Here is a 227857-nt window from a genome sequence, read left to right on the forward strand (position 1 = left end):
CAACGCCCGCGCGGCGCTGGAAAAGCTGCCGTGCGTCACCACGCTGGCAAACAGGACGAGGTCGTTCAGGTCTTCCATGGCCGTTCTCCGAGATCCACGTGCATTGTCTCACTCATAGAACGATGTGTGTCGATTCGACCCACTACTGGAACTTGGTGCGCCGCACTATCTTTGCAGCAACCCACCTTTTTCCTGGAGAGACACCATGCAAGTCCTTCACATCGATTCCAGCATCCTCGGCGACGCCTCGGCCTCGCGCATCCTTACCGCCGCCATCGTCGACGAACTGCGCCGTGAAAACCCCGACGCCATCGTCGCCCGCCGTGACCTGGCCGTAGAAGCCATCCCCCACCTGGACGGCGCCATTGCCGCAGGCTTCCGTGCCACCGGCAGCGACGATTTTGACGACGCCACCCGCGCTGAACACGCCCGCTCAGAAGCGCTGGTCAACGAACTGCTCGCCAGCGACGTGATCGTGGTGGGCGCCCCGATGTACAACTTCTCGGTACCGAGCCAACTCAAGGCCTGGGTTGACCGCGTGGCGCAAGCCGGCCGTACGTTCAAGTACACGGAAAAGGGCCCGGCTGGCCTGGCCGGCGGCAAGAAGGTGATCGTTGCGTCGACGCGCGGCGGTGTGTATTCGACGGGCCCGGCCGCTGGCTTGGACTTCCAGGAAGCCTATCTGAAGGCAGTGTTCGGCTTCTTCGGCATTACCGACGTGCAATTCGTGCGTGCTGAAGGCCTGGCCATGGGCCCGGATGCCCGTACGCAAGCCATGGAAGCCGCACACACCGCGATGCGCGATGTGGTGAACCAGGCCGTGGCGGCCTAAGCACAACCCAGCGCGACGCCACAGAGCGCGTCGCCCAGGATTCGTGCAACGCCAAACGGGCGCCTGCAGCAATGCGGCGCCCGTTTTGCATGGGCAAGCAGAATGCGGAAAGACCGGCGGCTTACTCGTCGCGGTGTTCGCGCGCCTGATGGATGGCTTCCAGGGCACGGCGCGTACGCAGCTTGCGCAAGATCACCGGCACGACAATCGCGGTGGCGATCAGGCACGGCACGGCCCAAGCAATGGTGGATTCCAGAAAAGTCGTCATGATGCGTTCCCCCGACACATATTGCCGACGCGCACGGTCAGGTTGGCGCGCATCGCGTAGTCCCCGCAGGGCGTCATGGCGCCCTGACATGTCTCTATGAACAGCTATCGGCGCCAGGCTTTCAGACTTGAATGCCCAACGTTTGCCGTTTGGTGTATTTCCTGCCTATCGCGCCAATCTGTCAATAGATCAACGATAAGTTTGTAGAACATTGTGGCGAAGCCCTGACAGCCCTCGCGCCGGCGTGGCGCGGCGTCTTGCCAGCGCAGGTCGCTCCACGGTCTGCTCGCAAAGGTAACGGCAAGTTACGACCGCCGATGCACGCGTGCAGCAAGGACAGCCCAAGCCGTCGATTGCCCGCCTGGGCATCACAGTTTTTCTTACAAACGGTAAAGCGCGGTTGCGAGGCATTTCCATAGAGTGAGGCAAGCCCAACAACACATCCGGAGCCTCATCATGAAACGCACGATTGCCCTGCTGATCCTTGCCGCTGCTGCCGCATCCTCGCTGAGTGCCTGCGTGGTCGTGCCGGCCGGCGGGTACTACGGCCCGCACTACTATCACCCGTACTACCGCGGCTATTGATCCGGCGCTGACGACGCCGGAGGCGGATCAGTCGCCGGCGTCGGCGCTGCCGGCTTGCTCGTTCTCAGCGGGGGATTGCTGTGCCCGCCCCTCGGCAAACGCCCTGCGGATCAGCGCGCCGCATGCCGCGCTGCGCACGTAAGCCCGTGGGGCGAGCGTCTCGCGCACGATCATGCCGTAGTAGCGCTTGTCGGCGGTGATCCACGGATAGAAGCCGAACGCGCCGGGCGAGCTGAATGCACGATCGCCGCCGGGCTGGTCTTCAATCCAGTAGTTGAGCGCGTAGTGCCACGGCAGCGCAGCGGGCGTGCTCACTGCGGTCGGGCAACTGCCAGGCTCGGTGCACACGGCGTGCTGGCCGAGCATCTTGCCGAGCAGGTAATCGCCCCGGATCAGCCGGCGCAGAAACTGCCCGTACGCCGCAGGCGTGGCGATCATGCCGCCGGACGGTTCCGGTGCCAGGTACTTGATGCCGAGCGGCTTGTCGGCATCCCGCATGCCAGGCGTGTGACCAAGTTCGCGATCCAGCTCGTCACTGAGCGTGGCGGCATCTGCGCTGCCCAAGCCGAGGTCCACCAGCAGCTTCTGGTCATGGCCACCGTTGTAGCTGAACCGGCCAACGTGACCCGGCGTAAACGCATCATTGCGCCCGCGGCGGAAGCAGCTCTGCACCGTGTCGTTACGATTGCAGAGCAGCGGGTTCAGCGCGTCGTAGCCCGAGCGCATGGTGAGTGCGTCGATCTCGGCCGGCGTGAGCTTGCCGCGCGTGCGCTCAACCACGTAGGCGCCAAACACCCATTTGGAGGCGGAGGCGAGCCGCACCGTCTTGTTGGCGCCAATGCGCTGGCCCTGCTGGCCGTGCATGAGCACGCCGCTGGCATCGCCGATTTCCCAGTAGTAGTCGCCCAGGCGCTGGCAATAACCAGCGTGCGCCAGTGTCGATTCAACGGCGGCACGGCGCATTGCGAGGCGCGGCTCCCCTGCATGTACCGCCCCGATCATTCCACTGCACCCGACCGCCCCCACGGCTGCCAGCACGGTGGCCCAACGGCGGCCAAGCCCTGCCAGCGCCCGAGGCTTCCGGGCGCGTTTTGCTTCCGTCATGTGTGGTTTCCTGCTTTTTATGGTGTTTTGTAGCCGCCAGCACTCTACCGCGTGTTGGTGGCGTTTCCCACCTCGTGACGTTGACATCGCACTGCAACATCCGAGCGTCGGGAAAAGGGCACGACTCTAGTGGCTCCACCTTGCAGGATGATTGTCTGGTTTGCCTGAATCAGGTTTGAAGCGTAAGCGTTTGCGTGCTGATTTAATCGTATTTTGGACTATGGAAAACCCTTTCATATTCGCTCCCCCAATATGTCCTAGATCGCACAGACGTGAGCCAAATGGAGTAGAGAAATCATGCCAAGGCGCACTAGCGCTCCGCGTAGAGTGTCCTAGAATGCATCCCAAGAACAGCAGAATTAAATAAAACTAAACACGAAGGAAATACAAGGCTGTCGGGAGCAAGCCATGGGAACGATGAGACGGGGAAGCGCGGGACTATCAACCCGCTTGGGGTGGGAACGTCATGCTGCCGATTCGCAAGTGATCGTGCAGGTCATTCCAACGCGCCGACGCTTGTTTCAAACGTCGCGCCTTCCGCCGACACGCATTCCCGTTGTTTTGCTCTGGCTGCTTGTGATTTCCATCGCAATCGGTATCGGCCGTGTGCTGCTGCAGCGATTGTGGTGACCATAACAATATTGAACAGAATGTGTGTACGGGGAAGGTCGCAGCGCGAGAGCGAATTTGTAGTTAAGCACCGAATTGACAGACCGCATAACGGCACCGAGGGATAGTCTGCCCCGCTTCATGGGGTTCATTGCATCCAGATGGTATTGATATCTGGAGCAGCGTCTTTCCTCCTTTCGGACATCACGCTCCCGCATGTGATCAATGCGCCGCGAAAGCGGCATGTGGGGCACGCCGCCCAAACAGCGTGCCTGATCATTGGGGGGGAGCATCATGAACATCTCGTTCACCGGCAAGACTTTCAGGTCTGTGGGAGACCTGTTCTTCCAAGCCATCGTCGACGGCAAGGTCGTGAGTTGTTTTGTCACGTCCGAGGCGCTGTCGTTGTGCGACTGCGCGCATCAAAAAGCCACCGCCGAAGACGTCTATCGCAGCTACCGCGACTGGATCGAGCAGGCCGCATCGGACTTGATCCGTGCGGGCGCGCTTGCCCCGGTGATCGTGCGCGGCCGTGATCTGGCGGCCTCGCGTGCATCCCTGCCGCACGGTGGCGTACCGGCATACGACCTGGATCGCGCACGTCAACTGCGTTTGGTCCCGCGTTCGTCGCGCTAAGCACCCATCTCACGCAGCCTCACGCATGCGGCCTTGGGGGGCCGCATGTTTGTCTGCACTGCGTGTGCGTGCGTCGGTATCAATCCGCTGGAAAATCGTCTTCCCAGTATTCCTGGGGGTTGCGGCCTGTTTCAGGGCGAGCGGCTTCGCGCAGGCGTAATTCGACGCGCCGGATTTTGCCTGAGATGGTCTTGGGCAACTCGGCAAACTCGATGCGCCGCACACGCTTGTAAGAAGCCAGCCGGCTTTGGCAGAAGCGCAGGATGTCACGCGCCAGTTCGCGCCCAGGCTCGTGCCCGGCACGCAGCACCAGGAAGGCTTTCGGCACGGCCAGGCGCACGGGGTCGGGGCTGGGCACAACCGCGGCCTCGGCGATGGCGGGGTGCTCGATCAGCACGCTTTCCAGCTCGAACGGGCTCACGCGGTAGTCCGATGCCTTAAATACGTCGTCGGCGCGGCCAACGTAGGTGAGGTAGCCGCTTGCGTCGCGCGCGGCAATGTCTGAGGTGTGATACACGCCGCCGCGCATGGCTTCGGCCGTTTTTTCGGCGTTGCCGGCGTAGCCTTCCATCAATGCCAGCGGGCGTGATTTCAATTCGATGCAGATCTCTCCTTCGCTGGCTTCGTTGCCATCGGGGTCGCGCAAGGTGATCTGATAGCCCGGCAGCGGCCGGCCCATCGAGCCCGGCTTGACCGGCTGCCCTGGGCTGTTGCCGACCTGGCACGTGGTTTCGGTCTGGCCGTAGCCATCACGAATGGTGATGCCCCAGGCCGCGCGTACGCGTTCGATCACCTCGGGGTTGAGCGGCTCGCCTGCGCCAACGAGTTCACGCAATGCCGGCTTCCAGGCCGCGAGGTCTTCCTGGATCAGCATGCGCCACACGGTGGGCGGCGCGCACAGCGTGGTCACCTTGGCGCGGCACAGCACATCGAGTGCAGCCTTGGAATCAAAGCGCGCGTAGTTGTAGACGAACACGGTGGCGCCAGCATTCCACGGCGCGAAGAAGCAGCTCCACGCATGCTTGGCCCAACCCGGTGAACTGATATTCCAGTGCACATCGCCCGGACGCAGGCCGATCCAATACAGCGTGGAAAGATGCCCCACCGGATAGCTGGCGTGCGTGTGCATCACCAGCTTGGGTTTGGACGTGGTGCCGGAGGTGAAATACAGCAGCAGCGGATCGCTCGCCTGCGTTGGCGCGTCGGGCGTGAACTCGGGCGAGGCGCCGTACGCATCTTCAAAGTGGTGCCAGCCCGCTGGCGCCTTGTCTGTGCCAGCAGCGATGCGCGTAAAGGTACCCGACACGACATCAAGCTTGGCGCAATCCGCCCCGCCCACGATCACGTGCCGCACATCGCCCATGGCAATGCGCTCGCGCAGGTCTTCGGCTGTCAGCAGCGTGGTGGCGGGAATGATGACGGCGCCAAGCTTGATGCTGGCGAGCATCACATCCCACAGCGCGGGCACGTTGCCGAGCATGAGCAGGATGCGATCCCCGCGCTGCACGCCCAGCGCGCGCAAGTGGTTGGCCACGCGTGCGGAACGCTCGGCCATCTGCGCAAACGACAGGCGTGTTTCGTTGCCCTGATCGTCGAGCACCCAGAGGGCAATGGCGTCGTTGCCGCGCGCCATGGTGTCGAAATAGTCGAGCGCCCAGTTGAAACGATCCAGCGCGGGCCATGTGAAATCGCGCACGGCGGTGTCGTAGTCCTCACGGTGCGCGAGCAGAAAGTCGCGGCACCGCAGGAATGCATCCAGCGAGGTCATGCCAGTCTCCTGTAGTTGGATTGCGCGCCTCGTGCGGGCACTTCTGTCCGGGCGCTCTGAAAACGCACCAGCAACTGCCACCCCAACTTATAGGAGGAAATGCCCCGCCAGACCAGCCCGGAATCACCCAGGGCGATGCGCACTCATTGCGAGCGCGGCGGAAAACGAAGAAAACGGCCACCACCCAGGCTCAGCCATGCCCAGGCAGTGGCCGCAGCCACCGCACCCAGCACGGCGGCCCATTGTGCGCAGACCAGCATGAGCTCAATCGCGCCCGACATGCCCGGCAAGATCTGCGGCCATGCCGGCTCAAGCCAGCCATCGGCATCGAACCATGCCCCGCGCCCGGCGCCTGTTGCCAGCTCCACAGCCAGCAGCGCTGCGTTGATGGCGGCGAACGCCATGCCGCCGTGTGTCAGCACGCGGCTGAACACCGGCAGTTCATACAGGGGCTTGAGATGCTGGATATGCCGGGTCAACGTCCATGCGCAGACGATCAGCAGTGCGACACTCAGCGCCGCCATTGGCGCCGGGCTGCGCAGGCACACGCCCAGCGCAATCCACGCCAGCGCGTTGATTTCGTGGCGCCGATAAATGCGCAGTGCACGCGCGGCGTGCAGCAGGCCAATCGGGGGAACACCGGCAGAAGCCATGATGTGCTCCATGAGCGGAAGGTTGGTGCGGTGCCGCACGTCTGCCATGCGTCTTGCAACTGTTTTTGCAGTGTACCGACGTGATTTCACCGGCGCGAGTTCAAACAGCGCGCCTCCCCCAAATGACGGACGGGCACCACGCTCAGGCCTCGCGCAAATGCTCGATCAGTTGCCGCGCAAAGACCGGCAGATCGTCAAAACTGCGCACGCAGATACGCAGCAAGCGTGTCGCCCACGCATCGGTCAGGCGCACGCGGCGAATCCCCATCGATCGCTGCAGCCGGATGGCCGCATGCTCGGGAATCACGCCCACGCCCACGTTGCGCTCCACCATCCGGCACACCGCATCAAAGCTGCGCAGCCGCACGCGGTACTTGAGCCGATAGCCAGCGCGCGCAGCATGGCCGGCCAGGTAGGCCTGCAGCGCGTTGTCCCCTGTCAGGCCGACAAAGGCTTCCTGCAATGTGTCGACGAAGGCCAGCTCGCGGCGCTCGGCCAATGGATGATCGCGCGCGGTCACCAGCACCAAACGGTCATGGCGAAACGGAAACGTCTCAAGCCCCGATAGATCCACCGCATCGTTGACGATGCCGATGTCGGCACGCCCCTGTGCAATCGCCTCGACAATTTCGTGGCTGACCAGCTCTTCCAGGTCGATGTCGACTTCAGGATGGGCCGCGAGGAAAGCGCTCAGCGTTTCGGGCAGGAACTCGGTCATGGCGGCCGTGTTGGACAACAGCCGCACGTAGCCCTTCAGCCCGCGCGCGTACTCGCCCAACTCGCCGCGCATGCGGTCCATCTGCTGCAGGACGACGCGCGCGTGATGCGCCAGCGTTCGGCCAGCGGCGGTGGTTTCCACGCCGCGCCGGTTACGCATGAGCAGCGGCGCGCCCAAGGTCTCCTCCATGCCACGAATGCGCGCACTGGCGGAGGCCAGCGTCAGGTGCGAACGCTCAGCGCCGGCGGTAATGCTGCCGGCCTCGGCGGTATGCAGGAAAAGTCGCAAATCAGTCAGATCGAAACGCATGGCAGGGCGAGATTGGCTTGAGCCTCAGTTTCACCCTGAGGCTGGATCAATGTATCGCAGATTGTGGCGGGGTCGCCAGTGGCAGAAACTGAGGCATCCTCCAACGCAACACCCCAACACATTCCTCGCCCCCAATGGAATCTGCCACGCTGCTGCTTTTTGGCGCGGGCCTGCTCGCCGGCATGATGAATGCACTGGCGGGCGGCGGCTCGTTTGTCACCCTGCCTGCGCTCATGTTTGCCGGCGTGCCGTCGGTTGCGGCCAACGCGTCGAGCACGGTCGCGCTGCTGCCCGGTGCAGCCACCTCGGCGTGGGCCTATCGCAGCGACTACCGCGGGTTCGAGCAGGTCTCGATGCGTGCGATGGTGGCGGTCAGCCTGGTCGGCGGCCTGGCGGGTGCGCTGCTGCTGATGAGCACGTCCTCGCGCGCGTTCGATTTCATCGTGCCGTGGCTGCTTCTGGTGGGCACGTTGGCGTTCACCTTCGGCAAACAGGCCGGGGCATGGTTGCGCCAGCGCATGCAGATCAACCGCACGATGCTGCTGATCGCCCAGGGCGGGCTGGCCATCTACGGCGGCTACTTTGGCGGCGCGGTCGGGATCATGATGATGGCGGTCTGGGCCCTGTTCGGCCACGACGACATCAAAGCGCTGAACGCCTCGCGCACGCTGCTGGTGGGGGCCACCAACCTGGTTGCGGTGCTGTGCTTTGCACTGGCCAAGATGGTCTGGTGGCCGCAGACGCTGGTCATGCTGGTGGCCGCCGCGCTGGGCGGCTATCTGGGCGCGCACGTCGGCAAGCGCCTGCCCGTGCCGGTTGTGCGGGCGTTGATCTCGACCTTCGGCTTTTCGATGACGGCGCTGCTGTTCTGGCGCGCCTGGTCCCACGCTTGAGTATGAGGAGAACCGCCATGTCAGACATGCAGCCTCATCCGACGCACCGCACACGCGCACCGCGCGCCCATCGCGATGCTGTGCCGATGCACGCATCGCGCCACACCGCGTACGACACCTCGCATGCCCGCCCCACCGAAGCAAAGCCCCCTGAAGCGGAAATGCTCAGCGCACAAACGGTGTTCTACATTGCGCGCGGCGTTGCCATCCTGCTGGCGGCACTCGGCATCGGCCTGGGTGCGGCCTCCAACGAAACGGAGCGCCCGGCCGCCGCATACCCCACTTCGTCACACGCGACAACGCGTTAAGAGCGCGTTATCATCCGCCCCCGCCCGCAGTACAGATCCGACATGGATCGGGCAAAGAAAAAGCCCGCGGGCCGGGGGGCGAGCGGGCTTAACATCTTCAGCCTTTGACGACGAAAGATGGTCGGGTGTGCTTTGTGAACGAGCAATGCGCCGGAATTCACAAAGCGAGGCCATTATAAAAAGGTCACGCCCCCCGCCATACCCCAACAACGAGGGGGGTCCGCGCCGTTTTCTTTAAGGACTGTTCATACGTCCGATAAGAGACGCGCCTTAGCCGACCACTTGGTCGCCGGATGGCCTCAAGCGCGGACGTTGGCTTCCGACATCACGCGAATGCTGCGCTCGATGCGGATCTGCACAATCAGCAGCACCAGCATGATGAACGCCGAGAACAGCGCGGCAATCATGTACACCGAGATATAGACGCCCGAGCGCTTGCCGCTGGCATCCAGCTTGGCCTCATCCTTCGCGTTGGAGATGCGCTCTTTCTCGGCGGCGTAGGCCATGTGGTAATCGACAAACACCTTGTTGACGATCGCGTAGAACGCCTCGCTGGTCTTGGCCTGCTTGGCCACATCGGCACGGCCCAGCACCTGGTCCAGATACGCCGTCTGCGAGGCCAGGAACGGCTCGCCCTGATCAGGATCTTCCAGCGCCCCGATCACCAGTTCATGCACTTCCGCCTTGTCAAACTGGAACGATGCACCCAGCAGCGTCTTGCCGTGCTTGTTGATGACGTCCGCCAGTGCCGCTTCCAGCTTGGCCGCACCGGGGTGCTGCTTGGCGGCATCCTCGCCCGCCCCCTCTGCCGCATCGTCGTCGAGCTTGAACGCCGAGGCCTTGATGTCGATGGCCTCCGAGACGGTTGCCGGCTTGGCGTTGTAGTCGCTCACCGCGCTCACGCCCAGCACCACCACGCCCACCAGCACGATCGTGGCCAGCGCCAGCACGAGAATCCGCATCAGCTGCAGATAACCACTTTCGACTTTATTGAGAACGCTCATTTCCCTGCCTTTGTTGTGAATTGGGGCCGGGATTATTTCAGAGCGCTTCCTCCAGTAGGTTAAGAGAGCTTAGTGTGCGAGCGCCGCGTCCAGAGCTTCCGGCGTGAGCAAACCGCTCGATGCATGACGCTTGCCGTCGGCGCGCAGGATGATCGTGCGTGGCATCTCGCCCTGCCAGCCGGGGTCCAGCGCGGCGCGCATGCGCTCGGGCATGGCTTCGGCATTGGCGTATTGCGGCATGCGCGCGAGGCCGACCTTGCTGTCGCGCGCCAGCGGCGCCAGCTCTCGGTTCATCATGTTGGCCTGTTCCGGGCCGTCCATCGCCACCATCACCACGTCCACGTTTTGTTTGGCAGTGCGCCGCCATTGCGCGATACGGCCGATATTCTCGCGACAGTAACTGCAATCGAGCGACCAGATTTCGACGATGAGCGGGCGGGTGCGCGGCGCCTGCAGCAGCGCCGGCACGTCGCGCGCGAGCAGCGGCTGGAAGTGCAGTGCTTCAGCGGCCTGCACGACAAACGCTGCGGCAAACAGCGCCGCTCCCATCACCCAGGTCTTCACGCGGATGTTCATAGCGCAGCCTCCAGGGTTGCGTTGGCGGAAACCGCCTGGGTCACGTCGATCAGCCGATAGCCCTCAGCCTGCGTGCGCCACGACAGGTAGATGCGGCCATCGCGCGCGAGCAGTTGCGGATGGTCGCTGCCGCTATCGGTGCGCGCCAGGCTGACCGGCGCCGTCCAATGCGCGCCGCCATCAGTCGACTTGCGCAGCAGGATCTGCATGTGGTCGTCGGCAAATTGCTTCCAGGCGAGCCACAGCGTGCCATCGGCAGCCAGCAATGCCGGGTGCGATGCCTGCGCACCCGCTTGCGCGGAACCGGCAAACGCCCAGGCACCGCCAATCGGTCGGCCATCTGCCGAGAGTCGGCTGTAGAACAGCCCCGGCTTGTCCTGCTGCACCGAGAACCACGCCATGTGCCGCACACCATCGGCCGTCACGGCCAGGGCCGGGCCGTGGTGCGGGCAGGCATCGACACGCCACTCGGAAAACGTCGCGCGCGTGATGGCAAACGGCGTGTTGTCGACGGGCAAGGTCGCCAGCGCGTGATCGCGAATCTGCCCGGCAAACACGTTGCGCCACAACGCGAGCATGTGGCCGTTGGCATCCGGCGCCAGCGCAATGCGGCAGCACTCGCAGGTCTGGTCGATCACCTTGCGCTCCGGCGCGAACGTGGCGCCCCGGTCGGTGGAGACGGTGTAGTACACCGCCGCACCGTCATACGGCTGCTTGGCTGCCTGCGCGCGCAGCAGGTCACGCTTGTCGATCCACGTGATGAAGATGCGGCCGTCGCCGTCCACCGCAATCGAATCGAAGCGGTGTGTGATCGGCTGGCGATCATGGTGAACGACGATGGGCGCGCTCCACGTCTTGCCGCCGTCCAGCGAGCGCGAGAAGCGCACGTAGCCCGTGTACGGCGCATCGAGCGGACGCGACCAGCTCACGTACAGCGCACCGTCGGGGCTGGCGATCACCTTCGGGCGGTTCTCGCCGTCGGTGTAGATCGGCTCTGGCTGCGGGTTGATGCGCTGCGGCTTGGACAGCGTCTTGCCCAGGTCATCGGACGACGCAACCACCACATGCTGCCCTTCGGCCCACGTCACCCACAACCGGCCCGCCTTGTCGAACGCGGCCGTGGTGGCGAGCTGCGCGCGTTGTGGCTGGGCGGCAACCTTGCCCGCCATGGCACCGTGGTCGTGCCCTTCATGCGCGAATGCCAACGTACTTGCCAGCGCCAGCAGCAGCCCGGCGGCCCATCGGGACAGTGGAGGAATCGAATGCATTACAGACGCCATTTCAGTTGCCCATAGAAGGTGCGCGACGGATACGGGTGGTACACGAAATACTTCCGATCGGTCAGGTTGTCGACGCCGAGCGCCAGCGTGAAGTGCTTGTCGATGCGATAGCTGGCTTTCAGGTCCACCGTGAAGAAGCTGCTGGTGCCGCCGTAGACATTGGGCAGCACATCGGTGTTGTCGAGCGTGCCGTACTGCCGGCCCGAATAGCGTACACCCGCGCCCACCGTCCAATCCGGCGTGGCATGCCAGCTCGCGAACAGGTTGGCGCGTACGCGCGGCATGCGTGGCCAGGTCTTGTCGACATAGGTGGGGTTGGCGGCGTCCGCCAGCGTCTTGGCCTGCGTGAAGGCGACATTGGCCTCCACATCGACCCCGCGCACGCCCACGTCGCGCATCACGTCTTGCCCGGAGTAAGCAAGTTCGATACCGCGCGTGCGCACACGGTCAACGTTCTGCACGTTGGTCACGTTGGGCGTGACCAGAATGTTGGTCTGCGTGTAGATGCTGTCACGCACGTCACTCTGGAACAGGCTCGTGCGCAGCGTGCCGTAGGGCACCGCCTGCTCGACGGTGAAGTCGAAATCGTTGGCGCGTTCGGGCTTGAGGTTGGGGTCGTTGTTGACGATGGTGTTGCCGCTGATCGCACCCTGGAACAACTCCGACACCGTCGGGAAACGCACCGCGCGGCCATACGACAGGCGCAGCAGCGTGTCTTGCGTGGCCTGCCATTGCAGCGCGGCCTTGGGGCTGAACGCATCTTCGGTGCGGCTTGCGTAGCCTAGCGTGGCATTGCCGTTGCCAAGCTGGCCGTTGTAGGCGCGCCAGGTTTCATAGCGCAGGCCCAGCGTCGCCAGCCAGCGCGGCGCAAAGGCCCAGGCGTCTTGCAGGAAAACGGCCTGCGTCTGCGTATCGCCCTGGTAGCTGGACTTGAGCGTTGAGATCGCCCCGGCCGACCAGTTGGTCGCGTTGAAGGTCTGGTTGCGCAGGTGGTACTGGTCGTAGTGGTAGCCGGTGGTGAAGGTATGGCCGGACACCATGGGCGAGATGGCCTTCACGTCAAAGTTGGACCAGCCCGTGCCATCGCCATAGAACACCGTGCCGGGGCCGTTGCCGGCGGCTGTGTTGGAAGCACGCAGGATGTCGCGCGTGACGTTGTAGGCCGAAGTATTGGCGTCGATCTTCCAGCCGCCGAGCTTGCCCTTGACGCCCAGGCCGTAGAGCCAGTTTTCCTGGTCGCCGTTCTGCGGGGCAAAGGCGTTCTGGGCGATGGTGTACGGCGTGCCGTTGACGAGCACGTTGCCCCCCGTCACGACGTTGCCGGCCGCATCACGCAGGAAGCTCAGCGCCTGATCGTTGTAGTGGTTCTCCCAGTGGCCGAGCGTGAGCGATGCCTCCAGGCTGTCGCTAAACACATAGCCCATGCGCAGCGTCTCTTGCAGTTGCTGCGTGCGCTCAAGCATCTGCGGCCCGAGAATCACGCGTGGCAGGCCGTTGGGGCCGAGGTCTTGCTTGGCGCCTGTTACCGGCACCGGCGTGCCGCCCGGCGTGAACCTGGAGTTGGGCGTGGCGTACTGCATCGGCTGGCTGTCGTTTTCCAGCCGATCGACCGACAGCGCATACCAGAACTTGCCGATGCGATCGCCCAGCGATGCGCTCTCGTGGTTGCCGGTGACGTTGCGCGAAAATCCGTACGCATCGCTGAAGCGCTGGCTCATGACCTGCGTCTGGGCTGCGGCCTCGAAGGTCTCGGGCTTGCGCAACGTCATCGAAATGGTCGTGCCCATCGAGTTGCCCGGCAGCAGCGCCGAAAACGGCCCGTACAGAATATCGACGCGCGCCAGGTCATCCGGCCCGACCATCGACCAACGCGGCGGGTAGCTGTAGCTGGAACCGAGCAGGTTCGAGAGCAGGATGCCGTCGGCATACAGCAGGCCGCGCGCGCTCTGGATCTCGTTGAAATCGCGGCCGGCAAAGATGGAGTTGCGATCGCCAATGAAGCGGCGGCGCACCATCACGTTGGGCTGGTATTTGACGGCGTCTTCGGTGGTGACGACGTTGCGGTCGGCCAGTTGGTCCGCGGTGACGGTCTGCACCACGGCCGGCGTGTTGCGGGCGAACGGCGCGGGCGCGGCGTTGGCGCGCACCACGGTGGGCGCGAGCTCCTGGGCAACAAGCTCAGGGGCTTGCGCGGTATCGTCGGCAAAGGCGGGCAACGAGATGGACAGCGGTGCTGCTGCGCTCAGGGCGAGCGCGGCACGGCACACCAGCGTGCGCTTGGGGCGGGCAGCCACAGCGCGCTTGTGGAATGACATCGAGGTGGTCTCCGGATTGCGATGGCGCCGGCCATGCACGCGAACCTGCGTGCGGCCAGACGCAAAAGCGCCGCGAGGCTTAACCCCGCGGGCGCATCAGATCGACAACGACGGAGACGCAGGCGGCGCGCGCGACTCGGCCACGCGCAGCGCACTGCGCGCATACACGGGTGCCGGGCTAGCCGGCTGCCGCACGCGATAGATGAAATGGGCGGTGGGAACTTCCAGCGCCGGCGGCGATGCCAGCGCAAACCCGGCGGCAAACCCCGGGCAATACAGGCAGTGCGCCACACTGTGGTGGGCAGCCGAATCCTCGTTGGAGCCATCGCCTTGCAGGTCGATGGTCACCTGCACCGTGCTGCCATGCGGGGCCGTTGCGCTGCACAGGTCGACGGCGAGCGTGCCCGTGGCTGCCGCGCGTGCGGAAGCGAGCACCGGCGACAGTACATTCAGTACGATCGCAAGCCAGACGAGAGCGAGCCAGCGGCGATGGAGCATGGGGCGGGACGATGGAGTCCGGGGAGTATAGCGCTGCACATGGTTCCCCGTTTTGCCTGCGACGTACTGTCGCGCAACGTGCAAATCGGGCGGATCAAGTTGCAGTCCGCTGAGATTTATCCTTAATTATGGAGTTGGCTATAATTTATACCGTAATCCATAATCGAGTCTAAAGCGATGGCACCCACCGATTCAGACACTGACACCGGCCGCTTCAATTTCCACCGCCAGGATCTCGCCCACACGCTGTGCGACAGCCTGGAGGGCAAGGGGCTGGCCGATGCGCGTTCCGGCCTGTTCCTGGCGGCGCCACGGCGCACCGGCAAAAGCACCTTCCTGCGCGAAGACCTCGTGCCCGAAGTCGAGCGCCGCAAATGGGTCGCCATCTACGTCGACCTCTGGGCCGACCGCGCCCGCGACCCCGGCCAGCTGATCGCCGATGCCATCAAGTCCAAACTGGCCGAATTCGACGGACCGATCGCCAAGCTGGCCAAGCAAGCCGGCATGGAGAAGGTGGAGGTACTGCGCGCCTTCACCTTCAATCTGGGCAAGATCGGGCTGCCGCCCGGCATCACCCTGGCCGATGCGCTGGAAGTGCTCTACAAGGCAGTGCAGCGGCCGATCGTGCTGATCATCGACGAGGCACAGCACGCGCTATCCACCGAGGCCGGCACCAACGCCATGTTCGCACTCAAGGCCGCGCGCGACCAGATGAACCAGGGGGTGGCGGCACAACGGGGGCCGCACCTGTTCCTGGTGTTCACGGGCTCGAACCGCGACAAGCTTGCCAACCTGCTGCTCAACCGCACGCAGCCGTTCTTTGGCTCGCGCGTGACCAACTTCCCGCTGCTGGGCCGCGCTTATGTGTCGGCCTATACCGCGTGGGTCAACCAGCACTTGGCGCCCAACAACCAGTTCAAGGAAGACGACATCTTTGCCGCCTTCCAACTGGTCGGACACCGGCCGGAGATGCTCAAGGGCATCGTCAGCGAGATCGCACTGGAGCTGGGCGAGGCCGCCAGCCTGGGCGAGCTGCTCAAGCGCGGCGCGCAGGGCTTTCGTGACCGCATCTGGGGCGAAATCGAGAGCGAATACAGCGCCCTGACTGAAATCCAGCGCACCGTGCTGGCGGTGCTGATCGAGCGCGGGCAAGGCTACTCGCCGTTCTCGGAAGACGCGATGAAGGCCTACGCCGCCCGTCTGGGCCACAGTGATTTCTCCACCGCCACGGTGCAAGCCGCGCTCGACGCACTGCGCGACAAAAACCTGATCTGGAAGGAATCGCGCGGCGCCTACGCACTCGAAGACGAAAGCCTGGCGCTGTGGTTTCGTGAAACGCGCGGCGCGCACGCCGTGCCGCCGCGCTTGAGCGAATAACCGTCAGGTCTGCTGACGAAACACCGCAACACGCGCGGCGATCGGTTCCGGCGCGTCCTCCAGGCTGTCATGCCCCACCCCGTGCAGCTGGTGGACGGGCCGCCTGCGAAAACAGCGCGCCGAACAGCCGCAGGAAGTGCTCGGCGCGAGGCACTGCTCGCCACCGTCGATTGCGCGACGGCGGCATGGGACGCGATGGGACGCGATGGCCGGCGCCCGCTAAACTGCAGGCATCACGCTCACAAAATCACAAGATTTCTCGGGGAAGAGTCATGGCACGCAATCGCACCCTGTGGCGCACGCTTGCAGCGGCGCTCTGTCTGTTGTCGGGCATCGGCACCGCCACGGCGCAAGACGCATTACCGCAAACCGCAAGTGCGTGCCCGCCGCCTGCGTCCGACTCCATCCCCAAAGACGGCTGGGCCGCCGCCGCCCAGCGCGCCACCGACCATGGCCTGCTCTGGCGCATCGAAAAGGACGGCCGCACATCGTGGCTGTACGGCACGATCCACGTTGCGCGTGCCGACTGGATGCTGCCTGGCCCCACCGTTCGCGATGCGCTCAAGCACAGCGATGCTGTTGCACTGGAACTCGATCTGCTCGACAAGGAAGGCAGCCGCAAGGCATTCGCTGCGCGCACGACCAAGGATGATGTTCGCCTGACAAGCGGCCGCCGCGGCGAGCGCCTCGACAAGCTCATCGCTGCCGCCTGCCTGCCCGATGCCGCGCTCACGCAGATCCGCAAGTTCCAGCCGATCATGCAACTCGCCTCATTGTCAGCACTGGGGCTGCGTGCCGATGGGCTCTACCCCGATTTCGGCATCGACCTGTTCCTGACCACCTACGCCAACAGCGTGCACCTGACCATCGTGCCGCTGGAAACCCTGGCCGACCAACTGCGTGTGCTGGACGAAATCGTACCGAAGAACGAGATGGTGCAGCAGTTCGACACCGAGCTCGATGCCATTGAATCAGGCGAGGCGCGCACGCAAACCCTCACGCTCGCCAATGCCTGGGCCGATAGCGACCTCAGCACGCTGGAGCGCTATCCGCAGTGGTGCGATTGCCTGAAAACGCCATCGGACAAGCGCGCCTTCAAGCGCCTGGTGACCAACCGCAACCGCGCCATGGCCGACAACATTGCCCGCGTGCATGCGCGTGGCCAACGTGTGTTTGGCGCCGTGGGCGCGCTGCATATGATCGGGTCGCAGGGGTTGCCGGCCCTCATGGCTGCGCGCGGATTTACGGTCACGCAAGTGCTGCCGCCGGCAGCTTCGCACTAACCTGCTCTGGGCGTTAGCGCTTCTCTGGTGGGGTCGCCCCGATGGCGGCCGCCAATTGCGCATGCGCAGCCAAATCGGCCGGCCGATGCTTGAACGTGGCACTGGCTGGATGGTTGCCAAGGAAATTGCCGTTCTTCCAGTTCTGGGATGGACGGATTGGCCGCGCGGTAAAACCACCGCCGCAGTTCGGGCACACGTTGCCGAGCACCTCATCCGCACAGGTCACGCAGAACGTGCATTCGAACGAGCAGATGCGTGCGTTGGTGGCGTCGGGTGGCAGCGCGGTGTTGCAGTGCTCGCAGGTGGGCCGGAGTTCTAGCATGGGGTCCCCAATCGTGTTGTTGTTGGATGAGACCGCAACAATACCGAGAAACCGCTGCGCCCACGCAAGCCAATGCCATGACGCAGCCATCCCACTGCAACGTGCCACAATCGGCACCCTCATCCTGATTGCCCCGGCACCGACTCGTACTCGTGGACTTCCTCCGCATCGCCCTCCTGTTTGCCGTGACCGCCCTGGCGGAAATCGTTGGCTGCTACCTGCCGTGGCTCGTGCTGCGTCAGGGCAAACCCATCTGGCTGCTGCTGCCGGCAGTGGCATCGCTCGCGCTGTTTGCCTGGCTGCTGACACTGCACCCAACGGCGGCCGGGCGCACGTATGCGGCGTACGGCGGTATGTACATCGCCGTAGCGCTGGTGTGGTTGCGCTGGGTGGATGGCATTCCCCTCACGCGGTGGGACATCGGCGGCGCGGCCATCGCGCTGATCGGCATGGCGATCATTGCGCTGCAACCGCAGGCAACTTGATCGATTGCGCGCGATATTTACGCTTTCCTGACCAAAACGGAACGCTAAGCCACGGCTATGATCGGAAGGAGGATCATTGCTGTCTGCAACCGCGCAGTCAGTCACTGCAGCCGACTGCCGTCAATTCAGTCCTTTTTGCCGATGGAGGGCCTCCATGCCTGCCGCAATCCTTAAACACCTTGTCGTGGCGACGGCGTTGATGTCCGCAGCCATGACCGCTTCGGCGCTCACAACGTCGTCCACCACGTTCTCCGATCAGGAGCTTCAGGCGATGCTTGCGCAAAGCCGGCCGGTGCAGTCCGACCAGACGGCCGAGCCGACATCAAAGCCGAGGCTGCGCATCGGCCTGTCCGATTCGAGCACAGAACTCGTGCTGCCATGGTTTCTTGCCGAGCTCGTCAACGCCGTGAACCAGCGCACCTCACCCCACGATCTGGCAAAAAACCTGCGCGACGGAATCTGACCGCCCCGCCTCAATGACCGGGAAAGAAAACCTCTCGCACAAAAGCCTGCACGTCTTTACGGGACTTCTGGTACGCGGCCTCGTTGCGTCCCACATGCGCGCCCAGCGACATGCACCCAGCGAAGAAATCCCGGAGCTTGGCGGGTTCAATGACTTCGCCAGTGCGCTCAGCGGTTGCCGTCCACGTATCGATATCCCACCGCACGACGCCGCATGACGTTGCCTTCGTAGCCCGGCCCAGGTAAGCCAGCGCAACCGTGCTGTCCCACCCGTGCCGAGCGCTGTCATAGCGGATCGTCCGCACGGGCACACCGGCATCTGCGTAGCGCTTGGCCAGCTGTTCGCACGGCTCAGGCATCACATAGTCGTCATCTGCCCCCACCAGATTGAGCATGGGCGCGCGACTCAGGTCGGGCGACCAGAACACCTGACTGCACGCCGCATACACCGGAATGTGCAGCGCAAACTTGAGGTCGCTCTTGATCACGGCGCGCCGCAGCGGCTCTTCTTCCGTTTGAAAGGCCACCGTACCGCCACGCGAGAACCCCATGATGCCGATACGCGCCGGGTCGATACGCGGGTGGGTCGCCAGCAGTTGCAGCGCCTGGTAGGCATCGACCATGTCGGCCGAGTGGGGCACGCGCGTCTGGTCTTCCACCGTGCGTTTCACACCGCGCGGCTCGAAGATGTAAATGACAAAGGTGGCAACGCCGACCTCGTTGAGTGCCTGCACCCATTGCGCCATGGCGGGTTCCACACCACTGCTGCCGTGCACGAGCACGATGGCGGGCACCTTGGCGGCATCCGTCTTGGGCAACGACAAGTCTCCCCAGACTTTCTGCTCAGGCCAATTCTGCCGACGCTCGCGCGCCAGATCGAACATGGTCTTGGGGGTGAAGCTGTTGAACTCGATCCGACCTTGGGTGTCCGGTTGCAGAGCCTGTGCCACCGCCATGGGCGACAGCACGACAGCAGCCAGCCAACTCAGACAAGAAACCCACCGGTTGAAGTGCGATGCATGGCCCGCTTCGTATCGCATGACACATCCCCTTGCGCAGATGATGGTTGATGTCCCGTAGAACCATCTTAGGGAGAACCTCTGGCACCGCAACACCATCTGCCAACGGTTACACGTGCCGGCAGCCGTCTTGCAGGCTGTACGTCCATACAGCGACTTCATTCAGCGCTACCTGACGGTGAACAGTCGCAGCAGCTCGCCGATCAATCTGTACGACAAGTCGTACGGCACACCGCGCACCAACATGCTGGCGCTGGAATCGGCGGGCGAGCACCTCACCGGCATCGTGCTGCAATCGGACCCGTTGCCAGGGTGTGATATCACCGTTCTCGCTTTTGATCGGCGGGTGGCACGGTGCTGTATATTTATACAGTTATTTTCTGTGACGCCCTCGCCGTGCTTTCCGCTTCTCCCAACCCTGATACTGCCAATGACCCGGGTATCCCGAGTTACCTGGCCCAACTGAACGACCGGCAGCGCCAAGCGGTCGAGTTCGGCATTTCCGGGGCGGATGCGGCGGAGACCGGGCCGCTGCTCGTGCTAGCCGGTGCCGGGTCGGGTAAGACGCACACGCTGGGCTGGCGCGTCGCACATCTGGTCGCCAACGGGGCGGATCCGCAACGCATCCTGCTGCTGACGTTCTCGCGCCGGGCCGCGAGTGAACTGTCCAACCGCGCCGGCCACCTGCTGGCGCGCGCCATGCAAGGCGAACGATCCAACAGCGCGCTGAACGCAGCCGGCACGTCGTACAAAACCACCCTGCCCTGGGCCGGCACGTTCCACGGCATCGGCGCGCGCCTGCTGCGCGAATACGCCGAGCGCGTCGGCCTCGCCCACGATTTCACCATCCACGACCGTAGCGATTCCGCCGACCTGCTCAACGTCGTACGCCACGCGCTGAACCTGTCGACCAAGGAGCGCCGCTTCCCGCTCAAGCAGACCTGCCTGGCGATCTACTCGCGTGCCATCAACGCGGAGAGCCCGCTCAACGCCGTGCTCAAGCACCACTTCCCGTGGTGCGCGATGTGGGAAGCGCAACTACGCACACTGTTCGACGCCTATGTCGAAGCCAAGCAAGCGCAGCACGTGCTCGACTACGATGACCTGCTGCTCTACTGGCACGCGATGGTGTCCGATGCCGAACTGGCAGGAGAGATCGGTGCGCGCTTCGACCACATCCTCGTCGACGAATACCAGGACACGAACCGGCTGCAATCATCCATCCTGCGGGCGCTGCGCCCCGACGGCCGCGGCGTCACGGTGGTGGGCGACGATGCGCAGTCGATCTACGCGTTTCGTGCGGCGACGGTGCGCAATATCCTCGACTTCCCGCGCCACTTCACGCGGCCGGCGCACACGGTGCTGCTGGAGCGCAACTACCGCTCGACGCAACCGATTCTGGATGCGTCGAATGGTGTGATGCGCTTCGCCACGGAGCGCTTTGCCAAGACGCTTTGGACGGACCGCGCATCGACGCATCGACCGCGTTTGATCTCGGTACGCGATGAAGCCGAGCAGGCGCGCTGCGTGGCCGAGCAGGTGCTGCATCAGCGTGAAGGCGGCTTGGCGTTGAAATCGCAAGCGGTGCTGTTCCGCACGGCCAGCCACAGCGCGCCGCTGGAGATCGAACTCACGCGCCGCAACATCCCGTTCGTGAAATACGGCGGGCTGAAGTTTCTCGAAGCATCACACGTAAAGGATGTGCTCTCGGTGCTGCGCTGGGCCGAGAACCCGCGCAACCGTATCGCCGGGTTTCGCGTGATCCAGCTGCTGCCGGGCGCCGGCCCTGCTACCGCCGCGCGCGTGCTCGACGCCATGGCTGAAGCGGTGGACCCAATTGCCGCGCTGCTCGCCTACGCCCCCCCTGCTCGCCTGGCCGGCGACTGGGCCACGCTGACGGCGTTGATGGAAACCCTGCGCCGTCCGAAAGACAGCCTGGAATGGGCCAGTGAACTCGAAGCCGTGGGCACCTGGTACACGCCGCACATGGAGCGCCTGCACGACGATGCTGCCGTGCGTCAGGGCGATCTGGACCAGCTCGCCCGCATGGCCGCCACCTACGCCACGCGCGAGCGCTTCCTGACCGAGATGACGCTCGACCCGCCGGAGCTCACCAGCGATGAATCCGGCGCCCCGTACCGCGATGAGGACTACCTGATCCTCTCCACCATTCACTCATCAAAGGGCCAGGAGTGGAAGGCGGTGTACGTGCTCAACGCCGTGGACGGCTGCATGCCTGCCGACCTGGGCGCCGGTTCGCATGACGAATTGGAAGAGGAGCGCCGCCTGCTCTACGTGGCCATGACGCGTGCGCGCGAGCATCTGGACATCCTGGTGCCGCAGCGCTTCTATGTTACGCAGCAGACGCCCAATGGCGACCGCCACATCTACGCCTCGCGCACGCGCTTCATCCCGCCAGCATTGCTGCCGCTGTTTGAGGCGTGCGCCTGGCCGCCGCCCGAGCCCGGTGCGGACCTTGCAGCCGAGGCCCGCGCCGCCGCCAAGGTGGATCTCAGCAAGAAGATGCGCGGCTACTGGAAGTAGACCTCGTTATTCGACATCGACTTCGGCGCGCTTGAGTACCTGCGCGGGCTCTGCGTGCGAAAGCTGCGCGAAGATCCACGCCGCCGCCGCGGTCATGAAGCCGACGCACACGAAGGTCTTGTGGAAGGCCGCCAGCGTATCGCGCCCTTCCGGCCCACCGGTAAAGTCGGTAAAGCCCGTGAGCAGCGCGCCAGCCGCGGCCACCCCCAGGCTCATCGACAACATCATCACCATGGAGAGCATGCTGTTGCCCGAGCTGGCATGCGGCCCACTCAGGTCTTTGAGCGTGAGCGTGTTCATGGCAGTGAATTGCATCGAGTTGAACGTGCCAAACAGCGCCAACTGCACGATGCGCAGCCACACCGGTACGTCGGGCGTCATCACCGCAAAACTGGCCATCGTCAGGCCCACCATGAGCGTGTTGGTGAACAGCATCCGCCGATAGCCAAAACGCTTGATGGCCCAGGTGCCCAACGGTTTGGCCGCCATGCCGGCCGCGGCCACCGGCACCATCATCAAGCCAGCCTGCAACGGTGAGTACCCCAAGCTCACCTGCAACAGCAGCGGGATCAGGAACGGCATTCCACCCGTACCGATCCGCGCGAACAGGTTGCCGAGAATGCCGATCGAGAAGCTCGGAATGGCAAACAGCGAGCGCGGAAACAGCGGCCCCGCCTTGCCCTCAACCGTGCGCCCCGCATGCAGCCAGTATGCGGTGAGCGCCGCCAGCCCGAAGATCAGCAGCACCAGCACGGTCGCGTGCTGAAAGCCCAATCCCGATAGCCCGTCGAGCGAGAACGACACCGCTGCCATGCCAAACGCGAGCATGGCGTAGCCGGTCCAATCGAATCGGCTGTCGTCGTCTGCGCGCACATCGGGCATGACCTTGAGCGTGACGAGCGCACCAGCCAGGCCCACCGGAATGTTGATCAGGAAGATCCAGTGCCACGACACCGCCTCCACCAGCCAGCCACCCAGCGTGGGGCCGATCAGCGGGCCGATCAACCCCGGAATGGTGACGAAGCTCATGGCTGGCAGAAACTGCTCGCGCGGCACCACGCGCAACACTGTCAGCCGCCCGACCGGCATCAGCAATGCACCGCCCACGCCCTGCACCACGCGCGAGGCAATCAGCATGTTCAGGCTGCGCGACTCCGCGCACAGCAGCGAGCCGATGGTGAACAGGAAGATGGCCGCAAAGAACATGCGCCGCGTGCCGAAGCGGTCAGCCAGCCAACCCGAGGCGGGCATCAGCATGGCGGTCGTCAGCGTGTAGGCAATGATGACCGACTGCATCTTCAGCGGGCTTTCCGACAGGCTGCGCGCCATGGCCGGCAATGCCGTATTGACGATGGTGGAATCCAGCGTCTGCATGAAGAGGCCAACCGCCACCAGCCAGAGCAACGGTTGGAGGGATTTATCGACGGAAACGGAGGTGGACATGGCAGGCAGGGGCATCAGACTTCGTACGGCGCCGAATTGCACGACGAGGCGACATTGTGGCGTGTGCGGCGCTGGCCCGCAAACCACGCAATGTGCCGGTCACCCTACAGCAAACGCGGGCACTAGGAGCAAACCCCGCCGCCTATACTGGTGGGCGTTCGTCCCAGTCACCCTCATGCAGACCTGCCATGACCACCCGTACCGAACGCGACACCTTTGGCCCCATTGAAGTCCCCGCCAATCATCTGTGGGGCGCGCAGACGCAGCGCTCTCTGCAGAACTTCGACATTGCGGGCGACCGCATGCCGCGCGAGCTGATCGACGCGCTGGCCCGCATCAAGCGCGCAAGCGCCGCCGTCAACCACCGCCTGGGGCTGCTGCCGGCCGATAAAGCCAACGCCATCATCGCCGCTGCAGATGAAGTCATCGCGGGCAAGCACCCGAACGAATTCCCGCTGGTGGTCTGGCAGACCGGCTCCGGTACGCAGAGCAACATGAACATGAACGAGGTGCTTGCCAACCGCGCCAGCGAACTGCTGGGCGGCGAGCGCGGCGAGGGCCGCCTCGTGCACCCGAACGACGACGTCAACCGCAGCCAGTCGTCCAACGACGTGTTCCCGACGGCGATGCACGTGGCGGCTGTTACCGCCATCACGCGGCACCTGATTCCGTCGCTGCGCACACTGCGCGAAACGCTTGCCAAAAAGGCGGCAGACTTCGACAGCATCATCAAGATCGGCCGCACGCACCTGCAGGACGCCACGCCGCTCACGCTCGGCCAGGAGTTCTCCGGCTATGTCGCCCAACTGCAGCACAACGAAACGCACCTGAACGCGGCGCTGCCGCACCTGTGCGAGCTGGCACTGGGCGGCACGGCAGTGGGCACCGGCCTGAACGCGCCGGCCGGCTACGCCGAACAGGTGGCCGCCGAGCTGGCTAACCTGACCGGCCTGCCCTTCGTCACCTCGCCCAACAAGTTCGAGACCATGGCCTCCGCCGATGGTCTGGTGCACGCACATGGCACGTTGAAAACGCTGGCCGCCAGCCTCACCAAGATCGCCAACGACATCCGCTGGCTGGCGAGCGGCCCGCGCAGCGGCCTGGGGGAAATCTCCATCCCCGAGAACGAACCGGGCTCGTCCATCATGCCCGGCAAGGTCAACCCCACGCAGAGCGAAGCCGTGACGATGCTGTGCGCGCAGGTGTTCGGCAACGATGTCGCGGTCAACATTGGCGGTGCATCCGGCAACTTCGAGCTGAACGTGTTCCGCCCGATGATTGCCTACAACTTCCTGCACAGCACACGCCTGCTGGCCGACGGCATGCGCAGCTTCAACGACCACTGCGCCGTAGGCATCGAGCCCAACCGTGCCCGCATCGACGAACTTGTGCAGCGCTCACTGATGCTGGTGACGGCACTCAACCCGCACATCGGCTACGACAAATCCGCGCAGATCGCCAAGAAGGCACACAAGGAAGGCACGAGCCTGCGCGAGGCCGCGCTGGCACTCGGCTATGTCACGCCCGAGCAGTTTGATGCGTGGGTGCGGCCGGAGAACATGGTCGGCCGGTAATAAGCCGCGGGCTGCCCCGGGCCTGCGTTGACAACCTCAGCGCGGGTTCGGGAAGCGGATGCGGAATTCGGTGTACTCGTGCTCGACCGACTTGCACGAGATGCTGGCGCCCCAGCCACGCAACACCTTGCGGCAGAACATCAGGCCGATCCCCGTGCCGCGATGCGCTGGGTAGGAGAAGAACGGCTCGAACATCCGCTTGAGCACGGTCGACGAGATGCCCGAACCGGTATCGCGTACGACGATCTCCACCCCGCGCGACGACCTCTCATAGCTGAAGTGAAGATCCCCCTTGCCCACGCGTTGGATGGCCTCCAGCGCGTTCTTGGTCAGGTTGGTGATGATGTGCTCGAACAAGCTCGCGTTGCCCAGCACCCGCACTCCGATGCTCGGTGCAATCGACACCAGCTCCCGCGTCCCAGGCTCAAAAGGAAAGGCCGCAATGGCTGAGCAGATCGCCTCGTGCGGATCAAACCAGTTGATGCTGACGGTCTGCGGATCTTTTGAATTGGCGACCAGCAACTCGATGCTGTTGTTGGCACGCACCACATCGGTACGCATGCGCTCGACCGCATGCTGCACCGCCGGCAGGTCTGGGTGGTCGGGCGGCACCAGCTTGGGCAAGCGATCCTGAATGCCGCGCGCTGTCAGGGCTAGGCTGGCCAGCGGCGTGCGCAACTCATGGGCCACGGTGCCCAGCGCCAGCGCCACACCGCGCTGTTTCTGCTCGGCCAGGATCTGGCGGTCCAACTTGATGACGACGAGCACGGCCACGACAAACGCCACCACCGGTATCTGCTCCAGCAGCGCATGCCACGGAAACGCTGCCACCGCGTTGCCGGCCAGCAAGAACAGCGCCGTCGCAGCAAACGCCCCACTGATGAGCGAGATCAGCGCGAACGCCGTACTGAAATGGAACAGGATGACGACGGCAATGACCACCGACTCCGCCCACACCATCGTCCCGGCGTTCTCGAGATAGAAGAAGATGAAGGCAAACGGCAGCCCAGCCGTAATGGCAAACAATGCATAGGCCGGCAGCCACTTGTATTGCGACAGCCGGTTGGCAAACAGCAACGGAATGAACAGCAGCGTGCACACGGCGCGCAGCCAGACGTTCTCATACGGCTGCGGAAAAACGACCGACCAGATCACGAAGTACAACGGGTGGCCGAGCACCCCCAGCGCACCCACGAAGCGGATGCGGCGCAGCCGCGCCGCGCTCTCTTCGTCAAGCAGTGCCGCGCTCGTCAACGAGGTCGCGAGGTACTGCCAGACGCGGGCCGGCCAGCGACCCGGATTGTCTGCGGGGACTCCACCCACTGTGTTCGTCATGCGTTCGCCAAACATGCATTGAGTTGAACGGCGGCTGCAGGTCTTCGCATCCGGCGCGTGGACGCCCAATCGTCCAGCCCCACCCGATCACGAATCTCTGCCAGGACACCAAGCAGCCGCCCGATCTCTGCGGGCGTGAGCTTGGCATGCAGCGTCAGGCGCACCAACGCCCGGTTTCTGGGCGTAGCCGGCGCACAGAATACCGCACCGAAGATGCCGCGGGCCTGCAATGCGTCGCGCAGCACCTTGACCTGCGGCTCGGGCCCCGCCTCCAGCCCGATGATCTGCTCGGTGCCGTCACTGATGTTGTAGCCCAGCGCGGCGATACCTGCGCGCACAGAGCGGGTGATGGCATGCAGACTCTCGCGTCGAGCCTCCGCCGCACCAATGAAATCCGCCGCGGCCTCGAACCAGGCCAGTTCGTGCCGCAGCAACCCCGAACTGAAAATGGCTGGGCGAGCCTCTACGGCAAAGAAATCCTTGAACAGGCCACTGCAGGCAACAAACCCGGCACGGCCGGCAAACGTCTTGGCCAATGACGCCGTACGAAAGTGCACACGGCGCTCCAGCCCCAGTTGCACCACCAGACCCGCCCCGCCCGGCCCGTGCGTGCCCAGGGAGTGGGATTCATCCACCACGATGACCGAGCCGCTGGCCTCGGCCGCCACCACCAGCGCCGTCAACGGCGCCACGCTGCCGGTGGTGCTGTAGACGGAATCCACCACGATGATGCCGGGGCCGGTCCGCTCCAGTTGCCGGTTCAGATGGTCTACGTCGTTATGGCGAAACGGCACCGGTACCGCGCCCGCCGCGGTGATGCCCTCCCACAGCGAGGCGTGCGCGGCCATATCGATATAGACGGGCACGCCTGGTCCTGCAATGCACTGGATCAGCCCGACATTCGCGGCCCAGCCGGATTGGGCGATCAAGCCGGCCTCGGCGCGCATCATGGCAGCCAGCCGGGCTTCCACCCGGCTCTGCGGCGTATCACCGTGCTGGAACACGGCTGACATGAGCAGTTCGTGCTCGTGCCCGAGCAGTGCGCGCGCCTGCGCACGTACCAATTCCCGCTCGCCGAGCAAGCATAGGTAGTCGTTGCTGTTCAGGAACAGGGCATCGGGCCCTGGCGTGCGGCCGTGGAGCAGGTGGTCTCCGCCCCAGAGCTTGCCCATGCGATCGTCATAGTGGCGCCGCATGCGAACAGCAATCCAGTCCGGCAACGCCGGCGCGGCAGGAGAAGGTGTGGGGAGCAGTGCAGAAGAGACGTGCGTTGGCAGCGTGGTCATGGAGGCCTCGTCGGGTTGGTAATGGAAAGACCAAACACCGGTGGCCTTGCATCGACCACCGGGATGCAATCCGAACAACCATCATGGCACGTCAGTGCGTGCGCATTTCATCTACAACGAAGCGCCCGCCAGCGCTGATTCAGGACGATGGCGGCCAAGCCCACTGCCTGCTTGAAGCGCGGGCCGGAAACGATATTGGATTAAACCAAATGTATTAAGCGGGTGCGCAACCGCGCTGCGCGACACGTACGTCAACACGCTCCGGTGCCAGCGCACGTTCAAACACGGCGCGCGCACCATGCGTTGTGCCGGTGCCGCACATGAAGGCATCAATGGCGGCAAACCCGTGCTCCGGCCACGTGTGGATCGACAAGTGTGACTCCGCCAGCAAGAGGACACCCGTCACACCACCCTGCTCACCGGCGGACGCGCCCACACGCAGCGAATCGAAACGATGGAGATGCGCATGAAGAATGGTGGCACCCAGCGCGGCAGCTGCCTCGCGCAGCGCAGCCTCCAGGGCCTGGGCATCACGCAGCAGCACGGGCGCCACGCCATACAGATCGAGCAGCAGATGCTCGCCCACTGCAGCAGAGGTTGCGGCAGCGTGCGGCGTCGCGTCCGTGCGCGTCACTTGTGGCCCCCGCTGAAGCCGCCACCGTAACCGCTACCGCCGGACGAGCCGCCCCAGTACGAAGACCCGCTGGTGCTGCTGCCATACGACGGCGTGCGCGGCGCCGCAAAACCGGCTCTCCAGTCCATGACCGTTGCGCCAATCACCACGCACACGGCGTACAGCACGAACCAGCCTTTCATTCCCCACCCCCGACCTTGGCGACCAGCCATGCCGGCACGATCAGCATCAGCGCTGCAAAGAACGTGATCACAAACACCGAACCCGGCGCCATGAAGAACGGCACCAGATTCAGCAAACCGAGCAGCACACAGGACACCACTGCCACGGTCATGTAGCCCGAGCCCGATGCCTCCTTGACCGGTTCGGCCACCACCTTGCCGAACCACGCCTTGATCTGCGCAGTGCTGACCGGCGTGCTCTTAGACCAGCTCAGTTCATGCGCATCGCTCTCTGCGGCAAGGCTTTCCTGGCCAGCCGTGTATTCGACCACGCGGGTCTGGTCGCCGGCCTGCACGCGCCAGTTGAAGGCGCCGGCAGCGTAGGTCACGCGTGCGGTGTAGTCCTCGTCGCGGGTGTACTGCGTGTTGCCCAGCGTGGCCTTGCGGCCGTCGATCTGCGTGGGCCAGCGGTCGAGCACGTTGGCGCGGAACCAGCCGTCATCGGTTTCCACCATCCACGTGAAACCGCGCTTGGGGGTGTACAGCAGGTATTCGAACCACTCGCCGCCGCCGTCGACCACCGTGCGACGCATCACGCCGATCACCTGCCACTGCTGGCCGTCGATCAACGCCTTGTCGCCCAGTTCCAGCGTGGTGACAACCTGCGGCACGGACCGGGCGCGGGCGATAATCTCGCCGCGCGGTGTGGCGGCATCGATGGCCGCGCCACAGCCGGGGCACAACACATGCCCGGTCACGCCAGGGCTGAACGGGATCGACGTGCCGCACTGCGGGCAGTCGAGGTTGGTGAGCTTGCGGGGGACGCGGCCGGCGGTTTCCTTGATCTCGGCGTCGGTGCGCAGGAGTTGGCACTTGAGCGCTTCGAGCGTGGTGGCCTCGCCCAGGTAGAGCGTGGGCGCCGTACCGTCGGAATAGTCGAGCGTGATGAAGGCGTCTTCGCGGCGGCCATCGGCCACGCGCGCATGCCAGCCCTCGCCCACACGGAACGGCAATTCACCCTGGCCGCCGGTGCAATCGGCCTCGCGCACGTCTGACAGCGTGAACTGCTTGCCGTCAGCATCGTAAAGCTGCCCGGGCCGCAACGTTTCGAACGCCACGGCGTTGCGCGGCACGCCACGCGAGAAGGTCATGGTGACCTGGCCCGAAGCCTCAGCCAGCCAGCCATCGGTGCTGTCGTCAAACAGCACGTACCACTCGTTCCAGAAGCCCGCGTCGTAGCGCAACTGGATGCGCCCCACGACGGTGAAGGCCTTGTTCTTGTAGCGCCCGGTGGTGCCGATCTGCACGCGCGCGTAGTCCTCCAGCACGGCAGACATCTTGCCGATGTCGGACAGCGTTTCGCCGTCGCGCAGCAGTGTGCTCTTGCAAAAGCTGCACACCGTCATCACGGCAGCGGCGGACTTCAGTTCCACCGGCGCGCCACACGCCGGGCAGTTGGCATGAAACATGGTCGGGTCGTTCGATTGCACAGCAAAACGGGCGGCTAAAGGGGCACAGCCCCTTCGCCGCCCGGTCATTCGAGCAGCAAAGCTGAGCTCAGCCCCCGGTCAGTGCCTTGAGCACGGCGGCCTTGCCGGCATCAAAGTCGGCCTGGGTGATGAGGCCCTTGTCGAGCAGATCCTTGAGCTTGGTCAGGCGTGCGGTCGGGTCGTCGGCAGCCGGAGCAACCGGTGCGGCGGCAGCCGGTTGTGCAGCAGCGGGGGTAGCCGATCCGGCACCGCCCTGCACAGCGGTGCGCAGGCTCTCGGCCATCGTCTGGCCCATTGCCAAGCCTGCCGCCAGACCCGCGCCCGTGCCAGCGATGCCACCTTCGTTCTGCGCAGCCAGCGGCAGCGATTCGGCCGCCTGATACTGCGTGAAGCGCCCCATGTCGCCGGTCATGTCCATGCTGATGCGGCGGTCCATCGCGGCCTGCAGTTCGTCCGGCAGCGTGACGCTGGAGACCTGGAAGCTGTCGAGCGCCAGGCCGTACTGCGTGAACTGCGGCGCCAGGGTCTCGCGCACCTTGTTCGACATCAGCGTCTGGTTGGCGGCCAAGTCCAGGAACGGCACACCGGATTCGCCAAACGCCGTGGCCATGGCACCCATGATGACGGGGCCAAGCTGGGCTTCAACTTCGTCGACGGTATAGATGTCGCGCGTGCCGCTCACCTGCTGGTAAAACTGTTTCGGATCGGCCACGTGGTACGCATACACGCCAAAGGCGCGCAGGCGGATCATGCCGAAATCCTTGTCGCGCACCGTCACCGGCTGCGGCGTGCCCCAGCGGCGGCCGAGCTGCTGGCGCGTGCTGAAGTAGTAGACGTCGGACTTGAAGGGGGACTCGAACAGCTTGTCCCAGTTCTTCAGGTAGGTCAGGACGGGCAGCGTCTGCGTGGTCAGCTTGAAGGTGCCGGCACCGAACACATCGGCAATCTGGCCTTCGTTGACGAACATCGCCATCTGCGAGTCGCGCACGACCAGGGTGCCGCCGTTCTGGATTTCCATGTCCTGCATGGGATAGCGCCAGGCGAGTACGCCGTCTTCGCTCTCCGTCCACTGCAGGATGTCAATAAACTGCTTTTTGATAAAGCTGGACAGGCTCACAGGAAACTCCTTCGCGATGATTCGCGGTGCAGGAACAATCAGGACAGGCAGGCAGCGTTGATCACACCAACGGCCAGTGCGCTCACGCCAAACAGCATACCGGCGGCGATGTTGTTGTGCTCGATCTGCAGGCGGTAGTCGGGCATCAGGCGCGTGAGCACCACGAAGACAATCAACTGCACGACCGACGCCATCACCGACCAGAACAGGAACGGTATCAGGCCATCGGCGTGCGTGATGCTGGATGCAATGGTCAGCACGAAGCCGAGCAGCGCACCGGCCAGCGACAGCGCTGCAGAGACGTTGCCTTCACGGATCAGCTTGAACTCGTCGTACGGCGTCAGACGCAGGTAGACAAAGAAGAAACCAGCAAACACCACAGCACCCGCCAGCAGGTGCGAGGCATAGGCGATCACGGAAGCGGTCATATCGGGCATGGGCAGAAGGCAATCAGCCTGGGCAGTGCGCAAGTGGCGCCACTATAGCGGCTGATGCGCCGCTTGCGTACCCCCCGATGTTGCCCTGCACAGCTGGCTCGCCGCGGCAGAAAAAAGGCGGCACAATCGCGCTCGCATTTGCGCCAGCCGTTTGTTAACGCACGATCATCTTCCCCCTGCCTTCGCATGTCCACGCCGCAGCCTGACGCCACCTACGAACCTACGCAGCCGGCCGGCCGCGGCAACGCCTTGCTGGTCCTCGCCGTGTTTGTGGTCGCCTCATGCGGGCTGGCTTACGAACTGATTGCCGGGGCACTGGCTTCGTACCTGCTGGGCGATTCGATCCTGCAGTTCTCCTCCATCATCGGCGCCTATCTGTTTGCGATGGGCATCGGCTCGTGGCTCTCGCGCTACGTGGCAGACGATGCATTGCTCGCCCGCTTTGTCGATCTGGAACTGCTGGTGGGGTTGTTTGGCGGCGTCTCGGCGGCGGCGCTGTTTGTCTTGTTTGCGGTGGAATCAGCGCCGTTCCGGTTGGTGCTGTACGCGCTGGTGACGGTGATCGGCGTGCTGGTCGGCATGGAGATTCCGCTGGTGATGCGCATGCTGCATCGCCGGCAAGCCAAGTTTTCCGACCTGGTCAGCCGCGTGCTGACGTTCGATTACCTGGGCGCGCTGGCCGTATCGCTGCTGTTTCCGCTGGTGCTGGCGCCGCGCCTGGGGCTGGTGCGTACGGGCTTCCTGTTCGGGCTGCTCAATACGGCGATTGCGGTCTGGACACTCTGGCACTTTCGCGCAGAACTGGCGCTCACCGCCCGCATGCGCAGTGCGATGGCGTGGCGTGCGGGCGCTGTCGCTGCCGCGCTGCTGGCGGGCTTTGCCGCATCAGACAAGCTCACGCACTGGTCAGAACGCGCGCTCTTTGGCGACGAGATCATCCATGCGATTTCATCACCGTATCAACGGCTGGTGGTGACGCGCTGGAAGGATGACCTGCGCCTCTACATCAACGGCAACCTGCAGTTCTCCTCGCGCGACGAATACCGCTATCACGAGGCGCTGGTGCTGCCCGCGCTGGAATCCGTGCGCGGCGCGCGGCGCGTGCTGGTGCTGGGCGGCGGCGACGGCCTCGCACTGCGGCAGATCCTGAAGTACCCGCAAGTCGAGCACGTCACCCTGGTCGATCTGGACCCGCGCATGACGAACCTGTTCTCGCATGCGGAGGCGCTGGTTGCGCTCAACCAGCATGCGTTCAGCGATCCGCGCGTGACGGTGGTCAATGCCGATGCGGGGCAATGGCTGCAGACCGCCACCGACATGTTCGACGTGGCCATCGTCGATTTTCCGGACCCGTCCAACTTCAGCATCGGCAAGCTGTATTCGGTGCCGTTCTACCGGCTGCTGTCGCGGCACGTGGCGGATACGGGCTTAGTCGTCATTCAGGCCACCTCGCCCTACTTCGCGCCACGCTCGTACTGGTGCGTGGATGCAACCCTGAAGGAAGCCGGCTACCGCACGTGGCCGTATCACGCGCTGGTGCCGTCGTTTGGCGAATGGGGCTTCATCCTCGCCGCGCCGGGCCGGGCGGATTTCCAGCCGCCCACGTCGTACCGCGTGCCGACGCGCTTTCTGGATGCCGACACCACGCACCAAATGTTCAGCTTCGCGCCCGACATGCCGCGCCCGCAAGTGGAGCCCAACCGGCTGAACAACCAGTCGCTGGTGCGGTACTTTGAAGAAGACTGGCACGGCGTGCTGCGCTGATGGCAACGCGACGCAGTTTCCTGATCGGCGCCGCTGCGGCAGGTGTGGCTGCGGCCGGGGCCGCCTCCTGGGCCGGCTTTCGCGCGCTGACCGAGATCACGCCCAACGTGCGTATGCCTGGCCAGGCCGCTGGCCATCAGTTGCGCGACCTCAAGGCACTACCTGCCCCGTCGGAGACACGCCGCGTTGGCGTCGTCATCTGCGGTAGCGGCATCGGCGGATTGAGTTGCGCGTGGCGGCTGGCAAAGCGCGGGCGACGCGACGTGGTGGTGGTGGAAGGGCCGGAGCGCTACGGCAACGCGGCCGGCGGTGCATTCGGCACGCAACGCTTCCCGACCGGCGCGCATTACCTGCCGCTGCCGTCAATGGAATCGACGCACGTGCGCGAGATGCTCTCGGACTTCGGCGTGATCGAACGCAATCCGTTTGCGCTGCGTCCGACCTACGACGAACGCGTGCTCGTGCACGCCCCCGACGAACGCCTATGGCTGGGCAACCGCTGGCAGGACGGCTTTGTGCCGCACGAAGGCATTACCGAAGCCGAGCGCGCCGAGCACACCCGCTTCTTCGCGCAAATCGACCGCCTGCGCCAGACCACTGGCAACGACGGCAGACGCATCTTCGCCGTGCCGACCGCGCTCTCCTCCGCCGACCCAGCCTGGCGTGCGCTCGATACCCTCACCTTTCGCGACTGGCTGCACCGCGAGGGCTACCAGGCCGCCACGCTGCACTGGTATGCCGACTACTGCTGCCGCGATGACTACGGCGCCACGGCAGACCACGTGTCCGCATGGGCCGGCATTGCGTACTTCGCCAGCCGTGGCGGCATGGCCAGCAACGCGGAACAGGGCACCGTGCTCACCTGGCCGGAAGGGCTGGACTGGATGGCCGAGCGCTTGTTTGAGGCTGCCGGCCTGAACGATGCCGGCCGCCTGCTCCCGGGCAGCGCCGCACGCATCGGCAAGACCAACGAAGAGGGTGCACGCGTCTATGCCGACGTGCTGCAAGCCGACGGCCGCGTGGTGCGCCTGCTGGCCGACCACGTGGTGAGCGCGATGCCGCTGCATGTTGCCAAGCACGTCGTCGAAGGCTTTGATGTGCCGGCCACCGAGCTGCCCGAAGCCGCACCGTGGCTGCTTGCCAATCTGCTGATCGACGGCTTTCCGCCCGAGTACGACGACACGCCGCTCGCTTGGGACAACGTGGTCTATCGGGGCACGGGACTGGGCTATGTGGTGGCCAACCACCAGGACATTCGCGTGGGGCCGCCTGCGCAGAGCGTGTTCACGGCCTACGTGGCGCTGTCAGACATGACGCCCAAGGCGGCGCGCGAGTGGATGCTGAACGCATCGCCGCAGGCATTGCTCGATCGCGCGCTGGCCGATCTGGACAGGGTCTACGGCATCCGCCTGCGCACGCAGATCCGCCGGGCCGACCTGACCCTGCGCGGGCATGCCATGGCGATTCCCACGCCGGGCTTTCTCTCGCGGCCGGGCATTGCGCGCCTGCGCGAGAACACCGGGCCGATCCACTATGCGCATGCGGACCTGTCCGGCTATTCCGTGTTTGAAGAAGCGGCGTGGTGGGGCGACCAGGCGGCGCGGGCCATCCTGGCCGCCTGATCCAAGGGACAGTGCTTTAGCCCTTGTTCGGCCAGAGCGTACGACCGAAGAACGTCAATGCACGATCCCATGCATGCTGCGCCCACACCGGGTCGTACTGCGTGATGGCGATGCGGTTTTCGCCCACAGCCGTTTCATTGGCAAAGGCGTGGTGCGCGAGATAGCGATGGAAGTCGACATCGACGCCGGCATCGGCCAGCTTCTTCTCGAGCGCATCCACCGTTTCGATCTTGAAGGCAGTGTCCTGCGTGCCCCAGTGGCCCTGCACTGGCACCTTGATCTTCGAGGCATCGATGTATTCCAGCGGCGGGAAGCCGTACCACACCACGCCTGCGGCGGCCTCCGGCACATTACATAGCGCCAGCAACGTGAGCGCGCCGCCCATGCAGTAGCCCGTCACGCCCACGCGATCGCAGGTCTGCTTGAGGTATTGCACGGCGCCGCGCACGTCCTGCGTGGCCGCATCGCCAAAGTTCAGGTTGCTCATCAGGTGGTGGGCCTCTTCCTCCTCCACCGTCATGGTGCCGCGATACAGATCGGGCACCAGCGCCACGTAGCCGGCGCGCGCCAGACGGTCAGCCACGCCACGAATCTGGTCGTTCAGGCCCCACCACTCCTGGATGACGACCACCCCGGGGGCGCCCTCCGTTTTGGCCGGCTTGGCCAGATAGCCCTGGAGTTCCTGCCCATCCGGGCGCTTGAACGAGATCATGGATCCTTGCGGTGCAGTCATGCGTGGCTCCTTTGCCTGAAACGAAAGCGCACAGCATAGCCGCGGGCGGTGAAATTTGCAGCCGCCCCCGCAACAGGCCAAGTGCTCGAAAGCACACGCACCACATATTTAACCCGGGTGTTATTGACCGATCATTATTACCCGGGTAATAATTGACGAACGACGCTTGCCGATCAACGCAGACTGCACCACACATGCATCGCACAAGGACCCACCATGACCGACCGACGAGAACTGAAACGCCAGTACCTGGAGACCCGAAGCCGCGCGGGCGCAGGCTGGGGTGTTTATGCCATCCGCAACCTCATCACCGGCCGGGCGCTGGTCAAGGGCAGCACGAACGCGCAGGGCACGCTCAACCGCCACCAGTTCGAGCTGAAGCACGGCACCCATGCCAACGCGTTGCTGCGCAAGGACTGGGCGGACCACGGTGAATCGAGCTTCGTGTTTGAAGTGCTCGACCTGGTCAAGCACCGTGATGCGCCGGATTTTGATGCGGCGCACGAACTGGAAACGCTGGTCACGCTCTGGCGCCAGGAAGTCCCCTGCCAGGGCGTATCTGGCTACGAAAACGAGGAGCGCGCAGCATGAGCACCGCCGGATTCACGTTCTGCATGGCAGTGCAGCGCGCGCAGGCCAGCCTGCGGCGCAAGCTCGACGACAAGCTCGGCACGCATTACGGCATCGACTTCGCTGATTTCGTGCTGCTGGATTGGCTGGCCTCACATGCGGGCAGCCATGTCAGCCTTGCAGAATGCGCGCAGCCGCTCGGGCTGCCACGCCCTGCCGTGCTCAAGCGTGTGCTGGCGTTGGAGAAGATCGGCCTGGTCGCGCGCCAAAGCACGCACGCGGGCCGCCAGATTGCCATTCGCCCCGCAGGCAAGACGCTCGCGCACAACGCACGCGAGACCATCGACTGGCTCGGCGGCCAGGCGCTGACGGCAATCGAGCCAGCATCCATCGCATCGGCAGCAGCGTCGCTGCACACCTTTGCCCAAGCCCGCGCGTTGACGGGGCTCTGATACCCCTCCTTCTGGGAGCAGGCAGGCGGCACAAAATCTCTATCATGGCGGCACGCTCATTCCTGACATGACAACCGCCATGATCAAAACCCTTGCCCTGATCGTCTATCTGCTGGTGCTGCTGATCCACGTCTACATCGTCGTGCTGGAGATGGTGCTGTGGAAGACACGCGGCCCCAAGGTGTTCCGCATCACGCCGGAGAAGGCGGCAGAAACCGCGGCGATGGCCTCCAACCAGGGCTTGTACAACGGCTTTCTGGTGGCCGCGCTGGTGATCGGGCTGGTGGCGCCGGACCCGGTGGTCAACGCATCGTTCGCGCTGTTCGGGTTGATCTGCGTGGCGGTGGCCGGCATCTGGGGCGCGATCACCGTCAGCAAGCGGATTCTCTATGTGCAGACGGTGCCGGCAGTGGCAGCCCTGGTGCTAGGGTGGTTTGCCTGAGCGGCGCAAACCCGACGGTGCTTGTCGGTACCGCCATTGCGCACTAGCTTGAAAGAATCCACGGGATTCCAATCATGTCGCGCGCAACCTGCCAATGGTGCTTCCTGACGTTGCTACTGGCGGGCGGATGCGGCCTTCCCGTCTCTGCTCAAGTGAACGCGAGGAAAGCCATGACGCTCACCCTGACCTCACCCGCCTTTGCCACCGGTGGCGAAATCCCCTGCCACCTCACATGCGAAGGCTCGGATACCTCGCCACCACTGGCCTGGACCGGCGCGCCGGCGGGCACACGCAGCCTGGTGCTGATCGTCGACGATCCGGACGCGCCAGACCCCGCCGCCCCGAAGATGACCTGGGTGCACTGGCTGCTTTACAACATCCCGCCCAGCGCAACGACCATTGCCGAAGACGCAGCACGCAAGGGGCTGCCACCCGGCACGCGCGCCGGCACCAACGACTGGCAACGCACCGCTTATGGCGGCCCCTGCCCACCTGTCGGGCGCCATCGCTACTATCACAAGCTCTATGCGCTGAACGTGGAGCTGCCGGAGATGGGCGCACCCGACAAGGCGGCACTGGAACGCGCCATGCGCGGTCACGTCATCGCCGAGGCGGAGCTCGTCGGTACCTATCAGAAGCACAAGCCCTGAAGGTCAAGGCTTGGCAACCGCGCCCTTGTGGAACAGCGCATACGGCACGCCACGCTCCGGGTGTGCCGTCGTCTCGTTGATGAAGCGCTCCACATCGGGCACGTCGCGCAGCGCGGTCATGAACGGCTCGAACGCATAGCCCGGCGCCACGCAGCCCTGCACGAGCATCCAGCGCTGCCACACCGTCACCCACAGCGTGGTGTTCTGCTTCCAGCCGGGCACATGGATGGCCATCCATTGCAAGCGCCGCTGTGCTGTCTCGGCAATCTCGTCGTCGTAGGCAAAGGCGTTGGGTAGGCGGCAGCGACCCTCGACCCAACAGTGGTTGCCGTGCTCGATGCGGTGGTGGGAATCACGCTTCCATTCGGCTTCGCTGATGCGCGGGCCGGCAGGCTCGGGGCAGTTGGCAACACCCGACGAAATCTGGAAGAACGGATCGTGGCCGCGATTCTGCAGGTCGTCTTCTGCGTGCGCGGCAAAGGCGAATAACACCAGTCCTAATGCAATGCAGCGGATGTCGATCGTCATGGCGCCCCCCTCTGGCACACCCGGCGCAATCGGTTGCTGCCAAGCATAGGTGCTGCAGGCCGACGCGGCCAAGGCTTAACTGAACGGGATCTCAAAGATCCACTTCAACGTCCAGCGATCCGTTGCGCGCGTCAGGCCACGCCCAATGCCAAAGTTGAAGACGACGGGCTTGAGGTCGACGTCAAACGCCAGGAACACCGTGTGCTGCTGCTCATGCAGCGGTGCGATGTGGTTGATGGGCCCAAGACCCGCGTAGTACTCCATGCCGGCACGCACGCCGGTCGTAACCGTGCGGGCAATCTTGAAGCTCGGCGCGGCCTCCGGCACGCCACTGCGGCCCGGGCCGGACAGGTTCCAGTCCAGCACCGGGTTGACCGCCCACAGCCAGCGTTCGTCCTGGTACCCGTAGATGGGCCGCAGCTCCAGTGCGTTCTGCGATTGCTCGAAGCGCCCGGCAACGTGGGCCACCTCCACGTTGACACCGGCAAACTGGCCCACGTCGTCCTCGGGGCGGATCGGCATCCATTTCAGGCGCACCTTGGGGCCCGTTACGTAATACGTGTTCTCGCGTGTGAGCGTGGTCGGCACGTACAGCCCAAGCTCCAGCGACGGCGTCAGCCCGTAGGAGAACTCCGCCGTGGCACGCCACCCGTGCGGTGTCGTGACCTCGCCCGGATAGCTGGGCTCGCCGATGCCGCTGGGCGTGGTATTCAGGTGCAGTTCCAGGCCGACTTGTCCGGGGGCATTGATGTCGCCGGTGTAGACCTGAATCTCGTCGGGCAAGACCGCGCGCGCGGGCAGCGCAGCGCCGCCGAGCACAGCCGCCATCCAAACAGCGCGTGTGACACGTCCAACCAGCATGATGACCCCAGGAAATTTCCGAGATCATAGTGGCGCAACGCGCGCTGCGCGGAATAACCGGAAGGCGCAGACAGAAATCCGCATAAGAGGCATTCGCATTTGCAGACTGCTGGGCTGCGCAGCTATCTCGATTTCACATGCGCGGCCAGCATCGCAGTGAATGCATCCGTCAGCTCGGTCTTGCCAAAGCGCTGCTCGGACACGCCCTTCTCGACATCGATCTGCCCCGCGTTGACGGCGTCGTACAACTCGGTGAGCAGCTGCATATGGTTCTCGCTCAAACCAGCCCGTTGCAGCATCGGTGCCCAGGCTTCGCGCGGCACGGCGTCGGCAACGATCTCGCGGCCAACGACAGTGCTGAAGGCGCGTGCAACCTCGATCAGGCTCACGCGGCGCGGGCCCTCTATGCTCACGATACGCGGCGCTTTGGTGGAGGGCACCTCAAGCAGCAACTCGGCGGCCAGCGCGCCCACGTCCTGCGTTGAGACGGTCGCAAACGCTCGGTCCAACGGACTGTGCAGACTCGGCAGCCGCCCCGTCGCCAGCATCACGGGCAGCATCGCCGCCCAGTTCTGCACATGCTCCGCCGAGCGCAACAGCGTCAGGTGTGTAGGCAGCGGCTTGAGCCGTTCTTCCAGCAAGTGGAACAAGCGCGTCAGGCCGGTGCCCCGGTCAAGTTCTGCACCGTAGTCCGACAACGCCAGCACGGCCGGTGGTGGGTTGGCGCGCAGCGCATCGGCGGCAACGTCGATCATGCGGTGCATGGTCGATGCTGGGTCGGGATTCCCCACCGGCACCGGGCACAGGATCTGCACCGCCGTGGCGCCCTTGATGGCGGAGGCCACCGTGGTGGGATCGGTCAGATCAGCACAGACGATTTCGCAGCCGATCTTGGCCAGCGCTTCGCCCTGCTTGGCCTGGCGCACCACGGCGCGCACAGGGCGACCGGCGTTGCGCAACGCAATGGCCGTGGCACGCCCGACCTTGCCCGCTGCCCCAAAAATGACATACATGCTCGTGCTCCTGTCAGATGAGAGACGCGAGCTTAGGTCGGCTCCGCAATGCGAACTTGCAGGAACGGAGGAATCTGGCAGGTTTGGAGGATCGGGTTGTACCGGCTATGCGGCGAGCGTATCGGCAGACGCCGCGGCGCGCCCTGCCCGAATGACTTCACGCGGCGTCACGCCCAGCAGCCGCTGCATCCACTGCGTCAGGTGGCTCTGGTGCGCAAAGCCGACCTCCAGCGCGATCTGCGACGCGCTGCGCCGGCCCTCCAGCAGCAGCACCTTCGCGCGCTCCACCCGGCGCTGCACGACGTACCGATGTACCGGCACACCCAGCGTTGCGCGAAACAGCACCTTGAAATGCGGTGTGCTCAGGCCCGTCAGTGCCGCCAGTTCAGCCAGCGTCAGCCGCTGATGCAGATGGGCTTCGATGTAGTCGATCACGCGTGCGGCGATACGGGGGGCCAGGGTGCGCGCACTGTTGGCCGCAGCGGCGGCAACCTCACGGCTGCTGTTCAGCAAGCGCACCACCAGCGCCGTGCACAGGCTTTCTGCATACAGCGCGTCGGAAGTGTCTTCCGCTTCCAGCTCTGCGCCGAGCGCCGCTGCCAGGTGATGCACGCGCGCATCGCGCCATTGCAGATGCGGCGCGATCTGTGCCGCCGGCGCCCCAACCTGCTCGCCGATGCTCCGTACGAACGCGTCACTGATGGCGATCCGGAGGATGCGGCAGTCGGCATCGTCGGTCCACATGCCGGGCAACCCGGCGGGGATCACGTCCGCATCACCGTGCGCCTGGATGCGGGAATAGCGGCGGCCGTCGCACACGCAGTTCGCACGAACAGGCGCGCCGATATGCACATTGATGCGGTGAGCTTCCATGGCCGGCACGCGGTACGTTCCCGGGCGGATGCCGAGCAGCGTGGCGGCAAAGCCCTGCCAGCCGAAGCCGTCACTGGATCGCAGGCTGATTGGGGCGGGTTCTCGCAAGGAGGCAGGCATGGCGGTGTTCATGGCGTGGGTAGGCAGTCCCGTGATCACCCCGACATTCTGCCGCCAACCCCGTGCGTACGTCAGGCGCGCGCCGGATACTGCGCCACCACCTGCTCGCGAATCGACGGCTTGATGTTCGCCTGCGACATGTCCCCCTGGTAATGCGCAATCACGCGCGGGTTCATCACGCGAAACCACAGCGGCGGCACATAGGCCAGCAGCACCATCGCGGCATAGCCGGCGGGCAATTGCGGTGAATGCTCGAAGTGCCGCAGCGCCTGGAACGAACGCGTCGGGTTGGCGTGATGGTCGGCATGGCGCTGCAGTTGATACAGGAACAGGTTCGTCACCACGTGATTGCTGTTCCACGAATGCTGCGGCGTGCAACGTTCGTAGCGGCCGCTCGGCAGTTGCTTACGGCACAGGCCGTAGTGCTCCAGGTAGTTCACCACCTCCAGCAATGAAGCCCCGTACACCGCCTGGATCAGCAGGAAAGGCACAGCCTTGATACCGACAAAGGCGATGCACACGGCCCACAGCACCACCGTCATCGCCCAGGCATTGAGCACGTCATTGCGCCACGACCACACCGAATGCCCGTTGCGCTCAAGACGCTGCTTCTCCAGCGCCCAGGCCGATTTGACGCTGCCCACCACGGTGCGCGGCAGAAACTCCCAGAACGATTCGCCAAAGCGTGCGCTTGCCGGGTCAGCCGGTGTGGCCACCCGCACGTGATGGCCGCGGTTGTGCTCGACGAAGAAGTGCCCGTACGCCACCGGTGCCAGCGTGATCTTGGCAAGCCAGCGCTCAAAACCGTTGGTCTTGTGGCCGAGTTCGTGCGCGGTGTTGATCGAGATGCCCGTCACCACGCCCAGTGAAAACGCGAACGCAATGTAGTCGTACCAGGTGAGCTCGTAGGTGTGCAGCACCCACATCGCCACAGCAAAGCTCACGTAGAGCACCGTGGTCGCCAGATAGACGATGCGCCGGTAGTAGCGCTGCTTTTCCAGCTCGGGGACGACGTCTTCGGGCGGGTTGTCGCGGTCGTCGCCAATCAGGTAATCGAGCAGCGGAATGATCGTGAACACGATGACCGGCCCCGCCCACCACAACGGATGCCACCCGGTCGACAGCGCCAGGGCGGCGGCAATCATCGGTAGCGTGATCGTCAGCGCGCCGAGCATCCAGAGATACCGCTTGCTGTCGGTCCATTCCATGGACGCGACGGTGCCGGGTGTTGCCATTGTCTTCCTCCTGGTTGCCCCGCTTGATTCGGTTGGCTTGGAGGCGCTATCAAAACGAAGCGAAGCGGTTCTGGCTAGGCGTGCGGCCGCAGACAGTACAAGTCGTACGGCAAGGCCGCACAACGACGCCAGAATCGTTTTGATAGCGCCTCTCGTGCGCACGTGGGTGCGCCGTCGGGTCATGCCTAACGCCTGTTTTATAGGAGCGACTGAAGGAGCTTGCCAATGTCTCAGTTTAGGCTGGCACTTCCAAACAAGAACGCCCGTGGCATGGCGCGCACGGGCGGGAAAAACGCTGGTGATTGAAACCGGCGTTTTACAAACGATCGTTCGATTTTGGTGCAACGCACACGCACGGACTGCCTGACAAGCGCCGCAGATAGCACATCAGGCAGCACGCTCGTCTTACGCTGCGCCGGCTGGCGTATCGATGATGATGGCGCGGAAATCGTTGACGTTGGTCAGCGTCGGGCCGGTGATGACGGAGTCGCCCAGCGCCTGGAAGAAGCCGTGGCCGTCGTTGTTGTCGAGGCTCTTGCGCGGCTGGATGCCAGCCGCCCATGCACGGGCGAGCGTGTCGGGCGCGATGATGGCGCCGGCAATCTCTTCGGCACCGTCCACGCCGTCGGTGTCACCGGCAATGGCGTGTACGCCGGGCAGCCCGTCCAGCGCCACCGCCAGCGAGAGCAGGAACTCCACGTTGCGCCCACCGCGGCCGCTGCCCGTGACAGTGACGGTCGTCTCGCCGCCCGACAGCAGCACGCACGGCGTCTTGAACGGCTGGCCGCGCTGTACCACCTGACGTGCGATGCCTGCCATCGCCAGGCCCAGGTCGCGCGCCTCGCCTTCCAGGCTATCGCCGAGGATGTACGGCGTATAGCCCGCCGCCTCCGCCACCTTTGCCGCAGCCTCCAGCGCGATCTGCGGCGCCGTGATGATGCGCGTGGTGATGTTCTGCAGGCGCGCGTCGCCCGGCTTGATGCTCTCCGCTTCGTCCTTCGCAAGGAATGCACGCACGTTGTCGGGCACGGCGATCCGGTAGCGCTCGATGATCGCCAGGGCGTCTGCACGCGTGGTCGGGTCCGCCACCGTGGGGCCGGACGCGATGTCGACCGGGTTGTCGCCCGGCACGTCAGAAATCAGCAGCGTCACCACGTGCGCCGGGTGGCAGGCCGCCGCCAGCCGCCCGCCCTTGACCTGCGACAGGTGGCGCCGCACGCAATTCATCTCGGCAATGTTGGCGCCGCTCTTGAGCAGCGCCGCATTCACGGCCTGCTTGTCGGCTAGGCTGATGCCCTCGCCCGGCGCCACGAGCAGCGCCGAACCACCTCCGGAAATCAGTGCGATGACGAGGTCGTCTTCGGTCAGCCCCGACACCAGTTGACGCACGCGAGCCGTGGCTTCCAGGCCAGCCGCGTCGGGCACCGGGTGTGCCGCCTCGACAATCTCGATGCGCTCGCACGGCACGGCATAGCCGTAGCGCGTGACGACCAACCCCTCGAGCGGCCCCGGCCAATGCGCTTCAAGTGCCTGGGCCATGGCGGCCGATGCCTTGCCCGCACCGATGACAATGGTCCGTCCCTTGGGCGCCGGCGGCAGATGCTGCGCCAGGCAGAGCGACGGCTGGGCGCTGGCCACAGCGGCATCGAACATGGCGCGCAGCAGCGCGGGTTGGTTGGCGGGGGACGTGGGTTGCATGAGAAGCCTCGAGCGGAATGAACAGGTTGGAGGCAGTCTACGGAGCGGCGCGCAAGTCGCCTATTGGAGAATCTTCAAGACCACCTGAACGCGCAGGCAACCCCTGATGGGGCAACGCTTTGCGGCTGACAAGCGGGGCGCTTGCCCGGGCAAACCCTAGGATGGGATACCCGGTTCAGGCGACGTCCGCCTCGGGCTGCCAGATCATCGGCAAGGTCGCCAGCAGGGCCTGGACCATAGGATTGTCCGCACTGGCACGACGATGCAGCAGACACAGCGGGCATGGCAGCCGGGCGCCCTCCCAGATGACGGCCTGGCCGCTCTGCACCATGCCGGCGGCCAGGCGCTCGCGCATGATCCCCAGGGCCACACCGGACTGCACCAGCTCGATCATCGACGCTTCTTGATCGGCCTCGACCACGGTGTTGTGCGACAGACCGCGTTCGGCAAACATCTGCGCGACCATGCCGTGCTGCGAGCTGCCAGCGGGCGTCGCCAGCCACGGCATGGCAGCAAGCTCCTGCAGGCTGGCCCCACGCAGCTTCGCCTCCCACGCGGCGGGCGCCACCACCACGTAGTGCTCCACGGCTAGCGGGTGCACGGTGATCTCCGGGTCGTGCAAGGTGCCCAGGTAGAAGCCTGTGTCGACCTGGCCATCACGCAGCATCTGCAGCACGCTGCCGGAAATGCCGTGTGCCAGCGTCACGTCGATGTGCGGATAGAACTGCAGCAGCGCCGCCAGCAGCGGCCCCAGGCGGATCGACTCCGGATCGATGATCGTGCCCAGGCGCAGCACACCGGAGACATTGCCGCGCAGCGACGACGCCAGTGCCGTCATCTCCTGCGTGGCATCGACCACGCGCCCGGCAATCGGCAGCAAGCGCCGGCCCGCGGCGGTGACCGTCATGCCGGTGGGCGTGCGGTCGAACAGCAGCACGCCCAGCTCGTCCTCCAGCCCCTTGATCTGCTTGGAGATGGCGGACTGTGTCAGATGCAGTTGCTCCGCCGCGCGTGCGAGCTGACCGGTGCGTGCAACCGCGAGTACGGCCTTGAGTTGGTAGAGTTCCATGGGGCAGCGCCAAATGGCCGATCGCGGATCAGCGGGACGCCGCCACGAACGGCTTCACGGTATCCAGCACCGTGGCTTCCTGCTCCCGATGCGGCACGTGACCGCAGTGCTGCAGCAACGCCAGCCGAGCCGGTGCGCCGGCCAAGGTCACAATGCGCTCGGGCTGCGCGGTCGAGCCATACTCGTCTTCCGTGCCGTGCATGGCGAGCACCGGGCAGCGGACACCCAGCAGGTCTTCATCCAGGCACCAGTCGGCAAACGCGGGCGACAACCACGTGCTGACCCAGGCATCCAAGACCCAAGGCGCCTTGTCACCGTGATACCGCTCCAGGCGTGACATCTGACCGGGCTCGGCAAACTGGGCCTGGGCCGTACGGATGCCGGCGCGCGTCTGCTCTTCAACAAAGGCTTGCGCAGACTCGGTGATCAGCCCAGCGCAACGGTCCGGATACGCGGCTGCAATCGACACCGCCATGCCGCCGCCCACGCTGTGGCCAAAGACAATGAAACGCCCCACGCCAAACTGGTCAATCAGGGCGGAAAAACCGGTATGGGCCTCCTGGCGGATGAAATCCGCCCCGATCGGGCCCCGGTGCGGATCCGACTGGCCGAAACCGAGCCGGTCATAGGCAATCACCGCGCGCCCGGTTGCCTGCGCCAGGCGCTGCGGAAACTCGCGCCACAGCGCAACGCAGCCGAGCGAATCATGCAGCAGCACGATGGGCGGCAGCGCGGCGTCATCCGCCGTGCCGCCCCAACGCTTGGCATAGAGACGGCCGTTGACGGTGGTGACCCACGTCTCGGCTGCGTCCAGGGAAAGCGACTCCGTCATATCCGAGCGCCGGGTTCAGAACACGCGGTCGAGCCAGCTGTGCGGGTCCGGTGCGCGGCCGTTCTGCAGTTCGACCAGTGCAGCCTTCAGTTTGGTGGTCAGCACGCCGGCACCGCCGTCGCCGATGGTGAAGTTGTGCTTGTGGCCCTTCACTTTGCCGATGGGCGTGACCACGGCGGCGGTACCGCACGCAAAGGCTTCACGCAAGCGACCGCTCTGGGCGTCGGCCTGCCATTGGTCGATGGAATACGGCTCTTCACGCACGGTCAGGCCCATGTCGCGCGCCAGGGTGATCAGCGAATCGCGGGTGATGCCCGGCAGAATCGTGCCGGTCAACGGGGGCGTCTGCAGCGAGCCATCTTCAAAGACGAAGAACACGTTCATGCCGCCGAGTTCTTCAATCCAGCGGCGCTCCACCGCATCGAGGAAGACCACCTGGTCGCAGCCTTCGCGCGTGGCTTCGGCCTGTGCGAGCAGGCTGGCCGCATAGTTCCCGCCGCACTTGGCATCGCCCGTACCGCCGGGTGCGGCGCGCGTGTAGGTGTCCGACACCCAGATCGTGACGGCAGCCGACGCGCCGCCCTTGAAGTACGCGCCCACCGGGCAGGCGATCACGCAATACAGATATTCAGCCGCGGGCTTGACGCCCAGTGCAACCTCGGTGGCAATCATGAACGGCCGCAGATACAGCGCGGAACCCTCGCCCGACGGAATCCATTCGCGGTCCAGCTTCACGAGTTCGCGCACGGATTGCAGGAACAGATCTTCCGGCAGCGCGGGCATTGCCAGGCGCTTGGCGGAGTTCTGGAAGCGGCGTGCATTGGCGTCGGGTCGGAACAATGCACCGCCGCCATCCGGCAGCCGATACGCCTTCATGCCCTCAAAAATTTCCTGCGCGTAGTGCAATACCTGCGTCGCCGGATCCGTCGGGATCACACCGCGCGCGCCCACCTTCGCGTCGTGCCAGCCTTTGCCTTCGGTGTAGCGGATGGTGGCCATGTGGTCGGTGAACACGCGGCCGAAAGCCGGGCTCTCCAGCAGGCGAGCACGCTCGGCGGCGGGCACGGGGTTCGGGTTCTGTTCGATCGAAAGGGTCGACTCGACAACGTTGTTCATACCGTCTCCATGGGGTGCGAGGGGGCGCTGGATGCGCCAAGAGCGATATTGTGCGCCAAGTGCGCTGGGCTGTGGCGATGCTTTCCACCGCACATAGGCAACAGCCCGCCCACCGTGGTTTCGCCGGTGGGCGGGCTGCAGGAGGGGCAAACGGTCAACCTAGCCCCATGCACGGGGCCAGCACGCCGCTAGGCCTTAGAACTTATGGCGCAAGGCCAGACGCACAACCGCCTGGTTGGCAGTGGAAGACGGCGCCCGTGCTGTGAGCACGTACCCGCCGTCAAGCAGCGAGTCGGTCTTGCCGCCCGCAACATGCTGATACGACGTTTGCAGATAGACATCCGTACGCTTGGAGAAGTTGTAGTCCGCCATCAGACCCACGGTGTGGATTCTCTGCACTGCGCGGCCCGTCGATGCGTCGTACTTCATGAGCGACAGCACATACTGCCCGCCCAGGAAGAATGCCGGCGTGATCTGGTACTTTCCGCTGACTTCAAAGTTGTGGTACTTGACCGCATCGACCGTCACGCCCGCTGCGGCGATGGCACCCGGTGCCGAGCCCAGGTATCCGCTGCCCGTGGGGGTGTTGTAGTTCGAGTTGGAGTAGGCAAAGCCAACCGTCGTCGGGCCGGTCGTGTAGTTGATGCCCGCGCCAAACACGCGCATCTTCTTCGCGGCGAAGGCTCCGACGTCGTTCGCTGCGAGGGCGCCGCCATCGGTTTGCCCGATGTTGTTGCCGACCATGTAGCCCGTACCAATCACCAGGCCGCCGTTGGCGTACTTGCCACCGAAGCTATAGACGCGATTGTTGGAGAACGAAGCGTCTTCACTGAATGCATACGCGCCGCCAAACTGGAAGCCACCAAACACCGGGCTTGCATATTTGATGGTGTTATCCAGGCGGAACGAGTTGTCGGTGTTGTCGTTATCCAGCGGGTGAGCAAACTGCCAGCCCGCCCAGTTGCCGTTGGCCGTCGTGCCGGCAAAGTAGTCCACCACCGAGTCGTATTGGCGGCCCAGTGTGACCGTACCCAGCTGGTTGTTACTCAGGCCCACATACGCCTGACGCCCGAACATGCGCCCGCCCTGACCCAGGCGGCCGGTGTCTGCAGAGAAGCCGTTCTCCAGTTGGAAAATCGCCTTCGTGCCGCCGCCAAGATCTTCGCTGCCACGCAGGCCAAAACGGCTGCCCTGCACGTGGCCACTCGCCATCTCAACAAGGCTATTGCCGCCGGAGTTATTGGTGTAGTTGATGCCCTGGTCGATCACGCCGTACAGCGTCACGCTGCTCTGCGCAGCGGCTGCACCCGCACACGTTCCCAACACGGCAAATGCAATTGCGTGTCTCTTCATTCTGTAAGGCTCCCTGATGTGAGTATTGTTGTAATTGGTTTGAATCAGTGGCGAAGCACCACCATGCAAATGACCCGCCCAGCGATGCGGGCGACGATGCCCGCATCGCTGGGCGGGCCACAACTTGACACGGGCTTCTGCCTCTCGCCATCAGAGTGTTCTGATTTGCGCGAGACTTTCACCGTGAGTGTTTGTGGGTTACGCCAGCACAGGCTCCGTCGCCTGATCCGCGGCAGCGCACTGGCCTCCAGCGTGGCTCGATGCCGCCGCGAGAATCAGGTCCGCGCCCTTCTCCGCCACCATCATGGTTGGCGCGTTGATGTTGCCGGACGTGATGTTCGGAAACACCGACGCGTCGACCACCCGCAGACCAACCAGACCATGCACGCGCAACGACGCGTCGACGACCGACGTGGCCGCATCCGGGCCCATCGCGCAGGAACCGCACAGGTGATAGATCGAGCCGGATTGCTCGCGGAAGTACTGCAGCAGATCCTCATCGGACTGCATCTGCGGCCCCGGTGAAATCTCTTCCACCGTCATCGCTTTCAGGGCCGGTGCGCACATCAGCGATCGAATCACCTTGCTGCCCTGCACAGCCTCGTCGAGGTCCTTCTGTGTCGTGAGCGCGTTGATGTGGATCTTTGCCGCATCCTCTGCGCGGTTTGAGGCGATCTCGATCGCGCCACGGCTCGTCGGCCGGCACGGATTGAACGCAATCAGAAACCCCGAGTACGGCTCCGGTTCGATGCTTGCGTGCTCGCTCTTCGGAATCCGGTACGACAGCGGGTTGAAGTAGAGCTGGATGTTCGGCGCTTGCACATCCGGCGCACCACGGAAGAAGCCGCCCGCCTGGTTCACGCTCATCGCCAGCGGGCCGCGCTTGGTCGACAGGTAGCGCAGGCCGATCTTCATCTTGCCAAGCAGCGTGCCCATCTCGTCGTTCAACGTGGGGCGATTCGCCTTGAAGTAGAAGCTCACGCACAGGTGGTCCTGCAGGTTGCGTCCAACGGCCGGCAACGCCTGCACGACCGGCACCTGATGACGCCTGAGCAAGGTCGGATCCCCTACGCCGGACAACTGCAGCAGCTTGGGAGTATCGACCGCGCCCGCAGCAAGAATCACCTCGCGCGACGCACCGATGAGCTCATCGCCGTTGGGGCCTGCCACGACCACGCCAACGGCGCGCTTGCCGTCAAACTGCACACGTCGCACCAGGGTGCCGGAGCGCACGGTCAGGTTCGATCGGCTTTCCGCAGGGCGCAGATACGCGAAGCTGCTGGAGCAACGCTCACCATTCTTCGTGTTCAGGTCGTAGATGCCAGCGCCCTCGAACTGCGCACCGTTGAAGTCGTGCGTACGCGGCAGATTCAGCTGCTCGCAGCCCTTCAGGAATTCGTGGACGATCGGGTGCACATCCGCCTTCATCGACGTGATGTGAATCGGCCCGGCTGCGCCGTGATGCTCTGGATCGGTTGCGGCAGCCGCGTGCGATTCAAGCTTGCGGAAGTAAGGCAGCACATCGTCGAATGACCAGCCCGGGTTACCGGCTGCCGCCCAGTCGTCAAAGTCGCTGCGCTGACCACGCACGTACACCATCGCGTTGATCGAACCGGAGCCGCCCACCACCTTGCCGCGCGGGCAGTAGAGCTTGCGCCCGCTCAGTTCCGCCTCCGGTTCGCTGTAGTACATCCAGTTGTACTGGCGGTTGTAGTAGGTCTTGGTAAAGCCGACCGGCACCTTGAACCAGAACGAGGCATCGCGCTCACCGGCCTCGATCAGCAGTACCGAATACTTGCCGGACTCACTCAGCCGGTTCGCCAGAATGCAGCCGGCCGAACCCGCGCCGACGATGATGTAGTCGTAAGTCATGCCGCCCTCGTCGCGCAATCAGCCCTTGGCGGGTGCCAGGTCCTTCACGTCAACGGGCTTCTCGCCCATCTGCAGATGCAGGCGCTGTCCTGTGTACGGCGAATGCGCGCGCACCACGTCCATGTTCAGCTCGATGCCCAAACCGGGTTCGTTGGACGGGATGATGTAGCCGTCTTCCCAGCGGATCGGCGTCTTGACGACTTCTGCGTGAAAGCCACCCCACGTCATGATGCTTTCCTGGATCAGGAAGTTCGGCGTGCAGGCGGCAAGCTGGATGCTCGCAGCGGCGCCCACTGGGCCGTTGTACAGGTGCGGCGCAATCTGTGCGTAGTGCACTTCCGCCAGCGTGGCGATCTTCTTGGCTTCGAGCAGACCGCCGACGCGCGCAACGTTCAGTTGAAGAATTGACGCGCCGCCCGCTTGCAGCAGCTTGTGGAATTCGTACTTCGTGGTCAGGCGTTCGCCCGTGGCGATGGGGATCGACGTGTGCTGCGCGATCGTCGCCATGGCCTCTTCCTGACCCGGCGGCACCGGTTCTTCAAACCACAGCGGGTCATATTTCTCCAACCGCTTGGCCAGGCGGATGGCCGACGACGGCACCATCTGCCCGTGCGTGCCGAACAGCAGGTCGGCCTTGCTGCCAACCGCTTCACGCACGCGGCGGCAGAACAGCTCGCAGCGGTCGAGCACTTCCATCGACAGCTGATGACCGGAGTAAGCGGTGTACGGACCGGCCGGGTCGAACTTCACGGCGGTGAAGCCAAGCCTGACGTTCTCCAGCGCGCATTCCGCAGCGAGATCCGGATCGTCGTAGTCGTACTCGCCCTGCGCGTTCTTCGGGTACAGATAGGTGTACGAACGCAGACGCTCGTTCACCTTGCCGCCCAGCAGTTCATGCACCGGCTTGCCCGCAGCCTTGCCGATGATGTCCCAGCAAGCCATCTCCAGGCCGCTGACCACGCCCATCATCGTGAGGTCGGGGCGCTGCGTGAAACCGCTCGAATAGCACTGGCGGAACAGGCGCTCGGTGTGATGCGGGTCCTGGTTCAGCAGATAGCGCTCGAACACATCTTCGATGATCGGCACCATGGCTTTGGGGTGGAACGTTGCGGAGTAGATTTCGCCCACGCCCTCGATGCCGTCGTCAGTCTTGATCTTGACGAACAGCCAGTACATGCCACCCACATGCGGTGGCGGAACAGCAACGACGTGTGTTTCAAGCGAGACGACTTTCATGGCGTTTCCTTCTTGCGGTTCAAGCGTTGTTTGAGGATGGCTGCTGCGCCCGCACCCAGCAGGGCAACGGCGGCGATGTAGCCGAAGAACAGTTGATAGCCACGCGCGCCGGCAAAGGTCTGCGTGATGTAGCCATTGATGAGCGGAAGGAACACGTCGGGCGCATAGCCCAGTACCGAGATCAGGCCAATGGCAAGGCCGGCACAATGCGGCGGCACCTTGCAGTCATCCAGCAGCGACCAGTACAGCCCGCGCACCGCGTAGGTCAGGATGCCGATGAACAGCACCAGCACCACCAGCATGGCTGCGGGGCTATGGGTCGGCGCGAAGATCAGCCCGACCAGCGATACCGCCGCAAGCACCAGCGCCCAGAACAACACCGACGCCTTGGATGTGCGATCGCCCAGCCAACCACCGCCAATGCCGCCAATCGGGCGCATCCACAGCTTGAGCGTCGCGATGGCGCCCGCTGCGGTAGCGCTCAGCCCAAAGCCGCCTTCGTGCAGATAGGCCGAGAAACTGTAGGTTGCCCAGAACACCTGATAGCCGCAGAACACGATGGCGACGACCAGCCACAACTCAGGAATGGCGGCGAGCGTTTTCAGATCAGCCAGCACGCTCCCACGCTTGGCCCTGGCAACCTCGGCACCGCGCTGCGCGGCAGGCTGACCGTCCTTCACCAGCGCAAGCAGCGCACCCAGCGCAATACAGCAGAACGCATACAGGTGGACGACGCGCTTGAAGCCCTCGATATCCGAGTCGCCACGTGTTTGCGTGACATAGGCGAACAACGCAATCGCAATGGTGGCGAGCAGCGCCTCGATCAGTCCACGCCCACCATCGAGCAAACCAAAGAAGCGCCCCTGCTCATCCGGGCCGGCAATCATGTTCACGCGCTTGATGACCGCGGCCCAGAACGTCAGCCCCGTGCTCAGGCCCCAGGCACCAAAGATCACCACCAGCACCGCGAACGACGGCCCGGTTGCGTACAGCAGGCCGAGCGCGCCCGTCGCCAGCAGCGAAAAGCAGATCAACCAGCGCGGCGGCAGGCGGTCTGCCAGCCAGCCGCTGGGCAGGTAGCTCAACAGGAAAATCGTGCCGAGCGACGAATACAGATAGCCCAGTTGCACATCGTCGATGTGGAAGAACGCCAGCATCGTCGACTGGTAGACCTGCCGCAGATACAGCATCGGGTAGATCGCACCGGCAGCGATCACCAGCAACATCAGCTGCACATAACGCTGCGTGCGTGCGTTACGCGAAGCGCGCGCGTCGGTCGACAACGCGACGGAACCTGCCTGAGTCGATTGCGTCTGCATGGCTTGGAACGCCTCTACGTCCTTATGCCCGCTTCGCCTGACGGCCAAAGCGACGCTTCAACACCAGCGCACCAAACGCGCCACACAGCGCCACCGCCACGATGTAGAAGAAGAAATAGCGGTAACCCAGGCCATGCGGATACTTGGTCGTGAGATGCCCGCTGAGCAGCGGCAGAAAGATGTCGGGCGAATAGCCGATCATCGAAACCAGGCCAATGGCCAGGCCCGTGCAATGCTCGGGCACCTTGCACTTGTCGAGCAGCGCCCAGTACAAGCCGCGCACACCGTACGCCATCAGCCCCACAAACAGTACGAGACCCACCAGCGCGACCAGCGGAGCCCCCGCAGGCATCAGCGCCAGGGTGGCCAGGGCTGCGCTACCGCACACCAGCACACCGGCCAGCACGCCCTCGCGCGACAACTTGTCCGCCAGGTAGCCACCGCCAATGCCGGCAACCGGACGCGTCCACATCTTTGCCATGGTGATGAAGCCGGTCACCGTGGCGGCCAGGCCGAAATCGCCCACCCGCAGATAGGCGGCAAAGTTGTAGGTGGACCAAAACAGTTGATAGCCGCAGAACACCACCGCCGCGAGAATCCACAGGTCCGGAATCTTGGCCAGGGTCTTCAGGTCGTCCAGCGTGCTGCCCTTGCGCGCTTTGGCTTTGGGTGCCGCGGGCACAGCGCCCGACCGCTTGTCCTTGATGAAGGCCAGAACGGTCGCAATCACCATGCACAAGGTGGAATACATCAGCAGCACCACGCGGAAGCCTTCGAACTCCGAGTGATTGCGTGTGAAATAAGCAAACACCGAGACGGCGATGAAGGCCAGTGATGCCTCGACCAAGCCGCGACCGCCATCGAGCATGCCGAAGAAACGTCCGCGCTCACTGTCGGTGGCGATCGAATTCACGCGCTTGATGACGGCCGACCAGAACGTGAGGCCAGTGGACACACCCCAGCAGCCGAAGATCACCATCAGCACCGGAAACGCCGGCGCCGTCGAATACAGGAACCCGAGCGCGCCCGTGAGATACAGCGAGAAGCTGATCAGGATGCGCGGCGCGACGCGGTCTGCCAGCCAGCCGCTGGGGATGTAGCACGCAACGAATACCAAGCCCAGCGTGGAGTACAACTGGCCGAGCTGTATGTCGTTGATGCCAAAGAACGCCTGCATCGTCGGCCCGTAGTACTGCCGCAGATACAGCATCGGGTAGATCGTGCCGGCTGCCAGCACGACAAGCGCCAGCTGGATGTAGCGTTGCGTGCGTGCGGACTGCTGCGCGTCACCGGCAGAGCGCGACGCAGCTTGCGCCGCCGAGGTGGAGGTCGTCATTTGGGTGGTCTCCGAGGAAAGCGTGTCCGCTGTTCCAATTGTTCTTTTTGGGGAAAACGGCGTGCCGCGCAACAGACTGCGAAAACACGGCGCGGTACGGCCAGCCGGTCAGTACTTCATGACCACCAGCCGTGTTTGCGTGAACTCGAGCATCCCGTGCTTGCCGTCGTCGCCGCCAAGGCCGGAGCGCTTCCAGCCGGCGTGGTAACCCTGGTACGGATCGGCCGGTGTGCGGTTGACGTACAGCTCGCCCGCTTCGATGGCATTGGCCACCTTCAGGGCGGTGCGGTAGTTCTCGGTGTAGAGCACCGATGCCAGGCCGAACTGGTGGTCGTTGGCCAAGGCAATGGCTTCGTCGATGTTGGAGTAGCGCAGCACGGCCAGAATCGGACCGAAGGTCTCTTCCTGAACGATCTCCATGTCCTGACGGCAGTTGGTCAGCAGCGTGGCCGGGTAAAAGAAGCCGGGGCCATCGGGCAGCTTTCCGCCGGTCTCCAGCGTTGCACCGTCGGCAATGGCACCTTCGACCATCGCGTGAATGCCGGCGCGCGCCGATGCGCTCACCTGGGGCCCCATGCACGACGGATCGACCGCGCGGTCACCGATGCGCACGGCGGCCATCTGCTCCTTGAGCAGGGCGACAAAGCGGTCGTGGACGCTCTCATGCACGTACACGCGCTCGATGGCCGTGCAACGTTGACCGCAATGTGCGACCTTGGCCGCGACAAGCGCAGCGGCCACCGCTTCCAGATCTGTATCCGGCTCAACGATGGCAGGCGTCTTGCCGCCAAGCTCCAGCGACGGCTTGGCAATGTTCACCTTGCAGTAGTCGAGCACCTTGCGGCCCGCATTCACGCTGCCCGTGAGCGTGATCATGCCGACCGCCGCGTGGGTGCATAGCACCTCGGCCGTGGCGTGATCCATCGCCAGAATGTTGACGACACCCGGCGGAAAGCCGGCATCCTCAACCGCCTTTGCAATTTCGAAAGCCGAAACGGGCGTGTTGTTGCTGGGCCGAACCACCACGGTGTTGCCCGTAATCAGCGCGGGGGCAATCTTTCGCAGCAGCGTATAGACGGGATAGTTGAACGGGATCAGGCACGCCACGACACCGATGGGATCGCGTTGCAGGAAGAGGTTTTCGTCCGGCGTATCGCTGGGGATCACCTCGCCCTCGATCCGGCGTGCCCACTCGGCGTGATAGCGCGTGATCTGACCGGCGTAGATGGCTTCGTTTGAAGCGTCTTCCAGGCTCTTGCCCGACTCCTGCGCGAGCGCTGCGCCAATCTCGGGAGCACGCGCCGTCAGCGCGTCGGCGAGCTTGTGCAGGTAAGCAGCGCGCTCGGTGCTCGGCAGCTTGCGCCAGGGCTTCTGCGCGGCGGCCGCTGCCTCGACAGCGGCAACTGCCTCATCGGCCGTCGCCGCCGACACGCGTGCAAACGGTGCTTCGGTGGCGGGATTATGGACAACGATGACTGCATCGCTTTGCGCATCGGCAAACCGGCCATTCACATAGTTGCGCTCGGTACGCATGAAGAGGCTCCTTCGGACGGAAGCGCGAATCGCCGCATGAGCGATCACGCATCACAGGACAGGAGCGCATTCTGTTCAGCCGTTCAGAGCCCGACAAACGACTTATTGTTACAGCGGGTATGCGAAAAACTCATGCTGTATCCACCGATCTGCCGCAAGCGCGCGCCACACAAGGCGATGCGCGAAACCACAGCAAGAATCGCCAATCATGCGACACCGAAAAATTCGGACGTATCCGAATGTCGACAAGCGACGAAGCGCATAACGTCTCGCCGCGTCGACGTCGAAAACGTGCCTGGGCGTTGTGACATAGTTTGACTTCCCGCAAACCAGCGGAGCCGGCATCGACGAACCAGAGGACACCGACACCATGCGACGCCTACCATCGCTGATCGCGCTGCGATTCTTCGAGGAGACCGCGCGTCACCTCAGCTTCAGCCGCGCGGCGGCTTCACTGTTCGTTACGCAAAGCGCGGTCAGCCGGCAGATCCGCCTGCTGGAAGACGCGCTCGGCGCGCAGCTTTTTGAGCGTGACCACAAAGGCGTCAACTTGACCGAAGCTGGTCAGCGCCTTCTGCCGTTTGTCGAGCAGGCGTTCAACGCCATCGAGCGCGGCGTTGGAGAGGTGGCCGCAGCGCCTCCGAAAACGAAGCGCCGCCTTACGGTATCGCTGCCGCCCACGCTTGCGACACAGTGGTTCTCGCCACGGCTGGGCACGCTCTCTGAGGCGCAGCCGGATGTTGAACTGTCGATCCGCACCGATGCGTCGGACGACTGCGATTGCCGCATCCGTTTCGGACGCGCCGCGCTGCCAGACATGCATTCAGAACTACTGATGATGGAGCGGCATGCCTTGGTGGGTGCGCCGAGGTTTTCGGGCGAACCACTCGACACGCTGTTTGGCAAGCTGTCGCCATTGCATGTATTGCATGAGGGCAAACGCCTGACGATGTGGGTCGACTGGTGCGCCCAAGCCGGCATCCCCTACACACGGGTTAGCGATGGCATCGAATTTTCGACACTCGAGCAGGCGATCCACGCCGCGCGCAAGGGTGCGGGGCTCGCCATCGTCGATCTCAACATGATCGAAGAGGAGATCGGTGACGGCACGCTGGTGCGGCTGTCGCCCGCGCAGGTGGTCGGCCCGTTCGGCTACTGGCTGGATGTTGCGCCAGCCAACGTAGCGGCCGAACACGTACGTGCATTTGCTGCGTGGTTGCGGGAGCAAGTGGCGGAGCGCACCTGACTGGCAGGCGCCCCGCCCAGCTTGTTGTTTGCCGGAGTGTCTCAGTGACCCGCCGCCTGGTTGAGCGTCAGATGCTTTGTCTCCGGCGCCCACGCAATCGACACGATCATCCCGACCAACAGCACCCCGGCAAGCGCGAACATCGTTGCCTGGAACCCCAGCGTCGTAATACTGACCGGCAGCAGGAACGTGCCCACCGCAGACCCCAGCCGACTGCACGCAACAGAGAGACCCACGCCGCTTGCCCGCACTTCCGTCGGGAAGCACTCGGGAGGAAACACGCCAACCAAGTTGCTGAACGCCGACATCGTGAGCGTGAAGATTGCGAACGCGATAATCATGCCGACCGATGCCGTGGACGGCAGCAGCGCCAGCACCAGAAGCGACACGCAGGTCACCGCAAATGAGCCGATCAGAAAGCCACGTCGCGACAACACGATCGTGAGCCAGATGCCGACCAGTGCGCCGAGTACGAGGAAAGCATTGAGCAGCAGATCCGTGCCAAACCCTTGCGACAGTCCGATCGTCCAGAGGATCGTCGGCAAGAACGTGTAGATCGCGAAGTACGGGATCACCAGGCACATGAAGAACACGCAGTTGAAGAGCGTGCGGCGAATCAGATCCGGCTGAAACAGTCGCCCGAAACCCACGTTAGCGTGCGGTTCGGCCGCGCCGTCCAGCACGACGTTCGGGCCGAAGAACTTGGCAACAATCGCGCGCGCTTCCTTCATGCGTCCCTTACCGGCCAACCAGCGCGGGGACTCAGGCGTGCCCATGCGCAGGAACAGGATGATTGCGGCAGGCAATGCAGCCGAGGCCAGCAGCCAGCGCCAGGAATCCGGCGTGGCGTGCGCGTAGACCATGCCGAGCACGTTGGCGATGACGTAGCCCACGGTCCAGATCACGCTGAACGAACCCAGCAAGACCCCACGATGCTTGCGTGGCGAGAACTCCGCCAAAATCGCATGGCCAACCGAAAAGTCACCGCCCATCCCGATACCAATCAGGATACGCAGCAGGAACAGCTCCATCGGTGACGTCACGAAGAACTGCGCTGCCGAAGCGACGGTGATGATCAGGAAGCTCGTCAGGAAGATCTTCTGACGGCCCATGATGTCGGACAGACGGCCAAACAGGAGGCTGCCCAAGAAGATGCCGATCAACGCGGAGCTGCCAAGCATCCCCATCCAGAACGGATCGAGCGGCATCTGGTTGCCCATGGCGCTGAGCGCATAACCAACGGTCCCCAGCACGTAGCCTTCGGTCAGGTGCGCACCGAACGTGAGGCCGGCGATCTTGATATGAAAGCGGTTCAGCGGAACATCGTCGAGGTTGACCCGACCTTGCAGGCGTTCAACCGTGGACGGCTGCGGCATGGTGCCGTCAGCCACATACTGAGCATTCGAATGGCTCATGGCTCCTCCTGAATTTTTATGAGTGATGCGCGGGCGTGAGACGCCTCGGCGAGGGGAAAGGCGCGCCGCGCAGCCTGACGAGGTGCGCGGCGCAATCGCTGGGGGAGCGACTTAGCGGCCGAGACCGGCCATCAGCGTGTACTTGAGCTCGACGTACTCGTCGATGCCGTACTTCGAGCCTTCGCGGCCTAGGCCGGATTGCTTCACGCCGCCGAAGGGGGCGACTTCGGTCGAAATGATGCCGTCGTTGACACCCACCATCCCGCTTTCCAACGCGCCCGAGACACGCCATGCGCGACCGAGGTCACGCGTGTAAAAGTACGCGGACAGGCCAAAAGGGGTGTCATTGGCGACGGCAATCGCCTCTTCCTCGGTCTCAAAGCGGAAGCACGCGGCGACGGGGCCGAAGGTTTCCTCTTCCGCGATCAGCATGTCACGCGTCATGCCGGCCAGCACAGTCGGCTCGTAGAACGTACCGCCAAGCGCGTGGCGCTTGCCGCCAGTGACCACCGCAGCGCCCTTGGCTGTTGCGTCGGCAACGTGCGCTTCCACCTTGGCGAGTGCCGCCGCGTTGATCAACGGCCCCTGCTCGACGTCGCCCGTGAGCGCATTGCCCACGCGCAGCTTCTTGACCGCCGCTGCCAGCTTTTGCGTGAACGCGTCGTACACACCGTCTTGCACTAGGAAGCGATTCACGCACACGCAGGTCTGCCCGGTGTTGCGGAACTTGGAAGCCATGGCGCCTTCCACCGCTGCATCCAGGTCGGCATCATCAAACACGATAAACGGCGCGTTGCCACCCAGCTCCAGCGACAGCTTCTTCAGCGTATCGGCCGACTGCTTGGCAAGCAGCTTGCCCACGCGTGTCGAGCCCGTGAACGAAAGTTTGCGCACGACCTCCGACCCGGTAAGCACCGCACCGATGGCCACCGCGTCACCCGACACAACGTTGAACACGCCAGCCGGCACGCCTGCGCGCTCGGCCAGCACGGCCAGCGCAAATGCCGACAGCGGCGTCTCTTCCGACGGCTTGAGCACCATCGTGCAACCGGCCGCCAGCGCGGGACCCGCCTTGCGCGTGATCATCGCCAGCGGGAAGTTCCACGGCGTGATGGCCGCCACCACACCAATCGGCTCACGCGTGACGACGATCTGCGCGTTCGGCTTCGGGCTGGGGATCACGTCGCCGTACATGCGCTTGGCTTCTTCGGCAAACCACTCCAGAAAGCTCGCGGCATACGCGACTTCGCCCTTGGCTTCTGACAGCGGCTTGCCTTGCTCGCGCGACATCAGCTCAGCCAGTGCATCGCGGTGTTCAAGCATCAGTCCGCCCCAGCGCTTGACCCGTGCGCCGCGCTCCTTGGCGGTGAGTGCGCGCCAGGCCGGTAGTGCGCGCTCAGCGGCATCAATGGCCTGTTGGGTTTCGGCAGCGCCACCCTTGGCAACCTGCGCAATGGCTTCGCCCGTTGCGGGGTTCAGCACCGCGTAGGTGGCTGCACCGCCCTGCGGCTCGTACCATTCGCCACCAATGTAGTGGCCAGTCTTGAGAAATTCGCTCATGCCGTTTCAACTCCTTCCAACAGCGGCTGTGCTGCAAAAACGCCTTGCGCCGGACGCGACTCGCGCGCGATGCGGCGACCGGCGGTGTAGTCATTGATGAGATCGCAAGGCGTGTAGTTGCGCTCCAGCTCGAACAGTTCTTCCTCAGTGAGCTGGGTGCCCAGTGCACCGAGTGCGCTGTTGAACTGCTCAACCGAATCTGCCCCCACCAGCATGCTGTCGATACCCTGATGGTTCAGCACCCACGCTTGCGCGATCTGTGCAGGCGCCACGCCCCGGCGCTTCGCGACCCTCGCCACCGATTCCGCAATCGCCAGCGACGCCGGATCGCCATACATCTGCGCGGTAAAGAAGTCAGTCTGGTTGCGGGTCGATTTCGGCTCGCACGTCAGCAGGCCGCGCGCCAGCGGGCTGAACACCGACACACCAACCCCCTGGTCGATGCAGTACGGCACCATCTCGCGCTCTTCTTCGCGGTAGGCGAGGTTGAGCTGGAGCTGCATATTGATCGGCTTGTGCCAGCCGTTGCGCTCGCACACCTGCATGATCTTGGCGAACTGCCACGTGTACATGGTCGACACACCGAGGTAGCGGGCCTTGCCGGCCTCGACAACGTCGTGCATCGCGCGCATGGTTTCCTCAACAGGCGTGTTCACGTCGAAGAAATGCAGCATGTAGACATCGACATAGTCCATGTCGAGCCGCCTGAGCGACGCATCAATGCCATCGAGGATGTGCTTGCGCGAATGGCCACCCGCGTTGGGGTAGTTGCCCATGTCGTAGCCAACCTTGGTGGTCACGACCAGCTCTTCACGGCGCGCGAGGCGCTTCAGGATGCGGCCGACAACCTCTTCGCCGACACCCGTCGAGTAGAAGTCAGCCAGGTCGATGAAGTTGACGCCGGCTTCCAGCGCGTGACGCACGATGGGCTCGCTTTGCGCCTCATCAAAGATCCACGGCTTCCACTGCGGCGTGCCCATGTTCATCGTGCCCAGACACAGGCGCGACACCTTCAGGCCAGATTGGCCCAGGCGGACGTATTCCATCTTGGGTCTCCTCAGCCCTTCTTCGGGGTGTAGAACGGGTTGGAGACGTCACGCGCGGCGGCAAACACGGCTTCCTTGCGCGGCAGACCTTCCATGGCGGCAACGATCGCGTTGCGGCAGGCCTTGTAGTTGTTCTCGAACACGGCGTCGAGATCGTCGGTCTTGGGGTTCACCCAGTTGGCCGACACGACCACCCAGTCGTTCTCCGCTTCCGGCGGCAGCGTGCCGTTTTCCAGCGCTTCAGCCACCGCCTTGGCGATACCGGCCTGCGAGGCACCCCAGGTGGCATTGCCGTGGAAGTCGCTCTCGATCGGGGCCTTGTTCACGTACAGCGTGAGCGGCTTGGTCGGCACGCCCGGCTGCGCAATGATGACGAACGGCGCATGGCCAGCCGACGGGGTTGCCAGTGCGGTGGAAAACGCCTGGCCCGCAGGGCCATTGCGCGGACCAACCAGCACGTTGATATGCGCGAGATTGACGCCGGGGCCTTCAAAGCCTTCGCCGATATAGAGCTGCTTTTGGGTGGAGGAAGTCATTGCGATGTCACGTCCAAGATCAAGAGGGATATGCGCGGCCATTGTGTCGGCGCGCGAATCCACCCGGGAAGCGACAAATTTCGATGACGGGGTATGCGAGGGCCGCATATCGGGACTCGCCCCAGGGCTGCGGTATGGCTGATCTGTGGAGGGAGGTAACGCTTACGATCGAGGCGGATCAGCCGGCCTGGAAAGCACGGGGGGGCAACGCTGCGGAACGCCCCCTATAGCAGGAGAAGCAAAGGGAGGGGCGTGCCTGCAGCCGCCCCTCTTCGTCTGGTTACTGGATGGCAACGCGGCGCGCATACCCCGCAGCCCGATCTGTCAGTTGCTGGGCGCGCTGGGCAGCGCTCACATAGCGCGTACCGACCGGCAGCACATTTGCAAGGTTGCTCAGCTTCACCACCTGGGTCTGGACGGACGGCCCGCCTGCCAGCGGTTTGGTGGCCGGCAGGTTCTGCCAGCGGACCATGATGGTGCCTTCATGCAGCCCCACCGGATCAATCCAGTTGGCCACACCCGGGTCCTGGGTCGACACCACAAAGGTGTAGCTGCCATCCGTGTTGGGCGCTGCCTGCACGTTGTTCAGGCTGGACTGATGGCGGATCGGGTCGACCGTGACAAGCCATGGGTCCGTCACCGGAAAGACTACGTACCCTGCCCCACCCGTCTGCACGGTTGCCACCAGCGCCTCGTCGTCTGCCAGCTTGAAGTAGCCGAACGAACTGGCCTGCGTGGTGAGCGTGCCCAGCGTGGACGAGATCGACGGGCTGGACAGCGTGTTCACCGGGTTGGTATGCGTCTTGAGGCCCAGCGCACCCACGCCGTAGTCAAGAATCGACTCCTGCAGATTGATCCACGCATCGGCCGCAATGGCAAAAGCACCCTTGGCCGGATAGCTGCGGCCGTCCGCCACGCGCTGCACGCTCAGCGTGTCGGGCGTTTCGGTATTCCAGTTGCCAAGGTTGTTGCGAATGAACAGTTGCCGCGCCTGCCCGTTGGACTGGATATGGTTCACGCGGCCATTGGCCGGTGTGTTGTCCACCGTGATGGTGTACGTGCCGTCGGCATTCACCACCAGGTCCTGGCCCGTGAGAATGGCCACGGTCTGCTGCGAGTTCGGATTGCTGATGAGCGAGAACGTGACATCGGTCGGGCCCGGGTAGGTGCGCTTGCCCTTGATGACGTAACGCGACGAGCCATCGATCGGGATGGTGCGATAGATGTTGTCCGGGTTGTCATAGGAGTAGCGCCCGCCCGGCACGCTCACGCCGGGCCAGTTGCGCGGCGGCGCATCCACCCAGTACACCTTGGGGTTGAATGGATCGCCGTTGACCGATTTCTGGATGGCGCTGAATGCCAACTCGTCGATGGCGTTGTCCAGACGGCTTGCCGCTTCAGCGCTGACGTTGCCGCCGTAAGCCAAGGCGTAGGCGGCCTTCGCCTCCGCCTTGAGCACCGGGTAGCCGTTGGTCCGGTTGATCTGCACGGCCAGTGCGTCGAGCGCAACCTGATCGGCAGTCGCTAGGGGCGAGGCTGCTTGAGCCGGCACCACCAATGCGGCAAACAGCGCGACAAGACCCGCCACGCGAAGGGAACGTGCCAGCGCGGCAGGCAATCGAGGAGAGAACTGCGAGGTCATCTTGCTTCCTTGTGGTTGTTGTGGGTGAACAGCAGCAAGAAAGTCTGTGACAGCGCCACGCCGGGCTGAACGAAGATAAAACGATGAAGTCATGCGCCGGTGGCATAACACCACCTCCCGTTGATCCAAGGTGAACGGCTACGTCGCGTGCCCGCTTTCAACGTCGATGACGTTATGGCGCCGCTAATGGCGCCGTATCAACGTTATGCGCAACAAGAGGCAGTGCACAGTCCCTGCAACACAACTCATGCGCGCTGCATGCGGCCCTGCTCCTGGCTGGACGCAATCAACTTCTTGTACACACTGTACTGACCTGAAGGCAGCACCGGCCGCAGCGTCTCCAGGCATTTCTCTGCGCCGTACAGGCACCGCGCGGTTGCGGAGTGGCACACTTCGGTGTTCACTCCCCTTGTAGGAGGTGCACTCATGGAATCCCATTCCACAACAACGGACGCGCTTGTGCTGCGCGAAGCGCACGAGGGCGTCGTCACCCTCACGCTGAACCGCCCACTGCAATTCAACGCGCTGTCCGAAGCCATGCTGGACGCATTGCAGCTTGCCCTGGACAACGTTGCGGCAGACGACAGCGTGCGCTGCGTGGTGCTGGCCGCTGCAGGCAAGGCGTTTTGCGCCGGGCATGATTTGCGCGAAATGCGCGGCACACCGCAGCTTGCCTACTACCAGGCGCTGTTTGCCCGCTGCAGCGTGGTGATGCAGGCCATCCAGGCCCTGCCGGTGCCGGTCATCGCGCGGGTGCATGGCATTGCCACCGCAGCGGGCTGCCAGCTCGTTGCCAGTTGCGACCTGGCGATTGCATCCGACGCGGCACGGTTTGCTGTCTCAGGCATCAACGTCGGCCTGTTCTGCTCAACGCCCGCCGTGGCGTTGTCGCGCAACGTCTCGGCCAAGCGCGCGTTCGACATGCTGGTGACGGGCCGCTTCATCGACGCGGCCACGGCTGCCGACTGGGGCCTCATCAACGAGGCCGTGCCCGATGCGGCGCTTGACGAGGCCGTGGCACGTAAGGTGGCCGACATCCTGTCAAAGAGCCCCGCCGCCATCCGCTATGGCAAAGCGATGTTCTATCGGCAGCGGCAGATGGCACTGGACGATGCGTATGCCTACGCTGGCGATGTCATAGCCCGCAACATGATGGAAGAGGATGCCGGCGAAGGGATTGACGCGTTTCTGGAGAAGCGGCCGGCCAAGTGGCGGCGGTGAGCGGATTCAGATTGCGCCGTACAGCCACGGCCCGACCTGCGGCCTACGTCCGCTGCGCTGGCGTCAGGCGTGCAGGCATCGACATCGCTGCAACCCCCACGACGACGCACCCCAGCCCCAGCCAGGCCGACGGCGCCAGCGACTCCCCCAGGAAAGCCACGCTGATCCCAACGCCAATCGGCACCCGCAGATAGGCTTGCGCCGTGGTGCCAATCGCCCCCAGCACCTGAATCAGCCGAAAGTAGATGACAAACGCCAGCGCCGTCGAAAATGCCGCCAGTGCAACCAATGCCATCAACGAGCGCGCGGACGGGTGAATCTCCCAAGGCCGATCGACTATCAGGCTGACGGGGGTCAGCAGCAGCGCACCCACGATCAACGACCCTGCCGCAGGTGCGGCGGGATTCAGCCCCTTGAAAGATCGGCCGTAGATGGCGGCGCCGGCATAGCAAGCCGTCGCCGCCACGATCGCCAACTGCGGGATGAGCTGGCCACCCAGCCCATCGATGGCGCTCGGGCCAATCACCATGCATGTCCCGACAAACCCGGCGATGACGCCCACGAGCTTGCGCCAGGACACCGGCTCGTGCCGGGTGATCAGCGCCGTCCCCAGGAACACCATCACGGGCGACGTTGAGTTCAGGATTGTGGCCAAGCCCGCCCCCACGGAGCGCTCCGCCCACGCGATGAGCGTGAACGGAATCACGCTGTTGAGCAGCGCCTGCACACCAAAGCGCACCCAGACAGCCCGATCGCGCGGCATCTGAATGCGACGCCACCGCATCCACAGCAGTAGCAGCGCACCTGCAATCAGCGTCCGTGCCGCGATGAACGTCAGCGGCGGAATGCTCTCCACGCCGATCCGGATGAACGTGTACGACGCGCCCCACAAGCTTGATAGAACAAGCAGCAAGGCCAGCCCGTTCAGATTGCCGGTCGCAGATATGTCGGTCTTTTGCACCTGAATTGCCTCGCCGCTGGTGTCTCAACGCAGGGGATCGTAGATCGGGCCGGGGCGTTTCCCTAGCGGGAACGGTTTGGTCTCGGCCAAAGTGTGGGCGATGGCGCTACGTGCGCTGCGGATGGAAAACCCCTTGGTGGAAGGCCTCGCGAGCAAGTCGGCTGCGCTCATCACCCGTGATTTCTACATTCGATCCGCGCCAGTTTTGCTATCCTTTCTTGCAGCGTATCGCGCGGTGCGATACGCTAAAACCTTGCTGGCCCATTCACCTACTTCTGAATACTCCTATGGCAACCAAAGCTAAAACAGCAGCAAAGAAAGCAGCACCGAAGAAGGCCGCGCCGGCAAAGAAGCCTGCCGCCACCACGGCATCGGTCAAGCCGTTGAAGGACACGTTCACCAAATCGAGCCTGGTGAGCCATCTGGCCGAACAGGCACAGGTTGACGCCAAGGCGGTGAAAGCGGTTCTGCTGCATCTGGAAAACACCATCACAGGCGCACTGCACAAGAAGGGCGCCGGCGAGTTCACGCTGCCGGGCCTGTTCAAGGTGACGTCCGTGAAGGTTCCGGCAACCAAGCGCCGCTTCGGCAAGAACCCCTTCACCGGTCTGGAGCAGTGGTTCGAAGCCAAGCCGGCGTCGGTGCGCGTGAAAGTCCGTGCCCTGAAAAAGGTCAAGGATGCTGCCCTGAACGGGTAATACACCGCGACAGGAAGAAAGGGGGCTTAGGCCCCCTTTTTTTATGCTGAGCCGGAGCGCGCAAGCCCTGTCATACACTCACCGCGCTCAATCGCACGCTATTACCTGATCGAAGAGCGTTTGAGTAACGCCATTTTCTACCGTATTCACGCAGGCAAGGATCGCCACCGTAAATCTCAGCCAGGATGACTGGCTAGCTTTCCGCGATCTTGCCCGCCCGGAAAATCGGGCAGAACTGAATAACATGCGCCTGGATTTCTTTATCGGTCTGGCGCCAACTCCCCCGCGGGCTTCACTGCACTTGCCTACGCACGCTGCTATGGGCACCCGGAGGTTGCGCAACTGTTGCAGCAGAAAAGCCCCACGGCGCAAGCGGATAGCTGCCCGCGTTGAGTATCGGCACAGCCAGTTCGGAGGCCTGCGTGACTGCGGGGTTGGTTAATCAACTGCACTAGCGTGCTTGCGCGGCCTCGGGCTCGGCGCGCTCAGGATGGAACGGTTTGGCGTCCAGCCGACGGAAGATGAACGCGGACAACACCGTCACCAGCCCCATGGTGAGGAAGGCGAGTTGGTAGGCCGGTGCGGCCACGCCGAGCTTGACCGAAAAAAGGCTGACGAGCCCGCCGCCAATCGTCACGCCCAGGCCGATCGCCAGCATCTGCACCATGGAGAACAAGCTGTTGCCGCTGCCAGCGTCCTGATGGGACAAGCCTTTGAGCGTGATGCTGTTCATGGCGGCAAACTGCATCGAATTCGCCCACCCGAAAATCGACAGTTGCAGGATCGACAGCGCCAGCGGCCAACCCGGCGACATGGCCGCAAACGAGGCAATGGATACGCCGACGATCCACGTGTTGATCAGCAGGAATCCGTCGTAGCCGAATCGGTTCACGAGGGGCACGACCCAGCGCTTGGCGACCATGCCCGCAATGGCGATCGGCAACAGCAGCAACCCCGAATGCAGCGGCGAATAGCCAAGCTGCAACTGAAACAGCAGCGGCAGCAGGAATGGCACGGCGCCCGAACCAATCCGGCAGAAGAGGTTGCCGACCAGGCCAACACTGAAGTTGGGCTCGCGAAACAGCGATAGCCGGAACAACGGAGACGCACGCCGCCTTGCATGCGGGAGATAGAGCAACGCGCTGACGAGGCTGACGGCAACGAGCAGCGCACTCCACGGGCTATCCGCGCCGTTCTCCAACGCCAGTGAAAACGTCACCATGCACATCGACAGCAGGCCGCAGCCGATCCAGTCGAACGGCGGCACCACGCTCGATGCGTCCTGCGGCAGATAGCGTCGCACCGCAAACAGGCCCACCAGGCCGACCGGCACATTGATCAGGAAGATCCAGTGCCAAGAGGCATCCTGCACGAGCCATCCGCCCAGGGCCGGCCCCAGGAGTGGCCCCACCTGCCCCGCCACCGACACGAAAGCCAGCGCCGCGATGTACTGCTCGCCCGGGATATTGCGCAACACCGCGAGCCGGCCGACCGGCAGCAGCATGGAACCCCCAATGCCCTGCAAAACACGGGCGATGACGAGTTGCGGCAGCGTGTGCGCCGTGGCGCAGAACACCGAGCCGAGAACGAAGATCAGGATGGCGCTGAAATACACGCGCCGCGTGCCGAACTTGTCGGCCAGCCAACCCGATGCCGGCGTCAGCAGCGCCATGGTCAGCGTGTAGGCCACCACCACCGATTTGAGGTCGAGCGGTTTCTCGCCCAGGCTGCGCGCCATCGAGGGCAGCGCGGTATTGACGATCGTCGTGTCCAGCGCCTGCATGAAGAAGCCGGCAAAGACGATCCACAGCATGGCCTTGTGAGACACATCCTGTTTGGCGGCGGAGGAAGAAGCGGTGTGCATGCGCAATCCTGGGTGACCCTGCCCAGAACGTTCCGGACAACACCCGCAATGCTACGCACGGTTGGCCAATCGGGAACCCCTCTGGAGTCGTTGACTGTCATCGGAAAATCCGATGACAATGCGCCATGCTCAATCCCGTATGGATTCAGACCTTCGCCACAGTGGCCGCGGCACGCAGCTTCACCGATGCCGGGCGGCAGCTTGGCCTGTCGCAATCGTCGGTCAGCGATCACATCCGCCGCCTGGAACAGAGCGTCAACCGGCGGCTGTTTGTGCGCGACACCCACTCCCTGTCGCTGACGCCCGATGGCGAGGCATTGCTCGTCCACGCAAGGCTGATCCTCGAATCGCTGGCGCGCGCCGAGCTGCAGTTCAGCGCGCCGCGGCTGCAGGGGCGCGTTCGGCTGGGAACATCGGAAGACCTGGCCTCCGGGCCCTTGCCCAATCTGCTGGCGGCGTTCCGTGCCACGCACCCGGACGTCGAGCTCGAGATCACGATGGGGATGACCAGCAAGCTTTATGAGGGCATCGAAGATGGCTCGCTCGACCTGATCATTGGCAAGCGCCGCGAAGGCGGGCGGCGTGGTGTGCCGCTGTTCCGGGGTCAGCTCGAATGGCTGGCGCGGCCCGGCACCGTGGTCGATGTGGGACAGCCGCTGCCGCTCATCCTCGTCAATGAGCCGAGCGTGACCCGCTCGGTGGTGATGGACACATTGGCTGCGGCAGGCTGGCTCTGGCGCGTGGTGTGCACCAGCAGCAGCCACTCGGGCTGCATTGCTGCTGCACGCGGCGGCCTGGGCATTACGGTGCGTGCGCAAGACCTGAGCGGCGGAGGATTGGTGCCGCCCGTCAATGTCGATACCCTGCCGCCCCTGCCGGCAATCGAGTTCATCACGCTGTCGGCACGGCGGCTCACCAAGCCTGCGGAAACGCTGCTGCAGCTCATCCGCAAGAGTGACCTGCGCGCGGGGCGAGCGGACTGAATCCAGGCAGGAGAAACGCGGCGGCGCATCAGGCTGCCTCCCCGCAAACGCGCGATAGAAAGCCGCTTGACCCCGTGATAGACTCGCGCCCGTTGTCATTGGGGAGTAGCCATTCCGGGCGCAATGCTCGGAAGTCCACGTCAACAAACTTGAGGCGCTAAAGCCTCATGGTGTGGACAGCGTCCGCTGCAAGCGGAATCGCCAGGCGAGACCTTTGGCCGCAACGTGCTCCCCAGGGCTGGGCGACGCGCGTTGCTGTGCCATTGGTTTATCGCGTCGCCTGGCCCCTCACATTTCATGCTTCTCACAATTGGCCTTTTCCTGATGTCAGCAGGCGCCATCTATCTGGCCTGCGAGTACTTCGTCAACGGCATTGAATGGTGCGGCAAGCGGTTGAACCTGGGCGCCACTGCGGTGGGCTCGGTGTTGGCCGCATTTGGCACCGCACTGCCGGAAAGCGCCGTCACGTTTGTGGCGGTGGCGTTTGGCTCCACGCCCGAGAAGAAGGATCTCGGTGTCGGCGCGGCAATGGGCGGCCCGCTGGTTCTGGCGACCCTCGCCTACGCCGTGGTGGGACTGGCGTTGATCGCAAACCGGAAACGCCTTGGGCGACCCACGACAGAAGTCAAAGTCGATCACATGCGGATGAGCCGCGACCAGGCCGCCTTCCTCGGCGTCTTTGTCGTCAAGGTTGCCCTGGGGCTGGTCGCCTTTGCCTACAAGCCGTGGCTGGGTGTTCTCTTCCTTGCGGCGTACGCCGTCTACGTTTGGCGAGAAATCAGGGATGGCGATACCGCGCCAGAAGAAGAGGAACTGGAGCCCCTGTCGATCCGGCCCAAGCAGGCAGAGCCCGCGCTCGGCTGGGCGGTACTGCAAGCCGTGCTTGCGCTCGTGGTGATTGGCGGCGCCTCCCATGTGTTTGTGTCGCAGCTGGAGTCGATCGGCGCGGCGCTGCAATGGCCGCCCTACCTGGTTGCGCTGCTGCTGAGCCCTGTTGCCACCGAGTTGCCGGAGACGATGAACGCGTTGATCTGGGTTCGCCAAGGCAAGGAGCGCCTGGCCCTGGCCAACATCTCGGGCGCCATGATGATCCAGGCCACCATCCCGAGCGCACTGGGGATCTTCTTCACCCCCTGGCGCTTCGATGGGCCACTGCTCGCATCCGGCGTCATCACTGCCGCAGCCATCCTGTATCTCTGGGCCATGTTCCGGCGGGGCATGGTGCACGGGCGCACGCTTGTCCTGGCCGGCAGCCTGTATGCGGTCTTTGCACTTGTGCTGGTTGTCCGGTTTTCCAACGGCTAGAAGCGAGAAGCGACGCAGGTCCAGATGCAACGCCGGCCGGCTACCCAGGGTGGTCGATCTCCATCAGAATGCGCGTTTCAAATCGCGTGGATTGACCCCGCGCTCCCGGAGACATCATGAAGGCTCCCGCTGGAACCGCCGGCTACGGCAGCCGTGCAACCGAGCTGGCTGCGCAGTATGAAAGCATCACGTTTGAGGCGGTTCATCGAGATGTCATCCACCTCTTTCCGCAGCATGACGCCGATGTGCTCGACATCGGTGCCGGCTCCGGCCGCGATGCTGCTGCACTGGCTGCACGCGGGCATCGCGTTGTCGCAATCGAGCCGACGCTGGAACTACGCCAAGAAGGAAAGCGGCTTCACCCGCTACCCAATCTCGAATGGGTGGACGATCACCTGCCGCTGCTGCAAGTAATGCGCAGCAGCGCGCGGCGCTTTGATCTCATTCTGCTCACCGCAGTCTGGATGCATCTTGACGAAGCGGAGCGGAAGGCTGCAATGTCTGCCGTGGCCGAATTGGTGCGCGCTGGTGGCGTCATCGTCATGTCGCTTCGGCACGGCCCGGTTCCGGAGGGGCGGCAAATGTTCGACGTATCTGCAGACGAGACGATCGCTCTCGGCCAGCAAGCCGGCTTGCAAGAACATCACCGCAGCACGCGCGAAGACATGCTGGGCCGGGGTGATGTGACGTGGAGTTTCCTCGCCCTGAAGCGAGAACCCTAAGCTGCCGCAGCCGGATAACGCTGCTCCAATCAAGGATGGCGTCTTCAAGCACGGCACGGCTGCGAATACCCTGTTGGACGTCTACACGGAGGCAAACCGATGGCACGCGTTCGAGTTGCAGGCTTCACCCTCTCGCTCGACGGATATGGAGCGGGTCCGAATCAAGGCATCAACAATCCGCTCGGCGATGGCGGGATCGAACTGCACCAATGGTTGATCCCGACACGCACGTTCCAGCAGAACTTGTTCGGCAAGGACGGCGGTACGACCGGGGTGGACGATGAGTTCGCTGCCCGTGGCTTTCAGAATGTGGGGGCCTGGATTCTCGGGCGCAACATGTTCGGCCCCATTCGCGGGGAATGGCCGGACATGAACTGGAAAGGCTGGTGGGGTGATAGCCCGCCGTATCACGTTCCGGTGTTCGTCCTGACCCATCATGCGCGACCCGCCATCGAGATGGAGGGCGGCACGACGTTCCACTTCGTCACAGGAGGCATTCACGAGGCGCTCGACCGTGCACGCGAGGCCGCCGCCGGAAAGGACGTGCGGATCGGTGGTGGACCGAACACCATCCGGCAGTATCTTCGTGAAGGCCTCATTGACGAACTGCACATCGCGATCTCGCCCGTCCTGCTCGGCCGGGGGGAACCGCTGTTCGAGGGGCTGGACTTGCGGGCGCTGGGATACGCGTGCGTCAAATCCGTCGCGTCGGAGAAGGCCACGCATGTCGTCCTGCAACGCCAGGGGCATGCGGACGCCGGCGCTTAAGGCCTCTCTGATCCGACCGCGCTTGGCCTATGCATGGATGGCCGAGCGCGCCGTTGGCAACAGCCGGTGCGTCTCGGTCGCCCGGATCGGCCACTGCGCCAACTGCGGGGCAATCTCACGCGCCCACAGATTCCAACGGCTAAATGCCTCAAACCGTGCGAGGTCGGGAAACCGCCGCCAATCCCCCAGCGGTCATCGCTCGCGCTATCCAAGCCCGCCCAACTCCGACGACTGAAAGCTCGTTTCACATTACGAAATTCGTCTGGAATTTCCCCGGCGCTTCGTTTTCGTCCCGCGAAAACACTTTCCGCATTGCGGAAAACATCACGTAACTCATTGAAAAATAACAACAAACAAAGTCTTATGTCTTATATAAGACCTTGTTGCGACGCATCAAGGCGGCACTACAATTTGGTCATGCGGTTCGCTTCGAGTTTCGACAAACGTGGCGACACACCCAGCCAGTTACTCAAACACGTTTTGCCCTTAGGAGAGACACATGGCCCAGTACCAAGACGACATCAAGGCAGTTGCCGGTTTGAAAGAAACCCACGGCAACGCATGGAATGCGATCAACCCGGAATACGCTGCCCGCATGCGCGCGCAGAACAAGTTCAAGACGGGTCTGGACATCGCCAAGTACACCGCCAAGATCATGCGCGCCGACATGGCTGCCTACGACGCTGATCCGGCCAAGTACACCCAGTCGCTGGGTTGCTGGCACGGCTTCATCGGTCAGCAGAAGATGATCTCCATCAAGAAGCACTTCAACAGCACCGAGCGCCGCTATCTGTACCTGTCGGGCTGGATGGTTGCTGCGCTGCGCTCGGAGTTCGGCCCGCTGCCGGACCAGTCGATGCACGAAAAGACTTCGGTCAGCGCGCTGATCCGCGAGCTGTACACCTTCCTGCGCCAGGCGGATGCCCGTGAACTGGGCGGCCTGTTCCGCGAGCTGGACGCTGCCAAGGATGCTGCTGCCAAGGCCGCCATCCAGCAGAAGATCGACAACCACGTCACCCACGTGGTGCCCATCATTGCCGACATCGACGCCGGTTTCGGCAACGCTGAAGCCACCTACCTGCTGGCCAAGCAGTTCATCGAAGCTGGTGCATGCTGCATCCAGATCGAGAACCAAGTGTCGGACGAGAAGCAGTGCGGCCACCAAGACGGCAAGGTCACCGTGCCGCACGAGGACTTCCTGGCCAAGATCCGCGCGATCCGCTACGCGTTCCTGGAACTGGGTGTGGACGACGGCATCATCGTGGCCCGCACTGACTCGCTGGGCGCAGGCCTGACCAAGCAGATCGCCGTGACGAACCAGCCGGGCGACCTGGGCGACCAGTACAACTCGTTCCTCGACTGCGAAGAGCTGTCGGCCGACCAACTGGGCAACGGTGACGTGGTCATCAAGCGCGACGGCAAGCTGCTGCGTCCGAAGCGTCTGCCGAGCAACCTGTTCCAGTTCCGCGCCGGCACGGGCGAAGCACGCTGCGTGCTGGATTGCATCACCTCGCTGCAGAACGGTGCTGACCTGCTGTGGATCGAAACCGAGAAGCCGCACATCGCGCAGATCGGCGGCATGGTGAAGGAAATCCGCAAGGTCATCCCGAATGCCAAGCTGGTGTACAACAACAGCCCGTCGTTCAACTGGACGCTGAACTTCCGTCAGCAGGTGTATGACGCCATGAAGGAAGCCGGCAAGGATGTGTCGGCCTACGAGCGCGGCGCACTGATGAGCACGGAATACGACGACACGGAACTGGCAAAGCTGGCTGACGAGAAGATCCGTACGTTCCAGGCTGACGCATCGCGTGAAGCCGGCATCTTCCACCACCTGATCACGCTGCCGACGTACCACACCGCCGCGCTGTCGACCGACAACCTGGCCAAGGAATACTTCGGTGACCAAGGCATGCTGGGCTACGTGGCTGGCGTGCAGCGCAAGGAAATCCGTCAAGGCATCGCCTGCGTCAAGCACCAGAACATGTCGGGCTCGGACATCGGCGACGACCACAAGGAATACTTCAGCGGCGAAGCAGCACTGAAGGCAGCAGGTAAGGACAACACCATGAATCAGTTCCACTGATACGGGTCCTGCCTCCAGCAAAACGCCAACCTTAGGGTTGGCGTTTTTTTTGGAGTGGCTCAGTGAAAAGACGCGCCGGCTGGGGCACCATGCTGGGTTGACTGCGGCATCAGGCACCCCGCGTCGAACACGAAGATACGCTCTCACTCCACCACCCCACCCTCCATGCTTGGTTCTCTGGTTGATAGCCTGCTGACACGGTTTTCGAAGTTACATCCCAAGCGCCAAGGCGGTGACGTTCTGCCGACCTTCCAAGTCAACACGCCAGTCGGGCCGATTCGCGCATACGACTCTGGAACCACGAAACCGTGCATCGTGTTTGTGCCGGACGGCCCCAATGTGATCGAACACTATGCGGTGTTGATTGGCTTGCTCGCGCAGCGCTTCCGGGTGGTGTGCTTCGACATGCCGGGCTTTGGATTTTCTTTTCCGCAGCCAACCTACACGCACTCTCTGGTGCAGGGCGCGAAAGCCGTGCTGGGCGTTCTGGACGCGCTGGGAATCAAGACGGCTGCGCTGGCATTCAGTTGTGCCAATGGCTTCTACGCCCTGCAAACCGCCCGCATGGCGCCGGAGCGCATTACGCATCTGGTGTTGTCTCAAACACCATCACTGCCAGCGATGCACGCCTGGGCGCATCGGAACGTCCCTCGGCCGCTGCACGTTCCCGTCATCGGGCAGGTGGCGGCGTGGCTGTTCCGACAAAAGGCGGCGCATCGCTGGTATAGCCGTGCGCTACCTCGAACAACCGATACGCAACCTTTTCAGCAGACCGCACATCACGCGCTTTCCGGCGGCGGGTGTTTCTGCCTGGCGGGTGTAGTTCAAGGGTTGATGCGCGAGAACGCAGCAACGCAGCAAGCCGTCACGACGCCCTGCACCATCATCTGGGGGACGCAGGACCATTCGCACCGCGACACCGATCCCGACTCGCTGCGTGCGTGCATACCCCATGCGGAGATGCTTCGCTTTGAAGACTGCGGGCACTTTCCGGATATTGAGCAGCCCGAGCGCTATGCCGCGATTTTGATTGAACGCATCGCTGGCAACGGCGCCATGTAAGCCCCAGCGCAACACGCCGCACCTCGCACACGTGTGACATGGCGAAAGCCGGCTCGGCATGCGCATAGGTTCAGTAGCAAATGCCCGTTGCCGTGGAATTGGCGTTGATGGTGGCCTTCCTACTGTGCCCCTCTCCATAAACCCCAACTTGCCCGGCTCGCTGGCCGCCCGGTAAACTGCCCGGGCTCGCGCAAACAAGCGCAGCCGGGACTGCAATCCCGAATTCAAGTTCGCCCGTGAGTGCCGTTATGGCCCTTGCGCGCCGTCGTTCGCCTATACGGGCGGGCCCGGCAGGGAGGGCCTCACGGCCCTGCCGGTTGTTGGTGAACTTGATCGGTATTGCAGACCTTGCCGTGTGCCCGCCCACCCTCAACGGTGGGCGGCTCCCCTACTCAACAAGTTAGAGAGCAAGACGATGGCATTACTGATTCAGGCTGTTCCCTTCTCTTGCGGACGCTGCTCCGCGCATTTCCCCTCCCCGCCTTGTACTGATCGCATGCTCTTTGCGGAGGTGCACGATGGCGCTTAAACGTAACCGCGACTATCTGCAAGGCGCGCTGGCAGCTCGCGAATTCTTGCGGCGAACGCAGGCGGGGTTGAAGCTGCATCGGCAGTTTGAGCCGAGGGTGTTTCGGTGGGAGTTTCAGAGTTACGCCTGTGAGAAATCGGCGGAGTACCACGCGGGTTTTTTGGATGGGATTGGGGTGTATCTGCTCACCACGCTGGAGGGGGTGCTGGTGGAGTTGTATCGGTGGGAGTTGTTGGAGGCGTTGGAGCGGGGGCGGGGTAAATAAGAAGGTGTAGTTGCTTTCCCCGGGACGGGCGGGGAAAACTGGCGAGGAGAATGCCCCAGACGGTTACAGAAATAGGGAGTTACCACATGCTCACACCAATGATGGTTCAGTACCTTGTAGGGCTCTGCTGCCTCGGACGCGATCCAGAAGCGGTGGATGTCACTATCGGGGACATGGTCTTCGATGAAGCAGCAGAGAAGGAGCGAGATGTGGATGTGACGGTCACCATTGTCGACGAACATGGTGAAGTTACCGCATTTAAGGCTGCGGAGGTCAAGCACGAGGGAAAACCGGTAGACGTTGCGACAGTGGAACAACTCATCGCGAAACTAACGGATATGCCGAAAATCACGCACAAAGCGATCTTTTCCACAGCCGGCTATACAGATGGGGCTCGCACCAAAGCCAGGAAACGAGGCGTAAATCTGTATACGCTTCAGCCATGGGAAAATCCAATTGGTATCGATTTTCCCGATTTTTTAGGCGTCGGAACGCCTAGCGAGTTCTTGTTTTGCTTCCGAAGTCATCTTCTCTATTGGCACCAATATAAATGTACCTATAGCTTACCTGCAACTTCGATACCGAACATATTAGATCTAGCAACCCGTACGGTAGAAAGTAGCGGAAAGCCTCATCCCAGGTGGCCCACCTTAGGGGACTATCAGAAGGATTTACTGCTTCGCTCCACAGGGATTCTATGCATGCAAGATGTAGCTCAGGCAGCATTGCAAGCATTCCCTCATGAATCAACTGACGAAGAAGCAGAATTCACAATGGGGCCAGAATGGCCCCATACTCATACGCTCGATATTGAGCGAGACGACGTTCATCTGGTGCTAAAAGATGGCAGCACCGTGTTGATCAATGAGGCAACAATTACTGGCCTTCTCCAATGGAGAAGAAGAACCATAAAGCCGAATTTCATGATTCTTAAAGATGCTTTCGATAATTCAGCATTCTCTGGAGCCGCTATAACTCACATCGGGACTGACGATGGCCGTATGTTCGCCTTGATATTCCCTGAAAAAGGACGTCAATTGTCAATACATCGATTCCAGATCCCTGATAAGCAACGAAATATGATCCGTAAACTCAGCATAAAAGACACATCTTATTTGGGTGGATATCGTGTATCGAGACGGCAAAGCTAATAGCGCCTGCAACATCGTGGCGGCCCAGTTGCCGATGTGCTGTTGTAAAGACAGTTGAGCTTTTCCCCCACACCACAAACTCCGTCCGACTCACCACATCTTTACGCCCCATAAACGACTACACCCGCCGTACCCCTGGTAGCTACGGCAGCTGCTCCGCACGCAGCCGACGGCGTTCTGCGCGGCTTTTCCGAAGACAGCGAAAGGCTCCGGCGTAACGCAATAGAGCGCCACGCCGATCGGCGCGGGTAGCTACATCGCGCACAGCTACCCCGCCTCACCAACCCGCCCAGGCAACGCAGCCCCCTCCCCCGGACAAGCCCGCGTCGCCTTCTCATCCAACACGCTGGGCTCCCCCAACAACGCAATCAACCCACACGCCAACGTCCCCCGCCACTGCAGGTAATCGTGCCCACTGGCGAACTCGGCATGCCGTACCGGATACCCCTTGGCCCGCAGCACTTCGCGCATGTGCCGCGTGGTGGTGAAGATGTTGACCGCACCACGCCCATCCTCAAACTGCCCGGCCTCCAGATAGAAGCGCAGCGGCAGGCGCGGGCTGGCGGCGTAGGCGCGCATCATCCAGCCGGGCGTTTGCGGCGGGCGGTCTGGTGCGGAGTCCGGCGCCCACCAGAATGAGCCGGACTGGCTCAGCACCAGGCCAAAGCGCTCGGGGTGCTGCAGCCCGGCATACGCAGCTGCCAGCCCGCCGTAGCTCGACCCAGCCACCACGGTGCGCGCCGCGGGTGCCGAGAGCCCCTGTGCCGCGGCCCACGGCATCAGCTCGTCGGCCAGGAAGTCGGCAAAGGCGGGATTGGGCGGCAGTTGCGTGGCGCGCGCCGCTGCGCTCGGGTTGGACAGGATCAGCGCGGCGGTGGGCGGAATACGCCCTTCTGCGATGAGGTTGTCGAGCACCGTTGGGGTGGGCACCGTCGACAGGTAGGCATGCGCATCGAACAGCACCAGCAGCGCCTGCGGTGCGGCACCGGCCGGGCGGTAGACGTAGACATCGCGCGCTTCACCAAGCCGCTGGCTGTTGAGGCGGTGCGCCGTTACGGTGCCGGCCGGTACGTCAGCGCGTCGTGTAAGCCACGGCTGGGGCGGTGCGCCGGGCAACTCCAGCACGGACTTCTGCTGATATGCATCGCCCTCGGTATCGGGAAAGCGCCGGGGGTTGAGCGGATCGCGCTGCAGCGTGGCCAGCAGCAGGCGCCGGCGCTGTGCGGCGGGAGCATCCGAGTCGGGCACGTTGGGCGCGAGTTGATAGCTCAGGCGCGTGCTGGCCGGTACGGCGTAGGTCTGGTACCAGACGTCGGTGTCGCCCAGGCGCTGCAGGGCGTCATGGTTGCCGCTTGGGCTGCCGAGCAGCGTGACGTTGCGCACCGGCCCCCGCCACAGGAAGGTCAGCAGCACCATGGGTGTGCCGTCTTGCGCGGCGGGCGCGGGCTCGACCAGTGGCGTGCCGATTTGGGCAACGTCGTGCCAGAAAGCATCGGTGCCAGTGCCGTGGCGCACGGCCTCTGCCAGTGCGCGAATGCGCGGGCTTTGCGGCAGTTCCGGCGCAGGTTGCTGCTGGGCCTGGGCGACGATGCGTTCAATGCGCAGCGCGTAGCGTGCGCCGGGCATCGGCACACCACCTGCCGCACCCGCCACAGCGGCGTCGTTCGGGTCGATGCGCAGCGTGTACACGCCATCAGCAGGCGCGACGAACAGGAAGCTGCGTGACAGCGACAGCGGGCTCAGCAGGCGGCGCACGTGTACGTCGCGAGCATCGAGCAGGTCGAGCGCCGCAGCGGGGCCATCGAGCGTGCCCTGCACAAGATCACCCGCATGCAGCGTCACGCGGTAAGGCAACAACGTGCCGGGTTGCCAGGTTGCGTTGACTGACTGGCCAACAGCCACGTCAGCAACTGGCGCTACGGGTGAAGCGGCGACAGCCGTGCTAGCCGCCAGCGCCCAGGAGAGCAGAAAGAGAGCGTGGCGCATCAGAAGTCGATCGTGGTGGTGAGCTTGAAGGTGCGGGGCGCGTTCTGCGTGACGTAGCCGTCGTTGAACGAGCCTGCCCAGTAGCTCTTGTTGAGCAGGTTTTCTACGTTGGCGAAGAAGCCGACGCGCTTGCCCATGATGCGGGTGAGGTAGCGCACACCGGCGTCGTAGCGCGTCCAGCTGTCGATGCGCTGCGTGTTGGACGAATTGACGTATTGCGCGCCGGTGTAGGTGGCGCGGCCGGCAAGCGTCAGGCCCGGCACCCAGGGCACGTCCCACTCGGCGCCCAGGTTGCCCGACCAGGTGGGCGAGCCGAAGGCGGTGTTGCCGTCGTAGAGGCCGTTGGCGGTATGCGTGAGTACCGAGCGCGTATAGGCAACGCCGCCCAGCAGGCGCACACCCGGTGTGACTTCGCCGGCAATGGTCCATTCGATGCCGCGGTTGCGGCGTTCACCGTCGGGGCTGTAGAGGTTGGTGGCGTTGTCTTTAACCAGGCTCGGACGGCGGATCTGGAACACGCTGAGCGTTTGCGTCAGGCGGCCGTTCTCCCATTTGATGCCGGCCTCCATCTGCTTGGTCTTGTACGGCGCAAACACCTGCTGGTAGTTGCGCGCGGTGACGTCGGTCACGGTGTCGCCCTGGCTCAGGCCCTCGATGTAGTTGCCGTATAGCGAGAGGCCCTGCCCCCACGGCTTGACCACCAGGCCCACCGAGGGCGTGATGGCACTTTGGTCGTAGTCGGCAGTCTGCGCGCCGGTGGCTGCGCTGAAGCTCTTGGCCTGCACGCGCTGGTGGCGCGCGCCTAGCGTCAGCAAGACAGCCTCCTGCGCAAACGCCATCGTATCGGCCACTGCCAGGCTGGTGAGCGTGGTGTCAGAGGTCTTGGGCGGCTCGCCGGGCTCGGGCGCGATGATGGCCTGCACCGGCGCGTAGATGTTGGAGATGAACGAGCGGCTGGCGTTGTTGACCGTGCCCGTGCGCAGGTCCAACTGGGTGTAGCCGACCACCAGCCGATGTTCGACGGGGCCGGTGCGCACGGTGCCGCGCACGCCAGCCTCGGCCGAGAGCGTGTCGGCAAACCCGCGCTGGTGATACGTCACACCCGTGTAGTTGCCGTTGGGCTGGATGCCGTTGGCACGCGTGCCGTTGATGAAGCCGGAGTAGCGATGGCTGAGCGTGCCGAGCCCGGCATAGGCCGTCCAGTCGGGCGCGAAGTCGACTTCGCCACGGGCCACGATGGCCTGGTTCTCGATACGACCGTGCACGCCGCGCAGAATGTTGGTGCCCGGCGCAGGCGGGCTTACCACGTTGCGCGTGAACGAGGCCATCCAGGCGCTGCCGTTGCGGATCTCTTCGTCGCTAGCGTAGGCATCGACCGAGGCGCGCACATGCTCACCGGCGTAGTCCAGGGCGATGGCGCCCAGCTCGCGCCGCCTGCCCTGCCCGTCCAGGCCGGTGCGCCCATCGCCATAGGCCCCGTTGAAGCGTATGCCCACGGCCTTGTCGTCGCCAAAGCGCCGGCCCATGTCTACCGCGCCGGCCACGTAGCCGTCGGACTGGTAGTGGGTGGAAAACTGCATGACGGGCTTGGCCGTTGCACGCTTGGGGATCAGGTTGATGGCACCGCCCACAGCGCCGCTGGGCGACATGCCAGTCAGCAGCGCGGTGGGGCCACGCAGCAGCTCCACACGGTCGATGAACTCGGTAGGCGCATGGCCGAAGGGGGCCAGGCCGTACATGCCGTTGAACGCAAGGTCACTCGACGTAATGTCGAACCCGCGCACGGTGTAGTTCTCGTAGATGTGCCCGGTGGACGTGGTGTAGCGCACGGTCGGGTCATTGGCCAGCACGTCGGCAATGGTCTGCGCCTGTTGGTCCTGAATGGTGCGTGCGGTGTACGTGGTGCTGCTGTAGGGCGAATCGATGGCGTTGGTGTTGCCCAGCAAGCCGAGCTGCGCATCGCGCGCGATCTGGCCACCCGGGTAAGTCGCCCCGCGTGCGGCAGAGACGGTAGCGGTCGGCAGCGTTACCGTGGCAGACGACGTGCCCGTTGTCTCGACCGGCGTGGGTGCGGGTGCAGGCTGAATCGCGAATCCGCCCGGCACCGGTTGCGCACGTAGGCCAGTGCCTTGCAGGAGCGCATCCAGACCATCAGCAGCACCGTACTGGCCGTGCAGATCAGCGGTGCGGCGGCCCGCCAGGTCTGCCGCGTCATATGAGACCAGCACGCCAGCCTGCACACCAAAGCGCGTGAGCGCCGGTTGCAGCGCGCCTGCCGGAATGGCATACGACTGCCGCGCCGTTGCAGCAGCAGAGCCGGCCGGCGCCGCCTGTACACCCACATGCGGCGAGGCCGCCGCCAACAACGCGACAGCCTGACCAATAGCCAGCAGATGCCGGCGAAGACGCAAGGTGCTGGGTTGGCCGGCAACTTGCGTTGAAGCAGACAGCGGATAGCAGCCCATCTGTGATTTCCCCCTGATGATGTTGTGGTTGGGATTGATTGCTATTCCCGTAGGCCACTTGAGGCGCGCAAAGCCCTCACATCGGAGGCAAAAACTTTTCTATGGGGTGTCGGGTGGAGATAGCAGCGGGCACGGCTCAGTCACGCGCCGAGACCATGACCCAGTAGCGGCTGAGCGTGCGGACCTGCACGGGCAGCACGTGCGGCAGGGCTTCCAGCACGCGCCCGGTGTCATCGATCGGGAACACCCCCGAGACACGCAGCGCGGCCACGTCAGGCGCGCAGCGCACCCACCCAGGGCGATACCGCCCAAGCTCGGCGAGGAAGGTCGCCAACGGCATCTCGTGCACGGCCAGCATGCCGCGCACCCAAGCTGCGTCGTCCATGTTGGTGTCGTCTTGCGCGTCGGATGCATCAATCGCTAGCCGGGTGAAACGCATGCGTTCTCCCGCGCGAACGACGCGCGCCACATCCGGCGCCGCTGCGGGGCGAATCTCGACTGCGCCTTCCTGCACGCCAACGCGCGTGCCGCCATTGGGCAAGCGGCGCACCGTAAACCGGGTGCCGATCGGGCGCAGCGTGCCGTCTTCGGTATCAACGTACAGCGGCCGGCCCAGTGTGTCGCGGCCCGTGGTCACCTGAATGGCACCGGCACGCAGGATGATGCGGCGCGCTGCCGCGTCCAGGCGCACGTCGATTGCGCTGGCGGTATCAAGTTCGACGTGTGTGCCATCGGCCAGTTGGATGTGGCGGCGTTCGCCTGTGCCGGTTGCATAGGCATCGCCATCCGCGCCGGGTTTTGCGCAGCGCCAGGCAACGGCGCCACCCAACACCAGCGTGGCCGCCGCAACGCCAAGCACGTGGCGCCGCCCCGGATTGATCGCGCGCCGGGGTTGCCGAAGCACGGCGCGCCCAAGATCAGCGGGCAGCGCCGCCAGCGATTGCCAGACGGTCTGCACGTGTTGCCACGCCCGCTCGTGCTCGGGATGCTGTGCGCGCCATTGCGTGCAGGCATCGTGGTCGCGCGCAGCGGCGTCGGGTGACATCAGCGTGATCATCCACTGCGATGCCTGCAGCGCAACGGCAGGATCGATCGGCGGATCAGGCTGTGTGGGCAAGGTGGTGCAAGACATCGGTGCCGGGTGCGCTCCGCTAGGCCGAAAAACAGCACTGGTGAAGCGCCTTGACCAAGTAGCGCTGCACGGTGGCAACGGACACCTCCAGTTGCGCAGCAATCTCGGCCTGCGGCACACCGTCGAGTTGAAACATCAGGAACGCGCTTCGTACAGCGGGTGGAACGGCCTGCAAGCGGCGGTCGATCTCCACCAGGGTTTCCAGCACGATGGCGCGCGTCTCCAGATCCGGCACATGGGCCACGGGCAGCGCAGCCAGCGCTTCCAGGTATGCCTGTTCGATCTGCCGCCGCCGGAAGAAGTTGGCCACCAGCCCATGCGCAACGGTGGCGAGGAAGGCGCGAGGCTCACGCGCGGCAATCTGCGCATCGCGTGCGAGCAATCGCGTGAAGGTGTCTTGCGCAAGATCGGCCGCATCGGCGGCATTCCCCAGGCGCCGTCGCAGCCAGCCGTTCAGCCAACCGTGGTGGGCGATGTACAGCGACTGGATTTCATCGACGGGCGGTCGCTCGACGGCGGACATTGGCAAGCATGGCGGCGTAACAAAGCGCCATATTATTGCAAATGCGAATCATTATCAATAAAGGATCAACTTTATGGCCCCACGTTTCCACGCCGCGGCAGGAGCACTAGGTCGGCCGCTTCGTCAGCATCTTTCAGGAGCGTCTTGCGCGGCGTGCCTATCTGCGCACGCATTGTCAACCCACGAGCAAAATCCGTGACTTGCGTTGCGCGCGCGACTACGGGGAAGTCAGATGCGATTTCTCCCGCACTGATCCCGTCCCGGAAACGGCGCTCCACTAGCGCCGTGCCACCCGCAACGGCGTTCTGCAGAAACCGCTGAACCTCAGCGTCGTTCACAAGCGGCGCGACGCAAACCATAAGGCAACCCCGGGCGGACCCTTTCTCGGTCGCACTCTCGACGGCGAACCTCAAAAAGCCTGCGATAGAGTCGCGAAGACTCTCTGGCGCGAGGAGCGCCTTCGCGGCTTTTGCGCCCTTCCGCTCCGCATACGTCTTAAGGACGCGCAAGAATATCGCCCGCTTGTCGCCGAAGACGGCATACAGGCTCGGCCGTCCCACGCCCATCCCCGCGACAAGGTCGTCGATCGTGACGCCGTCATAGCCTTTCGACCAGAACACCTGAGTTGCCTTTTCCAGTGCATCCATCTCGTCGAAGCTGCGGGGCCGACCACGCGGCGCAGGTGAATTCTGAACCATTTAGTTTCAAACTCCTTGACACCTGTTCTTGCACGAATATATAACTGAACAGTTCTAAATTGGCAAGTTGGCTCCAGCCTTGCAGGACCATACGGCCCGACCTTAACCCTCTACCACGGAGACGCCCTTGGAACATTCGATCGCTCTCGTAACCGGCACCACCTCCGGGCTCGGTCATGCTGCAGCCCGCCTTCTTGCTGGAGAGGGCTGGCGCGAGATCGTCATCACCGGGCGCAGCCTGGCTCAAACCCGGGAAACGGCCGCACTGCTTGCGGCGGAGACCAAAAGACAGATCTTCACGCCGCTCGAGCTGGACCTGGACACGCCCGCCAGCGTTCAGTCCGCCCTCGCCGCGCTTGTCGAGCTAGGTCGGCCGATCGATTTCCTGCTGCTCAATGCCGGGATGGTCCCGGGCAAGCAGCGGGTGATCACTGCGGCAGGCGTCGAGGCTTCTCAGGCCCCGCTCATTGGCCATCATCAATTGACGGTCGGATTGCTCCGCGCCAACCTGCTGAGCCCCAACGCACGGATTGTTATCGCCAGCGCGGAACCTGCCCGAGGGGGCGTACCCATGTTCAAGTACACCGACGTGGACGCACTCGCTGTTAAATACCATGGAGGCGACCTGACCGCCGCTATGGAAGCCCTGCTGCACAATGGGCCGAACGTGAGGTATGTGCCCAACAATGCGTATGCCGACGCAAAGCTCATCGTTGCCTGGTGGGCTGCGGCGCTGGCGCGTCGGCTGCCTTCGGACATGGCCGTGTACGCTGTCTCGCCTGGTGCGGCAACCTCTACCAAGGTTTCGCGACAAGCTAGCCTGGCCGTGAAGTATCTGTTCATCCCGATCGCGAACCTCATTCCCGGCATGAATCAGACGCCGGAGACGGCGGCAGGCCGATATTTGCAGGCCTCGAAGTTCGGAACCGACGTCTCAGGGCAATTCTTCGCCTCGGCTGAAGGGAAGTTCTCGGGCCCAATTGAGGCGCAGCTCCAGCCACACCTACACGATGGCGCTTTTCAAGAAGCCGCGTGGCAGGCCGTCGTCAACGTCTCTGGCGTTAACCTGCCTGTCGTCGACTTGCATTAGGAGATCGGCCGTCCGCAAGATCTGGACTTGGCTGACCGAGTGGTTTGAAGAAGGTTGTCTGACCGAAACGGGTCGGTAGCTGCCGTTGGTCAACGGAGTGTCGGCTGTCCGCTTTCGGCCAGAACCTGTCATTCAGCGAGCGGGGAAACCCGCCGTTTGAACGGCTGCAGTACTCCGGAAGCTGACGAACGAGCTACATGCACAATTCGGCCAAAGCCGACAGCGGCCGATCAGGAATACGCAGCCGTCCCAGGTCGATTTCCCGACATTCGCGAATTGGTACAGGCCCGGCGTCCATTGCTGCAAAGAAATCCTTCACGATCTGAACATTCTCTTCGATGCTCATCGAAGCGCTCTATTTTCCTTGCATCGGATCGTGCTCGATCTAATCGGATACCTAGTGGATCTGCCGGTGAGAACATGGCGCTAGATGATCGGAGCACGGCTTACTGCCGCCCCCTCGCTTCAATCAAACTGTGGCTGCCCTTTGTCCACGAGGCGGGATCGGATCGAAACTTGCGACCACGGTAGATCAGTCGAACTTCACCAGATCCTTAAAGATCAGTTGACCCCAGCGATTTCCGCGCGCGTGCACAAGCAGTCCACCTTCCGAAAGCCCGCCAAGTTTGATCGGCGAGAAACCGAGATTTTCCGCAAGCGCGCCAATCTCCGCTGCGGCACCGTCATCGTCGCTCGCCAGGAACACGACTCTCCTGCCACCATGTACGGCCGGATCCTGTTCAAGGACGGCAGCGCCCAAATGATTGAAACCCTTAACCAGTCTGCCGCCAGTGAAGGCCTCCGCGACGGCCCAGGAAGAAGGTTGTCCCCCCAGCTCCTCAGGAGGCACTCCGTAGGCATTGGTCACATCGACGATGATCTTGCCCGTCCAGGTGGGCAGCGCCTTCGCGACATCTCGGTGGGACTCGAAACGGACAGCCAAAAAGACGACGTCCGCCTTAACCGCTTCCGCCAGTTTTTTGGGAATGATCTCTGGTCCGATCGCGGCCGCAGCGGATGCAAAGCTTTCCGGATCACGAGTGGTTGCAACGGATACGTCAATGCCGCTTCGGGCAAACGCCTTGGCAAGCGCCTGGCCGATCTTGCCGAAGCCAATAATTGCGTAGCTCATACATTTCCCTTTGGTTTACCACGCCCTCCGGGCTCCGAATATCGAGTGGAGTGACCGGCCGGGCGTAGCGTGTCAGAGTTGCGCAAGGCCGCCGTCAACGGCAACCTCGCTGGCGGTCATGAAGCTGCTGTCCGGCGACGCGAGAAAGGCGGCCGCCGCTGCGATCTCTGCCGGATCGGCCATGCGCTGGAGCGGAGTCATCGCGGCGAAGACTTTCTGGCCTTCCTCGCCTAATGCTTCCTTCGCGAGTTCGGTGGCCGTCGCCCCGAGCGACAGCACGTTGACCCGGATGCCGGTGCCCTTCAGATCCTCCGCCCAGGTCCGAGCGAGGTTGCGCACTGCCGCCTTACTCGCGCTGTAGGCGCTCATTGCCGGGGCGCCCGTGGTGCCGGCGCTCGATCCGGTCAGGATGATCGAACCGCCTTTGCCCATCAGCGGCAGCGCCTTCTGGACCGTGAAGATCGTACCCTTCACATTGGTATCGAAGGTTTCGTCAATGTGCTCGGCGGTGATCTTGCCGAGCGCAAGCTGGCTTCCCGCCCCGGCATTGGCGAAGACGATGTCGAGGGTTCCGCGCTCGGCCTTCACCGCCGCATAGAGCCGGTCGAGGTCGTCCAGGTCCGAAACCGAGCCCTTGACCGCGCGGGCATTGGGCCCGAGGTCGGCCACAGCGGCGTCGAGCACTTCCTGCCGCCGGCCGAAGATGAAGACGAAGGCGCCCTCCTCGATGAAGCGCTTTGCTGCGGCGCGGCCGATGCCGGTAGCGCCGCCGGTGATCACGGCGGTCTTTCCATTCAGTCTGTTCATGTCATGCATCCTTCGAAATAAAAGCGACAAACACGATTCTGATGGGCTTGATTCATGAAGTGAATTGACTAAATATCTATGAATTTCATCTATTCTTTAGATACCTATGCTCGATAACGTAACCATCAATCAACTTCGGGCCTTCGTTGCCGTGTGTGACCGAGGAAGCTTTTCCGGGGCTGCGCGGGAGCTGAGGCGTGCACAGTCGGCGGTTAGTCACGCGATCAGTGCGCTCGAGAGTGCCTTTGATGTGCTGCTGTTCGAGCGCAACGCGCGCAAAGCGACGCTTACGGCTGCGGGCCGCAGCCTCCTGCCTGATGCTCGTGGGGTGATCTCACGCACCGAGGAAATGAAGATGCGCGCGGTTGCGATTGCCGAAGCCGGGGTGCCACAGGTCTCGATTGCAGTGGATACCTATTTTCCGCGCGCGCACCTGATTGAATGCCTGCGCAGCGTGCAGTCGGACTTTCCTACCGTTGCAATCAATCTGCGCATGACGACCATGCAAGGAGGCGAGCGTCTGGTTCTCGAAGGCACGTGCGCATTGTCGGTGACGATCACCGACGTTCCGGAACTGAGCCCGGGCACCATAGAGAGGCTGCATTTGTGTGAAGCGCAAATGGTGACCGTCTGTGCGCCATCGCATCCGCTGGCCGCAATCAGGGGGCCGATCCCGCGAGAGGAATTTGGCCGGCACATCCAGCTCGTCGTAACCGACAATCAGCCCGATGCGGAAAAGACACAACACGGGGTCGCCGGTGAACGCCAGTGGCTGGTGAATGACCTCGGTGCGAAGCACGATTTGCTCAGGGGAGGCTTATGCTGGGGGCATATGCCGCGTCACGTGGTTGCGGAAGACCTCGCGAATGGAACACTTGTCGAACTCCAACGGCGCGCATGGCACATGCGCCCGCTCACGTTCATGATCTCGCAGCGGCGCGGGTACTCGTTTTCAGAATCCGAGACACGGCTGGTCGATCTCCTTGGCAATCGTCATCGCTTCTCAAAGAGTGCCAGCAAGCGCTCTGTCTCACGCAAAGGCAAAAAAGCATGAAGGCCCGCCGCGCCGCGTAAGCAACAGCCAGTACGGCCCGTTGTTCCTTGATGAGTGTCCGCAAAGTAGGTAATCAGCAGTCAGCCTTCTGGAGTCTTCAATGGCTGCAGCGGATCGCGAAGACTCATTCACTCTTGTCGGACGCCTTCAACTTGCCGACCGACTCGGTGCGGCGAGCGTCCGTTCCATTCCAGAAGCGGTCACGGCGGCAGCAGGTGTGCGAATGGCAGCTATGGGTCGAAAACAGTAAATCAAACCACCACCTCCGTCCGACTCACCACCTCTTTAAGCCCCATAAACGACCGCACCTGCCGCACCCCCGGCAGATACAACAGCTGCTCCGCATGTAACCGCGTAAAGCTCTCTGAATCCCGCGTGCGGATCAGCAGGAAGTAATCAAACTCCCCCGTCACTAGGTGGCACTCCATACAGCCGGAGATGTTCTGCGCGGCCTTCTCAAAGGCGGCGAAGGACTCCGGCGTGGAGCGGTCGAGCACCACGCCGATCAGCACCACGGTGCCCGCCCCCATCGCCTGCGGATCAAGCAGCGCGACCGTCCCCCGGATCACCTTGGCGGCCTTGAGCCGCTCCACCCGCCGCAGGCATGCGGCCGGGCTCAGGTTCACACGTTTGGCCAACGCGACATTGCTGATGGAGGCGTCTTTCTGCAGGGCGCGGAGGATCGCTTTGTCTGTTCGATCCAGCTCGGGCGGCGGCGCGGTTGGTTTTGGCGCTGCCTTGGCTCTTGCACGCAATTTTGTTGCCATAAATAGTATTTACACACAATTTCAGATACCAGCGTACCTGATTCTGCGTGCCATGATGCGTCAACAAGCCAATCTTCACAACCCTGTTTCGTGCGTTGTTCCCTAGCATGGAGGTACCCGATTTCCTCTCCCTTCACCCATCTGAACCGGAGCAACGCACATGAACCTGCAACGCTTTCCCCGCCACCCGCTCACCTTTGGGCCGACGCCCATTCAAGCGTTGCCGCGCCTGTCTGCCCAGTTGGGCGGCAAGGTGGAGATCTACGCCAAGCGGGAGGACTGCAACAGCGGCCTGGCCTTTGGCGGCAACAAGACACGCAAGCTGGAGTACCTGATTCCGGAGGCGCTGGCGCAGGGCTGCGACACGCTGGTCACCATTGGCGGCATCCAGTCGAACCACACGCGGCAGGTGGCGGCGGTGGCGGCGCATCTGGGCATGCGCTGCGTGACGGTGCAGGAGAACTGGGTGAACTGGTTTGACGGCGCGTATGACCGCGTGGGCAACATCCAGATGTCACGCATCATGGGTGCGGATGTGCGGCTGGTGGATGCGGGCTTCGGCATCGAGTTCAAAGCAAGCTGGGAGCAGGCGCTGGAAGACGTGCGCCGCGCGGGCGGCAAGCCGTATGCGATTCCCGCCGGGGCGTCAGACCACCCGCTGGGCGGCCTGGGCTTTGTGGGCTTTGCGGAGGAAGTGCGCGAGCAGGAGAAGGCGCTCGGCTTCACCTTCGACTACATCATCGTGTGCTCGGTCACGGGCAGCACGCAGGCGGGCATGGTGGTGGGCTTTGCGGCGGATGGGCGTGCCGACCGCGTGATCGGCATTGATGCTTCCGCCAAGCCGGAGCAGACGCGTGAGCAGATCCTGCGCATTGCCCGGCAGACGGCCGACAAGGTAGACCTGGGCCGCGACATTACCGATGCCGATGTGGTACTCGACACGCGCTATGCGTATCCGGAATACGGCGTGCCATCACAAGAGACGCTCGACGCCATCCGCCTGTGCGCCCGCGCCGAGGGCATGCTGACGGACCCGGTGTATGAGGGCAAATCGATGCAGGGCATGATCGATCTGGTCCGCCGGGGTGACATTCCGGCGGGCTCGCGCGTGCTGTATGCGCACCTGGGCGGCGTGCCCGCGCTGAACGGTTACAGCTTCCTGTTCCGCAACGGCTGATCTGCACGCACACGACAGCCGGGGTGGAGTGACGTCGATCAGGCCCACTCCGGAATGTCGGGCACGCGCAGCTGCTCGACCTCCGGCAGATCAAACCCAAAGTGGTCGGCAAGCAGCGTGCGCAACGCGGTGCGGTCAGCCAACTCGATCTTGTGCGACACACCTGCGCGCACGATCGTGACGTTGCGGTTCAAGACGGAGACGCGCCCGTCTTTCGTCAGCGCACGCAGCAGGATCTGATTGCGGAACGGGGATGCCGGGTACGTTGCCGTGAAGTGGTTTCCCATTTCAAAATCGGCCGGACCTTCCTCTTCCAACGTCGACACCCAAGCATCCACGGGCGGTTTGTCGCCCACTTGCGCGCGCAGGCTCCAGCGGTTTGCGTCGCGCACCATCCAATGGGTTTCGCTGTCGATCGTGGCCGGCACGCCCTCCTTCAGCGGCACCGGCACGCGCGGCGCCAATGCACCAAACCCAGCATCGACCACAAACGTGCCCTCTTCCAGCAGCACGGTCAGAAACATGTGCGTGCGGGCCATCTCCGTGCGGGGTCTCGATACCGTCACCCGCGCCAACTGGCGGACCGGCTGAAAACCGAGCTGCTCCAACACTGCAGCAAGCAGGGTGGAATGCTCAAAGCAGTAGCCGCCACGGCGTGCACGCACGAGCTTGTTCTGGAGGCTGTCGAGGTCGATGCGGATGCCGCGCCCGAGCAGCACATCCAGGTTCTCAAATGGGATGTGCAGCATGTGGGCGCGAAGCAACCCGGCCAACGTGTCGTAGCTTGGGCGAACATCGCCGCCCCATTGGATGCGGTTGAGATACGCGTCCAGATCGATGGAAGGTGTCACGTGCAACGTCCTTGCGAAATGACCGAAGTCACGACTATGCACGACCTTGCGAGCGTCGGTGGAATTGCTGTTCCGTCACCGTGCTGCCCCACTGCGACCCTTCTTCTTCCTGCGTGAGCACAAAGCCGAACGACTCATACAGGTGGCGTGCTGCATCCAAGCCCTTGAAGGTGTTCAGATAGGTTTCGTCGAAATGCGCATCGGCAAAGTGCATGGCGCGCGACATGAGTTCGCGCCCAACGCCAGTGCCGCGCAACGCATCATCGACGATGAACCACCGCAGGTGCGCAGCGCGGTAGTGGGGGTTGCCGTCCATCGCCAGCGACGCCAGGCAGCGGCCGTTCTCCACGCATAGCCACAGCGCCTTGTTGTCATCAGGCAGCGCGGCCGCAAACGTGGCCAGTTCCGTTGCCACCCGGCGCTCGAAGAACACGCCAAACCCCCAGTGCTGCGCATAGAACCGGCCGTGCAGGCTGGCAATGTCGCCAATACAGCCGGGGACGTAGCCTTGCACGATCTGGATGCCGCCGCCGGTGCCACTTCCGGTGCCGGCTTGCTGCGGCGTGTGATCGTTGTCATCCGCCAACGCGCTGACGTACTGCGACAGCGACGCGAGCAGCCGCTGTTGGTCCAACGGGGCGAGGTGGCGCAGCGCGTTCGATACCTGGCCAGACGCATAGGCGTCGATCTTGCGGCGCAACTGCTGGCCAGCGCGGGTCAGGTAAAGCTCGGAAGATCGGCCGTCGCCATCACACGCACGGCGCTCGACCAGCCCGTCGGATTCCAGCCGAGTGACTTGGCGGCTGGTGCTGGATTTGTCCAGCCGCAAGCGTTCGGCCAGATCGCGCGCCTGGATGCCGGGCGTGCCGGCAATCTCCAGGATGGCGTGCACGGCGGAGGGCGGCAGATCGCTCTGCGCCAGCGTGCTGCGCATGAAACCGAGTTCACGCACCAGTCTGCGCGACACCTCGCGCAACTCGCTGATGGTTTGCTCGCGGGGCTGGGCGGGCGCCTCGATGAAATCCATGACAGCCTCGATTGGTTGCGTGGAGCAACCAATATAGTTGCATGGAACAACTTCTACAAGCCGCCCGCTTCTGCCCTGCGCTACGCGTGGTCTTCAGGCAAATGCTGCGCCGGTGCCATTCCCCATGCGGAACACCGATACTGCGCGCCGCAAGGTCGTTGCCTGCTCTTCGAGCGACTGCGCTGCCGCTGCCGCCTGCTCCACCAGCGCGGCGTTCTGCTGCGTGACTTCGTCCATCTGCACGACGGCCTGGTTGACTTGTTCGATGCCCCGGCTTTGCTCGGCAGACGCCGCGGCAATCTCGGTCACGATCTCCGACACGCGGCGGATGGCCTCCTTCACTTCGGCCATGGTCTCGCCCACTTCGGCAGCCTGTTGTGAGCCCGCCTGCACCACGGCAACGGAGGCGCCAATCAGACCCTTGATCTCCTTGGCAGCCGAGGCCGAGCGTTGTGCGAGCGTGCGCACCTCGCTGGCGACCACGGCAAAGCCTCGGCCCTGCTCCCCGGCCCGTGCGGCTTCCACGGCGGCGTTGAGCGCCAGGATGTTGGTCTGGAAGGCGATGCCCTCGATCAACCCGGTGATCTCGGAAATCTTGCCCGAACTGGTGCTGATCTGGTCGATCGTGCCGACCATCGCCTGCACGGCCACGTTGCCGGCCTGTGCGATGGTGCTGGCGTTGGAGGCCAGCGCATCGGCCTGGGCGGCGTTCTCGGCGTTCTGCTTCACGGTCTCGGTCAACTGCGTCATGCTCGACGCGGTTTCTTCCAGCGATGCGGCCTGCTGTTCCGTGCGTGAGGACAAATCAATATTGCCGGCGGCAATTTCCTTGGACGCCACCGTCACCGATTCGGCCGAGACCTTGATGCCGCGCACCGTTTCGGTCAGTTGCTCGTCCATCTTGCGCAACGCGACCAGCAGTTCGCCAAACTCACCCTGCGTGTCGACAACGATGCCGTTCTCCAGCTTGCCACCGGCAATGTCGTTGGCCACGTTGACGGCGCGGCTGAGCGGGCGCGAGATCGCACGCAGCAAGTACCAGCACATGCCCACACCCACTGCAAACCCTGCGCACACCAGCACGATGGCCCAGACAAGAATCCGGTGGTACGTGGCATCGCTATCGGCCGCAAAATCCTTGGCCTGCGCCACGTTGATGGCGATGTCTTGCTCGATCAGGTCGCCCATTTCTATGTTTGCAGCGGATTGGCGGTCGGTGATCTGGACCACCGCGTCGGCGTGACCCGCTTGCAGCGCGCTCACCGCGTCGTTCACGTTCGCATTGAACTGCGGCAGCGCCTCATTGAACTTGTTCGCAATGCGACGCTCTTCCTCGCTGGTGATGCTGGCGGGGAAGTATTTCTTCCAGCTGCTGTTGATCTTGTCCATGTCCTTACGGAGCGCTTCAACAAACGCTCGCACTTGGGCCGGATCGTCCTTGACCAACTGCGCACGACGTAACTGCAGACGTGCATCGAGCTGCGCCGCGCGCAACTCCCCCAACTGCACAATCGGCAGCGTGTTGCCGGTGTAGGCGTCGGCCATATTGCTGTTGAGCCGAATCAAGCCCATGACACCAAACACGCCCGTGGCGAGCAGCAGTGCCAAGCAAAGACCGAAGGCCGCCAAAAGTTTGAACCGTACCGAATGCACCATTGAGCCCATGTTTTCCCCCGACCGTTGCCCAGTGATAAATATTCCGCATGTGAGACATGCCTAAAGCGCATATCGGCGTGCGACTGGTCCGCTGAAGAGGATTTTTGCGTTTCTCTGGGTGCAAAGGCACCTCACACAGACAATGCTTGGATGTGGTGCATTGGAACCGGCGGGCGCGCCACAATAACGCGCCCACATGCTCCAATTTGGAGCGTTGGTACGGTGCTAATGCGATGCATCAGCCTGGCGATACCGTTGCATGCTGGGCGTGCCCGATAGCAGCCTGGGCAGCGGCATCGTTGGCCGGTTTGGCAGCCTGCCGTGCCGAGCGATTCGCGCCCGATGGCGGCACAGCCGCCCCACGCTGGCTACGTCCCGGCACGCGCTGCATGAGGCAGAACACACCCACCGCACTGCCGCTGATGCGTCCCACCCCACCGGTCAGCATCGTGCAGCCCACACAACGCCCCAGGCTGTCGCCCACAAAAATCGCAGAACCATATCGAAAAAGCTTCGTTCCCCCGGCAACGCTGGCTTTTTAGACTGGGCGAACTTGTTATGACGAGTTCGTACCCAGATGACGACGTCCCCACCCTCCACCCGCCTGCACGCGCCGCCGCTCTATGAACGGATCAAGGGCGCGCTGCGTGAGGCCATCCTTAGCGGGCAAGCCGCGCCCGATACGCTGCTGCCATCCGAAGCCGCCCTGTGCGAGCAGTTTGGCGCCAGCCGCATCACCGTGCGCCAGGCCCTGGCGGATCTGCAGAACGAAGGGCTGATCTTCCGCCGCCATGGCAAGGGCACCTTTGTCAGCGCGCCGAAGGCGTTCCAGAACGTGACGGCGCTGCAGGGCTTTGCGGAAGCGATGTCCGCGCAAGGGCACAACATCCACAACCGCGTGCTGCGGTTGGAGACGGTGCCCGCGCCAGTGGATGTAGCGCAGGCGCTGCAGCTTGCACCCGGCACGCCCGTCACCGAATTGCATCGCGTGCGATTGCTGGACCGCGCGGCGGTATCGCTGGAAGTGACGTGGCTGCCGGAGGCACTTGGGCGCGTGGTGGCCCGTGCAGATCTGGCAACGCGCGACGTGTTTCTTGTGCTGGAGCAGGACGCAGGCGTGCCGCTGGGCCACGCCACGCTGGCCATTGATGCGGCGCTGGCGGATCACGCAACCGCGGCGGCACTCGACGTGGGTGCAGCCGCGCCCATCCTGCGCGTGGAGCGGCTGACACACGACGCGCATGGCAAACCCATCGACTTTGAGCGCCTCTACTTTCGCGGTGACACCTTCCAGTACCGGCTACGGCTGGACCGGCGCGTGGCCGCATCGGCGCAATCCATCTTCCCCTCGCAAGGCACCGTATGAACACGCAGGAACTGGAGTACGACCTCGTCATCGTGGGCGGCGGCACCGCCGGCCCAATGGCGGCAATCAAGGCAAAAGAGCGCAACCCCGCGCTGCGCGTGCTGCTGATCGACAAGGCGCACGTCAAGCGCAGCGGCGCCATCTCGATGGGCATGGACGGTCTGAACAACGCGGTCATTCCTGGCCACGCCACGCCCGAGCAATACACCCGCGAGATCACGCTGGCCAATGACGGCATCGTCGATCAATCGGCCGTGTATGCCTACGCACAGCACAGCTTTGCCACCATCGAGCAGCTCGACCGCTGGGGCGTGAAGTTCGAAAAGGACGAGACCGGCGACTACGCCGTCAAGAAGGTGCACCACATGGGCAGTTACGTGCTGCCCATGCCCGAGGGGCACGACATCAAGAAGGTGTTGTATCGACAGCTCAAGCGCGCGCGGGTGGAGATCACCAACCGCATCGTCGTTACGCGCGTGCTGACGGATGTGGATGGCGCGGCGTGTGGTGTGCTCGGCTTCGATTGCCGTACGGCGGATTTCCTCGTGGTGCGTGCGAAGGCCGTGGTACTGAGCTGCGGCGCGGCCGGGCGGCTCGGCCTGCCCGCATCGGGCTACCTGATGGGTACGTACGAGAACCCCACCAACGCAGGCGATGGCTATGCGATGGCGTACCACGCCGGTGCGGAACTCGCCAACCTGGAATGCTTCCAGATCAACCCGCTCATCAAGGACTACAACGGCCCTGCCTGCGCCTATGTGACCGGCCCACTGGGCGGCTTTACCGCCAATGCGCGCGGCGAGCGCTTCATCCAGTGCGACTACTGGAGCGGCCAGATGATGTGGGAGTTCTACCAGGAACTGCAGGGCGGCAAGGGACCAGTCTTCCTCAAGCTCGACCACCTGGCCGAAGAAACCATCCAGACCATCGAGACCATCCTGCACACCAACGAGCGCCCGAGCCGCGGCCGCTTCCACGCCGGGCGCGGCACCGATTACCGCACGCAAATGGTGGAGATGCACATCTCGGAGATTGGCTTCTGCAGCGGGCACAGCGCATCGGGTGTGTATGTGAATGCGCGCGCAGAGACGACCGTGCCTGGTCTCTACTCCGCCGGTGACATGGCCGCCGTGCCGCACAACTACATGCTGGGCGCGTTCACCTACGGCTGGTTTGCGGGGCAGAACGCGGCGGACTACATCGCCGGCCGGCCAGGCGACGTGCGTGTCGACGACGAGCAGATCGCCCGCGAGCGCGCGCGCATCTTCGCGCCGCTGCAACGCGAACACGGACTCGCCCCGGCCCAGGTGGAATACAAGCTGCGCCGCATGGTGAACGACTACCTGCAGCCGCCCAAGGTCACCCGCAAGATGGAAATCGGCCTGCGCCGCTTCGACGAGATTGCCGAAGACATCACGCACCTGCACGCACGCAACCCGCACGAACTGATGCGCGCGATGGAAGTCAGCTTCATCCGCGACTGCGCGGAGATGGCCGCACGCGCCTCGCTCTTCCGCACGGAAAGCCGCTGGGGCCTGTACCACCACCGCGTGGACTACCCCGAGCGCGACGACGCCAACTGGTTCTGCCACACGCGCCTCTACAAAGATGCGCACGGCGCCATGACCAGTCGCAAGCAGGCCGTTGAGCCCTACGTCATCCCCGTCGATGTGCGCGGCACCGATTCTTACGCGCACCTGCGCATCCCCCAGGCAGCCTGATCATGTCTCACGCCCCACTCTCGTTTCATACGCCTCACGACATCACCTCGCGCAGCAGCGCGCCCGTCACCATTGACGAAGCCAAGTGCATTGCCGACAAGGGCTGCACGGTGTGCGTGGATGTCTGCCCGCTCGACCTGCTCGCCATCGACCTGACCAAGGGCAAGGCGTTCATGCAGTTTGATGAATGCTGGTACTGCATGCCCTGCGAGCAGGACTGCCCGACCGGTGCGGTAAAGGTCGACATTCCCTATCTGCTGCGTTGAGGTGGCGATGACGACAACGATCCTGGCGCGCCTGCGCGACGCGGATGCCGCCACACGCCGCGTCGCGCTATTGCAGCTTGCCGATGAGGAAGACGCCGATGCGCTGCCCGACGTGATTGCCCTGCTTGCGGATGACCCAGCGCCCGAGGTTCGGCTGGAAGCCGCGCGCATTCTGGCAACGTGGGAACAACCGGATACCGTGGCCGCGCTAGCACGTGCATTGGAAGACGTTGATGCCGCTGTGCGTGATGCGGCAGCGCTCGGCCTGGGTGAACTGAAGTCGCCCGACTCTGCGCCCGCGCTGCTGCCCTACGTCGACCATGCGAGTGGCTTCGTGCGCGCAGCCGCCCTGCGTGGCTTGCGAGAACTGCGCGTGCCTGAGAGCGAAGCGCCCGCACTGCAAGCCTTGCAAGACGCTGATGCCACCGTGCGCCGCGAAGCGGTGGCCGTGCTCGGTTGGCGCAAGCATGCGGCCGCGCTGCCTGCCCTGGCAGAACGCGCCCGCCATGATGACGACGCGCAAGTGCGGCGCGCAGCTGCAGGTGCGCTTGGCCTTGCGACGGATGCATCCGTGCTACCCGCGCTGCTCGACGCACTGCGCGACACCGCCTGGCGCGTGCGCGAGGAAAGCGCCAGCACGCTTGGCAAACTCCGCGCGCTGGCTCCCGACGCACATGTGACGCAGGCCTTGGTCGATGCACTGGCGGATGACTACTGGCAAGTCCGTCTACAAGCCGCCCGCGCACTTGGCCGCTGGCGCGCTGCGCATGCCGTTGATGCACTCGCCGCGTTGTTTGCGCACCCCATCAGCAACCTGCGCAAGGAAGCTGCGCTGGCATTGGGCGAAATCGGCGATGCCGTTGCCCTGCCCGCCTTGCGCAACGCGGAAGCCGATGGCGACCCCGAAGTCGTCAAAGCCGTGCGGATTGCGCTCGCACAGATCGAGACCGCCCGTGCAACCCCCTGAGCGCATCGACAACGACATCGCAAAGGGCGCATTGCGGCTGCATTGGAAAGAGGCAGCCATCGCGCTCGACCACGTTGCGTTGCGCGCAGCCTGTCGATGCGCCGAATGCCAGTTCAAGCGCCATCACGGCACGTCGATCAGCGCACCGGCCGACGTGCGTATCATCGCCGTTGAGCCCGCTGGCTACGGCGTGCAACTGGTCTTTAGCGATGGGCATGCGCGCGGCATCTATCCATGGGCCTATTTGGCCGAGTTGGCTGCCACAGCAACAGGCTGACGCAGCTGCGCCTATGCACATGCAATCTTGTTCGTTCCTTCGCGCACGTGCGGTCCGTAGCATCGACCGCACAACACCCAACTCGCTGGAGGAAGCATGCAAACCCAATCGCCTCATACCCCCCCATCGTCTGGCCGACGACGCTGGCTTGCCGCGCTGCTGGGTGCCGGCCTTGCGCTGAGCGCGGGCCTCACCCAAGCCGCCGACCCGGCCGGCACGGTGCGCATCGGCTTTCAGAAGGCAGGGCTGCTGGCCGTGCTCAAAGCGCAGGGCTCGCTCGACAAGCCGCTGGGGGAGCTCGGCTACAAGGTCGAGTGGAAGGAATTCCCCGCAGGGCCGCAACTGCTGGAGGCACTGAACACGGGTAGCATCGACTTCGGCTACACCGGTGCGCCGCCGGCCGTGTTTGCGCAGGCGGCAGGTGCGCGCCTCGTCTACGTGGGTGCGGAGCCCGGCGGCAAGACCAACGAGGCGCTGTTTGTGCTCGACGGTTCGCCCGCGCACAGCGTGGCCGACCTGAAGGGCAAGCGCATTGCGCTGCAGAAGGGCTCCAGCTCGAACTACCTGCTGGTGCAGTTGCTCAAGCGCGCCAACCTGACGGTGCAGGATGTGCAGCCGATCTACCTGCCGCCCGCCGAGGCACGCGCCGCCTTTGAGAGCGGTGCCGTCGATGCGTGGGTCGTGTGGGACCCGTACTACGCGCTGGCGCAGAAAGCGCTGAAGACGCGCACGCTGGGCGATTTCAGCGAGGTGCCGACCTCCAACTTCTACGAGGCCACGCCGGAGTTTGTGAAAGCGCATCCGCGCGCGGTGAATGCCATCCTGGCGCAGTTGCGCACCTCGGGCCTGTGGGTGAACCAACATCCGCAGGAGACCGCGGCGCTGCTGGCGCCCAAGCTCGGTATTGAACAACCCGTGGTGGAAACCTGGCTGCGGCGCGTGCCTTACGGCGTAACGCCCATCACGCCGGAAATCGTGGCGTCACAACAGCAGATTGCCGACCTGTTCCTGCAGCAGAAGCTGATTCCCAAAGCCGTGAATGTGCAAGGTGCGGTCTGGCAAGCGAGCTTCCCGGTTGCGGGGTTGTAGGCCGGTTGCCGGATGCAATGCTAAGGTGCGGCACGAACACATGAACGGAGCCGCACCGTGGCCTCGAGAATTCCGCTTCTGGCAGTGCTCTCTGCACTTTGCATCGCTGGCACGGCCTGCGCGGCAGACGTCACCGTTCTGAGCGCGGGCGCGTTCCGGCCTGTGCTCGATGCGTTGGCGCCTTCGCTTGAACGCACGGGCGATCTCCACCTGATCATCTCCAACGGCACGGCGGGCGAACTGGCCAAGCGCATCCAGGGCGGCGAGGCTTTCGACGTGGCCATCCTGCCGGAGCCCTTGGCGAAAACGCTCAGTGCGTCGAGCAATCTGGCACCGACGCTCGGCAACGTGGCGCGCGTCGGCATTGGCGTTGCCGTGCCCGAGGGTGCGCCCAAGCCCGCGATCTCGACGGTCGATCAGTTCAAGCAGACATTGCTGGCGGCACCATCGGTGGCGTATCTGGACCCGGCGGCGGGCGGGTCGTCGGGCATCTATCTATCAAAGCTGTTTGAGACGCTGGGCATTGCGCAGGCGATTGCGCCGAAGGCGGTGCTGGTTCACGGCGGGCTGGTGGGTGCCCGGCTCGTCGATGGCAAAGCGGCGCTGGCCGTGCATCAAGTCAGCGAATTGCTCGCGGTGCCGCACATCCAGTACGTCGGACCATTGCCCGCGGCCATTCAGAACTACACGGTGTATGCCGCCGGCGTGAGTGCCCATGTGAAGAACCTTGAGGGTGCGCAGGCATTGCTACAGGCGCTGCACAGCGAGGCGGCCGCCGCCCTACTCGAGCGCAAAGGCATGGAGCCGGCCGCAGCGCAGTGAGCGCAGGCGGCCAGCGCACTCACATCAGAAGTTGCCGAAGCGGCCAATCCAAGCCGCAGCGCCCTTGGTGTGTCCTTTGAGGGCGGCATCCAGCTCGGTGCGGGTGAGCCCGCTGGGCAGCGCGTCGGGCGCCAAGTCGGTGGCGATCAGCAGGAAAATGTAATGGTGCATGCCCGAGCCCTTGGGAGGGCACGGCCCCAGGTAGGCTGGGTCGCCAAAGGTATTCTGGCCCATGCGCAGGGCATCGCTTGTGGCGGCGCCTTCGCGCAACTCGGTCTGCGTGGCGGGAATGCCGTAGGTCAACCAATGGTTCGCACCTTGGCCGAGTTGGCCCTGCGGATCACTCACGATCAACGCCAGGCTCTTGGTGCCGGCCGGCAGGTTGGACCAGCTCAGCGCCGGAGAGATGTTCTCGCCCGTGCAATTCTGGTTGGCGGGGTTCTTGCCGGCGTACTTGCGGTCGATGACGCCGTTGTCGGCAAACGCGGACGACTGAAGGGTGAAGACGCCGGTCTCGGCATGCGCAGCAGGTACGGCCGACAGGCATGCAAACAAAAACAGCCCGGCGCTGAGCGGCGCGCGGAGCATACGTAGTGCCACGATGGATCTCCTTGAGAGGTTTGTTCTCCGAAAAGCGCCAAGACGATACGCCAACACCCTCGACACGCCTACCGCGCGCGACACATCATCACAGGTAGCGCACGCAGCGTACCGTCAGAGTCCCGTGCGACAATATCCGCCCTCCGGCGAAGCTCTCGCCCTCGCAGCTTTTGCCTCACCTGACCATAGGAGACCCGGGCGCATGTTCGGCGACATCACGCGTTTTCTGCTCGACACGATCTTCTCGCTTTTTGGCGCCGCGCTGCTGATACGCGCCTGGACGCAGGCGGTGCGGCTGTCACCGCGCAATCCGCTGTCGCAGGCCATCTTTCAACTGACGGGCTGGCTGGTGCATCCGCTGCGCCGGGTGATTCCGGCCACGGGCTACATCGATTGGTCATCGCTGGTGGCGGCCTATGCCACGGCGCTCGTGTATCTGCTCCTGCTGCTGGCCTCCGTGGGCGTGAGCCCGATGGCGCTCCTGCCGTGGGGCTTTGTGGCAGCGCTGTTCACAGTGCTCAAGTGGGCGTTCAACGTGCTGGTGTGGGTGACCATTGCGTCGGCCATCCTGTCGTGGATGGGCCCGGCATCGCCCATGGGCGCGGTGCTCAATACGCTGGTGGATCCGCTGCTGCGCCCGATCCGCCGCGTGGTGCCGCCGCTGGGCGGGCGGCTGGATCTCTCTCCGCTGATCCTGTTGGTGATTGCGCAGGTGCTGGTGATCGCGCTGTCGCACCTGTCCCTTTCGCCGCTGTTCATGTGAAAACCTATTCACAATCCTACTGCGCAGCCCGATCTTGGCCCTGCGATGCTCACCGTACACATGTACGGTTGCGCTTCTCGGGTCAACCTCGAGCCGCTCGCTACGGATCGTGAACAGGTTCTGAGCGCGGCACGCGCCTTGCTCGACTGAAGGTGCCAGCGCACGCACTGCGCCGGCCCTATCAGGAGAGCACACATGAACACATGGAAAACGGCGCTGATTTGCGTGATTGCGGCACTGGCCCCGGCATTGGCGGCATGCACCGTAGGCGGTGCAGTGGCGGGCGGCGTAGCAGGCCATGAGCTGACACACAGCCCGGCCGGCACGATCGGCGGCGCAGTGGCCGGCGGTGTGATCGGCCACGAGCTGAGCAAGTAGCCGGTCCCGCCCATCCCTTCTCTCTTCAGGTTTGCGCGAACAGCGCGCGATATGCGCTGGGCGAGGTGTGATACGTCCGGCTGAAATGCTGGCGCAACGACACCGCACTGCCAAAGCCAGCCAGTTGTGCAATCGCTTCCACCGGCTGGCGCGTGGTCTCCAGCATGCGTTGTGCGTAGGCCAGACGTTGGCCGAGCAACCATTGGCTGACAGTCGCGCCGGTCAACTCACGAAAGCGTCGCGTGAAATTGCGTCGGCTCATCGCAGCGCGTTCAGCCAGCGAATCCAGCGTGTGCGGCTCAGCCAGGTTGGCGACGGCCCAGTTCAGCAGATCGGACAAGCGATCACCACCCGGCGCGTCGTGCAGCGGTTGCTCAATGTATTGCGCCTGCCCGCCCTGCCGATGCGGCGCCACCACCAGCCGCCGCGCAATGCGGTTGGCCACCTCTGCGCCATGCCAGCGGCGCACGAGGTGCAGGCAGCAATCCAGCCCCGCAGCCGTACCGGCAGATGTCACCAGCCGGCCATCGTCGGCATCCAGATACAGCACATCAGGTACGAGCTTCGCGCGCGGATAGCGCTGCGAGAACGCCTCGACCGCACTCCAGTGCGTGGTCGCCTCGCGGTCGTCAAGCACACCGGCCTCCGCCAGCACGAACGCCCCCAGGCACAGGCCAACCACCGTGGCACCCCGCTCATACGCAGCGCGCACAGCGTTCACCATGGGTGCAGGCGGCCGCTCTTCTGTATCGCGCCATGACGGCACGATCAGCACATCGGCGCGGGCTGCGTCTTCCAGTGTCAGGTCGGTCTGCACGGCAAACCCGGCGGTGGTGCGCAGGCCTCCTTTCCTGGCGGGTTCACCCGCGCAAATCCGCAGGTTGTACGCAGGCAGCCCCGCCCAGATGCGGTCTTCGAACACCAAGCACGGCACCGAGAGGTGAAACGGGCTGATGTCATTGAAAGCCAGAACAGCGATTTCCTGGGGTTGCATGTGGGCTCCGCGTGTTTGGCCCAATTTCATCGATAAATGTCTTCCGGGCCACTGTCGGGAAGGATAGCCATGCACGAAGATGCTGTCCACGGGCACAACACAACGCCCCAGACAGCAAATCCCGAAATCCACTCCGAGGAGTCAGCCATGACCGCAAACGCCACCCCCAAGCGCGCCCTGATCGTCATCGATGTGCAGAACGAGTACTTCACCGGCGGCCTGCCGATCGAGTACCCGAACCCGCAGCAGACTGTCGCCAATGTCGGCGTTGCCATGGATACGGCGCGTGAGGCCGGCATTCCGGTGATCGTCGTACAGCAGACCTCGCCCGCCAGCTCGCCGCTGTTTGCCATTGACACGGACGGCTGGCAACTGCACCCGGTGGTGGCCTCGCGCCCGCATGACCACTACGTAAGCAAGACGCTGCCGAGTGCATACCCGGAAACCGATCTGGCGCAATGGCTGCAAACCAACGGCATCGACACATTGACCGTGGTCGGCTACATGACGCACAACTGCGATGCCTCCACCATCAACCATGCGCTACACAACGGCACGGCAGTGGAGTTCTTGCACGATGCCTCGGGGTCGATCCCGTATCAGAACCAGGCCGGCTTTGCGAGTGCCGAAGAGATCCATCGCGTATTCAGCGTGGTGCTGCAATCGCGCTTTGCAGCGGTGATGTCGACCCAGGATTGGGTGCACAGCGTGAAGACCGGTGCGGTGCCGGTGCGCGACAACATCTACAAGTCCAACCAGCGGGCGCGTGGTCTGCTGAAGGATGAGGTGGCGCAGAAGGCAGCCTGATCGCGCGACGTTGTCGCCAGAATAAACACCTCGCCTTGCGCGGGGTGTTCGCGCTCAGCCGGCCACACCCTCTTCGGCCGGCAGAAACCCCCGAAAAGAGACTTCGACCTGCTCCACCATCGACGCCGAGGTGGCTTCGCGTAGGGCTGCCATCAGCGCCTCGAATGCGCCCTCCACAGACGCGCGGTCGGTGGCCTCGACCAGGCGCTGGCGGATCGGATGCTCGGCCGAGCTGAACGTGCGTGCCGCAATGTCCATGAGGTACATGCGTGCCGCAGCCAGCGAGCGCTTGCGGTTGGGCGCGGCCGGCTTGGGCGGCTCGGGCTGGGGTTCTGCAACCGGAACCAAGGCAGGCTCACCTGCAACATCGGCCGCAATCTGAATGAAACCCGCCTGCAGCAGTTCGAGCACGGCCTGCGCTTGCAGACCCAGTTGGCTCGCACGCACGGCAAGATCCTCGCCCGTGGCCTGGCCGTCCACCATGATGAGCAACGCCCGGCTTGAGCGGCTGAGCGCGCCGTTGCGCGTGGCGATCTCACGGCGCCCCGCGTCTGTCTTTTCGAATCGTGCTGATAGCGCTTGCATGGTTCCCCCCCGTTTTTTTCTCTTCCTCCTCCGAAGATTGGGCACAACCTAAGGCGCTTTATTTGCAGAACCGTGAAACTGCGCAGCGTGCGCGGTGAAATCGTTAAGCAAACGCTTGCGCTCAGATTGGTGTCGCCAAAGCAAAACACCCCGCCTGAAGCGGGGTGTTGCGTGGTTGCGGGTTGCGTTACTCAGTGCGCTGCAGCGGCGCCGCTCATCACCTCATGCGAACCACGGATGCCGTTGAACCACGCGTTGAGCACCACTGCCACCAGCGTGCCCAGGACGATGCCGCTGTGGGTAATCGGGTGCGTCCATTCCGGGAAGTGGTGGAAGAAGGTCGGCGCCAGCGTCGGCACCATGCCAAAGCCCACCGACACGGCGATGATCAGCAGGTTATGGCGCTGGTTCTGGAAATCCACCATGCCCAGCATGCGGATACCGGCCGCGGCCACCATGCCGAACATCACCAGCCCCGCGCCACCCAGCACGTACTGCGGCACGGATGCCACCACGTACGACAGCTTCGGAAACAGCCCCAGCACGATCAGCAGCACACCGCCCGCTGCCGCCACGTAGCGCGAACGCACACCCGTGATCGACACCAGCCCGATGTTCTGCGAGAACGACGTATGCGGGAACGTGTTGAACACGCCGGCCACCACCGTCGCCAGACCGTCGGCGCGCAGGCCGTTGGTCAGCTCGTTGCGCGAGATGGGCTTGCCCACCACGTGCGACAGCGCGAGGAACATGCCGGTCGATTCCACCAGCGTGATCACGATCACGATGCACATCGAGATGATGGCCGACAGTTCGAACTTGGGCATGCCGAAGTGGAACGGCGTCACCAGCGTCATCAGCGGCGCGGCGCTAACATCGGCCAGCGACACCTTGCCGAAAGCGGCGGCCACCAGCGTGCCCGCCACGATGCCCAGCAGCACAGCGATATTGCACAGCAGCGCGTTACCGAACTTGGTCAGCAGCAAGATCGTCACCAGCACCAGCGCAGCGATGGCCAGGCCAAACGGATCGCCAAAGGCCGGGTTCGGCACCATGTGCTTCACACCGTCCACCACCTGCGGAATCATCTGCTGGCCACCGGCGGCCCAGTTGATGCCCACGCTCAGCAGCGAAAAACCGATCAGCATGATGACCGTGCCCGTCACCACACGCGGGAACAGGCCCAGCAGCCGACCCATCAGCGGGGCAATGGCAATGCCGAACACACCCGAGACGATGGATGCCCCAAAGATGCCGGGCAGCCCCATGCCGGGTTCCACGCCGATGGCGATCATCGGTGCCACGGCGGCAAACGTCACCCCCATCATCACCGGCAGCCGAATCCCGAAGATCAGGAAGCCGAGCGACTGGATGAGCGTGCCGATACCGGCCGCAAACAGGTCGCAATTGACGAGATACGAAAGATCGCTCTTCGACAGGCCAAGCGCATTGCCGACAATCAGCGGCACCGCAATCGCACCGGCATACATCACCAGCAGGTGCTGCAAGCCGAGTGCAAACAGGCGCGGCAGCGGCAGGCGTTCGTTAACAGGATCGACGCAGGTCGAGGACGACGGCGAGGGAAGGCCGGGGGATTGGCGCATTGTCTTGTCTCCTGGGGCCACTCCCGTGTACGTGCCGGGAGCGTGCCTGGTGTGCATCGAGCGGACCGGGCACGGGCCCCGTCTGCCGACATTTGCGCGACGTGATGTCGCACATTTGCCGGCATCTTGGAGCGCGCTCCGGCTTATGTCAACAATTGCTATCGTTTTTTGTGTACATATTTTGCGTTCCGAAATGCGAGTGCGCTTCGAACATCGCCACACCTTGGTAAGTCACGCCGGAGTCGAATCGCTGGCGGTACAGGATGGCGCATCGCAGCATGCCGTTGTCGGCCACCACGGGCGTGAGATCGTAGGTGCCGCGCCCAAACGGGCTACCACCGTGGCAGGTGGTGCCAATATCGGGCTGGTAGTGCCGGATCAGCAGCGTCGCGCGCAGCCCGCTGGCTTGCACTTCCAGGCTGCCGATCAGACGCAGGGTGCCGCCCTGCCAAACCATGTCCAACGTGCCGCTCACGCAGCCTACGGGCCCGCATCCGCCAACCACGGTGGGCGTTGTAAACACGCCGCGACACCCGAGCGCCGTCTGCTGGCGCAGGGTCAGGTCGGCCTGATCGATCACGGCGTAGTGATAGTCCCCGGCGTTGCCGCCCACCGCTAACGTTTGCGCGCCCATGCGCACGGTGCCGCGCGTCCAGCGCCCGTGCATGTAACCGCGGTGGTGATGGAGATCCGCCAGCTCGGCGGTGTCGCCAATCAGCTGGTAGTCGTTGATGCCGATGATGGCACCCGAAGGCAGTTGCGCCAGCCGAGCAGCGCTGCCGCTGACCTGCCGCGCCCCGTTGCCCAGCATGAAGCGGGGCGGCGCACTACGATGGGCAGGCAATGACTCTGTGGCAAACGTGACAACCCGGGCGTCGGGCAGAAGAACAGCCTGCCCGCTCGCCGCCGGTTTCTGACAACCTGTCAAATTGTTGGCGGTCCCCTTTTTTTATGCGCATCGTGCGCATCCGTAACATCGGTTTGCCCAGCCAAGCGATGAGATGAATCCATTGTGGTCCTTGAGGAAGGTTGAACTGCCGCGACTCCGTAGCGGAATGTGCTGCGCAGCGCGCCTCAGCGAGGCGGATTCAGCCTAGGCAGTGGCTCACCCAAAGTTCAAGAAGCAACACAACTTCATATTCCTTGATATTCAAACGGGCTCCCTCAACTGCGGGACTCGTCCATCCCCAGCGATGCCATGAAGAACCCTCACTATGATCCGGCCAAGCCTCACCACACGCCGGATGGCTTCCGCAACCGCTACCCGCATCCGCGCCCCGGCGGGGATTTCTGGAAATGGCAACGCGAGCGCCGCAAGTCAGGGCTCCCCAAACCGCCCACACTGGACCTCGCCTGCATTGCCCCCAACCTGAGCGCGGTACACCAGCCGCCTGACGTGCCGCAGCTCACCTGGATCGGCCATGAAACACTGCTGCTGCAGATTGATGGGCTCAACGTGCTGACAGACCCGGTGTTCTCCAAGCGCGCTTCGCCGCTGCCGTTTGCCGGCCCGCGCCGCCACCAGCCGCCGGGGCTGTCGCTCAAGCAGTTGCCGCATATCGACCTGGTGCTGATCTCGCACAACCACTACGACCATCTGGACCGTGCCAGCGTGCGTGCGCTGATGCATCAGCCGGGCGGCGCACCGATGTTTTTCGTGCCGCTGGGTATCGACCACTGGTTTGCGCGCAACGTGCGCGGCACGCGCCTATCAGGTGACAAGCCCAACGTGCGCGCCTTCGACTGGGACGATGAAGCACACTTCGGCCCCTTCACCGCGCATTTCTGCGCCGTACAGCATTGGTCCGCACGCGGCCTGTACGACCGCAACCAGACGCTGTGGGGCAGTTGGGCACTGCTGCATCCGCGCCTGCGCTTCTGGTTCTCGGGTGATCTGGGGTATTCGCAAGACACGCGCGACATCGGCACGCGCTTCGGCCACTTTGATGTGGCCGCGATTGCCGTGGGCGCGTACGAGCCACGCTGGTTCATGAAGGCCCAGCACATCGACCCGACCGAGGCGGTGCAGGTCATGCAGGACATCGGTGCGCGGCAGGCGGTGGGCATCCACTGGGGCACGTTCGCGCTGACGGACGAACCGCTGGACCAGCCCATCGCCGATCTGGCCAACGCATTGAAGGTTGCCGACGTGCCCGCAGAACGCTTCGCCCTCTTCAAGCATGGCGAGACGCGCGTATGGGATGCAGCGGCCCAACGCCTTGTCACCGCATTACCCAAAGAAAACGCGCGGCCGCGAGATGACTCGCTGGCCGCGCAATAAGACTTTGGCAGGGAAAGCTCGGAACTACGCCGGCATCAGGTCGGCGTCGGCAGCCATGCGCGATCACGCAGACGAGCGCGGATGCGTGCGATGGCCTGGCTGTGGATCTGGCACACGCGCGATTCCGACACGCCCATCACGGCGCCGATCTCACGCAGGTTCAGATCCTGTTCGTAGTACAGGCTCATCATGAGCTTCTCGCGCTCGGGCAACCCCTCGATGGCGGCCACCACCGATTCGCGCAAGTCGTGGTCCAGCAACTGGTCCAGCGGCGTCAAATCGTTCTCGGCAGCGCGGTTCTCGATGAAGGCGTCGGCGTCTTCGCGGTCGAAATCTTCGTAGTACAGCAGCTGGCTGCCCTGCAGGTCGACCAGTTGCTTCTGGTAGTCGGCCAGCGACATGTTCAGCGCAGCGGCAATTTCCGTTTCCGTGGGCGCACGGCCCTTTTGCTGCTGCAGCTTCTGGATCGCCTGCTCGATCGTGCGGGCGCTGCGGCGCAGGCCGCGCGGCAGCCAATCGGAGCCACGCAGCTCGTCCAGGATTGCGCCGCGAATACGCTGGGCCGCGTAGAACTCGAACTGCACGCCCTGCGTTTCTTCATAGCGCGACAGCGCATCGAGCAAACCCATCATGCCGGCCTGGATCAGATCGTCGAGTTCGACGCTGGCCGGCAGCTTCACCATCATCTGGTTGGCAATGCGGCGTACCAGCGGTGCATACGTCGCCATCTCGTCGGACTTGGTCTTGCGACCGGTTGCGGTGTACATATCCATGCCTGCCTTTGGCGCTTCGTTCATGGTGCGCCTCAATAAACCATCTCGGCCGCGCGCGCGGTCGCGCGGGGCGTCAGGATCGACGTTGTTTGTGCCGCCTCATGGGCCGCCGCATCCGGCGCAGCCTGAGTCGGTTCTTGCGCCGATACCGTCACCCGCGACGCCGCCGTGCTACCAGCGACATCAGCGGCCTGGGCCTCGGCGCTGGCCCAGCTCAGCATCTCTTCGGCAAGCTGGCGGAAGGCCATGGCCGAAGGCGATGCGGGAAACGCGCTCGCCACGGGCTTGCCGAGCGAGAGCGCCAGTTCTACGTGCCGGTCTTCCGGCAGATAACCGGCAAAGTCGATCCGGGTGTTCAGATACTGCCCCACCGTGTTGGCCAGGTTGCCGAACACGCGCACGGCGGAGTCCACCGAATGCGCACCGCACACCACGGTGCGGATGCCGGCGCCGCTACCTTGCAGCACAGCGGTTTTCTTGAGCAGCGTGTACGCGCTCTTGATGCCTTCCGGACCGTCGGTGAAGGTCAGCAGCACGTCATCGCAAGCCTCGGCCACGGTGGCGAGCGCGCGGGTACCGAAATGCGCGGCCACCAGCGTCACGTCCGCCTTGTCGTCGTACTGTTCGAGCATGCCCGCCACAGCCAGCATGGTCTGCGCGCTCACCACGGCGGCGTCGCGGCCCATGGCGGACAGCGCAATGCGCAGGTTGTCGACAAAGTCATCCACCTGCTCTTGCTCGCCGATCACCAGCACGCGGCGGCTGGCTGCCTGACCGAGCATGCGGCGCAGCCCGGCGGCTTGATCCTTGGCGAAAGGTGTGGTCATGCTCGCCCCCTTGTTCAGGCGAAATCGAAAGCGGCCAGGCCCGGTTCGCGGCTGCGTGCGGCGCCTTGCGCCACCAGCAGCGATTCATCTGAATCCAGCGCGAACGACGATTGCTCGGCACTTGCACGGAAGCTGCGGTGGATCAGCAGCTTCTTGTTCGGTACTGCAATGTCCTCCGGCACACGCTGGCCGTACGACACGTAGTGCAGCGGCAGGCGGCGGCGGATCATCACGTCCATGGCGTGGCCCACCGATGCAGCCTCGTCGATCTTGGTCAGAATGCAGCCGGCCAGGTTGGCATCGCGGTAGGCGCTCACCACTTCGTCGAGCGTCTTGCCGTTGCTTGCAGCGTTCAGCAGCAGCAGGCGTTTGATCGACGGGCCCACAGCGTGCAGCATCGCCATCTGTTCAGACACCGCGCGATCGCGCTGGCTCATGCCGATGGTGTCGATCAGCACGACGTGTTTCTCACGCAGATCATTGAGCGCCAGGCTCAGGTCTTGCGCGTCTTTCACGGCATGCACCGAGACGCCCAGGATCTTGCCGTAGATGCGCAGCTGTTCGTGGCCACCGATCCGGTAGCTGTCGGTCGACAGCAGTGCCACGCGCGAGGCACCGTGGCGCAGCACGAAGCGCGCAGCCAGCTTGGCGGTGGTGGTGGTCTTGCCCACACCCGTCGGGCCCATCAGGGCAAACACGCCGCCCTGGTCGAGCAGGCTGTTTTCATCCGACACGGTGGTCAGGTTCTTTTCAATGGCGCGTTGCACGAAGTCCAGCGCACCCTCATACGTGTCGTGCTGCGGCATGTTCTCGAGCACGTAGCGCGTGAGCTGCGCCGAGAAACCCGCGTTCAGCATGGTCTGGAACAGGCGCGTGCGCACCGGATCGCCCAGCTTCACGCCCAGCGAGGCCAGGCTCGACATGGCGTCGGTCAACGTGCTCTTGAGCGTTTCGATCTCGCCCACCATGCGGCGGGTCATGGCGTCGGTTTCCGCCTTGATGTCGGCCTTGATGGCCGAGCGCTGCAGGCTCACGTCTTCGCGCGGGGCGTCCGGTTTGGCCATCGAATCCTCCATGCGGACGAAGATGTCGGCCGGGTTGACGCTCTCAACTTGCGGTTGCGGGCGGCCAATCTGCTGCTCGGCAGCGCGCGTAGCGCGTGCCTGGGCTTCCACGCGCTCGGCAAACGAGCGCAGCGTGGTCGGCTGGTCATCCTGCTCACGCTGCGATTCACGGCGAGCGGCCGTGCGCTTGATCGGCTCGACGGGTTCGTCTTCCGGCACCACGGTGCGGCGGGCGATGAACTGGGCCGTGCTGGCCAGCGTCTGGGCGGCATCTTCATTGGCGCGATCCAGCGACAGGCCTGCCAGCATGCGGGTGGAGGCCACCAGCGGGTCCACACCCAGCAGCGTTTCCGATGCGCCGAGCTCCACGTCGTCATCCACGCGGGCTTGCAGCTTGCGGCCGGCGGCCGGCTCAGCCAGCGCGTCTTCTTGCACTGGGGCTTGTACGGCAGCGCGGCGCGCAGCGGTAAAGCGGTTGCGCAGACGGGCCAGTGCATTCGGTGCGGCCGACGTTTCGGCCTGGGCCACAGCTTGCACTTGCGGCTCGGTGGGTGCCTGAGCTGCTGCCTCGGCCACCGGTGCGGGCTCCGGAATCGGAGCCGGCATGCTCGGGCGGCGTTGTGCGGCCTTCGGCGCGGTCGAGTGCGTATCGACCAGCGCATCCAGGTGCGTATCGGAGGCGGCGATGACCTCGATGCCGCCCGGCACGGCGCGGTTCGAGAGGATCAGCGCGTCGTCGCCCAACTGGTCGCGCACTTTACGCAACACGTCGCGCGACGTCAGTCCGGTGAATCGATGCATTTTCATGCGCGGCCTCCAAGCATGGCGACAACCTTAATCGTTCGGTGATCTGGAATTTCAGCGTGTGACAGCACGCGCAGGCTGGGTGCGGCACGCTTGAACAAGCGGGCCAGCATGGGGCGCAGCGCGGGCGGTACGAGCAGGACGCCCGTCTGGCCCATCTGTTCGTATTGACGTGACGAATCCGCGGCCGCTTGCATGAGCGAATCAGCCAGTTGCGGTTCGATCGGGCCGGCTGAGCCGGCATGTGCGCCAACGATGCTTTGCAGCAAGATGTTCTCCAGATTCGGGTCGAGCGTAACGACCTGCATTTCGTTCTTGGCCGGAAACAGGTGCTGGGCGATTGCCCGGCCCAGCGCGATCCGCACGGCGGCGGTGAGTTCGGCGGGGTCTTGCGTCCTGCCTCCGTGCTCCGCCAGCGTCTCGACGATGGTGCGGATGTCGCGGATGTGCAGGCCTTCGTCCAGCAGGTTCTGCAGCACCTTCTGCACGGTCGCGACGGGCAACAGCTTGGGCACAACGTCTTCGACCAGCTTCGGTGCTTCCTTGGCCAAATGATCGAGCAACTGCTGCACTTCCAAACGGCCGAGAAGCTCGGTGCTATGGGTGTAAATCAACTGATTGACGTGCGTGGCGATGACCGTGCTGCAATCGACAACGGTATAGCCCTCGGCCTGCGCGCGATCGCGCACATCGGCGGTGATCCACATGGCCGGCAGGCCGAAGGTCGGGTCCACGGTGGGGGTGCCCGGCAGCTGCGTGCCCAAGCGTTCGCCATGCCCGTCCTGACCGCCCGGGTTGATGGCCAGGAACTTGCCCTGCTGCACCTCGCCCTGGCCGATTTCCACGCCCTTGAGCGTGATGCGGTACGACGACGGGCCCAGCTCCAGGTTGTCGCGAATGTGCACAACCGGCGCCAGAAAGCCCATGTCCTGTGTGAATTTCTTGCGGATGCCCTTGATGCGGCGCAGCAGCTCGCCGTCCTGGCTCTTGTCGACCAGCGGGATCAGGCGGTAGCCGATCTCCAGACCCAGCACGTCGACCCACGACACGTCGTCCCAGCTCGCTTCCGGTGTATCGACCGGGGCAATGGCCTGCAGCACCGGTTCCGGCTCGGGAATCTCGCGGCGCTTCTTCAGGTACCAGCCCAGATAACCCAGGCCGCCGCCAAACAGGATGAACGGGATGTGCGGCATGCCCGGCACCAGGCCCAGCAGGCCGATCACGCCGGCGGTGGTCATCAGCACCATCGGCATGGCAAACAGCTCGCTCGACAGTTGCTGGCCGACGTCCTTGTCGGTGGACACGCGGCTGACCATGATGCCCGCCGCGGTGGAGATCACCAGCGCGGGAATCTGCGCAACCAGGCCGTCGCCAATGGTCAGCAGCGTGTAGTTGGTGGCGGCGTGGCCGATGTCCATGTTGTGCTGGAGCACGCCCACGGCCAGGCCGCCGATGATGTTGATCAGCAGAATGGCGATACCCGCCACCGAGTCGCCACGCACGAACTTGCTGGCACCGTCCATGGAGCCGAAGAATTCGGCTTCCTGGGCGATGGTCGTGCGGCGCTTGCGGGCTTCGTCTTCACGGATCAGGCCGGCGTTCAGGTCGGCGTCAATCGCCATCTGCTTGCCGGGCATGGCATCGAGCGTGAAGCGCGCGCTGACCTCGGCGATCCGGCCCGCGCCCTTGCTGATCACCATGAAGTTGATGATCACCAGGATGACGAACAGCACGATGCCGACGGTGTAGTTGCCGCCCACCAGGAAGTGGCCGAACGCCTCGATCACCTTGCCGGCGGCGTCGGGGCCGGTGTGGCCTTCCATCAGCACCACGCGGGTGGAGGCCACATTGAGCGACAGCCGCATCAGCGTGGTGATCAGCAGGATGCTGGGGAACGACGAGAAATCCAGCGGCCGCAGCGTGTGCATGCTGATCAGCAGCACCATGATCGACAGCGCGATGTTGAACGTGAACAGCAAGTCCAGGATGAACGGCGGCAGCGGCAGCACCATCATCGCCAGGATCAGGATGATCAGCACCGGGCCGGCGGCGGAGCGATAGTCGCCCTGGCGCAGGAAGCTGGAGACTCGGAGCAGTGCGGCGTTCATCTGGACGGGGGTGCCAACGTCGGGGCGGCGGGGGGCTTTTCGATGGGTGCCATCTTGCCGGGGGAGACACCAAATCGAAGAAGCGAGAAAGCCGCCCAAAAGGCGGCTTTTCTTTGAAATACCCTCCCATCGGGGGGTGCGCTTATGCCCCTTACTGCCGCCTAGCAGGGTGCGGCGTGCGCCGCAGCAGACTTCCATGCAGAATCGCGTACCCAAATGGGCTGTGCCAATCCTGACCCTGAACCGCCCCCCCTGCGATACCACTCGCACTGCAGCAGCGGCCTGGCAGTGTTCCATGCGGCCAGGGGCACTGGGTATGGGACTTGCAAATCATCCTGAAACGCCCGCCCACCAGACCCGGATCCACGCACGCCGCACAAAGGCGGTGCATTGGCCGGTGCGTGGATGCACCAACCCGATCATAGGCAACGTTCAATGAAGCGCCCCACATCTGCATTACTGGACATACACGATTGTTTGCCGCACTGGCCGTTCATGCGATGAGCGGCGCCATGGACCATCAGCTTCATCACGCAAGCAGCACCGTTGCGGCAAGCAGCCCCCATGCAGCCGGACACACGATGCTTGAGGACATCTATGGCATGGCCGTCGGCATGATGTTTATCGTGACGGGGGTGGTGTTGCTCAGCGCGGCCGGACTCGTGACCGGTGGCATTGCCGGTATCGCGCTGCTCGTGTCGTATGTCGCGCCGTTGTCGGTCGGCACCATTTTCACGTTGGTCAACGTGCCGTTTTTCGTGTTTGCCTATTTCGTGATGGGCCCGCGTTTTGCCATCAAGTCGACGCTGGCCAGTTGTGGCATCACCCTCCTGCTCGCGTTGACGCGGCAGGCCTTGCACATCGATTTTGAGAGCCCGCTGTTTGCAGCACTGGTGGGCGGAACGCTCAACGGCATGGGGGTGTTGGCGCTCGCCCGGCATGGCTCTGGCGTTGGCGGCACGGGCGTTCTGACGCTCTGGCTCCAACGCGCGCATGGGATCAATGCGGGGATCGTGCAGGTGGCCATCGATTCGTTGATTCTGCTGACATCGCTCCTGGTGATCCCGACTGGCCGCGCGGGATGGTCGGCGCTGAGCGCGGTTGCCATGAGCGCGATGGTGATCGCATGGCACCGCCCGGGTCGATATAACGTCGTGGTGCGGTAGCGCCAGTCGGGGCCTCACCGGCGGAAGCATCAACGCTGGGATTGCCGATCCTTTATTGCCGACCCTTATTGCCGACCCTTACGCGTTGCTGGTGACGTCGTCAGCGGCGTCTTCGGGGCCAGCGTTCGTGGGATCGGGCCCTGGGTCCATGTCGGCGGGCACCGGCAGATCGGTCGGGCGCTTCGGAGCACGGCCGCCCACCTGATGCAGGCGACGCAGCTGGTAGACGTAGGCCAGGACTTCCGCCACGGCGGCGTAGAGCGCTTCCGGGATCTGGTGCCCGATCTCGGTATGCCGATACAGCGCACGCGCCAGCGGCGGCGCTTCCAGAATGGGGATCTTGTGCTCGGTGCCCAGCTCTCGGATCTTGGCCGCCACCAGATCGGCGCCCTTGGCCAGCACGCGCGGTGCGCCGCCTTCCTTTTCGGAATAGCGCAGCGCCACGGCGTAGTGGGTCGGGTTGGTGACGATCACGTCGGCCTTGGGCACGTCGGCCATCATGCGACGCTGGGCCGCTTGGCGCTGCAGGTTGCGGATGCGGCCCTTGACGTGTGGATCCCCTTCAGACTCGCGGTGCTCCTTGCGCACTTCTTCCTTGGTCATGCGGTGCTTGCGGGCGTATTGCCACAGCACCAGCGGCACATCCACGGCGACCACCAGCAGCATCACCGCGGCCATGCAGAGAAACGCTACACCGGCCACGTGCATGACATCGCCCATGGCGGCGCGCAGGTCCTGCTGGGGCAGCTCCATGAACTCGCCCCGGTAGTGCAGGATCAGCCCCCAGGCGACGCCACCCACCATCGCCAGCTTGAGCAGCAGCCGAGGCAACTCCAGCAGCCCTTCCACCGAGAACATGCGCGTCAAACCCTGCAGCTTGAACAGGCGCGAGATGTCCGGCTCCAGCGGCTTGAACGAGATCGCCCCGCGCGTGAGCGCCAGCGGCGTGAGCGCGGCCAGGACCAGCATGAGAACCAGCCCGCCCAGCACCGTGGCCAGCGGCGTGAATTGCGCGCTGATGTAGATCCACTGGTCTTGCGCCCGGGTGTAGTCGTAGCGGTGGAACTCCAGGCAGCGCGCCAGAAACGACGACGCGGCCCGCACGATCGACTCGCCCATCACCCACAACCCGCCGGCACTGACGGCCAGCAGGGCGAACGAACCCAGTTCCCGTGATTTGGGAACGTCGCCTTCTTCGCGCGCCTGCTCGAGGCGCCGCGGAGAGGCGGGTTCGGTTTTTTCGAGATCGCTTTCTTCGGACATGCCGGGAGGCGAGGGATGGATGGGTAGACGCTCGCATTATTCCGGCACCACGCGCTTGCTAAAGCGTGGAGAAAACCGCCTCAGGCAGGCTTTTTCCGTGGAATGACCGGCCCGCGCCGCCCAACGGCCAAAGTCTCAAAACAGCTGCTTGATAACACTGGCTTAACAAAACACCCTCCACCGGCCACTACCATGCGCCGCAGTCACATGCACTGCGGCGCATACGGTACGTCGGGCAGTCCAACCTCGTCATGCAGGAGGGGATATGCGGTGGCAGTTCAAGGCCGGGGCCATCCTGGCGGCGGCAATACTGGTGTTTGCAGGGGTGCGGCTGTTTTCGGCCGATGCTGCCGATGCGCAGCCGGTCGATCCGCCAAGACAAGCCGCTGCGGCCACGCCGCCCTCGCCTGCCCCAGCACCTGCCGGCACACCACCACCGCAGGCCGCCCCTGCATACAAGCCACCGCCGCCGCCCGAGCGCTCGCTGCCGCCCCGCTTTACCGATTACCTCGCCCGCGAGTACCCCAACTCCACCGCTACCCGCCAGGCCCTCACGCAGATCGCCTATGGCTGGAGCGAGGCCGTCAACGACGTGCGCGGCCCGCACGACGCCAAGCTGGCCGGCAACGACATCGCCCGGGGCATCGCCTGCGCGCTGGGCCCGGGTGTGCTCGCCAGGACCGGCGTCGACCAGCAGACGATGCTCGACCGCATCAAGAACGCACGCGCCGTCATGCTCGACAACGACAGCGACACGATGGCCTATCTGCGCTTCCAGTCGCTGGCCGGCGGCCAGTACTTTGACGACCCCGGCGCCGCCTCGTGCAGTTTCGATCCGGCCACGCTGCCGAACTGAGTTTCCCGCCTGACTTCACCCACGCCCTCACCACGCACCAAGGAGACTGCTGCATGAAGAAGATGAAGAGACTTGCCCCCGTCGTGCTCGCCGGTTCGCTGCTCGCCGCGCCCCTGAGTGTCCTGGCGGCTACCCCCGGGTCGGCCATCGTGTTCGTCAACGGCATCAACAACACGTTTGACGATGCGGTTGCCAGCCTGCAGGTGCTGAAGACCCAGCTCAACGCCCGCGACAAGAACAACACCTACCTCTACGGAAACGCCTACAACGCCACGCAAGGCGCGTTAAGCGACATCTACCAGGTGTTCAAACAGAAAAGCGTAGAAGGATCGAGCCCGGCCGATTTCTGGCGCGCCATCGACGGCAACAGCCTGCCGGCAGGCGGCATGAATGCGGCACTCCAGCAAAAGTACATCGACATCCTCACCAAGAACGACATTCCCGAGCTGCCGGACCACCTGAACCAGTACCGCAACTATCTGAAGGCGCAGCGCAAGGTCGTGCTGGTCGGCCACTCGCAGGGCACGCTGTACACCAACTTCGAGATCAACCTGCTGGTGACGGGGCCGGACAAGGCGCAGGGCAAGATCAGCGCGGTCAATGTGGGGAACGCGGCGCGCTATCAACTGCCGGGGTCGACCTACCTGACGTCGACCTCCGATACGGTGATCGGCGCATTGAGCCTGGTGCAGACGGTGCTGCCCGCCAACTACTCGCTCGGCTGGCACCCGCTGTCTGACGTGCTGGGCCATTCGTTCGCGAAGATCTACATGAACGCGAGTTACAGCGCGGCGGGCCAGATCCTGCAGCAGGTATCGCAACAAGCACGCAACTGAACGCAGGACTGAGCAGACGTGCGGTTCGCAATAGCGCCGCACGCCTGCATGGCAGCGGCAAGCGCCTGCCACGTCATATCGACCTGCGGAAAACTTCGTCGCCTTACACCGGGTGCGTCCATAGCATGACCCGTTCTTTTCAAACCAGAACGGACCAACCGTCATGTCACCCGACCGAGCCATCTCCCCTGCCTTGCCCTTGCATCAACGTGCGCTGGCTGCGCTGCTTGCCGGCGCCATTGCCACACTCACTGCCTGCGGCAGTGATGCGCCGCCCGGTACATCTGCCGGTACCGTGGCCGACAGCAGCACGCCCACTACACCGGCGCGCAAGCCCAACATCCTCTACATCATGGCCGATGACCTCGGCTATTCCGACATCCATGCCATGGGCGGGGAGATCGACACGCCCAACCTCGATGCCCTCGTGCAAACAGGCCGGCTGCTGACCAACCACCACGCCGGCACCGTCTGCGCCATCACGCGCGCGATGCTCATCTCGGGCACCGATCACCACCTCGTGGGTGAAGGCACCATGGGTGCGCCCAATGACGAGCGCGCAGGGCTGCCCGGCTACGAGGGCTATCTGAACGACCGCTCGCTCTCCGTCGCGCAACTGCTCAAGGACGGTGGGTATCACACCTACATGGCCGGCAAATGGCACCTGGGCAATGGCATTCCGGGCAGCGCGGCCAACCTGGGCAAGACGCCCGACCAGTGGGGCTTCGAGCGCTCGTATGCGCTGCTGCCGGGCGCGGCCGCCAACCACTTCGGGCACGAAAATGCCAACGCCAAGAACTACACGGAAGACGGCGCCTACGTACAACCGGGCCAGCCTGGGCAACCGGGCGGCACCGGCGGCAGCCCGGCCGTGTTCTATTCGACGGATTTCTACACGCAGAAGCTGATCAGCTACATCGATTCGCACAAGGGCGACGGCAAGCCGTTCTTCGCCTATGCGGCCTATACCTCGCCGCACTGGCCGCTGCAGGTGCCGGACCCGTGGCTGCACAAATACGCGGGCCGCTATGACGCGGGCTACGACGTCATCCGCAACGCGCGCATTGCGCGGCAGAAGGCGCTGGGCATCATCCCGGCCGATTTCACGCCGTTTGCCGGCCTGCCCGGCACGACCACGCGCCCGGCGGCCTCGCCCAACAACGGCACGGCCAACGCGCGCTACATCAACGCCAACCACGGCCCCGCGCAGGGCTATACCGACTACGGCCCCGGCTACGTCAACAAGAAGTGGAGCGACCTCACGCCGCTGGAGCGCAAGGCGCAAGCGCGCTACATGGAGATCTACGCCGGCATGGTCGAGAACCTCGACTACAACATCGGCCTCTTGATCCAGCACCTGAAAGACATTGGCGAGTACGACAACACCTTCATCATGTTCCAGTCGGACAACGGCGCGGAAGGCTGGCCGATCGACTCGGGCGCAGACCCGAAGGCCACCGATGAAGCCAATGCCACCGACCCGATCTACTCCAAGCTCGGCTCCGACAACGGCTTGTCTGCCGCGCAACGCCTGCAATACGGCCTGCGCTGGGCCGAGGTGAGTGCCACGCCGTTCAACCTGGTCAAGGGGCACGCTGCCGAAGGCGGTGTTTCCGTGCCGGCCATCGTGCGCCTGCCGGGCCAGACGCAGGCGTTGCCGCCCATCACGCGCTTTACGCACGTGACGGACAACACCGCCACCTTCCTGGCTGTGGCCGGCATTACGCCGCCCAGCACGCCGGCGCAACCGGCTGTGGATGGCAACGGCGTCGACCAGAACAAGGGCAAGGTGCAGTACGGCAACCGCGCGGTGTATCCGGTGACGGGGGTGTCGCTGCTGGCGTCGATCCAGCAATCTGCGGATGCGGGCCCGATCCACACCCAGCCCTTTGGTGACGAGTCGTACGGCCGTGCCTACCTGCGCAGTGCAGACGGCCGCTGGAAGGCACTGTGGACCGAACCGCCGCTGGGCGTGGCGGATGGCCACTGGCAGCTCTTCGATATCTCCAAGGACCGCGGCGAGACCACCGATGTGTCTGCTCAGTATCCGGATGTGGCGGCCACGCTGTACCAGCAATGGCAGCAGTACATGAACAGCGTCGGCGGTGTGGAGCCCCTGCGCCCGCGTGGGTTCTATTGATGGCTGCCAGCGTCAACCTTCGCAAGCGCGTGCGCTGGGTGCTGGCGGGCGCGGCGCTGGCAGCCGCCGGCACCGTGCTGCTGCACCCTGCCGGCGGCAACATGGCGGCACCGCTTGTCGCCAATGCAGCCAACGTGGTCAGCGCGCACACCGCACCGCGCCTGCCGCTGGGCACCAGCGAAGCCTGCGGCCGCTACGCCGGCCTGCCGCCCGCTTGGCGCCAGGACACGCGGGCCGGCATGGTGCATGTGAGCAGCGGCAGCTTCACCTTTGGCACCACGCTCGGCTACCCGGACGAGCGCCCCGCTCAGGGCGCCGGCAAGACCCGCGTGGGCGGCTTCTGGATCGACCAGACGGAAGTGACCAACGCACAGTTCGCCGCCTTCGTCACCGCCACCGGCTACGTGACCGACGCGGAGCGCCAGGGTGGAGCGGTGGTCTTTCACGTGCCGGACACGGCGGAGTTGCAGGCGCGCCCGTACGCGTGGTGGCGCTGGGTCAAGGGCGCAGACTGGCGGCACCCGACGGGGCCCGACAGCAAGCTCGTCGATGTCGACAACCAGCCCGTGACGCGCGTCACCCAGGCCGATGCGTTGGCCTATGCACACTGGCTCGGCCACGACTTGCCGACCGAAGCGGAATGGGAATACGCCGGCAAGGCCGGACAGGACGGCGCCGACCTGGAGAAGGCACCGCGCGATGGCAACGGCAAACCCGGTGCCAACTACTGGCAGGGCATCTTTCCCGTGCTCGACACGGCGGAGGATGGCCGCGCCGGCATTGGCCCGGTCGGCTGCTATGCGGCCAATGGCTTCGCGCTGTACGACATGATCGGCAACGTGTGGGAATGGACGCGCGATGCGTACACCGGCCCGCACCAGTCGCATGCAAACGGCGACACGCGCGCCGTAGCCGCGCTGGATCAGCCACAACTGTTTGGCCGCAATGGCAGCCAGCCGAATCGGCCGACGGTGATCAAGGGGGGCTCGTTCCTGTGCTCGCCGGATTTTTGCGTGCGCTATCGGGCCTCGGCACGCGAGGCACAGGAGGCTGACCTGCCCGCCGCACACATCGGGTTCAGAACGATCCTGCGCGACTGAAACACCGCCTCCGGAAATGAAAACGCCCGCCAAATTGGCGGGCGCCGGCAGCAAACGGGGAGCGTTGACAGCCGATTCAGATGCTCAGAAGCCGAGGCTTTCCAGCAGGTCGTCCACCTGCTCTTGGCTACCGACCACGTCTGGGTGGTCCGGATTGATCTGCGGACCATTCAGCAGCGACGTCGACGACGCTTCCGTGCGCAGATGCTCGGGTGCGTTCTCCAGCAGGATGCCAACCAACTGGCTTTCAATCAGTTGCACGACATCCAGCACCTTCTTGATCACCTGGCCGGTCAAATCCTGGAAGTCCTGAGCCATCAGGATTTCCATGAGCTGCTGGTTGGTGTCGCGCGTCTTTTCCGGAACGCTGCGCAGGAAGCCGTTGGTCTGGCCGACCAGATCACGGATCTCTTCGTCGCCCAGTTGGCGGTCCATCCACGACTGCCAGCGGGTGACCAGCGCTTGGGCATCGGTTTCCAGCGCGTCTTGCACCGGGCGGGCCGCGTCGATGGCGTTGAGCACGCGGGTGGCCGCCTGCTCGGTCATGTTGGCGATGTAGTTCAGGCGGTCGCGTGCGTCTGGAATGGCCGATGCGGCCTTCTCCACGCCCTTGTCCAGACCCAGCTCACGCATGCTTTCACGCAACATGCGCGTGAGGTGGCCGATGCGCTGGAGCATTTCCGGCATGTCGCCGTGGTCGACACCTTCTGCGACCGGCGCGAGGGCGCCATCAAGCATCTCGCTCATCACGCCCCCTTTTCGATCTTCTCGAAAATCTTGCCCAGCTTTTCGTCCAGCGTGGCAGCGGTAAAGGGCTTGACCACGTAGCCGTTGGCACCGGCCTGGGCGGCGGCAATGATGTTTTCCTTCTTGGCTTCAGCCGTCACCATCAGCACCGGCAGCTTGCTGATAACCGGGTTGGCGTCGCCGCGGATGCTCTGCAGCATCTGCAGGCCATCCATGTTGGGCATGTTCCAGTCCGAGATCACGAAATCGAACCGGCCTTCCTTGACCTTGGCCAGGCCGGCGGCGCCATCTTCGGCCTCGTCGACATTGGCAAAACCGAGTTCCTTGAGCAGGTTACGCACGATCCGGCGCATCGTCGGAAAATCGTCGACGACGAGGAATCGGTACTGGCTCTTGTCCATGGACACAATCTCCGCAAACTAACTGAAATGGGGGGTTTCGGGCTTCCTTGGCAATCTTATCGGCGCCAGGAGCCGTTTCTTGAGCGCCACATAGCCAAGGAACCGGTTCACGATCCGTAGCGAGCGGCCCGAGGTTGGCCTGCCGAGTTGGCCAACCCGGCAGCCGTACACGGGTACGGCGAGCATCACAGGGCCAAGATCGGGTCGCGCAGTAGGATCGTGGGCCGGTTACACACGCGTCACACGACCATGCGCCGACAGCTTGGCCAGCACGTGCGGGCCGATCTGGTGCAGCGGCAGGACCTCATGCACGCCACCGTGGGCCACGGCTTCCTTGGGCATGCCGTAGACCACGCACGAGGCCTCGTCCTGGGCGACGTTATACGCGCCCGCGTTGCGCATTTCCAGCATGCCGACCGCGCCATCCTTACCCATGCCTGTCAGGATCACGCCCAGGGCGTTGGCGCCGGCATTGCGCGCGGCGGAGCGGAACAGCACATCCACTGCCGGGCGATGGCGGTTGACCGGCGGGCCCTGGTCCAGCTCGGTGACGTAGTTGGCGCCGCTACGGCCCAACGACAGGTGCATGTCGCCCGGGGCGATGTAGGCGTGGCCGGGCAGCACACGCTCGCCGTGCACGGCCTCTTTCACGCGGATGCGGCACAGGCCATCGAGCCGCTTGGCAAACGACGTGGTGAACCCCGCCGGCATGTGCTGCACGATCAGGATGCCGGGGCAGTCGGGCGGCATTTCCAGCAGGAAATCCTTGATGGCCTCGGTGCCGCCGGTGGAAGCACCCACGATGATGAGCTTTTCCGTCGACGAGAAATGGGTACGGGCCGGTGCCGATGCCACCGGGGCGGCCGGTGCGTGCTCCGCGCGAACGTGTGCGCCGTGGGACGCAGCAGTTGTCTGGGCCACAGGTGCCGCCGCGCGCGGACGCAACCGGGCACGGGCTGCCGCGCGGATCTTGTCGGCGATCTGGTCGGCGTATTCGTTCATGCCGTCGCGCATGCCCAGCTTGGGCTTGGCAACGAAATCCACCGCGCCCAGCTCCAGCGCGCGCAGCGTGGCTTCCGAGCCGCGCTCGGTCAGCGACGAGATCATGACCACCGGCGTCGGGCGCAGGCGCATGAGCTTTTCCAGGAAGTCGAGGCCGTCCATCTTCGGCATTTCGACGTCCAGCGTGAGCACGTCCGGGTTGGTCTGCTTGATGAGGTCGCGCGCGATGATCGGGTCGGGCGCCACCCCCACCACTTCCATGTCGGGCTGGCTGTTGATGATCTCCTTCAGGATGCTGCGGATCAGTGCCGAATCGTCGATGCACAGCACCTGAATCTTGCGTTTGTCGTTCATATTTTCGGGGGGCAAGGTCAGGAATTACGTAAACAGTTGCAGGCGCGAAGTGGGCTTCGTCGCAATGGACTTCGACAGCTTGCTGGCGTATTGGGCTTCGCTGTCCAGTTCGGCAGCGGAGCTTTGCGAGCGGAGCTTGCGCACCATGATCTGGCCCGTGGAGGGCACGAAGTACACCTTGCGCGGATGCACGTCGAACAGGTCCTTGGCGGCCACCGCCAGCCCTTCGTTGCGCAGGAATTCGAGCACGAACTTGCCGTTGCGCTCGCCCACATCCAGCGTGCTCATGCCGGCCAGCACGGCAGCGCCGCCAAACACCTTGATCTCCAGGTGCTCGCGGCGGGCGCCGGCCTTGTAGAGCTGGTTGAGCAGTACTTCCATGGCGTGCGTGCCATAGCGCATGGAGGGCGAGAGAATCGATTCGCCCTCGTTGCGCGAGGGCAGCATGAAGTGGTTCATGCCGCCAATGCCGAGAATCTTGTCGCGCACGCAGGCCGACACGCACGAGCCGAGCACCGTCACCAGCATCAGGTCTTCGGTGGTGACGTAGTACTCACCGGGCAGCACCTTCATGGCGCGGCGGCTGAAGGTGGTGTCGTAATACGCGTGCGTGCTGGCGGCGGCCTGGGCCAGCGTCGCCATGGCACCGACCGTCATGCCGCTGTCGCTGCGCACGGAGTCGGCGGCGGTGCGTAAGGTTGCGTGTGCAGTTGCCTTCTTGCCGAGTTCGATCATTTCGCCCCCGTCATCTTCGCGCGCAGTTCGGGCGCGATTTCATACACGGTCTTGCCGCGCAGCGACCATGCCTTGGTCACCTGCAGGAAGCTCTCGGAATGGCCGGCAAACAGCAGGCCATCCGGCTTCATCACGTCGATGAAGTGCTCAAGGATCTTGGCCTGCGTCGGCTTATCGAAATAGATCATCACGTTGCGGCAGAAGATCACGTCAAACTTCTGTTGCAACGGCCAATCGCGGTCGAGCAGGTTGATCTGGCGGAAATCGATCATGGCCTGCAACTCGGGCCGCACGCGTGCATAGCCCTCCTGCTTGCCGGTGCCGCGCAGGAAATACTTCTTCAGACGATCAGAGGAGAGCGCTGCCACGCGCTCCATCGGATAGATGCCGGCGCGGGCGCGCGCCAGCGCATTGGTATCCACGTCGGACGCAATCACGCTCACCTGGCCCGGATTCATCGAGCCAAAGGTCTCCGCCAAGGTGATGGCGATCGAATACGGTTCTTCACCCGTCGACGAGGCTGAACACCACACGGTGAATGGCGTGCGCTTGGCCTTGGCGTGCTCGGCCAGGAGCGGAAAGTGGTGCTGCTCGCGGAAGAACGCGGTCAGGTTGGTGGTGAGCGCATTGGTAAAGGCTTCCCACTCGTCGGGCAGGTGGCCATGTTCCAGCGCATCCAGGTACTCGCGGAACGAGCCGAGGTTGACCACGCGCAGGCGGCGGGCCAGGCGGCTATAGACCATCTCGCTCTTGCGATCGGACAGCGAAATGCCGACGCGGCGATAGATCAGGTCGCGAATGCGGGCGAAATCTGCCGCGGTAAACGAAAACTCACGCGACGCGAGCGTCGGCGAAACTGGCGCCAAGGTTTGTGCCGTTTGTGCCATTAGATAACTACCCCGTAATTGCGCGAGTCTTGGCGCCCGCTTTCAGTCGATTGGCGGGCACCGTGCTTCTGGTGCCGCGCCGCAGATGTTGCTGGTGATGCTGGCTAGGCGAGGCGTCAGAAGGTGCTCCAATCATCATCATCGGCAGAAGCGGCGGACAGCTTGAGGGCTGGCGCTGCAACGGCCACCGAAACAGCAGCCGCCACCACGGGTGCAACCGGGGAATGTGCTTTTTGGGGCGCTTTTACGCCTTGATCCAGCGCAACGGCGGGCGCTTGGGTGGGAGCCGGGGCTTCCGCAACAGCCGGTGCCGGCTTGGCCGATTGCCCCGCTTTGCGCGAAGCAATCGCGCGGGCCACTGAACGCACGATCTGCGTCTTGCCTTCCAGGGGAACTTCACTGCGCACTGCCGGCCTGGCGGGCTCGGCCGGCAGATGGGGCTTCACGGGTGCCGCCAGCTCGGCAGACGCATCGGTACGGAACGCCGACACCGCGTTGCGCAGTAGGTGCGCCTGCTCTTCCAGCGACAGCGCGGCGGCGGCGGCCTGCTCGACCAGCGCGGCGTTCTGCTGCGTCACCTCGTCCATCTGATTGACGGCTTGGTTGACCTGCTCGATGCCGGAGCTTTGCTCATCCGATGCGGCGGAAATCTCGCCCATGATGTCCGTCACGCGCTTGACGGCAACGACCACCTCCTCGATCACCCCGCCCGCTTCCGTCACCAGTGCCGAGCCGTTGCGCACGCGGCCAACGGAATCGCCAATCAGCTCCTTGATCTCCTTGGCCGCCGTGGCGCTGCGCTGCGCGAGGCTGCGCACCTCACCGGCCACCACGGCAAAGCCCCGCCCCTGCTCGCCTGCCCGCGCCGCTTCCACGGCCGCATTCAGCGCCAGGATGTTGGTCTGGAAGGCGATGCCCTCAATCACACCAATGATGTCGGCAATCTTCTTGCTGCTGGCGTTGATGCCCGACATGGTCTCGATGACGCGGCCCACCACCTCGCCGCCCTTGACAGCAATGTCCGACGCGCTGCCGGCCAGTGCGCTGGCCTGGCGTGCGTTGTCGGCGTTCTGCTTCACGATGCTGGTGAGTTCTTCCATGCTGGAGGCGGTTTCCTCCAGCGAACTGGCTTGTTCTTCCGTGCGCTGGGAGAGATCGGCATTGCCCGCAGCGATCTGCTTGGTGGCGCTGGCAATCGAATCCGCCGAGCTCTTGATGTTGCTGATGGTGCCGGTCAGTTGCTGCTGCATCTGCGACATGGCGAAGAGCATGCTGCTGCGGTCACCCGGGCGAGTCTGCACCTGCACGGCCAGATCACCGCCCGCGATACGGCGGGCAACATCGGCGGCGTAAGACGGCTCACCACCCAGTTGGCGCGACAGCCGGCGTGCAATGACGATGCCCAACACGATGCCCAGCACCGCCCCAACGGCTGCCATCACGATCATCAACTGGCGAGAGCGCTCCGCGTCTTGACGCGCCCTGACGGTGGAAGCGGCGGCGACCTCTTCCACGCGCTTGACCATCTTGTCGAGCGTTTTCTCAAAGGCAGCCGTGTCGTCCTGCAGCCCAAAGTTTTCCGCGTCCACGCGACTGTCGAACTGGGTGGGGTCCAGGCCTTGCGCTTCCATCAATGTGAGGAAGTCGCTCATCCGCTTGCTCCAGACGGGATAGATGGCATCCACCTCGCGGATCATCTTTTTGCCCTCGTCCGACGCGAACAGCGGGCGCACGTTCTCCACGTTCTCTTTCAGGCGCTGCACGTTGGCCTTGATTTCCGTGCTGAGCGTCTTGCGATCGGCGACTGCGACAGCGCTCAGCAGCCCGATCTGCGCGCGAGTGGCATGTGCAAGGCTATTGGCTGCGCTCCCCATCTGCGTGATGGCGCGCATCTGCTTCTGCGCCAACTCCTCACTGGCGCGGGTCAACTGCGTAATCGTATAAATGCCCAATCCGCCGATGGCCGCGCCCATGGCGGCCACGATCAGGAATCCGCCGGTCAGTACCGTGGACACCGGCAAACGCTTGATCCAACCCATCTTGTCTACCTCTCTTTTTTGTATGCCCCTGTAACCGCTATCGGTTCTTAGGGGACGGCTCTTTAGAACCGCCTTGGGGTCATGCCACTTCAGAGGGGGATCGCCCCTTCCTTAGCAGGCCCTAGCCCAGGCAAAAAAAAACCTGCCCCGAAGGGCAGGCTGCACACCACAAAGACACACGAGAGAGCTTTCGCGAGCAGCGAAGATCCCGTGCATACATGGTTAAAAGGTTTCCCAGTCGCTATCGTCGCCGCCGGCGGCAACGAGCTTGGGCGATTGCAACTTGGGCGCTTGTGCAGCCGCCGACGTTGTCGACTTGGCAGCTGCGGGGCGCACGCGTTGTTGTTCCTCTGCGGCCGCTTCCACGACGGCAGGCTTGGGTTGTTCGTTGGTCAGCTGCACAGGGGCAGGCGTTTTACGGGCCGGCGCAACCTTGGCTGCCGCACGGCGCGCAGCCGGTTTCACCACCGCCGGCTTGGTCACACGCGGCGCGCTCGCAACCGGCCGAGCCGGTTCGATTTGCGTGCCGGCATTCGTACGGAACACGGCCACGGTCTGACGCAGCCCGTCGGCCTGCTCCTGCAGCGATATGGCCGCCGCAGCCGCCTGCTCCACCAGCGCCGCGTTCTGCTGCGTACCCTCATCCATGCGGTTGACGGCCTGGTTGACCTGCTCGATCCCCGCGCTCTGCTCGTCCGACGCCGAGCTGATCTCGCCCATGATGTCGGTCACGCGCTTGACGGCCACAACAACTTCGTCGATCACGCTGCCCGCTTCGGCCACCAGCGTGGTGCCGTTTTCAACGCGGCCAACGGAGTCGCTGATCAGTTCCTTGATCTCCTTGGCGGCCGTCGCGCTACGCTGCGCGAGGCTGCGCACTTCCCCCGCCACCACCGCAAAACCACGGCCTTGCTCGCCCGCACGTGCTGCTTCCACAGCCGCATTCAGCGCCAGGATGTTGGTCTGGAAGGCAATGCCTTCAATCACGCCGATGATGTCGGCAATCTTCTTGCTGCTTTCATTGATGCCGGCCATGGTGTCCACCACCCGGCCCACTACCTCGCCGCCCTTGACGGCGATGTCCGACGCGTTGCCGGCCAGCGTGCTGGCCTGACGGGCGTTGTCGGCGTTCTGCTTCACGATACTCGTGAGCTGCTCCATGCTCGACGCAGTCTGCTCCAGCGACGAGGCTTGCTGCTCGGTGCGCTGTGACAGGTCCACGTTGCCTGCGCTGATCTGCTGCGTGGCGCTGGCAATCGAATCAGAGCCCGAGCGCACCTGCACCACCATCCTCTGCAGGCTCTCCTGCATGCGCTGCAGCGCCATCAACAGGCGGCCGGTTTCGTCCGCACGGTTCACCTGGATGCTGTGTGTGAGATCGCCCTGCGTGATGTGTTCCGCCTGCTCGATGGCGCGCGTCAGCGGCAGCGTGATCGAGCGGCGCAGCGCCCACGTCAGCAACCCACCCACCACAATGCCGCCCAGCAGCAGGCTGATCGTCAGCGCGCTCAGGCTGGCGTGTTCACGCTGGCCGGCTTCGTAGCCCGTCTTGGCAGACGCCAGCTGCATGCGGCTGAGTGCTGCCACCTTGTCGCCCAGCGGGCGATACAGGGCGGGCATCACGTCCATCACTGTCTTGGTGACGGTCGTCTGGTCACCGGCCTGCACGGCGCGCATCAGCACCTCGGCGCCGTCGCGCACGAACGTGTTGCGCAATCCATCGGCTTCATCGGCCAGCGCGCGCTCTTCCGATGACGTCGGCAGTGCGCGGTAGCGCTTCCAGGCCGCATCGGATTTGTCGAGGAACATCCTGGCGCGCTCGATCGTCTTGTCCATGCCGGGCGCACCAGGCGCCATGGCTGCACGATCCAGCACGATGCGGGCGCTCAGCAGGTTGGAATCGGAATCAGCCAATGCCACCGCACCCGCCAGTTGCACGGCGTACGTGTCCTGCAGGCGAGTATTGGCGTGACGCATGCCGACGAGGCCCGTCACACCCACGATGACGGCAAGCACACCAATGCCCGCCATCATCAGCCCCAACCGGAGCCGGATGGTCATGTTGCTGAACATGGATTTTCCTCCCCTTTCAGCGCCGCACCTGTATTACGGCGGGCATTCGAGTGCCCGCCGCAAGGTGTCTTGTCGCCTGCCGGGCGCACTTGCGCGCCCCGGCCAAACGGATCCGCTGTACTTAAGCCGCCTCGGCCTCGTCGCACAGCGCCATGTCAGCCGACATCAGCAGGCGCTCGATGTCCACCAGGATCAGCATGCGTTCGTCGATCGAGCCCAGGCCACGGATGTATTCCGTGTCCAGCGCGCCAGAGAACTCCGGCGCCGGCTTGATCTGCTGGCTTTGCAGCGTCAGCACGTCCGACACGCCATCCACCACGATGCCGACCACGCGGTCCATCAGGTTCAGGATGATGACCACGGTGTACTGGTTGTACTCCACGCGGTCGAGCTGGAACTTGATGCGCAGATCAACGATCGGCACGATGATGCCGCGCAGGTTGATCACCCCTTTGATGAAGTCGGGTGCGTTGGCAATGCGCGTGACGGTCTCGTAGCCACGGATCTCCTGCACCTTCAGGATATCGATGCCGTACTCTTCGCGACCCAGGGTGAAGGCCAGGTACTCCTCCCCGCCGGTTTCCTCACCGATCGCATGTTCCTTGACTGCCATTGCGGTTCCCCTCGGCCCCGTCGGGCCACTAGATTGAATTCGTTGTCGGGCGGTACATCCCACCACCCAAAGCTGCGTGGACGCTTATGCCGCGGCCATCGCCTCGGTCGAGAATCGACGGCCCTGTGCCTCGCCCATCTCGTGCTTCTCGGCAGTAACGGCACGCGCTGCATTTTCTGAATGGCCCGAACGTGCCTCGCGCATGAGCGCCGACACGTCAACGATCAGCGCCACGCTGCCATCACCCAGGATAGTCGCGCCCGAAATACCCGGCACCCGGCGGTAGTTGGTCTCCAGGTTCTTGACCACCACCTGTTGCTGGCCGACCAGCTCATCAATCTGCAGGGCGATCTTCTTGCCTTCCGAATCCAGAATGACGACGATGCCTTCCGACGGATCGGGCAGCGACGGCGTAATGCGGAAGCGCTCGTACATCGGCACCAGCGTCAGGTATTCGTTGCGCACCTTGAGCAGGCGTCCGCCGCCCGGCACGGCCTTGATGTCTTCCGGACGCGGCTGCAGCGATTCGGCCACGCATGACAGCGGCAGGATGAACACTTCGTCGCCGGTCTTGACCGACATGCCGTCCAGAATGGCCAGCGTGAGCGGCAGCACGATGCGGATGGTCGTGCCCTTGCCCTTCTGCGACTGGATCTCGACGTAGCCGCCCATCGACTGGATGTTCTGCTTGACCACGTCCATGCCCACGCCGCGGCCGGACACGTCCGTCACCTGATCGGCGGTGGAGAAGCCCGGTGCGAAGATGAGCTGGTTGATCTCGTCGTCGGTCATGTTGTCCGACACGGGCAGGCCGCGCTCGCGGGCCTTCTTCAGAATCTTGTCGCGGTTCAGGCCCTGACCGTCATCGCTCACCTCGATGACGATGTTGCCGCCCTGGTGGGCAGCGGAGAGCAGCAGCTGGCCGGTGGCATCCTTGCCGGCAGCCACGCGGGCCTCGGGCAGTTCGATGCCGTGGTCCAGGCTGTTGCGCACCAGGTGCGTGAGCGGATCGATGATGCGTTCGATCAGGCCCTTGTCCAGCTCGGTCGATTTGCCAAACGTCGACAGTTCGACCTGCTTGCCCAGCTTGTGCGCCAGGTCGCGCACCAGACGCGGGAAGCGGTTGAACACGTAGTCCATCGGCATCATGCGGATGGACATGGCGGCTTCCTGCAGATCGCGTGCGTTGCGCGTGAGCTGCGAGAGGCCAGAGAACAGGCGCTCGTTCAACACCGGATCGAACGACGACGCAGTCTGCGCCAGCATGGCCTGCGTAATGACGAGCTCACCCACCAGGTTGATGAGCTGGTCGACCTTCTCCACGCCCACGCGAATCGACGTTTCCGCGGCAACAGCCGGCTTTTCTGAAGCGGCCGGGCGAGCCGGCATCGGTGCCGCAGCAACGGCAGCGGCCGGCGGGGCGGCAACTTCATTCGCGGCCGGTGCGTGCGCTTCGGTCTGCGCAGCAGCAGGCGTCGGGGCGGCAACCTGGGCTTCCACCACCGCTGCAGCGGCTGCTGCAGGCGCTGCACCACCAGCGTGCGGCGTGATGACGATCTGGTCGGCATCGATGATGAAGCAGCTCACCGCGATGATGTCGTCGGCGGTGCAAGTGCTCTGCAGCACGATGTCGCTGTTGCGGCCATTGCGCGCATGGCTCACCAGCGTGCCCAGGTGCTTGAGTTCGGTAACGATCAGCTCGCAGTCTTCGTTGGAGACGTCGATGAGCTTGATGTCCAGGCCACCGTCGATCGACACCACCGGCGCAGCGGCCGGTGCCTCCACCACGGCGGGCGCGGCCGCAACGGGCTCGACAGCCGACGGAGCCGGCGCGGCTACGGGTGCTGCCGGCGCAGGCTGCGCTGCCGCGGCGCCATCCTCGGCAGCCAGGCTGTTGAGCTTGGCCACCATGTATTCGAGCGTGGCCGTATCGATGGGGTGCTCTTGCCGGTAGGCATCAAGTTGGCTTTTCAACACGTCTTTCGTTTCCAGGAAGGCATCTACCATGTTCTCGCGCAGCTGCAGGGTGCCGGTGCGGGCGCGGTCCAGAATCGATTCCGCCACATGCGTGAGTTCCGTCATGTGCGTGAAACCGAAGGTTGCGGCACCACCCTTGATGGAGTGTGCGCAACGGAAGATGGCGTTCAGATCATCAGAAGAAGGGTTGGCGACATCGAGATTGAGCAGCAGCCGCTCCATGTCGACAAGCAGCTCCTCCGCCTCCTCAAAGAAGGCGCCGAAAAACTGGCTAAGGTCGAGGTTCATATCTGTCGTCTCGGTCGTTTAATGCGTCGATGCAGATCCGTGGGTCTGCGCATGCCATTCGAACAGCTGCATCACCGAATCCGTCAGACCGTCAGGGTCGAACGGCTTGGGCAGGAAGCCCGTGGCGCCGGCGGCACGCGCCTGCTCGCGGATCGTGCCGTCTGCCTCGGTGGTCAGCATCAGGATCGGCGTGTCGGCATAGGCCGACAGCGATCGCAGCGCGCGGATCAGGGTGAGGCCGTCCATTGCTGGCATCACCTGATCGGTAATCACGAGGTCGTGCTTGCCGTCGGTCTGCTTGCGCACGGCTTCCAGCGCGGCGGCGCCGTCAGTGGCTTCCGTCACGGCAAAGCCGCACTCGCGCAGGCATGCGGCGATCATGCGGCGGATCGAGGTGGAGTCATCCACCACCAGGATGTGTTTCTCGCTCATTGGTTACGTTCTCCCCCTGGGCGCTTATGGCTTGGCTGGAGCAGCCGCATCGGCACCAGCCGCGGCCACTCCTGTTGCACGTGCTGCCGCATCGGGCAGCGTGTCTTTGCCGTCATTGCGCAGGTCGGCCACCGGCTCGACCCCGCCTGAACGGACGGCTTCAGCGGCCCGTGCATTGAGCACGACGATGCTGATGCGACGGTTGATCGGGTTGTATGCGTTGGTCTTGTCCAGCGGCACCGATGCCTCCAGACCCACCACGCGGCTCACCTTCTCGGGCTTCATGCCGCCCGCAATCAACTCGCGGCGCGAGGCGTTGGCACGGTCGGCGGAGAGCTCCCAGTTGCTGTAGCCGTGTTGCGTGGCGTATTGCGTGGCATCGGTATGGCCCGACAGGCTGATCGGGTTGGGCACATCATTGAGTGCCGAGCCCAGCTCGCGCAGGATGGTGCGCATGTACGGCTGCACCTCGGCGCTGGCGTTGGCAAACATCGGGCGGTTCTGCTGGTCAACGATCTGGATGCGCAGCCCTTCGCTGGTCATGTCGATCAGCAGCTGGTGCTTGAACTGGCTCATCACCGGGTTGGTCTCCACCATCTCGGCAATCTTCTGCTTGAGCTTGTTCAGCGCGGCGTCGTCGGACTCATCGCGGATATTGCGCTGGCGCTGCACCGTGGGGCTAGGGCTCGGGTTCGGCTGCGGCACGTTCTGCTTGAGCGACGGGCTGCCCTGCAGGATGCTCGACTGATCGCCCGAACCGGCGCCGCCAAACAGCGCCACCTTCAGCGGCGTGCGGAAATACGTTTCCACCGACGACAACTCGGCCTTGGTGACCGAGCTGAGCAGCCACATCAGCAGGAAGAACGCCATCATGGCCGTCACGAAGTCGGCATAGGCGATCTTCCACGCGCCACCATGGTGGCCGTGCCCAGCCTTCTTGTTGCGCCGGATGACAATGAAGGTCGGTGTGCTGGACTTGCTCATGGTCCGTTCCCGTCGGTGTGTGCTGCGTCGTTAATGGCGTGGCTCGTGGGCCGCACTCTGTGTCATAGGGGGTTCAGCGCTACGCTGTCTTGGCGCCACGCACGTGGTCTTCCAGCTCGGCAAACGACGGGCGCTCGGTCGAGAACAGCACCTTGCGGCCGAACTCAACAGCAATCGCCGGGGCGTAGCCGTTCATGCTGGCCAGCAACGTCACCTTGATGCACTGGAACAACTTGGTCGATTCTTCGGCGCGCTGCTCCAGCAACGAACCCAGCGGCCCGATGAAGCCGTACGCCAGCAAAATGCCGAGGAAGGTGCCGACCAGCGCCGAGGCGATCAGCTTGCCCAGCTCTGCCGGCGGCAGGCCGACCGAGCCCATGGTGTGCACCACGCCCATCACCGCAGCCACGATGCCGAAGGCCGGCATGGCGTCGCCCACCTTGGTGATGATGCGGGCCGGTTGTTCAGCTTCGTGGTGGTGGGTGTCGATTTCCTGATCCATCAGCGCTTCGATCTGGAACGGATTCAGGTTGCCGCCGACCATCAGGCGCAGGTAATCGCAGATGAAATCCAGCGCGTGGTGATCGGCCTGGATGGCGGGGTAGTTGGCGAACAGCGCGCTTTCGTGCGGGGATTCGATGTCGGCTTCGATCGACATCATCCCTTCACGGCGGATCTTGGACAGCACCACATACAGCAGCGCCATCACTTCCATATAGAGGGCCTTGGTGTACTTCGAGCCCTTGAACAGGCCCGGGAGCGCCTTGACCGTGGCGTTGATGGCCTTTTTGTCGTTGCCGACCACGAAGGCACCAATGCCAGCGCCGAAGATGATCAGCAGTTCGGTCGGCTGGAACAGCGGCCCCAGGTGGCCACCGGCCAGCATGTAGCCGCCGAACACCGAGGCGAGAATCACGATGTAACCGATGGCGACTAACACTGGGCGAACTCCTGAATGGGCATCGCACGATCAATTCGAGCGATCAATACAAGGGTGATTAACGGCATCGCCCCGGTTTCCTGAAGGCTTGGCGCCGGGTTTTGCTGCAAGGGTTGGCGCTCGAGGGCAACCGAAAATCGTTGTGCCACGCCCCTCTTCACCAAGAACGGCATCAAAACGGGCGGCTTGAGCGCCACGTCGCCCCGGGAAGACCCGAAAAGCGGGGGCAACCAAGCCGAACGAAAGAAAAAAGGGACGGAAATTGCTTTCCGTCCCTTCCTTCACGCGCGGCGGCAAAAAAAATGCCGGCCCGCAGTTTCCTGCGACGACCGGCCTACCCCCTTCCCCTTTTGTGCTGTCTGAGCCCCTGTGCTGTTGCTGCTCTGTGTTCTGTGCTGTCTTGTTATGTGCCGAACTTGCCGGCTATTGTTGTTGTGTTCCCGTATTTCCCGTCATTCCCCGGCGTTCGTTCCCGTACGTCCCGTAATCCCGGTGGTACCGCTCAGGCGTCGATCGTCTTGTCTGCGACCGCATCTACCTGGCCAGCGACGCGCTTTTTCTTGCCTGCGCGTGAAGGTGGCTGGCAGACACCGCACACGAAACCATGGTGCAAGTCTTCTGCATGGGCTACGAAATGGCCGGTGCAGCGCGTGCACTTCACGGTGTGCAGCATCTTTCCCTCGAAGAACTTCAGCATCATCCACGCGCGGGTAATGGAAAGCACTTCTTCCTGCTCGTGAACGTGAATGTGTTCCTGGTACAGCTTGTAGGCCGAGATCAGGCGGCGCACACCCGTGCTGCGGCTGTTCTCACCCAGAAAACGGTAAATGTTCAGGAAGATCGACGAGTGGATGTTCGGCGACCACGTCAGGAACCAGTCTGCCGAGAAGGGCAGCATGCCCTTGGGCGGCGATTCCCCACGAATTTCCTTGTACAGCTTGACCAGACGCTCACGGCTGAGCGTGGTTTCTTGTTCCAGCAATTGCAGACGCGCACCGAGCGAAATCAATTCCGCTGCGAGGTGGATCTGCTGAACTTCGTTCATGACGCTGGTATGACGCATGGCACTGCTCCCGCTTTGCTTCTGCTACCCATCCGAATCACGCTAAACCCGACGGAAAACCCGCCGCAAAAGGCTTAGCTGATCTGCTCAACCGCCTGACGCGCCAGCAGAATCGACATTTGCGATTGCTGCAGGCCCTTGTCACGGTGCGGCTGGGTCACCAGACCCAGGATGGCGTGATCGTCGAAGCGGAAGCGGCACAGCATCATGTTCGTGCTGGCCAGCTTGACGATCTGCGCGGGCGACATCGTCAACAGGATGTCAGCCAATTCTTCAGAGATGCCGAGGCGAAACAGAGCGGCATCGCGATCCTTGGCCAGCATCTGCTGGGCAAGCATCAAATAGGTGAGATTCAGCTCGCTGATCTCAGAAACGAGTTCTTGCGTGTCCATGTATGTCCCGTCGTGTGCAGTAAAAGTACAACCTGCATCCGATCCCGCATGGTGCTGCCCGGTGGCGCCGTTGTGTTTCGCGCCTACCCTCGCCGGGCGGTCACCAATCCCCACAGATCGGATGTTCCTGGCAGTCGGTACCGTTGCCGGCACTTCCTGCCTCCTTCTTACTCACGTCGCTAAGACATGGTGAAGTTGTTTTCTGTTGAACACATTGTGGTTTGACGACCGGGGTAAGTAAAGAAGGGTGACCCCCTACATTGGAGGGGTGAGGTAAGCCATTTTCTTGTAGGCTAACTTCCTACAAAGTTGTTAATAAATGTTGTAAACACGGCCCTTGCCGACGCAGCAAGCCTGGGTAGACCGTGCGCTAAAGCGGTCGTTTGACACGGTTTTACCCCAATGTTTGGCCGAAAATAGCAATATTATTGCCTAAAGAAGCCATGAATCGACAAAGAAGGCGTCGCACTTCTGCCACTATGAGCATCGGATGCCGGGTTAACGGTTTGTAGGACACTTCTTACCCCGTCCTACAGGCCGTGTAGGACAGTTCCGACTGCGGTTTGACCGGTTTTGTAGGAGTGATCCTACAGTGGAACAGCAATTTTGTAGGACACCTCCTACTCATATGTATCTCTATCCAATACATGTCTTTTATAGAGATACAAAATTGCCCGCTTCGACAAGCTTGTCGGGGCCGGGAAGGAAGGCAGCGGCACTTACCCTGCAGGGCCGCACAGGAAAGTGCGGCATGGTCGACCAACCGTGAGAGAAACGTCGGAATTTCTGCGATTGCGCGCGGGCGCTGTTGTAGGACACCGCTCGCGCGTGCAGGGGTGCTCAGGGGTGTTGGGGCGGGGTCCAGTGGGCCAGCAATACCGTGCCCGTGGCAGATTCGGTGATGACGAGTGATTGCCCGTCGGGTGTCAGTGCGACATTGGTGGTGGTCCACCCCCGGCACGACGCGATGCGCGCCAGCGGTTCGCCATGCGGTGAGAGCACAAAGACCGCGCCCAGCGAGGCATGGGCCACAAACAGGTTGCCGGCGGCGTCCATCGCCATGCCGTCCGGGCCGCTGGTGCCGTAGAACTGCGCGAAGCGGCCGACCTTGCTGGTGCTGCCGTCAGCCAAGAGCGGCAGGCGCCAGACAGCGTTGTCGCGCGTCATGGCCACGAACAGTGCGGACTCGTCTGGCGTGAGCACCAGCCCGTTCGGGCTTGGGCCGTTCGACAACAGGCAATCGAGACGGCCATCCGGGCGTAGGCGGTAGACGCGGCCGGTCGGGTCGTGCAGGCCGGTCTGGCCTTGATCGGTGAAATAGACATCGCCATTGCGGGCGACAATCAGGTCGTTCGGGCCCTTGAAGCGCTCGCTGTTGCGGCGGGTGAGAAGCGGCGCAACCACGCCCGTCGCCGGATCGAGCGACAGCACTCCATTCTTATAGTCAGCAATCAGCAGCGTACCGTCGTGGCGCAGCGCCAGGCCGTTCGGTTCGCCATCGTATTCGGCCACCACAGCCCAATCGCCCCGTGGCGAGACCCGCAGGATGCGTCCGTGGGGAATGTCGACCAGCCAGAGATTGCCTTGCGCATCCCAGCACGGGCCTTCCAAAAAGCAATCGACCGGCGCCCCGCCCTTGTTGGCGCGCGACCATTCGGTCGGCACGGGGCGGCGCAGCTCGGCCGGCATCTCGGTGAAGACCGTGGTCTCGACTGTCGGCCAATGGAAGTACGTCATGGCGCGGGCACGGCGTCAGCGTCGGATTCAGCCAGATGGCGCGTGGCTGTGCCGGTATAGCGGTAGGGCAGCTGACGCGGCATCGGTCCCTTGTTGCGCTCGCCGCGACTGCTCTGCTCCCAAGCGTGCGCCAGGATGCCGACCGCGCGCGACAGGCAGAACACGCCGCGCGCCAATGGCGCCGCAAACCCCAGTTCCGCGTAGATGACGGCAGTGGCGCCGTCGATGTTCATCGGGATCGGCTTGCCCTTGCGCGCGGAGAGCAGCGCCTCGATGGCGCGGCCGATGGCGGCGTAGTGACCGCCGACCACGCTGTCTTGTGCTGCCTCGTCCACCAATGCCAGCAATCGTCCCGCTCGTGGGTCTACCGGGTGGAAACGGTGCCCGAAGCCTGGCAGGTACTTGCCATGCGCGGCGATGAAGGCATCGACACCCGCCGCCGTAGCCGCTTCCAGCGATGCACCATCAAACATGCGCGCCTCGATGTCATGGAACAGCTCGACCGCCTGCTGCCCGGCCCCACCATGCACGTCGTCCAGCGCATTCAGCGCAGACGCCATAGCACCGTTGAGCGGCAATCCGCAACTCGTCGCCATCTTGGCAATCGCAATGGAGGGGGCGTGCGGGCCGTGGTCGACCGAGGCCACCAGCGCCGCCTCCAGCAGCGCCGCCTGGCGCTTGGTCGGCAGCTCACCACGCAGCATCAGCCAGATCATTTCGGCAAACCCGATGTTGCCGATCAGCTCCTGGATCGGGTAGCCGCGCACGTGGATGCGGCCGGGTTCGATGTCGATGATGTCAGTGCGCCAGTAGTCGGCAGCGAGGCCGGCGGCGTCTTGGACAGGCGTTGTTGTCATGGTCAGATGGCGCCTTCAGCGCGCAAGGCTTCGATTTGGTCTGGGCGATAACCGAGTTTGGCGAGCCAATCGTCGGTGTGGGCAGATAGGGCCGGTGCGGGCGTCTGCGGGCACGGGTCTTCGCCCGACAGCCGGAAGCCCGCACGCGTGACGTGCTGCCCGGCTTCCGGGAATGAGGTGACGAAGCCGCGCCCCGTCACCTGCTCATGCGCGAGCACGCCGGGCACGTCGAGCACCAGCCCTGCCGGGACGCCGGCGTCAATCAGCAGCGGCTCCCATTCAGCGGCCGGGCGCTCTGCCAAGGCAGCTTCCAGCGCATCGTTAAGCGCGCGGCGGTGCTCCTTGCGCGACTGGCGCTCGGCAAAACGCGCATCGGTCACCAGTTCCGGATGGCCAATCACGCGGCACAGCGCGGCAAACTGCTTGTCTTCGTTGGCGGCAATGTTGATGAGCCCGTCGCCCGTGCGGAACGTGCCCGACGGCGCGGCCGTGAAGTTCTGGTTGCCCATCGGCCGCGGGCTCACGCCGGCATTCAGGTAATTGGAGACGACCCAGCCCATGGTGGCCAGCGTCGACTCCAGCATCGACACATCCACCATGCAACCCTCGCCCGTGCGCTGCGCGCCGAGCAGGCAAGCCGTGACGGCCAGCGCCGCCGTGATGCCGCCCACCGTGTCGCTGATCGGGTAACCAACGCGCAGCGGCGCCGATTCATCATCGCCCGTGACGCTCATCACGCCAGAAATGCCCTGGATGATCTGGTCGTAGGCGGGCCTTCCGCTCAACGGACCGTCCTTGCCGAAACCGGAGATAGCGCAGTAGACGAGGCGCGGGTTGACCTCGCGCAGCACGTCGTAGCCGAGATCCAGGCGGTCCATCACGCCGGGGCGGTAGTTCTCGATCAGCGCATCGGCCTGTGCCACCAGCTTGAGCAGGATGGCGCGCCCTTCCGGGTGCTTGAGGTTGACCGTGACGGACTGCTTGCCCGCATTGACGGCGACAAACGAGGCGCCCATCTTGCGGCGCGCCTGTTCCGGATCGGCACCCAGGCGGCGGGCGAGATCGCCATTGCCGGGCACTTCGACCTTGATGACTTCTGCGCCGAGCAAGCCCAGCTGATAGCCGCAAAACGGCCCGGCCAGCACGTTCGACAAGTCGAGCACGCGCAAACCCGCGAGAGGCAAAGCCATGAACACAACTCCTACAACTACAGCGGCTCCGCCCCTCGCCCCCTCTCACCCATGCAGGAGGTATTGGGCGTCTTGGCGGAGCCTAGGGTTTAGAGATGAGCTGAGCGGCGTGGCGCAACGGCGCGGGGTCGCCACCCAGCGTGGAGGTGATTTGCGCGGCGTGCTCCAGCACGGGGCCGCGCCACGATTGCAGTAGCGCCCCATCGATGCGCGAAGCCGGGCCCGCCAGGCACAGCGCCCCGCGCAGCGCCTGCTGCGCACCGAACACCGGTACCGAGATGCCGACCGTTTCCCGATCGCGCTCGCCAATCGACACGTAGTAATAATCGCGCCGGATCGCGTCGTACGTGGCGCCCTGCATGCCCGAGAACGCGCACAGCACGCGCCCGCCAGAGCCGCGCTCCAGCGGCAGCACATCGCCCTCGCGCACGTGGTCGCGAATCGAATGGTTCGAATCCACGCGGTGCAGGCAGACACGCACGTCGCGCTCGCGGATGTAGAGCGACACCGCTTCGCCCGTGGCCTCGGCCAGCGCGCGCATGTGCGGCAGCACCACGTCGGCGAGGCGCATGCTGCGCTGGTAGAGCGCGCCCAGCATCAGCGGCGCAGCGCCGATCTGATAGCGGCCGTCTTCCAGGCGGAACAGCATGCGGTGCTGGATAAGCGAGCCGGCCAGCCGCAGGATCGTGCTCTTATAGAGCCCGGTGCGTGCGGCCAGCTCAGCCAGCGTGAGCGCGTAATCGCCCGGGCGGAACGCGAACAGGATCGAGAACGCGCGGTCCAGCGCAGCCACACCCGATTGCCCCGGCGTAACCGCATCGCCCTCATTGGCGGCGGACGTGGTCTCGTTCTGAGTGGTTTGGCGTTCTGCAGTCATGACGATGTTGGGAAGGCGGCTCACTGGACCGTCTTCAAGGCTTGGTCGACGAAGCGGTTAGTGTACGTTTTACTCAGATCGATCTTGGCATTGCGGATCTTTTCGTCGTAGCTGGAGAGCACCGTCAGGGCCACCTTGGCATCGGCATCCGTCATCAAGCCGTCCTTGGAGAAGATCGGCTTGGAGTGCCGCAGCGCATCGACAAACACATCGCGGCCGCCCACCTGCTGCTCCTTGGGCATCTTGTCAGCAATCGCTTCGGGCGTACTGGCGTCGATCCACTTGAGCGTGCGGATGAAGGCGTTCACCAGGCGCTGCACGGTCTCGGGGTTCTTCGTCATGAAGTCGCGCGTGACGTACAGCGTGGCGGTCGGGTAGCGGCCACCGAACACGGCGTTGGAGCCCGCATCGGTGCGCGTGTCGACCAGGAACTTGGCCGCGCGGCGCTTCTCCAGCAGGCTCGCCACAGGGTCAAAGTTGACCAGCGCATCGATCTCTTTGCGATCCAGCGCCACCATGCCCGGCGCGCCCGAACCCACGGCGATGTACGACACGTCATTCACCTGCAGGCCATTCTTGATGGCGTAGTAGCGCGCGAACAAGTCCGTGGACGAGCCCGGCGCGGTGATGCCGATCTTCTTGCCCTTCAAGTCCTTGCCGCTCTTGATGTCGAGGTCGGGCCGCACCGCCAGCACGATGCCCGGCGTGATGTTGAGCAGCGCCACCGACACGATGTCCTTGCCCTGCGCCTGGATGTGGATGGTGTGGTCATAGAAGCCCACCACCGCATCGGTCGAACCGGCAATCAGCGCCTGCAGCGCCTTGCTGCCGCCGGCCTGGAAGTTCTCCACCTTCACGTTCAGACCTTCCTTCTGGAAGTTGCCCAGCGACTGCGTGAGCGGCACCGGCATGTAGTTCAGGATCATCGAGCCGACCGACAGGCTCACGTCCTTCTTTTCCGGCTCGGCGGCGTTGGCTGCCGTCATTGCACATGCGACGGCCGCGCACAGCAGGGCCGAAATCCATCGCCTCATGGTTGTCTCCGTAGATGTTGTATTGGGTCAGGCGCCGGCTCATGTGCCAACTTCGGGGTCCGCCTTCGGGCGCCACACCAGCAACTTGCCTTCGAGCGCATCCACACTGCGGTCCAGGGCGATGACGAAGGCGGACAGCACGACGATCCCCGAGAACACGCCGGTGGCATCGAACACGCCTTCGGCTTGCGCAATCAGGTGGCCCAGGCCGGCGGACGAACCGAGGTACTCGGCCACGATCGCGCCCATCACCGCCATGCCAACGGAGGCACGCAGGCTGGAGAGAATCCAACTCGTGGCGGACGGCACGTACACGTGGCGCAGCAGGCTCATGCGGCTGGCCTTGAGCAGGCGCGCATTGGCCAGGATGACCGGGTTCACCTCGCGCACGCCCTGGTACGTATTGAAGAAGGTGATGAACAGCACCATCGTCGCGCCCAGCGCCACCTTGGAGGTCAGCCCCAGCCCGAACCACATCACGAAGATGGGCGCGAGCAGAATCCGCGGGATGGCGTTGACGATCTTGATGAATGGGTCCAGCACCTCAGCCGCCAACTTCGACAAACCCAGCCACAGCCCCAGGCTGATCCCCATCAGCGTGCCGATGCCGAACGAGAGAATCGTCTCAGCCAGCGTGATGGCCAGATGCGTATAGATATCGCCGCCGGTGAACCACTCCCAGACGCGCGCGACGATGGACGACGGCATTGAGAAGTAGAACGGATCGATCACGCCCGCGCGGCCGAAGCCTTCCCACGCGCCGAACAGCACCACCACCACGGCCAGCTGAAACAGGCGGATCTTGGTCTTGTGCGCGAGACCCGCGCGCGGCGTGCTCATGGCAGGCGCAACGTTAGTGCTGGACGGCATGACTTTTCTCCACTTCAGTGCCGAGGATCGACCAGATCTCGCGATACAGGCGGATGAACGCGTCGGACATATTGATTTCAGACACGTTGCGCGGGCGCGGCAGCGTGATTTCCACATCGCCGACCGGGCGGCTGGCGGGCCCGGCGGACATCACCACCACGCGGTCCGCCAGGGCGATGGCCTCTTCCAAGTCGTGTGTGATGAACAGCAGCGATTTGCGGTCTTCCTGCCACAGGCGCAGCAGCTCGCTCTGCATCAGGTGGCGCGTGTGCACGTCCAACGCGGAGAACGGCTCGTCCATCAGCACGATCTTGGGCGAGAGGATCAGCGTCTGCGCCATGCTGATGCGCTTCTTCTGGCCGCCCGACAGTTGGTGCGGATAGCGCGATTCGAAGCCGGCCAAGCCCACCTTCTTCATCCATGGACGGGCACGCTCGCGGGCCTCATCCACCGGCATGCCTTGGAACACCAGGCCCAGCGCGACGTTGTCCAGCGCCGTCTTCCAGGGCAGCAGCGAGTCCTGTTGCATCATGAAACCGGCACTGCCATTCAGCCCGGTCAGCGGCTCGCCAAACACGTTGACGGTGCCGCCGGCCGGCTTGAGCAGCCCCGTCACGGCATTGAGCAGCGTGCTCTTGCCGCAGCCGGTGGGCCCCACCACCGCGACGAACTCGCCCTCACCGATCGACAGATCGACGCCCTGCACGGCCGTGAAGCTGCCGAACCGTACCGATACCTGATTGAGCTGAACCGCTGGCAGGCCGCCGTGCAGCCGACCGCTGGCGGCCTGGGAAGAGGAAAGCATGGGCGTCTCCTTGAACGCGCCGATCACCGTGCGTTCTGTTTGATGGAATATAGTTCTATTTTATACATCCACATCAACCAGAATAAGGCGCGTAAACCCGTAAACGAGCAGAACACCCCTGGACTCCACACACTAATGACGCCAATTTTCCTATAAATGTTCTTTTTGAAGGAACATTGTTCTATCTAATAGAATTCATGAACAATCCGGATGGCGGGAAATATTTTTAAGCCGCCCTAAAGTTTTCCGCCCGCCTCCCGTTCAAGGACGTACTGACTAGCGAGATGGCGATGCAACTCTCTTCCTCCTCCGTTTCCAGCACTGCGGGCACCGGCGCCTCGGGCGGCGGAAGCAGTTCGGCCACAGAAATCGAACGCCTGCAGCGCCAGCTCAAAAACCTGCAGAAGTCGATGGCGGATTTGCCCAACCAAGGGCTGCCTGCCGAGCAAGCCAAAGAGCAGGCCCAGCTTCTGAGCCAGCAGATCCAGATCGTGCAGGCGCAGATCGCACGCCTGCAGGCCCAGAAGAGTCTGGAGCAGGCCGAAACCCAACTCGAAAGCCGCCATAGCGAATCGAGTTCCAACCAGACAGAAGTCGCGGCCAAGGCACGGACGACGGACAAGGTCACCGGCTCGTCGTCATTGACCGATGCCCGGCTGCAAGCGCAGAAAGCCGCCCAGGCAACCCATCCGGCCAGCGCCGAAGCCATCGAACCAGCAGAGCCTCCCCTGGTTTCAGTCAGGGTCTGACGGCAGCAGCTCGGCGGCGGCACTGCTTTGATGTCGCCCCTGCTGATCTCCACTTCGCGCATCAGCCACACCCTCCCAACGAGGGGAGGCCGGGTTGCATCGGCAACAGCGACAATCGCCGCGCTGCCGCGATAGGTGCGGTATCGAGAACCCGCATGACCGCCGCCAGCGACGCCCTTCCCCCCGCTCAACCGACAGACCCGAACGCGCCTGCCGACCCACAGCCGGCGCGCGTGCCGTCCCGCAACTTCTTCGCCCGCCACTGGCGTGGTGACTACAGCCTCGTCCGCTCGTACTGGCTGCACACCGCGCTGATGCAATTTGGTGTGATGGCGCTGAGTGCTGGCGTCACGCACGCCCTGGCACACAATGCGCCGGCACGCGCGGCCTCGTCGGCGCTGCTGCTGATCTACGTACTGGGTGTGATGCTGTGGATCTGGGCGGTGGTCGGCACATGGCGTTCGGCCGACCGAGAACAGGCGCGTAACCGGCTAGCGGGGATGACGAGCCTGTGGCCGTTCGTTGCCAAACTGATGATTGCGCTGGGTGCCATCGGCACAGGCTCACGTGTCATCAATGACCTGCCGCGCCTGCAGGCACACCTGCGCACGGCGCTCGGCGAGCAAGCCGCGTCGCCCTTTACCGTGGTGCCACAACGTGACGGCCGCGCGGTGCTCTTCACCGGCGGGATGAACGACGGCGCAGCCGATGCGCTGGAAGCTGCGTTGCGCCGCGCGCCCAACGCCACCGCTGTCGTACTGCGCTCCGAGGGCGGCTGGCTGCGCGAAGGCGCGCTGGTGGCCGATGTCATTCGCCGCCACCATCTGCGCACCTATGTGGAACGCGCCTGTGCTTCGGCCTGCACGATCGCCTTTCTTGCGGGCGAGGACCGCGCCGCTGCGCCAGGCGCTCGCCTCGGCTTCCATCGCCCGCGTGCGGTGGGCGCCGACCATGACCAGATGCCCGGCGCCACCGACAGCGAGCTATGGCGCGCCTATGCCGCCGCCGGCTTGCCCGACGCGTTCATCCGCCGCGTGGAGGGTACGCCGTTTGACCACATGTGGTTCCCCAGCCCACAGGAGCTGCTGGACAACCATGTCGTCACGCGCGCCTCACCCGGTGGGGAATACGCAACCATGACCACGCAGTTCACCTCGCGCGATGCGTTGGCCGCCGAGCTGCGCAGCGTCGCGCTCTATGCGGCACTGGAGCGCAAGTACCCGGCGCACTTCAACCGCCTGCTCGACACCGTGTGGCAAGCCCTCAAGCGCAATGCCGGCGACGCCGAGGTCATGGCACTGCTGCATACCCAGTCGGCCAAGCTGTATCGCGCACTCATTCCTACCGCACCAGACGTGCTGCTGTTTGCCAACGCGCAGCTGACCATTGACGAGGCCCAGGCACTGCAACGCCTGAGCCCCGAAGCCTGTGTCGCTTACCTGGATGGCACGGCCGATGCCGTCGCCGCGACCGCACGCTTGCCGCGTGCACTGATCGCGCGTGAGCAAACCCTGTTCTCCGATCTGGTACAGGCGGCAGACCCGGAACATGTGCCCGTCGTCACCCGCGCGCAAGCGCTGCCCGCGCTGCAACTGGCCATAGCGGCCCTGCCACTGCAGGAGCAGCGTGTGCTGACCTTGCCCGCGCTGCGGCACACAACGCCGCCCGCCGAGCGCTGCCAGGCCCTGATCCATTTCGCGCATTCCATCCTGGCCCTGCCGGAAGCTGAACGCGCACTCGCATTGCGCGGCATGTACGCAGCCACGTCTGCCCCAGACTTGTAACCGCCTCCTTTCCGAGGGCCGGGCGGCGCACGGCTAGCGCTTCAGTAGAGAGGCTGCCGGCACACCTGCTTGTCAGGACGCGGCAAGCGTCCATCCGCATGAGCGCCAGGCCGAGCGGATCCGACTGGTCGGACAGCGCTCACGCGGATTGGCCAGCGCGCAACGCGGCAAGCGACACCCGTTGACGGCCTTGCGCGTCAAAGTTATCGGGCAACAGCCATTGTTCAAACACGGCGCGCAGTTGGGGCCAATCGGCATCGATGATGGAAAACCACGCGGTATCGCGGCTGCGCCCCTTGTAGACCACCGCTTGGCGGAAGATGCCTTCGAACTCGAAGCCCAGCCGCAGCGCGGCCTGACGGGACGGCGCGTTCAGCGTGTCGCACTTCCACTCGTAGCGGCGATAGCCAAGATCGTCGAACACGTGCTTCATCAGCAGGAACTGCGCCTCGGTTGAAAGCGGCGTGCGCTGCAGCAAGGGCGAGAACGTGACGGCACCCACCTCGACCACCCCATGATCCGGTGTGATGCGCATCAGCGCCAGCGTGCCGACCGCGCGATCGGTGCGCGCGTCGATCACCGCGTACTGCAGCGGATCACGCTTGGCCGCAATGCGCTCGATATAGGCACGAAACGCACCGGCATCGGCAAACGGGCCTTCCATCAGGTAGGTCCAATCGCGGCCATCCTGCGCGTGGCCAAAGGCCTCGAACAACGCGTCGGCATGGCGCGCGGCATCCAGCGGCTCCAGCCGGCAGTAATGGCCAGCCAACGGCACATGCGGCGGCAGCGGCCGGGGGCTCCAGTTCGGCAAGGCGTTGCCGATGGGTTGTTGGTAGGGGTTAAGCGTGGTGGCAGTCATACGAAACCATGGGTGCGGACATCAATACGGCAGACCGTACCGAATCTCATGGTTCTGTGAAAAGAGCCACCCTCCCCTCAGCGCGATGGAACCACGGTCGGCAGCGCCTGATGTGGATTAGTCCATTCGGCGCCCCGCTACGTGGCAATAGCGCTCAACAGCATGCGTCGATATGTTGAGGACCGGGGGAGGACAGCGCCAGGAAACGGTGCGGGCACGCGCTTTGCCGCACGGCAAGCGCGCGTCCGCATTCGGATGCACCGTTCATCGGCCAACGCCTCGGCCAGCTGTCTTCTTTCAGGAGCCCACGCATGGCGCCATTGCTCAATGGGTGGATTTGCCGGCACGGCCGGTGTGGATATGCCTTCACGCTGTGGATTGCGCTTGCCTGCCTGGCGCCATGCAGCCCTGCGCTGGCTGGCCCCAAGTTCGCCAACCTGATCACCGTACGCGTTGACACGGATGCAACCGTTGCCCTGCCGCGCACGTGGGGGCCGCTTCAGTTGAACGAGGACGCGCCCATCCCCTCGGTTGCCGGGACGATCAACTCGCCATTCGGGCCGTCACGCCTGGTGTTTGCGCAACAAGCGACGCCCGCTGAGGGCTTTGGTCTGGTCACGGTGCGCAAATCCGATTTCGAAAAAGGCACGCCGCAGTATTTGGAGAGCATTCCCCCGCGCCACTTGGCAATCCTGCTCAACCATATGGAATCGCGCGTGCATGGCGACCGCCCCATCTGGGCCGCACGCTTGATCCGCGGCAAAACCCCCGCGCAACGCGCGCTGGGCGAGCGCCGCGTGATTTACTGGGAAGGCGAGTGGCATACCGCCAACAACCAAACCGCGATGGTTCGGGGCTATGCCTTCTTTGGAAACGGTGCGGTGTATCTGCTGCGGGTGTTCGGTGCGGCGGGGCACAACCAACCCGCGTTTGCCGAGGAATCCCGCTTTGCCGAAGCGGTGGCCGCCACCTTCCGCATGAAATAGGCCGTGCTGAAAGCCGTGGATTTTGTTGCGCAGCAACATCACTTCCACGAACGTCGACCGGCTAGTGCACAAGCGTAGGCCGCGCCACGCAAGCTTTGAAATTTGTTGTTACCTTTGGAACAGTCTGTTCACCCCGAACCATATTGTTCTCCCGCATTGCAACACCTAAACTTCGCTCCAGTTGTCCAGACATCGATTGCCTGGACATCCATGCAAGTGTTGTAAGGAGAACAATCATGAAATGGTTCGACATTGGCGCCGTCATGGCCGCCTGGATCGCAAGCTGCGTCGCAGCAGGCTGGCTCATCAGCGCAGCCTCCTTCCTGGCCTAAAGCCCGAATCGGGCTGACCCCGCCCCAGAAGCAAAAACGGCCGAGCAGGACCCCTTCCCGCCCGGCCTTGTATTCAAGTCGATGGGTTCGTCAGGCGCGTCTCAGGCGCCCTTCGCCTCCGCCCACTGGACGAATCGATCGACAAACCCCTGCAGGAACTGGCGCGTTCGTGCATCCGTGACCCCACCCTGGGCGTCGAACGGTTCCCCCGCAAAGTGGAAGAACACCTCCGGCAACGGCACGATCTGCACGCCAACCGCCGAGAGCACGTTGCGCAGTTGCGCCTGCGCCAGCGCCGTACCGATCGCCCCCGGTGACGCCCCCGCAATACCTGCCGGCTTGCCGCCCCACACGCTCTGGCCGTACGGACGCGAACCCCAATCAATCGCATTTTTCAGCACGCCCGGAATACCGCGGTTGTATTCCGGCGTGACGAACAGCAGCGCGTCCACCCCTGCCACCTCCGCCTTGAAGCGCTGTACCGGCTCGGGCAGGCTGCCGTCCAGATCCTGGTTGTACAGCGGCAACTCGCCAATTTCGATGATCTTGGCGGTGGCGCCGGCTGGCAGCAGGCCAATCAGCGCGTGCGCCAGCTGGCGGTTGAACGACGCCTTGCGCAGGCTGCCGACGATGACACCAATAGTCAGATTGCTCATGAGGACTCCTCGCTCGACAAAGGTTCAGGGGTAGCGCCCTATTCCGCCCGCGCCGGCTCGGCCAGCGCGGCACGTTTGTTCAGGCGATCAATGAGGCCGAACATCAGCGGGTTCAGCAGGATCGACAGGATGGCCGCCGCCAGCAGCAGGCCACGGGCACGCACCGGCAGGATCTCCAGGCTGATGCCCAGGCCAATCAGGATGAACGAAAACTCGCCGATCTGCGCGAGACTGGCAGAAATCGTGAGCGCCGTGCGGTTGGCATGGCCGAAGGCGCGCACCACCGCAAACGCCGCCAGCGACTTGCCCACCACCACGATCAGCACGGTGCCCAGCACCGCCCAGGTGTCGTCAACCAGCACGCTCGGGTCGAACAGCATGCCGACCGACACAAAGAACAGCACCGAGAAGGCGTCGCGCAGCGGCAACGACTCTTCCGCCGCACGCTGGCTGAAGGGGGATTCGGCCAGCACCATGCCGGCAAAGAACGCCCCCAGCGCAAACGACACGCCAAACAGCACCGTCGCCCCGTAAGCCACGCCGAGCGCGGTCGCCAGCACCCCCAGGCGGAACAGCTCGCGGCTGCCGGTCATGACAATGCGTTCCAGCATCCACGGAATCACGCGGCGGCCCACCACCAGCATCAGCGCGGCAAACGCCACCACCTTGCCCAGCGTGATGGCCAGCACCTTGATGATGTCCCACGCGCCCACGGTCGTGCTGCCCGCCCCGCCCAGCGCGCCCGAGAGCGCCGGCAGCAGCACCAGCGTCACCACCATCACGAGGTCTTCCACGATCAGCCAGCCGACGGCGATATGGCCTTCGTGCGAGCTATCAATGCCACGGTCTTCCAGCGCCTTGAGCAGCACCACCGTACTGGCCACCGACAGCGCCAGCCCGAACACCAGCCCGGGGCCCCAGTTCCAGTCGAGCAGCCACGCCAGCCCCATGCCCATCAGCGTGGCGAGTGCGATCTGCCCAAGCGCCCCCGGAATGGCGATGGACTTGACCGCCAACAGCTCCTTCATCGAGAAATGCAGCCCCACGCCAAACATCAGCAGGATCACACCCAGCTCGGCCAGCTGCGGCGCGAGGCTCTGGTCCGCCACGAACCCCGGCGTGAACGGCCCGGCAACGACTCCCGCCACCAGATAGCCCACCAGCGGCGGCAAGCGCAGCCGATGCGCGATGGTGCCGAAGATGAAAGCCAGCACCAGGCCACCGATGACGGTGGAGATGAGCGGGGTGTCGACGTGCATGCGTTCCTGTGAAGTTGGGGCGGATGGAAAGACGGGGTGGACCAGCGGAACAGCGGGATCGGGCCTGCGGGCCCTTGTGCGACAACGGCGGTGCCGATTTGTTCATGTTGCGTCACAACTATAAGGGATGCGGCTTGGCAAACCTTACGAAGCAAATGTCATGCAGAAGACATCGCCGCCGGAATGTCGCTCCTACACTGCGCCGCAGACCCGCTCCCGCCGGGCAGACCAGGAGACAACACATGCGCTACGCCAACAAGGTCCTTTCCGTGGACGAGGCCATTGCCCACGTCCGCAGCGGCAGCCGGCTGATGCTGGGCGAATTCGTCGGCGCCGGTGAGCCCGCCTGCTGCATCGAGGCGCTGCTCGCCAGCAGCGTCAACCAGCTCACGCTCATCGCCAATACGGCTGGCCTGCGCGGCGGCTTCCTCAAGGCCCGGCTGTTTGCTTCGGGCCAGTTGGCGGAGTACATCGGCACGCACGTCGGCACCACGGATGAATCGACACAGGCTTACCTGAGCGACAGCGTGCGCGTGGCCGAATTCTTCCCGATGGGCACCTGGGCCGAGAAAGTGCGCGCGGGCGCGATGGGCCTGGGCGGCGCACTCGTGCCGGTGGGCGTGGGCATCCTCGACCAGCCGGGGATGTTCCCCGCGCGTGGCGCCCCCAAGCAGACGCTCACCGTGAATGGCATGACGTGCTTCGTGGAGCCGCCCCTGCGCGCCGACGTGTCGATCATCAAGGGCTGGCGCGCAGATACGTTCGGCAACGTGGAGTTTCGCGGCACGGCGCTGCAGAACCAGCGCGACATCGCCATGGCGGGCGATTACACCATCGTCGAAGTGAACGAGATCGTGGAGGTGGGCACGATCCCGCCCGAGCGCGTGGGGTGCCCGGGCGTGTTCGTCAACGCCGTGGTGCAAGGGTTGTCGCTGGAAGACCAGCATGCGTTCTACAAGCAGCACTGGACCAAGCTCGGCCGCCTGCCGGCCGCCACGCAAGCCTGATCGCCCGACACCAAGGACAAGGAGACCACCATGCAGCCGCTGCCCGAGCACCCCAAACAACGCATTGCCGCCCGCTGCGCGCAGGAATTGCGCGCGGGCGAAGTCGTCAACCTCGGCCTGGGCATCCCCACGCTCACGGCCAACTATCTGGATGCCGATGCTGGCGTCATCTTCCACACTGAAAACGGCGCCTTCGGCTTTGGCGGACGCCCGGCGCTGGACGCCATCGACAGCGACGTTACCAACGCCGGCTGCGAGCCGATCACGCTGCCACCCGGTGCGGCCATCATGGATCTCACCACCTCGCTCGGCGCGATGCGCAACGGCTACATCGACGTGACCATCCTCGGCGCGCTGCAGGTGGATGCGCTGGGCAACCTCGCCAACTGGGCGTGCGATCGTCACGGCAAGTGGTGGCCCGGCATCGGCGGGGCGATGGACCTGTGCTACGGCACACGCAAGGTGATTGCCGCGCTGGCGCATACCGACAAGCACGGCAACTCGAAGATCCTGCCGCGCTGCACGCTGCCGCTCACGGGCCAGGGTTGCGTCAAGGTCATCGTGACCGAGCACGCGGTGTTTGACGTGACCGACGCGGGGCTCGTGCTGCGTGAAATCCTCTCGCATGCGACACTCGCCGACATTCGCGCCATGACGGCGGCCCCCTTCACACTGGCGCCGCTGCTGCAGACGCCCATACCGCTTGAGGCCTGAGGAACGTTCATGCCCACCACCGTCGACTGGTTCTTCGATGTCATCTCGCCGTTTGCCTACCTGCAGCTCGAGCAGCTCGACCGGCTGCAGGCAGCGCACGACATCGTCATCCGCCCACGCCCGATTGTGCTGGGCGCACTGCTGAACCACTGGGGCCAGAAGGGCCCGGCAGAAATGGCACCCAAGCGGGTGTTCACGTATCGGCATGCGCTCTTTCGCGCGCAACAGCTTGGCATGCCGTTTCGCATGCCGCCCGCGCATCCGTTCAACCCGATCAAGGCATTGCGGCTGACGCTTGCGATGGATGGCTCGCTCGATGCCGTGCGCGCGGTGTTCCGGCACATCTGGCGGGATGGCAACGATGTCGCATCGCCCGAGGGTTTTGCCGCGCTGTGCGAGGCGGTCGGCTTTCCCGAAGGCGTGACGGCTGTTGAGCAGCCTGCCGTGAAAGACGCCCTGCGTGCGCACACCGATGCGGCCATCGCGCTGGGCGTATTTGGTGTGCCCACGCTGGTACACGACGGCGAGCTGTTCTGGGGTGAAGACGCAACCGACATGTTCGTGCAGTGCCTTACCACCGATTGGCTTGTCACAGCCGAAGTGCTGCGCGTGAGCACGTTGCCGGTAGGCATTCAACGTGGCTGAACACGACACCAACTCGCGCCCCGGCATCAGCCGCGCGCGGCTTGCACATATTGCTGCCTGGTCGATCGACCTGCCCGGCGACGAGGCCGACCGCGCCTGCGCCGGCATCGTCGAAAAAACCTACGCGCGCGGTGCCTGCATCTGCCCGAAGAACACGCTACTGGAAAGCTGGACGGGCGTGGTCACGGGCCTGATCAAGATCGGCACGGTATCGCCCGAGGGGCGCAGCGTCACGTTCACGGGCGTACCGGCCGGCGGCTGGTTTGGCGAGGGCACGGTGCTCAAAAACGAGCCGCGCCGCTACGACATCGTCGCGCTGCGCGACACGCGCATGGCCTTTATGGAACGTGCCACCTTCATGTGGCTGGTCGAGAACAGCGTGGCCTTCAACCGCTTCCTGGTGAAGCAGCTCAACGAGCGGCTTGGCCATTTCATGGCGCTGCTCGAATACGACCGCCTGCTCGATGTCACGCCGCGCCTGGCCCGGTGTATTGCCTCGCTATTCAATCCGGTGCTCTACCCTGGCGCGGGCGACCACCTGGAGATCACGCAGGAAGAACTCGGCCTGCTCTCCGGCATGACGCGACAGGTGGCCAACCAGTCATTGAAGGCGCTGGAGAAAGACGGCGTGGTACGGCTGGAATACGGCGGCGTGACGGTGGTAGACCTCGATCGGCTGCGCAGCTACGGCGCCTGATCACACCTGCCGCATTGTTATGGAATCTTCATTCAGCGCAACGACCTGCAGCCGCTAGAATCGCGGCACAACAAGACAAGATCGTTACGCTGCGGCACACGCACTGCGCTACCCGCAGCCGGAAGAGGAACCAGGGCGACGCACCACATGCGCGCCTGCATCTATGCTGCCGATTCATCTGCTTTCCACCGGCAAGGCGCTGCCGGAGCAACGGGTCACGTCCGCAGAACTGGATACGCGCCTGGGCCATTCGGCCGGCTACGTACGCAAGAAGTCCGGCATTGACGTGCGCCACCACGCCACGCTTGCCGAGCACCAGTCAGCACTTGCCGGCGCCGCCGTACGCGATGCACTGCGCCGCGCGAATGTGCCTGCCGCCTCCATTGACCTGCTGATCTCCGCCTCGGGCGTGCAGGAGCAGGCGCTGCCCAATACGGCCACGCGCATCCTGGAGCCTGCGGGGCTGCCCGCCGGCACGCCCGCGTTTGACGTCAACGCCAGTTGCCTGAGCTTTGTCACCGCGCTGCACGTGGCGGCCAATCTGCTGACGACGGGCGCGTACCGGCGCATTGCCGTTGTGGCTTCAGACCTTGCCTCGCGCGGCATCAACTGGAGCGATGCGGAAACCGCACTCATCTTTGGCGATGGCGCGGCCGCTGTGATTGTCGAGGCCGCACCAGCAGCGTCCGGCGCCGGCATCCATGCCTATCGGATGGAGACCTACCCCGCCGGCAAGACCTTCTGCGAGATCCCAGCCGGTGGCACCCGCCGTAACCCGCGCACGGGCGCGCAGGCGTCTGATTACCTGTTCCACATGGATGGCAAGCGCGTGTTCAAGCTGGCCTCGCAGTTGATGGATGGTTTTCTCGATCGCCTGTTCGCCGGCAGCCGCTACACGCTGCGCGATATGCACGTGGTGGTGCCGCACCAGGCCAGTCACCTTGGCATGCAGCACCTGCGCAAACGATTGGGCGTGCCTGAGGCCAGCGTGGTCGACATCTATGCGCAACACGGCAACCAGGTGGCCGCATCGATTCCCACGGCTTTGCATGAAGCCATCACAAGTGGACGCATTGCACCGGGCCGCCCAGTGCTGCTGGTGGGCACCGCAGCGGGGCTGACACTTGGCGGCATGGTGCTGACGACATGACGACACTGGTGACCGGCGCCACGGGTGGGCTGGGTCGCAACGCTGTCGACGCGTTGCTGGCACAGGGTGCGCGCGTGCGTGCCACCGGGCGCGATGGCGCGCAGCGTGACGCCTTTCTTGCGCGCGGTGCGGACTATGTGCCGGCCGATCTCGCACGCCTCACGCCGGCCTCGCTGGACGCGCTACTGGACGGTGTCGATACGGTCTGGCATTGCGCGGCGCTGTCGTCGCCGTGGGGTGCCTATGACGACTTCTACGCGGCCAACGTGCGTGCAACGGCTGCCCTTGCCGAAGGCGCGGTCAAGCGCGGCGTCCGGCGCTTCGTGCATGTCTCCACGCCGTCGATCTACTTCGACTACCAGCACCACGCGAACCTGCCCGAGACTTATCGCCCCGCCCGCTTCGCCAATCATTACGCGGCAACCAAGATGCTGGCGGAAGAGGCAATCCAGCGGCACGTTGCTGCGCAAGACGGCACACGCTTCGTCATCCTGCGCCCGCGCGGGCTGTTTGGTCCGCACGACCGCGTGGTGCTACCGCGCATCCTGCATCTGCTGAAGCTGCGTGGCGGCACGCTGCCCCTGCCGCGTGGCGGCGCAGCGCGCATGGACCTGACCTATCTGGAGAACGTGGTGCACGCCATGCAGTGCGCCACCACGGCCGACGTACCCAGTGGCGCCGCGTACAACATCACCAACCACGCGCCTGCCACGCTCCGCGATCTGCTGGACCAGTTGCTGGGGCAGCAGCTTGGCTTGCGCTACCGTATTCGCGCCGTGCCGTATCCGGCCATGGCGCTGGCGGCGCGCCTCATGGAATCGGCCAGTAGCATTACGCACCGCGAGCCGCTGCTCACGCGCTACAGCGCCGCCGCCCTGCACTACGACATGACGCTCGCCAACACCCGAGCGCGCGCCGAACTTGGCTATGTGCCGCCCATCGACATGGCAGAAGGCATCCGCCGCACAGCCCACTGGTTACGCGAACATGGCAACGGAATATGGCAACGCTAACCGTCTTTGAAGCCGGCTACTGCACGCATACCGCCTGTGTGGCGTTGCGCGGTGCGGGCCTGCGCACCTGCGCGTTTCCGGCACGTGCATGGCTGATCGAAGCCGCCGGCCGCCGCTGGCTGTGGGACACGGGTTATGCGTCGCACTTTCACGACCACACGCGCAGCGGCTTGTTTGCGATCTACCGCAAGGTCACGCCGGTGTACTTCGATACGTCCGAATCGATGGCGGCGCAGCTCGCGCAGCAGGGGCTGCGGCCGGCCGATCTGGACGGGCTGATCGTCTCGCACTTCCACGGTGACCACGTGGCCGGTTTGCGCGACTTTCCCGGGGTACCCGTCATCTGCTCGGGCGAGGGCTGGATGCACTTGCGCGCGCTGCGTGGTGTCTCTGCATTGCGACGTGCCTTCGTGCCGGGGCTGATCCCCGAGGATTTCGAAACGCGCACGCGCTTTGTCGAGCAGTTCGAACAGGTCACGCTGCCGCCCGAGTTGGCGCCGTTCACATCGGCGTGGGCCGTGCCCGACAGCAACGGCGACGTGCTGCTCGTGCCGCTGCCTGGTCATGCCGCCGGGCACATCGGCGCGTTTGTCCGCACACACGATGGCTGGGTGCTGCTGGCGGCGGATGCGGCGTGGTCTCCGCTGAGCTATCGCGAGCTGCGTGGACCATCGGTATTGGCGTACAGCATTATGGAAGACCGCCACGCCTACTTCGACACGCTGCGCAAACTGCACACGCTGGACGCAGGCGGCCACGTGCGCATTCTGCTCACGCACGAGGGCGCGCTGTGACCGCGTTCCACCGCCTGCTATGGTCGTACTGGCAGACACGCCGGTTGCAACCCGCCAACCGTGCCGCGCTGGAGGCGCACCAGCAACACCAGATTGCGCGCTTCACGCAGCGTGTGCTCACGCGCAGCCCGTACTTCCGCGCCTACGCATCGAGGCCGATGCGCGAATGGCCGCTGATGGACAAGGCCACGATGATGGCCAACTTCGACACCATGAACACCGCCGGCCTACGCCTGGACGACGTGTTGGCCTGCGCCCGCCAGGCTGAACAATCGCGCGACTTCCGGCCGATGGTCGGCCCGTATTCGGTGGGCCTGTCTTCGGGCACGTCGGGCGGGCGCGGCGTGTTTGTCGTCAGCCCTGCGGAGCGCGCCCAGTGGGCGGGCACTCTGCTCGCCAAGCTGTTACCGCGCGGGCTGCTGCACGGTGAACGTGTCGCCCTGTTCCTGCGTGCCAACAACAACCTGTACACGGCGGTGCGCAACCCGTGGCTGACGTTCGCATTCTTCGATCTGTTTGCGCCGTTCGCGTCGCACCGCGCGCCGCTGGAGGCATTGCGGCCAACCATCGTCGTGGGGCCGGCGCAGGTGCTGCGCGCGCTGGCGCTGGAGAAGCTGGCAGGCCGGCTGGACATCGCGCCAGTACAGGTGCTTTCCGGCGCAGAGGTGCTGGAACCGATGGACCGCGCGCTGCTGGCGCAGGCCTTCGGCAACGTGGGCGAGGTCTACCAGGCCACCGAGGGTTTCCTGGGCGCCACCTGTTCTCACGGCACGCTGCACTTGAACGAAGCACACGTGCACATCGAGCCGCAGTGGCTGGACGAGCGTCGCTTCGCGCCCATCGTCACGGACTTCACGCGCAGCACGCAGCCCATCGTGCGCTACCGGCTGGATGACATCCTCATCCGCCGCAACCCTGCGCTGCCGCCCTGCGCGTGCGGCAACCCTGCGATGGCCATTGAGCGCATCGAAGGCCGCTGTGACGACACGCTGGTCCTGCCCGCGCACGGCGGCGGCACTGTCACGCTGTTTGCCGATGTGTGCTCGCGCGCCCTGGCGCAAGCACTGCCGCTGCAGGCCGACTACCGCCTGGTGCAAACCGATGCGCACACGCTGGCGCTCTCCGTCAGCCCCAACAGCGCTGACATCGTGCGCGCATGCCAAGCCCATCTGGCCGACGTGTTTGCCTGCCAGGGCATCGACATGACACGCGTGACATGGCACCCGGCACCGCAAGACATTGCGACCGATTTCACCACCAAGCGGCGTCGCATCGTCCGGCTTGCAGCATCAGGAGTCGCGCAATGAGCCCGCTCGCCACACGCTTGCGTCATATGGCGTTGGGCTGGTGTTCCGTCGGCCTCGTCTACGGCACCTGCGGCGTGCTGCAAGGCGCAGGCACCGTGGTGCCCGAGACGGCGCTGGACCGCGCCATCCCGTTCAGCACGTCGGGCATCTGGCTGTACCTGTCGTTCTTTGCGCTGATTCCGCTGGCGTATCTGCTGGCCGACATGCACCGGCTGCGTTGGCTGGAACGCGCCATGCAGATGAGCGCCCTGGTGAGCGGCGCGGTCTTCCTGCTCTGGCCGACCACGCTGCACTACCCGCCGCTGGCGGACGGGCCTCTGCCGGCCAGCGTGCAACGCATGCTGATGGCCATGGACTCAAGCCAGAACTGTCTGCCATCCCTGCACGGCGCACTCACGGTGCTCGCTGTCTGGGCGCTGGCCGATGCGCGCAAGCCCGTCCGTACGCTGCTGGCAGCGACGTGGGGGCTCGGCGTGCTGTACGCGACCATTCAGACGCGCCGGCACGTTGCACTCGATCTGTCCGCTGGCGTGGCGGTCGGCCTGCTGTGCGGCGTAGCTGTACGCCAATGGCTCAGGCGGCGCGCTCCCACCCTCTCGATTGAAACCGTATCGACATGAATGCATTTGCCTTGCCGCTGGCCCTGATGCTCGGGTGCGTGCTGCTGGAACTGGCTGCGCTCAAGTGGTGGCGTGGCCAGCCGCTGCCGTGGCGCGACGTCATCCTCAACCTGAACTCCGGTCACGTGCTGATGTGGTTGTGCCGCGGCCTGGAGGTGGCCGGCTTCACCTGGCTGTATGCCAATGCCAGCCTGCATTGGGTAGACAGTTGGCACCCGATCATCGGCTGGGCCTTTGCCTTCGTGGCGTGGGACCTGGGCTTCTACTGGCTGCACCGCATGCACCATCGGTTCGGTTTTCTGTGGGCCATCCACGCGGTGCATCACGAAGGCGAGCACTTCAACCTGTCACTGGGGGTGCGCAATGCGTGGCTGTCGTCGCTGACATCGTTGCCGTTTTTCGTGCCGCTGGCGCTGCTGGGTGTCACGCCGGAGATGTTTGTGGCGGTGTCGGGCCTGCATTACTCCGTGCAGTTCTACAACCACTGCGGGCTGGTGGGCAGCTCGGGCGTGCTCGACAAGTTCATGGTCACGCCGGCCAACCACCGCGTGCACCACGGCTGCAACCCGGAATACATCGACCGCAACTTCGGCGGCACGCTGTTGCTGTGGGACAAGCTGTTCGGCACGTACCAGCGCGCGCTGCCCGATGTGCCGATCCGCTATGGCGTGCACAAGCCCACGCACAGCGACAACCCGTTCTGGGCCAACATCGTGCCGGCACTGCACTGGCTGGGCCTGCGTGCGCCGCATCTGCAGCGCGACACGCGCGTGACACCCGCCGGCTGGATTGCCACCGGCGGTGTGCTGCTCTTTGGCGTGGTGATCGACTACGTGCGCACCGACGGCTTCTGGCCAGCGCACTGGCAGGCCGCGTGGTTCGCGCTCATCCTGCTGCTGACGGTTGCGCTGGGCGGCCTGTCTGACGGACGCACGTGGGGCCGCTGGCTGTGGTCGTTGCTGGCGCTCGCGCTGCCTGCGCTGATGATCGGCGTGTGCGGTACCGGCGATGCGCTCTCCAATGGTCTAACCATCGCTCTTGGTGTGCATGGCCTTGCCTGTGGCTTGTGGCATGCGCTGCGTACGAGCACACCGTTGCAACCTTCACCTCATGCCGAATCTCAGTAAGCTCCGCTACGCCTCGCCGCGTTCATCCACGCTGGCCGATGACCTGCGCCGCGCCGCGCATGGGTACCTGCAGGAAAACGGCGACCACCGCTTTGCCGATTTCGGCCTGATCGCCAAAGGACTGTTTCTCGCGATCTGTGCGGTGTTGCTCTATGCCGCCATGGTCACAGCGGCGAGCCCGGTCGTCTTCGTGCTGGCGTATCTCGCGTTTCCGTTCTTCGCGATGATGCTGGCGATGAACGTGCTGCACGATGGCGCGCACCGGGCACTGTCGCCGTGGGCGTGGCTGGACAGCGCGATGATCCGGCTCACTGCCATCCCGCTCGGCATCGAGCCCGCGTACTGGACGGTGCGCCACGTGCACTATCACCACGCGCACGCCAACATCGAGCACTACGACCTCGACACCGCCGCCAACCGCTTCCTGCGGCAGACACCGTTCCAGCCGTGGTACCCGCAGTTTCAGTATCAGCACCGCTACTGGCCGCTGATCGCGGCGCTGTCGCTGCCGTACATCAACTGGATTTACGACTGGTCAGACCGACTCGGGCTCACCGCACTCAAAGCGGACCGCGTGCTGCCCGGCGTGCGCGGCTGGGCGACCTTCCTGTGCGCAAAGGCACTGCACTTGCTGACGGCCGTGGCCGTGCCGGCCTGGGTGGCGCATCAGCTTGGCCTTGGCTGGGGCTGGGTGGCATTCAGCTACTTTGTCGGGCAGATGCTGGCGTCGTGCGTGCTGGTGGCGTTGATCCTGGGCACGCATTGGGCCGACGTGACGTTCTATCTGCCGCCCGAATCTGGCCAGTTGCCGCACACGTGGCATGAACATGCCTTCCACACCGCGTGCGATTGGAAGCCGCAACCGGCGTGGATCGGCTACTGGCTGGGCGGCCTGAACTGGCACCTCACGCATCATCTGTTTCCGACCTACAGCCACCGCCACTATCCGGCGCTGGCCGCGCGCGTGGCCGAGGTGGCGCGCACGCATGCGCTCGACTACCGCACGCTCACCTATCCAGAACTCCTGGCTGCACAGCAGACCTTTCTGCGTGCGATGGGTGAGCGGCCAAGCTGACGCGCTAGCCGTCACCGCTTCCCACCACACGCGCACCACACGCGCCCCTCAGTTGCGCACCTCGACCGCATGCACGGCGTCGAGGATGACCTTCGCCACCGCCTGCGGCCGCGACTTCTGCGGCACGTGGCTGGTCGGCAGGCTCGTCACCTTGGCGCCGATCTTCCTGGCCATGGCACGCTCCAGGTCCGGTTGGATCATCCGGTCGTGCTCGCTGACGATGAACCATGACGGCTTGCTCTGCCATGCGGCCACCGTAGTCCGCTCACCAAATGCCGTTGCTTTGATGGGCCCTTGCGTGGCCGCCATCACGCGGGCCTGCGCGGCCGGCACATCCTGAGCGAAGTCGCTCGCCAGTGCCGCAGCGGGTAGCGAGAGATAGCCATTGGCATCCGCCACCAGCTTGCCGATGCCGGGCGCCGGTGCGTAGTCCTTGCCGACCTCTTCCGTCGACTGGCCGGCATCCGGCGCAAAGGCGGCCACATAGACCAACCCGGCCACCTTGCTGTCCGCACCTGCCTCGGTGATGACCGTGCCACCCCACGAGTGCCCCACCAGCACGACCTTGCCGGCTTGGTTGCCGATGGCGCGGCGCGTGGCCGCCACGTCGTCGGCCAGCGAGTTCAGCCCGTTCTGCACGGCCTGCACCTTCACGCCCTTCGCCTGCAGCAGTGGAATCACCTTGGCCCAATCCGAGCCATCGGCAAAGGCGCCATGCACGATCACCACGGAAGGCTGATCGGCGTCTGCCGCCAGGAGCGGTGCGCTGGTGGCCGTGCCCAGTGCAAGCAATGCGAAGGAGACAGCGTTGCGTTTCAACATGTCGATTCCTGAGTCGTTGAGCGAGCGTGTGGTGGGTGGGGCCTTCAGGCGTGGGCACCGTCGTAGTACGGGTCAGCGTTACGCGCACCGTCGGTGTAGATGTCGGTCGAGCGAGCGCCCTCGGTGTACACGTCGCGCGCCTCTTGAACGGAACGCGCACCTTCGGTGTACGGGTCGCGTGCACCGCCAAACGCGGTGGCAGCGTGTGCACCAGCGGCAGCAACGGCGAGTGCAACAACAGCGAAAGACTTGGCGAGATTGCGGGTCATGATCGTTTTCCTCAGAAGGATGAGTTAGGGGTTGCGCAGCCCGGCGTTGCTTCGTATCGGTTCAGCGTCGGGCCACGGAATGCATTGAAGCGGGCGGACGTATCCCGTACGTAGCAGCAGGCGGCCCGTTTTGTCTGGCGGTGTACCGCCGTCATGGCCGGATACACGCGCATACAAAACCCCAGTCGCCACAGCCCGTTGGTACACAGCGATACAAATCGGCAGAACGGTGAAACATGCGGGATACACCGGAGTCGCCTAATGCAGGGAACGAGGCCGGTCATCCCCCTAGCCCCTCCCTCGTCATCCATCCTTGATTTCAGGAGCTCTCATGCAACCGATTCGAATCGCCGCCGCCCTGCTCGTGCTCAGCGGCGCCCTTGCTTCCCACAGCGCATTGGCCCAGTCAGGCGGCGTGCAACGCGCCGACCTCGTTCACCAAGACCTCAGTGCGAATGGCTACGAAACCCTGCAGGTGCGGGTGGATTTTGATGAGAAGGCGTTCGCCCCCAACCACGCGCATCCAGGCGAAGAGATCGCCCACGTGTTGAACGGGTCGCTTGAGTACCGGCTGGACGGCAAGCCTCCCGTAACGCTGCAAGCCGGTGAGTCGCTGTTCATTCCGGCCGGTGTCGCGCATTCGGCAAGAAACGTCGGCAGCGGCAAGGCATCGGAGCTGGCGACTTACGTGGTCAGGAAAGGTGAGCCACTCGTGCAACTCGTCCGGTAAGCACATTCACCCAACCGCCCAAACACCTGAGGGGAGCCCCCATGTCGAACGCCGTCAACCTCCGTCGCCGCCGTCTTCTTGGCACCACCATCGCCAGCATTGGTGTGCTCGATCTCGGGCTGGCCGAGCTTGTGCATGCGCAGCCCGCGCCATCCACGTCGAATACGCCGTTGGTCGGTCAGACCAACCCCTTTGCCACGCTGCATCAGATTGATGCGGGCGTACTCAACATCGGCTATGCAGACCTGGGCCCGAAGAACGGCCCCGCCGTGATCCTGCTGCATGGCTGGCCGTATGACATCTATAGCTATGCGGAGGTGGCGCCGGCACTGGCGACCGCCGGCTATCGCGTGCTCGTGCCGTACCTGCGCGGCTATGGCACCACGCGCATCCGCTCGGCAGAGACACCGCGCAACGGGCAGCAGGCTGCGCTGGCGGTCGACATCATCGCGTTCATGGACGCGCTCAAGATCGAGCAAGCCCACTTTGGCGGCTACGACTGGGGGGCACGCACGGCAGACATCATCGCAGCGCTGTGGCCGGAACGTTGCAAGACGCTGGTATCGGTGAGCGGCTACCTGATCGGCAGCCAGGAGGCCAACCGCAAGCCGTTGCCACCGGCGGCGGAGTTTGCGTGGTGGTATCAGTTCTACTTCACCACGGAGCGCGGTGCTCAAGGCTATGCCGCCAACTACAAAGACTTCAACCGCCTGATCTGGAAGCTCGCCTCGCCCACGTGGAAGTTCGACGACGCCACCTATGACCGCAGCGCCACCGCATTTGACAACCCGGATCATGTGGCCGTCGTCATTCACAACTACCGCTGGCGCCTGGGGCTGGCCCAGGGTGAATCGCAGTTCGATGTACTGGAAAAACGCCTGGCCGCCGCACCGGCCATTACGGTGCCCACCATCACCATGGAGGGCGACGCCAACGGCGCACCGCATCCAGAGCCATCGGCCTATGCGAAGAAGTTCACGGGCAAGTACCAGCACCGGAACATCGGCGGCGGCATCGGGCACAACCTGCCGCAGGAAGCGCCGAAGGCATTTGTGCAGGCGATGCTGGATGTGGCGCGGCTTTGACGATGACAGCAATCCGGTAATGCACGAGAAGCCGATCAGCGGGTTGCTTGCTCACAAGGCGGAAATCAACCCCTGCGGCAACCCGCGCGTCACCACCAGCAGTGTCATCACCGCCGGCATGGCGGCAGCGGCCAACACCGTCTGTGCCGCGGTAATGCCCGCCATGAGCGGCGCATCGCCGCCGAGCTGGCGCGCCATGATGTAAGACGACGATGCCGTCGGCAGTGCCTGGAACAGCAGCGCGACCATCAGCGCCACATCGGTCAGCCCGATGGCATGGCCCACCACCAGCGTCAGCACCGGCATGGCCAGAAACTTGACGAGCGACGACACAGCCACCGGCTGCACCCACGCGCGCACGCCACTGAAGTTCAGCGCCGCACCCACACACAGCAGGCCGAGCGGCATCGATGCCACGCCGAGCGAACGCACCGCCGGCTCGATCAACGTGGGGACCTGCACGCCGGCGATCTGCATGGCGATGCCCAACACGCACGCCACCACCAGCGGGTTCGTCACGATCTGGCGCGCAAGCGCCTTGCCGCTCAGGCGCACCGACCCAAAGCGCGCAAACACCAGCACGCACAGCAGATTGACGGTCGGCACGATGGCCGCGTTGCACACGGCAGCCAACGCAATGCCCTTCGCGCCAAAGAGCCCTGCTGCAAGCGACACGCCCACGTAGTTGTTGAAGCGCACGCCACCTTGAAACACCGACGTGAACGCCGCGCCGTCCACTCGCATCCAGGGCCGGGTCAGCACGAGTGCCACCGCCACCACCACCGTCGCAACGATCAGCGTGCCGGCCAGCGGCAGCACCGGCAACGCTTGCAGGTGTGCGCTGGCCAGCCCGTGCGTGAACAGCGCAGGCAGCAGGACGTAGTAGCAGAGCCGCTCTGCCTGTGGCCAGAACGCATCGGCAATGAAACCGGTGTGCTTGAGCCCGTAGCCGAGCGCTACCAGCAGGGCGACCGGCGCCAGCGCCAGCAGGATTGCGGCGGTCATCGCGGTACTCCTGCTAGGCAATGTGCGCGTAGCGTGGAAGAGATCAGGGAGAGGATGCGGAACAACATGGCGATGCTCGATCAGAACAGGAACACCGCCAAGCTATCACGCGGTGATAGCAGCAATCATTGTGATTGATCGTGCAATCAACGAGAAATACTCATGGCAGATTCGACCACCACCTCGGCCAATGCCTGTGTGAAGCGCTCTGCCGGACGCGATTGATGCTCAAGCAGAACGACGGCCCGGCGCGTCTGCGGCTGGCCGAACGGCAGGCGTGTGATGGGCGGCAGCTGCGTCAGCACGGCATCGGACAGCGCCACCACGGCAGCGCCCAGGCCGCTCGCCACCATCTGCACGATGGTGTCCTTGTTGTCGAGCACCATCTCTTCACGCACCCGCACGCCCAGGCGGCGCAGCTCCGAGGCGATCATGCGGCCGGCCCACGCCTGCGCGTCAAAGCGGATGAACGGCAGTTCGGTCAGCAGCGCACGCGCGTCGTGCTTTGCGTACTGCGGTGGGGCCAGTAGCCAGAAGCGGTCTTCATAGAGCGTTGACCACACCAGCTCTGCCGGATGCGGTCGTACGGGCTGCGAGGTGATGGCGGCATCCAGCTCGCCATCGGCCACGCGCTGTGCAAGCTCGGCGGACATGCCGGCCGCCACATGCACGCGCAGCCCTGGATGATCGCGCCGCAAGGTCAGCAGGGCATTGGGCAGCGGCCCGGACAACGCGGTCTGGATGGCGCCGATACGCAACCGGCCGACCAGCGATTTTTCATCGCTCAGTGCATCAGGAATGCGGTCGTACAGGGCCAGGATCTGCTCGGCCTGCGCGAGCACAATGCGCCCCGCCTCTGTGAGCGAGGGCTCACGGCGCGAGCGGTCGAACAGGCGGACGTTGAACTCCTCCTCCAACGATTTGACCTGCAGGCTGACGGCCGATTGCGTCAGCCCGATGGCTTCACCCGCGCGGGCAAACGTGCGGTGGCGGGCAATGGCGACGAGCGTTCTCAGTGCGCGTAAAGACATGGTCAGGAGCGAGATTCGATCGGACGAGGATAGCGCATCGCACGCACGCGCAAACGCTATCGGCGCAGCTTGATGGCCTGCGCTTGCCGCCACAACGCGGCAGCCGCAGGCGACAGCCTGCGCTGGTTCAGGCAGGCCAGCCCCACGCGGCGCGACGTGCGCGGCGTGATCTTGCGCACCACCACGCCCTCATGCCGCTCGGGCAGCGCTAAAGACGCCAAGATCGACACGCCCTGGCCGCGCGCCACAAACTCCAGGATCGACAGCAACTGCGACAGTTCGTGCGTGACTTTCGGCTGCACGTTGGCCCGCGCAAACATGCGCGCCACCAGATCTTGCGAGCCGGCATGGGTAAGGATCAGCGGATGCCGCGCCAGCGCGCGCAGATCGACGGAATCGGCCTGCGCCAGCGGGTGCCGCTCCGGCACGACCGCCACGAGTTCATCCACGGCCAGCGGCAGTGTGTCGAACTGCGGCTTGGGCAAGGTGACCACGGCAAGCTCGATGCGGCGCTCAACCAGCGCCTGCTCGATTTCCGCATCGGGCTTTTCCGTGACATACACCTCAATGCCCGGATGACGATCCTGAAAGCGCTCCAGCAGCGGTGGCAACAGGCGCAGCGATGAACTGGCGCCAAACGAGCCGATCCGCAGCACACCGCTCTGCAAACCCGTACTGGCACTGGCCGTGGCCTGAATCAGGTTCAGCGCTGCAAACAGATCCCGCACATGCGGCAGGATCTGCTGCCCCGCATGCGTCAGCTCAACCGCCTGCGCATTGCGATCCACCAGCGCCGTGCCCAGCGCCGTTTCCAATGCGCGCAACGCATGGCTTGTTGCCGACGGCGTCATGCCGATCCTGGCGCCGGCATTGGCAATGCCATCGGCACCGGCCAGTGACAGCAACAGCTCCAACTGGCGAAGCGTCGGGGGTTGCGGCGCGAGGGCATTTTTCATGTTGAAGCAAAACTCAATTGAGATTGAACAACATGAATTCTAGATTACGAACATTCCCACGCACCATGCTCGTCGAAAGGCCACCCGAATGTTTTCCAAGACCGTCGCCACCCTTCGCCCTTCCCCCATCCAGGTCATGGCGGAACGTACGCGTCAGGCACAGCAAGCCGGCCACAGCGTCGTCGACATGACACTGGGCGAACCCGACTTTCCCACGCCCGAGCACATCGGCGAGGCTGCCATGCGCGCGATTGCCGAGGGGCAGACCCGCTACACCGCCATCAACGGCACGGTGCAACTGCGTGAGGCCATCGTGCGCAAACTGCTGCGTGAGAACGGCCTGATCTATACGCCGGCTGACATCAGCGTGGGCTGTGGCGGCAAGCAGGTGATCTATCAAGCGTTCCTGGCTACGTTGAACCCCGGGGATGAGGTTCTGATTCCGGCGCCGTATTGGGCCTCTTACGCAGACATCGTGTCCATGAACGGTGGCACGCTACGGCCGCTGCTCACATCGCCCGAGACCGGCTACGCGCTCCAGCCCGAAACCCTGGAAGCCGCGATCACGCTACGCACCAAATGGCTGGTGCTGAATTCGCCCAGCAACCCGAGCGGCACGGCGTACACGGCCGGCCAGTTGCTGCGCTTTGCGGAGGTCCTGCGCAAGAGCGCCAACCAGCGGTTCTTCATCCTCGTGGATGACATCTACGAACACATCCTGTACGACGGGCGCAAGCCGGCCACGCTGGCATCGGTTGCACCGGATCTGGCACCACGCATCCTGACGGTCAACGGGGTCTCCAAGGCGTATTCCATGACCGGCTGGCGCGTCGGGTACGCGTGCGGGCCGCGCGCGCTGATCGAGGCGATGACCAAGATCCAGATGCAGATCAACTCGCATACGTCATCCGTGTCGCAAGCAGCGGCGGTGGCGGCGCTGGATGGTCCGCAGGATGAGGTTGCACGTCGATGCGGCATCTTCCAGGCGCGGCGGGATTTCCTCCTGCAGCAGTTTGCCGCCATCGATGGGTTGCGTACGCCCACGCCGGAAGGTGCCTTCTACCTGTTTCCGGATGTGCGCGCCTTCATCGGCCGCACAACACCCAACGGCAGCAAGGTTGACGACGATGTCGCGCTGGCGGCCTATCTGCTGGAACAGGGCGTGGCCGTGGTGCCGGGGTCGGGATTTGGCATGCCGGGCTTCTTGCGGCTGTCGTATGCGACGTCGGATGCGCAGCTTGCGCTGGCGGCGGATCGGATGGCGGTGGCGCTGGGGGCGCTGCAATAACGCACCGTGCCTGCACGCCAAGGCCATCGGCATGCATGCAGGCGATCGCTACCTCTGTTCGGTGTTGCGGTCTCGGAAAATGCTGGGCGCCACCCCATACCAGCGCTTGAACGCCTGCGAAAAGGTCGACAGATCGCTGAACCCCAGTCTCACGGCAATCTCCCCAAGCGGGAGACTCGGGTCGCGCAGCAGTTCTTTTGCGGCGGCGCCACGCGCGTCCGCCAGCAACGCCGTATAAGTCGTCCCCTCTTCCTGCAGCCGGCGCTTGAGCGTACGTGGGCTGAGGTTCATCAAGCGCGCCATGTCCTCCAGGGTGGAAGACAGGCCACCGGGCGACGCATTCAGATACTGACGCACGGTGGCGGCAGCCCCCGCCCGGGTCCGCCGCGACTCCATCAAGCGTTCACACATCTGCTCGCACATCGACACCGTGACCGGATCGGCGTGCGGCAACTTCCGGTTCAGAAGAGCGCGATCAAACCCCAGGCTGTTGACGTGAGCGCCACCTTCAGGGCTCCGGCCGAACAGCGTTCTGACGGTCTCAGAGGATGCCGGCCCGACCGGCGTGCGCTTGGTCTTGAGCGTGAAACGCGCCAGGGAAAAGGCCTCGCCGCCAATCTCCTTCAGCAGCAAGGCTGCCGCGGCCATGTCGCGCTCCACGACAAACTGCTTGAGTTCTGCAGCCAGGTCCGGCTCGGTGAAGGTGAGCACGCACAGCGCGCCTTCCTCGCGGTACGAGATCGTGGTGTAGGCGTACGTCAGCGGCAGGAAGCGCAACGACAGCGCCAGCGCATCCCCAGCCGTGGCGCTGGCGATCAGGCCATAGCCCCAGATGCCGTACGCCGAGAAGTGATACCGGGCCCCCACCTCGAAGCCCAGCCCGGCAGGGGCCGGCCTGAGTGCGCGCAGCAGGTTGGCGGTCACGCGCAGCTCCTGCTCGGCCGTGATCTCGACATTCGGATCGCCAAGCTGCTGGGCTGACAGGCCGCTGCCCATCAGCAGGCTAGGCGAAGACACGCCGCGCTCGACACCAAAGTCGACCAGCAGCCGCGCGCTGGCTGGGCTGCGGGTGAAGTCCCAAACGTTCATCAGGGAAACCCTAGGGAAGCCGGTTTGGCCCGAATACTAAAGGAATTGTCCCGACACAGCATTGGTGCTTTCCCCGGTCCGCCGCACTATCCCGGCACCGAGTCGCCGCACGAGCGACCGTTGCCGGAGACCAACATGAACAAGACGTTTGACTACATCGTCGTGGGTGGCGGTTCGGGCGGCTGCGTTGTCGCGGGCCGCCTGTCGGAAGACCCATCTGTGTCCGTTTGCGTGCTGGAGGCCGGCGGCAAGGGCGACAGCGCCGTGGTGAACATCCCGACCGGCGCGGTGGCCATGCTGCCGACCAGGCTCAACAACTGGGCCTTCCAGACCGAGCCACAGCCAGGGCTCAACGGGCGCCGTGGCTACCAGCCGCGCGGCCGCACGCTGGGTGGGTCATCGGCCATCAATGCCATGGTCTACATCCGTGGGCATCGGCACGACTACGACACCTGGGCGAGCCTGGGCAACACCGGCTGGTCTTACGACGAGGTGCTGCCCTACTTCCGCCTGAGCGAGCACAACGAGCACATCGACAACGCATGGCATGGCAGAAGCGGCCCGCTGTGGGTCAGCAACCTGCGCACGGGCAATCCATTCCAGGCACGGTACCTGGAGGCCGCCCGGCAGGCCGGCTTCCCGTTGACGGATGACTTCAACGGCGCCGAGCAGGAAGGCGTGGGCATCTACCAAGTCACCCAGAAGCACGGTGAGCGATGTAGCGCCGCACGCGCCTACCTCCTGCCGCACACGGGCCGACGGGACAACCTGCACGTGCAAACCCACGCGCAGGTGCAGCGCATTCTGTTTGAAGGCACGCGGGCGATTGGTGTTGAGGTATTGATCGATGGCCGCCTGCAAACACTGCGCGCGCGGCGCGAAGTCGTGCTCGCGGCCGGCGCGCTGCAGACGCCACAACTGCTGATGCTGTCCGGCGTGGGCCCGGCAGATGAACTCGCGCGACACGGCATTCAGCCCGTCGCCCATCTGCCCGGAGTCGGCCGCAACCTGCAGGATCATCCGGATTTCATCTTCGGCTATCGCACCCACAGCCTCGACACCATGGGGGTTTCGCTTGGCGGCGGGCTGCGCATGCTGCGTGAGATCGCTCGCTTCCGGCGGGAGCGCCGTGGCGCGCTGACCTCGAACTTTGCCGAAGGCGGCGCCTTCCTGAAAACCCGCGCCGACTTGCCCGCGCCGGACATCCAGCTGCACTTCGTGGTGGCGCTGGTAGACGACCACGCCAGAAAGATGCATCTCGGACACGGCCTGTCGTGCCACGTCTGCCTGCTGCGCCCGCGCAGCCGCGGCACGGTCACCCTCCAGAGCCATCACCCGGCGGATGCCCCACGCATCGACCCGGCTTTCCTACACGACCCGCAAGACCTCGAAGACATGGTCGCCGGCTTCAAGATGACGCGCCGGCTGATGCAGGCGCCGGCACTGGACGCCTGGATCACGCGCGACATGTTCACGGCCAACGTCAACACCGACGACGAGATCCGCGAAACCCTGCGGCAGCGCACCGATACCGTCTACCACCCGGTTGGCACCTGTCGGATGGGCGTCGATGACGATGCCGTGGTCGATCCACAGTTGCGCGTACGCGGCCTCCAGGGCCTGCGCATTGTCGATGCGTCGATCATGCCCACGCTCATCGGCGGCAACACCAATGCACCGACGATCATGATTGCCGAGAAGGCCGTCGACCTGATGCGGGGGCGCTCGCGTGTTCAAACCGATCTCCGAGCCGACGACCTGTCTGTCGCGGCCGTGTCGTCTTCCCGCGTTGAGGAGCCCCAACATGCGCTCGCATGATTCCACACAGCAGCAAGATGCCGGCAAGCCGTTCTCGGCCATCATCATCGGTGCCGGGTTCGCCGGTATCGGCATGGCCATTGGTTTGCAACGCGCGGGGGTGAACGACTTCGTGCTGCTGGAGCGCTCGCACGATGTCGGCGGCGTCTGGCGTGACAACAGCTACCCCGGCGCTGCATGCGACGTGCCTTCGCACCTGTACTCGTTTTCATTCGAGCCGAATCCGAACTGGTCGAGCACGTTTGCACCACAGGCGGAAATCCACGCCTACCTGCAGCACTGCGCGCGAAAGTACGCACTCGTGCCGCACATCCGGTTCGGTGCCGAAGTGGCCAGCGCGCGGTATGACGAAGACCACGGACACTGGCACGTCACGCTGACAGACGGCTCGACCCTGCGCGCCGCCCTGCTGATCAGCGGTACCGGCCAGTTGAGCAAGCCGGCCATGCCACGGCTGGCCGGCATCGACAGCTTCAAGGGACACGCCTTCCATTCTGCGCGTTGGGATCACAGCTATCCGCTTGCCGGCAAGCGGGTCGCCGTCATCGGTACGGGCGCCTCCGCCATCCAGTTTGTGCCGGCGATTGCCGATCAGGTTGGCAAGCTCACCGTGTTCCAACGGTCACCGGCCTACATCATTCCGCGCCCGGATCGCCCTTACGGCGCGTTCAGCAAGGCCGTGTTCCGCCGATTGCCGTGGGCAATGAAGCTGCATCGCGCGGCCATCTACACGCAGTACGAAACGCGCGCGCTGGCGTTCACGCGCCTGCACGGCCTCATGCGCCACGCGGTCGGCAGACCGTTTCAGAAGCTGCTCGCCCGCCAGGTGCCGGATGCGGCCGTGCGCGCAAAGCTGATGCCGGACTACCCCATCGGTTGCAAGCGCATCCTGCTGTCCAGCGAATACCTGGCTGCAATCAGCAAGCCGAACGTCCAATTGGTGACCGACGGCATTCGCCGGGTGACGGAGACCGGCGTCGAAACCTTGGATGGCGCCCACCACACCGTCGATGCGATCGTCTACGGAACGGGCTTTGCCGCGACCGAGTTTCTGTCGCCCATGCACATCACCGGCCGGGCGGGCGTGGACCTGAACGATGCGTGGCGTGGCGGCACACAGGCCTACCTCGGGCTCACGGTGCCGGGCTTCCCGAATTTCTTTATGCTCTACGGGCCCAACACCAACCTGGGCCACAACTCGATCGTCTACATGCTCGAGAGCCAGATCGCGCACGTCCTGCGCTGCTGCAAAGCGATGCGGGCGGCCCAGGCGTCCGTCATCGAGGTGGACCCGCGCCGCTACCAGCGCTTCAACATGGGCATTCAGCAACGGCTGGCCCACTCGGTCTGGAGCGGCTGCAAGAGCTGGTACGTGGATGAGAACGGCCACAACAGCACCAACTGGCCCGGCTTCACGCTGTCATATCGCTGGCTGACCCGGCATTCGAGCCTGCAAGCCTATCGTTTCACGCAACCGCTGCCGCAAACGGGGACCGTCGTGTCAGCCCCGGAAGGCACAGTGGAACGCGTCACCGCCAGCCTGTTGCGCGGGCTGCTACGCATGAGCTTCCGGACGCTGATCGGGCCGCCGTTCGGCGCGAGGTTCCAACGTGCTGTCGTCAGCCTGCTGTCGCCGCTGATGCCCGGCGTGGGTGGCGTGATGCGGTATCGCGATGCGGTTGGCAACGTCCCTGTGGAGATCGTCGCGCCCAAGCGGGGCGAAACCAACAGTGTTGTCCTGTATCTCCACGGTGGCGCATTCTGCTTGGGCAGCCCCGGCACCCACCGCAGCATCACGACGCGCCTTGCCATGGAATCCGGCATGCCGGTCTGGGTGCCCGACTATCGGCTGGCACCGGAGCATGCGTACCCCGCCGCGCTGGACGATGCCCTCGCCTGCTATCAGGCGTTGCGGGACAAGGGCTATACGCCGGACCGCATCCTGATTGCCGGTGATTCGGCGGGCGGTGCGCTGGCGCTCTCCCTTGCGTTGGCACTCAAGCAGCGCGGTGCCCCGGCGTCGGCCGGCCTCCTGCTGATCTCGCCGGTCACGGACGGCACGCTCAGCGGTGATTCGTTGGCAACCCGCCGCTATGCCGATCCGATGATCCGTCAGGGCTGGCTGGAGCAAGGGCTGCGCTGGTATCGGGCCGCGCAACCCGATCCGCTCCAGGCAGACCTGCGCGGGCTGCCGCCCATGCTGATTCAGGTGGGGGATCAGGAGGTGCTGCTGTCGGATTCAACGCGTCTGGCCGAACACGCCGCCGCATGTGGTGTGCCGTGCCGGCTGGAGGTGCACGCGGCGCGCTGGCATGTGTTTCACCTGCAGTCGTTCTACCTGCGCTCGGCCCGGGAGGCCATCCGTACGCTAGCCGGCTTTGCGCGAGCGTGCGTTGCGCAGTCCACTGGCGCAGCCGTGAAACCGGACGCGGCCGAAGCGCCTGACCTTTGCGACCAACCCGCCTACAAGCAAGCGGTTAGCTTGTCTTCCCTGCCAGCGTGAAGGCGTCCGGCCAGGACATCTCGAACCGCGTGCCGCCACCGGCGGCCGGGCTGCAAGTGACCTGCCCGCCGTGGGCATGGGCAATGGCGGCAACCACGGCCAGCCCCAGCCCACTGCCTCCGGCATTGGTGATGCGTGCGCTGTCGGCCCGCCGGAAGGCCTCGAAAACGTGGGGCGCGAATTCCGGTGGGATGCCCGGCCCGTCGTCTTCGACCGACAACCGGCATGTGCCCTGGTCCACACGTGTCTGAATCCGGACTGCGCCGGGCACCGCATGCTTACGCGCGTTCTCAAGCAGGGCCAGCAAGGCTTGCCGAATCCGCACCGGATCGCAGTGCATGTGCCGGTCATCCAACTCCAGCACAGGTTGTTGACCTGCTGCCTGGAGTGCATCTGCAAACACGGCGACCACGGCTTTGATGTCCGCTGCCAGATCCGCGTGCTGGACATCCAGGCTCAGGTGCCCGCTCTCGGCCAGGCTGATAACGCGCAGATCCTCGATCAGCCGGGCCAGGCCTTCAACCTGGGTCAGCAGGTTGCGGAACTGCGTCTCATCGGGCGTGAAAACGCCCTCGGCCAAGCCTTGCAGCCGCCCGCGCAATACGGTGACGGGCGTGCGCAGTTCATGAGCGATGGCGGCATTCCAGAACACTTGCTCGTTGGTAACGCGCTGCAACTGGTCCGCCAGCGCGTTGAAGTCGTCTGCCAGCGCGGCCGCTTCATGCAGCGAGCGGTCGCCTGCGATGGCACGGGCACCAAGATCGCCCTGCGCAACACGGCGGATGCTGTCCGTGACGGAGTTGAGCGGCACCAGAATGCGCCGCGCCAACTTGATTGCCACAGCAACCGACACTGCCAGCCCGACGAGCGTCGACACAATGAGCACCAGCCATTCCGGCGTCGTGATGGTCCAGTCGGATGTCTCGAGGTGCTTCGGCCAGTACAAGAACGCGAGGTAGTAGAACCCGTAGGCCGACACGACCACCAGCAGCATCACGCCAAACGCCATCGCCGCCAGGGTCAGTGCAATCTGGCGGCTCAGCCCCTGCAGCCTCATTCACCGCTCCAGAGCTTGTAACCGACGCCGCGAACGCCCACCGGAATACCGGTGACGTCCAGATCCTCCAGCTTCTTGCGCAGCTTGCTGATGTGGCTGTCGACGGTACGCTCGAGCGCATCCCCCTCGGGCAGGCAGGTTGCCAACAGTTCGGCCCGGCTGAACACGCGCCTGGGGGCGCGCGCCAGTTGGGCCAGCAGCTTGAACTCGGTCAACGTCAGTGCCAGCGCATGGCGCTGTTTGCCCACCTGCACGGTGGCTTCGTGGTGGTCCAGATCGATCTCGAACGGCGCGGCGCGCAACACGCGCTGCTCCGCCTGACGGGAGCCAGACATGGACCGCCTCAGCACCGCCTGCACACGTGCCACCACTTCCGCCGGGTTGAACGGCTTGACCACGTAGTCATCTGCGCCAATGCGCAGGCCGGTGAGCTTGTCGATGTCCTGGTCCAGCGCGGTCAGCATGATGACCGGCGTGTCGCCCCGGTGGCGGATTTCCGCCAGCACCTGCCAGCCGTCGACGTGGGGCATCTGCACATCCAGCAGCACCAGGTTGGGCTTGAGCGCCAGATGCAACTCCAACGCCTTGCGTCCATCGGGGGCATGCACGCTGCGCAGGCCGTTGCGCGTCAGGTAGGCGGCAAGAATCTCGGCGATCTCGGGTTCGTCCTCGGCAATGAGGATCAGGGCTTGATGCCCGGGGGCCGCGCCAGGCGGGGTTGCTTCCGTCGTCGTTGACTTCACGGCCATTCAACATCTCCATCGAATCTCCATACTACCGTACGGAAACCCCCATTCGACGCGCTCAGACTCCGGCCTGTCTTTGCGGGCAGGTGGCTGCCTGCGCCTTATGGAGTCGATATGAAGAACGAACGACGTTGCCGCTATGGGGTGGTGTGCGCCCTGGCGGTGGCGATTCTCGCTGGGTGTGGGGAGTCTCGACAGCAGGCCGCTGCGCCGGCCATTCTGGTGGCCACGACCACCGTGGCACCCGCTCCCCTCAAACTGACGGAAGACCTGCCCGGCCGTGTCGCGGCAGTGCGCGTGGCAGAAATCCGGCCGCAGGTGAGCGGCATCGTACAGCGCCGCCAGTTCGAGCAAGGCACCGAAGTGCGCGCCGGCCAGCCGCTGTTCCAGATCAACCCGGCGCCCTTCAAGGCCGACATGGAGACGGCCGCAGCCGCATTGCAGCGTGCAGAAGCAGCGCTGACGCGCGCCCGCGTGCAGACCAACCGGCTCCAACCGCTGGTTCAGGCCGATGCGATCAGCCGCCAGGTGTACGACGATGCCGTTGCCCAACGCGACCAGGCTTCCGCTGACGTGGCGCAGGCACGCGCAGCCCTCGCCCGGCGCCAGCTCGACCTGAAGTTCGCCACGGTGGAGGCACCGATCTCGGGCCGCATCGACCAGGCGCTCGTGACCGAAGGCGCATTGGTCGGCAGCGGCGACAGCAACCCGATGGCTCGCATCCAGCAAATCGACCAGGTCTATGTGGACGTGCGCCAGCCAGCCGCGTCGCTCGAAGCCTTGCGTGACTCGCTCGCGGCCCTGCCAGAAGCCAAGGGCAACGGCCTGCCGGTCGACGTACTGCGTGACGATGACACGCGTTACGACGTGCAGGGCCGCATGCTGTTCTCAGGTGTGAACGTTGACCCGGGCACCGGTGACGTGCTGCTGCGCGTGCTGGTCGACAACCCGAAGCGCCAACTGCTGCCGGGCATGTACGTGCGCGCCCGCATTCCGCGTGCGCACTACGAGAACGCGCTGACCGTGCCGCAGCAGGCAGTCCTGCGCGCAGGTGGCAAGCCGCAGGTGTGGGTGCTGGACGCTAAGGGGCAGGCACACCTGACAGCCGTTGAGATTGGCGAGCTGGCAAACCGCAGCTACCGCATCAAATCGGGCCTGCAGGCTGGGCAGAAGGTTGTCGTGGAAGGCATGGAGCGCCTGGCCGACGGCGCCGCCGTGACCGCGTCCGACTGGAAATCGCCTGACGCGGCAACCACCGCTTCCGCGCACTGAGTTTCGGGGAGCCTCCAGCCATGTCTCAATTCTTTATCCGGCGCCCGATTTTTGCGTGGGTGATCGCGCTGTTCATCATCCTGATGGGCGTGATCGCCATCCCGCAACTGCCGGTTGCCCGCTACCCCACGGTGGCGCCGCCAAGCGTCACGATTACCGCCAACTACCCCGGCGCCACACCGCAGGCAATGAACGACAGCGTGCTCAGCCTGATCGAGCGCGAACTGTCTGGCGTGAAGAACCTGCTGTACTTCGAATCCTCATCCGACACGTCCGGCAGCGCGCAGATCACGGTCACGTTCAAGCCCGGCACGGATCCGGCAATGGCACAGGTCGACGTGCAGAACAAGCTCAAGACCATCGAGCCGCGCCTGCCTGCCGTGGTGCGGCAGAACGGCGTGATCGTCGAATCCGCAGCATCGGGCTTCCTGATGCTCATTGGTCTTCGCTCCGAGAGCGGCCGTTACGATGAAAGCGAACTCGCCGACTACATGTCGCGCAACATCACCGAAGAAGTGCGCCGGATCGAGGGCGTGGGCCGCGTGCAGCAGTTCGGCTCCGAGCGTGCGATGCGCATCTGGGTCAACCCGCAGAAGCTGATCAACTACGGCCTGTCGATGGGCGACCTGACGGCTGCGATCAGCCAGCAGAACGTGCAGATCGCACCAGGCAGCCTGGGCGCATCGCCGGCGCTGCCGGGCCAGCGCGTGGCGGTGCCGCTCACGGCGCACGGGCAGCTCACCACGCCGGAAGCCTTCGCGGCGGTCGTGCTGCGCGCCAACGCAGATGGCTCCAAGGTCGTGCTGGGCGATGTCGCACGCGTCGAGCTGGGCTCGCAGGGCTATGCCTTCGTCAACCGCGAAAACGGCAAGCCGGCCACCCTTGCCGGCGTGCAGCTCTCACCCGGCGCCAACGCCGTGAAAACCGCCGAAGCCATCCGCACACGGATGACGGAACTGAGCAAAACGATGCCGGCGGGCATCAGCTACTCGATCCCGTTCGACACGTCGCCGTTCGTGAAGATCTCGATCGAGAAGGTCATCGCAACGCTGCTCGAAGCCATGGTGCTGGTGTTTGCGGTGATGTACCTGTTCCTGCAGAACGCTCGCTACACGCTGATCCCGGCCATCGTTGCGCCGGTGGCGATGCTTGGCACGTTCGCGGTCATGTTGATGACGGGCTTCTCGATCAACGTGCTGACGATGTTCGGCATGGTGCTTGCCATCGGCATCATCGTCGACGACGCCATCGTGGTGGTCGAGAACGTCGAGCGCCTGATGGCGGAAGAAGGGCTGTCGCCCAAGGACGCGACGATCAAGGCGATGAAGGAAATTACCGGCGCCATTGTCGGCATCACACTGGTGCTGACCGCCGTGTTCATCCCCATGGGGCTGGCCAGCGGCTCGGTGGGTGTCATCTACAAGCAGTTCACGTTGTCGATGGCGGTGTCGATTCTGTTCTCGGCGCTGCTCGCACTGACGCTCACGCCGGCCCTATGCGCGACGATGCTCAAGCCGGTGGAACCAGGCCATCACGAGAAGCGTGGCTTCTTCGGCTGGTTCAACCGCCGCTTCGCACGCCTGACGGACTGGTACGAGACGCGCGTCGGTCGCCTGATCGGCCGCGCGGGCCGCGTGATGCTGGTGTTCGTCGCGATCTCGGGTGCGCTGGTGTTCGGCTTCAAGGGCTTGCCGTCGTCCTTCCTGCCCGACGAAGACCAGGGCTACTTCATGACGGGTTTCCTGTTGCCCGCTGACGCCACGACCGAGCGCACGCAGGATGTGGTCAATACGCTGGAAAAACACCTCGCCTCGCGTCCGGCCGTCGAATCCAGCATCTCCGTCATCGGCTACGGCTTCTCCGGCTCGGGCTCCAACGCCGCCATGAACTGGGCGGTGCTCAAGGACTGGAAGAACCGCGGCGGCTCGTCGACCATAGAAGAAGCGCGGTTGACCCAGCAGGCCATGGCCGGCGTGACCGAAGGCACGGTGATGAGCCTGCTGCCGCCGGCCATCGATGAACTGGGCAATAGCTCAGGCTTCACGATGCGCCTGGAAGACCGCGCCAACCAAGGCAGTGCGGCGCTCAAGGCGGCCGAGACCAAGCTGCTCGAACTCGCAGCGCAGAGCAAGATCGTCACGGGCGTGTACCCGGACAGCCTACCGGCCGGCACGAGCATCCGCCTGGAGATCGATCGCGCGAAGGCGCAGGCGCTCGGCGTGTCGTTCACGGCCATCAGCGACACGCTGTCGACCGCGATGGGCTCGACCTACGTGAACGACTTCCCGAACGCGGGCCGCATGCAGCAGGTGATCATCCAGGCCGACGCGCCGGCACGCATGCAGATCGACAACGTGATGAAGCTTTACGTGCGCAATGCGGGTGGCGGCATGGTGCCGCTGTCTGAAGTGGTGCGCCCGGTGTGGTCGGAAACGCCGTTGCAGATGGTGCGCTTCCAGGGTTACCCGTCTGCGCGCATCTCGGGCACCGCTGCGCCCGGTCAGTCGAGCGGCGCCGCCATGGTCGAAATGGAGCGTCTGGCTGCCAAGCTGCCGCCCGGCTTCGCGGTCGAGTGGACGGGCCAGTCGCTGCAGGAGCGGCAATCGGCATCGCAGGCGCCACTGCTGATGGCGCTGTCGATGATCGTCGTGTTCCTGGTGCTGGCGGCGCTCTATGAGAGCTGGTCGATCCCGCTATCGGTGATGCTGGTGGTGCCGCTGGGCCTGATCGGCGCGATCGGTGCGGTGCTGCTGCGCGGGTTGCCGAACGACGTGTTCTTCAAGGTCGGGATGATCACGGTGATCGGTCTGTCCGCCAAGAACGCGATCCTGATCGTCGAGTTTGCCAAGCAGTTGCGTGAAGAAGGCAAGGGACTCGTCGAAGCGGCCATTGAAGCGTCGCGCCTGCGGCTGCGCCCGATCCTGATGACCTCACTGGCCTTCGGCCTGGGTGTGGTGCCGCTGATGATCGCCTCGGGCGCCAGCGCCGAAACGCAGCACGCCATCGGTACCGGGGTATTCGGCGGCATGGTCACGGCCACCGTGCTGGCCATCTTCTTTGTCCCCGTCTTCTTCGTATTCGTGATGGGCCTGCAGGAACGCATCGGGCAGTGGCTGACGCCTCGCCGGAAGCTCGCCCTGCCGAGCCCGGAACAGGAACACTAAGTCATGCGATTTTTGATTCTTCCCCTGGTCCTGGCCCTGTCGGCTTGTTCGTTGGCACCCACGCTCGTCAAGCCGGAGTTGCCGGTGCCGGGCACGTATCCGGTCAACGCCCTTGCCACAACCGGCGCGCAGGCACACGCTGCCGATCTGGGCTGGCGCGCCATGTTTGGCGACCCGCGCCTGCAGCGCCTGATTGAACTGGCGCTGGCCAACAACCGCGACCTGCGCCTGGCCGCCCTCAACGTGGAGGCCACGCAAGCGCAATACGGCATCCAGCGCGCCGCACGGTTGCCGAGCATTGACGCCACCGGCAACGCCACGCGGCAGCGCACGGCAGCCAATGCGGACGTCGATCCCGCTGTTCCCGCGCAAACGCAGAAGCAGTTTGGCGTGAACGTGGGCCTGAGCGCGTTCGAAATCGACCTGTTCGGCCGTGTGCGCTCGCTGTCTGACGCCGCCTTCGCGCGCTACCTGGCGAGCGAGCAAGGGCACCGCGCCGCGCAAATCGCGCTGGTGGGCGCGGTGGCCGATGCCTACTTTGCGGAACGCCTGGCCGATGAGCAACGCCGGCTGGCCACCCGCACGCTGGCTGATTGGAGCCAGTCGCTCGAACTGGCACGCCGTCTGAAGGAAGGCCACCAGAACAGCGGCCTGGACGTGGCGCAGGCCGAAGGCCAGGTCGCCAGTGCCGAAGCCGATCTGGATGCCCGCACGCGCGCGGTTGAGCAAGCCCGCAACGCGCTGCAGCTGTTGGTGGGCACTGAGTTGCCAGCGGACCTCCCCACCCCGCTGCCGCTGGATCAGCAACAGGTAATCACGCAGTTGCCGGCGGGGCTGCCGTCCGACCTGCTGCTGCGCCGGCCGGACATCCTGCAGGCGGAGCAGCAACTCGTGGCCGCCAATGCCGACATTGGCGCGGCACGTGCGGCGTTCTTCCCGCGCTTGTCGCTGACGGCATCGCTGGGCTTTGTCAGCCCCGCCATGCGTGGCCTGTTTGACGGCGACCACCGCGCCTGGAGCTTTGCGCCACAGGTCACGCTGCCGCTGTTCCAGGGCGGCCGACTGCGCTCTGAACTGCGTCTGGCCGAACTGCGCAAGTCCAGCGCGGTGGCGGAGTACGAACGTGCCATCCAGGGCGCCTTCCGTGAAGTGGCGGATGGCCTGGCCGGACGTGAAACCTTCGGCCGGCAGATCGCTTCACAGGCCCGGGCAGTCGCCAGCGCCGAGCGCCGGACCGAGCTGTCCAACCTGCGTTATCGCGCGGGAGTCGACGGGCGGTTGGAGCTGCTGGATTCCCAGCGTCAGTTGTATGCCGCACGGCAGGCGCTGCTGGACCTGCGCCGCAGCGAGTTCGGCAATGCAGTCGCGCTCTACAAGGCATTGGGCGGTGGTCTGTCAGACACCAACACCACGCTTGCTGGCGGTGCGGCTCTGAGCGTCCGCCCAGGGACTCCGGAATAGGCTCAGGCTGTGCAGGACCTCCAACACGCCGCCCGCCTCGCCATCGAGGCTGGGGCGGATGGCGTGGAAATCCATGGCGCCAATGCCTACCTGATCCTGCCGTTCTTCACACCGAGCGCCTGAAACGCCACGGGTGGTTCCATGCAGCCCACCAAAGCGCGGCCCCAGCGCGGGCCGCAAGTCATTCTTCCCATGAATGACTTGCCATTAAAACAATAAATTTCAAAAATAGATGTCCTGCCGCTAAGCTGGCTCCCCCAACTCAGCGAGCAGACGATGGCGGAGCTTTATCTCGTACGGCACGGACAGGCATCGTTTGGCGCAGCAAATTACGACCAGCTCTCCGAACGCGGCGTGCAACAAAGCGTCTGGCTGGGCGAGTACTTCGCACAGCGGCGCATCACCTTCGACCGGGTCATCTGCGGCACGCTGCGCCGGCACGAACAGACCGTCGATGGCATCCGGCTTGGCATGGGCCACCCCAACCTCAGCTACGAACAGCACGCCGGCCTGAACGAGTACGATTTCCAAGGACTGTTCGCCGCACTTGGCGACGACCACCCGGAGTTGACGCGCATGGCTACCGGCTCGATGCGCGACCACTACCGCGCGCTCAAGCAGGTGCTGCAACTCTGGTCCGAAGACAAGATTCGCGGGCCCGTTTCCGAGACCTGGGCCCAGTTCCAGCAGCGCGTGGCCGATGCGCGCGCCGCCATCCAACGCGGCGGTGGGCAGCGTGTGCTGGCGGTCAGTTCAGGCGGCCCGATTGCAGTGACTGCACAGCAGGTGCTGGCGGCACCGGCGGCCAGCGCCATCGCGCTGAACCTGCAGGTGCGCAACTGCAGCATCTCGCAGTACTTCTTCAACGCCGACGCGTTCCAGCTCGCCACCTTCAACGGCATTCCGCATCTGGACCATTCCGAGCGGCATGATTTCCAGACCTACGGCTAGGCGCCAACCAGCGCTCAACGCGTTTCAGTTTCAACACATGACGAACGACCCGCAGCAACTCGATATCGCCGCACTGGCGCGGTATCTGCAAGACCACGTTCCGGGCTTTGAAGGCCCCGTTGTGGCCGAGAAATTTTCTGGCGGCCAATCAAACCCGACCTTTCTCCTGCGCACGCCGAAGACCCGCTACGTGCTGCGCCGGCAGCCGCCCGGCGAGCTGCTGAAATCCGCCCACGCAGTCGACCGCGAATTCCGCATCCTGACCGCGCTGTCGGGCACTGCGGTGCCGGTGGCGCGCCCGTATCACCTGTGCGAAGACCGCACCGTGATCGGCAGCCTGTTCTACGTGATGAGTTTCGAAGACGGGCGCATCTTCTGGAATCCCGCCCTGCCCGAGCTATCGCAAACGGACCGGACCGCCGCCTACGACGGCATGCTGCGCACGATGGCCGCACTGCACGACATTAACGTGGAAACCGTGGGGCTGGCCGACTACGGTAAGCCCGGCAACTACTTCGAGCGCCAGATCGGCATCTGGACCAAGCAGTACCGCCTGGCGGAGACGGAACGCATTGAGGCGATGGAGCGGCTCATTGAATGGCTGCCCTCGGCCTGCCCCGCGGATGACGGCAAGCCTGCCCTCGTGCACGGCGACTTCCGCCTCGACAACATGATGTTCGAGCCGGACAGCACACGCGTGAAGGCGGTGCTCGACTGGGAGCTGTCGACCCTCGGCAATCCGTTGGCAGACCTGGCGTACTTCTGCATGTGCCTGCGGCTGCCTTCCTCGGGCTCGCACATCCCAGGGCTCGCAGGCCAGAACCGCAATGCCTTGGGGATTCCGCAAGAAGCGGAGATGGTGGCGCGCTATTGCGAACTGCGCGGCCTGCCGCCCATCGAAAACTGGCACTTCTACCTGGCGTTCAGCTTCTTCCGCCTCGCGTCCATTGCACAGGGCGTCAAACGGCGCGCGCTCAACGGCAACGCCTCCAGCACACAAGCCAGCAAGGCCGGCGACATGACCGGGCCGCTGGCAGAAGCGGCGGTGCGTCTGATCGACACCCAACACTGACACCGCCGCGGTCAACAACATTCCAACCATTGGAGGAGCACAGCATGAGCACCAACCTGTTCGACCTGACCGGCAAGATCGCCCTGGTGACCGGCGCCAGCCGCGGCATTGGTGAAGAGATCGCCAAACTGCTCGCCCAGCAAGGCGCGCACGTGATCGTCTCCAGCCGCAAGCTGGCCGATTGCGAAACCGTGGCAGAAAGCATTCGCGCAGCCGGCGGCAACGCCGAAGCACTCGCCTGCCACGTCGGCCGCATGGAAGACATCACCACCACGTTCGACACCATCCGCCGCACGCACGGCAGGCTCGACATCCTCATCAACAACGCGGCCGCCAATCCGCACTTCGGGCACATCCTCGACACCGATCTGGGCGCGTACGAGAAGACGGTGGAAGTGAACATTCGCGGCTACTTCTTCATGTCGGTCGAAGCCGGCAAGATGATGAAGGCGCAAGGCGGCGGTGCGATCGTCAATACCGCGTCGGTCAATGCGCTGCACCCGGGCGATAAGCAAGGCATCTACTCCATCACCAAGGCGGCAGTCGCTCACATGACGCGCGCGTTCGCCATGGAATGCGGGCCGTTCGGCATCCGCGTCAATGCCTTGCTGCCGGGTCTGACCAAAACGAAGTTTGCCGGTGCGTTGTTCGAAGACAAGGCAACCTACGACCGCTGGATCAGCCAGATCCCGCTGCGCCGCCATGCTGAGCCGCGCGAGATGGCCGGCACGGTGCTCTATCTGGTGTCCGACGCCGCGAGCTACACCAACGGCGAGTGCATCGTCGTGGATGGCGGCATGACGGTCTGATGACGCATGGTGGATGGCCCGCCAGCGCGGGTCAGTCCGCTGCGTCGCGCATCAGGGTCATCAGTTGTTCGCGCAGCCACTGGTTGCCGGGGTCCCGATCGACACTGCGGTGCCAGTAGCAGTGCCATTCCAGATCGGGAATCTCGAATGGCAGTTCAAGAATGCGCACGGGATAGCGCTGCAGCAGCCTGAGCGGCGCCGTCAGCACCAGATCCGTCCGCATGGCGATCAACGGCGCGACCATGTAGTGCTGCACGCGCATGCGGATGTTCCGGCGCTGCCCGAGCCGCGTGAGTTCCGCATCCACATACCCACTACCCTTGCGGCGGCTCGACACGTGAATGTGCCCCATCGCCAGGTAGTCCTCCATCGACAGCACGTTGCCCTTGAACGGATGGTCATGGCGGATCATGCAGGCGTAGCGGTCCCGCCCAAGTGCCGTCTGGCACAGCTGCGCATCCGCAATGAGCGGCGCATCGATAGCCAGGGCGATGGAGCCGTTCGCCAGGGCAATGGGCACCTCGGCACGGTCGGTGTAGTAACTGCGGATGTGCATGCCGGGCGCCTGCTGCTGGAGCCGTTCGCCCAGCGCGGGCAGCACCAGGGCTTCGGTCAGGTCGCTCATGCTGACGGGAAAGACGCGCTCCGACGCGGCCAGATCGAACACATCGCCTTCGTGCGCGCTGGCGTCGAGCAACTGCAGTGCCTCGCGCACGCGGCCGATGATGTTTTCCGACATCGGCGTCGGTACCATGCCGGCAGGGGTGCTGACGAACAGCGGGTCATTGAAGGTCTTGCGCATGCGCGCCAGCGCGTTGCTGACGGCGGGTTGTGTAATGCACAGCGTCTCTGCCGCCCGCGTTAGATTGCGGTGGTGGTAGATCGCTTCAAATACAACGAACAGATTCAGGTCAACCTTCGAAATGCGCATCGCCATGCCTCCATGGCGGGATCATAAGCGCGATCGAGCACACGGCGCCCATCGCCCATGGAAGGAAGGATCAACGTGAGCACGACTGCCGGCAACGCCGTTCCGCATGTCCCCGTCCAGCGTGTCGACTTCGGCCGCGTGTCGGTCTTCTTTGGCGAGAAGAGCGGCAAGTACCCCGATGGCAATCAAGTGCTGATCCGCGGCTCGGATACGCGCGCTGCGTTCGACACGCCCATCGTCTCGAACCACATCGGCCCCGAGTTCGATGCAACCGAACTGGTGGTGATGGGCCACGCGCACGAAGACCACATGGCCGGCTTGCATCGCCTACCGCATGCCAGCGTGTACGTGAACGAAGCGGATCTGGCCGCCGTGCACAGCTGGGACGGCATGGTTGCCCATTACGGTCTGGACGAGGCACATGCGCCGGCCATGCTGGCGAACATCCAGCGCGATTTCTTCTACGCACCACGCCTCGACGCACTGGGCTACGTGGACGGCGCCTCGTGGGACGTTGGCCAGACGCAGATTCGCGCCATCCACATGCCTGGCCACACGGCAGGCCACACCGTGCTGCTGGTCGAGCCGGAGGGCGTGGCCTTCATCGGCGACATCGACCTGACCGGCTTCGGCCCCTACTACGGCGATGCGTGCTCCAGCCTGCGCGACTTCCGCCGCAGCCTCGCGCTGCTGCCGCAGATTCCGGCAAAAGTGTGGGTCACGTCGCACCACCGAGGCGTGTACACCGATCGCGCGCACTTCCTGCGCGATCTCGCCGCGTACGCGGCCAAGCTCGATGCGCGCGAGCGGCGCCTGCTGACGTTGCTGAACGAATCGCCCAAGACGCTGGAACAGTTGGTCGAGCAACGGCTGCTGTATCCGCCCGGTTACGAGAGCCTATGGGCAGTGAGTGCAGAAACCCGCACCATCTCGCAGCACCTGGACGAACTTCTGGCCGACGGCCGGGTGCTAGTGGACGCGCAGGGCGTCTATCACCCGAGCTAAGGCAGTCGACAGACAGCGGGCAAAGGCGCGGGTTTTCCTGAACTGCAGCATCAGAGTCATCCTCCTACAATGCGTGGTCATATAGATGAATAGTTGACCTGCATCGTTGCCCATGCCCGCCGACCTCCGCCTGCCCCGCTACCAGCAATTGCGCGATGACCTGGCCGCGCAGATCGCCCAACAGCACTGGCGCCCGGGCGACGCCATCCCCACCGAGGCGGAACTCGCCAAGACCTACAACGTGGCCGTTGGCACGGTACGCAAAGCCGTGGACGTGCTCGTGGCCGAGGGCCTGCTGGAGCGCTTCCAGGGGCGCGGCACCTTCGTGCGGCGGGCCAGCTTTGCCAGCTCGCTCTTCCGCTTCTTCCGCTTCCAGAGCGAAGCCGGCGAGCGCCGCATTCCCGAGAGCCGCATCCTCAAGCGCGATGTGCTCGACGCGCCCTCTGCGCCCGCTGCTGGCCTGCAGATCGAGACCGGCGCACCGGTCATCCGCCTCACGCGTTTGCGCTTGCTCGACAGCGCCCCGCTGCTGGCCGAAGAAATCTGGCTGCCACACGACCGCTTTGCTGACCTCGCCACGCTGGACCTCGGCGCCTTTGGCGACCTGCTCTACCCGCTGTACGAATCGCACTGCGGCCAGATCATTGCAAGCGCCGAAGAAACGCTCACCGCCGAGGCCGTCAACGCCACCTACGCGCGCCTGCTGCGCATCCAGGCCGGTGACCCGGTCATGGTGATCGAGCGCGTGGCGCGCGGCTACGACCGCGTGCCGCTCGAATGGCGGCGCTCACGCGGCGCGGCGGCGCACTTCCGGTATCACGTCGATATCCGGTAACGCCGCCCGCATCGCACACCCATACCTATAAAGCACACACAGGAGACAACACCATGCAGGCGACCTCACCGCCATTGCTGGACGTACGCGGCGTGACACTGCAGTACAAGACGCGCCAGCATCTGGTCACCGCCACCTATCGCGTCGACTTCCAGGTCTACCCCGGCGAGCGCTACATCCTGCTGGGCCCGTCGGGTTGCGGCAAATCGACGTTGCTCAAGGCGATTGGCGGCTACCTCACGCCCACCGAGGGTGAGATCCGCCTGAAGGGGCAACCGGTGACCAAGCCCGGGCCGGATCGCATGATGGTGTTCCAGGAGTTTGACCAGCTCCTGCCGTGGAAGACGGTGAAAGAGAACGTGCTGTTCCCGCTGCTCGCCACCGGCAAGCTGGGCGCACGCGAGGCGGAAGAACGCGCGCTGCACTACATCAACAAGGTCAACCTCACCAAGTTTGCGGACCACCATCCGCACATGCTCTCGGGCGGGATGAAGCAACGCGTGGCCATCGCGCGCGGCATGGCCATGGAACCCGACGTGCTGCTGATGGACGAGCCCTTTGCCGCGCTCGACGCGCTCACCCGCCGCAAGATGCAGGACGAACTGCTGCAACTGTGGGACGAGACGCGATTCACTGTCCTGTTCGTCACGCACTCGATTCCGGAAGCGATCCGCTGCGGCAGCCGCATCCTCATCCTCTCCCCACACCCTGGCCAGGTCCGCGCCGAACTGCCGAGCCTCGCACGCGGCGATGATGACCCCGAGCGCTTCAAGGCCCTCGAAGCCGAGATCCACGACATGCTGTTCGCCCGCGCAGTGGAGGAAACCCATGCAGACTGAAACCCTTTCCATGCCCACCACGAACATCAGCGAGCGCGAGCCCGTGTATCGCACGCCTGTGGCGTTCGAGCGCATCGGCGTGGTCGAAAAACCGTTGTCGATTGCTGAACGCCTATACGAGCAGGTGTGGCTGCGTAAGCTCGTCATCCTCGTCGTGCTCGCCCTCATCTGGGAAGGTGGCGCACGCTGGCTCGACAACCCGCTGCTGCTGCCCACGTTCTCCGACACCGTGCAAGCGCTGTGGGCAGGCCTCGCCAGCGGCACGCTGTTCGCACGCATCGGCACGTCCATGGAGACGCTGCTCGCCGGCTATGCACTGGGATTGGCGCTGTCGTGCGCGCTGGTGGTGCTCGGCATCAGCAACCGGCTGGGGCAGGACTTCCTGGAAACGCTCACCGCCATGTTCAACCCGCTGCCGGCCATTGCCTTGCTGCCGATCGCACTGGTGTGGTTTGGCCTGGGCAACGGCAGCCTGATCTTCGTGATCGTGCACTCGGTGGTGTGGGCGGTGTCGCTCAACACGCACGCCGGCTTCCTGTCGGTCTCGAACACGCTGCGCATGGTGGGCCGCAACTACGGCCTCTCTGGCATGGGGTACCTGACCAAGATCCTGATTCCGGCAGCGTTCCCGTCCATCCTCACCGGCCTGAAGATCGGCTGGGCATTCGCATGGCGCACGTTGATCGCGTCGGAACTGGTGTTTGGCGTCAGCTCCGGCCAGGGCGGTCTCGGCTGGTACATCTACGAAAACAAGAACCAGCTGCAAATTCCAGAAGTGTTCGCAGGCCTGCTGACCGTCATCATCATCGGCCTGCTGGTGGAGAACCTGGTGTTCCGCACGCTGGAAGCCCGCACCATCAAACGCTGGGGCATGCAGAACTAAGCATTGGCGCCCACACAAGCGCCCCGATGGTTTGGCCCTTGACGTTCCTGCCCTAGATGGCGCCTTGAATTTTTGTAAGCGGGCGGAAAAAAGACGGGGAACTGTTTGAGCGAAGCGAGTTTTCCCCGTCTCCGCACGGTTACGGAAATTCAAGGAGTCTTTCGCCATCTCGGGCGCGCCTCTCTTTGCTTACTTTCTCTGGCAAGACAGAGAAAGTGAGTCGGCCCCGGCAGGGGACGAAACCCAGAATGCACCACCAACAAACAACAAGGAGACACCCCATGCAGCAAACCCGCCGCAATGTCCTACGCCTGACCATGGCCGCCACCCTGGCAACATCGCTCTTCGGTGGCGCGATCAACGCAGCGCACGCAGAAGCCAACGAAGTCCGCATCTCCCACGGCTACGGCATCCTCTACCTGCCCATCATGGTGATGTCCAGCGAGCACCTGCTAGAGAAGCAGGCCAAGGCGGCGGGCCTGGGCGACGTGAAGGTCAGCTACCGCATTCTGGACGGCGGCAACGTCATCAACGACGCCATGCTCTCGGGCGCGCTCGACATCGCCTCCCTGGGCGTCCCAGGCTTCCTCACCCTGTGGGACAAGACCCGCGGCAGCGCCATGGAAGTGCGCGGCCTGTCGTCGCTCAGCTCATCGTCGATGTACCTGATGACGCGCAACCCCAACGTGAAGACGCTGGCCGACTTCTCCGACAAGGACCGCATTGCCGTGCCCGGCATCAAGACTTCACTGCCCGCCGTGGTGCTGCAAATGGCCGCCGCCAAAACCTTCGGTGACAAGCAGTTCAACAAGCTCGACCCGATCACCGTGCCGCTGCCGCACCCGGACGCCACCGCCGTCATGCTGGCAGGCGGCAGCCAGATCAACAGCCATATGGCCTCGCCGCCGTTCTCATACACCGAGGCCGCCGCACCTGGCCTGCACCGCGTGTTCAACACCGTCGACGTGCTCGGCAACATCACGCTGGACATGACCTACACCAGCAAGAAGTTCTACGACGCCAACCCGAAGCTGTCAGCAGCATTCGTGGCGGCGCTGGATGAAGCCAACGCGCTCATCGCCAAGGACAAGACCAAGGCCGCACAGATCTACATCGCGCAATCGAAGGTGAAGAGTTCGCCTGACGAGGTGAAAAAGATCCTCGACGATCCGGACTCGCGCTTCACGACCACGCCGGTGGGCGTCGCACACTATGCTGAGTTCATGCAGCGCGTGGGCACGCTCAAGAACAAGCCGGCATCGTGGAAGGACCTGTTCTTCCCGACGGTGCAGAACCGGCAGGGCTCCTAAACAACAACGCAACAACGCGCCGCACGCAGCATCCGCACGGAGGCATCCATGACCCTACGCATCGTCCGGCTCGGCGAGCCGCGCTCCCCCGATGAAGGCCTGCGCATCGGCACTGTGCGGCGCCCGCCGCGCGGCGTGCCCAAGGAAGAATTCGCCAGCCGCGATTTCTACGACGTCTGGATGCCGCTGCTCTCCCCCACGCCTGAACTCGTCAAGCAAGCTCAAACGGCACAGGCCGAGCACGACGAGAAGGGCTGGCAGACCTTCGTGCGCCACTTCCGCGCCGAGATGCGCGATGGCGATGCGGCACGCACGCTCGACATGCTGGCCGCGCTGTCCCATCAGACCAATCTCTCAGTCGGCTGCTATTGCGAAGAGGAAGCGCATTGCCATCGGTCGGTGTTGCGCGAGCTATTGAAGGAGCGGGGCGCGAAGGTGGCTGACTGAAATGGCGTGAGATACAGTCCCGTCTTCGATTATCTGGAGTTCATCCCCATGAAGATTGGCTGCAAGTGCGGTGCTGTGATCTACGATCAGACCGACTTTCTACCTGGGAAAGCACGGTTAATTGCCGACCAAGACTGGGAAGACTTTGCGAATACCGTAGTTGATTGCGCACAGATCGATCGGACACTCACACGCGCGTGCTATCAATGCGAAAGCTGCGGTCGGCTGTATGTTGAGGGGCCTGATCGAGAACTTCATACCTTCACACCAGAGGACACTTCTGGCCCTCTGCTGACATCCTCACATGGCTCCGCATGGAAGGCGCCGCTGGTTGGTAACTGGTCCGATCGACCCATGTTCGCCGGCCACGCGAAAGGTGATCTCTGGTGCAACAGCCCACATGCCCACGACACGCCTAGGGAGTACGAATCGTGGCCTGCACTCGAGGCAGCTTACTTTGCGCTGTTCTTCCAGATGCAAGCCAACGGTGTACTGCGCTCAGCGCTCTTACGGAAGAACAACGAAACCGTTCACGTATGGCCTTGCGATTAGGCTTCCGTCTCAGCAACACGAAAACCCGAAGCCGAGCTAAATCCTGCCTGTCGCTCTTGTCAAAGGAAGATCATGCCTAATATTGCTCGCACATTGTTCCGCCCCTTGGCTTACAGCATCACGCTTGCTCTGACATTCAGCGCCGCGCAAATAGCCGTCGCGCAAACTGTACCCGACACGCTTCAACCCGCCGGCGCACACCGCACCATCGCCAGCCTGTCGGCAACCGGTGTGCAGATCTACGTCTGCAAGCGCGACGGCGACAAACCGCTCGCGTGGGCATTCAAGGCACCGCTGGCGGATCTGTATGACGCGTCCGGCAAGCTGGTCATCAAGCATGCCGCCGGCCCGAGCTGGGAGGCGCTGGACGGCAGCAAAATCACCGGTAAGGTCATGCAGCAGGCTGCCAACACGGCAGAAGCCGGTGCCATTCCGTTGCTCTTGCTGCAAGCAACCAACGTTGGCGGCGCAGGGCTATTGAGTACCGTGCACTATGTGCAGCGGCTGCAGACACACGGCGGCATCCCGCCCGCACAACCCTGCACGGAAGAAGGGCAGGAAGGCCGCAGCCCGTATCTTGCGCAATACGTCTTCCTCGACTGACATCGCCGTCGGCGTCATCCGCGTCAGCCGCGCCGTACCCCGCGTGGGTGACGCCACATCCCTGGGGCAAGCCTATAACGAAGACACGCGCGACCGGCGCCCCGCCGCGTCACGCTTTGTCGTTTCAGGAGTCCTACCATGGGCCGCCGCTACATCGATTGCCGTGCCTTCCCCAGCGAGAACAACTGCTCGGTCGCCATCAGCGCCGACAGCGATGCCGAGTTGCTGGAGGCCGCCGTGCAGCACGCTGTGTCCGTACACAAGCACACCGACTCGCCCGAGCTGCGCGCGCAACTGCAAACCCTCTTCAAGGATGGCAACCCCACCACTGAGCGGCCGCCAATGGCAACCGCGTGATGCAGGTGCAGCCCATTCTTGATGCGTTGCAGCCGACGCGGGTGTGTGTTGCGCCGCCGCAGGTGTGTGTTGCGCCGCCGCGCAAGCGTCTGCCTAGCGATGCGCAGATGACGCCAGCATCAACCGCACCACATCGCACTGGCTATGTGTATTGGTCTTGCGGTAGACGTGCTTGAGGTGCGTGCGCACCGTGTCGAGCGAAATACCCAACGTGCGCGCAATGCATGCCGGGTCCGCACCACGCGCGAGCAGATCCGCCACGTCCGCTTCACGCGGGGTCAGCCGAAACGCGTCGGTCAGCCACAGGCTGGGGGATTGCGCAGGCACGATGCCGGCGCGGGCGGCAACGCGTTGCCAGCAAAGCGGCAACGCCTGCGCAAGATGCGGCAGCAAATCCCGCGGCGCAGAACGCTTGGCCAACAGCGGCACGCCGCGCACGCGATAGTCCAGCCATACCGCACCACGCACCTCCGCATCGGCCAGCGGCCAGGCATCCACCCCGTCGCAACGGGCCGCATGCAATAGCAAATCCGCTGTGTGCGCACCACCTGAGGCCGCCCAATGCAGGCGACCGTCTACCCGCCAGCGGACCATGGCCGCAGCATGATCCGCGCTGCAGACATCGCGCAGCACGTTCATGATGCCCACGGCATCACCCGCGCACGCCGCTTCGTAACACCGGCGCAGCACGGTTGCCGAGGCATGGGAGGGCATGGCGGCAAAACGCGGCATGGATGAAATCCGGGCATAGCAGGCATCGGGGCTCGCAACTGATACGCCCCGATAGACCCTTTTCGGAAAAGGATTTCATTATAGAAAGCGCACCCGACAGCGCGCTGCGTCGTTTGCCCTAGGCCGGAATCTCAGGCCAGCGCGCGGCGCGCCATCCACCGGGCCCGCAGGTGGTCGTACGCAAGGTTGAAGAAGAACGTGTACGGCAGGAAAAACAGCATGATGCCGATGTCGATCACGAAGGCTTCCCACAGGCTCACGTTCAGCCACCACGCGCCCAGCGGCACCAGCATCACGACCAGGCCGCCTTCGAACAGGCAGGCGTGCACCACGCGCACGGCCAAGGTGCGCGAGAGCTTGTAGCGATGCTCCACACGCTCGAAGAGCGCGTTGAAGATCATGTTCCACACCATCGCCACGCCGGCAAACATGAGCGTGAGCGCACCCATGTGTGCAAGCGGCACGCCCATCAGCCAGCTGAACAGCGGCGCGCAGATGATGGTGGCGAGGAGCTCGAAGCTCAGCGCGTGGAAGACGCGCTCAACAGGGGTTTTGGCTGGGACTTGCATGAAGGACTCCGATGAATAGGCGCAATTTTCATCGGTGGAAGTCGATTTATCCAGTTCGATAGCATCGGTTTTTCCGATATATTGAGCGGATACCGCCATCTGGAGCCAACCATGCGTCACTCCCCTGAAGCGCTGCTGGCCTTTGCGGAGGCCGCCACGCTCGGTTCGTTCTCGGCGGCGGCGCGCAAACTGGGCAAACGGCAATCGACCATCAGCGAGGCGATCGGCAACCTGGAAATCGACCTCGGCCTGACGCTGTTCGACCGCAGCACGCGCCAGCCGACGCTCACCGAAGCGGGCCGCGCCATGCTCACGCAGGTGCGCCGCGTGCTCGAAGCCGGTGAGCAGATGGACCGCCTGGCCGCGCAGATGGCCGGCGGCCTGGAGGCGCGCCTCACCCTGGTGGTGTCCGACACGTACCAGTCCGACCGCTACGAACAGACCCTTGCCGCGCTTGAGCAGCGGTTTCCCGACCTGGAACTCGAATGCCTGATCGCCGAGTACGAAGACGTGCTCGACATCATCCAGCAGGGCCGTGCGCAGCTCGGCCTGGTGGCAACGCAACCGGCCTATCCGCCCGACATTGGCGCGGCCACCATTGCCGAGCAATCGGAGATCAGCCTGTTCGTCGGGCGGCAGCATCCGTTCGCGCAATACGGCAACCAGGAGGTGCCGCATGCGATGCTGCGCGAGGCGCGCGAGTTGCGCCTCAATACCTTTGTCGATCCGATCGGGCCGCGCGCTGAAACCACACCCGTGCGCAGCCTGCGCCGGTGGTCTGCGCCAAGCTACCTGATGCTGCTGGAAATGGCGGTGCTGGGCTTCGGTTGGACGGAACTGCCGCGCTGGCTGGTCGACCATTTCGCCGCGGATCGCCTGCATGAAGTGCGCGCGCGCGGCTGGCCCCGGCATGTGCCGGTCGATGTGGTGTGGTCACGCAAGCGCACGCTCGGCCAGGCCGGTGCGTGGCTGCTGGAGACCATGCTGGCGGAAACGGCGTAGGCGGGGCTTACTCGTCCAGCCGCTCGATGATCAGGCGCGAGAGCCGTGCCGTCTGCTCTTTCGAGAGCGAGAACTCCACGCCGAACGACGGAAACGCAGACGCGCGCGCACCGAGCGCCGGCGAGCCGCTGGCAACACGCCCCGTGATCGAGAAATCTTCTTGCTGGCCGTCGACATAGGCGCTGAAATCCAGGATCAGCCGATCGCCCGGCTGACACGTTGCACCCACGCTCTGTACCAGGGCACCGTTCAAACAAATGTCCCGGATGATGACGACGCGATCGGCAGCCGTTGCCGTTTGCCCCTCCGCGCGCATCGTGGCGCCGATGCGGACCTGCACCCGCTTTGCCTTGCGCAGCGGCACCTTATGTACCTTGGTGGGCATCGCAAGGACGATGTAGGGTGACGGAAACTGCCCCGACGCCACCACGCTGCATAGCATGCTGACGACCGCGCGGCCGGAGAATCCGCGCAACAGCAGCACGTCACGCACTTCGGGGCGCAGCGTGCGCTTGGCATCGGTGGGCTGCGTAATGAACAGCGCCTCGCCCTCGATATAGCCGATCAAGCGGCACGGCAACGGGCCCCGCACCGGTGCCGATTTTTCCTGAACCTGCAATACCGTACCAATCGTCAGGCCGGTCGCACCCAGGCGCGGCTTGCCCTCGGTGGCATCAACGGATGGAGCCACTGCGGCCGCGCCGGGCTGATCAGAAGCCATCACCGGACCGTGGTGGAACAGCAGTCGTGCGTCTTCCGCATCGGGCACCACCACCCCAGCCGGCAGCAGCAGCCTGCCCCCGCTGTCTGCCAGTGCAAACGGCAGTGGCTGGCCGATCGGTACATCTTCCTGCGTGAGTTGCCGCGTAGGCTGGGTCATGGCTGGCGTTGGGGGCGTGTTCGTCAGGGTCTTGTCCAAGGCTCGTGCCTTGGCAGGCATGTCGACCATTTTGCAACAATGGATGGCAAATGCGCGGAGATCAACCACCGCGCCCTGCTTCCTGCCTGACACACATCAACGCCAAGCGTTTGCGTCAACCGGCCAGCGCGGTTGCCTCGATCTCGACGGCCAGGCCGTAGTGCAGCGTCGGCACCGGCACCACGGCACGCGCGGGGCGCAGCTCCCCGATCCATGCGCGATACAGCGTGTCGAACGCGGGCCAGTGCGTTTCCATATCGGTTACGTACACACGCACCTGCACCAGGCGTGAACGGTCAGTGCCAGCAGCGGCAAGCACCGCATCCAGGTTGGAGAGGACTTGCCGCACCTGCACCTCGAACGGCGCATCGACCAGCTTGTCACCCGTGGGCGTGACCGGAATCTGCCCAGCCACGAATACGAAGCCGTTGGCGCAAACCGCGTGCGAGTAATGCCCGGCGGGCGGGCGCAAATCGGGCGCGTTCAGGTAGCGAGCTTCGCTCATGCGGCACCCAATACCAGCTTGGCGAACAACTGCAGATCCACATTGCCGCCCGACAGGATCACGCCGACACGCTTGCCACGCACGTCCACCTTGCCATTCAGCACGGCAGCCGCCGCCAGGCAGCCGGTAGGCTCGACCACCGCCTTCATGCGGCTGGCGAAAAACTGCATGGTGCTCACAAGTTCGGCATCGCTCACGGTGATGATGTCGTCGACCAGCTCGCGGATCACGGCGAAGGTGTAGTTGCCCAGGTGCTGCGTCTGCGCGCCGTCAGCCAGCGTCTTGGGCGTATCGATGTGGACGATCTCGCCCTTGCGGAAGCTCTGCTGGCCGTCGTTGCCGGCCTCGGGCTCCACGCCGATGATCTTGCAGGCGGGGTTCAGCGCGCGCACTGCCGTAGCCGTACCCGAGAGCAGTCCGCCACCGCCCAGCGGCGCCAGCACCACGTCGAACGGGCCCGCATCTTCGATCAGTTCCTTGGCGGCCGTGCCCTGCCCGGCCATCACGTGCGGATGGTCGTACGGCGGGATCAGCGTCAGGCCCTGTTCTTCGGCCAGCTTGCGCCCGATGGCTTCGCGGTCTTCGGTGTAGCGGTCGAAAAACACCACCTCGCCGCCGTAGCCACGCGTGGCTTCCACCTTGATGACCGGTGCGTCCTTGGGCATGACGATGACGGCACGCATGCCGAGCAGCCGCGCCGACAGCGCAATCGCCTGCGCATGGTTGCCCGACGAGAACGTGATCACACCCGCCTTACGCTGCGCCGGCGTGAACTGCGACAGCGCGTTGTACGCGCCGCGAAACTTGAACGCGCCCATGCGCTGGAAGGTCTCGGCCTTGAAGAACAGTTCGGCGCCGGTCATGGCGTTGGCGGTGGCGGACGTCAGCACGGGCGTCTTGTGGGCTACGCCTTGCAGGCGGGCATGGGCGGCAACAACGTCGTCATAGGAAATCGGCAAGCTCATGGCGGGACTCAAGTTGGGGTGTTTTCGGGGAGGTAGGTGTAGACGGTGGAGCGCGCCACGCCCAGCGTTTGCGCAACCTCCGACAGCGCGCGGCGCAGGTTGAGCAAGCCGCTGGCGGCCAGTTCGCGCATGGCTTCGCGGCGCTGGTCCAGCGTCATGGCCATGGGCGTGGTGTTGCGCGCGGCGGCAAAGCGTTCGAGTGCGGCACGCACGTCTTCCACGCGGCGTGAGCCCAGCGATTCGGGCACCGGCGGCGCAGCCACGTCAACGCGCATCAGTTGCGTAAGGCCGGTCGTCACGGCACTCAACATGGAGACGTCCATGTTCAGGCAGATGGCGGCCACGTATTCACCGCGGCTGTTCTTCAGGCCGATGGATGTGCTCTTGGCCGGCCGCCCGTCGGGAAACCGGTTGGCGTAGTTTTCAATGACTTCAGGGAAGTCCGGATCAGCCATGCGCGCCAGACCCAGCTCGGTCACGGCATCGCCCACCTGGCGGCCCGAGAGGTTGTTGGCGATGGCGACAACGGAATGATCGGGGTCGGTCAGGTCGTGCAGCACGATCTCGACCAGTGGCGCCAGGGTCTTGCCCAGCGCCTCGACGATCTTGCGGCCTTCGCGCAGCAGAAGGTGGTTTTCTTCAGCGAGTGTCATGGTATTGACGATACGTCAGTTAATGACATTTCGTCAATACAGCGCTTCGCACCCCTGATGTTGCGCGCAAGTCCCAGCGAAATAGAAAAACGCCTGCCCGAAGGTCGAGAGAACGGAGGTAACTTGGGCAGGCGGGTGAAAACTTACTCGGGCAGCAGTTGCCCGGCGGCCTGCGCAGTCTCATGCCGATCCCGCGGAGCATCAGACACGCCGCTCGGCCGGATCCTGAACCAGATGGAGTACATGGCCGGCAGGAACCCCAAGGTGAGGATTGTCCCGGCAAACGTCCCGCCGATGAGCGTGTAAGCGAGCGCGCCCCAGAACACCGAATGCGTCAGCGGGATGAAGGCCAGGATGGCGGCCAGCGCTGTGAGAATCACTGGCCGCGCACGTTGGACAGTTGCCTCCACCACGGCCCTGAACGGATCCAGCCCCTCGTCCTTGTTGTGCTGGATCTGCCCGATCAGGATGAGCGTGTTGCGCATCAGAATGCCCGACAGCGCAATCAAGCCGACCAGCGCGTTGATGCCAAACGGCTGCCCGAACAGAATCAGCGTGGGCACCACGCCAATCAAGCCCAGCGGGCTGGTCAGAAACACCATGACCATCGCCGGAATGGACCGCACCTGGAAGATAAGGATCACCAGCGTGATAGCCAGCATGATCGGGAACAGCGGCAGCATGGCCTTCGTCGCCTTGCCGGATTCTTCGATGGAGCCCGCTTGCTCAATGCGGTATCCGCTAGGCAGTTTCTCGATGATGGGCTGAAGCTGCTTGCTGATGGCGGTCGACACATCGGGCGGTTGCAGGCCCTCGGCAATATCGCCTCGCACCGTGATGGTCGGCATGCGGTCGCGCCGACGGATGATGGGTTCTTCCATGCGCACATCGATCTTGCCAACCTGCGAAAGCGGGATGCGTTGCCCGTTGGCGCCGGCCAGGGTGAAGTCGCCGATCTTGGCGGGGTCGAGCCGCACGTTGCCGGCCGAGCGCGCAGTGACTTGCACGGTGCGAATGTCTTCGCGCACGGCCGTTACCGGAACGCCGTTGAGCAGGAATTGCAGTTGTTGTGCGACGGCGCTGGAGGTCAGCCCTACCGCCTGCAAGCGGTCTTGCTGCAAAGTGAAGTGCAGCGTGGGTACACGCACGCCCCAATCGGTATTGACCGTGCGCATCATCGAGTTGGTGTCCATGACGTGCTGCACATCGGCCGCGATGCGACGCAATGTCTCCGCGTCCGGGCCAGTCACACGGTAAGCCACGGGGAACGGCGAATACGGGCCGAACACGAGTTGCGTGACCCGCACGCGCGCCTCGGAGGCGAGACCATCGGCAACGGCCTGGCGCAGGCGCTGCTTCAATGCGTCGCGCTCTTCCTGGCTATCAGTGCGGATCACGATCTTGGCGAACGACGGATCCGGCAATTCCGGCCCCATCGCCAGATAGAAGCGCGGCGCCCCCTGGCCGATGTAGGCCGTCACGATCTTGGCTTCCTTCTGTTTGGCGAGCCAGGCTTCCAGCTTTGCGGTCGCCGCGTCTGTCTGGTTGATCGACGTGCCATAGGGCATCTGCACTTCGACCAGCACTTCGGGGCGATCCGAGATCGGGAAGAACTGCTTCTTGACCACCGCCATGCCCGCGATCGCCAATGCGAAGAGGCCCACCACCGCACCCGCGACCAGCCATTTGCGCGCAATCACGCGACCAAGCAGCGCACGGAAGCGGTTGTAGCGCGGCGTGTTGTAGATCGCATCGTGGCCGCCCTCGACCTTCTTGAAGTCGGGCAGCATCTTCACGCCCAGATACGGCGTGAACACCACCGCAACCACCCACGACGCAATCAGCGCAATGCCCACGATCCAGAACATGTTGCTGGTGTATTCACCCGCAGTGGATCGCGCAAAGCCATTCGGCATGAAGCCGACGGCCGTCACCAGCGTGCCCGACAACATGGGCGCAGCGGTATGGCTCCACGCATAGGCCGAAGCAGCCACGCGGCTGTAGCCCTCTTCCATCTTCACCACCATCATTTCGATGGCGATGATGGCGTCGTCCACCAGCAGGCCCAGCGCCAGAATCAACGACCCCAGCGTGATGCGGTCAAAGTTCTTGCCTGTTGCGGCCATCACCACAAACACCACCGCAAGCGTGAGCGGCACGGCAGCGGCCACCACCAGGCCAGCGCGCCAGCCCATGCTGACGAAGCTCACCAGCATCACAACCAGCAGCGCGGCAAAGAACTTGAGCATGAACTCGTCGACAGACGCCGCGATGTTGACGGCCTGGTCTGTCACCTTGGTCAGGCTGATGCCGAGCGGCATGTCTGCGTTGATGGCACCGACTTCCTTGTCGAGCGCCTTGCCCAGATCCAGCCCGTTCCAGCCCTCGCGCATCACGATGCCCAGCAGCAAGGCGGGCTGCCCACCATTGCGCACCATGAATGTGGCCGGGTCTTCATAGCCGCGCTTGACCGTGGCGATGTCCGACAGCTTCAACGTGCGGCCCTGTGACACCACCGGCGTATCGCGGATCTTCTGCAACTCGTCGAACGCGCCGTCCAGGCGGATGAACACCTGCGGCCCTTTCGTCTCAACCGAGCCCGCTGCTGTTAGCGCGTTCTGGTTGTTGAGCGCGGCAAACACCTCTTGCGGGCTCACCCCCAGCGTCGCCAGCCGGTCGTGCGAGAACTCGACGTAGATGCGTTCCGACTGCTCGCCGATGATGTTGACCTTCTTCACGCCGGGCACGTGCAGCAGGCGCTGGCGCAGCGTCTCCGCATCACGCACCAGCGCGCGTTGCGGCTCGCCCTGTGCCTTGAGCGCAAAGAGGGCAAAGGTCACGTCCGAATATTCGTCGTTGACGATCGGCCCGATCACGCCGGACGGCAGGTTGCCCACCTCGTCGCCAACCTTCTTGCGCGCTTGATAGAACTCTTCCTGCACTTCCGACGGCGGCGTGCTGTCGAGCAACGTCAACGTGGTGAATGCCAGGCCGGGGCGCGTGTACGTTTCCGTGCGGTCATACCAGCGCAGCTCCTGCATGCGCTTTTCGATCTTCTCGGCCACCTGGTCCTGCATTTCCTGCGCGGTGGCGCCAGGCCATACGGTGACGATGTTCATCACCTTGACCGTAAACGCCGGGTCTTCCGCACGCCCCAGCTTGAAGAAGGAAACGAGCCCTGCCAGCGAGATCAGGCAAATGAGGAACAGCGTGACGGCACGCTCACGCACGGCAAGTGCCGATAGGTTGAAACGACCTTGGCTCACAGTCGCACCCCCGCGATAGCAGGGCTGGCGCCCTGACCCGCCACGCGGACCTGCTGCCCTTCGCGCAGCAGTTGTGCGCCAAGCGCGACGATCCGGTCGCCCTGCTTGACCTGGCCGGCAACGCGCGCGCCTTCGTCACCAAGGCGAACAATGGTGATGGAGCGCCACGACACCTTGGCCGGGTCACCCTGGATGACCCACACGCCCGGACCCTTGCCGGCATCGAACACGGCGCCAAGGGGTACTTGCAGATCAAGCACCTGCAGATCGCCTTGCACAGTCGCCAGCCGATCGGGAATCTGGATCGTGACAGTGGAGCCCAGCGGGGCGTTGGCCAGTTCGCCATCCAGCACATAACGCGCTTCGTACGTGCGGGTAAGCCGGTCCGCGGCATCCGACAACTGCCGCAGTTTGGCAGGCGTGCCATCGCTTTCCTTGCCGAACAGCGTGGCCTGTGCGACCGAACCGATCGCAGGCCGCAACGTTTCTGGCAACTGAACCACCGCTTCACGGCGACCGGCATGGGCTAGGCGCACAACCGCCTGCCCCGCGCTGACAACTTGGCCGGGCTCGGCCAGCGTTTCCATGACCACGCCGTCGCCATCCGCAACGAGTTCTGCGTAGCGGCTGGCGTTGCGCGCGACATCGGCCTGGGCTTCTGCGGCGCTCAACTGGGCTTTGGCTGCATCCGCCGCAGCCTTGGCTTGGTCATAGGCCGAGGCGGAAATGGCGCCGGTTCCGCGCAGATCGCGGTAGCGGGCTTCGTCTTCCGCCGTCTGTTGCGCGCGTGCCTTCGCAGCCGCCACGGTTTCTTGCTGTGCATGCGCGGCGAGCTTCAGATCGACCGGATCGATGCGCATGAGCGGCTGCCCGCGCTTGACGGTTTGCCCAGCGTCCACCAGCCGCTCCAGCACCTTACCGGGCACACGGAACCCGAGGTCGCTCTGCACCCGGGCAGCGACGACGCCCGTGAACGAACGCGATGCCGAAGCCACTGGCTGCACGAACGCGGCACGCACCAAGGGCGCCTCGGTGCGTGGGTCAGCAGGAGCCCTTTCGCCGCAGGCGATCAACGCCAGCGGCAACGCAAGGACAGCGGTAGAGGTAACGAAGCGACGCGAAAGCATGAAAGCCCCATCGACGAGATGATCTGGGCTTTCATTCTTGTTCTTGTGACCAATTTAGTCAATGGTCACAGAGAAAAAAAATCTGCGCGTCAGGGGGAAAGGCTTCGGAGCACGAGGCTGGAGAGCAGCCCGGGTGCCACCTCCGTGTAGTCAAAGCTGTACTGCAAAAGCAACGGATTCATGTACGGGCGCATGACCAGGTAGATGGCCGCCGTGGCCTCGTCCAACGGCGTCTTGCGCTCGAAGTCTCCGGTCTCCCGGCCTTCCTGCAGCACATCGCGCAGCAGTTGCTGGATGCGTCCCTCATAGGCGATCACCGACTGCCAGCGCTCAGTCGCTGCCGAGGCCGCAATCTCGTACAGCTTGCGGTCATGGGAAAACAGCCGGAGGCTGGCCTCCGTCAAGGCTTTGAACATGCGGCGCAGCTTGTCCGGCGGAGAGGTAGCCTCGCCCAAAGCAGCATTCACTTCGGCCTCGATCTCGCGCAGGCAGTTGGCGCAAATCATCTCGCCAATGGCCTGCTTGGACTCGAAGAACTTGTAGATATAGGCCTTGGAAAAGCCGATGGCCTTGGCCAGATCGGACACGGCGGTCTTCTCGTAGCCGTAGCGGCTGAAGTGCTCGGTGGCGGCAGCGACGATCTGGTCTCGCACGTCGTGGTCTGCCGGGCCACGGGCGGAAACGGGGTAAGGAGTGGTCTTCATGGGCTCCAGCTTACGCGAGTCGAGATAGTTGAACAACTTGTGACCACTTTGTACTATAGTCACCAAAAATCTCGGTGGACGTTGCCCATGTTGCCAAAACACTCCCTTGCGGCCCTCCTCGTTGCCAGTCTGGCAGCCGGGTGTGCCGTCGGCCCGGACTATGTGAAGCCCGATGCGCCGGTTCCCAAACGATTCCTGGGCCAGACCGCGGTCGAGCAGCGCACGGTCAAGGCCACGGCTGACCTGTCCGCGTGGTGGGCCGGCTTTGGCGATCCGCAACTGACGCAGTTCGTGCAGCTAGCGCTGGAACAGAACCTGGACCTTGCCCAGGCATTCGCCCGCGTCACGCAAGCCCGTGCAGGGTTGAGCGCCGCCAATACCGCGTTGCTGCCTTCTGGCAACGTCACGGGCCAAGCGGCACGTGCGTATCAGTCCGTCGAAACCCCGTTGGGCCGCGTCTTGAATTCGAGGCCCGGTTTTGACCGCTACGGCAACGCGTTTGAGGCTGATGCCAAAGCAAGCTGGGAATTGGATGTGTTCGACGGTCTGCGCCGTGGCCGCGAGGCTGCACTGGCCGACTACCAGGCCTCCCAGGCGGGCGCAGTCGCCACACGGCTGGCCGTGGCCGCGCAGACTGCCGACATCTACCTCACCATCCGCGGCTTGCAGACGCGCCTGAAAGTGGCCCGCCACCAGGTGCAGACGCAGGAGGCATTGCTCTCCACCGTCAACCTGCTCTATAGCAAGGGACTGGCGGCAGAGCTTCAGGTTCGGCAGGCCGAAGGTGCACTCGCCCAGGTTCGCGCGTCGATCCCACAGCTTGAAGCCGGCCTCGATGCGGCGATGAACGCACTGGACGTGATGCTCGGGTCGGTGCCGGGCACGCACCGGGCGGAGCTGATGGAAGACAAAGATATCCCGGCCGCGCCGCAAATTGCGATCAGCGGATCGCCCGGCGAACTGTTGCGACGCCGCCCCGACCTCATCGTCGCCGAGCGCAGGCTGGCAGCTTCCAACGCACGCATCGGCGTTGCCATTGCGGAGTACTACCCGAAGTTCTCGCTCAGCGGCCTGCTCGGCAGCGCCACGTCGGTGGGCGCCGGCAGCCTGTTCGGCAGCGGCGCCAGCCAATTTGCGGGCGTGCTTGGCCTGCGCTGGCGCCTGTTCGACTTCGGCCGCATCAACGCGCAAATCGATCAGGCCAAGGGGCAAGAGGCGGAAATGCTCGCCGCATATCGGCTCGCCGTGCTGCGCGCCACGGAAGACGTGGAAGACGCGTTCTCCGCCCTGGTCAAGCGCGAGGAGCAAGCGACCGTGCTCACGCAAGGCGTCGATTCGCTCAGCCGCGCACGCAACGCTTCGTTTGCCGCGTATCAAAAAGGCGTCGTCAGCCTGATCGAAGTGCTGCAAGCCGACGAAAGCCTGTTGCGCGCATCAGACGCGCGTGCCCAGGCCCAAACGGAATCGGCACGCGCGGCCGTTGCGGCATTCAAGGCGCTGGGCGGTGGCTGGCAGCCCGACGAACCCACCGCCGTTGCCAGCAGCAAATAGCCCCCTCGCACGAAGCCATTTACCGCAGCACCTACCTACTCACACAGAAAGAAAATGCCATGTCGAATTCCAAAGTCGTTGTGATTACCGGCGTGTCCTCGGGCATCGGCCGTGCCACCGCAGCAAAGTTTGCCCTGCGGGGTTGCCGGGTATTCGGCACTGTGCGCAACCTCGCAAAAGCGCAGCCGCTGGCGGGCGTTGAACTGGTCGAGATGGACATCCGCGATGAGGCTTCGGTCCAGCAGGGAATCGAGACCATCATCGGGCTGGCCAAACGCATTGATGTGCTGGTCAACAGTGCCGGCGTGACGCTGCTGGGCGCGACCGAAGAAACGTCGGTCGCTGAAGCGCAAGCGCTGTTCGACACCAACGTGTTCGGCATCTTGCGCACCACGCGCGCCGTATTGCCGCACATGCGCGCGCAGCGCTCGGGACGAATCGTCAACATCAGCTCGGTGCTCGGCTTTCTGCCGGCGCCTTATATGGGTCTCTATTCGGCGTCCAAGCATGCTGTGGAGGGGATGTCCGAGACGTTGGACCATGAGGTGCGCAAGTTCGGCATCCGCGTGGCACTTGTCGAGCCCTCATTTACCAAGACCAGCCTGGATACGAACGCTCCCCATGCGGCGTCCAAAGTCTCCGCCTACGACGCGGAACGTTCCGTCGTTTCCCAGGCGATTCAAAAGAGTGTCCAAAAAGCACCGACCCCCGATGGCGTCGCGAGCACGGTTGTCGATGCCGCCCTCGGCGCGTGGAAGATGCGCCGCACACCCAAAGGCGAGGCGTCTCTTCTGAGCAGGCTACGCCGTTTCATGCCGGCAGGCCCGGTCGACTCGGGTCTGCGCAAGACATTCGGGCTTTCCTGAAACGTGTTGCTGACTAAACCCCACCAAACCTGGTGGGGCGCGACGCACCTCGCTTAGGGCTGCACTGGCGGCGTGTTGATAAAGTGCACCAGCGCCGTCATGGTCGCATCAGGCGCTTCTTCCATCAGCCAGTGGCCGGAACCCTTCATGGTCACACTGTTGACGTTGGTCGCGACCAGCTTGGCCTGTTCGATCAGGAACGCGCCAGACGCGCGTTCACCGGCCAGCACTAGCATCGGCATCCTGAGCGGCGTCTTGGCAAAGCCGGCAAAGTCCTCCGCATCCTGCGGGAAGGCGTGGAAGTACTCAAACCCGGCAGCCATGCGGCCCGGTTGGCCGTAAGTGCGCGCATAGAACTGACGATCGGCTTCGGGCACCGAGTGCTTCGGATCGGCGGCAAAGTCGTTCCAGAAGTGCTCGAAGTAGATGCGCTCGCGGCCCTGCACCAGCTTGAGCGGCGTATCGCCGTAGAAGTGGAAGTGCCACAGGTCGCGCAACAGCCAGACCTTCGTCCAGTCACCCACGCCGGGCAGGAAGGCGTCCATGAGGGTGATGCTTTCCACTTCGTCGGGGTACTGCGCGGCGTAGGCGTACGCCACCATCAGGCCGATGTCGTGGCCGACCAGCTTGACCTTACGATAGCCCATGGCCTGCACCATGGCGTGGATGTCCTGCGCGAGCGTCTTCTTGTCGAAGCCCGAGGCGGGAATCGACGACGTGCCGGCACCCGGCAGGTCTGGCGCCAGCACCACGCGGCGATCGGCCAGGCGCGGAATCAGCGGCAGCCACATATGGCTGGTCTCGGTATAGCCATGCAGCAGCACGACCGGGGTTTCTGGGCCGCTGCCGGCTTGCAGCGTATGGATCTGCAGGCCGGCAGCATCGACGATGCGGTCCTGCACAACAGGGTCGGCATGCGCCTGCAGCGCAGCCAGACCGATCAGCGCGGCGCCCAGGTGGCGCGCCAGGGTAGGAAGAATCTTCATGGTGGTCTCCAGCGCGGGCCGCATGCAGCGTGCATACGGCCCGCAGGAACAAGGGGATGGGTTTAGAGCTGGCTCATGCCGCCGTCGGCAATGATTTCCGTGCCAACAATGAACGCTGACTCGGGCGCCGACAGATGCAGCACCGTGGCGGCAATCTCTGCCGGCTGGCCGAAGCGACCCAGCGGGATCTGGCTCTGGATCTGCGCTGCCGTGGCCGACAGCGTGTCGGCATCCAGGCCGAGCTTGCCGTAGATGGGCGTGCTGACCGGGCCGGGGCTGACCACGTTCACGCGAATGCCCGAGCTGAGCAGTTCACCCGACAGCGTCTTGGCCAGCGAAATCAGCGCCGCCTTGCTCGCCGCATACACTGACGAATTCGGCATGCCGATGCGGGCATTGATCGAGCCGTTCAGCACGATCGAGGTGCCCGGATTCAGGATGGGCAGCAGCGCCTGAATCTGGAAGAACGCGCCCTTCACGTTGGCGTTGAAGGTGGCGTCCCACATGGCCTCCTCCACGTCTGCCACGGCCGCAAACTTGGCCATGCCGGCGTTGATGAACACGGCATCCAGGCGCACGCCGGCTTCCTGTAATTGGCGGGTCAGCTCGCGCGCGGCGGCCACAGTGCCAGTTTCATTGCGGATGGCGATGGCCTCGCTGCCAAGCGTGGCACGTGCCGTTTCCAGCGCCGCCGCGTCACGACCCGTGATGACCACGCGGGCGCCTTCCTGCACAAATGCCTGGGCGGCTGCCAGGCCAATACCGCTGTTGCCGCCAGTGACCAGAACGGTCTTGCCTTCGAAGCGATTCATGATGTCCTCCAGTAGGAAAGTTGAACTTGAACAATCGCGTGACTGCAGTGTGGACGCGGGCAGGCGGTTTGCCATACGATCCAAACGATGAACACGTTCGAAGGAATTGCACATGTTGACGGACGAAGAATTGGCCCTGCTGGAGGCCATCCGCCAGACCGGCAGCCTGTCGCGCGCGGCGGCGCAACTGGGCAAGGCGCCATCGACCGTGTCATATGCGGCGCGGCAGCTGGAGCAGCGTTTCGACGCCCTGCTGTTTGATCGGCGCCGCTATCGGCTGCAGCTCACGCGCGCCGGGCTGCTCCTGACCGAAGAAGCGGCGCGACTGGCGCAGGACGTGTCGCGCATCACGCAACGCGTGCGGCAGGTGGCCAACGGTTGGGAAGACCGGCTATGGATCGTGACCGACGAGTTGCTGGAGTTCGAATCGCTCATGCCGGTCATGCATGCGTTTGATGCGCTGCAATCAGGCGTGGCATTGCGTGTGACGCACGAGGTGCTGGCGGGTACGTGGGAGGCCCTGCGCGATGGCCGTGCCGATCTGGTCATCGGGGCGACCAACGAGCCGCCGGCCATCCCCAACCTGGGGTGGTTTGAGCTGGGCGTGGTGGAGTGGGTGTTTGCCGTGTCACCGCGACATCCGCTGGCGGCCATCCAGGCGCCGCTCACGCGCGAAGAAATCGCCCGGCACCGCGGCGTGGTGGTGGCCGATTCCGCACGAACAACCGCGGGCCGCGCCTACGGCATGCTCAGCGGACAACCCACGCTGGCCGTGCCGAGCATGCACGCCAAGACGCTCTCGCAGCGCGACGGCCTGGGTGTGGGCTGGCTGCCGAAACATCGGGTGACGTCGCTGCTTGCACGCGGCGAGCTGGTGGAGAAACGCACCACCGACCCGCGCGAGCCCAACCTGCTCTACGTCGGCTGGCGCAGCGGCGACGGACTTGGCGAAGGCCGGGCACTCCAGTGGTGGCTCGAGCAATTGCGTCAACCGCGCCTGGCAAAACGCCTCGTGCAAGGCATCGACGCCTTCGCCTGAAGATTCGCCCTGCCGAGTGATCTCGCCTATGCTGGGATGGCGCCGACGCCGCATCGCACAAAACCGGCGCATCATCCACAGGCCGCCAACTGTTGCGGAATGATCAACACCGGGGCGTTTGCCCTCAGACAAACCCTCGGTTTGGTCAACGCAAGCATTACCCCGGCGTTAATCGGTCACGCACGTATCTCCGTGCCTCGTTGAGGGTCTCGTTATGAAACTGTCTGCGTTGATGTTTTCGATGGGCGCGCTGATGATGGGCTCGGCGTTTGCGCAGGGCACTGCCGCACCGGCCACGGCACCGGCAGCTGCGCCCGCCGCTGTCCACGCGGTCTGCAAGGACGGCACGCCTTATTCCGGTGCAACGCTCAAGGGGGCTTGCCATGGCCACGGCGGCGTAGACAAGAAGGCCAGCGCTGCTGGCGCTTCCGCCGCCGCACCAGCCGCTGCAGCACCGATGGCCGCCGCGCCCGCCGCAGCCGCCCCGGCCACACCTGCTGCGCCGGCCGCACCCGCTACCGCAGCCGCTGCCAAGCCAGCAGCAGCAGCCGGCGCTGTCGCCCCCGGCGGCGGCCCCGACAAGGTGTGGGCCAATACCAGCACCAAGGTCTACCACTGCCCGGGCGACCGCTACTACGGCAAGACCAAGCAAGGTTCGTACATGACCGAGGCCGATGCCAAGGCCCAGGGCCTGCACGCAAGCCACGGCAAGGCCTGTACCAAGTAAGCCGAATCAGACGCGCTCGAACCATCTAAAGCGCGCCCCGCACGCCGCGGCCCACTTGGGTTGCGGCGTATTCCTTTTCTGCCTCACCGTTGCACCGCATGCCCCCCCGCTACGAACATCCTTCCGCCGCCCTCCAGCGCCCCGACCACTACGCGCCATTGAGCACACCGCCCCTGCCTGCGCAGCAGCGCGTGCTGCGTGACGTGATTGCGGGGTTCTCGATCGCGGGCCTGCTGCTGCCCGAAGCCGTTGCGTATGCAGGGATTGCCAGCCTGCCGCCGCAGGCCGGGTTGATCGCACTGCTATCAGGGCTGGTGGTGTATGCGCTGATCGGGTCGAGCCGCTTTGCGATTGTGTCGGCCACCTCATCGTCGGCTGCCGTGCTGTTTGCGACGGTGCTCTCGGAACCCGGCAACGCAGGCACAGCGCTCACGCTGGCGTCGGCGCTCATCATTGCCACAGGCTTGCTGTTCATCCTCGCAGGCGTGGGGCGGCTGGGCGGTATGTCGGATTTCATCGCGCGGCCGGTGCTGCGCGGCTTCACCTTCGGGCTGGCGCTGACGATTGCCATCAAGCAGTTGCCGAAGATTCTCGACGTGGCGGTCCACCACAGCGACACGCCGCGCGTTGCGCTAGACCTGCTCAGCGGCGCAGCCAGCGCCAACCCTTACAGCACGACGCTGGGTGCCGTGGCGCTTGCCTTGCTGTTTGGCCTCGGGCGCTGGGGGGGCCGCATTCCGGCCACGCTCGTCGTCATCGTGCTGGCCATTGCGGCGGGCTACTGGCTCGACTGGCATGCGTATGGCATTGCCGTGGTCGGTCATATCGACTTGCAGAACATCAGCTTCGGCGTGCCCGATCTTGGCCGTGCGGAGTGGATGCAGAGCATCGAACTCGGCTTCGCGCTCATGCTGATTCTGTACGCCGAGTCGTATGGGTCCATCCGCAACTTCGCGCTCAAACATGGCGATGGCATCTCCGCCAACCGAGACCTCATCGCGCTGGGTTGCGCCAACCTGCTCTCGGGCCTGCTGCACGGCATGCCGGTGGGCGCGGGTTACTCCGCCACCTCTGCCAACGAGGCCGCAGGCGCGCAGTCACGCCTAGCCGGGCTGTGCGCAGCGGTGGTGGTGGCGCTGATCGTCTGGCTGTTCCTGCCGCAACTGGCGCGCATTCCCGAGCCGGTGCTGGCGGCCATCGTGATCTTTGCGGTCAGCCACTCGCTGCACCCGAGCGTGTTCAAGCCGTACTGGTCGTGGCACCGGGATCGGCTCGTGGTGATTGCCGCGCTGCTCGCCGTTCTGGTGCTGGGCGTGCTGCACGGGCTGCTGGCCGCGATTGGCGTCAGCCTGCTGCTGACGCTGCGCAAGCTGTCCGAGCCGACCGTCAGCCTGCTCGGCCGTCTGCGTGACAGCCATGACTTTGTGGACGTGTCCTTGCACCCGGATGCCAAACCGCTGCCCGGCGTGCTGATCGTGCGGCCGGAAGTGCCACTGTTCTTCGCCAACACCGAGCGTGTGCTGGGCAAGGTGCGCGCGCTGCTGCAAGCCCCGCAGCAACCACCGCTGCGCGCCGTCATGCTGAGCCTGGAAGAAACGCCCGACGTGGATGGCTCCGCCATCGAGGCGCTGCGCATCTTTGCGGCGGAATGTGCGGCGCGCGGTTTGCAGTTGATGTTCGTGCGGCTCAAGCCGCGTGCGCTGGCGGTGTTGCAACGCGCGACGGACGACACGCTGCGGCCCGAGATGCTGCATGAACTGAGCGTGGATGAGTGTGTGCAGTCGTTGGCGGAGAACGGCACCGGCCACTGACGGCGGACTCAGTCGCCACCGCCGCCGCCACCGCCACAACCACCGCCGTCGCCTCCACAACCACCACCGTCGCCGCCGCAACCGCTGCCATCGCCACCACTGCCGGCGCAACCACTGCTGGCACCACAGCCACTGTCGCGCTTTCTGCCAAGGCCCTCGATGGTGCCGTCAATGCGGCGGCTGGCAAAATCGGCGCCGCATTGCATGACCTCGCCACCGGGCAGGATGGCGGCGCAATCCGGCACGTAGTGAAAGCCGTTGGGAATGGCGAGTTGGTGGTCGATGGCAAACAGCAGCGGCAGCCGATCGGGGTGGCGCGGGTTGATCGACTCCTCCCGGCAAGCCCACCACCATGTACGGCGCAGCCCGACGTTGGAACGCTTGCGCAACGGCGAGAGTGCGGCGGAGGGCAGGTGATGCAGAAACTTGCCGAATGCGCGCCGGCAGAAATCGCGGTACTCGCGTGTGTAGAGGATGAACTCGTGCCACAGGTCATCGACCACGCGCGAGGGCATCGACACATAGTCGCAATCACTGCGCAGGTGGACCAGGAAGAACTGCCGCAACCCGCGCACGACCTGCTCGCGCTGGGCAGGGGTCAGATCGGGATGCTTCTCGGCAAAGCGCTCCAGCAGGCCTGGCGGCCAGCGGTAGTTCTGGATGAACGCTTCACGCTGTTCGCTCTTGAAGCGCCCTCGCACTGAAAATGCGGCCAGCGTGGCAACCAGGCCGACCACAATGACCCCGGTTTGGAGTGCTGCCATCCGATCCCCCCGAATCGCGCTAATAGGCGCGGCCATTATGCCGCGCCATTGGGCAACCGGAGCGATGTGCTGGTAATACTCGACGCGCTATCGGATCGCTTCGGCCGTATCCCAAACGCCCGTCTTGACCACCTCCCGCACATAGTCCGCAAAATCCCGCGGCGCCCGGCCCAGCGCACGCTGCACGCCATCGGCCACGTGCACGTTCCGGCCATCGAGCACTTCGGCAAACAGCCCACCTAGAAACACCGCAAACTCGCGCGGCACGTAGTCGGAGAGCATCTCCACGTATGCATCCGTCTCCATCGGCTGATAGTGGATGTCGCGGCCGAGCGCGTCGCTCAGGGTGTCAGCCACTTCGGCAAAGGTCAGCGCGCGCGGGCCGGTCATCTCGTACAACTGGCCGATGTGGCGCGCGTCGGTAAAGGCGGCGATGGCGGCATCAGCCAGATCGCCGGCATCAACAAACGGTTCGGCGACGTTGCCGCCGGGCAGCGCAATCACACCGGCCAGCACGGGCTCCAGCAGATGGCCTTCGCTGAAGTTCTGGTTGAACCAGCTGGCGCGCAGCAACGTCCACGCAAGGCCGCTGTTCTGCACGATGGCTTCGCAACGCTGTGCTGCGGGCTCGCCACGGCCGGAGAGCAGCACAAGATGGCGCACGCCGGCTGCCTTGGCCGCCGCAACGAATGCGCGGATGGCTGCCTCGGCGCCCGGCGCGGCCAGGTCTGGTTGGTAGGTGATATAGACGCCGTCCATGCCGGCCAATGCTGCGGGCCAGGTGGTCGGGTCTTCCCAGTCAAAGGCCGGGTTGGCATTGCGCGAGCCCTCACGCACGGTCACGCCGTGCACACGCAAACCCTGTGCGACGCGCGCACCCGTCTTGCCGGTGGCGCCCAGAACGAGGACGGAGGAGATGGGGAAAGCTTGGACGATCTGCATGGCGAAACTCCTGAAAGCGTTGGGGTGGGAGACGCCTCCAGTATGGAAAGCGGGCCCATTCCAGGTGTGACCGGGCGTCCGCGGTTCATGCTCAATCGTCCAGATCAGCGCACAATCGGCACGTTGTTGCTCAGGATGTCGCCATGACTTCGACAAGCACGCCACCTCCCTGGACCCACATCGACCCGCTGGGCGAAGCACTGCACTTTCTGCGCATGAGCGGCGTGTTCTATTGCCGCTCGGAGTTCTCCGCGCCGTGGGGGCTGGCGCTGCCGCCCGTGCCCGACTGCATGATGCTGCACGTGGTGGCCAGCGGCCGCGCCTGGCTGGAGGTGGAGGGTGAGCCGGCACGCGCACTCGCCCCCGGCACCTTGGCCATCGTGCCGCGTGGCACCGGGCATCGGCTGACCAGCCAGCCGGGTGTGGCGTGTGCGGGCCTGTTCGATCTGCCGCGCGAGTTGATGAGCGAGCGTTATGAAGTGCTGCGCCATGGCGGCAGCGGCGAGCCCGCACAGATGATCTGCGCCGCCGTACGCTTCGGCCACCAGGCTGCGCAACGGCTGGCGGCACTGCTGCCGGCGGCACTGTGCATCGACAGCCGGCAATCACCGCACGCGCAATGGATCGAGCAAACCTTGCGCTTCATGGCCGCCGAGGCCCGCATGCCTCAACCCGGCGGCGAAACCATGGTGACGCGGCTAGCGGACATTCTCGTCATCCTCGCGATTCGCGATTGGATTGAGCGCGATCCGGCTGCACGCAGCGGTTGGGTGGGGGCATTGCAGGACAAGCAGATTGGCCGTGCGATGGCATTGATCCATCGCGAGCCCGCGCGGGAGTGGACCCTCGGTGCGCTGGCCGAAGCGGCCGCGATGTCCCGCTCGGCATTTGCCGCGCGCTTCACACGATTGGTGGGCGAGCCGGCCATGCAATACGTTGCGCGCTGGCGCATGCAGATTGCGCTGGGCTGGCTGCAGGAAGACCGCCTGCCACTGGCCGAGGCCGCCAGCCGGCTGGGTTACCAATCGGAGGCGGCGTTCAGCCGGGCATTCAAACGGTTCAATGGGGTGACGCCCGGAGCCGCACGACGCAGCGTAACCCCGGAAGCGATGGCCTAGCGCGCAGCTGCGCCGGGTGCGCGCGCACCTTCCAGAATGATGCGTGCCAGCTTGGCGTAGTCGCCATCAAAGTGATGACCGCCGGGCAGCTTCACGAGCTGGACTTGCTTCGGGTCCAGACCAGGGCAGTTGGTGTCCTTCTCTTCCTTGCCGTAGATGCACATCCCCAGGCCGGCCGGCAGCTTTTGCACTTCGGGCAGGATCAGCAGGCCCGACGCACTGCTCGACACCCAGTTGGTCATGTGGAACTCGAAATCGGCACGCTTGCCCAGGCCCATCATCACGGCCAATGCCACATGCTCGCGCGATGCGGCAGGCAACCGGTTGACGATGAAGGGCAGCACATCCGCACCCTGCGAATAGCCGATCAGCAGCGCCTTGCTTTTCTTCCAGCGCGCGGCGTAGAAGCGCACCAGGCGGTCCATGTCGGCCGCGGCCGAGGCCGGTGTGCGCGGGGTCCAGAAGTAGCGCAACGAATCGATGCCGACCACAGGCACGCCGGACTTGGACAACGCGGCCGCCACCTCCTTGTCGAGCCCCGCCCAGCCGCCGTCACCCGACAGCAGGATCGCGAACAGCTCCGACGATGTGCCGGGCTGCGCAGCCACTTCGATGATCGGCAGATCCGACACGGCTGCAGGCGGCGGCGGGGGCGGCGGTTTGCGCTGCGCGTTCAGCTTGGCGAAGGCGGCCTTGAACGGCTCGCTTGCCGTCACGGGGGGCACGTTGGCGCCACTCGGCGCAGCCGTTTGCACAGCGGGCAGCGCAACCGACTGCGCACCGGAAATCGTATCGATGAAGGCTTGCGTGGCGCGTGCCTCGCACAGCGGACCCGACCGACGCGCAAATGGCGTGAGCGTGCCCGACTGCAGCGCCACCCACGGCGCCGACAGCTTCGTGGCCGGCAGCAGCACCACGCCTGCGTTCTCCGGTGGCTTAGTACGTTTCGCCGTGGTGCGGCTCTCGCTCTGGCGACGGCTGAAGTGCACGCCCTCACCCTTGCACAGCGGCTTGCGCAGCTCCAGCACCGGGCAGAACTCCATCGACATGGCTGCGGCAAAGATGTTCGGGCGTGCCTGCGCAATCATCGCGTAGGCAAGTGCGCCCCCTTCGTTGTCCCCCACGAGGATGGGCGGGTAGTAGCCCGGCACCTTCTCGTAGGCTTGCAGGAAGCGGCTGAAGTTCTCCAGATCGCCGTCGGGGAAGGCGCAGTCGCCCAGATCCGCCTCAAGGCTTGAAAACAGTGCGGGCGTGGAGAGGCCGGCCACCAGCGCGCCCTGCTCCGCCAGGCTCTGCGCCATGCGCGAGGTGGCGGGCGTCCAGCCCTGGTCGCCCGAGAGCATCAGCACGACAGAGCGGATTTCGCCCTTCGGTTTGTAGACCGGCACATCACGAAAACGCCCGTGCGTGACGAACTCGACGGCACCCGGCGCGGCAGCAGGTGTGGCCGGCGCCACCACGGGCAGCGACAGCACGCCGCCGTTGGCTGCCTTGTTGGCGGTCACAGCGGCGGCGCTCATCTGCAGACGCGGCGGCATGTCACCTTGCGGCGGCACGGCTGTCACGCCACTGGCACCCGTCATACCCACCTGCGGCACCAGCACCGGCCCTTGCACCGGCGTGGGCTTAGGCGCCGAAGCTGCCGCAGGCGCATCCGCAGCCACGGCCGGCGATGTCGTCAGCCAGCACACGACTGCCGTGGCGGCCACTGCCACCACGTACTGTCCGATACGTCGCACTCCCCGATGCCGCGCCTCTTGCGTGCGCGGTACTTGCCAACTCATTTGGAGATCACTCCCTTCAGCCCGCCGCCGATCAGTGCGGCAACGTCTGTCAATGTGAATAGCGGCGCCAACCCGCCGCGCGCGAGCAGGTAGCGGGGTTCCCACACCGGCTCGAATTTGTCCTTGAAACTGCGCAGCCCACGGAAATTGTAGAAGCGCGCGCCGTGGCGGAACATCATCCGTCCGAAGCGGTGCCAGCGCGGCGCAAGCTCATGCTCGACCATGCCCGACATCGGCGCCATTCCCAGGCCAAAGCGCTGATAGCCCTCGGCCTGGAAGTGCAGGATCAGCTTGCCGAAGAGGAAGTCCATGGTGCCCGGCGGCACGGTGCCGCGCTGGCGCATCAGGTCGACGCTCGCTTCAATGCGCAGCACATCGGGGCACATCAGCGTGGCAAACGCGAGGATGGCGCCTTCGCGCCGCACGATGGCCACCGGTTGGCTGAGCACATAGCGGTCTTCAAACGCGCCGAGCGAGAAACCCTTCTCGCGCGCGTTCTGGTTGTGCAGCCACTCATCGGAGATGGCGCGCAACTCCTCCAGCACCGCCGGCACGCCTTCGGCCGGCACGATCTCGAACGACAGCCCTTCACGCTCGCCGCGCGTCACGCCATGACGCAGGTTGGCGCGGCGCGAGCCCTTGAGGCTGAACTCGGGCAGCGACACATAAGCCTCTTCACCCAGCTTGTAGGCACGCAGGCCGGCATCGAGATACAGCGGCAGCGTTTGCGGGCGCGTCTTGTAGAACGCCGCGCGGCCACCGTGCGCGTCGGCCATCTCGATAAAACGCCAGATCAGTTCGGGCCACTCCTGCTGCGCGCCCACCGGGTCGCCCAGCGCTACCCACGAGCGACCTTGCTTGGCATACATGATGAACGCGTTGCCCGACGGCGAGAACAGCAGGCTCTTGTCACCCATCAGCGCCAGCGCGGCGTCTGCGGCGGGTTGCTTGCGGATGATCTCTGCGGCGCGGGCCAGTTCTTCCGTGCTCGGGCAAATGGTCTCGCCGGGCTCGCGGCGAAAGAGCTGCCACATGCCGAAGCCGAGGCCCGTGACCGCCACCGCCATCAGCGCGCGAATGGAGCGCGGCGCATCGCCATCAAAGGTGAACTGCCACCAGAGTTGGTTGGCGTAAGCCACCTCGCGATAGGCGAAGAAGAGGATCCACACGCAGGCGGCAAACACGCACGCCATGGCAGCCAGCCAACCCACCTCCAGCCGCTGCGAGAACAGCGACGACGGCCGATCAAACTGCCGGCGCGAGATGATCAGCAGCACCGCCAGCGTGACCAGCACCACCATCTCCGACACCGCAATGCCCTTGGGCAGCGCCAGCACGCCCGTGAGCAGCGACAGCACCAGCGCCGCCCACCATGCGGCATCCAGCCGGTGCAGCAGTCCGCGTGCGACAAACAGCATGATGAGCCCCGCCACACTGCCGATCATGTGCGACGCTTCCACCACAAACAGCGGCACATGCATACGCAGCAGGTCTTCCGCTTCATCCGTGGCGGGGGTGACGCCGGAGACGAGCAGCATCACACCCGCCACCATGGTCAGCGCAGCCAGCAGGCCGGGCGACAGTTTGACCGCCGCGCGACCGAATGGGGCAGCAAAGGGCGCCCCCGCCCCCGAGCGCAACTCGAACACCCCCAGCATGGCTGCAGCCACGATCAACGGCAGCAGAAAGTAAATAGCTCGGTAGAGGAGCAACGCGGCCAACACCTCGGCCGGCGGCGCCTGACCACTGCAGCCCAGCAGGATGACCGCCTCGAACACGCCCAGGCCGCCCGGGCTCTGACTCAGCACGCCCAGCGTGACAGCCAGTGCGTAAAAGGCGACGAAAGTAGGCAAGTCAACGGCACCCGCTGGCATGAGCACCCACAACGCAGCAGCCGCCGCACTCAGGTCTGCCGCTGAAATCACGAACTGGCGCGCCGCCAGCGCCGGCGGCGGCGGGCGGATCTCCCACCGGCCGAACAACGTGACGTGGCGCTGGCGCATGCACAGCGCCAGCAGCGCAAACACGCCAGCCAGCACCAGCAGCGCAACCGCTTCCAGCAACGCTGCCGGTAGGTGCGTGATACCGGCAATATGAGAGGCGCCCCACAGCAACCCGATCGCGCCGAAAGCCGTGGTGGACACGCCCAACGCGCTCGCATCAAAGGCGACCGCCTCGGTCACCCGCGCTGCGTCCAGGCCGGCCGCGGTGTACAGGCGCGTGCGCACCGCCCCGGCTGTCAGTGAACCCAGGCCAACGGTGTTGCCCAGCGCATAAGCGATGAAGGACGTCGTGGCGACCGTGCCGGGCGCCACCTGCGCACCGGCATAGCGCAGACCGGAGGCGTCGTAGCCTGTAAGGGCGACATAGCTGAGCACGGTGGCCAGAATCGCCAGCCACACGTGCGAGCGCGGCGTGGCATGCAATGCGGCAACCATATCGGCGTAGTGCACGTGGTCGAGCAACGCATACAGGCTGTCGAACACCAGCGCGCCGACGATCAGCACGATGCCGAGCACGGTCCAGTTGCCCAGGCCAAAACCACGACTGGCATCGGCATCAGGGCGGGAAACAACCGCAGTTTCAGCAGGCGCGGGCGCTGCCTGCTTGACCGGCGATCGGTGAGGTTTGGGACTGGCGTCGTGGGACGCGGCGTCAGGCATGGTGTGAAACGAGATCCTGCTGGCTGGGCTGGTTTGGCTGGTTTGGGTCAAGCGGCGCCGGATCCCAACCTGATAGACGGAATACAAGCGCCGGCGATGTCCCTATAGCGAATCCCACGGCGCGCAGACGGGAGACGGTGGCGAGCAAAGCGCCCGGCTGCCACATGTGCGGCATCGACATCATGAATTGACCCCGACTTGCCGGTGCTGGCGTGTTGTCGTCCGGGCCGGAACAGCCTCCGACCGGCGCACCGGTTGCTCTGCCGATTGCTCCTGCAATGCGCACGCTGAATTCGCACGATTGTTTCTGATCCCACGTAACACGGACAAAACCGCCGTTTCGTTGACACGCAAACACACATTTTACGGCGCGGGCGCGCTCCCCGGCGCTTTTGGTGTCACATCCGGCTTGCCGATGTCGATGGAAACCGGGTCACTGGCGGGAAATGTCTCCTCCAGGCCCTCGTCCAGCAGGGCCTCCTCGTGCGAGTCAGGCACAGGCGGATGCGGGTTGGCGGGCACAGGGGCGGACGAGACACGGTCATCTGGCATGGCGTTCTCCAAGAGGGCTCACCCAGCATAGACAATCCGGGCAACCGGCAATCAGCGGTGGGCGATCGGCGACCAGCAAAGGCGGCGGTGCAGCGTGGCACGGGCATGTGTCGCTGGACCGTGCACAGTCGGGCGCGACGTGCACGATACTCAGGGGATGCTCAGCAAGTGGCGGACCCGGTCGCGACATCAATACGACAACTGCTGCGTCGCCGCGACCGCGCAAACGATTGCAAACCCGACAAACGCTCTAGGCGATATTGCGTAGCCAGGTGGAGTCCGGTACACAATCAAGACAACCTTTTCAAACCCTCCACATTGACTGTTTTCACCTCACGCGCATGCCTCTCCAGCGCACCATCGGCGCCCTCTTGCGGCACCCTCCCCTGCTGATCATCGGTGCCTCGGCGCTGTCGCTGCTGCTGGCCGCACTGACGGCCTTGTCGCTGTGGGAAATGCGCGTCGATGCGCTGGCACGTGCCCGCGACGCCGCCGACAACCTCTCGCTGATCCTGCAGCGCGACATCGCCCGCAACATCGAGGTGTACGACCTGTCGCTGCAGGCCGTGATCGACGGCATGCGGGACCCGAAGATCGTCGCCCTGCCCCAGGACATCCGGCAACTGGTGCTGTTCGACCGCTCAACCAACGCGCAGGACCTGGGCTCGCTGCTGGTGGCCAACCCGGCGGGCGACGTCATCATCGATTCGCACGCGGTACCGCCGCGGCATATCCATGTGGGCGACCGCGATTACTTTCAGGTGCATCAGGGCTCCCCGGATGTCGGCCTCTATATCAGCGAGCCATTCAAGCCGCGCATCAACGGCGTCGATGCATCACTGGGACTGAGCCGGCGCCTGAACGGGCCGCATGGCGAATTCAAGGGCATCGTGGTCGGCACACTGCGGCTGAACTACTTCCGGCGGCTCTTTGACGGCCTCAACCTCGGGCCGCGCGCCACCGTGACGCTGGTACGCTCCGACGGCACGCTGCTCATGCGCCGCCCATACAACGAAACACTCATCGGCCGCAGCCTGGCCGATAGCCCGGCCTTCCAGCGGCGTCTGCTGTCGCCCGAAGGGTCTTACGTGGAGATGGCCGCGACTGACGGCATCGAGCGTCTGTTCAGCTTCCGCCATATCGGCGAGCACCCGCTGATCGTGGCGGTGGGCTTGGCCACCGAAGACATCTACGCCGAATGGCGGCAGCGCGCATGGGTGATCGGCAGCATCGTGCTGCTGCTCGATGCGGTGTTCATGACACTGTCGGTCTTGTTTGCCAAGCAGTTGCGCAAGCGGCTGGAAATGGAGCAGCAACTGCAGTGGCTGGCCAACACGGATGGCCTGACCGGCCTGGGCACGCGCCGCGCACTGGATGCCACGCTGGACGTGGAATGGCGCCGCGCCAATCGCAACCACATGCCGCTGGCTGTGCTGATGATTGACGTGGACGAGTTCAAGCATTTCAACGACCGCTACGGCCACGCCGCCGGCGACACGGCCCTGCGCACTGTCGCGCGCTGCGTGAACGACAACATCAAGCGCCCGGGCGATTTTGCCGGCCGTTACGGCGGCGAGGAGTTCTGCGCCATCCTGCCCAGTACCGATCTGGCCGGCGCGGTGCGCGTGGCCGAGAACATCCGCACCGCCGTGCTGGCCGCCGACGAGCCCAACGCGGGCAGCGCGCATGGCAAGCTGACGGTGAGCATCGGCGTGGCCGTGCACACGGGCATCGTCACGGCCGAAGACACCGCCGAAGACCTGCTGCGACTGGCCGATGGGCGGCTGTACGAGGCCAAGGCTGCCGGGCGCAACGCGGTCATCCCGCGCCAGGAGCGGCCCAAGCTGGCGGTGGTGTAGATGCAGCCGCTTGCGCAGCAGGCACTGATGCCCGTACCGTAGCCCCCCCCCACTTTGGGGGCATGCCACCATCACGCAAGGGTTTTGCACAATGGTGGCTCCGAGGAACCGGCCATGAACAAACCCCCGCATTCTCATTTCGATACGAGTGCACTCCCGCGCGAGCATCAGTTCGCCGCGTGGCGAGAGGCCATCAACGTGCTGTTCGACACCCGGTCTGCCGCACCGCAATCGCACGGCTTTCGCGCCAGCGTGGATGCCTATCTGTGCGGCGAGGCTGGGCTGGGCATGATCAGCGCGCAGGCACAACACTACGACCGCTCGCGCTCCAAGCTCGGGCGTGACGGCGTAGACGTCTATGTGCTCCAGTACTACCTCGAAGGCAATTGCGGACAGCGTGACGGCGCCAGTGGCACCGTCACCCGGCCAGGAGACCTGTTCATCGTCGATGCCGCACAGCCACTGGCCACCAGCACCAGCGACAGCCGCTTCCTGAGCCTGGTCGTGCCGCGGCGCCTGCTGGCTCCGGAACTGCGGTCGCCTGACGAACTGAGCATGCGCCTGTTGCGCGGCGATGCGCCCATGGTCGGCCTGCTGCGCGACCACCTGTGCGCCCTGTATCGAACCGCCGGACAACTGAGTGCCGCAGAAGCGCAAGCCATCATTCCGGGCACGCTGCAACTGGCGGCCGCAGCCATCAATTGCCAGGTGACAGAAGCCAATGCCACGGCCGTCAAGGAAAGCCTGTTCGCATCGATCTGCCGGCACATACAGCACAACCTGGCCGACCTCACCCTCACGCCCGAGGCAGTTGCGGCGCAGTTTGGTGTTTCGCGCGCCACGCTCTACCGGCTGTTTGAACGCGAAGGCGGCTTCTTCAACTACCTGCGCCTGCAGCGCCTGCGGCAATGTCACGCGATCCTGGCAAATCGCTCGCAGGCACATCGCTCGGTGGCCGAGATCGCGCAGACCTATGGCTTTTCCGACGCATCCAACTTTGCACGCGCGTATCGCCGGGCGTCGGGCATGTCGCCGCGTGAGACACGCATGCTGGCTCAGGAAGGCCGTGCCGCTGCGCTGCCCTTCGTGCAGCACAAAGACTGGCGGACATGGGTCGTACAGATGCGCTGAAACACACGCGCAGCTACCCCTCCCTCCCAATCCCATCCCAAGACTTGAAGCGCGCTCGCCCTGAGACGCGCTGACAGGTTCCCGCGACGGCCGTACCAGTTCACGGCCGGCGCGGCGTTCTTCATTGAACCGCTACCAGCATGCATGCGAGCATCCGGCCCGACCTGATTGGCGCCTGCGCGCTTGCGGCAAATACGGCCCTCGTGCTCTCGCTTCGTCGAACAGGTCGGAGCGGCGCAAGCATCTGCGCCTTGCACAACACACAACGACAAAACGAGGGTCTCGTGAAAGACATAACGGGAAAGACGCTTGCCTTGACGCTGTTCGCCACGGTGGCCTTGGCCGCATGCGGCGGTGGGGACTCGGGAACCAACACGGCAACCAATGGCGGCGGCAACACCGGCGGCAATACGCCACCGGCATCCACCTGCGCTGAAACCGGCGTAGACGCCAAGTACGCCTGCCAGACCGGCAGTACCGAGCCGCTGTACGCCTACCAATGGGCACTCAAGCAGGCAACGAGCTTCTTTGCGGCATTCGGCCTGGTCGCCAACGGCACGACCGACATCAACGTGGAAGATGCGCACAGGGCCGGCATCAAGGGCCAGGGTGTGAACGTGCTGGTGCTGGACGACGGCATCGACGTGCACAACGAAGACCTGTACGCCAATGCCAACTCGGACATGACGTACAACTTCGACGATGGCTCGGCTGACCCAACGCCGGCAGATATTCCCGCCAACGTGGACGCTGCACACGGCACCAACGCGGCAGGCATCATTGCCGGTGCGCAGAACGGCAAGGGTGTGATGGGCATCGCACCGCGCGCGACGCTGGGTGGTGCGCGGTTTCTGGTCAATGGCCAAGACATTCCCAAGGCGTACGGCGGTGCTCCATGGTCGAAGAACGGTCACATCATCAATGCCTCGTATGGCGAGAACCCGATCGCGCCGCTGGAGTACGACACCGCAACCTCCACCCAAGCAGCAGTGCGCGCCTTCCCGAATCTGCGTGGCGGGCGAGGACTGGTCATGCTCAAGGCGTCGGGCAACGAGTACGAAGAGATTAGCGTGACGGGTCAGCCGCTACGCCAGTGCCCCACGCTGGGCGGCCAGGCCGGCCTGATCAGCTGCGAAAATCCGGCGAACGATCCTGAAGCGCTGGAGCCGGGCGTCATCGTCGTCGGCGCGGCCAATGCACTTGGCGTCAAGTCGAGCTACTCCAACGCAGGCTCCGTCAACTGGATCACGGGGCTGGGCGGTGAGTCGGGGGAAGGCGGCAAGTACGGCGAGGTCGGATCGGGCCCAAAGATCTTCTCGACCGATCTTTCCGGCTGCGCGCGCGGCTACAGCCGCAATGGCGTGACCCGAACCAATGAGTTTGCGACCGGCGGATCGGCCACCAACACCAAAGACAATGCCAAATGCGATTACTCCAGCATGAACGGCACGTCGGCGGCCACACCCACACTGTCCGGCGTGGTCGCGCTGATGCTGTCGGCCAACCCGAACCTGACCTGGCGCGATGTGCGTGAGATCCTGCGCGCCACCGCCAGGCAGATCGACCCGAACTACGGCAGCCGCGACAACCGCAACGCCAAGGTGGATCTGACCAGCGGCACCCTGACGGCCGACACCAGCACCACCCTGGTCGACGGCGCAACCACGGCGCGTTTGGACTACGGCTGGCAAACCAATGGTGCCGGCTACGCCTACTCCACGTGGTACGGCTTCGGCCTGGTGGATGCTTCGGCAGCCGTCAAGATGGCCAAGGCATACACCGCGTACAAACCTGCCGCCCTCTCGGTACCGGATTTTGCGGCGGCCTTTGGCAACGTCAACCAACTGAACTACGGCTCGGTGCAGAAGCTGGGCCAGTTCAACGTGTCGGGCAGCGACAAGGTCGATGCGCTGCAACTGCGCGTGTCGGGCTCGGTGTGTGTGGGCAGTGTCGGCTTCTTCGTGAAATCGCCAGCAGGCACGGTGTCGGCATTGTCCTTGCCGTACAACGGCTACTACAACAACGGCGCCAGTGCCGTGAACAAGTACGGCCTGGGCAGTTATGCCTTCTATGGCGAGAACGCGGCCGGCACGTGGGAGGTCTACGCCGTGAGCGGCGTGCCGACCAATACCTGTTCGACCTATCAGCCGCAGGGTGGTACGCACACCGTGACCCTGGCCACGCCGCTGGCCGTGGAGTATCGCGTGATTGCCGCCAAGTAAGCACGCTCGGAGACCTTTCAACATGATCAATCCAACTGTTATCAAAACCGTGGCGCTGGCGGCGCTCCTTTCGATGGGTTCGGCATGCCAGGCGGCAGACCTGGTGGTCGGCAAGCACCTGACAACGCAGGAGCTGGCGCAATATGCAAGCGCACCGGTGGTGCAGATCGAATCGCAGTCGTTCAAGGTGCTCTCCAGTGGTACACGCACCAAGTCCGCAGGCGCCACCTCTGCAGCCGTCACACAAGTGGCCAACGAGCGTGGCGTGGTCGGCGAGAGCCGCAACGAGGTCGTCGTCTCGCAGGTGGCGGTCGACAGCGTGCGCCAGGCGGTGGCGGGGCTGGCAGTCACGCCCGTATCGGCGGAGTACTACGGCCACACGAGCATCAGCACGCTGCGGTTTGCATCGTTCCAGGACGCGGTGGATGCACGTGCGCAGATCAGGAAGCTGCTGCCACAAGCGCGGGTGGATGTGCCGGTGCGGTACGCCAAGCCCGTGGCGCGCTGATCCGCCTAACCGGCATGCAATTGAGCAAACGCCCCGCCCCGAGCGGGGCGTTTTGCATGAGGGCGTATCATCCCGACCTTTTACCGAGCCTCGTACCATGACCCAGGCCTCCGGCAGCTTTGAAGCACTCGCCGCACGCGAAGGCGGCTTGCAGCACCGTCTTTCTTCCGCGCAACTCACCATGATCGCCATCGGCAGCGCGATCGGCACCGGCCTGTTCCTGGGCAGTGGTGCGGCCATCCAGCTGGCCGGCCCCGGCGTGATTGCCAGCTACGCCATCGGCGCGGTCATCGCCCTGCTGCTGATGGGTTGCCTGGCCGAAATGGTCGTCGCGCACCCCACCACCGGCTCGTTCGGTGCCTATGCCGAGCACTACGTCAGCCCGCTCGCCGGCTTCCTGGTGCGCTATGCGTACTGGGCAGCGGTTGTGTTCGTGATCGGCGCGGAAGTGACGGCGGTGGCGGTGTATATGGCGTACTGGTTTCCGGGCGTACCGGCGTGGGTGTGGATCGTCGGGTTCTCGGCGGTGCTGGTGTGGATCAATGCGAGCAGCGTCGACGTATTTGGCGTGGCGGAATACTGGTGCTCGATGATCAAGGTGGTGGCCATCGTCGCGTTTCTGGCCGTGGCGAGCTATGCCATCTATCGCGCACCGGATGGCGGGCCGATCGGTTTCCACAACTACGTGGATGCGGGCGGCTTCCTGCCGCACGGCTGGTCTGGCGTGTGGTTTGGCGCGGTGGTCAGCATCTTCAGCTTCTTCGGCATCGAGCTGATTGCCGTGGCCGCCGGTGAGGCTCGCGAGCCCGAGGCCGCTGCCACCAGCGCGTTCCGCTCCACGCTGTTCCGGCTGGTGTTCTTCTACCTCTGCACGCTGGCGCTGATGCTGGCCGTGGTGCCCTGGCAGGAGGCCGGCACCGGCAAGAGCCCGTTCGTGCGGGTCATGGAAATCCTGGGCATTGCCGGCGGTGCGGGTGTGATGAACTTCGTGGTGCTGACCGCGGCGCTGTCGTCGATGAACGCGCAGTTGTATGTGTCCACGCGCATGCTGTTCAGCCTCGCGCGCGGCGGGCAGGCACCAGGGGCGCTGGGTGTGGTGAGCAATCGCGGCGTACCGCTGCGCGCGCTGGCGGTGTCCAGCTCCGGCGCGGCGCTGGCGGCGGTGCTGAGCGTGGTGCTGCCCGGCCACTCGTTCCTTCTGATGATGTCGCTGGCGATGTTCGGCGCGCTGTTCACGTGGCTCGTCATCTTCGTCACGCACTTGCGCTTCCGTAGTGCAGTGGAGCATGAAGGGCGTGCGCTGCGGTTCCGGATGTGGGGCTACCCCGTGCTGACCCTCATGGGCGCCGTCGCTATGGTGGTCATCATCGTCAGCACGGCATGGATGGCGGATTTCCGCATGACGCTGGTGGTGGGGGTGCCGTTTCTGGTGGTGATGGCGGTGGTGTTCCGCTGGGTGCGGCGCAAGTAGTCGCTCGGGCGCGACACCCCTCTTCTTGATGGCCCGGCTGACACGCGTTTGGCGGGGTTGTGAGATAGGATCGCAATCTTACGAAACGCTTAGCGAACTCCTGACCATGATCTCGGCCAAGCTGGTTGTCGCCTCTCTTGCCCTCTCCATGCCGCTGATTGCCGCGGCGCAGTCCGCCGATGCGCCGGTCGTCAAGAGTGGTGATCAGTGGACGTATCAGAACACCGTCGAGACCGGGCCTTCCGGCTGGAAGCAGTCGCACGACACGATCACCGTCGTGCGAACCACGTCATCCAGCATCTACTACACCGTCCAGGCCAAGGGCGCACCGACCGGGCCGGTTGAGGTCATTGCCGGCACGGACTGGAGCCGCATCCGCAACGTGGATGGCAAGGAAACCACGGTCAACCGCTCGCTCGCGTTCCCCCTGCAACCTGGCAAGACCTGGGACGTGTCCTTCACCGAACACAACCCCAACAAGGCCCACACGGTTGAGCAGCTGGACACCCACTACAAGGTGATCGGCTACGAAACAGTGGAAGTGCCTGCTGGCAAATTCAACGCCATCAAGATCGAAGCCGAAGGCCAGTGGAATGCGGAACTGGCGCCGATGAGCAACGTGACGCAAGCCGCCAACACCTCAGCAGGTGGCACCACGATGGTCACGCAGGTGCAACGCACCCAGCCAGGCAAGGCAACCGGGCGCACCTACAAGGCCATGTGGTACGTGCCGGAAGTGGGCCGCTGGGTGAAGTCGATCGAGGAGTACTACAACAGCGGCGGCGTACGCAGCCAGCGCTTCACGGCAGAGCTGGAGTCGTATCAACTGACCGCACGATAAGCCGCGAGGGCGATGGGCAGCCACAAGGCATGCCCGCCCTCGCCCACGGATCAGGCTTGCGCCAACGCCTGATCCAGATCGGCCAGCAGGTCATCGATGTGCTCGATGCCGATCGACAGCCGGATAGTTTCCTGCCGCACGCCGGCCTTGGCCAGCTCCGCCTCTGAAAGCTGCCGGTGCGTGGTCGATGCCGGATGCGTCGCGAGCGATTTCGCATCGCCGATGTTCACCAGCCGCGTGAACAGTTGCAGCGCATCCTGGAAGCGCGCACCCGCCGCAAACCCGCCCTTCACGCCAAACGTCAGCAGCCCCGGTGCCTTGCCGGAGAGGTACTTCTTCGCCAACGCATAGTCGGGGTGATCGTCCAGGCTGGCGTGGTTGACCCACTCCACCTTGGCGTGCCCCTGAAGATGACGTGCAATGCGTGCGGCGTTTTGCGTGATGCGGTCGATGCGCAAGCCCAGCGTCTCGATGCCCTGCAGGATCAGGAACGCGTTGAACGGTGACAGCGCCGCGCCGGTATTGCGCAGCGGCACCACGCGCGCCCGGCCGATGTACGCCGCATCACCCAGCGCTTCCGTATAGACCACGCCGTGGTAACTCACATCCGGCTCGTTCAGGCGCTTGAAGCGCGCCTTGTGCTTCGCCCACGGGAATTTGCCCGAATCGACAATCGCGCCACCCAGGCTGGTGCCGTGTCCGCCCAGGTACTTGGTCAGCGAATGCACAACGATGTCGGCGCCGTGCTCGATCGGCCGTACCAGATACGGTGTCGGCACCGTGTTGTCGACGATGAGCGGCACGCCATGCCGGTGCGCAATCTCCGCCAGCGCAGCAATGTCGGTGATGTTGCCCAGCGGGTTGCCGACGGTCTCGGCAAAGATGGCCTTCGTGCGATCGTCGATCAGTGCTTCGAACGAGGCCGGGTCCCGCGGGTCAGCAAAGCGCGTGGTGATGCCCGACAGCGGCAGCGTGTGCGCAAACAGGTTGTAGGTACCGCCGTACAGCGTGCTGGCCGAGACAATGTTGTCGCCCGCCTCCGCAATCGTCTGGATTGCATACGTGACGGCCGCCTGCCCGGAAGCCAACGCCAGCGCGCCAATGCCGCCTTCCAGCGCCGCAACGCGCTTCTCCAGCACGTCGTTGGTCGGGTTCATGATGCGCGAGTAGATGTTGCCCTGGACCTTGAGGTCGAACAGGTCAGCACCGTGTTGCGTGTCGTCAAACGCAAAGGCGACGGTCTGGTAGATCGGCACCGCCACTGCGCGCGTGGTCGGGTCGGCGCTGTAGCCGCCGTGGACGGCGAGGGTGTCGAGTTTCCAGTTGGGCGAGGTGGACGTCGTGGGCTGCGTCATCGTTGCGTCTCCGGAGGGTTGATCCGGCGAGCATATGGGCAGCCCTGCGGCGCACAAACGATCGTTTTTGTCTTTGCTTATGCCGTGGCAGCTTGAGCGGCGTTGTGCCCCTTGCGCAGCCCGAAAGACAACCGCCCTAGTCCGTGGCGAGTCTTGAGTAGAGCACGAAGTCTCCCGGCGTTCCCCGAACCATGCGATAGGAGCGCAACAGCCCCTCGTATTGATACCCGCACGCCACCAGTACGCGTGCCGATCGCGCATTGCTGGTCAAGACCGTCGCCTGCACGCGAAGAAAGCCGTACTGGACAAACGCCCACGCGGTGACCGATGTGCAGATTGCATGCGCAATGCCTCTGCCCCAGTGCGACGGGCAAAGGTCGTAGGCGATCTCCGCCGTCCGGTTCACGTCGGAAATGCTGTGAAACCCGATCGTCCCGATCAACGCTCCCGCGCTCTCGTCCACTACAGCCATGCGGCGGATCGATTCGGGTGACGTGGACGCATAGCCCTCGAACTGCGCGTTGAGGTCGGCTGGAGACGACAGGTTCCAGCTCGTGTGCTCGAAGACCTGGGGGAGCTTCAGATACGCATACCAAGCGTCGATGTCGGCGCGCTCAAGTTGCCGAAGCGTGATGCCAGGGTAGCCAGACGTTGGAGCGCAATCGATTCTCAACATGCACCTCGAATGGTTCGTTCAGCGGCATTGTATTGAGCTTCATCGCTGCATGCGTCGAGGGCTCGTGCCTGATCGCACCAGCCAAGCGCTTCTCTCCACTGCCGACCGTGACCGCTCCGGCGCGGAAAGTGGCGACGGCGGCAGCGGTCAGGGTCGGCCCCAAACAACGGCCAGCGGCCTACCCAGGCGCACCCTCCACCAACCTGCGCAACGCCGCATCGCGAATCTCCAGCACGGCAAACACCCCAAGCTTCCGCAGCGCCGGCACAGCCTCCAGCAACAAGCGCTCCGCCTCAGCACGCTCAGCAGCATCAGCCTTAGGGTCAAACCACGCCTGCGCGTTGGCCAGGAAGGCCGCCACCGTACCTTTGCGGATCGTCAGTCCATCAAAGTCGGCAAAGTTGGCGGTATCGGACAAAACATCTTCGGGTCGCATGGTGTGCTCCAAGGGTGATTGACCGCACCACTGTAGAGCCGATAAATTGGCCTGACTCAGCCATATAGGCCATTTGATACGCTTTTCAGGCCATGCCATCCCAACCCTTGCTTCCTGCCCAGCGTGTGCAATCGACCGATGGCCGATGGCTTTACGCGGTCGATCAGACCAGCCATTCGCCACGCGCCACCGCCCCACACAGCCATGCGCGCGGACAGTTGTTCGGGACAGATGCCGGCGTACTGACCGTGCAGACGGCGGAAGGCCGTAGCGTCGTACCTGCGGGACAGGTCATATGGATTCCGCCCGGCGTAGAACACGGCGCAGAGACGCACGGACCATTCGTAGGCTGGGCCGCCTACCTCGCGCCCGACGCATGCGAAGACTTGCCGGATGTGCCGCGCACGCTGTCGATGTCTGCGCTGCTCCGTGCCGCAATCTCCCGTGCGGCAACGTGGGCTGACGACGTGCTCGACCCGGCGCAGCAACGCATTGCTGCCGTGATTGCCGATGAAATCCGCGCGCTCACGCCAGCACCCACGGCCTTGCCGATGCCCATCGATACTCGCCTGCGCAAGATCGCCAACGCGCTTATTGCCGCCCCGTCCGACACCCGGCGTCTGCAGGATTGGGCCGATTGGGCCGCTGTTGCCCCGCGCACGCTCACCCGGCGATTTGCCAGCGAAACCGGCTATGCATTTGAAACCTGGCGCCACCGACTGCGCATGATGTGCGCGCTGGAAAAGCTCGCGGCCGGCGCGCCGGTAACGACAGTGGCACTCGATCTCGGCTACGACAACGTCAGCGCGTTCATTGCCCGGTTTCGTGCAACCTTCGGCATCACGCCGGGGCGGTATGCCGCCGGCGGATGCATGCACCTACCGATGCCTTCCTGAGCAGCTC

General features: G+C 64.3%; 213 protein-coding genes, 1 pseudogene and 1 riboswitch (1 of these 215 running past the window's edge). Of the genes and pseudogenes, 95 read left to right on the forward strand and 119 right to left on the reverse strand.

Annotated features, from left to right (window positions below):
- A protein-coding gene (locus tag F7R11_RS17240) for a LysR family transcriptional regulator (protein WP_064806737.1) crosses the window boundary here: on the reverse strand, window positions 1-78 show its 5' end (the start). Its footprint begins 873 nt before the window's first position; the window shows 78 of its 951 coding nt (coding positions 1-78); it begins with the start codon at window positions 76-78; the stop codon falls past the left edge of the window.
- 127 nt (window positions 79-205) lie between these two features.
- Here F7R11_RS17240 and F7R11_RS17245 point away from each other — a divergent pair, with 127 nt between their 5' ends.
- Entirely contained in the window at window positions 206-832 is a 627-nt protein-coding gene (locus F7R11_RS17245) for an FMN-dependent NADH-azoreductase (RefSeq protein ID WP_021192720.1), read from the forward strand.
- Between the two features lie 121 nt (window positions 833-953).
- Here the strand turns inward: F7R11_RS17245 and F7R11_RS27055 are convergent, their stop codons facing one another.
- Complete coding sequence (locus tag F7R11_RS27055) at window positions 954-1100, reverse strand: hypothetical protein (protein ID WP_021192721.1); 147 nt, start codon at window positions 1098-1100, stop codon at window positions 954-956.
- Window positions 1101-1556: 456 nt separating this feature from the next.
- On the opposite strand from F7R11_RS27055, the gene F7R11_RS27430 reads away from it, so the two are divergent.
- On the forward strand, window positions 1557-1685 hold the full coding sequence (locus tag F7R11_RS27430) for a hypothetical protein (RefSeq protein ID WP_021192722.1): 129 nt from the start codon (window positions 1557-1559) through the stop codon (window positions 1683-1685).
- A 27-nt stretch (window positions 1686-1712) separates the two neighbouring features.
- On the opposite strand, the gene F7R11_RS17250 is transcribed toward F7R11_RS27430, so the two are convergent.
- Complete coding sequence (locus F7R11_RS17250; protein WP_064806735.1) at window positions 1713-2789, reverse strand: serine hydrolase family protein; 1077 nt, start codon at window positions 2787-2789, stop codon at window positions 1713-1715.
- Window positions 2790-3692: 903 nt separating this feature from the next.
- On the opposite strand from F7R11_RS17250, the gene F7R11_RS17260 reads away from it, so the two are divergent.
- Window positions 3693-4034, forward strand: a complete 342-nt coding sequence (locus tag F7R11_RS17260; protein WP_031328709.1) for a DUF1488 family protein — start codon at window positions 3693-3695, stop codon at window positions 4032-4034.
- Window positions 4035-4113: 79 nt separating this feature from the next.
- Here F7R11_RS17260 and F7R11_RS17265 read toward each other — a convergent pair whose 3' ends face one another.
- The 3 genes from F7R11_RS17265 to F7R11_RS17275 all read right to left on the reverse strand — a co-directional run bounded on the left by F7R11_RS17265 (window position 4114) and on the right by F7R11_RS17275 (window position 7482).
- Window positions 4114-5802 (reverse strand): AMP-binding protein, encoded by a 1689-nt coding sequence (locus tag F7R11_RS17265; RefSeq protein ID WP_064806733.1) that lies wholly within the window; start codon window positions 5800-5802, stop codon window positions 4114-4116.
- 143 nt (window positions 5803-5945) lie between these two features.
- Window positions 5946-6455 carry a hypothetical protein gene (locus F7R11_RS17270; RefSeq protein ID WP_031328710.1) on the reverse strand — a complete coding sequence of 170 codons (510 nt, stop codon included), beginning with the start codon at window positions 6453-6455 and terminating at the stop codon, window positions 5946-5948.
- A 142-nt stretch (window positions 6456-6597) separates the two neighbouring features.
- Window positions 6598-7482, reverse strand: coding sequence for a LysR substrate-binding domain-containing protein (locus F7R11_RS17275; RefSeq protein WP_021192728.1), 885 nt, complete (start codon window positions 7480-7482; stop codon window positions 6598-6600).
- A 134-nt stretch (window positions 7483-7616) separates the two neighbouring features.
- Here F7R11_RS17275 and F7R11_RS17280 point away from each other — a divergent pair, with 134 nt between their 5' ends.
- Together F7R11_RS17280 and F7R11_RS17285 are read left to right on the forward strand one after the other, a co-directional pair.
- A complete protein-coding gene (locus F7R11_RS17280) occupies window positions 7617-8375 on the forward strand; it encodes a sulfite exporter TauE/SafE family protein (protein ID WP_064806731.1) in 759 nt (252 codons plus the stop codon).
- A 17-nt stretch (window positions 8376-8392) separates the two neighbouring features.
- Entirely contained in the window at window positions 8393-8683 is a 291-nt protein-coding gene (locus F7R11_RS17285; protein ID WP_064806729.1) for a hypothetical protein, read from the forward strand.
- A 299-nt stretch (window positions 8684-8982) separates the two neighbouring features.
- Here F7R11_RS17285 and F7R11_RS17290 read toward each other — a convergent pair whose 3' ends face one another.
- From F7R11_RS17290 to F7R11_RS17310, 5 genes are all read right to left on the reverse strand, one after another.
- A complete protein-coding gene (locus F7R11_RS17290; protein ID WP_064806726.1) occupies window positions 8983-9687 on the reverse strand; it encodes a hypothetical protein in 705 nt (234 codons plus the stop codon).
- 69 nt (window positions 9688-9756) lie between these two features.
- Complete coding sequence (locus F7R11_RS17295) at window positions 9757-10263, reverse strand: TlpA family protein disulfide reductase (RefSeq protein WP_082932900.1); 507 nt, start codon at window positions 10261-10263, stop codon at window positions 9757-9759.
- Window positions 10260-11531 carry a sialidase family protein gene (locus F7R11_RS17300; protein WP_064806724.1) on the reverse strand — a complete coding sequence of 424 codons (1272 nt, stop codon included), beginning with the start codon at window positions 11529-11531 and terminating at the stop codon, window positions 10260-10262. Before F7R11_RS17300 ends, F7R11_RS17295 begins: the two co-directional genes overlap by 4 nt.
- The gene (locus F7R11_RS17305; protein WP_064806722.1) at window positions 11531-13858 is read right to left on the reverse strand and encodes a TonB-dependent receptor; all 2328 of its coding nucleotides are present in this window, start codon (window positions 13856-13858) and stop codon (window positions 11531-11533) included. Before F7R11_RS17305 ends, F7R11_RS17300 begins: the two co-directional genes overlap by 1 nt.
- A gap of 96 nt (window positions 13859-13954) precedes the next feature.
- Window positions 13955-14356 carry a DUF2946 domain-containing protein gene (locus F7R11_RS17310; protein ID WP_021192735.1) on the reverse strand — a complete coding sequence of 134 codons (402 nt, stop codon included), beginning with the start codon at window positions 14354-14356 and terminating at the stop codon, window positions 13955-13957.
- Between the two features lie 177 nt (window positions 14357-14533).
- On the opposite strand from F7R11_RS17310, the gene F7R11_RS17315 reads away from it, so the two are divergent.
- Both F7R11_RS17315 and F7R11_RS17320 read left to right on the forward strand, forming a co-directional pair.
- A complete protein-coding gene (locus tag F7R11_RS17315) occupies window positions 14534-15733 on the forward strand; it encodes an ATP-binding protein (RefSeq protein WP_064806720.1) in 1200 nt (399 codons plus the stop codon).
- A gap of 272 nt (window positions 15734-16005) precedes the next feature.
- Window positions 16006-17016, forward strand: coding sequence for a TraB/GumN family protein (locus tag F7R11_RS17320; RefSeq protein WP_064806718.1), 1011 nt, complete (start codon window positions 16006-16008; stop codon window positions 17014-17016).
- A 13-nt stretch (window positions 17017-17029) separates the two neighbouring features.
- On the opposite strand, the gene F7R11_RS17325 is transcribed toward F7R11_RS17320, so the two are convergent.
- Window positions 17030-17338 (reverse strand): DUF1272 domain-containing protein, encoded by a 309-nt coding sequence (locus F7R11_RS17325; protein ID WP_064809005.1) that lies wholly within the window; start codon window positions 17336-17338, stop codon window positions 17030-17032.
- Window positions 17339-17490: 152 nt separating this feature from the next.
- Between F7R11_RS17325 and F7R11_RS17330 the strand changes: the two genes are divergently transcribed.
- On the forward strand, window positions 17491-17823 hold the full coding sequence (locus F7R11_RS17330) for a YnfA family protein (protein ID WP_064806716.1): 333 nt from the start codon (window positions 17491-17493) through the stop codon (window positions 17821-17823).
- 154 nt (window positions 17824-17977) lie between these two features.
- Window positions 17978-18286 carry a hypothetical protein gene (locus tag F7R11_RS17335; protein ID WP_064806714.1) on the forward strand — a complete coding sequence of 103 codons (309 nt, stop codon included), beginning with the start codon at window positions 17978-17980 and terminating at the stop codon, window positions 18284-18286.
- A 10-nt stretch (window positions 18287-18296) separates the two neighbouring features.
- Here the strand turns inward: F7R11_RS17335 and F7R11_RS17340 are convergent, their stop codons facing one another.
- Window positions 18297-19325, reverse strand: coding sequence for a dienelactone hydrolase family protein (locus F7R11_RS17340; protein WP_064806712.1), 1029 nt, complete (start codon window positions 19323-19325; stop codon window positions 18297-18299).
- A gap of 375 nt (window positions 19326-19700) precedes the next feature.
- Here F7R11_RS17340 and F7R11_RS17350 point away from each other — a divergent pair, with 375 nt between their 5' ends.
- Window positions 19701-21848: an ATP-dependent helicase gene (locus tag F7R11_RS17350; RefSeq protein WP_082932898.1), complete on the forward strand. Its 2148-nt coding sequence runs from the start codon at window positions 19701-19703 to the stop codon at window positions 21846-21848.
- 6 nt (window positions 21849-21854) lie between these two features.
- Here F7R11_RS17350 and mdtD (F7R11_RS17355) read toward each other — a convergent pair whose 3' ends face one another.
- Window positions 21855-23291: a multidrug transporter subunit MdtD gene (mdtD, locus tag F7R11_RS17355; protein ID WP_104577592.1), complete on the reverse strand. Its 1437-nt coding sequence runs from the start codon at window positions 23289-23291 to the stop codon at window positions 21855-21857.
- 188 nt (window positions 23292-23479) lie between these two features.
- Here mdtD (F7R11_RS17355) and fumC point away from each other — a divergent pair, with 188 nt between their 5' ends.
- Entirely contained in the window at window positions 23480-24865 is a 1386-nt protein-coding gene (fumC, locus tag F7R11_RS17360) for a class II fumarate hydratase (protein ID WP_064806707.1), read from the forward strand.
- Between the two features lie 36 nt (window positions 24866-24901).
- Here the strand turns inward: fumC and F7R11_RS17365 are convergent, their stop codons facing one another.
- From F7R11_RS17365 to F7R11_RS17395, 7 genes are all read right to left on the reverse strand, one after another.
- Window positions 24902-26200 (reverse strand): sensor histidine kinase, encoded by a 1299-nt coding sequence (locus F7R11_RS17365; protein ID WP_064809003.1) that lies wholly within the window; start codon window positions 26198-26200, stop codon window positions 24902-24904.
- On the reverse strand, window positions 26197-27486 hold the full coding sequence (gene cqsA, locus F7R11_RS17370) for an alpha-hydroxyketone-type quorum-sensing autoinducer synthase (protein ID WP_064806705.1): 1290 nt from the start codon (window positions 27484-27486) through the stop codon (window positions 26197-26199). Before cqsA ends, F7R11_RS17365 begins: the two co-directional genes overlap by 4 nt.
- A 214-nt stretch (window positions 27487-27700) precedes the next feature.
- Window positions 27701-28120, reverse strand: coding sequence for an adenosylmethionine decarboxylase (gene speD / locus F7R11_RS17375; protein ID WP_021192749.1), 420 nt, complete (start codon window positions 28118-28120; stop codon window positions 27701-27703).
- Window positions 28117-28302: a hypothetical protein gene (locus F7R11_RS17380; RefSeq protein WP_021192750.1), complete on the reverse strand. Its 186-nt coding sequence runs from the start codon at window positions 28300-28302 to the stop codon at window positions 28117-28119. The genes speD and F7R11_RS17380 overlap by 4 nt, the downstream gene beginning before the upstream one ends.
- The gene (locus F7R11_RS17385) at window positions 28299-29750 is read right to left on the reverse strand and encodes a DUF4178 domain-containing protein (protein WP_064809002.1); all 1452 of its coding nucleotides are present in this window, start codon (window positions 29748-29750) and stop codon (window positions 28299-28301) included. Before F7R11_RS17385 ends, F7R11_RS17380 begins: the two co-directional genes overlap by 4 nt.
- Before the next feature lie 88 nt (window positions 29751-29838).
- Window positions 29839-30888, reverse strand: a complete 1050-nt coding sequence (locus F7R11_RS17390; RefSeq protein WP_064806703.1) for an SPFH domain-containing protein — start codon at window positions 30886-30888, stop codon at window positions 29839-29841.
- 38 nt (window positions 30889-30926) lie between these two features.
- Entirely contained in the window at window positions 30927-31325 is a 399-nt protein-coding gene (locus tag F7R11_RS17395) for a DUF350 domain-containing protein (RefSeq protein WP_064806701.1), read from the reverse strand.
- A gap of 186 nt (window positions 31326-31511) precedes the next feature.
- On the opposite strand from F7R11_RS17395, the gene F7R11_RS17400 reads away from it, so the two are divergent.
- Both F7R11_RS17400 and F7R11_RS17405 read left to right on the forward strand, forming a co-directional pair.
- The gene (locus F7R11_RS17400; protein ID WP_064806699.1) at window positions 31512-33089 is read left to right on the forward strand and encodes a polyamine aminopropyltransferase; all 1578 of its coding nucleotides are present in this window, start codon (window positions 31512-31514) and stop codon (window positions 33087-33089) included.
- Window positions 33089-34711, forward strand: a complete 1623-nt coding sequence (locus F7R11_RS17405; protein WP_064806697.1) for an NAD(P)-binding protein — start codon at window positions 33089-33091, stop codon at window positions 34709-34711. The genes F7R11_RS17400 and F7R11_RS17405 overlap by 1 nt, the downstream gene beginning before the upstream one ends.
- A gap of 16 nt (window positions 34712-34727) precedes the next feature.
- Here the strand turns inward: F7R11_RS17405 and F7R11_RS17410 are convergent, their stop codons facing one another.
- Window positions 34728-35444, reverse strand: coding sequence for a dienelactone hydrolase family protein (locus tag F7R11_RS17410; RefSeq protein ID WP_064806694.1), 717 nt, complete (start codon window positions 35442-35444; stop codon window positions 34728-34730).
- Between the two features lie 216 nt (window positions 35445-35660).
- Here F7R11_RS17410 and F7R11_RS17415 point away from each other — a divergent pair, with 216 nt between their 5' ends.
- The 4 genes from F7R11_RS17415 to F7R11_RS17430 all read left to right on the forward strand — a co-directional run bounded on the left by F7R11_RS17415 (window position 35661) and on the right by F7R11_RS17430 (window position 37558).
- The gene (locus F7R11_RS17415) at window positions 35661-36035 is read left to right on the forward strand and encodes a GIY-YIG nuclease family protein (RefSeq protein WP_064806692.1); all 375 of its coding nucleotides are present in this window, start codon (window positions 35661-35663) and stop codon (window positions 36033-36035) included.
- A complete protein-coding gene (locus F7R11_RS17420; protein WP_064806690.1) occupies window positions 36032-36466 on the forward strand; it encodes a helix-turn-helix domain-containing protein in 435 nt (144 codons plus the stop codon). Before F7R11_RS17415 ends, F7R11_RS17420 begins: the two co-directional genes overlap by 4 nt.
- Window positions 36467-36545: 79 nt before the next feature.
- Entirely contained in the window at window positions 36546-36908 is a 363-nt protein-coding gene (locus tag F7R11_RS17425) for a DUF1304 domain-containing protein (protein ID WP_064809001.1), read from the forward strand.
- A gap of 170 nt (window positions 36909-37078) precedes the next feature.
- Window positions 37079-37558, forward strand: a complete 480-nt coding sequence (locus tag F7R11_RS17430) for a YbhB/YbcL family Raf kinase inhibitor-like protein (RefSeq protein ID WP_064806687.1) — start codon at window positions 37079-37081, stop codon at window positions 37556-37558.
- Between the two features lie 3 nt (window positions 37559-37561).
- On the opposite strand, the gene F7R11_RS17435 is transcribed toward F7R11_RS17430, so the two are convergent.
- The 15 genes from F7R11_RS17435 to aldA all read right to left on the reverse strand — a co-directional run bounded on the left by F7R11_RS17435 (window position 37562) and on the right by aldA (window position 55552).
- Complete coding sequence (locus F7R11_RS17435) at window positions 37562-38086, reverse strand: hypothetical protein (RefSeq protein WP_064809000.1); 525 nt, start codon at window positions 38084-38086, stop codon at window positions 37562-37564.
- A gap of 75 nt (window positions 38087-38161) precedes the next feature.
- A complete protein-coding gene (locus F7R11_RS17440) occupies window positions 38162-38947 on the reverse strand; it encodes a hypothetical protein (RefSeq protein WP_064806685.1) in 786 nt (261 codons plus the stop codon).
- Window positions 38948-39069: 122 nt separating this feature from the next.
- On the reverse strand, window positions 39070-39960 hold the full coding sequence (locus F7R11_RS17445; RefSeq protein WP_064806683.1) for an NmrA family NAD(P)-binding protein: 891 nt from the start codon (window positions 39958-39960) through the stop codon (window positions 39070-39072).
- Window positions 39961-40065: 105 nt separating this feature from the next.
- A complete protein-coding gene (locus F7R11_RS17450) occupies window positions 40066-40953 on the reverse strand; it encodes an AraC family transcriptional regulator (RefSeq protein ID WP_390624376.1) in 888 nt (295 codons plus the stop codon).
- Window positions 40954-41024: 71 nt separating this feature from the next.
- Window positions 41025-42188, reverse strand: a complete 1164-nt coding sequence (locus F7R11_RS17455; RefSeq protein ID WP_064806678.1) for an alkane 1-monooxygenase — start codon at window positions 42186-42188, stop codon at window positions 41025-41027.
- Window positions 42189-42593: 405 nt separating this feature from the next.
- Window positions 42594-43886 carry a glycerate kinase type-2 family protein gene (locus tag F7R11_RS17460; RefSeq protein ID WP_064806676.1) on the reverse strand — a complete coding sequence of 431 codons (1293 nt, stop codon included), beginning with the start codon at window positions 43884-43886 and terminating at the stop codon, window positions 42594-42596.
- A gap of 175 nt (window positions 43887-44061) precedes the next feature.
- Window positions 44062-44955, reverse strand: coding sequence for a LysR family transcriptional regulator (locus F7R11_RS17465; protein WP_064806673.1), 894 nt, complete (start codon window positions 44953-44955; stop codon window positions 44062-44064).
- Between the two features lie 28 nt (window positions 44956-44983).
- On the reverse strand, window positions 44984-45787 hold the full coding sequence (locus F7R11_RS17470) for an alpha/beta fold hydrolase (RefSeq protein ID WP_064806671.1): 804 nt from the start codon (window positions 45785-45787) through the stop codon (window positions 44984-44986).
- Window positions 45788-45802: 15 nt separating this feature from the next.
- Window positions 45803-46903, reverse strand: a complete 1101-nt coding sequence (locus F7R11_RS17475; protein ID WP_064806670.1) for a branched-chain amino acid aminotransferase — start codon at window positions 46901-46903, stop codon at window positions 45803-45805.
- A 195-nt stretch (window positions 46904-47098) separates the two neighbouring features.
- On the reverse strand, window positions 47099-48256 hold the full coding sequence (locus F7R11_RS17480; protein WP_064806668.1) for a porin: 1158 nt from the start codon (window positions 48254-48256) through the stop codon (window positions 47099-47101).
- A 198-nt stretch (window positions 48257-48454) separates the two neighbouring features.
- The gene (locus F7R11_RS17485) at window positions 48455-50128 is read right to left on the reverse strand and encodes a GMC family oxidoreductase (protein WP_064808999.1); all 1674 of its coding nucleotides are present in this window, start codon (window positions 50126-50128) and stop codon (window positions 48455-48457) included.
- Between the two features lie 18 nt (window positions 50129-50146).
- Window positions 50147-51364, reverse strand: a complete 1218-nt coding sequence (locus F7R11_RS17490) for a mandelate racemase/muconate lactonizing enzyme family protein (RefSeq protein ID WP_064806666.1) — start codon at window positions 51362-51364, stop codon at window positions 50147-50149.
- Window positions 51361-52683: an MFS transporter gene (locus F7R11_RS17495; RefSeq protein ID WP_064806664.1), complete on the reverse strand. Its 1323-nt coding sequence runs from the start codon at window positions 52681-52683 to the stop codon at window positions 51361-51363. Before F7R11_RS17495 ends, F7R11_RS17490 begins: the two co-directional genes overlap by 4 nt.
- 22 nt (window positions 52684-52705) lie before the next feature.
- Window positions 52706-54019 carry an MFS transporter gene (locus tag F7R11_RS17500; RefSeq protein ID WP_064806662.1) on the reverse strand — a complete coding sequence of 438 codons (1314 nt, stop codon included), beginning with the start codon at window positions 54017-54019 and terminating at the stop codon, window positions 52706-52708.
- A gap of 108 nt (window positions 54020-54127) precedes the next feature.
- Window positions 54128-55552 carry an aldehyde dehydrogenase gene (gene aldA / locus F7R11_RS17505; protein ID WP_064806660.1) on the reverse strand — a complete coding sequence of 475 codons (1425 nt, stop codon included), beginning with the start codon at window positions 55550-55552 and terminating at the stop codon, window positions 54128-54130.
- 370 nt (window positions 55553-55922) lie between these two features.
- On the opposite strand from aldA, the gene F7R11_RS17510 reads away from it, so the two are divergent.
- A complete protein-coding gene (locus F7R11_RS17510) occupies window positions 55923-56798 on the forward strand; it encodes a LysR substrate-binding domain-containing protein (RefSeq protein WP_064806657.1) in 876 nt (291 codons plus the stop codon).
- A 41-nt stretch (window positions 56799-56839) separates the two neighbouring features.
- Here F7R11_RS17510 and F7R11_RS17515 read toward each other — a convergent pair whose 3' ends face one another.
- From F7R11_RS17515 to F7R11_RS17535, 5 genes are all read right to left on the reverse strand, one after another.
- Window positions 56840-58174 carry an MFS transporter gene (locus F7R11_RS17515; protein WP_231973433.1) on the reverse strand — a complete coding sequence of 445 codons (1335 nt, stop codon included), beginning with the start codon at window positions 58172-58174 and terminating at the stop codon, window positions 56840-56842.
- Window positions 58175-58324: 150 nt separating this feature from the next.
- Window positions 58325-59773, reverse strand: coding sequence for an NAD-dependent succinate-semialdehyde dehydrogenase (locus tag F7R11_RS17520; protein WP_064806655.1), 1449 nt, complete (start codon window positions 59771-59773; stop codon window positions 58325-58327).
- Window positions 59770-60819, reverse strand: a complete 1050-nt coding sequence (locus F7R11_RS17525; RefSeq protein WP_064806652.1) for an aldo/keto reductase — start codon at window positions 60817-60819, stop codon at window positions 59770-59772. Before F7R11_RS17525 ends, F7R11_RS17520 begins: the two co-directional genes overlap by 4 nt.
- 11 nt (window positions 60820-60830) lie before the next feature.
- The gene (fae, locus tag F7R11_RS17530; RefSeq protein WP_064806650.1) at window positions 60831-61355 is read right to left on the reverse strand and encodes a formaldehyde-activating enzyme; all 525 of its coding nucleotides are present in this window, start codon (window positions 61353-61355) and stop codon (window positions 60831-60833) included.
- Window positions 61356-61635: 280 nt separating this feature from the next.
- A complete protein-coding gene (locus tag F7R11_RS17535) occupies window positions 61636-62997 on the reverse strand; it encodes a DUF1214 domain-containing protein (protein ID WP_064806648.1) in 1362 nt (453 codons plus the stop codon).
- 426 nt (window positions 62998-63423) lie between these two features.
- Here F7R11_RS17535 and F7R11_RS17540 point away from each other — a divergent pair, with 426 nt between their 5' ends.
- The gene (locus F7R11_RS17540) at window positions 63424-64218 is read left to right on the forward strand and encodes an enoyl-CoA hydratase (protein WP_064806646.1); all 795 of its coding nucleotides are present in this window, start codon (window positions 63424-63426) and stop codon (window positions 64216-64218) included.
- 43 nt (window positions 64219-64261) lie between these two features.
- Here the strand turns inward: F7R11_RS17540 and F7R11_RS17545 are convergent, their stop codons facing one another.
- Entirely contained in the window at window positions 64262-65179 is a 918-nt protein-coding gene (locus F7R11_RS17545; RefSeq protein WP_064806644.1) for a DMT family transporter, read from the reverse strand.
- A gap of 287 nt (window positions 65180-65466) precedes the next feature.
- Between F7R11_RS17545 and F7R11_RS17550 the strand changes: the two genes are divergently transcribed.
- Complete coding sequence (locus tag F7R11_RS17550; protein ID WP_021192785.1) at window positions 65467-65877, forward strand: HU family DNA-binding protein; 411 nt, start codon at window positions 65467-65469, stop codon at window positions 65875-65877.
- A 451-nt stretch (window positions 65878-66328) separates the two neighbouring features.
- Here the strand turns inward: F7R11_RS17550 and mdtD (F7R11_RS17555) are convergent, their stop codons facing one another.
- Window positions 66329-67741 carry a multidrug transporter subunit MdtD gene (gene mdtD, locus F7R11_RS17555; RefSeq protein WP_064806642.1) on the reverse strand — a complete coding sequence of 471 codons (1413 nt, stop codon included), beginning with the start codon at window positions 67739-67741 and terminating at the stop codon, window positions 66329-66331.
- 125 nt (window positions 67742-67866) lie between these two features.
- Between mdtD (F7R11_RS17555) and F7R11_RS17560 the strand changes: the two genes are divergently transcribed.
- The 8 genes from F7R11_RS17560 to F7R11_RS17595 all read left to right on the forward strand — a co-directional run bounded on the left by F7R11_RS17560 (window position 67867) and on the right by F7R11_RS17595 (window position 76612).
- Window positions 67867-68724 (forward strand): LysR family transcriptional regulator, encoded by an 858-nt coding sequence (locus F7R11_RS17560; protein WP_021192788.1) that lies wholly within the window; start codon window positions 67867-67869, stop codon window positions 68722-68724.
- An 88-nt stretch (window positions 68725-68812) separates the two neighbouring features.
- A riboswitch (yybP-ykoY riboswitch) is annotated at window positions 68813-69014 on the forward strand.
- 7 nt (window positions 69015-69021) lie between these two features.
- Window positions 69022-70029 carry a sodium:calcium antiporter gene (locus tag F7R11_RS17565; RefSeq protein ID WP_064806639.1) on the forward strand — a complete coding sequence of 336 codons (1008 nt, stop codon included), beginning with the start codon at window positions 69022-69024 and terminating at the stop codon, window positions 70027-70029.
- 116 nt (window positions 70030-70145) lie between these two features.
- Window positions 70146-70751: a class I SAM-dependent methyltransferase gene (locus F7R11_RS17570; protein WP_197495061.1), complete on the forward strand. Its 606-nt coding sequence runs from the start codon at window positions 70146-70148 to the stop codon at window positions 70749-70751.
- A gap of 99 nt (window positions 70752-70850) precedes the next feature.
- Entirely contained in the window at window positions 70851-71519 is a 669-nt protein-coding gene (locus F7R11_RS17575; protein WP_064806635.1) for a dihydrofolate reductase family protein, read from the forward strand.
- Between the two features lie 499 nt (window positions 71520-72018).
- Window positions 72019-73605 carry an isocitrate lyase gene (locus F7R11_RS17580; protein ID WP_064806633.1) on the forward strand — a complete coding sequence of 529 codons (1587 nt, stop codon included), beginning with the start codon at window positions 72019-72021 and terminating at the stop codon, window positions 73603-73605.
- Window positions 73606-73770: 165 nt separating this feature from the next.
- The gene (locus F7R11_RS17585; protein WP_064806631.1) at window positions 73771-74667 is read left to right on the forward strand and encodes an alpha/beta fold hydrolase; all 897 of its coding nucleotides are present in this window, start codon (window positions 73771-73773) and stop codon (window positions 74665-74667) included.
- A gap of 518 nt (window positions 74668-75185) precedes the next feature.
- Entirely contained in the window at window positions 75186-75461 is a 276-nt protein-coding gene (locus F7R11_RS17590) for a hypothetical protein (RefSeq protein WP_064806629.1), read from the forward strand.
- Window positions 75462-75547: 86 nt separating this feature from the next.
- Complete coding sequence (locus tag F7R11_RS17595; protein ID WP_167317184.1) at window positions 75548-76612, forward strand: restriction endonuclease; 1065 nt, start codon at window positions 75548-75550, stop codon at window positions 76610-76612.
- Between the two features lie 267 nt (window positions 76613-76879).
- Here the strand turns inward: F7R11_RS17595 and fes are convergent, their stop codons facing one another.
- The 5 genes from fes to F7R11_RS17620 all read right to left on the reverse strand — a co-directional run bounded on the left by fes (window position 76880) and on the right by F7R11_RS17620 (window position 83416).
- Complete coding sequence (gene fes, locus F7R11_RS17600; protein WP_064806625.1) at window positions 76880-78598, reverse strand: enterochelin esterase; 1719 nt, start codon at window positions 78596-78598, stop codon at window positions 76880-76882.
- Window positions 78598-81063, reverse strand: coding sequence for a TonB-dependent receptor (locus F7R11_RS17605; protein WP_082932896.1), 2466 nt, complete (start codon window positions 81061-81063; stop codon window positions 78598-78600). The genes fes and F7R11_RS17605 overlap by 1 nt, the downstream gene beginning before the upstream one ends.
- A gap of 136 nt (window positions 81064-81199) precedes the next feature.
- Entirely contained in the window at window positions 81200-82195 is a 996-nt protein-coding gene (locus tag F7R11_RS17610) for a FecR domain-containing protein (RefSeq protein ID WP_064806622.1), read from the reverse strand.
- A gap of 19 nt (window positions 82196-82214) precedes the next feature.
- Window positions 82215-82718 (reverse strand): sigma-70 family RNA polymerase sigma factor, encoded by a 504-nt coding sequence (locus F7R11_RS17615; RefSeq protein ID WP_064806619.1) that lies wholly within the window; start codon window positions 82716-82718, stop codon window positions 82215-82217.
- A 71-nt stretch (window positions 82719-82789) separates the two neighbouring features.
- Window positions 82790-83416: a TetR/AcrR family transcriptional regulator gene (locus tag F7R11_RS17620; RefSeq protein ID WP_064806617.1), complete on the reverse strand. Its 627-nt coding sequence runs from the start codon at window positions 83414-83416 to the stop codon at window positions 82790-82792.
- A 127-nt stretch (window positions 83417-83543) separates the two neighbouring features.
- Here F7R11_RS17620 and F7R11_RS17625 point away from each other — a divergent pair, with 127 nt between their 5' ends.
- On the forward strand, window positions 83544-84506 hold the full coding sequence (locus tag F7R11_RS17625) for an SDR family NAD(P)-dependent oxidoreductase (RefSeq protein WP_064806614.1): 963 nt from the start codon (window positions 83544-83546) through the stop codon (window positions 84504-84506).
- A gap of 193 nt (window positions 84507-84699) precedes the next feature.
- Here the strand turns inward: F7R11_RS17625 and F7R11_RS27060 are convergent, their stop codons facing one another.
- The 3 genes from F7R11_RS27060 to F7R11_RS17635 all read right to left on the reverse strand — a co-directional run bounded on the left by F7R11_RS27060 (window position 84700) and on the right by F7R11_RS17635 (window position 86445).
- Window positions 84700-84852, reverse strand: a complete 153-nt coding sequence (locus F7R11_RS27060; protein ID WP_156669029.1) for a hypothetical protein — start codon at window positions 84850-84852, stop codon at window positions 84700-84702.
- 186 nt (window positions 84853-85038) lie between these two features.
- Entirely contained in the window at window positions 85039-85638 is a 600-nt protein-coding gene (locus F7R11_RS17630; protein ID WP_064806612.1) for an NADPH-dependent F420 reductase, read from the reverse strand.
- Between the two features lie 72 nt (window positions 85639-85710).
- Window positions 85711-86445, reverse strand: coding sequence for an SDR family NAD(P)-dependent oxidoreductase (locus tag F7R11_RS17635; RefSeq protein WP_064806610.1), 735 nt, complete (start codon window positions 86443-86445; stop codon window positions 85711-85713).
- Between the two features lie 106 nt (window positions 86446-86551).
- Between F7R11_RS17635 and F7R11_RS17640 the strand changes: the two genes are divergently transcribed.
- The gene (locus tag F7R11_RS17640; RefSeq protein WP_064806608.1) at window positions 86552-87499 is read left to right on the forward strand and encodes a LysR family transcriptional regulator; all 948 of its coding nucleotides are present in this window, start codon (window positions 86552-86554) and stop codon (window positions 87497-87499) included.
- 251 nt (window positions 87500-87750) lie between these two features.
- On the opposite strand, the gene F7R11_RS17645 is transcribed toward F7R11_RS17640, so the two are convergent.
- Window positions 87751-88266: an Lrp/AsnC family transcriptional regulator gene (locus F7R11_RS17645; RefSeq protein ID WP_064806606.1), complete on the reverse strand. Its 516-nt coding sequence runs from the start codon at window positions 88264-88266 to the stop codon at window positions 87751-87753.
- Window positions 88267-88426: 160 nt separating this feature from the next.
- Between F7R11_RS17645 and F7R11_RS17650 the strand changes: the two genes are divergently transcribed.
- The gene (locus F7R11_RS17650) at window positions 88427-89443 is read left to right on the forward strand and encodes a 1-aminocyclopropane-1-carboxylate deaminase (protein ID WP_064806604.1); all 1017 of its coding nucleotides are present in this window, start codon (window positions 88427-88429) and stop codon (window positions 89441-89443) included.
- 38 nt (window positions 89444-89481) lie between these two features.
- Here the strand turns inward: F7R11_RS17650 and F7R11_RS17655 are convergent, their stop codons facing one another.
- The 4 genes from F7R11_RS17655 to F7R11_RS17670 all read right to left on the reverse strand — a co-directional run bounded on the left by F7R11_RS17655 (window position 89482) and on the right by F7R11_RS17670 (window position 93461).
- Window positions 89482-90294, reverse strand: coding sequence for an arylamine N-acetyltransferase family protein (locus tag F7R11_RS17655; RefSeq protein ID WP_151180543.1), 813 nt, complete (start codon window positions 90292-90294; stop codon window positions 89482-89484).
- A gap of 34 nt (window positions 90295-90328) precedes the next feature.
- Window positions 90329-91321, reverse strand: coding sequence for a bifunctional helix-turn-helix transcriptional regulator/GNAT family N-acetyltransferase (locus F7R11_RS17660; RefSeq protein WP_064806601.1), 993 nt, complete (start codon window positions 91319-91321; stop codon window positions 90329-90331).
- Window positions 91322-91414: 93 nt separating this feature from the next.
- Window positions 91415-92986, reverse strand: coding sequence for a methyl-accepting chemotaxis protein (locus F7R11_RS17665; RefSeq protein ID WP_031328736.1), 1572 nt, complete (start codon window positions 92984-92986; stop codon window positions 91415-91417).
- A 229-nt stretch (window positions 92987-93215) separates the two neighbouring features.
- Window positions 93216-93461: a hypothetical protein gene (locus F7R11_RS17670; RefSeq protein WP_064806599.1), complete on the reverse strand. Its 246-nt coding sequence runs from the start codon at window positions 93459-93461 to the stop codon at window positions 93216-93218.
- A 93-nt stretch (window positions 93462-93554) separates the two neighbouring features.
- Here F7R11_RS17670 and F7R11_RS17675 point away from each other — a divergent pair, with 93 nt between their 5' ends.
- From F7R11_RS17675 to F7R11_RS17705, 7 genes are all read left to right on the forward strand, one after another.
- Window positions 93555-94343, forward strand: a complete 789-nt coding sequence (locus F7R11_RS17675; RefSeq protein ID WP_064806596.1) for a GntR family transcriptional regulator — start codon at window positions 93555-93557, stop codon at window positions 94341-94343.
- A complete protein-coding gene (locus tag F7R11_RS17680; RefSeq protein ID WP_064806594.1) occupies window positions 94340-96064 on the forward strand; it encodes a fumarate reductase/succinate dehydrogenase flavoprotein subunit in 1725 nt (574 codons plus the stop codon). Before F7R11_RS17675 ends, F7R11_RS17680 begins: the two co-directional genes overlap by 4 nt.
- Before the next feature lie 2 nt (window positions 96065-96066).
- Window positions 96067-96330, forward strand: a complete 264-nt coding sequence (locus F7R11_RS17685) for a 4Fe-4S dicluster domain-containing protein (RefSeq protein WP_021192811.1) — start codon at window positions 96067-96069, stop codon at window positions 96328-96330.
- A gap of 7 nt (window positions 96331-96337) precedes the next feature.
- Window positions 96338-97297, forward strand: coding sequence for a HEAT repeat domain-containing protein (locus tag F7R11_RS17690; RefSeq protein ID WP_064806592.1), 960 nt, complete (start codon window positions 96338-96340; stop codon window positions 97295-97297).
- Window positions 97284-97574 (forward strand): DUF971 domain-containing protein, encoded by a 291-nt coding sequence (locus F7R11_RS17695; RefSeq protein WP_064806590.1) that lies wholly within the window; start codon window positions 97284-97286, stop codon window positions 97572-97574. Before F7R11_RS17690 ends, F7R11_RS17695 begins: the two co-directional genes overlap by 14 nt.
- A 96-nt stretch (window positions 97575-97670) precedes the next feature.
- Complete coding sequence (locus F7R11_RS17700) at window positions 97671-98663, forward strand: sulfonate ABC transporter substrate-binding protein (protein ID WP_064806588.1); 993 nt, start codon at window positions 97671-97673, stop codon at window positions 98661-98663.
- A 57-nt stretch (window positions 98664-98720) separates the two neighbouring features.
- Window positions 98721-99485 carry a molybdate ABC transporter substrate-binding protein gene (locus tag F7R11_RS17705; protein ID WP_082932895.1) on the forward strand — a complete coding sequence of 255 codons (765 nt, stop codon included), beginning with the start codon at window positions 98721-98723 and terminating at the stop codon, window positions 99483-99485.
- Window positions 99486-99509: 24 nt separating this feature from the next.
- Here F7R11_RS17705 and F7R11_RS17710 read toward each other — a convergent pair whose 3' ends face one another.
- Window positions 99510-100085 (reverse strand): YbhB/YbcL family Raf kinase inhibitor-like protein, encoded by a 576-nt coding sequence (locus F7R11_RS17710; protein ID WP_231973345.1) that lies wholly within the window; start codon window positions 100083-100085, stop codon window positions 99510-99512.
- Between the two features lie 202 nt (window positions 100086-100287).
- Here F7R11_RS17710 and F7R11_RS17715 point away from each other — a divergent pair, with 202 nt between their 5' ends.
- A complete protein-coding gene (locus tag F7R11_RS17715) occupies window positions 100288-100848 on the forward strand; it encodes a YggT family protein (protein WP_064806584.1) in 561 nt (186 codons plus the stop codon).
- A 195-nt stretch (window positions 100849-101043) separates the two neighbouring features.
- Window positions 101044-101226, forward strand: coding sequence for a glycine zipper 2TM domain-containing protein (locus F7R11_RS17720; protein ID WP_021192818.1), 183 nt, complete (start codon window positions 101044-101046; stop codon window positions 101224-101226).
- A 25-nt stretch (window positions 101227-101251) separates the two neighbouring features.
- Here the strand turns inward: F7R11_RS17720 and F7R11_RS17725 are convergent, their stop codons facing one another.
- The gene (locus tag F7R11_RS17725) at window positions 101252-102220 is read right to left on the reverse strand and encodes a GlxA family transcriptional regulator (RefSeq protein ID WP_104577581.1); all 969 of its coding nucleotides are present in this window, start codon (window positions 102218-102220) and stop codon (window positions 101252-101254) included.
- Between the two features lie 147 nt (window positions 102221-102367).
- Between F7R11_RS17725 and F7R11_RS17730 the strand changes: the two genes are divergently transcribed.
- Complete coding sequence (locus F7R11_RS17730) at window positions 102368-103027, forward strand: cysteine hydrolase family protein (RefSeq protein ID WP_064806580.1); 660 nt, start codon at window positions 102368-102370, stop codon at window positions 103025-103027.
- 54 nt (window positions 103028-103081) lie between these two features.
- Here F7R11_RS17730 and F7R11_RS17735 read toward each other — a convergent pair whose 3' ends face one another.
- The 3 genes from F7R11_RS17735 to F7R11_RS17745 form a co-directional block, all read right to left on the reverse strand.
- Window positions 103082-103612, reverse strand: a complete 531-nt coding sequence (locus F7R11_RS17735; RefSeq protein WP_021192821.1) for a hypothetical protein — start codon at window positions 103610-103612, stop codon at window positions 103082-103084.
- Window positions 103613-103803: 191 nt separating this feature from the next.
- Window positions 103804-105216 (reverse strand): nucleobase:cation symporter-2 family protein, encoded by a 1413-nt coding sequence (locus tag F7R11_RS17740; RefSeq protein WP_064806579.1) that lies wholly within the window; start codon window positions 105214-105216, stop codon window positions 103804-103806.
- A 148-nt stretch (window positions 105217-105364) separates the two neighbouring features.
- The gene (locus tag F7R11_RS17745) at window positions 105365-106027 is read right to left on the reverse strand and encodes a hypothetical protein (RefSeq protein ID WP_064806577.1); all 663 of its coding nucleotides are present in this window, start codon (window positions 106025-106027) and stop codon (window positions 105365-105367) included.
- A gap of 387 nt (window positions 106028-106414) precedes the next feature.
- Here F7R11_RS17745 and F7R11_RS17750 point away from each other — a divergent pair, with 387 nt between their 5' ends.
- Entirely contained in the window at window positions 106415-107497 is a 1083-nt protein-coding gene (locus F7R11_RS17750; protein WP_064806575.1) for an MBL fold metallo-hydrolase, read from the forward strand.
- A 35-nt stretch (window positions 107498-107532) separates the two neighbouring features.
- Here F7R11_RS17750 and F7R11_RS17755 read toward each other — a convergent pair whose 3' ends face one another.
- Genes F7R11_RS17755 through flhA form a run of 4 tightly spaced genes read right to left on the reverse strand, consistent with a single transcriptional unit; the run spans window position 107533 to window position 113073 of the window.
- Window positions 107533-108294: an RNA polymerase sigma factor FliA gene (locus F7R11_RS17755; protein ID WP_021192825.1), complete on the reverse strand. Its 762-nt coding sequence runs from the start codon at window positions 108292-108294 to the stop codon at window positions 107533-107535.
- 8 nt (window positions 108295-108302) lie between these two features.
- Window positions 108303-109097, reverse strand: a complete 795-nt coding sequence (locus F7R11_RS17760; protein WP_021192826.1) for a MinD/ParA family ATP-binding protein — start codon at window positions 109095-109097, stop codon at window positions 108303-108305.
- A gap of 14 nt (window positions 109098-109111) precedes the next feature.
- Window positions 109112-110968, reverse strand: a complete 1857-nt coding sequence (gene flhF, locus F7R11_RS17765) for a flagellar biosynthesis GTPase FlhF (RefSeq protein WP_064806573.1) — start codon at window positions 110966-110968, stop codon at window positions 109112-109114.
- Window positions 110965-113073, reverse strand: a complete 2109-nt coding sequence (gene flhA, locus F7R11_RS17770; protein ID WP_021192828.1) for a flagellar biosynthesis protein FlhA — start codon at window positions 113071-113073, stop codon at window positions 110965-110967. The genes flhF and flhA overlap by 4 nt, the downstream gene beginning before the upstream one ends.
- Window positions 113074-113585: 512 nt before the next feature.
- Here flhA and F7R11_RS17775 point away from each other — a divergent pair.
- On the forward strand, window positions 113586-114239 hold the full coding sequence (locus tag F7R11_RS17775) for a YitT family protein (protein ID WP_064808995.1): 654 nt from the start codon (window positions 113586-113588) through the stop codon (window positions 114237-114239).
- A 78-nt stretch (window positions 114240-114317) separates the two neighbouring features.
- Here the strand turns inward: F7R11_RS17775 and flhB are convergent, their stop codons facing one another.
- The gene (gene flhB / locus F7R11_RS17780) at window positions 114318-115502 is read right to left on the reverse strand and encodes a flagellar biosynthesis protein FlhB (RefSeq protein WP_064806571.1); all 1185 of its coding nucleotides are present in this window, start codon (window positions 115500-115502) and stop codon (window positions 114318-114320) included.
- Between the two features lie 265 nt (window positions 115503-115767).
- Between flhB and F7R11_RS17785 the strand changes: the two genes are divergently transcribed.
- The 4 genes from F7R11_RS17785 to F7R11_RS17800 all read left to right on the forward strand — a co-directional run bounded on the left by F7R11_RS17785 (window position 115768) and on the right by F7R11_RS17800 (window position 120434).
- The gene (locus F7R11_RS17785) at window positions 115768-116358 is read left to right on the forward strand and encodes a hypothetical protein (RefSeq protein ID WP_064806569.1); all 591 of its coding nucleotides are present in this window, start codon (window positions 115768-115770) and stop codon (window positions 116356-116358) included.
- A 62-nt stretch (window positions 116359-116420) separates the two neighbouring features.
- A complete protein-coding gene (locus F7R11_RS17790) occupies window positions 116421-117194 on the forward strand; it encodes a hypothetical protein (RefSeq protein ID WP_064808994.1) in 774 nt (257 codons plus the stop codon).
- Window positions 117195-117357: 163 nt separating this feature from the next.
- Window positions 117358-119334 carry an arylsulfatase gene (locus F7R11_RS17795; protein ID WP_064806567.1) on the forward strand — a complete coding sequence of 659 codons (1977 nt, stop codon included), beginning with the start codon at window positions 117358-117360 and terminating at the stop codon, window positions 119332-119334.
- Complete coding sequence (locus tag F7R11_RS17800; RefSeq protein ID WP_064806564.1) at window positions 119334-120434, forward strand: formylglycine-generating enzyme family protein; 1101 nt, start codon at window positions 119334-119336, stop codon at window positions 120432-120434. Before F7R11_RS17795 ends, F7R11_RS17800 begins: the two co-directional genes overlap by 1 nt.
- Window positions 120435-120518: 84 nt before the next feature.
- Here F7R11_RS17800 and cheZ read toward each other — a convergent pair whose 3' ends face one another.
- From cheZ to F7R11_RS17905, 21 genes are all read right to left on the reverse strand, one after another.
- Window positions 120519-121181, reverse strand: a complete 663-nt coding sequence (cheZ, locus tag F7R11_RS17805) for a protein phosphatase CheZ (RefSeq protein WP_064808993.1) — start codon at window positions 121179-121181, stop codon at window positions 120519-120521.
- Complete coding sequence (gene cheY, locus F7R11_RS17810; RefSeq protein WP_021192836.1) at window positions 121181-121582, reverse strand: chemotaxis response regulator CheY; 402 nt, start codon at window positions 121580-121582, stop codon at window positions 121181-121183. The genes cheZ and cheY overlap by 1 nt, the downstream gene beginning before the upstream one ends.
- A gap of 228 nt (window positions 121583-121810) precedes the next feature.
- On the reverse strand, window positions 121811-122938 hold the full coding sequence (locus F7R11_RS17815) for a protein-glutamate methylesterase/protein-glutamine glutaminase (RefSeq protein WP_064808992.1): 1128 nt from the start codon (window positions 122936-122938) through the stop codon (window positions 121811-121813).
- Window positions 122939-122962: 24 nt separating this feature from the next.
- Window positions 122963-123580 (reverse strand): chemoreceptor glutamine deamidase CheD, encoded by a 618-nt coding sequence (cheD, locus tag F7R11_RS17820; RefSeq protein WP_037010877.1) that lies wholly within the window; start codon window positions 123578-123580, stop codon window positions 122963-122965.
- A gap of 89 nt (window positions 123581-123669) precedes the next feature.
- A complete protein-coding gene (locus tag F7R11_RS17825) occupies window positions 123670-124560 on the reverse strand; it encodes a CheR family methyltransferase (protein WP_021192839.1) in 891 nt (296 codons plus the stop codon).
- Window positions 124561-124676: 116 nt separating this feature from the next.
- Window positions 124677-126599, reverse strand: a complete 1923-nt coding sequence (locus F7R11_RS17830) for a methyl-accepting chemotaxis protein (RefSeq protein WP_064808991.1) — start codon at window positions 126597-126599, stop codon at window positions 124677-124679.
- Window positions 126600-126821: 222 nt separating this feature from the next.
- The gene (locus tag F7R11_RS17835; protein ID WP_064808990.1) at window positions 126822-128672 is read right to left on the reverse strand and encodes a methyl-accepting chemotaxis protein; all 1851 of its coding nucleotides are present in this window, start codon (window positions 128670-128672) and stop codon (window positions 126822-126824) included.
- Window positions 128673-128793: 121 nt separating this feature from the next.
- Window positions 128794-129285 (reverse strand): chemotaxis protein CheW, encoded by a 492-nt coding sequence (locus F7R11_RS17840; protein WP_021192842.1) that lies wholly within the window; start codon window positions 129283-129285, stop codon window positions 128794-128796.
- Between the two features lie 84 nt (window positions 129286-129369).
- A complete protein-coding gene (gene cheA, locus F7R11_RS17845; protein WP_064808989.1) occupies window positions 129370-131550 on the reverse strand; it encodes a chemotaxis protein CheA in 2181 nt (726 codons plus the stop codon).
- Window positions 131551-131568: 18 nt separating this feature from the next.
- Entirely contained in the window at window positions 131569-131982 is a 414-nt protein-coding gene (locus tag F7R11_RS17850; protein WP_021192844.1) for a response regulator, read from the reverse strand.
- A gap of 24 nt (window positions 131983-132006) precedes the next feature.
- Complete coding sequence (gene motB, locus F7R11_RS17855) at window positions 132007-132966, reverse strand: flagellar motor protein MotB (RefSeq protein ID WP_021192845.1); 960 nt, start codon at window positions 132964-132966, stop codon at window positions 132007-132009.
- 79 nt (window positions 132967-133045) lie between these two features.
- Window positions 133046-133906: a flagellar motor stator protein MotA gene (gene motA / locus F7R11_RS17860; RefSeq protein WP_021192846.1), complete on the reverse strand. Its 861-nt coding sequence runs from the start codon at window positions 133904-133906 to the stop codon at window positions 133046-133048.
- A 502-nt stretch (window positions 133907-134408) separates the two neighbouring features.
- Window positions 134409-134969, reverse strand: a complete 561-nt coding sequence (gene flhC, locus F7R11_RS17865; RefSeq protein WP_021192848.1) for a flagellar transcriptional regulator FlhC — start codon at window positions 134967-134969, stop codon at window positions 134409-134411.
- A gap of 74 nt (window positions 134970-135043) precedes the next feature.
- Window positions 135044-135361: a flagellar transcriptional regulator FlhD gene (gene flhD, locus F7R11_RS17870; RefSeq protein WP_021192849.1), complete on the reverse strand. Its 318-nt coding sequence runs from the start codon at window positions 135359-135361 to the stop codon at window positions 135044-135046.
- Window positions 135362-136201: 840 nt separating this feature from the next.
- Window positions 136202-137098, reverse strand: a complete 897-nt coding sequence (locus tag F7R11_RS17875; RefSeq protein WP_064808987.1) for an SMP-30/gluconolactonase/LRE family protein — start codon at window positions 137096-137098, stop codon at window positions 136202-136204.
- Window positions 137095-137955, reverse strand: coding sequence for a citryl-CoA lyase (locus F7R11_RS17880; protein WP_064808986.1), 861 nt, complete (start codon window positions 137953-137955; stop codon window positions 137095-137097). The genes F7R11_RS17875 and F7R11_RS17880 overlap by 4 nt, the downstream gene beginning before the upstream one ends.
- A 2-nt stretch (window positions 137956-137957) precedes the next feature.
- Window positions 137958-139145: a CaiB/BaiF CoA transferase family protein gene (locus F7R11_RS17885; RefSeq protein ID WP_064808985.1), complete on the reverse strand. Its 1188-nt coding sequence runs from the start codon at window positions 139143-139145 to the stop codon at window positions 137958-137960.
- An 82-nt stretch (window positions 139146-139227) separates the two neighbouring features.
- Complete coding sequence (locus F7R11_RS17890) at window positions 139228-140022, reverse strand: IclR family transcriptional regulator (protein WP_064809137.1); 795 nt, start codon at window positions 140020-140022, stop codon at window positions 139228-139230.
- A gap of 20 nt (window positions 140023-140042) precedes the next feature.
- Complete coding sequence (locus F7R11_RS17895) at window positions 140043-141056, reverse strand: ABC transporter substrate-binding protein (protein ID WP_064808984.1); 1014 nt, start codon at window positions 141054-141056, stop codon at window positions 140043-140045.
- A 39-nt stretch (window positions 141057-141095) separates the two neighbouring features.
- The gene (locus tag F7R11_RS17900; RefSeq protein ID WP_082932981.1) at window positions 141096-141926 is read right to left on the reverse strand and encodes an ABC transporter permease; all 831 of its coding nucleotides are present in this window, start codon (window positions 141924-141926) and stop codon (window positions 141096-141098) included.
- On the reverse strand, window positions 141910-142731 hold the full coding sequence (locus F7R11_RS17905; RefSeq protein ID WP_064808983.1) for an ABC transporter ATP-binding protein: 822 nt from the start codon (window positions 142729-142731) through the stop codon (window positions 141910-141912). Before F7R11_RS17905 ends, F7R11_RS17900 begins: the two co-directional genes overlap by 17 nt.
- Window positions 142732-143021: 290 nt before the next feature.
- On the opposite strand from F7R11_RS17905, the gene F7R11_RS17910 reads away from it, so the two are divergent.
- Entirely contained in the window at window positions 143022-143480 is a 459-nt protein-coding gene (locus F7R11_RS17910) for a FlxA-like family protein (RefSeq protein WP_064809135.1), read from the forward strand.
- A 155-nt stretch (window positions 143481-143635) separates the two neighbouring features.
- Complete coding sequence (locus F7R11_RS17915; RefSeq protein WP_064808982.1) at window positions 143636-145264, forward strand: COG3904 family protein; 1629 nt, start codon at window positions 143636-143638, stop codon at window positions 145262-145264.
- Between the two features lie 139 nt (window positions 145265-145403).
- Here F7R11_RS17915 and F7R11_RS17920 read toward each other — a convergent pair whose 3' ends face one another.
- The gene (locus F7R11_RS17920; RefSeq protein ID WP_021192859.1) at window positions 145404-146126 is read right to left on the reverse strand and encodes a GNAT family N-acetyltransferase; all 723 of its coding nucleotides are present in this window, start codon (window positions 146124-146126) and stop codon (window positions 145404-145406) included.
- A 311-nt stretch (window positions 146127-146437) separates the two neighbouring features.
- Between F7R11_RS17920 and F7R11_RS17925 the strand changes: the two genes are divergently transcribed.
- Window positions 146438-147112 carry a hypothetical protein gene (locus tag F7R11_RS17925; RefSeq protein ID WP_064808981.1) on the forward strand — a complete coding sequence of 225 codons (675 nt, stop codon included), beginning with the start codon at window positions 146438-146440 and terminating at the stop codon, window positions 147110-147112.
- Between the two features lie 433 nt (window positions 147113-147545).
- On the opposite strand, the gene F7R11_RS17930 is transcribed toward F7R11_RS17925, so the two are convergent.
- Both F7R11_RS17930 and F7R11_RS17935 read right to left on the reverse strand, forming a co-directional pair.
- Entirely contained in the window at window positions 147546-148100 is a 555-nt protein-coding gene (locus F7R11_RS17930; protein WP_064808980.1) for an NADPH-dependent FMN reductase, read from the reverse strand.
- 38 nt (window positions 148101-148138) lie between these two features.
- Window positions 148139-149359: a cation:proton antiporter domain-containing protein gene (locus tag F7R11_RS17935; protein WP_082932980.1), complete on the reverse strand. Its 1221-nt coding sequence runs from the start codon at window positions 149357-149359 to the stop codon at window positions 148139-148141.
- Window positions 149360-149601: 242 nt separating this feature from the next.
- Between F7R11_RS17935 and F7R11_RS17940 the strand changes: the two genes are divergently transcribed.
- The 11 genes from F7R11_RS17940 (at window position 149602) to F7R11_RS17990 (ending at window position 159508) form a co-directional block, all read left to right on the forward strand.
- Window positions 149602-150366 carry a CoA transferase subunit A gene (locus tag F7R11_RS17940; protein ID WP_064808979.1) on the forward strand — a complete coding sequence of 255 codons (765 nt, stop codon included), beginning with the start codon at window positions 149602-149604 and terminating at the stop codon, window positions 150364-150366.
- A gap of 30 nt (window positions 150367-150396) precedes the next feature.
- A complete protein-coding gene (locus F7R11_RS17945; RefSeq protein WP_064808978.1) occupies window positions 150397-151080 on the forward strand; it encodes a 3-oxoacid CoA-transferase subunit B in 684 nt (227 codons plus the stop codon).
- A 9-nt stretch (window positions 151081-151089) separates the two neighbouring features.
- Window positions 151090-151725, forward strand: coding sequence for a 2-hydroxychromene-2-carboxylate isomerase (locus tag F7R11_RS17950; protein ID WP_064808977.1), 636 nt, complete (start codon window positions 151090-151092; stop codon window positions 151723-151725).
- Complete coding sequence (locus F7R11_RS17955; RefSeq protein WP_064808976.1) at window positions 151718-152422, forward strand: Crp/Fnr family transcriptional regulator; 705 nt, start codon at window positions 151718-151720, stop codon at window positions 152420-152422. Before F7R11_RS17950 ends, F7R11_RS17955 begins: the two co-directional genes overlap by 8 nt.
- 163 nt (window positions 152423-152585) lie before the next feature.
- The gene (locus F7R11_RS17960; RefSeq protein WP_064808975.1) at window positions 152586-153572 is read left to right on the forward strand and encodes a 3-oxoacyl-[acyl-carrier-protein] synthase III C-terminal domain-containing protein; all 987 of its coding nucleotides are present in this window, start codon (window positions 152586-152588) and stop codon (window positions 153570-153572) included.
- Window positions 153569-154585, forward strand: coding sequence for an NAD-dependent epimerase/dehydratase family protein (locus F7R11_RS17965; protein WP_064808974.1), 1017 nt, complete (start codon window positions 153569-153571; stop codon window positions 154583-154585). The genes F7R11_RS17960 and F7R11_RS17965 overlap by 4 nt, the downstream gene beginning before the upstream one ends.
- A complete protein-coding gene (locus tag F7R11_RS17970) occupies window positions 154573-155379 on the forward strand; it encodes an MBL fold metallo-hydrolase (RefSeq protein WP_064808973.1) in 807 nt (268 codons plus the stop codon). Before F7R11_RS17965 ends, F7R11_RS17970 begins: the two co-directional genes overlap by 13 nt.
- Window positions 155376-156686 carry a F390 synthetase-related protein gene (locus F7R11_RS17975; RefSeq protein WP_064808972.1) on the forward strand — a complete coding sequence of 437 codons (1311 nt, stop codon included), beginning with the start codon at window positions 155376-155378 and terminating at the stop codon, window positions 156684-156686. The genes F7R11_RS17970 and F7R11_RS17975 overlap by 4 nt, the downstream gene beginning before the upstream one ends.
- The gene (locus F7R11_RS17980) at window positions 156683-157306 is read left to right on the forward strand and encodes a phosphatase PAP2 family protein (RefSeq protein WP_064808971.1); all 624 of its coding nucleotides are present in this window, start codon (window positions 156683-156685) and stop codon (window positions 157304-157306) included. Before F7R11_RS17975 ends, F7R11_RS17980 begins: the two co-directional genes overlap by 4 nt.
- Window positions 157303-158433 carry a sterol desaturase family protein gene (locus F7R11_RS17985; protein ID WP_064808970.1) on the forward strand — a complete coding sequence of 377 codons (1131 nt, stop codon included), beginning with the start codon at window positions 157303-157305 and terminating at the stop codon, window positions 158431-158433. Before F7R11_RS17980 ends, F7R11_RS17985 begins: the two co-directional genes overlap by 4 nt.
- Window positions 158417-159508: an acyl-CoA desaturase gene (locus F7R11_RS17990; protein ID WP_064808969.1), complete on the forward strand. Its 1092-nt coding sequence runs from the start codon at window positions 158417-158419 to the stop codon at window positions 159506-159508. Before F7R11_RS17985 ends, F7R11_RS17990 begins: the two co-directional genes overlap by 17 nt.
- Before the next feature lie 48 nt (window positions 159509-159556).
- Here the strand turns inward: F7R11_RS17990 and F7R11_RS17995 are convergent, their stop codons facing one another.
- Window positions 159557-160327 (reverse strand): alpha/beta fold hydrolase, encoded by a 771-nt coding sequence (locus F7R11_RS17995; RefSeq protein WP_064809134.1) that lies wholly within the window; start codon window positions 160325-160327, stop codon window positions 159557-159559.
- Between the two features lie 47 nt (window positions 160328-160374).
- The gene (locus tag F7R11_RS18000) at window positions 160375-160599 is read right to left on the reverse strand and encodes a hypothetical protein (RefSeq protein WP_064808968.1); all 225 of its coding nucleotides are present in this window, start codon (window positions 160597-160599) and stop codon (window positions 160375-160377) included.
- 331 nt (window positions 160600-160930) lie between these two features.
- Between F7R11_RS18000 and F7R11_RS18005 the strand changes: the two genes are divergently transcribed.
- Window positions 160931-161329 (forward strand): cupin domain-containing protein, encoded by a 399-nt coding sequence (locus F7R11_RS18005; RefSeq protein WP_064808967.1) that lies wholly within the window; start codon window positions 160931-160933, stop codon window positions 161327-161329.
- Window positions 161330-161370: 41 nt separating this feature from the next.
- A complete protein-coding gene (locus F7R11_RS18010; protein ID WP_064808966.1) occupies window positions 161371-162414 on the forward strand; it encodes an alpha/beta fold hydrolase in 1044 nt (347 codons plus the stop codon).
- 51 nt (window positions 162415-162465) lie between these two features.
- Here F7R11_RS18010 and F7R11_RS18015 read toward each other — a convergent pair whose 3' ends face one another.
- From F7R11_RS18015 to F7R11_RS18025, 3 genes are all read right to left on the reverse strand, one after another.
- Window positions 162466-163419: an AEC family transporter gene (locus F7R11_RS18015; RefSeq protein ID WP_064808965.1), complete on the reverse strand. Its 954-nt coding sequence runs from the start codon at window positions 163417-163419 to the stop codon at window positions 162466-162468.
- Window positions 163420-163565: 146 nt separating this feature from the next.
- Window positions 163566-164450: a LysR family transcriptional regulator gene (locus F7R11_RS18020; protein WP_064808964.1), complete on the reverse strand. Its 885-nt coding sequence runs from the start codon at window positions 164448-164450 to the stop codon at window positions 163566-163568.
- 56 nt (window positions 164451-164506) lie between these two features.
- Window positions 164507-165406, reverse strand: coding sequence for a LysR family transcriptional regulator (locus tag F7R11_RS18025; protein ID WP_064808963.1), 900 nt, complete (start codon window positions 165404-165406; stop codon window positions 164507-164509).
- Window positions 165407-165494: 88 nt separating this feature from the next.
- Here F7R11_RS18025 and F7R11_RS18030 point away from each other — a divergent pair, with 88 nt between their 5' ends.
- Window positions 165495-166694 carry a pyridoxal phosphate-dependent aminotransferase gene (locus F7R11_RS18030; RefSeq protein ID WP_064808962.1) on the forward strand — a complete coding sequence of 400 codons (1200 nt, stop codon included), beginning with the start codon at window positions 165495-165497 and terminating at the stop codon, window positions 166692-166694.
- A 48-nt stretch (window positions 166695-166742) separates the two neighbouring features.
- On the opposite strand, the gene F7R11_RS18035 is transcribed toward F7R11_RS18030, so the two are convergent.
- Window positions 166743-167783: an AraC family transcriptional regulator gene (locus F7R11_RS18035; RefSeq protein ID WP_064808961.1), complete on the reverse strand. Its 1041-nt coding sequence runs from the start codon at window positions 167781-167783 to the stop codon at window positions 166743-166745.
- 135 nt (window positions 167784-167918) lie between these two features.
- Here F7R11_RS18035 and F7R11_RS18040 point away from each other — a divergent pair, with 135 nt between their 5' ends.
- Window positions 167919-169601 (forward strand): GMC family oxidoreductase, encoded by a 1683-nt coding sequence (locus F7R11_RS18040; RefSeq protein ID WP_064808960.1) that lies wholly within the window; start codon window positions 167919-167921, stop codon window positions 169599-169601.
- A complete protein-coding gene (locus tag F7R11_RS18045; protein WP_082932979.1) occupies window positions 169588-172104 on the forward strand; it encodes a flavin-containing monooxygenase in 2517 nt (838 codons plus the stop codon). Before F7R11_RS18040 ends, F7R11_RS18045 begins: the two co-directional genes overlap by 14 nt.
- Here the strand turns inward: F7R11_RS18045 and F7R11_RS18050 are convergent.
- Window positions 172079-173161 carry an ATP-binding protein gene (locus F7R11_RS18050; RefSeq protein WP_064808959.1) on the reverse strand — a complete coding sequence of 361 codons (1083 nt, stop codon included), beginning with the start codon at window positions 173159-173161 and terminating at the stop codon, window positions 172079-172081. The two genes, F7R11_RS18045 and F7R11_RS18050, sit on opposite strands and share 26 nt — an antisense overlap.
- Complete coding sequence (locus F7R11_RS18055; protein ID WP_064808958.1) at window positions 173158-173910, reverse strand: response regulator; 753 nt, start codon at window positions 173908-173910, stop codon at window positions 173158-173160. The genes F7R11_RS18050 and F7R11_RS18055 overlap by 4 nt, the downstream gene beginning before the upstream one ends.
- A 111-nt stretch (window positions 173911-174021) precedes the next feature.
- On the opposite strand from F7R11_RS18055, the gene F7R11_RS18060 reads away from it, so the two are divergent.
- From F7R11_RS18060 to F7R11_RS18090, 7 genes and pseudogenes are all read left to right on the forward strand, one after another.
- A complete protein-coding gene (locus F7R11_RS18060; protein WP_064808957.1) occupies window positions 174022-175179 on the forward strand; it encodes an efflux RND transporter periplasmic adaptor subunit in 1158 nt (385 codons plus the stop codon).
- Between the two features lie 20 nt (window positions 175180-175199).
- The gene (locus tag F7R11_RS18065; protein WP_064808956.1) at window positions 175200-178343 is read left to right on the forward strand and encodes an efflux RND transporter permease subunit; all 3144 of its coding nucleotides are present in this window, start codon (window positions 175200-175202) and stop codon (window positions 178341-178343) included.
- A gap of 3 nt (window positions 178344-178346) precedes the next feature.
- Window positions 178347-179804 (forward strand): efflux transporter outer membrane subunit, encoded by a 1458-nt coding sequence (locus F7R11_RS18070; protein WP_064808955.1) that lies wholly within the window; start codon window positions 178347-178349, stop codon window positions 179802-179804.
- 15 nt (window positions 179805-179819) lie between these two features.
- Window positions 179820-179924, forward strand: a pseudogene (locus F7R11_RS18075) (oxidoreductase); the annotation flags it as partial.
- A gap of 156 nt (window positions 179925-180080) precedes the next feature.
- Window positions 180081-180755, forward strand: coding sequence for a histidine phosphatase family protein (locus tag F7R11_RS18080; RefSeq protein WP_021192884.1), 675 nt, complete (start codon window positions 180081-180083; stop codon window positions 180753-180755).
- A gap of 37 nt (window positions 180756-180792) precedes the next feature.
- Window positions 180793-181827 (forward strand): phosphotransferase, encoded by a 1035-nt coding sequence (locus F7R11_RS18085; RefSeq protein ID WP_064808954.1) that lies wholly within the window; start codon window positions 180793-180795, stop codon window positions 181825-181827.
- A 44-nt stretch (window positions 181828-181871) separates the two neighbouring features.
- Complete coding sequence (locus F7R11_RS18090) at window positions 181872-182636, forward strand: SDR family oxidoreductase (protein WP_064808953.1); 765 nt, start codon at window positions 181872-181874, stop codon at window positions 182634-182636.
- A gap of 31 nt (window positions 182637-182667) precedes the next feature.
- Here F7R11_RS18090 and F7R11_RS18095 read toward each other — a convergent pair whose 3' ends face one another.
- On the reverse strand, window positions 182668-183567 hold the full coding sequence (locus tag F7R11_RS18095) for a LysR family transcriptional regulator (RefSeq protein ID WP_064809133.1): 900 nt from the start codon (window positions 183565-183567) through the stop codon (window positions 182668-182670).
- A 57-nt stretch (window positions 183568-183624) separates the two neighbouring features.
- Between F7R11_RS18095 and F7R11_RS18100 the strand changes: the two genes are divergently transcribed.
- The 8 genes from F7R11_RS18100 to F7R11_RS18145 all read left to right on the forward strand — a co-directional run bounded on the left by F7R11_RS18100 (window position 183625) and on the right by F7R11_RS18145 (window position 190398).
- Window positions 183625-184572: an MBL fold metallo-hydrolase gene (locus F7R11_RS18100; RefSeq protein ID WP_197495060.1), complete on the forward strand. Its 948-nt coding sequence runs from the start codon at window positions 183625-183627 to the stop codon at window positions 184570-184572.
- Between the two features lie 112 nt (window positions 184573-184684).
- Window positions 184685-185407 carry a GntR family transcriptional regulator gene (locus tag F7R11_RS18105; protein ID WP_064808952.1) on the forward strand — a complete coding sequence of 241 codons (723 nt, stop codon included), beginning with the start codon at window positions 184685-184687 and terminating at the stop codon, window positions 185405-185407.
- 53 nt (window positions 185408-185460) lie between these two features.
- A complete protein-coding gene (locus tag F7R11_RS18110) occupies window positions 185461-186246 on the forward strand; it encodes an ABC transporter ATP-binding protein (RefSeq protein WP_021192890.1) in 786 nt (261 codons plus the stop codon).
- A complete protein-coding gene (locus F7R11_RS18115; RefSeq protein WP_021192891.1) occupies window positions 186236-187129 on the forward strand; it encodes an ABC transporter permease in 894 nt (297 codons plus the stop codon). Before F7R11_RS18110 ends, F7R11_RS18115 begins: the two co-directional genes overlap by 11 nt.
- Window positions 187130-187410: 281 nt before the next feature.
- Window positions 187411-188439: an ABC transporter substrate-binding protein gene (locus F7R11_RS18125; RefSeq protein ID WP_064808951.1), complete on the forward strand. Its 1029-nt coding sequence runs from the start codon at window positions 187411-187413 to the stop codon at window positions 188437-188439.
- 48 nt (window positions 188440-188487) lie between these two features.
- Window positions 188488-188886, forward strand: a complete 399-nt coding sequence (locus F7R11_RS18130; protein ID WP_064808950.1) for a DUF488 domain-containing protein — start codon at window positions 188488-188490, stop codon at window positions 188884-188886.
- 624 nt (window positions 188887-189510) lie between these two features.
- Window positions 189511-190041 (forward strand): DUF3455 domain-containing protein, encoded by a 531-nt coding sequence (locus tag F7R11_RS18140; RefSeq protein ID WP_064808949.1) that lies wholly within the window; start codon window positions 189511-189513, stop codon window positions 190039-190041.
- A 138-nt stretch (window positions 190042-190179) separates the two neighbouring features.
- Window positions 190180-190398, forward strand: coding sequence for a DUF1059 domain-containing protein (locus F7R11_RS18145; protein ID WP_064808948.1), 219 nt, complete (start codon window positions 190180-190182; stop codon window positions 190396-190398).
- 93 nt (window positions 190399-190491) lie between these two features.
- Here the strand turns inward: F7R11_RS18145 and F7R11_RS18150 are convergent, their stop codons facing one another.
- Entirely contained in the window at window positions 190492-191130 is a 639-nt protein-coding gene (locus tag F7R11_RS18150) for a helix-turn-helix transcriptional regulator (RefSeq protein WP_064808947.1), read from the reverse strand.
- 131 nt (window positions 191131-191261) lie between these two features.
- The gene (locus tag F7R11_RS18155) at window positions 191262-191699 is read right to left on the reverse strand and encodes a multidrug/biocide efflux PACE transporter (protein ID WP_064808946.1); all 438 of its coding nucleotides are present in this window, start codon (window positions 191697-191699) and stop codon (window positions 191262-191264) included.
- A 111-nt stretch (window positions 191700-191810) separates the two neighbouring features.
- Between F7R11_RS18155 and F7R11_RS18160 the strand changes: the two genes are divergently transcribed.
- Entirely contained in the window at window positions 191811-192701 is an 891-nt protein-coding gene (locus F7R11_RS18160) for a LysR family transcriptional regulator (RefSeq protein WP_064808945.1), read from the forward strand.
- 7 nt (window positions 192702-192708) lie between these two features.
- On the opposite strand, the gene F7R11_RS18165 is transcribed toward F7R11_RS18160, so the two are convergent.
- The 7 genes from F7R11_RS18165 to F7R11_RS18195 all read right to left on the reverse strand — a co-directional run bounded on the left by F7R11_RS18165 (window position 192709) and on the right by F7R11_RS18195 (window position 200840).
- A complete protein-coding gene (locus F7R11_RS18165) occupies window positions 192709-193581 on the reverse strand; it encodes a flagellar brake protein (RefSeq protein WP_031328747.1) in 873 nt (290 codons plus the stop codon).
- A gap of 154 nt (window positions 193582-193735) precedes the next feature.
- Window positions 193736-194125 carry a RidA family protein gene (locus F7R11_RS18170; RefSeq protein WP_064808944.1) on the reverse strand — a complete coding sequence of 130 codons (390 nt, stop codon included), beginning with the start codon at window positions 194123-194125 and terminating at the stop codon, window positions 193736-193738.
- On the reverse strand, window positions 194122-195090 hold the full coding sequence (locus F7R11_RS18175) for a threo-3-hydroxy-L-aspartate ammonia-lyase (protein ID WP_064808943.1): 969 nt from the start codon (window positions 195088-195090) through the stop codon (window positions 194122-194124). Before F7R11_RS18175 ends, F7R11_RS18170 begins: the two co-directional genes overlap by 4 nt.
- An 8-nt stretch (window positions 195091-195098) precedes the next feature.
- Window positions 195099-195743 (reverse strand): helix-turn-helix transcriptional regulator, encoded by a 645-nt coding sequence (locus F7R11_RS18180; RefSeq protein WP_064808942.1) that lies wholly within the window; start codon window positions 195741-195743, stop codon window positions 195099-195101.
- A gap of 143 nt (window positions 195744-195886) precedes the next feature.
- Entirely contained in the window at window positions 195887-199009 is a 3123-nt protein-coding gene (locus tag F7R11_RS18185; protein WP_064808941.1) for an efflux RND transporter permease subunit, read from the reverse strand.
- On the reverse strand, window positions 199006-200136 hold the full coding sequence (locus tag F7R11_RS18190; protein ID WP_064808940.1) for an efflux RND transporter periplasmic adaptor subunit: 1131 nt from the start codon (window positions 200134-200136) through the stop codon (window positions 199006-199008). Before F7R11_RS18190 ends, F7R11_RS18185 begins: the two co-directional genes overlap by 4 nt.
- A gap of 89 nt (window positions 200137-200225) precedes the next feature.
- Window positions 200226-200840 carry a TetR/AcrR family transcriptional regulator gene (locus tag F7R11_RS18195; RefSeq protein WP_064808939.1) on the reverse strand — a complete coding sequence of 205 codons (615 nt, stop codon included), beginning with the start codon at window positions 200838-200840 and terminating at the stop codon, window positions 200226-200228.
- An 87-nt stretch (window positions 200841-200927) separates the two neighbouring features.
- Here F7R11_RS18195 and F7R11_RS18200 point away from each other — a divergent pair, with 87 nt between their 5' ends.
- Both F7R11_RS18200 and F7R11_RS18205 read left to right on the forward strand, forming a co-directional pair.
- Complete coding sequence (locus F7R11_RS18200; protein ID WP_064808938.1) at window positions 200928-202391, forward strand: efflux transporter outer membrane subunit; 1464 nt, start codon at window positions 200928-200930, stop codon at window positions 202389-202391.
- A gap of 59 nt (window positions 202392-202450) precedes the next feature.
- Window positions 202451-203257, forward strand: coding sequence for an oxidoreductase (locus F7R11_RS18205; RefSeq protein WP_064808937.1), 807 nt, complete (start codon window positions 202451-202453; stop codon window positions 203255-203257).
- A 53-nt stretch (window positions 203258-203310) separates the two neighbouring features.
- On the opposite strand, the gene F7R11_RS18210 is transcribed toward F7R11_RS18205, so the two are convergent.
- Window positions 203311-204243: an alpha/beta fold hydrolase gene (locus F7R11_RS18210; protein ID WP_064809131.1), complete on the reverse strand. Its 933-nt coding sequence runs from the start codon at window positions 204241-204243 to the stop codon at window positions 203311-203313.
- Between the two features lie 62 nt (window positions 204244-204305).
- Entirely contained in the window at window positions 204306-205055 is a 750-nt protein-coding gene (locus F7R11_RS18215; RefSeq protein ID WP_064808936.1) for an SDR family oxidoreductase, read from the reverse strand.
- A gap of 112 nt (window positions 205056-205167) precedes the next feature.
- Here F7R11_RS18215 and F7R11_RS18220 point away from each other — a divergent pair, with 112 nt between their 5' ends.
- The 3 genes from F7R11_RS18220 (at window position 205168) to F7R11_RS18230 (ending at window position 208632) form a co-directional block, all read left to right on the forward strand.
- Complete coding sequence (locus F7R11_RS18220; RefSeq protein WP_064808935.1) at window positions 205168-206094, forward strand: LysR family transcriptional regulator; 927 nt, start codon at window positions 205168-205170, stop codon at window positions 206092-206094.
- A gap of 214 nt (window positions 206095-206308) precedes the next feature.
- On the forward strand, window positions 206309-206821 hold the full coding sequence (locus F7R11_RS18225; RefSeq protein ID WP_064808934.1) for a DUF3761 domain-containing protein: 513 nt from the start codon (window positions 206309-206311) through the stop codon (window positions 206819-206821).
- Between the two features lie 98 nt (window positions 206822-206919).
- Window positions 206920-208632: a SulP family inorganic anion transporter gene (locus F7R11_RS18230; protein WP_064808933.1), complete on the forward strand. Its 1713-nt coding sequence runs from the start codon at window positions 206920-206922 to the stop codon at window positions 208630-208632.
- A gap of 8 nt (window positions 208633-208640) precedes the next feature.
- Here F7R11_RS18230 and F7R11_RS27065 read toward each other — a convergent pair whose 3' ends face one another.
- Both F7R11_RS27065 and F7R11_RS18240 read right to left on the reverse strand, forming a co-directional pair.
- The gene (locus tag F7R11_RS27065; RefSeq protein WP_064808932.1) at window positions 208641-209396 is read right to left on the reverse strand and encodes a glycine-rich domain-containing protein; all 756 of its coding nucleotides are present in this window, start codon (window positions 209394-209396) and stop codon (window positions 208641-208643) included.
- An 87-nt stretch (window positions 209397-209483) separates the two neighbouring features.
- Window positions 209484-210338, reverse strand: a complete 855-nt coding sequence (locus F7R11_RS18240) for an NAD(P)H-binding protein (protein WP_064808931.1) — start codon at window positions 210336-210338, stop codon at window positions 209484-209486.
- Window positions 210339-210481: 143 nt separating this feature from the next.
- On the opposite strand from F7R11_RS18240, the gene F7R11_RS18245 reads away from it, so the two are divergent.
- A complete protein-coding gene (locus F7R11_RS18245) occupies window positions 210482-211456 on the forward strand; it encodes an AraC family transcriptional regulator (protein WP_064808930.1) in 975 nt (324 codons plus the stop codon).
- Here the strand turns inward: F7R11_RS18245 and F7R11_RS18250 are convergent.
- From F7R11_RS18250 to F7R11_RS18260, 3 genes are all read right to left on the reverse strand, one after another.
- A complete protein-coding gene (locus F7R11_RS18250) occupies window positions 211453-213240 on the reverse strand; it encodes a virulence factor (RefSeq protein ID WP_064808929.1) in 1788 nt (595 codons plus the stop codon). The genes F7R11_RS18245 and F7R11_RS18250 overlap by 4 nt on opposite strands.
- Complete coding sequence (mprF, locus tag F7R11_RS18255; RefSeq protein ID WP_064808928.1) at window positions 213237-215903, reverse strand: bifunctional lysylphosphatidylglycerol flippase/synthetase MprF; 2667 nt, start codon at window positions 215901-215903, stop codon at window positions 213237-213239. Before mprF ends, F7R11_RS18250 begins: the two co-directional genes overlap by 4 nt.
- Before the next feature lie 363 nt (window positions 215904-216266).
- Entirely contained in the window at window positions 216267-216455 is a 189-nt protein-coding gene (locus F7R11_RS18260; protein WP_064808927.1) for a hypothetical protein, read from the reverse strand.
- Between the two features lie 341 nt (window positions 216456-216796).
- Between F7R11_RS18260 and F7R11_RS18265 the strand changes: the two genes are divergently transcribed.
- The 6 genes from F7R11_RS18265 (at window position 216797) to F7R11_RS18290 (ending at window position 224487) form a co-directional block, all read left to right on the forward strand.
- Window positions 216797-218314: a sensor domain-containing diguanylate cyclase gene (locus tag F7R11_RS18265; RefSeq protein WP_064808926.1), complete on the forward strand. Its 1518-nt coding sequence runs from the start codon at window positions 216797-216799 to the stop codon at window positions 218312-218314.
- Window positions 218315-218428: 114 nt separating this feature from the next.
- Complete coding sequence (locus F7R11_RS18270; RefSeq protein WP_064808925.1) at window positions 218429-219445, forward strand: helix-turn-helix domain-containing protein; 1017 nt, start codon at window positions 218429-218431, stop codon at window positions 219443-219445.
- Window positions 219446-219729: 284 nt separating this feature from the next.
- Window positions 219730-221667 carry a S8 family serine peptidase gene (locus tag F7R11_RS18275; RefSeq protein ID WP_064808924.1) on the forward strand — a complete coding sequence of 646 codons (1938 nt, stop codon included), beginning with the start codon at window positions 219730-219732 and terminating at the stop codon, window positions 221665-221667.
- A 22-nt stretch (window positions 221668-221689) separates the two neighbouring features.
- Window positions 221690-222175 carry a hypothetical protein gene (locus tag F7R11_RS18280; protein WP_064808923.1) on the forward strand — a complete coding sequence of 162 codons (486 nt, stop codon included), beginning with the start codon at window positions 221690-221692 and terminating at the stop codon, window positions 222173-222175.
- A 97-nt stretch (window positions 222176-222272) separates the two neighbouring features.
- Complete coding sequence (locus F7R11_RS18285) at window positions 222273-223646, forward strand: amino acid permease (RefSeq protein WP_064808922.1); 1374 nt, start codon at window positions 222273-222275, stop codon at window positions 223644-223646.
- Between the two features lie 106 nt (window positions 223647-223752).
- The gene (locus F7R11_RS18290) at window positions 223753-224487 is read left to right on the forward strand and encodes a hypothetical protein (protein WP_021192921.1); all 735 of its coding nucleotides are present in this window, start codon (window positions 223753-223755) and stop codon (window positions 224485-224487) included.
- Between the two features lie 50 nt (window positions 224488-224537).
- Here F7R11_RS18290 and F7R11_RS18295 read toward each other — a convergent pair whose 3' ends face one another.
- The 3 genes from F7R11_RS18295 to F7R11_RS18305 all read right to left on the reverse strand — a co-directional run bounded on the left by F7R11_RS18295 (window position 224538) and on the right by F7R11_RS18305 (window position 226954).
- Window positions 224538-225842, reverse strand: coding sequence for an O-acetylhomoserine aminocarboxypropyltransferase/cysteine synthase family protein (locus F7R11_RS18295; RefSeq protein WP_021192922.1), 1305 nt, complete (start codon window positions 225840-225842; stop codon window positions 224538-224540).
- Between the two features lie 136 nt (window positions 225843-225978).
- Window positions 225979-226515, reverse strand: coding sequence for a GNAT family N-acetyltransferase (locus F7R11_RS18300; protein WP_064809130.1), 537 nt, complete (start codon window positions 226513-226515; stop codon window positions 225979-225981).
- Window positions 226516-226696: 181 nt separating this feature from the next.
- On the reverse strand, window positions 226697-226954 hold the full coding sequence (locus F7R11_RS18305; RefSeq protein ID WP_064808921.1) for a hypothetical protein: 258 nt from the start codon (window positions 226952-226954) through the stop codon (window positions 226697-226699).
- A 92-nt stretch (window positions 226955-227046) separates the two neighbouring features.
- On the opposite strand from F7R11_RS18305, the gene F7R11_RS18310 reads away from it, so the two are divergent.
- On the forward strand, window positions 227047-227850 hold the full coding sequence (locus F7R11_RS18310) for an AraC family transcriptional regulator (protein WP_064808920.1): 804 nt from the start codon (window positions 227047-227049) through the stop codon (window positions 227848-227850).
- Window positions 227851-227857: the final 7 nt, after the last annotated feature.

The sequence above is a fragment of the Ralstonia insidiosa genome (assembly GCF_008801405.1).
Lineage (GTDB): Bacteria > Pseudomonadota > Gammaproteobacteria > Burkholderiales > Burkholderiaceae > Ralstonia > Ralstonia insidiosa.

Excerpts from the sequence above, each read along its gene's own strand:
- F7R11_RS17245 (WP_021192720.1), top strand. The coding sequence starts at position 206 with ATGCAAGTCCTTCACATCGATTCCAGCATCCTCGGCGACGCCTCGGCC.
- F7R11_RS17595 (WP_167317184.1), top strand. The coding sequence starts at position 75,548 with ATGCTCACACCAATGATGGTTCAGTACCTTGTAGGGCTCTGCTGCCTC.
- F7R11_RS17430 (WP_064806687.1), top strand. The coding sequence starts at position 37,079 with ATGACGCTCACCCTGACCTCACCCGCCTTTGCCACCGGTGGCGAAATC.
- F7R11_RS17920 (WP_021192859.1), bottom strand. The coding sequence starts at position 146,126 with ATGACTGCCACCACGCTTAACCCCTACCAACAACCCATCGGCAACGCC.
- F7R11_RS17990 (WP_064808969.1), top strand. The coding sequence starts at position 158,417 with ATGCCGAATCTCAGTAAGCTCCGCTACGCCTCGCCGCGTTCATCCACG.
- F7R11_RS18155 (WP_064808946.1), bottom strand. The coding sequence starts at position 191,699 with ATGCAAGTCCCAGCCAAAACCCCTGTTGAGCGCGTCTTCCACGCGCTG.
- F7R11_RS17790 (WP_064808994.1), top strand. The coding sequence starts at position 116,421 with ATGAAGAGACTTGCCCCCGTCGTGCTCGCCGGTTCGCTGCTCGCCGCG.
- F7R11_RS18170 (WP_064808944.1), bottom strand. The coding sequence starts at position 194,125 with ATGAGCGAAGCTCGCTACCTGAACGCGCCCGATTTGCGCCCGCCCGCC.
- fes (WP_064806625.1), bottom strand. The coding sequence starts at position 78,598 with ATGCGCCACGCTCTCTTTCTGCTCTCCTGGGCGCTGGCGGCTAGCACG.
- F7R11_RS18175 (WP_064808943.1), bottom strand. The coding sequence starts at position 195,090 with ATGAGCTTGCCGATTTCCTATGACGACGTTGTTGCCGCCCATGCCCGC.
- F7R11_RS17275 (WP_021192728.1), bottom strand. The coding sequence starts at position 7,482 with ATGCGTTTCGATCTGACTGATTTGCGACTTTTCCTGCATACCGCCGAG.
- F7R11_RS18005 (WP_064808967.1), top strand. The coding sequence starts at position 160,931 with ATGCAACCGATTCGAATCGCCGCCGCCCTGCTCGTGCTCAGCGGCGCC.
- cheD (WP_037010877.1), bottom strand. The coding sequence starts at position 123,580 with ATGGCGACGCTGGCCCAGGCCGCCGCCAGCACGCACGCGTATTACGAC.
- F7R11_RS17725 (WP_104577581.1), bottom strand. The coding sequence starts at position 102,220 with ATGCAACCCCAGGAAATCGCTGTTCTGGCTTTCAATGACATCAGCCCG.
- F7R11_RS17700 (WP_064806588.1), top strand. The coding sequence starts at position 97,671 with ATGCAAACCCAATCGCCTCATACCCCCCCATCGTCTGGCCGACGACGC.
- F7R11_RS18160 (WP_064808945.1), top strand. The coding sequence starts at position 191,811 with ATGCGTCACTCCCCTGAAGCGCTGCTGGCCTTTGCGGAGGCCGCCACG.
- F7R11_RS18035 (WP_064808961.1), bottom strand. The coding sequence starts at position 167,783 with ATGAACGTTTGGGACTTCACCCGCAGCCCAGCCAGCGCGCGGCTGCTG.
- F7R11_RS27055 (WP_021192721.1), bottom strand. The coding sequence starts at position 1,100 with ATGACGACTTTTCTGGAATCCACCATTGCTTGGGCCGTGCCGTGCCTG.
- F7R11_RS17570 (WP_197495061.1), top strand. The coding sequence starts at position 70,146 with ATGAAGGCTCCCGCTGGAACCGCCGGCTACGGCAGCCGTGCAACCGAG.
- F7R11_RS17335 (WP_064806714.1), top strand. The coding sequence starts at position 17,978 with ATGCCTGCCGCAATCCTTAAACACCTTGTCGTGGCGACGGCGTTGATG.
- flhA (WP_021192828.1), bottom strand. The coding sequence starts at position 113,073 with ATGAACGCCGCACTGCTCCGAGTCTCCAGCTTCCTGCGCCAGGGCGAC.
- F7R11_RS18250 (WP_064808929.1), bottom strand. The coding sequence starts at position 213,240 with ATGAGTTGGCAAGTACCGCGCACGCAAGAGGCGCGGCATCGGGGAGTG.
- F7R11_RS18150 (WP_064808947.1), bottom strand. The coding sequence starts at position 191,130 with ATGCCGCGTTTTGCCGCCATGCCCTCCCATGCCTCGGCAACCGTGCTG.
- F7R11_RS17515 (WP_231973433.1), bottom strand. The coding sequence starts at position 58,174 with ATGCCGCAGCCGTCCACGGTTGAACGCCTGCAAGGTCGGGTCAACCTC.
- F7R11_RS18265 (WP_064808926.1), top strand. The coding sequence starts at position 216,797 with ATGCCTCTCCAGCGCACCATCGGCGCCCTCTTGCGGCACCCTCCCCTG.
- F7R11_RS18280 (WP_064808923.1), top strand. The coding sequence starts at position 221,690 with ATGATCAATCCAACTGTTATCAAAACCGTGGCGCTGGCGGCGCTCCTT.
- F7R11_RS17480 (WP_064806668.1), bottom strand. The coding sequence starts at position 48,256 with ATGAAGAGACACGCAATTGCATTTGCCGTGTTGGGAACGTGTGCGGGT.
- F7R11_RS27060 (WP_156669029.1), bottom strand. The coding sequence starts at position 84,852 with ATGAGCATCGAAGAGAATGTTCAGATCGTGAAGGATTTCTTTGCAGCA.
- F7R11_RS17835 (WP_064808990.1), bottom strand. The coding sequence starts at position 128,672 with ATGTTCAGCAACATGACCATCCGGCTCCGGTTGGGGCTGATGATGGCG.
- F7R11_RS17825 (WP_021192839.1), bottom strand. The coding sequence starts at position 124,560 with ATGGCACAAACGGCACAAACCTTGGCGCCAGTTTCGCCGACGCTCGCG.
- F7R11_RS18115 (WP_021192891.1), top strand. The coding sequence starts at position 186,236 with ATGCAGACTGAAACCCTTTCCATGCCCACCACGAACATCAGCGAGCGC.
- F7R11_RS17440 (WP_064806685.1), bottom strand. The coding sequence starts at position 38,947 with ATGCTGGTTGGACGTGTCACACGCGCTGTTTGGATGGCGGCTGTGCTC.
- F7R11_RS17420 (WP_064806690.1), top strand. The coding sequence starts at position 36,032 with ATGAGCACCGCCGGATTCACGTTCTGCATGGCAGTGCAGCGCGCGCAG.
- F7R11_RS18190 (WP_064808940.1), bottom strand. The coding sequence starts at position 200,136 with ATGCTTTCGCGTCGCTTCGTTACCTCTACCGCTGTCCTTGCGTTGCCG.
- F7R11_RS18080 (WP_021192884.1), top strand. The coding sequence starts at position 180,081 with ATGGCGGAGCTTTATCTCGTACGGCACGGACAGGCATCGTTTGGCGCA.
- F7R11_RS17340 (WP_064806712.1), bottom strand. The coding sequence starts at position 19,325 with ATGCGATACGAAGCGGGCCATGCATCGCACTTCAACCGGTGGGTTTCT.
- F7R11_RS17445 (WP_064806683.1), bottom strand. The coding sequence starts at position 39,960 with ATGTATGTCATTTTTGGGGCAGCGGGCAAGGTCGGGCGTGCCACGGCC.
- F7R11_RS18030 (WP_064808962.1), top strand. The coding sequence starts at position 165,495 with ATGTTTTCCAAGACCGTCGCCACCCTTCGCCCTTCCCCCATCCAGGTC.
- F7R11_RS17970 (WP_064808973.1), top strand. The coding sequence starts at position 154,573 with ATGGCAACGCTAACCGTCTTTGAAGCCGGCTACTGCACGCATACCGCC.
- F7R11_RS17300 (WP_064806724.1), bottom strand. The coding sequence starts at position 11,531 with ATGCATTCGATTCCTCCACTGTCCCGATGGGCCGCCGGGCTGCTGCTG.
- F7R11_RS17560 (WP_021192788.1), top strand. The coding sequence starts at position 67,867 with ATGCTCAATCCCGTATGGATTCAGACCTTCGCCACAGTGGCCGCGGCA.
- F7R11_RS18020 (WP_064808964.1), bottom strand. The coding sequence starts at position 164,450 with ATGTCTTTACGCGCACTGAGAACGCTCGTCGCCATTGCCCGCCACCGC.
- F7R11_RS17755 (WP_021192825.1), bottom strand. The coding sequence starts at position 108,294 with ATGAACGAAGCGCCAAAGGCAGGCATGGATATGTACACCGCAACCGGT.
- F7R11_RS18230 (WP_064808933.1), top strand. The coding sequence starts at position 206,920 with ATGCCCCCCCGCTACGAACATCCTTCCGCCGCCCTCCAGCGCCCCGAC.
- flhF (WP_064806573.1), bottom strand. The coding sequence starts at position 110,968 with ATGAAAATGCATCGATTCACCGGACTGACGTCGCGCGACGTGTTGCGT.
- F7R11_RS18205 (WP_064808937.1), top strand. The coding sequence starts at position 202,451 with ATGTCGAATTCCAAAGTCGTTGTGATTACCGGCGTGTCCTCGGGCATC.
- F7R11_RS17460 (WP_064806676.1), bottom strand. The coding sequence starts at position 43,886 with ATGCAACCCACGTCCCCCGCCAACCAACCCGCGCTGCTGCGCGCCATG.
- F7R11_RS17535 (WP_064806648.1), bottom strand. The coding sequence starts at position 62,997 with ATGACCTCGCAGTTCTCTCCTCGATTGCCTGCCGCGCTGGCACGTTCC.
- F7R11_RS17815 (WP_064808992.1), bottom strand. The coding sequence starts at position 122,938 with ATGAACGACAAACGCAAGATTCAGGTGCTGTGCATCGACGATTCGGCA.
- F7R11_RS17325 (WP_064809005.1), bottom strand. The coding sequence starts at position 17,338 with ATGCTAGAACTCCGGCCCACCTGCGAGCACTGCAACACCGCGCTGCCA.
- F7R11_RS17690 (WP_064806592.1), top strand. The coding sequence starts at position 96,338 with ATGACGACAACGATCCTGGCGCGCCTGCGCGACGCGGATGCCGCCACA.
- F7R11_RS18245 (WP_064808930.1), top strand. The coding sequence starts at position 210,482 with ATGACTTCGACAAGCACGCCACCTCCCTGGACCCACATCGACCCGCTG.
- F7R11_RS18260 (WP_064808927.1), bottom strand. The coding sequence starts at position 216,455 with ATGCCAGATGACCGTGTCTCGTCCGCCCCTGTGCCCGCCAACCCGCAT.
- F7R11_RS18105 (WP_064808952.1), top strand. The coding sequence starts at position 184,685 with ATGCCCGCCGACCTCCGCCTGCCCCGCTACCAGCAATTGCGCGATGAC.
- F7R11_RS17965 (WP_064808974.1), top strand. The coding sequence starts at position 153,569 with ATGACGACACTGGTGACCGGCGCCACGGGTGGGCTGGGTCGCAACGCT.
- F7R11_RS18125 (WP_064808951.1), top strand. The coding sequence starts at position 187,411 with ATGCAGCAAACCCGCCGCAATGTCCTACGCCTGACCATGGCCGCCACC.
- fae (WP_064806650.1), bottom strand. The coding sequence starts at position 61,355 with ATGACTTCCTCCACCCAAAAGCAGCTCTATATCGGCGAAGGCTTTGAA.
- F7R11_RS18100 (WP_197495060.1), top strand. The coding sequence starts at position 183,625 with ATGGAAGGAAGGATCAACGTGAGCACGACTGCCGGCAACGCCGTTCCG.
- F7R11_RS18055 (WP_064808958.1), bottom strand. The coding sequence starts at position 173,910 with ATGGCCGTGAAGTCAACGACGACGGAAGCAACCCCGCCTGGCGCGGCC.
- F7R11_RS18130 (WP_064808950.1), top strand. The coding sequence starts at position 188,488 with ATGACCCTACGCATCGTCCGGCTCGGCGAGCCGCGCTCCCCCGATGAA.
- F7R11_RS17590 (WP_064806629.1), top strand. The coding sequence starts at position 75,186 with ATGGCGCTTAAACGTAACCGCGACTATCTGCAAGGCGCGCTGGCAGCT.
- cheZ (WP_064808993.1), bottom strand. The coding sequence starts at position 121,181 with ATGAGCGAGATGCTTGATGGCGCCCTCGCGCCGGTCGCAGAAGGTGTC.
- F7R11_RS17320 (WP_064806718.1), top strand. The coding sequence starts at position 16,006 with ATGGCACGCAATCGCACCCTGTGGCGCACGCTTGCAGCGGCGCTCTGT.
- F7R11_RS17415 (WP_064806692.1), top strand. The coding sequence starts at position 35,661 with ATGACCGACCGACGAGAACTGAAACGCCAGTACCTGGAGACCCGAAGC.
- F7R11_RS17470 (WP_064806671.1), bottom strand. The coding sequence starts at position 45,787 with ATGACGGAGTCGCTTTCCCTGGACGCAGCCGAGACGTGGGTCACCACC.
- F7R11_RS18145 (WP_064808948.1), top strand. The coding sequence starts at position 190,180 with ATGGGCCGCCGCTACATCGATTGCCGTGCCTTCCCCAGCGAGAACAAC.
- flhD (WP_021192849.1), bottom strand. The coding sequence starts at position 135,361 with ATGGACACGCAAGAACTCGTTTCTGAGATCAGCGAGCTGAATCTCACC.
- F7R11_RS18010 (WP_064808966.1), top strand. The coding sequence starts at position 161,371 with ATGTCGAACGCCGTCAACCTCCGTCGCCGCCGTCTTCTTGGCACCACC.
- F7R11_RS18000 (WP_064808968.1), bottom strand. The coding sequence starts at position 160,599 with ATGACCCGCAATCTCGCCAAGTCTTTCGCTGTTGTTGCACTCGCCGTT.
- F7R11_RS18310 (WP_064808920.1), top strand. The coding sequence starts at position 227,047 with ATGCCATCCCAACCCTTGCTTCCTGCCCAGCGTGTGCAATCGACCGAT.
- F7R11_RS18045 (WP_082932979.1), top strand. The coding sequence starts at position 169,588 with ATGCGCTCGCATGATTCCACACAGCAGCAAGATGCCGGCAAGCCGTTC.
- F7R11_RS17895 (WP_064808984.1), bottom strand. The coding sequence starts at position 141,056 with ATGAGGCGATGGATTTCGGCCCTGCTGTGCGCGGCCGTCGCATGTGCA.
- F7R11_RS17380 (WP_021192750.1), bottom strand. The coding sequence starts at position 28,302 with ATGAAAGGCTGGTTCGTGCTGTACGCCGTGTGCGTGGTGATTGGCGCA.
- F7R11_RS17290 (WP_064806726.1), bottom strand. The coding sequence starts at position 9,687 with ATGAGCGTTCTCAATAAAGTCGAAAGTGGTTATCTGCAGCTGATGCGG.
- F7R11_RS17610 (WP_064806622.1), bottom strand. The coding sequence starts at position 82,195 with ATGTCTTGCACCACCTTGCCCACACAGCCTGATCCGCCGATCGATCCT.
- F7R11_RS17900 (WP_082932981.1), bottom strand. The coding sequence starts at position 141,926 with ATGCCGTCCAGCACTAACGTTGCGCCTGCCATGAGCACGCCGCGCGCG.
- mprF (WP_064808928.1), bottom strand. The coding sequence starts at position 215,903 with ATGCCTGACGCCGCGTCCCACGACGCCAGTCCCAAACCTCACCGATCG.
- mdtD (WP_064806642.1), bottom strand. The coding sequence starts at position 67,741 with ATGCACACCGCTTCTTCCTCCGCCGCCAAACAGGATGTGTCTCACAAG.
- F7R11_RS18295 (WP_021192922.1), bottom strand. The coding sequence starts at position 225,842 with ATGACGCAGCCCACGACGTCCACCTCGCCCAACTGGAAACTCGACACC.
- F7R11_RS18050 (WP_064808959.1), bottom strand. The coding sequence starts at position 173,161 with ATGAGGCTGCAGGGGCTGAGCCGCCAGATTGCACTGACCCTGGCGGCG.
- F7R11_RS17960 (WP_064808975.1), top strand. The coding sequence starts at position 152,586 with ATGCTGCCGATTCATCTGCTTTCCACCGGCAAGGCGCTGCCGGAGCAA.
- F7R11_RS17875 (WP_064808987.1), bottom strand. The coding sequence starts at position 137,098 with ATGACGTACTTCCATTGGCCGACAGTCGAGACCACGGTCTTCACCGAG.
- F7R11_RS17435 (WP_064809000.1), bottom strand. The coding sequence starts at position 38,086 with ATGACGATCGACATCCGCTGCATTGCATTAGGACTGGTGTTATTCGCC.
- F7R11_RS18095 (WP_064809133.1), bottom strand. The coding sequence starts at position 183,567 with ATGCGCATTTCGAAGGTTGACCTGAATCTGTTCGTTGTATTTGAAGCG.
- F7R11_RS17490 (WP_064806666.1), bottom strand. The coding sequence starts at position 51,364 with ATGAAAGTCGTCTCGCTTGAAACACACGTCGTTGCTGTTCCGCCACCG.
- F7R11_RS17520 (WP_064806655.1), bottom strand. The coding sequence starts at position 59,773 with ATGAGCGAATTTCTCAAGACTGGCCACTACATTGGTGGCGAATGGTAC.
- F7R11_RS17575 (WP_064806635.1), top strand. The coding sequence starts at position 70,851 with ATGGCACGCGTTCGAGTTGCAGGCTTCACCCTCTCGCTCGACGGATAT.
- F7R11_RS18210 (WP_064809131.1), bottom strand. The coding sequence starts at position 204,243 with ATGAAGATTCTTCCTACCCTGGCGCGCCACCTGGGCGCCGCGCTGATC.
- F7R11_RS17680 (WP_064806594.1), top strand. The coding sequence starts at position 94,340 with ATGAACACGCAGGAACTGGAGTACGACCTCGTCATCGTGGGCGGCGGC.
- F7R11_RS18090 (WP_064808953.1), top strand. The coding sequence starts at position 181,872 with ATGAGCACCAACCTGTTCGACCTGACCGGCAAGATCGCCCTGGTGACC.
- F7R11_RS18140 (WP_064808949.1), top strand. The coding sequence starts at position 189,511 with ATGCCTAATATTGCTCGCACATTGTTCCGCCCCTTGGCTTACAGCATC.
- F7R11_RS17645 (WP_064806606.1), bottom strand. The coding sequence starts at position 88,266 with ATGGCAACAAAATTGCGTGCAAGAGCCAAGGCAGCGCCAAAACCAACC.
- F7R11_RS17715 (WP_064806584.1), top strand. The coding sequence starts at position 100,288 with ATGTTCGGCGACATCACGCGTTTTCTGCTCGACACGATCTTCTCGCTT.
- F7R11_RS18110 (WP_021192890.1), top strand. The coding sequence starts at position 185,461 with ATGCAGGCGACCTCACCGCCATTGCTGGACGTACGCGGCGTGACACTG.
- F7R11_RS17935 (WP_082932980.1), bottom strand. The coding sequence starts at position 149,359 with ATGCACGTCGACACCCCGCTCATCTCCACCGTCATCGGTGGCCTGGTG.
- fumC (WP_064806707.1), top strand. The coding sequence starts at position 23,480 with ATGACCACCCGTACCGAACGCGACACCTTTGGCCCCATTGAAGTCCCC.
- F7R11_RS17410 (WP_064806694.1), bottom strand. The coding sequence starts at position 35,444 with ATGACTGCACCGCAAGGATCCATGATCTCGTTCAAGCGCCCGGATGGG.
- F7R11_RS17660 (WP_064806601.1), bottom strand. The coding sequence starts at position 91,321 with ATGGATTTCATCGAGGCGCCCGCCCAGCCCCGCGAGCAAACCATCAGC.
- F7R11_RS17905 (WP_064808983.1), bottom strand. The coding sequence starts at position 142,731 with ATGCTTTCCTCTTCCCAGGCCGCCAGCGGTCGGCTGCACGGCGGCCTG.
- F7R11_RS18070 (WP_064808955.1), top strand. The coding sequence starts at position 178,347 with ATGCGATTTTTGATTCTTCCCCTGGTCCTGGCCCTGTCGGCTTGTTCG.
- F7R11_RS27430 (WP_021192722.1), top strand. The coding sequence starts at position 1,557 with ATGAAACGCACGATTGCCCTGCTGATCCTTGCCGCTGCTGCCGCATCC.
- flhC (WP_021192848.1), bottom strand. The coding sequence starts at position 134,969 with ATGCGTCATACCAGCGTCATGAACGAAGTTCAGCAGATCCACCTCGCA.
- F7R11_RS17295 (WP_082932900.1), bottom strand. The coding sequence starts at position 10,263 with ATGAACATCCGCGTGAAGACCTGGGTGATGGGAGCGGCGCTGTTTGCC.
- F7R11_RS17265 (WP_064806733.1), bottom strand. The coding sequence starts at position 5,802 with ATGACCTCGCTGGATGCATTCCTGCGGTGCCGCGACTTTCTGCTCGCG.
- F7R11_RS27065 (WP_064808932.1), bottom strand. The coding sequence starts at position 209,396 with ATGGCAGCACTCCAAACCGGGGTCATTGTGGTCGGCCTGGTTGCCACG.
- F7R11_RS17800 (WP_064806564.1), top strand. The coding sequence starts at position 119,334 with ATGGCTGCCAGCGTCAACCTTCGCAAGCGCGTGCGCTGGGTGCTGGCG.
- aldA (WP_064806660.1), bottom strand. The coding sequence starts at position 55,552 with ATGCGTACCGAGCGCAACTATGTGAATGGCCGGTTTGCCGATGCGCAA.
- F7R11_RS17720 (WP_021192818.1), top strand. The coding sequence starts at position 101,044 with ATGAACACATGGAAAACGGCGCTGATTTGCGTGATTGCGGCACTGGCC.
- F7R11_RS18015 (WP_064808965.1), bottom strand. The coding sequence starts at position 163,419 with ATGACCGCCGCAATCCTGCTGGCGCTGGCGCCGGTCGCCCTGCTGGTA.
- F7R11_RS17315 (WP_064806720.1), top strand. The coding sequence starts at position 14,534 with ATGGCACCCACCGATTCAGACACTGACACCGGCCGCTTCAATTTCCAC.
- F7R11_RS17510 (WP_064806657.1), top strand. The coding sequence starts at position 55,923 with ATGCGACGCCTACCATCGCTGATCGCGCTGCGATTCTTCGAGGAGACC.
- F7R11_RS18225 (WP_064808934.1), top strand. The coding sequence starts at position 206,309 with ATGAAACTGTCTGCGTTGATGTTTTCGATGGGCGCGCTGATGATGGGC.
- F7R11_RS17630 (WP_064806612.1), bottom strand. The coding sequence starts at position 85,638 with ATGAGCTACGCAATTATTGGCTTCGGCAAGATCGGCCAGGCGCTTGCC.
- F7R11_RS17985 (WP_064808970.1), top strand. The coding sequence starts at position 157,303 with ATGAATGCATTTGCCTTGCCGCTGGCCCTGATGCTCGGGTGCGTGCTG.
- F7R11_RS18220 (WP_064808935.1), top strand. The coding sequence starts at position 205,168 with ATGTTGACGGACGAAGAATTGGCCCTGCTGGAGGCCATCCGCCAGACC.
- F7R11_RS17525 (WP_064806652.1), bottom strand. The coding sequence starts at position 60,819 with ATGGAATACGTCCGCCTGGGCCAATCTGGCCTGAAGGTGTCGCGCCTG.
- F7R11_RS17405 (WP_064806697.1), top strand. The coding sequence starts at position 33,089 with ATGGCAACGCGACGCAGTTTCCTGATCGGCGCCGCTGCGGCAGGTGTG.
- F7R11_RS17580 (WP_064806633.1), top strand. The coding sequence starts at position 72,019 with ATGGCCCAGTACCAAGACGACATCAAGGCAGTTGCCGGTTTGAAAGAA.
- F7R11_RS17775 (WP_064808995.1), top strand. The coding sequence starts at position 113,586 with ATGGACCATCAGCTTCATCACGCAAGCAGCACCGTTGCGGCAAGCAGC.
- F7R11_RS17730 (WP_064806580.1), top strand. The coding sequence starts at position 102,368 with ATGACCGCAAACGCCACCCCCAAGCGCGCCCTGATCGTCATCGATGTG.
- F7R11_RS17250 (WP_064806735.1), bottom strand. The coding sequence starts at position 2,789 with ATGACGGAAGCAAAACGCGCCCGGAAGCCTCGGGCGCTGGCAGGGCTT.
- F7R11_RS17550 (WP_021192785.1), top strand. The coding sequence starts at position 65,467 with ATGGCAACCAAAGCTAAAACAGCAGCAAAGAAAGCAGCACCGAAGAAG.
- F7R11_RS18305 (WP_064808921.1), bottom strand. The coding sequence starts at position 226,954 with ATGCGACCCGAAGATGTTTTGTCCGATACCGCCAACTTTGCCGACTTT.
- F7R11_RS17305 (WP_064806722.1), bottom strand. The coding sequence starts at position 13,858 with ATGTCATTCCACAAGCGCGCTGTGGCTGCCCGCCCCAAGCGCACGCTG.
- F7R11_RS17270 (WP_031328710.1), bottom strand. The coding sequence starts at position 6,455 with ATGGCTTCTGCCGGTGTTCCCCCGATTGGCCTGCTGCACGCCGCGCGT.
- F7R11_RS17740 (WP_064806579.1), bottom strand. The coding sequence starts at position 105,216 with ATGCGCCAATCCCCCGGCCTTCCCTCGCCGTCGTCCTCGACCTGCGTC.
- F7R11_RS17930 (WP_064808980.1), bottom strand. The coding sequence starts at position 148,100 with ATGAGCAATCTGACTATTGGTGTCATCGTCGGCAGCCTGCGCAAGGCG.
- flhB (WP_064806571.1), bottom strand. The coding sequence starts at position 115,502 with ATGTCCGAAGAAAGCGATCTCGAAAAAACCGAACCCGCCTCTCCGCGG.
- F7R11_RS18065 (WP_064808956.1), top strand. The coding sequence starts at position 175,200 with ATGTCTCAATTCTTTATCCGGCGCCCGATTTTTGCGTGGGTGATCGCG.
- F7R11_RS17565 (WP_064806639.1), top strand. The coding sequence starts at position 69,022 with ATGCTTCTCACAATTGGCCTTTTCCTGATGTCAGCAGGCGCCATCTAT.
- F7R11_RS17485 (WP_064808999.1), bottom strand. The coding sequence starts at position 50,128 with ATGACTTACGACTACATCATCGTCGGCGCGGGTTCGGCCGGCTGCATT.
- F7R11_RS17585 (WP_064806631.1), top strand. The coding sequence starts at position 73,771 with ATGCTTGGTTCTCTGGTTGATAGCCTGCTGACACGGTTTTCGAAGTTA.
- F7R11_RS17830 (WP_064808991.1), bottom strand. The coding sequence starts at position 126,599 with ATGGGTTGGATCAAGCGTTTGCCGGTGTCCACGGTACTGACCGGCGGA.
- F7R11_RS17285 (WP_064806729.1), top strand. The coding sequence starts at position 8,393 with ATGTCAGACATGCAGCCTCATCCGACGCACCGCACACGCGCACCGCGC.
- F7R11_RS17795 (WP_064806567.1), top strand. The coding sequence starts at position 117,358 with ATGTCACCCGACCGAGCCATCTCCCCTGCCTTGCCCTTGCATCAACGT.
- F7R11_RS17365 (WP_064809003.1), bottom strand. The coding sequence starts at position 26,200 with ATGACGAACACAGTGGGTGGAGTCCCCGCAGACAATCCGGGTCGCTGG.
- F7R11_RS17675 (WP_064806596.1), top strand. The coding sequence starts at position 93,555 with ATGACGACGTCCCCACCCTCCACCCGCCTGCACGCGCCGCCGCTCTAT.
- motB (WP_021192845.1), bottom strand. The coding sequence starts at position 132,966 with ATGAGCAAGTCCAGCACACCGACCTTCATTGTCATCCGGCGCAACAAG.
- F7R11_RS17260 (WP_031328709.1), top strand. The coding sequence starts at position 3,693 with ATGAACATCTCGTTCACCGGCAAGACTTTCAGGTCTGTGGGAGACCTG.
- F7R11_RS17400 (WP_064806699.1), top strand. The coding sequence starts at position 31,512 with ATGTCCACGCCGCAGCCTGACGCCACCTACGAACCTACGCAGCCGGCC.
- F7R11_RS17940 (WP_064808979.1), top strand. The coding sequence starts at position 149,602 with ATGCGCTACGCCAACAAGGTCCTTTCCGTGGACGAGGCCATTGCCCAC.
- F7R11_RS17605 (WP_082932896.1), bottom strand. The coding sequence starts at position 81,063 with ATGGGCTGCTATCCGCTGTCTGCTTCAACGCAAGTTGCCGGCCAACCC.
- F7R11_RS18040 (WP_064808960.1), top strand. The coding sequence starts at position 167,919 with ATGAACAAGACGTTTGACTACATCGTCGTGGGTGGCGGTTCGGGCGGC.
- F7R11_RS17280 (WP_064806731.1), top strand. The coding sequence starts at position 7,617 with ATGGAATCTGCCACGCTGCTGCTTTTTGGCGCGGGCCTGCTCGCCGGC.
- F7R11_RS17450 (WP_390624376.1), bottom strand. The coding sequence starts at position 40,953 with ATGCCTGCCTCCTTGCGAGAACCCGCCCCAATCAGCCTGCGATCCAGT.
- F7R11_RS18285 (WP_064808922.1), top strand. The coding sequence starts at position 222,273 with ATGACCCAGGCCTCCGGCAGCTTTGAAGCACTCGCCGCACGCGAAGGC.
- F7R11_RS18180 (WP_064808942.1), bottom strand. The coding sequence starts at position 195,743 with ATGACACTCGCTGAAGAAAACCACCTTCTGCTGCGCGAAGGCCGCAAG.
- F7R11_RS17785 (WP_064806569.1), top strand. The coding sequence starts at position 115,768 with ATGCGGTGGCAGTTCAAGGCCGGGGCCATCCTGGCGGCGGCAATACTG.
- mdtD (WP_104577592.1), bottom strand. The coding sequence starts at position 23,291 with ATGTCCACCTCCGTTTCCGTCGATAAATCCCTCCAACCGTTGCTCTGG.
- cheA (WP_064808989.1), bottom strand. The coding sequence starts at position 131,550 with ATGAACCTCGACCTTAGCCAGTTTTTCGGCGCCTTCTTTGAGGAGGCG.
- F7R11_RS18215 (WP_064808936.1), bottom strand. The coding sequence starts at position 205,055 with ATGAATCGCTTCGAAGGCAAGACCGTTCTGGTCACTGGCGGCAACAGC.
- F7R11_RS17885 (WP_064808985.1), bottom strand. The coding sequence starts at position 139,145 with ATGGCTTTGCCTCTCGCGGGTTTGCGCGTGCTCGACTTGTCGAACGTG.
- F7R11_RS17980 (WP_064808971.1), top strand. The coding sequence starts at position 156,683 with ATGAGCCCGCTCGCCACACGCTTGCGTCATATGGCGTTGGGCTGGTGT.
- F7R11_RS17745 (WP_064806577.1), bottom strand. The coding sequence starts at position 106,027 with ATGCTGGGCAACGGGGCGCGGCAGGTCAGCGGCAGCGCTGCTCGGCTG.
- F7R11_RS18270 (WP_064808925.1), top strand. The coding sequence starts at position 218,429 with ATGAACAAACCCCCGCATTCTCATTTCGATACGAGTGCACTCCCGCGC.
- F7R11_RS17945 (WP_064808978.1), top strand. The coding sequence starts at position 150,397 with ATGCAGCCGCTGCCCGAGCACCCCAAACAACGCATTGCCGCCCGCTGC.
- F7R11_RS17385 (WP_064809002.1), bottom strand. The coding sequence starts at position 29,750 with ATGTTTCATGCCAACTGCCCGGCGTGTGGCGCGCCGGTGGAACTGAAG.
- F7R11_RS17395 (WP_064806701.1), bottom strand. The coding sequence starts at position 31,325 with ATGCCCGATATGACCGCTTCCGTGATCGCCTATGCCTCGCACCTGCTG.
- F7R11_RS17425 (WP_064809001.1), top strand. The coding sequence starts at position 36,546 with ATGATCAAAACCCTTGCCCTGATCGTCTATCTGCTGGTGCTGCTGATC.
- F7R11_RS18240 (WP_064808931.1), bottom strand. The coding sequence starts at position 210,338 with ATGCAGATCGTCCAAGCTTTCCCCATCTCCTCCGTCCTCGTTCTGGGC.
- F7R11_RS17650 (WP_064806604.1), top strand. The coding sequence starts at position 88,427 with ATGAACCTGCAACGCTTTCCCCGCCACCCGCTCACCTTTGGGCCGACG.
- F7R11_RS17735 (WP_021192821.1), bottom strand. The coding sequence starts at position 103,612 with ATGCAAGCGCTATCAGCACGATTCGAAAAGACAGACGCGGGGCGCCGT.
- F7R11_RS17465 (WP_064806673.1), bottom strand. The coding sequence starts at position 44,955 with ATGGAACTCTACCAACTCAAGGCCGTACTCGCGGTTGCACGCACCGGT.
- F7R11_RS17455 (WP_064806678.1), bottom strand. The coding sequence starts at position 42,188 with ATGGCAACACCCGGCACCGTCGCGTCCATGGAATGGACCGACAGCAAG.
- F7R11_RS17635 (WP_064806610.1), bottom strand. The coding sequence starts at position 86,445 with ATGAACAGACTGAATGGAAAGACCGCCGTGATCACCGGCGGCGCTACC.
- F7R11_RS18085 (WP_064808954.1), top strand. The coding sequence starts at position 180,793 with ATGACGAACGACCCGCAGCAACTCGATATCGCCGCACTGGCGCGGTAT.
- F7R11_RS17540 (WP_064806646.1), top strand. The coding sequence starts at position 63,424 with ATGGAATCCCATTCCACAACAACGGACGCGCTTGTGCTGCGCGAAGCG.
- F7R11_RS17890 (WP_064809137.1), bottom strand. The coding sequence starts at position 140,022 with ATGACTGCAGAACGCCAAACCACTCAGAACGAGACCACGTCCGCCGCC.
- F7R11_RS17685 (WP_021192811.1), top strand. The coding sequence starts at position 96,067 with ATGTCTCACGCCCCACTCTCGTTTCATACGCCTCACGACATCACCTCG.
- F7R11_RS17925 (WP_064808981.1), top strand. The coding sequence starts at position 146,438 with ATGGCGCCATTGCTCAATGGGTGGATTTGCCGGCACGGCCGGTGTGGA.
- F7R11_RS17640 (WP_064806608.1), top strand. The coding sequence starts at position 86,552 with ATGCTCGATAACGTAACCATCAATCAACTTCGGGCCTTCGTTGCCGTG.
- F7R11_RS18060 (WP_064808957.1), top strand. The coding sequence starts at position 174,022 with ATGAAGAACGAACGACGTTGCCGCTATGGGGTGGTGTGCGCCCTGGCG.
- F7R11_RS17475 (WP_064806670.1), bottom strand. The coding sequence starts at position 46,903 with ATGAACAACGTTGTCGAGTCGACCCTTTCGATCGAACAGAACCCGAAC.
- F7R11_RS17760 (WP_021192826.1), bottom strand. The coding sequence starts at position 109,097 with ATGACCACACCTTTCGCCAAGGATCAAGCCGCCGGGCTGCGCCGCATG.
- F7R11_RS17665 (WP_031328736.1), bottom strand. The coding sequence starts at position 92,986 with ATGGGCTCAATGGTGCATTCGGTACGGTTCAAACTTTTGGCGGCCTTC.
- F7R11_RS17310 (WP_021192735.1), bottom strand. The coding sequence starts at position 14,356 with ATGCTCCATCGCCGCTGGCTCGCTCTCGTCTGGCTTGCGATCGTACTG.
- F7R11_RS18195 (WP_064808939.1), bottom strand. The coding sequence starts at position 200,840 with ATGAAGACCACTCCTTACCCCGTTTCCGCCCGTGGCCCGGCAGACCAC.
- F7R11_RS18165 (WP_031328747.1), bottom strand. The coding sequence starts at position 193,581 with ATGACCCAGCCTACGCGGCAACTCACGCAGGAAGATGTACCGATCGGC.
- F7R11_RS17500 (WP_064806662.1), bottom strand. The coding sequence starts at position 54,019 with ATGACGACCTCCACCTCGGCGGCGCAAGCTGCGTCGCGCTCTGCCGGT.
- F7R11_RS17750 (WP_064806575.1), top strand. The coding sequence starts at position 106,415 with ATGAAGAACCCTCACTATGATCCGGCCAAGCCTCACCACACGCCGGAT.
- cqsA (WP_064806705.1), bottom strand. The coding sequence starts at position 27,486 with ATGACCACGCTGCCAACGCACGTCTCTTCTGCACTGCTCCCCACACCT.
- F7R11_RS17950 (WP_064808977.1), top strand. The coding sequence starts at position 151,090 with ATGCCCACCACCGTCGACTGGTTCTTCGATGTCATCTCGCCGTTTGCC.
- F7R11_RS17495 (WP_064806664.1), bottom strand. The coding sequence starts at position 52,683 with ATGCAGACGCAATCGACTCAGGCAGGTTCCGTCGCGTTGTCGACCGAC.
- F7R11_RS17615 (WP_064806619.1), bottom strand. The coding sequence starts at position 82,718 with ATGTCCGCCGTCGAGCGACCGCCCGTCGATGAAATCCAGTCGCTGTAC.
- F7R11_RS17915 (WP_064808982.1), top strand. The coding sequence starts at position 143,636 with ATGACCGCCGCCAGCGACGCCCTTCCCCCCGCTCAACCGACAGACCCG.
- F7R11_RS17620 (WP_064806617.1), bottom strand. The coding sequence starts at position 83,416 with ATGGTTCAGAATTCACCTGCGCCGCGTGGTCGGCCCCGCAGCTTCGAC.
- F7R11_RS18200 (WP_064808938.1), top strand. The coding sequence starts at position 200,928 with ATGTTGCCAAAACACTCCCTTGCGGCCCTCCTCGTTGCCAGTCTGGCA.
- cheY (WP_021192836.1), bottom strand. The coding sequence starts at position 121,582 with ATGGACAAGAGCCAGTACCGATTCCTCGTCGTCGACGATTTTCCGACG.
- F7R11_RS18290 (WP_021192921.1), top strand. The coding sequence starts at position 223,753 with ATGATCTCGGCCAAGCTGGTTGTCGCCTCTCTTGCCCTCTCCATGCCG.
- F7R11_RS17880 (WP_064808986.1), bottom strand. The coding sequence starts at position 137,955 with ATGACAACAACGCCTGTCCAAGACGCCGCCGGCCTCGCTGCCGACTAC.
- F7R11_RS18025 (WP_064808963.1), bottom strand. The coding sequence starts at position 165,406 with ATGAAAAATGCCCTCGCGCCGCAACCCCCGACGCTTCGCCAGTTGGAG.
- F7R11_RS17840 (WP_021192842.1), bottom strand. The coding sequence starts at position 129,285 with ATGGCAGTCAAGGAACATGCGATCGGTGAGGAAACCGGCGGGGAGGAG.
- F7R11_RS17910 (WP_064809135.1), top strand. The coding sequence starts at position 143,022 with ATGCAACTCTCTTCCTCCTCCGTTTCCAGCACTGCGGGCACCGGCGCC.
- F7R11_RS17850 (WP_021192844.1), bottom strand. The coding sequence starts at position 131,982 with ATGAGCGAGAAACACATCCTGGTGGTGGATGACTCCACCTCGATCCGC.